Source organism: Ruegeria sp. AL11, assembly GCF_056540865.1.
On record NZ_JBQFXO010000005.1, the window covers coordinates 56835 to 281027 of the forward strand.

At 58.7% G+C, this 224193-nt stretch carries 228 protein-coding genes and 2 riboswitches (2 of these 230 running past the window's edge); of the genes, 92 read left to right on the forward strand and 136 right to left on the reverse strand.

Translation table 11 applies throughout. From position 1 onward, the window contains the following. From ACR0IP_RS09465 to ACR0IP_RS09480, 4 genes are all read left to right on the forward strand, one after another. A protein-coding gene (locus ACR0IP_RS09465; RefSeq protein WP_170462052.1) for an SLC13 family permease crosses the window boundary here: on the forward strand, positions 1-187 show its end. Its footprint begins 1586 nt before the window's first position; 187 of the gene's 1773 nt are visible here — the last part of the coding sequence; the start codon falls outside the window, past its left edge; its stop codon occupies positions 185-187. Positions 188-203: 16 nt separating this feature from the next. Next, positions 204-938, forward strand: a complete 735-nt coding sequence (locus ACR0IP_RS09470; protein WP_480525207.1) for a glutamine amidotransferase — start codon at positions 204-206, stop codon at positions 936-938. Between the two features lie 73 nt (positions 939-1011). Next, the gene (locus ACR0IP_RS09475; protein ID WP_480525209.1) at positions 1012-1869 is read left to right on the forward strand and encodes a bile acid:sodium symporter family protein; all 858 of its coding nucleotides are present in this window, start codon (positions 1012-1014) and stop codon (positions 1867-1869) included. Between the two features lie 11 nt (positions 1870-1880). Beyond that, on the forward strand, positions 1881-3542 hold the full coding sequence (locus ACR0IP_RS09480; RefSeq protein ID WP_480525211.1) for an FAD-binding dehydrogenase: 1662 nt from the start codon (positions 1881-1883) through the stop codon (positions 3540-3542). A 4-nt stretch (positions 3543-3546) separates the two neighbouring features. Here the strand turns inward: ACR0IP_RS09480 and ACR0IP_RS09485 are convergent, their stop codons facing one another. The 3 genes from ACR0IP_RS09485 to ACR0IP_RS09495 form a co-directional block, all read right to left on the reverse strand. Further along, positions 3547-4281: a YbaY family lipoprotein gene (locus tag ACR0IP_RS09485; RefSeq protein WP_480525213.1), complete on the reverse strand. Its 735-nt coding sequence runs from the start codon at positions 4279-4281 to the stop codon at positions 3547-3549. A 97-nt stretch (positions 4282-4378) separates the two neighbouring features. Further along, positions 4379-6157 (reverse strand): SLC13 family permease, encoded by a 1779-nt coding sequence (locus tag ACR0IP_RS09490; protein ID WP_170660019.1) that lies wholly within the window; start codon positions 6155-6157, stop codon positions 4379-4381. A 77-nt stretch (positions 6158-6234) separates the two neighbouring features. Continuing rightward, the gene (locus ACR0IP_RS09495; RefSeq protein WP_170471827.1) at positions 6235-7047 is read right to left on the reverse strand and encodes a TIGR00282 family metallophosphoesterase; all 813 of its coding nucleotides are present in this window, start codon (positions 7045-7047) and stop codon (positions 6235-6237) included. 89 nt (positions 7048-7136) lie between these two features. Between ACR0IP_RS09495 and ACR0IP_RS09500 the strand changes: the two genes are divergently transcribed. Next, entirely contained in the window at positions 7137-7370 is a 234-nt protein-coding gene (locus ACR0IP_RS09500; RefSeq protein WP_170377990.1) for a putative hemolysin, read from the forward strand. Positions 7371-7380: 10 nt separating this feature from the next. On the opposite strand, the gene ACR0IP_RS09505 is transcribed toward ACR0IP_RS09500, so the two are convergent. Next, positions 7381-7938: a 5-formyltetrahydrofolate cyclo-ligase gene (locus ACR0IP_RS09505; protein ID WP_170377987.1), complete on the reverse strand. Its 558-nt coding sequence runs from the start codon at positions 7936-7938 to the stop codon at positions 7381-7383. Further along, positions 7935-9326, reverse strand: coding sequence for a magnesium transporter (gene mgtE, locus ACR0IP_RS09510; RefSeq protein WP_480525215.1), 1392 nt, complete (start codon positions 9324-9326; stop codon positions 7935-7937). The genes ACR0IP_RS09505 and mgtE overlap by 4 nt, the downstream gene beginning before the upstream one ends. Positions 9327-9469: 143 nt before the next feature. Between mgtE and guaD the strand changes: the two genes are divergently transcribed. Continuing rightward, on the forward strand, positions 9470-10759 hold the full coding sequence (guaD, locus tag ACR0IP_RS09515; protein WP_480525217.1) for a guanine deaminase: 1290 nt from the start codon (positions 9470-9472) through the stop codon (positions 10757-10759). A 61-nt stretch (positions 10760-10820) separates the two neighbouring features. Here the strand turns inward: guaD and ACR0IP_RS09520 are convergent, their stop codons facing one another. From ACR0IP_RS09520 to ACR0IP_RS09530, 3 genes are all read right to left on the reverse strand, one after another. Continuing rightward, complete coding sequence (locus ACR0IP_RS09520) at positions 10821-12158, reverse strand: 8-oxoguanine deaminase (RefSeq protein WP_480525219.1); 1338 nt, start codon at positions 12156-12158, stop codon at positions 10821-10823. A gap of 114 nt (positions 12159-12272) precedes the next feature. Then, positions 12273-13064, reverse strand: coding sequence for a histidinol-phosphatase (hisN, locus tag ACR0IP_RS09525; RefSeq protein ID WP_480525221.1), 792 nt, complete (start codon positions 13062-13064; stop codon positions 12273-12275). Between the two features lie 45 nt (positions 13065-13109). Then, positions 13110-13481: a helix-turn-helix domain-containing protein gene (locus ACR0IP_RS09530; RefSeq protein ID WP_170377978.1), complete on the reverse strand. Its 372-nt coding sequence runs from the start codon at positions 13479-13481 to the stop codon at positions 13110-13112. Between the two features lie 326 nt (positions 13482-13807). Here ACR0IP_RS09530 and ACR0IP_RS09535 point away from each other — a divergent pair, with 326 nt between their 5' ends. Next, positions 13808-14764: an NADPH:quinone oxidoreductase family protein gene (locus tag ACR0IP_RS09535; protein WP_480525223.1), complete on the forward strand. Its 957-nt coding sequence runs from the start codon at positions 13808-13810 to the stop codon at positions 14762-14764. Here the strand turns inward: ACR0IP_RS09535 and ACR0IP_RS09540 are convergent. Beyond that, entirely contained in the window at positions 14761-15642 is an 882-nt protein-coding gene (locus tag ACR0IP_RS09540) for a LysR family transcriptional regulator (protein WP_480525225.1), read from the reverse strand. The genes ACR0IP_RS09535 and ACR0IP_RS09540 overlap by 4 nt on opposite strands. Positions 15643-15765: 123 nt before the next feature. Here ACR0IP_RS09540 and ACR0IP_RS09545 point away from each other — a divergent pair, with 123 nt between their 5' ends. Then, on the forward strand, positions 15766-15981 hold the full coding sequence (locus ACR0IP_RS09545) for a DUF1127 domain-containing protein (protein ID WP_480525227.1): 216 nt from the start codon (positions 15766-15768) through the stop codon (positions 15979-15981). A 178-nt stretch (positions 15982-16159) separates the two neighbouring features. Continuing rightward, positions 16160-16936, forward strand: a complete 777-nt coding sequence (locus ACR0IP_RS09550) for a Bax inhibitor-1/YccA family protein (protein ID WP_170377970.1) — start codon at positions 16160-16162, stop codon at positions 16934-16936. A 113-nt stretch (positions 16937-17049) separates the two neighbouring features. Here the strand turns inward: ACR0IP_RS09550 and ACR0IP_RS09555 are convergent, their stop codons facing one another. Further along, positions 17050-17229 carry a CTP synthetase gene (locus ACR0IP_RS09555; protein WP_170377967.1) on the reverse strand — a complete coding sequence of 60 codons (180 nt, stop codon included), beginning with the start codon at positions 17227-17229 and terminating at the stop codon, positions 17050-17052. A 408-nt stretch (positions 17230-17637) separates the two neighbouring features. Between ACR0IP_RS09555 and ACR0IP_RS09560 the strand changes: the two genes are divergently transcribed. Both ACR0IP_RS09560 and ACR0IP_RS09565 read left to right on the forward strand, forming a co-directional pair. After that, positions 17638-17808: a hypothetical protein gene (locus tag ACR0IP_RS09560; protein ID WP_480525230.1), complete on the forward strand. Its 171-nt coding sequence runs from the start codon at positions 17638-17640 to the stop codon at positions 17806-17808. Positions 17809-17862: 54 nt separating this feature from the next. Next, complete coding sequence (locus ACR0IP_RS09565; protein WP_480525483.1) at positions 17863-18579, forward strand: DUF2806 domain-containing protein; 717 nt, start codon at positions 17863-17865, stop codon at positions 18577-18579. 139 nt (positions 18580-18718) lie between these two features. Here ACR0IP_RS09565 and lepA read toward each other — a convergent pair whose 3' ends face one another. Continuing rightward, complete coding sequence (gene lepA, locus ACR0IP_RS09570; RefSeq protein WP_170397199.1) at positions 18719-20518, reverse strand: translation elongation factor 4; 1800 nt, start codon at positions 20516-20518, stop codon at positions 18719-18721. A gap of 162 nt (positions 20519-20680) precedes the next feature. On the opposite strand from lepA, the gene ACR0IP_RS09575 reads away from it, so the two are divergent. The 3 genes from ACR0IP_RS09575 to ACR0IP_RS09585 all read left to right on the forward strand — a co-directional run bounded on the left by ACR0IP_RS09575 (position 20681) and on the right by ACR0IP_RS09585 (position 23112). Then, positions 20681-21781, forward strand: coding sequence for a Hint domain-containing protein (locus tag ACR0IP_RS09575; RefSeq protein WP_480525232.1), 1101 nt, complete (start codon positions 20681-20683; stop codon positions 21779-21781). A gap of 2 nt (positions 21782-21783) precedes the next feature. Next, on the forward strand, positions 21784-22092 hold the full coding sequence (locus ACR0IP_RS09580; RefSeq protein ID WP_170554568.1) for a hypothetical protein: 309 nt from the start codon (positions 21784-21786) through the stop codon (positions 22090-22092). Between the two features lie 66 nt (positions 22093-22158). Continuing rightward, on the forward strand, positions 22159-23112 hold the full coding sequence (locus ACR0IP_RS09585; protein ID WP_480525234.1) for a LysR family transcriptional regulator: 954 nt from the start codon (positions 22159-22161) through the stop codon (positions 23110-23112). On the opposite strand, the gene ACR0IP_RS09590 is transcribed toward ACR0IP_RS09585, so the two are convergent. Beyond that, positions 23109-23552, reverse strand: coding sequence for a low molecular weight protein-tyrosine-phosphatase (locus tag ACR0IP_RS09590; protein WP_480525235.1), 444 nt, complete (start codon positions 23550-23552; stop codon positions 23109-23111). The genes ACR0IP_RS09585 and ACR0IP_RS09590 overlap by 4 nt on opposite strands. 28 nt (positions 23553-23580) lie before the next feature. Here ACR0IP_RS09590 and ACR0IP_RS09595 point away from each other — a divergent pair, with 28 nt between their 5' ends. Together ACR0IP_RS09595 and ACR0IP_RS09600 are read left to right on the forward strand one after the other, a co-directional pair. After that, a complete protein-coding gene (locus tag ACR0IP_RS09595) occupies positions 23581-24273 on the forward strand; it encodes an NAD-dependent deacylase (RefSeq protein ID WP_480525485.1) in 693 nt (230 codons plus the stop codon). Positions 24274-24335: 62 nt separating this feature from the next. After that, on the forward strand, positions 24336-24944 hold the full coding sequence (locus ACR0IP_RS09600; protein ID WP_425083824.1) for an HdeD family acid-resistance protein: 609 nt from the start codon (positions 24336-24338) through the stop codon (positions 24942-24944). 97 nt (positions 24945-25041) lie between these two features. Here the strand turns inward: ACR0IP_RS09600 and ACR0IP_RS09605 are convergent, their stop codons facing one another. The 4 genes from ACR0IP_RS09605 to meaB form a co-directional block, all read right to left on the reverse strand. Further along, complete coding sequence (locus ACR0IP_RS09605) at positions 25042-25524, reverse strand: copper chaperone PCu(A)C (RefSeq protein WP_480525238.1); 483 nt, start codon at positions 25522-25524, stop codon at positions 25042-25044. 45 nt (positions 25525-25569) lie between these two features. Next, a complete protein-coding gene (locus ACR0IP_RS09610; RefSeq protein ID WP_475220293.1) occupies positions 25570-25908 on the reverse strand; it encodes a hypothetical protein in 339 nt (112 codons plus the stop codon). Between the two features lie 409 nt (positions 25909-26317). After that, complete coding sequence (gene rpmB / locus ACR0IP_RS09615; protein WP_085794823.1) at positions 26318-26605, reverse strand: 50S ribosomal protein L28; 288 nt, start codon at positions 26603-26605, stop codon at positions 26318-26320. A 221-nt stretch (positions 26606-26826) separates the two neighbouring features. After that, positions 26827-27798 carry a methylmalonyl Co-A mutase-associated GTPase MeaB gene (gene meaB / locus ACR0IP_RS09620; RefSeq protein WP_480525240.1) on the reverse strand — a complete coding sequence of 324 codons (972 nt, stop codon included), beginning with the start codon at positions 27796-27798 and terminating at the stop codon, positions 26827-26829. A 120-nt stretch (positions 27799-27918) separates the two neighbouring features. Between meaB and hrpB the strand changes: the two genes are divergently transcribed. The 3 genes from hrpB to ACR0IP_RS09635 all read left to right on the forward strand — a co-directional run bounded on the left by hrpB (position 27919) and on the right by ACR0IP_RS09635 (position 32551). After that, positions 27919-30369, forward strand: coding sequence for an ATP-dependent helicase HrpB (hrpB, locus tag ACR0IP_RS09625; RefSeq protein ID WP_480525242.1), 2451 nt, complete (start codon positions 27919-27921; stop codon positions 30367-30369). A gap of 163 nt (positions 30370-30532) precedes the next feature. Further along, positions 30533-30991, forward strand: a complete 459-nt coding sequence (locus ACR0IP_RS09630; protein ID WP_170377943.1) for an NUDIX hydrolase — start codon at positions 30533-30535, stop codon at positions 30989-30991. Positions 30992-31072: 81 nt separating this feature from the next. After that, a complete protein-coding gene (locus ACR0IP_RS09635) occupies positions 31073-32551 on the forward strand; it encodes an inorganic phosphate transporter (protein WP_170691207.1) in 1479 nt (492 codons plus the stop codon). A 62-nt stretch (positions 32552-32613) separates the two neighbouring features. Here ACR0IP_RS09635 and ACR0IP_RS09640 read toward each other — a convergent pair whose 3' ends face one another. Further along, positions 32614-33588, reverse strand: a complete 975-nt coding sequence (locus ACR0IP_RS09640; RefSeq protein ID WP_480525244.1) for a 2-dehydropantoate 2-reductase — start codon at positions 33586-33588, stop codon at positions 32614-32616. Positions 33589-33662: 74 nt separating this feature from the next. After that, complete coding sequence (locus tag ACR0IP_RS09645; RefSeq protein ID WP_480525245.1) at positions 33663-34625, reverse strand: pirin family protein; 963 nt, start codon at positions 34623-34625, stop codon at positions 33663-33665. 283 nt (positions 34626-34908) lie between these two features. On the opposite strand from ACR0IP_RS09645, the gene ACR0IP_RS09650 reads away from it, so the two are divergent. Further along, on the forward strand, positions 34909-35388 hold the full coding sequence (locus ACR0IP_RS09650; protein WP_480525247.1) for a twin-arginine translocation pathway signal: 480 nt from the start codon (positions 34909-34911) through the stop codon (positions 35386-35388). Positions 35389-35396: 8 nt separating this feature from the next. Continuing rightward, complete coding sequence (locus ACR0IP_RS09655; protein ID WP_480525487.1) at positions 35397-35993, forward strand: ferric reductase-like transmembrane domain-containing protein; 597 nt, start codon at positions 35397-35399, stop codon at positions 35991-35993. On the opposite strand, the gene argF is transcribed toward ACR0IP_RS09655, so the two are convergent. Next, positions 35990-36916, reverse strand: a complete 927-nt coding sequence (gene argF, locus ACR0IP_RS09660) for an ornithine carbamoyltransferase (protein WP_170377931.1) — start codon at positions 36914-36916, stop codon at positions 35990-35992. The genes ACR0IP_RS09655 and argF overlap by 4 nt on opposite strands. Positions 36917-36984: 68 nt before the next feature. Next, the gene (locus tag ACR0IP_RS09665; protein WP_480525249.1) at positions 36985-38172 is read right to left on the reverse strand and encodes an acetylornithine transaminase; all 1188 of its coding nucleotides are present in this window, start codon (positions 38170-38172) and stop codon (positions 36985-36987) included. 302 nt (positions 38173-38474) lie between these two features. On the opposite strand from ACR0IP_RS09665, the gene ACR0IP_RS09670 reads away from it, so the two are divergent. Further along, on the forward strand, positions 38475-39365 hold the full coding sequence (locus tag ACR0IP_RS09670; protein ID WP_170640339.1) for a DMT family transporter: 891 nt from the start codon (positions 38475-38477) through the stop codon (positions 39363-39365). Here the strand turns inward: ACR0IP_RS09670 and ACR0IP_RS09675 are convergent. After that, positions 39347-40150, reverse strand: a complete 804-nt coding sequence (locus tag ACR0IP_RS09675; protein WP_170554600.1) for an ABC transporter permease — start codon at positions 40148-40150, stop codon at positions 39347-39349. The two genes, ACR0IP_RS09670 and ACR0IP_RS09675, sit on opposite strands and share 19 nt — an antisense overlap. 125 nt (positions 40151-40275) lie before the next feature. Here ACR0IP_RS09675 and ACR0IP_RS09680 point away from each other — a divergent pair, with 125 nt between their 5' ends. Further along, positions 40276-40851, forward strand: a complete 576-nt coding sequence (locus ACR0IP_RS09680) for a GcrA family cell cycle regulator (protein ID WP_170377923.1) — start codon at positions 40276-40278, stop codon at positions 40849-40851. A gap of 1095 nt (positions 40852-41946) precedes the next feature. Here the strand turns inward: ACR0IP_RS09680 and ACR0IP_RS09685 are convergent. Further along, complete coding sequence (locus tag ACR0IP_RS09685) at positions 41947-43023, reverse strand: DUF2235 domain-containing protein (protein WP_170471890.1); 1077 nt, start codon at positions 43021-43023, stop codon at positions 41947-41949. Positions 43024-43612: 589 nt separating this feature from the next. Between ACR0IP_RS09685 and ACR0IP_RS09690 the strand changes: the two genes are divergently transcribed. The 3 genes from ACR0IP_RS09690 (at position 43613) to ACR0IP_RS09700 (ending at position 48453) form a co-directional block, all read left to right on the forward strand. Next, positions 43613-46774, forward strand: a complete 3162-nt coding sequence (locus ACR0IP_RS09690; RefSeq protein ID WP_480525252.1) for a valine--tRNA ligase — start codon at positions 43613-43615, stop codon at positions 46772-46774. A gap of 143 nt (positions 46775-46917) precedes the next feature. Further along, entirely contained in the window at positions 46918-48081 is a 1164-nt protein-coding gene (locus ACR0IP_RS09695; RefSeq protein ID WP_480525253.1) for a benzoate/H(+) symporter BenE family transporter, read from the forward strand. A gap of 39 nt (positions 48082-48120) precedes the next feature. Continuing rightward, the gene (locus ACR0IP_RS09700) at positions 48121-48453 is read left to right on the forward strand and encodes a DnaJ family domain-containing protein (RefSeq protein WP_170691190.1); all 333 of its coding nucleotides are present in this window, start codon (positions 48121-48123) and stop codon (positions 48451-48453) included. On the opposite strand, the gene ACR0IP_RS09705 is transcribed toward ACR0IP_RS09700, so the two are convergent. Beyond that, the gene (locus ACR0IP_RS09705) at positions 48454-49236 is read right to left on the reverse strand and encodes a crotonase/enoyl-CoA hydratase family protein (protein ID WP_480525255.1); all 783 of its coding nucleotides are present in this window, start codon (positions 49234-49236) and stop codon (positions 48454-48456) included. Positions 49237-49361: 125 nt separating this feature from the next. On the opposite strand from ACR0IP_RS09705, the gene ACR0IP_RS09710 reads away from it, so the two are divergent. Further along, positions 49362-50471, forward strand: a complete 1110-nt coding sequence (locus ACR0IP_RS09710) for a pyridoxal phosphate-dependent aminotransferase (RefSeq protein WP_480525257.1) — start codon at positions 49362-49364, stop codon at positions 50469-50471. Positions 50472-50551: 80 nt separating this feature from the next. Here ACR0IP_RS09710 and ACR0IP_RS09715 read toward each other — a convergent pair whose 3' ends face one another. The 6 genes from ACR0IP_RS09715 to ACR0IP_RS09740 all read right to left on the reverse strand — a co-directional run bounded on the left by ACR0IP_RS09715 (position 50552) and on the right by ACR0IP_RS09740 (position 59373). Further along, positions 50552-51742 (reverse strand): pyridoxal-phosphate-dependent aminotransferase family protein, encoded by a 1191-nt coding sequence (locus ACR0IP_RS09715; protein WP_480525259.1) that lies wholly within the window; start codon positions 51740-51742, stop codon positions 50552-50554. A gap of 51 nt (positions 51743-51793) precedes the next feature. Continuing rightward, a complete protein-coding gene (locus ACR0IP_RS09720) occupies positions 51794-52426 on the reverse strand; it encodes a bifunctional 4-hydroxy-2-oxoglutarate aldolase/2-dehydro-3-deoxy-phosphogluconate aldolase (protein ID WP_170377911.1) in 633 nt (210 codons plus the stop codon). A 3-nt stretch (positions 52427-52429) separates the two neighbouring features. Then, positions 52430-54235: a phosphogluconate dehydratase gene (edd, locus tag ACR0IP_RS09725; RefSeq protein ID WP_480525261.1), complete on the reverse strand. Its 1806-nt coding sequence runs from the start codon at positions 54233-54235 to the stop codon at positions 52430-52432. A 2-nt stretch (positions 54236-54237) separates the two neighbouring features. Then, entirely contained in the window at positions 54238-55683 is a 1446-nt protein-coding gene (gene zwf, locus ACR0IP_RS09730) for a glucose-6-phosphate dehydrogenase (protein WP_480525263.1), read from the reverse strand. A 161-nt stretch (positions 55684-55844) separates the two neighbouring features. Further along, the gene (gene ptsP / locus ACR0IP_RS09735; protein WP_170377909.1) at positions 55845-58088 is read right to left on the reverse strand and encodes a phosphoenolpyruvate--protein phosphotransferase; all 2244 of its coding nucleotides are present in this window, start codon (positions 58086-58088) and stop codon (positions 55845-55847) included. Between the two features lie 46 nt (positions 58089-58134). Then, complete coding sequence (locus ACR0IP_RS09740) at positions 58135-59373, reverse strand: aspartate kinase (RefSeq protein ID WP_170377908.1); 1239 nt, start codon at positions 59371-59373, stop codon at positions 58135-58137. A 165-nt stretch (positions 59374-59538) separates the two neighbouring features. Between ACR0IP_RS09740 and ACR0IP_RS09745 the strand changes: the two genes are divergently transcribed. After that, positions 59539-59895 (forward strand): hypothetical protein, encoded by a 357-nt coding sequence (locus tag ACR0IP_RS09745; RefSeq protein ID WP_170377907.1) that lies wholly within the window; start codon positions 59539-59541, stop codon positions 59893-59895. Here the strand turns inward: ACR0IP_RS09745 and ACR0IP_RS09750 are convergent. The 5 genes from ACR0IP_RS09750 to ACR0IP_RS09770 all read right to left on the reverse strand — a co-directional run bounded on the left by ACR0IP_RS09750 (position 59889) and on the right by ACR0IP_RS09770 (position 62933). Then, positions 59889-60527, reverse strand: a complete 639-nt coding sequence (locus ACR0IP_RS09750; RefSeq protein ID WP_170691171.1) for an SDR family oxidoreductase — start codon at positions 60525-60527, stop codon at positions 59889-59891. The two genes, ACR0IP_RS09745 and ACR0IP_RS09750, sit on opposite strands and share 7 nt — an antisense overlap. Before the next feature lie 3 nt (positions 60528-60530). Then, a complete protein-coding gene (locus tag ACR0IP_RS09755) occupies positions 60531-60986 on the reverse strand; it encodes a DUF1178 family protein (protein ID WP_480525265.1) in 456 nt (151 codons plus the stop codon). Between the two features lie 72 nt (positions 60987-61058). Continuing rightward, on the reverse strand, positions 61059-61520 hold the full coding sequence (locus ACR0IP_RS09760) for an NUDIX hydrolase (RefSeq protein WP_170377904.1): 462 nt from the start codon (positions 61518-61520) through the stop codon (positions 61059-61061). A gap of 121 nt (positions 61521-61641) precedes the next feature. Further along, positions 61642-62385 carry an EcsC family protein gene (locus tag ACR0IP_RS09765; protein ID WP_170377903.1) on the reverse strand — a complete coding sequence of 248 codons (744 nt, stop codon included), beginning with the start codon at positions 62383-62385 and terminating at the stop codon, positions 61642-61644. A 53-nt stretch (positions 62386-62438) separates the two neighbouring features. Next, positions 62439-62933, reverse strand: a complete 495-nt coding sequence (locus ACR0IP_RS09770) for a GNAT family N-acetyltransferase (RefSeq protein ID WP_480525268.1) — start codon at positions 62931-62933, stop codon at positions 62439-62441. Between the two features lie 72 nt (positions 62934-63005). Between ACR0IP_RS09770 and ACR0IP_RS09775 the strand changes: the two genes are divergently transcribed. Beyond that, positions 63006-63611, forward strand: a complete 606-nt coding sequence (locus tag ACR0IP_RS09775) for a flavin reductase family protein (protein ID WP_170377900.1) — start codon at positions 63006-63008, stop codon at positions 63609-63611. A gap of 140 nt (positions 63612-63751) precedes the next feature. Here ACR0IP_RS09775 and ACR0IP_RS09780 read toward each other — a convergent pair whose 3' ends face one another. Continuing rightward, positions 63752-65386 carry a SulP family inorganic anion transporter gene (locus tag ACR0IP_RS09780; RefSeq protein WP_480525270.1) on the reverse strand — a complete coding sequence of 545 codons (1635 nt, stop codon included), beginning with the start codon at positions 65384-65386 and terminating at the stop codon, positions 63752-63754. Positions 65387-65604: 218 nt separating this feature from the next. Here ACR0IP_RS09780 and ACR0IP_RS09785 point away from each other — a divergent pair, with 218 nt between their 5' ends. Next, the gene (locus ACR0IP_RS09785; protein ID WP_170377896.1) at positions 65605-66477 is read left to right on the forward strand and encodes an S-methyl-5'-thioadenosine phosphorylase; all 873 of its coding nucleotides are present in this window, start codon (positions 65605-65607) and stop codon (positions 66475-66477) included. Positions 66478-66479: 2 nt separating this feature from the next. Here ACR0IP_RS09785 and ACR0IP_RS09790 read toward each other — a convergent pair whose 3' ends face one another. After that, positions 66480-67316 carry an alpha/beta hydrolase gene (locus tag ACR0IP_RS09790; RefSeq protein WP_480525272.1) on the reverse strand — a complete coding sequence of 279 codons (837 nt, stop codon included), beginning with the start codon at positions 67314-67316 and terminating at the stop codon, positions 66480-66482. A 167-nt stretch (positions 67317-67483) separates the two neighbouring features. Between ACR0IP_RS09790 and ACR0IP_RS09795 the strand changes: the two genes are divergently transcribed. After that, positions 67484-68113, forward strand: a complete 630-nt coding sequence (locus ACR0IP_RS09795) for a LysE family translocator (RefSeq protein ID WP_480525274.1) — start codon at positions 67484-67486, stop codon at positions 68111-68113. Here the strand turns inward: ACR0IP_RS09795 and ACR0IP_RS09800 are convergent. Next, positions 68110-68283 carry a hypothetical protein gene (locus ACR0IP_RS09800; protein ID WP_170659968.1) on the reverse strand — a complete coding sequence of 58 codons (174 nt, stop codon included), beginning with the start codon at positions 68281-68283 and terminating at the stop codon, positions 68110-68112. The genes ACR0IP_RS09795 and ACR0IP_RS09800 overlap by 4 nt on opposite strands. 324 nt (positions 68284-68607) lie before the next feature. Between ACR0IP_RS09800 and ACR0IP_RS09805 the strand changes: the two genes are divergently transcribed. After that, positions 68608-69147 carry an adenine phosphoribosyltransferase gene (locus ACR0IP_RS09805; RefSeq protein ID WP_170477435.1) on the forward strand — a complete coding sequence of 180 codons (540 nt, stop codon included), beginning with the start codon at positions 68608-68610 and terminating at the stop codon, positions 69145-69147. Between the two features lie 169 nt (positions 69148-69316). Beyond that, complete coding sequence (locus ACR0IP_RS09810) at positions 69317-69799, forward strand: fasciclin domain-containing protein (RefSeq protein ID WP_170640372.1); 483 nt, start codon at positions 69317-69319, stop codon at positions 69797-69799. 36 nt (positions 69800-69835) lie between these two features. On the opposite strand, the gene ACR0IP_RS09815 is transcribed toward ACR0IP_RS09810, so the two are convergent. The 11 genes from ACR0IP_RS09815 to coxB all read right to left on the reverse strand — a co-directional run bounded on the left by ACR0IP_RS09815 (position 69836) and on the right by coxB (position 79791). Next, complete coding sequence (locus tag ACR0IP_RS09815) at positions 69836-71251, reverse strand: FAD-binding oxidoreductase (RefSeq protein WP_480525277.1); 1416 nt, start codon at positions 71249-71251, stop codon at positions 69836-69838. Between the two features lie 38 nt (positions 71252-71289). Further along, positions 71290-72126 (reverse strand): MBL fold metallo-hydrolase, encoded by an 837-nt coding sequence (locus tag ACR0IP_RS09820; RefSeq protein ID WP_480525279.1) that lies wholly within the window; start codon positions 72124-72126, stop codon positions 71290-71292. 84 nt (positions 72127-72210) lie between these two features. Continuing rightward, the gene (locus ACR0IP_RS09825; RefSeq protein WP_480525281.1) at positions 72211-72795 is read right to left on the reverse strand and encodes a GNAT family N-acetyltransferase; all 585 of its coding nucleotides are present in this window, start codon (positions 72793-72795) and stop codon (positions 72211-72213) included. Further along, a complete protein-coding gene (locus tag ACR0IP_RS09830; protein WP_480525283.1) occupies positions 72795-74057 on the reverse strand; it encodes a M16 family metallopeptidase in 1263 nt (420 codons plus the stop codon). Before ACR0IP_RS09830 ends, ACR0IP_RS09825 begins: the two co-directional genes overlap by 1 nt. Continuing rightward, positions 74054-75442, reverse strand: a complete 1389-nt coding sequence (thrC, locus tag ACR0IP_RS09835) for a threonine synthase (RefSeq protein ID WP_480525285.1) — start codon at positions 75440-75442, stop codon at positions 74054-74056. The genes ACR0IP_RS09830 and thrC overlap by 4 nt, the downstream gene beginning before the upstream one ends. Further along, positions 75439-76116: an SURF1 family protein gene (locus ACR0IP_RS09840; RefSeq protein ID WP_480525287.1), complete on the reverse strand. Its 678-nt coding sequence runs from the start codon at positions 76114-76116 to the stop codon at positions 75439-75441. Before ACR0IP_RS09840 ends, thrC begins: the two co-directional genes overlap by 4 nt. Before the next feature lie 154 nt (positions 76117-76270). Further along, positions 76271-77086 (reverse strand): cytochrome c oxidase subunit 3, encoded by an 816-nt coding sequence (locus ACR0IP_RS09845; RefSeq protein ID WP_170377876.1) that lies wholly within the window; start codon positions 77084-77086, stop codon positions 76271-76273. A gap of 22 nt (positions 77087-77108) precedes the next feature. Then, positions 77109-77684 (reverse strand): cytochrome c oxidase assembly protein, encoded by a 576-nt coding sequence (locus ACR0IP_RS09850; protein ID WP_170377874.1) that lies wholly within the window; start codon positions 77682-77684, stop codon positions 77109-77111. Beyond that, entirely contained in the window at positions 77684-77845 is a 162-nt protein-coding gene (locus tag ACR0IP_RS09855; protein WP_170462197.1) for a hypothetical protein, read from the reverse strand. The genes ACR0IP_RS09850 and ACR0IP_RS09855 overlap by 1 nt, the downstream gene beginning before the upstream one ends. Continuing rightward, positions 77845-78798 carry a heme o synthase gene (gene cyoE / locus ACR0IP_RS09860; protein WP_480525288.1) on the reverse strand — a complete coding sequence of 318 codons (954 nt, stop codon included), beginning with the start codon at positions 78796-78798 and terminating at the stop codon, positions 77845-77847. Before cyoE ends, ACR0IP_RS09855 begins: the two co-directional genes overlap by 1 nt. Before the next feature lie 81 nt (positions 78799-78879). Continuing rightward, the gene (gene coxB / locus ACR0IP_RS09865; RefSeq protein WP_170471948.1) at positions 78880-79791 is read right to left on the reverse strand and encodes a cytochrome c oxidase subunit II; all 912 of its coding nucleotides are present in this window, start codon (positions 79789-79791) and stop codon (positions 78880-78882) included. A gap of 176 nt (positions 79792-79967) precedes the next feature. On the opposite strand from coxB, the gene tldD reads away from it, so the two are divergent. The 5 genes from tldD (at position 79968) to ACR0IP_RS09890 (ending at position 87017) form a co-directional block, all read left to right on the forward strand. After that, entirely contained in the window at positions 79968-81389 is a 1422-nt protein-coding gene (gene tldD, locus ACR0IP_RS09870) for a metalloprotease TldD (RefSeq protein ID WP_480525289.1), read from the forward strand. 239 nt (positions 81390-81628) lie between these two features. After that, a complete protein-coding gene (gene dprA / locus ACR0IP_RS09875) occupies positions 81629-82753 on the forward strand; it encodes a DNA-processing protein DprA (RefSeq protein ID WP_480525291.1) in 1125 nt (374 codons plus the stop codon). A 180-nt stretch (positions 82754-82933) separates the two neighbouring features. Then, positions 82934-85585 (forward strand): type I DNA topoisomerase, encoded by a 2652-nt coding sequence (gene topA, locus ACR0IP_RS09880; protein WP_480525293.1) that lies wholly within the window; start codon positions 82934-82936, stop codon positions 85583-85585. 101 nt (positions 85586-85686) lie between these two features. Continuing rightward, positions 85687-86391: a CoA transferase subunit A gene (locus ACR0IP_RS09885; RefSeq protein ID WP_480525295.1), complete on the forward strand. Its 705-nt coding sequence runs from the start codon at positions 85687-85689 to the stop codon at positions 86389-86391. Next, positions 86391-87017: a CoA transferase subunit B gene (locus ACR0IP_RS09890; protein ID WP_170554670.1), complete on the forward strand. Its 627-nt coding sequence runs from the start codon at positions 86391-86393 to the stop codon at positions 87015-87017. Before ACR0IP_RS09885 ends, ACR0IP_RS09890 begins: the two co-directional genes overlap by 1 nt. Before the next feature lie 33 nt (positions 87018-87050). On the opposite strand, the gene ACR0IP_RS09895 is transcribed toward ACR0IP_RS09890, so the two are convergent. After that, complete coding sequence (locus tag ACR0IP_RS09895; protein WP_170377853.1) at positions 87051-87917, reverse strand: lytic transglycosylase domain-containing protein; 867 nt, start codon at positions 87915-87917, stop codon at positions 87051-87053. Positions 87918-88270: 353 nt separating this feature from the next. On the opposite strand from ACR0IP_RS09895, the gene ACR0IP_RS09900 reads away from it, so the two are divergent. The 15 genes from ACR0IP_RS09900 to pdeM all read left to right on the forward strand — a co-directional run bounded on the left by ACR0IP_RS09900 (position 88271) and on the right by pdeM (position 103911). Continuing rightward, on the forward strand, positions 88271-88504 hold the full coding sequence (locus tag ACR0IP_RS09900) for a hypothetical protein (RefSeq protein ID WP_170377851.1): 234 nt from the start codon (positions 88271-88273) through the stop codon (positions 88502-88504). Between the two features lie 304 nt (positions 88505-88808). After that, positions 88809-89048, forward strand: coding sequence for a pilus assembly protein (locus tag ACR0IP_RS09905; protein ID WP_170378134.1), 240 nt, complete (start codon positions 88809-88811; stop codon positions 89046-89048). A 248-nt stretch (positions 89049-89296) separates the two neighbouring features. After that, entirely contained in the window at positions 89297-90205 is a 909-nt protein-coding gene (gene cpaB, locus ACR0IP_RS09910) for a Flp pilus assembly protein CpaB (RefSeq protein WP_170719414.1), read from the forward strand. Positions 90206-90398: 193 nt separating this feature from the next. After that, on the forward strand, positions 90399-91805 hold the full coding sequence (locus ACR0IP_RS09915) for a type II and III secretion system protein family protein (RefSeq protein ID WP_170691138.1): 1407 nt from the start codon (positions 90399-90401) through the stop codon (positions 91803-91805). Positions 91806-91822: 17 nt separating this feature from the next. Next, complete coding sequence (locus tag ACR0IP_RS09920) at positions 91823-92452, forward strand: OmpA family protein (RefSeq protein ID WP_170377845.1); 630 nt, start codon at positions 91823-91825, stop codon at positions 92450-92452. Between the two features lie 199 nt (positions 92453-92651). Then, positions 92652-93887: an AAA family ATPase gene (locus ACR0IP_RS09925; RefSeq protein ID WP_170691136.1), complete on the forward strand. Its 1236-nt coding sequence runs from the start codon at positions 92652-92654 to the stop codon at positions 93885-93887. A 24-nt stretch (positions 93888-93911) separates the two neighbouring features. Then, entirely contained in the window at positions 93912-95342 is a 1431-nt protein-coding gene (locus tag ACR0IP_RS09930; protein ID WP_170377841.1) for a TadA family conjugal transfer-associated ATPase, read from the forward strand. An 11-nt stretch (positions 95343-95353) separates the two neighbouring features. Next, a complete protein-coding gene (locus tag ACR0IP_RS09935; RefSeq protein ID WP_170377839.1) occupies positions 95354-96322 on the forward strand; it encodes a type II secretion system F family protein in 969 nt (322 codons plus the stop codon). A 10-nt stretch (positions 96323-96332) separates the two neighbouring features. Continuing rightward, positions 96333-97307, forward strand: coding sequence for a type II secretion system F family protein (locus tag ACR0IP_RS09940; protein ID WP_170691135.1), 975 nt, complete (start codon positions 96333-96335; stop codon positions 97305-97307). Positions 97308-97317: 10 nt separating this feature from the next. Continuing rightward, positions 97318-97899 (forward strand): tetratricopeptide repeat protein, encoded by a 582-nt coding sequence (locus ACR0IP_RS09945; RefSeq protein WP_480525300.1) that lies wholly within the window; start codon positions 97318-97320, stop codon positions 97897-97899. A gap of 30 nt (positions 97900-97929) precedes the next feature. Next, the gene (locus tag ACR0IP_RS09950; RefSeq protein WP_170377835.1) at positions 97930-98781 is read left to right on the forward strand and encodes a tetratricopeptide repeat protein; all 852 of its coding nucleotides are present in this window, start codon (positions 97930-97932) and stop codon (positions 98779-98781) included. A 3-nt stretch (positions 98782-98784) separates the two neighbouring features. Beyond that, the gene (locus ACR0IP_RS09955) at positions 98785-99330 is read left to right on the forward strand and encodes a prepilin peptidase (RefSeq protein ID WP_480525302.1); all 546 of its coding nucleotides are present in this window, start codon (positions 98785-98787) and stop codon (positions 99328-99330) included. A gap of 117 nt (positions 99331-99447) precedes the next feature. Continuing rightward, positions 99448-100755, forward strand: a complete 1308-nt coding sequence (locus ACR0IP_RS09960; RefSeq protein WP_170377831.1) for an ATPase — start codon at positions 99448-99450, stop codon at positions 100753-100755. 40 nt (positions 100756-100795) lie between these two features. Next, positions 100796-103207, forward strand: coding sequence for a ligase-associated DNA damage response DEXH box helicase (locus tag ACR0IP_RS09965; RefSeq protein WP_480525304.1), 2412 nt, complete (start codon positions 100796-100798; stop codon positions 103205-103207). A 41-nt stretch (positions 103208-103248) separates the two neighbouring features. Continuing rightward, positions 103249-103911, forward strand: coding sequence for a ligase-associated DNA damage response endonuclease PdeM (gene pdeM / locus ACR0IP_RS09970; protein ID WP_170377827.1), 663 nt, complete (start codon positions 103249-103251; stop codon positions 103909-103911). A 24-nt stretch (positions 103912-103935) separates the two neighbouring features. Here pdeM and ACR0IP_RS09975 read toward each other — a convergent pair whose 3' ends face one another. The 18 genes from ACR0IP_RS09975 to ruvC form a co-directional block, all read right to left on the reverse strand. After that, complete coding sequence (locus tag ACR0IP_RS09975; protein ID WP_425083875.1) at positions 103936-104574, reverse strand: LytTR family DNA-binding domain-containing protein; 639 nt, start codon at positions 104572-104574, stop codon at positions 103936-103938. Positions 104575-104891: 317 nt separating this feature from the next. Continuing rightward, on the reverse strand, positions 104892-105782 hold the full coding sequence (gene folD, locus ACR0IP_RS09980; protein ID WP_170377823.1) for a bifunctional methylenetetrahydrofolate dehydrogenase/methenyltetrahydrofolate cyclohydrolase FolD: 891 nt from the start codon (positions 105780-105782) through the stop codon (positions 104892-104894). Between the two features lie 51 nt (positions 105783-105833). Beyond that, positions 105834-106139 carry a chorismate mutase gene (locus ACR0IP_RS09985; RefSeq protein WP_170377821.1) on the reverse strand — a complete coding sequence of 102 codons (306 nt, stop codon included), beginning with the start codon at positions 106137-106139 and terminating at the stop codon, positions 105834-105836. Between the two features lie 60 nt (positions 106140-106199). Next, a complete protein-coding gene (locus tag ACR0IP_RS09990) occupies positions 106200-107876 on the reverse strand; it encodes a formate--tetrahydrofolate ligase (RefSeq protein ID WP_170377819.1) in 1677 nt (558 codons plus the stop codon). Positions 107877-108041: 165 nt separating this feature from the next. Further along, positions 108042-108617 carry an MOSC domain-containing protein gene (locus ACR0IP_RS09995; RefSeq protein ID WP_170691131.1) on the reverse strand — a complete coding sequence of 192 codons (576 nt, stop codon included), beginning with the start codon at positions 108615-108617 and terminating at the stop codon, positions 108042-108044. A 94-nt stretch (positions 108618-108711) separates the two neighbouring features. Beyond that, entirely contained in the window at positions 108712-110628 is a 1917-nt protein-coding gene (ftsH, locus tag ACR0IP_RS10000; RefSeq protein ID WP_170639309.1) for an ATP-dependent zinc metalloprotease FtsH, read from the reverse strand. Positions 110629-110704: 76 nt separating this feature from the next. Continuing rightward, on the reverse strand, positions 110705-111964 hold the full coding sequence (tilS, locus tag ACR0IP_RS10005; protein ID WP_480525307.1) for a tRNA lysidine(34) synthetase TilS: 1260 nt from the start codon (positions 111962-111964) through the stop codon (positions 110705-110707). After that, entirely contained in the window at positions 111955-112779 is an 825-nt protein-coding gene (gene ybgF / locus ACR0IP_RS10010) for a tol-pal system protein YbgF (RefSeq protein ID WP_170691129.1), read from the reverse strand. Before ybgF ends, tilS begins: the two co-directional genes overlap by 10 nt. Before the next feature lie 4 nt (positions 112780-112783). Next, entirely contained in the window at positions 112784-113290 is a 507-nt protein-coding gene (pal, locus tag ACR0IP_RS10015) for a peptidoglycan-associated lipoprotein Pal (protein ID WP_170462258.1), read from the reverse strand. Between the two features lie 84 nt (positions 113291-113374). After that, positions 113375-114694 carry a Tol-Pal system beta propeller repeat protein TolB gene (gene tolB / locus ACR0IP_RS10020; RefSeq protein WP_480525309.1) on the reverse strand — a complete coding sequence of 440 codons (1320 nt, stop codon included), beginning with the start codon at positions 114692-114694 and terminating at the stop codon, positions 113375-113377. Next, complete coding sequence (locus ACR0IP_RS10025; RefSeq protein WP_480525311.1) at positions 114691-115794, reverse strand: energy transducer TonB; 1104 nt, start codon at positions 115792-115794, stop codon at positions 114691-114693. Before ACR0IP_RS10025 ends, tolB begins: the two co-directional genes overlap by 4 nt. A 15-nt stretch (positions 115795-115809) precedes the next feature. Further along, entirely contained in the window at positions 115810-116280 is a 471-nt protein-coding gene (tolR, locus tag ACR0IP_RS10030) for a protein TolR (RefSeq protein ID WP_170462265.1), read from the reverse strand. A 2-nt stretch (positions 116281-116282) separates the two neighbouring features. Further along, positions 116283-116978: a protein TolQ gene (gene tolQ, locus ACR0IP_RS10035; RefSeq protein WP_170377803.1), complete on the reverse strand. Its 696-nt coding sequence runs from the start codon at positions 116976-116978 to the stop codon at positions 116283-116285. A 107-nt stretch (positions 116979-117085) separates the two neighbouring features. Further along, the gene (gene ybgC / locus ACR0IP_RS10040) at positions 117086-117469 is read right to left on the reverse strand and encodes a tol-pal system-associated acyl-CoA thioesterase (RefSeq protein WP_170377801.1); all 384 of its coding nucleotides are present in this window, start codon (positions 117467-117469) and stop codon (positions 117086-117088) included. Continuing rightward, on the reverse strand, positions 117466-118089 hold the full coding sequence (locus tag ACR0IP_RS10045; RefSeq protein ID WP_170377799.1) for a hypothetical protein: 624 nt from the start codon (positions 118087-118089) through the stop codon (positions 117466-117468). The genes ybgC and ACR0IP_RS10045 overlap by 4 nt, the downstream gene beginning before the upstream one ends. A gap of 63 nt (positions 118090-118152) precedes the next feature. Continuing rightward, positions 118153-119172 carry a Holliday junction branch migration DNA helicase RuvB gene (ruvB, locus tag ACR0IP_RS10050; RefSeq protein WP_480525314.1) on the reverse strand — a complete coding sequence of 340 codons (1020 nt, stop codon included), beginning with the start codon at positions 119170-119172 and terminating at the stop codon, positions 118153-118155. Between the two features lie 4 nt (positions 119173-119176). Further along, positions 119177-119854 carry a Holliday junction branch migration protein RuvA gene (gene ruvA / locus ACR0IP_RS10055; protein ID WP_170377795.1) on the reverse strand — a complete coding sequence of 226 codons (678 nt, stop codon included), beginning with the start codon at positions 119852-119854 and terminating at the stop codon, positions 119177-119179. Continuing rightward, positions 119851-120348: a crossover junction endodeoxyribonuclease RuvC gene (gene ruvC / locus ACR0IP_RS10060; protein ID WP_170377793.1), complete on the reverse strand. Its 498-nt coding sequence runs from the start codon at positions 120346-120348 to the stop codon at positions 119851-119853. Before ruvC ends, ruvA begins: the two co-directional genes overlap by 4 nt. A gap of 332 nt (positions 120349-120680) precedes the next feature. Here ruvC and ACR0IP_RS10065 point away from each other — a divergent pair, with 332 nt between their 5' ends. Next, positions 120681-120896 carry a DUF1127 domain-containing protein gene (locus ACR0IP_RS10065; protein WP_170377790.1) on the forward strand — a complete coding sequence of 72 codons (216 nt, stop codon included), beginning with the start codon at positions 120681-120683 and terminating at the stop codon, positions 120894-120896. A gap of 97 nt (positions 120897-120993) precedes the next feature. Here ACR0IP_RS10065 and ACR0IP_RS10070 read toward each other — a convergent pair whose 3' ends face one another. From ACR0IP_RS10070 to ACR0IP_RS10085, 4 genes are all read right to left on the reverse strand, one after another. Then, on the reverse strand, positions 120994-121338 hold the full coding sequence (locus ACR0IP_RS10070; RefSeq protein WP_170377788.1) for a hypothetical protein: 345 nt from the start codon (positions 121336-121338) through the stop codon (positions 120994-120996). Positions 121339-121446: 108 nt separating this feature from the next. Further along, the gene (locus tag ACR0IP_RS10075; protein ID WP_170377786.1) at positions 121447-122319 is read right to left on the reverse strand and encodes a 50S ribosomal protein L11 methyltransferase; all 873 of its coding nucleotides are present in this window, start codon (positions 122317-122319) and stop codon (positions 121447-121449) included. A gap of 66 nt (positions 122320-122385) precedes the next feature. After that, positions 122386-123618: an MFS transporter gene (locus tag ACR0IP_RS10080; protein WP_170477551.1), complete on the reverse strand. Its 1233-nt coding sequence runs from the start codon at positions 123616-123618 to the stop codon at positions 122386-122388. Positions 123619-123698: 80 nt separating this feature from the next. Further along, positions 123699-125894: a primosomal protein N' gene (locus tag ACR0IP_RS10085; RefSeq protein ID WP_480525318.1), complete on the reverse strand. Its 2196-nt coding sequence runs from the start codon at positions 125892-125894 to the stop codon at positions 123699-123701. 88 nt (positions 125895-125982) lie between these two features. Between ACR0IP_RS10085 and fsa the strand changes: the two genes are divergently transcribed. The 4 genes from fsa (at position 125983) to ACR0IP_RS10105 (ending at position 129261) form a co-directional block, all read left to right on the forward strand. Then, positions 125983-126636, forward strand: coding sequence for a fructose-6-phosphate aldolase (gene fsa / locus ACR0IP_RS10090; RefSeq protein WP_475208555.1), 654 nt, complete (start codon positions 125983-125985; stop codon positions 126634-126636). Positions 126637-126834: 198 nt separating this feature from the next. Continuing rightward, positions 126835-127542, forward strand: coding sequence for a DUF484 family protein (locus ACR0IP_RS10095; protein WP_480525320.1), 708 nt, complete (start codon positions 126835-126837; stop codon positions 127540-127542). After that, the gene (locus ACR0IP_RS10100; protein ID WP_170691117.1) at positions 127539-128459 is read left to right on the forward strand and encodes a tyrosine recombinase XerC; all 921 of its coding nucleotides are present in this window, start codon (positions 127539-127541) and stop codon (positions 128457-128459) included. Before ACR0IP_RS10095 ends, ACR0IP_RS10100 begins: the two co-directional genes overlap by 4 nt. Positions 128460-128547: 88 nt before the next feature. Beyond that, positions 128548-129261, forward strand: coding sequence for a CDP-alcohol phosphatidyltransferase family protein (locus ACR0IP_RS10105; protein WP_170691115.1), 714 nt, complete (start codon positions 128548-128550; stop codon positions 129259-129261). On the opposite strand, the gene ACR0IP_RS10110 is transcribed toward ACR0IP_RS10105, so the two are convergent. From ACR0IP_RS10110 to ACR0IP_RS10140, 7 genes are all read right to left on the reverse strand, one after another. Continuing rightward, the gene (locus ACR0IP_RS10110; RefSeq protein WP_170377775.1) at positions 129246-129713 is read right to left on the reverse strand and encodes a hypothetical protein; all 468 of its coding nucleotides are present in this window, start codon (positions 129711-129713) and stop codon (positions 129246-129248) included. The genes ACR0IP_RS10105 and ACR0IP_RS10110 overlap by 16 nt on opposite strands. 76 nt (positions 129714-129789) lie before the next feature. Then, positions 129790-130245: a methylated-DNA--[protein]-cysteine S-methyltransferase gene (locus ACR0IP_RS10115; RefSeq protein ID WP_480525323.1), complete on the reverse strand. Its 456-nt coding sequence runs from the start codon at positions 130243-130245 to the stop codon at positions 129790-129792. 138 nt (positions 130246-130383) lie between these two features. Beyond that, the gene (gene ileS, locus ACR0IP_RS10120) at positions 130384-133296 is read right to left on the reverse strand and encodes an isoleucine--tRNA ligase (protein WP_480525325.1); all 2913 of its coding nucleotides are present in this window, start codon (positions 133294-133296) and stop codon (positions 130384-130386) included. A 216-nt stretch (positions 133297-133512) separates the two neighbouring features. After that, positions 133513-134223: a VIT1/CCC1 transporter family protein gene (locus ACR0IP_RS10125; protein ID WP_480525326.1), complete on the reverse strand. Its 711-nt coding sequence runs from the start codon at positions 134221-134223 to the stop codon at positions 133513-133515. A 59-nt stretch (positions 134224-134282) separates the two neighbouring features. Next, a complete protein-coding gene (locus ACR0IP_RS10130) occupies positions 134283-135272 on the reverse strand; it encodes a YcjF family protein (protein WP_170377765.1) in 990 nt (329 codons plus the stop codon). Next, on the reverse strand, positions 135265-135720 hold the full coding sequence (locus tag ACR0IP_RS10135) for a GNAT family N-acetyltransferase (RefSeq protein WP_170677002.1): 456 nt from the start codon (positions 135718-135720) through the stop codon (positions 135265-135267). The genes ACR0IP_RS10130 and ACR0IP_RS10135 overlap by 8 nt, the downstream gene beginning before the upstream one ends. Next, positions 135717-137132, reverse strand: coding sequence for a YcjX family GTP-binding protein (locus ACR0IP_RS10140; RefSeq protein WP_170677000.1), 1416 nt, complete (start codon positions 137130-137132; stop codon positions 135717-135719). Before ACR0IP_RS10140 ends, ACR0IP_RS10135 begins: the two co-directional genes overlap by 4 nt. Positions 137133-137239: 107 nt before the next feature. On the opposite strand from ACR0IP_RS10140, the gene truA reads away from it, so the two are divergent. After that, the gene (truA, locus tag ACR0IP_RS10145; protein ID WP_170676998.1) at positions 137240-138004 is read left to right on the forward strand and encodes a tRNA pseudouridine(38-40) synthase TruA; all 765 of its coding nucleotides are present in this window, start codon (positions 137240-137242) and stop codon (positions 138002-138004) included. A 6-nt stretch (positions 138005-138010) separates the two neighbouring features. On the opposite strand, the gene ACR0IP_RS10150 is transcribed toward truA, so the two are convergent. From ACR0IP_RS10150 to ACR0IP_RS10165, 4 genes are all read right to left on the reverse strand, one after another. Continuing rightward, complete coding sequence (locus ACR0IP_RS10150) at positions 138011-138970, reverse strand: HoxN/HupN/NixA family nickel/cobalt transporter (RefSeq protein WP_170676996.1); 960 nt, start codon at positions 138968-138970, stop codon at positions 138011-138013. After that, a complete protein-coding gene (locus ACR0IP_RS10155; RefSeq protein ID WP_480525329.1) occupies positions 138955-139581 on the reverse strand; it encodes a DUF1007 family protein in 627 nt (208 codons plus the stop codon). The genes ACR0IP_RS10150 and ACR0IP_RS10155 overlap by 16 nt, the downstream gene beginning before the upstream one ends. A gap of 94 nt (positions 139582-139675) precedes the next feature. Continuing rightward, positions 139676-140479, reverse strand: a complete 804-nt coding sequence (locus tag ACR0IP_RS10160; protein ID WP_480525331.1) for a thioesterase family protein — start codon at positions 140477-140479, stop codon at positions 139676-139678. Between the two features lie 8 nt (positions 140480-140487). Beyond that, positions 140488-141723, reverse strand: a complete 1236-nt coding sequence (locus tag ACR0IP_RS10165) for an acyl-CoA dehydrogenase family protein (RefSeq protein WP_480525333.1) — start codon at positions 141721-141723, stop codon at positions 140488-140490. A 126-nt stretch (positions 141724-141849) separates the two neighbouring features. On the opposite strand from ACR0IP_RS10165, the gene ACR0IP_RS10170 reads away from it, so the two are divergent. Continuing rightward, positions 141850-142785 carry a 2-hydroxyacid dehydrogenase gene (locus ACR0IP_RS10170; protein WP_480525335.1) on the forward strand — a complete coding sequence of 312 codons (936 nt, stop codon included), beginning with the start codon at positions 141850-141852 and terminating at the stop codon, positions 142783-142785. 6 nt (positions 142786-142791) lie between these two features. Here ACR0IP_RS10170 and ACR0IP_RS10175 read toward each other — a convergent pair whose 3' ends face one another. After that, positions 142792-143142 (reverse strand): hypothetical protein, encoded by a 351-nt coding sequence (locus ACR0IP_RS10175; RefSeq protein WP_170377750.1) that lies wholly within the window; start codon positions 143140-143142, stop codon positions 142792-142794. Positions 143143-143352: 210 nt separating this feature from the next. Here ACR0IP_RS10175 and ACR0IP_RS10180 point away from each other — a divergent pair, with 210 nt between their 5' ends. From ACR0IP_RS10180 to ACR0IP_RS10195, 4 genes are all read left to right on the forward strand, one after another. Further along, on the forward strand, positions 143353-143676 hold the full coding sequence (locus tag ACR0IP_RS10180) for a hypothetical protein (RefSeq protein WP_170554748.1): 324 nt from the start codon (positions 143353-143355) through the stop codon (positions 143674-143676). A 54-nt stretch (positions 143677-143730) separates the two neighbouring features. Continuing rightward, positions 143731-144717, forward strand: a complete 987-nt coding sequence (locus ACR0IP_RS10185) for a type I glyceraldehyde-3-phosphate dehydrogenase (RefSeq protein WP_475218580.1) — start codon at positions 143731-143733, stop codon at positions 144715-144717. A gap of 253 nt (positions 144718-144970) precedes the next feature. Continuing rightward, positions 144971-146776: an autotransporter assembly complex protein TamA gene (locus ACR0IP_RS10190; protein ID WP_480525338.1), complete on the forward strand. Its 1806-nt coding sequence runs from the start codon at positions 144971-144973 to the stop codon at positions 146774-146776. Next, positions 146773-150852 (forward strand): translocation/assembly module TamB domain-containing protein, encoded by a 4080-nt coding sequence (locus tag ACR0IP_RS10195; RefSeq protein WP_480525340.1) that lies wholly within the window; start codon positions 146773-146775, stop codon positions 150850-150852. The genes ACR0IP_RS10190 and ACR0IP_RS10195 overlap by 4 nt, the downstream gene beginning before the upstream one ends. Before the next feature lie 5 nt (positions 150853-150857). Here ACR0IP_RS10195 and ACR0IP_RS10200 read toward each other — a convergent pair whose 3' ends face one another. From ACR0IP_RS10200 to ACR0IP_RS10245, 10 genes are all read right to left on the reverse strand, one after another. Next, positions 150858-151394, reverse strand: coding sequence for a thioesterase family protein (locus ACR0IP_RS10200; RefSeq protein WP_480525342.1), 537 nt, complete (start codon positions 151392-151394; stop codon positions 150858-150860). After that, entirely contained in the window at positions 151391-152176 is a 786-nt protein-coding gene (locus ACR0IP_RS10205) for a cyclase family protein (RefSeq protein ID WP_480525344.1), read from the reverse strand. Before ACR0IP_RS10205 ends, ACR0IP_RS10200 begins: the two co-directional genes overlap by 4 nt. A gap of 110 nt (positions 152177-152286) precedes the next feature. Further along, positions 152287-155073 carry a formate dehydrogenase subunit alpha gene (gene fdhF, locus ACR0IP_RS10210; RefSeq protein WP_480525346.1) on the reverse strand — a complete coding sequence of 929 codons (2787 nt, stop codon included), beginning with the start codon at positions 155071-155073 and terminating at the stop codon, positions 152287-152289. 14 nt (positions 155074-155087) lie between these two features. Further along, the gene (locus tag ACR0IP_RS10215) at positions 155088-156791 is read right to left on the reverse strand and encodes an NAD(P)H-dependent oxidoreductase subunit E (protein ID WP_480525348.1); all 1704 of its coding nucleotides are present in this window, start codon (positions 156789-156791) and stop codon (positions 155088-155090) included. Positions 156792-156974: 183 nt separating this feature from the next. Continuing rightward, positions 156975-157247: a hypothetical protein gene (locus tag ACR0IP_RS10220; protein WP_480525350.1), complete on the reverse strand. Its 273-nt coding sequence runs from the start codon at positions 157245-157247 to the stop codon at positions 156975-156977. 156 nt (positions 157248-157403) lie between these two features. Then, on the reverse strand, positions 157404-157718 hold the full coding sequence (locus ACR0IP_RS10225) for a hypothetical protein (RefSeq protein WP_480525352.1): 315 nt from the start codon (positions 157716-157718) through the stop codon (positions 157404-157406). Further along, positions 157715-158068 carry a hypothetical protein gene (locus tag ACR0IP_RS10230; protein WP_480525353.1) on the reverse strand — a complete coding sequence of 118 codons (354 nt, stop codon included), beginning with the start codon at positions 158066-158068 and terminating at the stop codon, positions 157715-157717. Before ACR0IP_RS10230 ends, ACR0IP_RS10225 begins: the two co-directional genes overlap by 4 nt. Positions 158069-158224: 156 nt before the next feature. Continuing rightward, the gene (locus tag ACR0IP_RS10235) at positions 158225-158533 is read right to left on the reverse strand and encodes a hypothetical protein (protein ID WP_480525355.1); all 309 of its coding nucleotides are present in this window, start codon (positions 158531-158533) and stop codon (positions 158225-158227) included. A gap of 139 nt (positions 158534-158672) precedes the next feature. Further along, on the reverse strand, positions 158673-160334 hold the full coding sequence (locus ACR0IP_RS10240) for a terminase TerL endonuclease subunit (protein ID WP_480525357.1): 1662 nt from the start codon (positions 160332-160334) through the stop codon (positions 158673-158675). Further along, a complete protein-coding gene (locus ACR0IP_RS10245) occupies positions 160331-160738 on the reverse strand; it encodes a hypothetical protein (protein WP_480525359.1) in 408 nt (135 codons plus the stop codon). The genes ACR0IP_RS10240 and ACR0IP_RS10245 overlap by 4 nt, the downstream gene beginning before the upstream one ends. Positions 160739-161894: 1156 nt before the next feature. Between ACR0IP_RS10245 and ACR0IP_RS10250 the strand changes: the two genes are divergently transcribed. Both ACR0IP_RS10250 and ACR0IP_RS10255 read left to right on the forward strand, forming a co-directional pair. After that, positions 161895-162188, forward strand: coding sequence for a hypothetical protein (locus ACR0IP_RS10250; RefSeq protein ID WP_480525361.1), 294 nt, complete (start codon positions 161895-161897; stop codon positions 162186-162188). Between the two features lie 279 nt (positions 162189-162467). After that, positions 162468-162665 carry a hypothetical protein gene (locus ACR0IP_RS10255; protein WP_480525363.1) on the forward strand — a complete coding sequence of 66 codons (198 nt, stop codon included), beginning with the start codon at positions 162468-162470 and terminating at the stop codon, positions 162663-162665. A gap of 60 nt (positions 162666-162725) precedes the next feature. Here ACR0IP_RS10255 and ACR0IP_RS10260 read toward each other — a convergent pair whose 3' ends face one another. After that, entirely contained in the window at positions 162726-163820 is a 1095-nt protein-coding gene (locus ACR0IP_RS10260; protein ID WP_480525365.1) for a hypothetical protein, read from the reverse strand. Between the two features lie 333 nt (positions 163821-164153). Between ACR0IP_RS10260 and ACR0IP_RS10265 the strand changes: the two genes are divergently transcribed. Further along, complete coding sequence (locus ACR0IP_RS10265; RefSeq protein ID WP_480525367.1) at positions 164154-164882, forward strand: HNH endonuclease signature motif containing protein; 729 nt, start codon at positions 164154-164156, stop codon at positions 164880-164882. A gap of 354 nt (positions 164883-165236) precedes the next feature. Here ACR0IP_RS10265 and ACR0IP_RS10270 read toward each other — a convergent pair whose 3' ends face one another. The 3 genes from ACR0IP_RS10270 to ACR0IP_RS10280 all read right to left on the reverse strand — a co-directional run bounded on the left by ACR0IP_RS10270 (position 165237) and on the right by ACR0IP_RS10280 (position 168472). Continuing rightward, positions 165237-167549 (reverse strand): hypothetical protein, encoded by a 2313-nt coding sequence (locus tag ACR0IP_RS10270; protein ID WP_480525369.1) that lies wholly within the window; start codon positions 167547-167549, stop codon positions 165237-165239. A gap of 576 nt (positions 167550-168125) precedes the next feature. Beyond that, entirely contained in the window at positions 168126-168257 is a 132-nt protein-coding gene (locus tag ACR0IP_RS10275) for a hypothetical protein (protein WP_480525371.1), read from the reverse strand. Then, complete coding sequence (locus ACR0IP_RS10280) at positions 168254-168472, reverse strand: hypothetical protein (RefSeq protein WP_170555579.1); 219 nt, start codon at positions 168470-168472, stop codon at positions 168254-168256. Before ACR0IP_RS10280 ends, ACR0IP_RS10275 begins: the two co-directional genes overlap by 4 nt. A gap of 123 nt (positions 168473-168595) precedes the next feature. Here ACR0IP_RS10280 and ACR0IP_RS10285 point away from each other — a divergent pair, with 123 nt between their 5' ends. Together ACR0IP_RS10285 and ACR0IP_RS10290 are read left to right on the forward strand one after the other, a co-directional pair. After that, on the forward strand, positions 168596-169123 hold the full coding sequence (locus ACR0IP_RS10285) for a hypothetical protein (RefSeq protein ID WP_480525373.1): 528 nt from the start codon (positions 168596-168598) through the stop codon (positions 169121-169123). After that, positions 169116-170195, forward strand: coding sequence for a tyrosine-type recombinase/integrase (locus ACR0IP_RS10290; RefSeq protein ID WP_480525375.1), 1080 nt, complete (start codon positions 169116-169118; stop codon positions 170193-170195). Before ACR0IP_RS10285 ends, ACR0IP_RS10290 begins: the two co-directional genes overlap by 8 nt. Before the next feature lie 172 nt (positions 170196-170367). On the opposite strand, the gene ACR0IP_RS10295 is transcribed toward ACR0IP_RS10290, so the two are convergent. Next, positions 170368-171249, reverse strand: coding sequence for a LysR family transcriptional regulator (locus ACR0IP_RS10295; protein ID WP_480525377.1), 882 nt, complete (start codon positions 171247-171249; stop codon positions 170368-170370). 160 nt (positions 171250-171409) lie between these two features. On the opposite strand from ACR0IP_RS10295, the gene ACR0IP_RS10300 reads away from it, so the two are divergent. After that, entirely contained in the window at positions 171410-171766 is a 357-nt protein-coding gene (locus tag ACR0IP_RS10300) for a YybH family protein (protein WP_480525379.1), read from the forward strand. Between the two features lie 22 nt (positions 171767-171788). Here ACR0IP_RS10300 and ychF read toward each other — a convergent pair whose 3' ends face one another. Continuing rightward, positions 171789-172886 (reverse strand): redox-regulated ATPase YchF, encoded by a 1098-nt coding sequence (ychF, locus tag ACR0IP_RS10305; RefSeq protein WP_480525381.1) that lies wholly within the window; start codon positions 172884-172886, stop codon positions 171789-171791. Positions 172887-173085: 199 nt separating this feature from the next. Here ychF and ACR0IP_RS10310 point away from each other — a divergent pair, with 199 nt between their 5' ends. From ACR0IP_RS10310 to hmuQ, 8 genes are all read left to right on the forward strand, one after another. Next, entirely contained in the window at positions 173086-173574 is a 489-nt protein-coding gene (locus ACR0IP_RS10310) for an acyloxyacyl hydrolase (protein WP_170691081.1), read from the forward strand. 79 nt (positions 173575-173653) lie between these two features. Beyond that, positions 173654-174445 carry a tryptophan synthase subunit alpha gene (trpA, locus tag ACR0IP_RS10315; RefSeq protein ID WP_170377728.1) on the forward strand — a complete coding sequence of 264 codons (792 nt, stop codon included), beginning with the start codon at positions 173654-173656 and terminating at the stop codon, positions 174443-174445. 133 nt (positions 174446-174578) lie between these two features. Further along, positions 174579-175745 (forward strand): alpha-hydroxy acid oxidase, encoded by a 1167-nt coding sequence (locus tag ACR0IP_RS10320; protein ID WP_170377726.1) that lies wholly within the window; start codon positions 174579-174581, stop codon positions 175743-175745. Positions 175746-175980: 235 nt separating this feature from the next. Continuing rightward, on the forward strand, positions 175981-176634 hold the full coding sequence (locus ACR0IP_RS10325) for a 50S ribosomal protein L25/general stress protein Ctc (protein WP_170377725.1): 654 nt from the start codon (positions 175981-175983) through the stop codon (positions 176632-176634). Positions 176635-176771: 137 nt separating this feature from the next. Further along, entirely contained in the window at positions 176772-177455 is a 684-nt protein-coding gene (gene pth, locus ACR0IP_RS10330; RefSeq protein WP_170659904.1) for an aminoacyl-tRNA hydrolase, read from the forward strand. Positions 177456-177536: 81 nt separating this feature from the next. After that, a complete protein-coding gene (locus ACR0IP_RS10335; protein WP_480525384.1) occupies positions 177537-178700 on the forward strand; it encodes a serine hydrolase domain-containing protein in 1164 nt (387 codons plus the stop codon). A 10-nt stretch (positions 178701-178710) separates the two neighbouring features. Beyond that, positions 178711-179088 carry a DUF2237 family protein gene (locus tag ACR0IP_RS10340; protein WP_480525386.1) on the forward strand — a complete coding sequence of 126 codons (378 nt, stop codon included), beginning with the start codon at positions 178711-178713 and terminating at the stop codon, positions 179086-179088. 84 nt (positions 179089-179172) lie between these two features. Then, positions 179173-179493 (forward strand): heme-degrading protein HmuQ, encoded by a 321-nt coding sequence (hmuQ, locus tag ACR0IP_RS10345; protein WP_170640471.1) that lies wholly within the window; start codon positions 179173-179175, stop codon positions 179491-179493. 49 nt (positions 179494-179542) lie between these two features. On the opposite strand, the gene trpB is transcribed toward hmuQ, so the two are convergent. The 8 genes from trpB to ACR0IP_RS10385 form a co-directional block, all read right to left on the reverse strand. Then, positions 179543-180790, reverse strand: a complete 1248-nt coding sequence (trpB, locus tag ACR0IP_RS10350; protein ID WP_170640473.1) for a tryptophan synthase subunit beta — start codon at positions 180788-180790, stop codon at positions 179543-179545. 68 nt (positions 180791-180858) lie between these two features. Beyond that, positions 180859-181194 carry a DUF3291 domain-containing protein gene (locus ACR0IP_RS10355; protein ID WP_170640475.1) on the reverse strand — a complete coding sequence of 112 codons (336 nt, stop codon included), beginning with the start codon at positions 181192-181194 and terminating at the stop codon, positions 180859-180861. A gap of 47 nt (positions 181195-181241) precedes the next feature. After that, entirely contained in the window at positions 181242-181883 is a 642-nt protein-coding gene (locus ACR0IP_RS10360; RefSeq protein WP_170377711.1) for a phosphoribosylanthranilate isomerase, read from the reverse strand. 9 nt (positions 181884-181892) lie between these two features. Then, positions 181893-182243, reverse strand: a complete 351-nt coding sequence (locus ACR0IP_RS10365; protein WP_170378121.1) for a lipopolysaccharide assembly protein LapA domain-containing protein — start codon at positions 182241-182243, stop codon at positions 181893-181895. A gap of 7 nt (positions 182244-182250) precedes the next feature. Next, positions 182251-182535 carry an integration host factor subunit beta gene (ihfB, locus tag ACR0IP_RS10370; protein WP_008758048.1) on the reverse strand — a complete coding sequence of 95 codons (285 nt, stop codon included), beginning with the start codon at positions 182533-182535 and terminating at the stop codon, positions 182251-182253. 269 nt (positions 182536-182804) lie between these two features. Continuing rightward, positions 182805-184481 (reverse strand): 30S ribosomal protein S1, encoded by a 1677-nt coding sequence (gene rpsA / locus ACR0IP_RS10375; protein WP_170377709.1) that lies wholly within the window; start codon positions 184479-184481, stop codon positions 182805-182807. A gap of 278 nt (positions 184482-184759) precedes the next feature. After that, entirely contained in the window at positions 184760-186445 is a 1686-nt protein-coding gene (locus tag ACR0IP_RS10380) for a tryptophan halogenase family protein (protein ID WP_170377706.1), read from the reverse strand. A gap of 262 nt (positions 186446-186707) precedes the next feature. Beyond that, a complete protein-coding gene (locus tag ACR0IP_RS10385) occupies positions 186708-187244 on the reverse strand; it encodes a hypothetical protein (RefSeq protein ID WP_480525389.1) in 537 nt (178 codons plus the stop codon). A gap of 218 nt (positions 187245-187462) precedes the next feature. Here ACR0IP_RS10385 and ACR0IP_RS10390 point away from each other — a divergent pair, with 218 nt between their 5' ends. Further along, positions 187463-187939: a YHS domain-containing (seleno)protein gene (locus tag ACR0IP_RS10390; RefSeq protein WP_170377702.1), complete on the forward strand. Its 477-nt coding sequence runs from the start codon at positions 187463-187465 to the stop codon at positions 187937-187939. Positions 187940-187962: 23 nt separating this feature from the next. Here ACR0IP_RS10390 and cmk read toward each other — a convergent pair whose 3' ends face one another. The 11 genes from cmk to miaB all read right to left on the reverse strand — a co-directional run bounded on the left by cmk (position 187963) and on the right by miaB (position 199603). Beyond that, positions 187963-188577, reverse strand: a complete 615-nt coding sequence (gene cmk, locus ACR0IP_RS10395) for a (d)CMP kinase (protein WP_480525391.1) — start codon at positions 188575-188577, stop codon at positions 187963-187965. Continuing rightward, complete coding sequence (aroA, locus tag ACR0IP_RS10400; RefSeq protein ID WP_480525393.1) at positions 188574-189920, reverse strand: 3-phosphoshikimate 1-carboxyvinyltransferase; 1347 nt, start codon at positions 189918-189920, stop codon at positions 188574-188576. The genes cmk and aroA overlap by 4 nt, the downstream gene beginning before the upstream one ends. An 85-nt stretch (positions 189921-190005) precedes the next feature. Next, positions 190006-191079 carry an amidohydrolase family protein gene (locus ACR0IP_RS10405; RefSeq protein ID WP_425083918.1) on the reverse strand — a complete coding sequence of 358 codons (1074 nt, stop codon included), beginning with the start codon at positions 191077-191079 and terminating at the stop codon, positions 190006-190008. A gap of 85 nt (positions 191080-191164) precedes the next feature. Then, the gene (gene trmB / locus ACR0IP_RS10410; protein ID WP_425083919.1) at positions 191165-191878 is read right to left on the reverse strand and encodes a tRNA (guanine(46)-N(7))-methyltransferase TrmB; all 714 of its coding nucleotides are present in this window, start codon (positions 191876-191878) and stop codon (positions 191165-191167) included. 108 nt (positions 191879-191986) lie between these two features. Continuing rightward, positions 191987-193168 carry a methionine adenosyltransferase gene (gene metK, locus ACR0IP_RS10415; protein WP_170691058.1) on the reverse strand — a complete coding sequence of 394 codons (1182 nt, stop codon included), beginning with the start codon at positions 193166-193168 and terminating at the stop codon, positions 191987-191989. A 5-nt stretch (positions 193169-193173) separates the two neighbouring features. Continuing rightward, positions 193174-193222, reverse strand: a riboswitch (SAM-SAH riboswitch). A gap of 41 nt (positions 193223-193263) precedes the next feature. After that, complete coding sequence (lnt, locus tag ACR0IP_RS10420) at positions 193264-194769, reverse strand: apolipoprotein N-acyltransferase (RefSeq protein ID WP_480525396.1); 1506 nt, start codon at positions 194767-194769, stop codon at positions 193264-193266. Next, on the reverse strand, positions 194766-195647 hold the full coding sequence (locus tag ACR0IP_RS10425; RefSeq protein ID WP_170640489.1) for a hemolysin family protein: 882 nt from the start codon (positions 195645-195647) through the stop codon (positions 194766-194768). The genes lnt and ACR0IP_RS10425 overlap by 4 nt, the downstream gene beginning before the upstream one ends. Positions 195648-195683: 36 nt before the next feature. Further along, positions 195684-196178 carry an rRNA maturation RNase YbeY gene (gene ybeY / locus ACR0IP_RS10430; protein ID WP_170676942.1) on the reverse strand — a complete coding sequence of 165 codons (495 nt, stop codon included), beginning with the start codon at positions 196176-196178 and terminating at the stop codon, positions 195684-195686. Positions 196179-196212: 34 nt separating this feature from the next. After that, entirely contained in the window at positions 196213-197235 is a 1023-nt protein-coding gene (locus ACR0IP_RS10435) for a PhoH family protein (RefSeq protein WP_170377675.1), read from the reverse strand. Positions 197236-197357: 122 nt separating this feature from the next. After that, positions 197358-198110 carry an outer membrane protein gene (locus ACR0IP_RS10440; RefSeq protein ID WP_170377673.1) on the reverse strand — a complete coding sequence of 251 codons (753 nt, stop codon included), beginning with the start codon at positions 198108-198110 and terminating at the stop codon, positions 197358-197360. 170 nt (positions 198111-198280) lie between these two features. Beyond that, complete coding sequence (gene miaB / locus ACR0IP_RS10445) at positions 198281-199603, reverse strand: tRNA (N6-isopentenyl adenosine(37)-C2)-methylthiotransferase MiaB (RefSeq protein WP_170377671.1); 1323 nt, start codon at positions 199601-199603, stop codon at positions 198281-198283. Between the two features lie 122 nt (positions 199604-199725). Here miaB and ACR0IP_RS10450 point away from each other — a divergent pair, with 122 nt between their 5' ends. Beyond that, positions 199726-200589: a hypothetical protein gene (locus ACR0IP_RS10450; RefSeq protein ID WP_480525399.1), complete on the forward strand. Its 864-nt coding sequence runs from the start codon at positions 199726-199728 to the stop codon at positions 200587-200589. A gap of 64 nt (positions 200590-200653) precedes the next feature. Here ACR0IP_RS10450 and ACR0IP_RS10455 read toward each other — a convergent pair whose 3' ends face one another. Then, the gene (locus ACR0IP_RS10455) at positions 200654-201451 is read right to left on the reverse strand and encodes a phytanoyl-CoA dioxygenase family protein (protein WP_475218661.1); all 798 of its coding nucleotides are present in this window, start codon (positions 201449-201451) and stop codon (positions 200654-200656) included. A gap of 83 nt (positions 201452-201534) precedes the next feature. On the opposite strand from ACR0IP_RS10455, the gene ACR0IP_RS10460 reads away from it, so the two are divergent. Beyond that, positions 201535-202458: a LysR family transcriptional regulator gene (locus ACR0IP_RS10460; protein ID WP_480525401.1), complete on the forward strand. Its 924-nt coding sequence runs from the start codon at positions 201535-201537 to the stop codon at positions 202456-202458. Here ACR0IP_RS10460 and irrA read toward each other — a convergent pair. Next, positions 202427-202852, reverse strand: coding sequence for an iron response transcriptional regulator IrrA (gene irrA / locus ACR0IP_RS10465; RefSeq protein ID WP_170378119.1), 426 nt, complete (start codon positions 202850-202852; stop codon positions 202427-202429). The genes ACR0IP_RS10460 and irrA overlap by 32 nt on opposite strands. A 187-nt stretch (positions 202853-203039) precedes the next feature. Here irrA and fabA point away from each other — a divergent pair, with 187 nt between their 5' ends. The 4 genes from fabA to ACR0IP_RS10485 are packed head-to-tail and all read left to right on the forward strand — an operon-like array spanning position 203040 to position 205862. Continuing rightward, positions 203040-203549: a bifunctional 3-hydroxydecanoyl-ACP dehydratase/trans-2-decenoyl-ACP isomerase gene (gene fabA, locus ACR0IP_RS10470; RefSeq protein ID WP_170378117.1), complete on the forward strand. Its 510-nt coding sequence runs from the start codon at positions 203040-203042 to the stop codon at positions 203547-203549. A gap of 47 nt (positions 203550-203596) precedes the next feature. Further along, positions 203597-204826, forward strand: a complete 1230-nt coding sequence (gene fabB, locus ACR0IP_RS10475) for a beta-ketoacyl-ACP synthase I (protein ID WP_480525403.1) — start codon at positions 203597-203599, stop codon at positions 204824-204826. Between the two features lie 5 nt (positions 204827-204831). Next, positions 204832-205623 (forward strand): enoyl-ACP reductase FabI, encoded by a 792-nt coding sequence (locus ACR0IP_RS10480; protein WP_170377661.1) that lies wholly within the window; start codon positions 204832-204834, stop codon positions 205621-205623. Between the two features lie 59 nt (positions 205624-205682). Continuing rightward, positions 205683-205862, forward strand: a complete 180-nt coding sequence (locus tag ACR0IP_RS10485) for a hypothetical protein (RefSeq protein ID WP_170377659.1) — start codon at positions 205683-205685, stop codon at positions 205860-205862. Positions 205863-205874: 12 nt separating this feature from the next. Here ACR0IP_RS10485 and ACR0IP_RS10490 read toward each other — a convergent pair whose 3' ends face one another. Next, the gene (locus ACR0IP_RS10490; RefSeq protein WP_170377657.1) at positions 205875-206303 is read right to left on the reverse strand and encodes an FKBP-type peptidyl-prolyl cis-trans isomerase; all 429 of its coding nucleotides are present in this window, start codon (positions 206301-206303) and stop codon (positions 205875-205877) included. A 249-nt stretch (positions 206304-206552) separates the two neighbouring features. Beyond that, positions 206553-206754: riboswitch (cobalamin riboswitch) on the forward strand. Between the two features lie 128 nt (positions 206755-206882). Between ACR0IP_RS10490 and ACR0IP_RS10495 the strand changes: the two genes are divergently transcribed. The 5 genes from ACR0IP_RS10495 to ACR0IP_RS10515 are packed head-to-tail and all read left to right on the forward strand — an operon-like array spanning position 206883 to position 210290. Beyond that, entirely contained in the window at positions 206883-207668 is a 786-nt protein-coding gene (locus ACR0IP_RS10495; RefSeq protein WP_480525406.1) for a DUF4198 domain-containing protein, read from the forward strand. 6 nt (positions 207669-207674) lie between these two features. After that, positions 207675-208286, forward strand: coding sequence for a cobalt transporter CbiM (gene cbiM, locus ACR0IP_RS10500; RefSeq protein WP_170377654.1), 612 nt, complete (start codon positions 207675-207677; stop codon positions 208284-208286). After that, positions 208283-208861, forward strand: a complete 579-nt coding sequence (locus ACR0IP_RS10505) for a cobalt ABC transporter permease (protein WP_170377652.1) — start codon at positions 208283-208285, stop codon at positions 208859-208861. The genes cbiM and ACR0IP_RS10505 overlap by 4 nt, the downstream gene beginning before the upstream one ends. Further along, the gene (cbiQ, locus tag ACR0IP_RS10510) at positions 208861-209643 is read left to right on the forward strand and encodes a cobalt ECF transporter T component CbiQ (RefSeq protein ID WP_170377650.1); all 783 of its coding nucleotides are present in this window, start codon (positions 208861-208863) and stop codon (positions 209641-209643) included. The genes ACR0IP_RS10505 and cbiQ overlap by 1 nt, the downstream gene beginning before the upstream one ends. Beyond that, entirely contained in the window at positions 209640-210290 is a 651-nt protein-coding gene (locus ACR0IP_RS10515; protein ID WP_170377648.1) for an ABC transporter ATP-binding protein, read from the forward strand. The genes cbiQ and ACR0IP_RS10515 overlap by 4 nt, the downstream gene beginning before the upstream one ends. 104 nt (positions 210291-210394) lie before the next feature. On the opposite strand, the gene rplQ is transcribed toward ACR0IP_RS10515, so the two are convergent. The 12 genes from rplQ to dgcN all read right to left on the reverse strand — a co-directional run bounded on the left by rplQ (position 210395) and on the right by dgcN (position 220444). Next, complete coding sequence (gene rplQ / locus ACR0IP_RS10520; RefSeq protein ID WP_170377646.1) at positions 210395-210814, reverse strand: 50S ribosomal protein L17; 420 nt, start codon at positions 210812-210814, stop codon at positions 210395-210397. A gap of 117 nt (positions 210815-210931) precedes the next feature. Further along, positions 210932-211948, reverse strand: a complete 1017-nt coding sequence (locus ACR0IP_RS10525) for a DNA-directed RNA polymerase subunit alpha (RefSeq protein WP_170377644.1) — start codon at positions 211946-211948, stop codon at positions 210932-210934. Positions 211949-212062: 114 nt separating this feature from the next. After that, complete coding sequence (rpsK, locus tag ACR0IP_RS10530; protein ID WP_008757289.1) at positions 212063-212452, reverse strand: 30S ribosomal protein S11; 390 nt, start codon at positions 212450-212452, stop codon at positions 212063-212065. 15 nt (positions 212453-212467) lie between these two features. Continuing rightward, on the reverse strand, positions 212468-212836 hold the full coding sequence (gene rpsM, locus ACR0IP_RS10535; RefSeq protein WP_170377641.1) for a 30S ribosomal protein S13: 369 nt from the start codon (positions 212834-212836) through the stop codon (positions 212468-212470). Between the two features lie 208 nt (positions 212837-213044). Then, on the reverse strand, positions 213045-214061 hold the full coding sequence (locus tag ACR0IP_RS10540) for a DUF1254 domain-containing protein (RefSeq protein WP_425083934.1): 1017 nt from the start codon (positions 214059-214061) through the stop codon (positions 213045-213047). 79 nt (positions 214062-214140) lie between these two features. Continuing rightward, on the reverse strand, positions 214141-214785 hold the full coding sequence (locus ACR0IP_RS10545) for an adenylate kinase (protein ID WP_425083935.1): 645 nt from the start codon (positions 214783-214785) through the stop codon (positions 214141-214143). Beyond that, entirely contained in the window at positions 214782-216146 is a 1365-nt protein-coding gene (gene secY / locus ACR0IP_RS10550) for a preprotein translocase subunit SecY (RefSeq protein ID WP_170555668.1), read from the reverse strand. The genes ACR0IP_RS10545 and secY overlap by 4 nt, the downstream gene beginning before the upstream one ends. Positions 216147-216255: 109 nt before the next feature. Continuing rightward, positions 216256-216729: a 50S ribosomal protein L15 gene (rplO, locus tag ACR0IP_RS10555; RefSeq protein ID WP_170377635.1), complete on the reverse strand. Its 474-nt coding sequence runs from the start codon at positions 216727-216729 to the stop codon at positions 216256-216258. Positions 216730-216934: 205 nt separating this feature from the next. Next, a complete protein-coding gene (locus ACR0IP_RS10560) occupies positions 216935-217150 on the reverse strand; it encodes a DUF1127 domain-containing protein (protein ID WP_170472137.1) in 216 nt (71 codons plus the stop codon). Positions 217151-217539: 389 nt separating this feature from the next. Next, positions 217540-218400 carry a D-amino-acid transaminase gene (locus ACR0IP_RS10565; RefSeq protein WP_480525411.1) on the reverse strand — a complete coding sequence of 287 codons (861 nt, stop codon included), beginning with the start codon at positions 218398-218400 and terminating at the stop codon, positions 217540-217542. A gap of 10 nt (positions 218401-218410) precedes the next feature. Further along, the gene (gene dgcA / locus ACR0IP_RS10570; RefSeq protein WP_475218695.1) at positions 218411-219376 is read right to left on the reverse strand and encodes an N-acetyl-D-Glu racemase DgcA; all 966 of its coding nucleotides are present in this window, start codon (positions 219374-219376) and stop codon (positions 218411-218413) included. A gap of 66 nt (positions 219377-219442) precedes the next feature. Next, positions 219443-220444: an N-acetyltransferase DgcN gene (gene dgcN / locus ACR0IP_RS10575; protein ID WP_480525413.1), complete on the reverse strand. Its 1002-nt coding sequence runs from the start codon at positions 220442-220444 to the stop codon at positions 219443-219445. 296 nt (positions 220445-220740) lie between these two features. On the opposite strand from dgcN, the gene ACR0IP_RS10580 reads away from it, so the two are divergent. Beyond that, entirely contained in the window at positions 220741-221703 is a 963-nt protein-coding gene (locus ACR0IP_RS10580) for an L-malyl-CoA/beta-methylmalyl-CoA lyase (protein WP_480525414.1), read from the forward strand. Positions 221704-221756: 53 nt separating this feature from the next. Here the strand turns inward: ACR0IP_RS10580 and ACR0IP_RS10585 are convergent, their stop codons facing one another. Together ACR0IP_RS10585 and ACR0IP_RS10590 are read right to left on the reverse strand one after the other, a co-directional pair. Continuing rightward, positions 221757-222335, reverse strand: a complete 579-nt coding sequence (locus ACR0IP_RS10585) for a PA14 domain-containing protein (protein ID WP_480525416.1) — start codon at positions 222333-222335, stop codon at positions 221757-221759. Between the two features lie 107 nt (positions 222336-222442). Next, positions 222443-222895 carry an Lrp/AsnC family transcriptional regulator gene (locus ACR0IP_RS10590; protein ID WP_480525418.1) on the reverse strand — a complete coding sequence of 151 codons (453 nt, stop codon included), beginning with the start codon at positions 222893-222895 and terminating at the stop codon, positions 222443-222445. 73 nt (positions 222896-222968) lie between these two features. Between ACR0IP_RS10590 and ACR0IP_RS10595 the strand changes: the two genes are divergently transcribed. Then, a complete protein-coding gene (locus ACR0IP_RS10595) occupies positions 222969-223565 on the forward strand; it encodes a LysE family translocator (RefSeq protein ID WP_170640523.1) in 597 nt (198 codons plus the stop codon). Here ACR0IP_RS10595 and ACR0IP_RS10600 read toward each other — a convergent pair whose 3' ends face one another. Then, on the reverse strand, positions 223566-224193 hold the 3' portion of the coding sequence (locus tag ACR0IP_RS10600; protein WP_170377616.1) for an AraC family transcriptional regulator. It continues 206 nt past the right edge of the window; only the last 628 of its 834 coding nucleotides appear in the window; its start codon lies beyond the right edge, outside the window — the gene reads right to left on this strand; the stop codon is at positions 223566-223568.

Sequence of the window (224193 nt, forward strand, 5' to 3'; positions counted from 1 at the left end):
GTTCCTGATGACGGTGGCCGTTGCCGCCTCGGCCGCGTTCCTCACGCCGATCGGGCACAAGAACAACACGCTGGTTCTGGGGCCCGGAGGCTATCGGTTCGGTGACTATTGGCGCATGGGTCTGCCGCTTGAGATCCTGATCATCGCTGTTTCGATCCCCGCGATCCTTGTCTTCTGGCCGCTTTGACAGGTAAAGCCCCACTATGAAACGCTTCCTGATCCTACAATTGCGCCCTGAAGCTGATGCATCGGATGCCGAATATGCCTCGATCCTCGACAAAACCGGCCTGACGCCCGAGCAAACCCACCGCATCCGGCTGGATTGCGAAGACCTGCCCAAAGGCTTGAATGTCACCGACTACGCGGGTGTCATCGTCGGCGGAGGTCCGGGTTGCGTCAGCGACGATCCAGCAACGAAATCCGAGTTGGACACAAAGATCGAAAACGCGGTCATGGGGTTGATGCCGCAGATCACCGCGCAGGATCATCCCTTCATGGGTTGCTGCTACGGGTTAGGCGTTCTGGCCGCGCATTTGGGTGGCGACGTCAGCAAGGCCAAGTTCGGCGAACCGGTTGGCCCTTCGGCATGCCGTCTGACAGATGACGGCGCCGCTGATCCCTTGACTGCGGGCCTTTCGCCCAAGTTCGACGCCTTCGTTGGCCACAAGGAGGCCGTCCAGACCCTGCCGGATGGATGCGTGCATCTTGTCGCCTCAGACCCATGCCCGATTCAGATGATCCGCTGGGGGCAGAACGTCTATGCGACTCAGTTCCATCCGGAAGCTGACGCCAAAGACTTTGAGCAGCGCATCAACATCTACAAACACCACGGCTATTTCCCGCCCGAGGACGCCCAGCGCCTGATCGATATCTGCAACGCAGCAGACGTCACACAGCCGGGCGAAATCCTGCGCCGGTTCGTCGAACGCTATAGATGACCTAACGACGCGGTTGCCTGACGGTTTCCCCCTCGCTTAGTCTGCATTCAAACGACTTTGGGAGGAGTTGTTCTTGGATTTTCTAATCAATGTCGGCCTGCCTGTTTCGCTCGCCATCATCATGCTGTCTTTGGGTATCGGGCTTGAGATCGCCGATTTCCGGCGCGTCCTGACCCGCAAATACCCGTTTGCAATCGGTGCGCTATGTCAGGTTGTGCTGCTGCCAATCGCGGCGTTTGTGACCGTCAAACTGCTAGGTCTGCCGCCAGAGATTGCGGTCGGTTTCATGCTCCTCAGCTTTTGTCCGGGTGGTGTAACCAGCAACATCCTGACGAAATTTGCCAAGGGTGATGTGGCGCTTTCGGTCAGCCTGACAGCGGTGATCAGTATCCTGTCGATCCTGACTGTGCCGATCCTGGCCGCCTGGACCATCGCGCATTTCATCGGCGAGGACGCGCCCGACGTGTCGATCACCGGGCTGGCGATTGCTATGTTCCTGATCACGACCCTACCCGTCGCCATCGGCATCACAGTTCGCAGGTTTGCAACGGGGTTTGCAAACCGGATCGAGGGCGGGTTGTCCAAACTGGCTGGCGCTCTGTTCGTGCTGATCGTCATCGCCGCCGTGGCCGGGAACTGGCAGCTCTTTATTGAGAACCTTGGCATCATGGGCACCGGGCTGGTGTCTCTGAATATCGCGCTGCTTCTGATCGGTCTGGGTGTCTCGCGCGCCGCGAACCTGTCCTGGGCCGAGTGTAAAAGCATCTCGATTGACACCGGCATCCAGAACTCGACCCTCGGGCTGACCTTGGCGGCATTGATCACGGGAACCGAGACCGGGTTCAGCACTCTGGCTTTGCCCTCGGCGGTTTATGGCGTCACTATGTATGTCGTTGTGTTCCCCTTCCTCCTTTGGTTTCGCAAACGCTGAAAGGACCTGACATGGCCAATAACACGGCAGATGCGATCGTCGTCGGAGGCGGACTGGCCGGGCTGGCGGCTGCGGCCGAGCTGGGTGACCGGGGCAAGACGGTGATCGTTGTGGATCAGGAACCCGAGAGCTTCTTGGGCGGACAAGCGTTCTGGAGCCTCGGCGGCCTGTTCATGGTCGACACGCCCGAGCAGCGCCGGATGGGCATCAAAGACAGCCACGATCTTGCGCTACGCGACTGGATGGGCAGTGCGCAGTTTGATCGCGACGACGATCTGTGGCCCCGGAAATGGGCCGAGGCCTATGTCGAGTTCGCCGCAGGGGAAATGCGTCCTTGGCTGCATGACATGGGTCTGCGCTGGTTCCCGGTGGTCGGTTGGGCCGAGCGTGGAGGCTCCTATGCGAACGGGCATGGCAACTCGGTCCCGCGGTTTCACATCACTTGGGGCACCGGCCCCGGCGTGCTGGAACACTTCATCCGCCGCGTGAAGGAACATGTCAGCGCCGGGCTGATCCAGCTGAAGTTCCGCCATCAGGTCAGCCACATCATCATGCAAAACGGCTGCGCCAAAGGTGTCTCGGGCGAAGTTCTGGCCGAAGATACAGCCCAACGCGGTGCCAAAACCAACCGCGAAGAGCTGGGCGAGTTCGAATATTACGCTCCTTCGGTCATCGTCACCTCGGGCGGGATCGGAGGGAATTTTGAGATGGTCCGCAAAAACTGGCCTCGCGACCGTTTGGGCGAGCCTCCGCGAAACATGGTTGCAGGCGTTCCGTTTCACGTCGACGGGCGCATGATCCCGATCAGCGAAAAGGCGGGCGGCCATGTGATCAACGGCGACCGCATGTGGCACTACACGGAAGGCGTCCGAAACTGGGATCCGATCTGGCCCGCACACGGAATTCGCATCCTGCCCGGTCCAAGCTCAATGTGGTTCGATGCAAAAGGCAATCGCCTGCAACCGCCCTGCTTGCCGGGGTTCGACACGCTAGGGACGTTGCGCGAAATTCTGAAAACGGGTCACGAGTACAGCTGGTTCGTTCTGACCCAGAAGATCATCAAAAAGGAATTCGCCCTGTCTGGGTCGGAACAGAACCCCGATTTCACCTCGGGCAGTTGGAAAGAGGTGATCCGCCAGCGCATCCTGTCGGGCAGCAAAGCCACAGCCCCTGTTGAGGCTTTCAAGGAAAAGGGCGAGGATTTCATCGTCGCGAACACTCTGACTGAGTTGGTCAGCGGCATGAACCAGTTGGGCGGAGGTCTGATTGATGAGGCCCATCTGAGGGCGCAGATCGAGGCGCGAGACTCTCAGGTCGACAATCCGTTCTCAAAAGACGCTCAGATGATGGCGATTCTGGCGGCACGCAACTATCGCGGTGACAAGCTGATCCGGACGGCCAAGCCGCACAAGTTCCTCGATCCCTCAAACAGCCCGCTGATTGCGGTCAAGCTGCACGTGCTCACCCGCAAGACACTTGGCGGGCTGCAGACCAATCTGGACAGTCAGATGATTGGCGCGGATGGGCAAGTGGTGCCCGGCCTCTTTGCCGCCGGCGAGGTCGCCGGTTTCGGCGGCGGAGGCTATCATGGCTACAACGCGCTTGAAGGCACCTTCCTCGGCGGCTGCATCTTCTCAGGCCGCAACGCTGGGCGATCCCGCGCTGTGGCCTGATGCGTCACTGCTTGCGGACGAGTTTGATGACCGGCTCGCCCGCATCATCCAAAAGGGCCAATGCATCGCCCTGCACGGCGAAGGTGGTGACGCTCTGCATTGTTTTCAGGAAGGCGCGTTCGATCTCATCCAAGGGTGGTGGGCAAGCCATGAGGGTGGCCGCCATATTGTCGGGAAACTCGATCCGGTTGCCTGATATCTCGGCCTGACCGGTGAAACGGTTGCACCCGCCTGTGCCCGAGAACGCGCCGCCTTGACCAAAGATCAGCTCGGGCCGTCTCTCCGTTTCGATGGGCTCACCGTTTAGCGATGCAGCGATCCATTCTGAATTCTCCAGCATCGTCGCCCCCTGCGCCTGAACTTGCACGAGCATCAGATCGACGGAATTGCCCGCCTCATCAGAGATTACCGGATAGACCGTGTCCGTCGTGAACAACAGCCTTTGCCCTTGAGTAATCGTCGCCCTTACAGAATAGCGGTGCCCGTCCTTGATCAGGGCGTCGTCATAGTTCAGCTGAAACGAGGCCGGAACGGCAGACAGAGCGTAGCGTTGCGCCGCCAGCGTCACGGCTGGCGCATCGGCAAGCGAGACATCCTGAAGCTCAACAAACAGGGTTGCATCGGGCGGAACGGCGATCCTTTCGCGATAGCTGGCCGAGCCTTCGACTGTTCCGGCAAAGCCAGTGCTCGCCATCATTACGCAGGCGATCGCGGCCACTGCGGTTCCTTTTGCAGGCATGGTCCAATCCTCTTGTCATAAACACATTCATAAAGCTTTGTGTATCGGCCAAGATTTGCAAGAGGCACCGCAAAATGACGGCGGGTCAGTGCCGATCTTACAGAGGCCAGAACAGCGGAATGAGAAGCGATGCCAACAGCCCAACGGTCAGGTTCAGCGGAATACCCACCTTCATGAAATCCGTGAACCGATAGCCGCCGGGTCCATATACCATCATGTTTGTCTGATACCCGATCGGCGTCGCGAAAGAAGCCGAAGCCGCGACCATGACAGCAACCACAAGTGGACGCGGGTCCATCCCAACGGCTTGCGCCAGACCAATTGCAATCGGCGTGACAACCACGGCGACCGCGTTGTTTGAAACCAGCTCGGTCAGAACCGAGGTCAGCAGGTACACTGCCCAGATGATCAGGAACGGCGGCAAAACACTCAGCGACGGTGCAATCGCTTCGACAATCAGGGACACTGCGCCCGACGCGTCCAAGGCGGCCCCGATGGCCAGCATGGCAAAGATCAGCGCCAGCAGGCGACCCTCGACAAAGGAGAACGCCTCATCCGCGTCGATGCAGCGCGTCAGAAGAACGGCAGCAACCGCAAGGATTGACAGTAGCAGGATCGGCGCAACGCCCAGCGCCGCCAGAACCACGATCCCGACCAGAGAGCCAATCGCAATTGGCGCATGGCTTCGGCGGAAGGCCCGCGCCGAGGGTTGGGTGACATCGACCATGTCCATGTCGGCGGCCAGCTTCTGGATGTCAGCCGGAGACCCTTCGAGCAGCAGAGTATCCCCCACCCGCACGACAAGCTCATCGAGCTGCAAACCGATATTCTGGTTCCGCCGATGCACGGCCAGCACGTAGACACCATAACGACGGCGCAGACGCATGGTGCCCAGCGCTCGCCCCACCATCCGACAGCCCGGAGTGATCAGAACTTCGACCGTTTTGGTCTCGACGGCCGAAAGCTGATCAACCCGCTTGAGCTCCTTGTTGCTCTGCAGGCTCAGCAGCTCAGTCATTTCCGTGCGCAGAACCACCCGGTCGCCGACATTTAGTGTTACACCCTTGAGATTACGTCGCAAGGAATCGTCTCCGCGCAGAACGTCGATCAGGCGCACACCCGGGCGCTTGAATAGCTGTACGCCGGTGACCTCACGCCCAATCAGGTTACTTTCCGGGGGAATGACGGCCTCGGTAAAGAACTTCATCTTGGACCGGTCGCTCAGCATCGAGGCCATGCTGTCCCGCTCCGGCAAAAGGCGCGGCGCGATGAAGCGCAGGTAGACCATGCCATAGATCACCAGCACGATACCCAGCGGCGTGACTTCGAAAATCGTGAACGCTTGCATGCCCTGTGCCCGGGCCACACCGTCCACCAGCAAGTTGGTCGAGGTCCCGATCAGGGTCAGAGTACCGCCCAGAATGGCCGCATAGCTGAGCGGGATCAGCAGCTTAGAGGCAGGTACGTTCAGCGTGCGGGCGATCTGAACAAAAACCGGGATCATCACGACGACCACCGGCGTGTTCGACACCACCGCGGACGCCACCACCACAAACCCCATCAGCAAGGCAATCGCTATGCGCGGGTTTACTTGCGCCTGCTTTTGGGCCGTTGAGGTGAACGCATCCAGCGCTCCGGTCCGCACCAAGGCTCCCATGATGATGAACATCGCGGCAATCGTCCAAGGCGCGGGGTTCGACAGCACGGCCAGCGCGCTTTGATAGGGCAGAATGCCGGTCACTAGCATCAATGCGACGCCACCAATGGCCACGACCTCGGTCGGGTAGACCTCGCGCAGGAACATCACGAACATACCTGCGACCACCAAAAGCGCCAGTATCGCGCTGCCCGTGTCTGTCAGTGAGAGGAATTGCATTCGTGGTTTTCAGTCCGAACCCTAGGCCCAAGCGCCTGACTTTCAGTTTCCCGCATTGCGAGGATCAGGGCAAGCATTTACGGCCCGGCCTGCTCTAGTCGCCCGCCCACGCGGACCATGCGCACTGATTTTGCGCTGCCATCCTGATCATTGGTTTCGACAAACACCCCGCTGAGGGTTGCCTCACCATTGGCCGGGGAAAAGCGCGCCTTAGGCATACCGGTGATGAACCGGCGCATCGGTTCGACCTTGTCCATACCGATGACCGAGTCATAGTCGCCGCACATCCCCGCATCTGTCAGATAGGCCGTGCCGCCGGGCAGAATCTGCGAATCCGCCGTAGGAACGTGCGTATGCGTGCCCACAACAAGGCTCGCACGCTTGTCACAATAGTGGCCCATCGCCATTTTCTCGGATGTCGCCTCGCAATGCATATCCACGATGATAGCATTGGCCTGTCCGCCACGCGGGTGGGACTTCAGGATCGGCTCGATCGCCGAGAACGGATCATCAAAGGGTCGCTTCATGAAAACCTGGCCCAGAACCTGAACCACCAGAACCTTGCGCCCTCCGGGTGCGTTGAACAGGCGATGACCCCGCCCCGGCGCGCCTTTGGCAAAGTTCACCGGGCGCAAGATTCGCGACTCTTTCTCGATGTGTTGCAGCATGTCTTTCTGGTCGAAGGCATGATCGCCCAGCGTCACGCAATCCGCGCCCGCATCAAGCAGCAGTTTGGCATGATCCCCGGACAGCCCCATCCCGTTCGAGGCGTTTTCGCCATTGACCACAACAAAATCCAAACGCCATTCGTCGCGCAGACGCGGCAGATGCTGTTGGATGGCCGTGCGTCCCGCGCGGCCCATGACGTCACCCAGAAAAAGTATCCTCATCCCATTGGTCGTAAGTCTGGTCAACGCGAAGCACAAGTGGTTATGCTGCCGTAATAAACCGTCAAAGCCCTTTAGATCGGAGAAACTTGATGTCGCGTATCCTATTGTCTGCCCTTGGCCTCACTGCGCTAGCCGCTTGTGACCAGGCGGGAACGAGCGATTCCAACACGCAGATTGCCAACCCCGCAGCCACATTCTGCGTGGAAAGCGGTGGCAAATATGAAATCCGCGACGGTGCCGACGGGCAAACCGGCGTTTGCATATTGGCCAGCGGCCGCGAGGTAGACGCTTGGGAATACTTCCGTGAGAACCACTCGATCTAAGGACGGAGCCTTAGAACGTCATAACACGGCTTTCCGTGACAACCATATCCAACGGCTGATCGGTTGGCTCCAAAGGCAGCCCTTCGGCCTCTTGCGCATCGAAGGCAAAGCCGATCGCCAGGGTTGGGCGTTTGGCGCGTAGCCCTTCCAGGGTGCGGTCGTAGAACCCGCCGCCATAGCCCAGACGGCCGCCCTTGGCGTCAAAAGCCACCAACGGAACAATCAGGATTTCGGGGTCGAAGTAGTCGTCGACCTCGGGTACTTTTGCCCCGAAAGGCCCATCCTTCAAAGCGCCCTCAGGCGTCCAACGCGAGAATTTCAGCGGCTGCCCCGCGGCCTGAATCACCGGCACACCAACGGGACCGTAGGCTGTGGCCTCAGCCATTGCAGGCAGCGGGTCGATCTCTGTCCGGATTGGCATGTAGCCCGACATGGGCACGCCTCGGTGGCCTGCTAGTATCTCGGACAAACGGCCCGCAGCGCCCGGCAAAGAGGCATCAAACGCCGCTTTGCGACGGGCAAACGCGGCCTTGCGCGCCATCGCTTTGATTTCAGTCAGATCGGTCACAGAAGCACCACGCTGGCAAGTCCCAAGAAGATGAAGAAGCCCATGACATCCGTTGTGGTTGTCACAAACGTCCCCGATGCTAGCGCCGGGTCAATGCCCATTCGGTCCAGCAAGACCGGTACTACCGTACCTGCAAAACCTGCGATGATCATGTTCACGACCAAAGCAGACCCGATCACGACCCCAAGCAGCGGTGAATCGAACCAAAGCATCCCCACCGTTCCCAGAACGATCGCAAAGCACAGGCCGTTCAGCATGCCGACCAACAGCTCTCGCCGTATGACACGCATGACGTTCGAGGCGGTCAGGTCGCGCGTGGCCAACGCCCGCACCGCAACCGTCAGTGATTGTGTCCCCGCATTGCCACCCATCGAGGCGACAATCGGCATCAGTATCGCAAGCGCCACCAGCTGATCGATCGCGGCCTCGAATTGCGAAATCACCAGAGAGGCACAGATCGCCGTACACAGGTTCACCGCAAGCCACGGCAAACGCCGACGACTGGTCGCGGCGACACTGTCCGAAATCGAGCTTTCGTCGCTCACCCCCGCCAGACGCAGAATGTCTTCCTCGTGTTCTTCATCAAGCACCACCATGGCGTCGTCGATGGTGATGACACCGACCAACCGGCCATCCGCGTCGACCACTGGGGCCGAGATCAGGTGGTACTGGTTGAAAGCATAGGCCACGTCCTCTTCGTCCTGATCGACGGGGATGATGTGGAATTCCTCTTCTGCCAGGTCCTTCAGCGGCACTTCGCGCCGCGCGGCCATCAGCTTGCCCAAGGTGATCTGCGCGACAGGCTTCAGACGCGGATCAACAAGCACAACATGATAAAACTGTTCCGGCAGGTCATCATTGGCGCGCATGAAATCAATGGCCTGCCCCACCGTCCAATGCTCGGGGGCCATGACGACCTCACGCTGCATCAAACGACCAGCCGAGTTTTCGGGATACGAGAGCGCCTGCTCTGCCGCGACCCGCTCGGAATCCTCGAGCGCTTCCAGGATCGTCTCCTGTTGCGGCTCTTCCAGATCTTCCAGCAGGTCGACGACATCGTCGCTGTCCATGTCCCGCACGGCTTCGGCTAGAACGTCGGGTTTCAGGACACCGATAACCTCTTCACGGACGGCCTCGTCCAGCTCCGAAAGGATGTCGCCATCGAACTCTTTGTCATAGAGACGGATCAGGCGCGCACGGTCATAGGGATTGATCTGTTCCAGAAGGTCCGCGATATCGGCTGCGTGCAGCGGCTCCATCAACTCGACCAGCTTGTCGCGATCATCCACGTCAACGGCAAACAGGATCGCTGCAACGGTGCGGCGGTCCAGTGCGTAGACGTCTTCGTCAGCGGAGTCGGTTACGGGATCATCAATGCCTGTGGTCATGTGCTGCTCCCGTTCTTAGTCATGCCATTGGCCCCTAATTAGAAGAAGCAGCTACCGGAAAACAATGACAATGCGCCGATTTACCCTCATCTTTCGCGCGCATATGCTGATGAACGGGCTCAAACAGCTAAGGAACAAGGCGAATGGCGCAAAAGACGCTTTTGAAAGGGCGCGTTCTGAGTTTTGACGGCTCCCCTTTTGAGGGAGAGCCAACGGATTGCACCAAACTCGATGAAGCGGTCGTGATCGAGGATGGGCGTATTCAGGCCGTTGGTGTGCTGGATCGCTTGCGTGCCGCGTATCCGGATGCTGAGGTTACGGACTACGGCAAGCACCTGATCATGGCCGGGTTCGTTGACCCGCATGTGCATTTCCCTCAGACCGCAATGATCGCGAGCTGGGGAAAGCGGCTGATCGACTGGCTGAACACCTATACCTTCCCGGAAGAGATGAAATTCGGCGATATCGACTACGCCACCGAGATCGCCAACCGGTACCTCGACCTGACAACCGCACTTGGAACGACGACCATGTGCAGTTTCTGCACAATCCATCCAGAGAGCGTTGACGCCTTTTTTTCGGCAGCCCAACAGCGCGGCCAAAGGGTTGTTGCAGGCAAGACCTGCATGGACCGCAACGCGCCAGAAGGGCTGCAGGATACGGCGCAAACGGCCTATGATCAGTCTCAGGCTCTGCTGGAGAAATGGCACCGCGTGGATCGTCTGTCTTATGCGATCACGCCGCGGTTCTCGCCCACCTCCACGCCCGAACAGCTTGAGGCTTTGGGCGCGCTTTGGGCGGAGCATCCGCATTGTCTGATGCAAACCCATCTGAGCGAGCAAACCGATGAGATCGAGTGGGTCCGGTCTCTGTTCCCGGACGCACGCGACTATCTGGATACTTATGAAAAGTTCGGCCTGCTGGGACAGAATGGCCTCTATGGTCATGTCATCCATTTGGAAGATCGTGAGCGGGATCGGCTGCGCGAGGTGGACGCCGGCTTGGTGCATTGCCCGACCTCGAACACCTTCATCGGGTCGGGCCTGTTCGACATGAATGGGTTGATCCGAGATGGCCACCGCGTTGGTCTGGCCACCGATACCGGCGGAGGGTCCAGTTTTTCGATGCTGCGGACCATGGCCGCGGCTTATGAGATCGGCCAGCTGCGCGGCCGCCCCCTGCATCCGGCGCAATTGCTGTGGCTGGGTACAGTCGGGTCGGCGCGAACGCTGCGGATGGACGACTGCATCGGGAATGTTGCCCCGGGGATGGAGGCCGATTTGGTGGTGATCGACCTCGCCTCGACCCCGGCTATCGCCCAGCGTGAGGCCCATGCGGAGGATCTGTGGGAGGCCGTGTTCCCCACAATCATGATGGGAGACGACCGCGCTATTGCCGATGTTTGGATCGGAGGGGCGCAGGTCGCCCCTTGAATGCGAATTCAGCACATGCCTCCGGCCGGGATATTTTTTAACTAGATGAATGGCGATCCCGCTATTGGGCAAGCGCGCGGGCCAGACGGTTTTGGGTCTCGATGACGCGCGGCAGGTCAATCGTCGTGATCTGTCCGCCGCGCACGATCTGGCGGCCTTCGACGAACAGATGTTTGACCTGCATTGGCCCCGCCAGAAGCAAGGCCGCCGGGTCCCAGCTGCCTGCGCTTTCGAGGCTTGTGCGGGTATCCCAGACGGCAATATCGGCCCGTTTACCCGGCATCAGCCGCCCGCAATCTGGCCGTCCAAGCACGTCGGCGCCACCCCGTGTCGCGATCTCAAGCGCTTCGCGGGCGGACATGGCGTCTGCGCCATTCACCACGCGTTGCAGCAACATAGCTTGCCGCGCCTCAAGCATCAGGTTCCCGTTGTCATTGCTGGCCGACCCGTCCGCGCCCAGCCCCACCTTCACGCCCTGATCCCTCATGGTTCTTACTGGCGCTATGCCAGACCCGAGGCGACAGTTCGAGCAGGGGCAATGGGCCACTCCGGTTCCCGTCCTTGCGAACAGGTCGATCTCGACCCCATCCAGTTTCACGCAATGGGCATGCCAGACATCTGCTCCGGTCCAGCCCAGCTCCTCGGCATATTGACCGGGACGACAGCCGAATTGAGCTTCGGAATAGGCGATATCTTCGTCATTCTCGGCCAGATGGGTATGCAGCATCACCCCCTTGTCGCGCGCCAGCAGTGCTGCGTCTCGCATCAGGTCGCGGCTGACGGAAAAGGGCGAACACGGTGCAAGGCCTACCCGACACATGGACCCCTCCGAAGGATCGTGAAACGCATCCACCACGCGGATCATGTCGTTGAGAATGTCCTGTTCACGCTCGACAAGACTGTCGGGCGGCAGGCCGCCGTCGCTTTCACCGATACTCATCGCCCCGCGCGTGGGATGAAAGCGCATCCCCAATTCCGAGGCGGCTGCAATCGTATCTTCGAGCCGCGCTCCGTTCGGGTAAAGGTACAGGTGATCGGAACTGAGCGTGCACCCCGACAGAGCCAGTTCCGCCAGTCCAATCTGCGCCGAAGTGAACATCTCATCCGGTCCGAACCGCGCCCAGATCGGGTAGAGCGTCTGCAGCCAGCCGAAAAGCAAGGCGTCCTGCCCGCCCGGAACCGCCCGTGTAAGCGTTTGGTAAAGGTGGTGATGCGTATTCACCAACCCAGGTGTGATGACGCAGCCCGAGGCATCGTGGACCTCTCCGGTTGTTGTCAGACCCTGGCCGATTTCGGCGATCTGGCCGCCTCGGATCAGGATATCTGCGCCGTGCAGCTCTTGGCTATCATCATCCATTGTCAGGATGGTGTCGGCGTTTTTGATCAGTATTTCGGGCATTTCACGCTCCTGCTTCTGCCCGTCTCAAGCAAGGAGTGCATCAGCCAGCGGAAAACGGGCGCAAGAACTGGCTCAGACCAGTCTACCCACGCGTGGCAATTGCGGCAATGGCATTCAATAGTTACGCAGGATTTCCAACGCCGCCGCGTGAATTTCAGCGTTGGCGGCTGCCAATGCCCTTCCGCCATTGTGGGCCGGGCCACCCTGCCAATCGGTGACGATACCGCCTGCGGCTTCAATCACTGCAATCGGCGCCTGAATGTCATAGGCGTTCAACCCGGCCTCGATCACCAGATCTGCCTGACCGGCAGAAAGCAGGGCGTAGGCATAGCAATCCATGCCATAGCGGGTCAGTTGAACCAACTCAGCGACGGCCTGAAAACCTGCACGATCCTCTGACGTGCCAACCTCAGGGAAGGTCGTGAACAGGGTTGCCTGCTCTAACACCTGTGTGCCGCGCGTTTTCAACGGAGTTGTGCCCAAAGGCCCAGTCAGTTGAGCGATGCCTGATCCGCCAACAAAACGCTCACCGATATAGGGCTGATCCACAACGCCCATGATCGGACCATTTTGAGTGGACAGAGCGATCAGCACGCCCCAGGTCGGTGTACCGCTGACGAACCCTCGGGTGCCGTCGATCGGATCAAGCACCCAGGTCCGACCCGAAGACCCCTCAACCTGCCCGAATTCTTCACCAAGAATGCCATCTTCTGGCCGACGCTGCGCCAGAACCGCCCGCATGGCTTGTTCCGCCGCGCGGTCAGCGACAGTAACGGGGTCGTAACCGCCAGCCAGCTTGTTGTCAGTTTCGAGATTGGTCTGTCTGAAATACGGAAGGATGGCTGCGCGCGCGGCGTCAGCCATTTCTTCGGCAACTTCAAGGTCGGTTAGTTCGGTCTGGCTCATGCAGAACAGGTGCTGCGAACACAGGCCGGTGTCAAGCCGTGGTGATCAGGCAACGTCGCTGAGAACGCGTGCCAGTTCAAACAGGCGGCGACGCTGGTTTTCCGGAATCGCGTAGTAAGAGCGCACCAGATCCAGAGCTTCCTTGTCACCCATCAGGTCAGCAGGAAGCGCGCTCTTGTCGGATTTCTCTTTTTGGCCTTCTTCAAGACCTTCAAAGAAAAAGCTGACCGGTACGTCCAGCGCATCGGCAATGTCCCACAGACGGGAGGCACTGATTCGGTTCGCCCCGGTTTCATATTTCTGGATTTGCTGAAACTTGATACCAACTTGTTGCGCCAACTGCTGTTGGGTCATGCCAATCAGCCAGCGGCGATGTCGGACACGCTTGCCCACATGGACATCGACGTGATGAGTCATTGGTATTCTCCTCTACTACACACACATCTGTTGCGGGACTTCGCGCCGTTCACATAAACAGAGGTTAGAGAAGTCCCCATAAGCATCCCCCAACCAGACATGTGCGATCCCCCGATACAGCACTGCCGTCCAATATTGCCGCTTTTGACTTTTTTTTCAAGTTGGTTGAATTGGAATCTCTGTACATTGGTTTATGGTTGTGCGTGTCTGGGATTTTGGCGGCTTTTTCTAACCAAACCGTCTTCGTTAGCGCGCACAATCAGCTGAACGCATTGACAATTTCGCTCTTACTGCGACCTATTCCCTGAAAACTGAGATGGACCAACATGCTTGCATATCGCATTGAATCCAAAGGCGCTGACGCGCGAATTGTCGAAGTACCCATGCCGACACCTGCCGAGGGACAGGTCAGAATCGCCATCAAAGCGTGCGGCCTGAACTTCGCCGATTTGCTGATGCAGAAGGGCACATATCAGGATACGCCTAACCCTCCGTTCACTTTAGGCATCGAAGTCGCCGGCGTCGTCGAAGAATTGGGGCCAGCAGTCTCTGACTTGAACGTTGGTGACCGTGTCGCCGTGTACTCGGGCCAGGACGGGTTGGCCGAGTACGGTGTGTTTGACGCGGATCGGGCCATCCCCATCCCAGAAGAAACTACTTTTGAAGAGGCTGCCGCCATTCAGATCGCCTACGGGACCAGCCATCTAGCATTGGACCATCGCGCCCGGTTGCAGCCAGGTGAAACCCTGCTCGTGACCGGAGCCGCCGGTGGCGTCGGACTGACCGCGGTGGAAATCGGCAAACTGATGGGCGCGACCGTGATCGCCCAAGCGCGCGGTGCGAATAAGCTGGCGGTTGCACAGGCCGCCGGGGCGGATCACCTGATCGACGACTCGGAAGACCTGCGCGCCCGTGTCAAAGAGTTGGGAGGCGCCGATGTCGTCTATGACGCGATTGGCGGCGACGTGTTCAAAGCCGCCTTCCGCGCCACCAACCCCGAAGGTCGTCTGCTGCCAATCGGCTTTGCTGGTGGCGAAGTCCCTCAAATCCCGGCCAACCACCTGTTGGTCAAGAACCTGACGGTAATCGGCTTCTATATCGGCGGCTACCTCAGGTTCCGCCCCGATATCGTGCGCAACAGTTTTCAGACGTTGTTCCAATGGCATGCCGAAGGGAAGATCACCCCTCATATCAGCCATACCCTTCCGTTGAACGAAGTCGAACACGGCCTGCGCCTGTTAAAAGAGCGCAAATCCACCGGCAAAATCGTGATTACGCCTTAGCCCGCCACCGCCCGAAGGGGCGTGCCGCCTAGCATGCGGAAATTCTGTCGCACCAGTTGCGCCAACGCTTCGATGATTGCATCGCGCCCCGGCTCTCCTCCGTAGAGGTTGATCATATGCGCTGGCAGCTCGGGCAAAACACCACCCGAGTCGATCTGTTCAAGGTGTGCAGCCTCGGTGCCATCTAGCATTGCGTGAATCGCAAGATCAGCGCTGACGGTCGCTTCGATGGTGCGGTCATTCTCGGTTTCGACGGAAAGCTCCCACGGGATACCTGCGGCATCCAGCGCTGCGATAACCTGCGGGCGGAACATACAGCGCCGCCCCAGCGCAATCGGCAACGGATTCTTGCGCCAGGCCGAGCCACCGGGCGCCCCGATCCAGCGCAGTGGCAGCTCGGCTATGGTTTCAGAACCATCGGATGAGGAAGGCTCGGTCGTCAGGATCAGGTCACATTCCCCGCGCTTGAACATATCCTTAAGCTGCAGCGAATAGGACGAGATCAACTGCACCCGCACACGCGGGAAATCGGCGTTGAACCGCTGAAGAACACGCGGGATCGCCGGGTAGACAATGTCATGAGGGACACCCAGAACCACCTCGCCCTCAAAGGCCTGATCCGTGAGTTTCGAGATCACCTCATCATTCAAAGCAATCATCCGACGGGCATAGGCAAGCAACTGCTCGCCCGAGGCGGTCAGCGCGATGGTCCGACCACTTCTGTCCAGAAGCTCTAGGTCCAAAAGCTCTTCCAGGCGTTTCAGCTGCATGGAGACGGCTGATTGCGTCAGATGCAGAAACCCTGCCGCCCGCGTGACGCCTCCCTGATCGGCCACAGCCACAAAGGATCGCAATGTGGTGATGTCCAGATTTCTCATGTTCACGAATCCTTATGCATCCAATCAAAAATATTCGTTTTTAAAATGTGCCCTAACTCGCCATATAAATCAAGGAAGTTGATGAGACCAATTCAAACCATCTGAAAAACGAAAGGATAGACCATGAACTCGATCGCCCTGAACCGACCCTGCCCTCAACACAAACAATCCCTGTTTGCGCGTATACGGTCCGTCCTGTCCGTACGACGTCAACGTCAACAACTGGCTCGGCTGGATGCCAGTGCCCTGAACGACATCGGCATCACCCGTGCCCAGGCCAACGCTGAGGCCCGCCGCCCGATCTGGGATGCCCCGCAGTTCTGGAAAAGCTGCCTTTAATACTCATGTTTTTTCAGCGATAGGCGATCTGCGGCAGCAGGTCGCCGTTTTTGTTGCGTATTTTAGGCGGAAATACTGCAGAAACTCTTGAAACACAGCCTGCAGTTGCCGATATTCAGCAGGAAAGTGGCCAATACTTACGGGCCGCACGCAGATACGTTTAGGGAGACCTTTGTAAATGGCACAATTCGATACGATTCGGACGGCCGCAGGCGCACGCGCCGCCGAGATTGATGAGGGCCTTCGCGCCCATATGAACAAAGTCTACGGCACGATGTCCGTGGGCATGTTCATCACCTTCCTCGCAGCCTGGGCGATCTCGGGTCTGTCGATCACCACCGATCCGTCGGCAGCCGTGGCGCAACTGAACGCGAACACTTACCTGACCGCGCTAGGTCATTCGATCTATGTCTCGCCGCTGAAATGGGTGATCATGTTCGCACCCCTGGCCTTTGTGTTCGGCTTCAGCGCCATGATCAACCGCATGTCGGCTGCGGCTGCACAGCTGGTGTTCTACTCGTTCGCCGCCGTGATGGGCCTGTCGATCAGCTGGATTTTCATCGCCTTCACCGGTCAGTCGATCATTCAGGTCTTCCTGATCACCTCGATCGCCTTCGCGGGACTGTCGCTTTACGGCTACACGACCAAGAAAGACCTGTCGGGCATGGGCACCTTCCTGATCATGGGCGTTATCGGCCTGATCGTCGCGATGGTGGTCAACATCTTCCTGGCCTCGTCGGCAATGGCCTTCGCGATCTCGGTCATCGGCGTTCTGATCTTCGCCGGCCTGACCGCCTATGACACGCAGCAGATCAAGAACACCTATCTGCAGATGGCACATGCCGGTGATCAGGAGTGGCTGGGCAAAGCCGCCATCATGGGCGCGCTGAGCCTGTACCTGGACTTCATCAACATGTTCATGTTCCTGCTGCAGCTGCTGGGGAACCGAGAGTAAACCACTCCCCCACCGCAGAAACCATTCAAACCTGCCAGGACCCGATCTTGGCAGGTTTTTTGTTTCCGGATTATGCGCGACGGCCTCTGCAGCTCGCAGGCAATAGCCAAGCGTCACCCCTCCAGCTTGCGCGCCACCAGATACGAGGCCGGAAAGGCCGCCACAAACCCCACCGCCGCCGCCAGCACGATTGGGAGGACTGCGGTGTATCCCATCACCAGAACAGCAATAACCGCTGTGCCTGCGAGGGTCGAGCCTAGGAAGATATGAACGATCAACATCAGGGGGAGCATTGCGACCTCATTCAGATATTCAACTGTGCGCAATCACTAGCGCGTTGATCGAATTCGGTCCTTGATCTGGGTCAGAGGTTTGGGGGTTACAAATCACTCGCAACGGTCGGTGGGTATCTGTTCGAGGAAACGTGCGGAGCGGTTGAATGGAGGAGGGAAGAGCCGCGAACGACCCGAGGGGATGAGCGGCTCGTCCAGTGTACGAACTTAACCGCAAACGCGCGGAGCCCCGGGGTGCAAACGCGTTTGCGACGGTTGATCAGCAGAGCAGAGGGCAGCGCCACCCCATGGCGGCGGGTCGGCGCGGCCCGGCGGTGCCGCCGGGCGAGTGGATGACGTGTTGTGGGGTTGCAGACATCAAGTCTCAGACATAGACTTCCCTGAAATTGTGAAACAAGACGTTGAAAAATGAGCGAAAACAACCTGATTATCCTTGGCGAACTATCCAAGCCAGCTGAGATATTAGTGGAAAGGTTTTGCGACGGAGTAGGTGGTGTTTTTAAACCTTGGCAGATTAGAAGGGTTGCCAAGGCAGAAGCAGATGCTGAGGTAACAAAGGCAAAAGGAGAGCTCGAATAACACAAGCTGAGCCAGACATCGGAACTGGCGCGAACTGAAATAGGTCAAAGAGCGATTTCAAGGCTGGTGGATCAAGAGATTCGAAATCAAATAAACATGGAGTCAATTCTTAGCATCGCAATTGAGGCGGTTGGGGAGAAATCCAATCCAGGAAATATCTCAAACCAGTTTGTCTCCAAGGTGTTCGACAATTGCAAATCAGTCGAAGAAGAAGAACTCCAGGAATTGTGGGGTAAGCTAATTGCCAGCGAAGCGAACACTCCAAAGTCTATCTCGCAACAGACAATTGAAATCCTCTCTAGCTTAGACTCCGAAGATGCTAAGTTATTCAATAGCTACTTAAGTTATTGTTACGGCGTACCGGTACTGGACGGAACGGAAATCTACCCTTTCCTGACGCCCACAGTTAAAGCAATTGCTGAAGATAACAGTTTGAAATTTGAAGAACTGCAACACCTGTCGGCGCTTGGCCTAATAAACTTCAATACCGGTGGATACCACTTCACATTCGGTAGTGACCGAGAAGGTGACCATACTCTACGCATTTTAGGAGTAGAAGGGGAGCTCATGGTCGTTTTTCACGATGATGCGCCGCGTCGAATTGAAGTAGGTCCATCCCTTCTAACCCGTGCAGGCAAACAATTGGCTCGAACGGCTAGACCCGACGTCGTAGAGGGCGTTTTTGAAGCACTCTCATCTGATCTTATGGCAGACAAACGGTCTCTAATTTCTCCGTGGCCACGTGTTCAGTATCAAGATGCGCGGGACTAAGTGTCTTTTAGATCCGCTTTCGCCCACCCGCCTTAAAAAATGGCCAGCTTCTAGCTGTCCACCAGCTCTATAACTGCCACCGGGTGCCGCACGCGTTTGGCTTTACCAAACGCGGTCGCGCACTCGCACCAAAAATGGGCTAAGAGTCCATTTTTAGTGCGGAAATAAACGCCTCCTGCGGGATATCGACCTTCCCGAACTGACGCATCTTCTTTTTACCCGCCTTCTGCTTGTCCAGCAGTTTGCGTTTCCGCGTGGCGTCGCCTCCGTAGCACTTCGCGGTCACGTCCTTGCGCAGGGCCGAGAGGGTCTCGCGGGCGATGACCTTGCCTCCGATGGCGGCCTGGATCGGAATTTTGAACATGTGGCGCGGGATCAGGTCCTTGAGCTTTTCGCACATCGCCCGGCCCCGCATCTCGGCCCGGTCGCGGTGAACCATGGTCGACAGCGCGTCGACGGGTTCGTCATTCACCAGCACCGACATCTTGACCAGATTGTCCTCGGTATAGCCGGTCATCTGGTAGTCGAACGAGGCATAGCCCTTGGTCACCGATTTCAGGCGGTCGTAGAAGTCAAAGACGACCTCGTTTAGCGGCAGGTCATAGACGACCATGGCGCGGGTGCCCGCATAGGTCAGGTCCAGCTGGATGCCGCGGCGGTCCTGGCAGAGTTTCAGCACATCGCCGAGGTATTCGTCGGGCACAAGGATGGTCGCCTTGATGCGCGGCTCCTCGATATGGTCGACCTTGGACGGGTCGGGCATGTCGGCAGGGTTGTGCAGCTCGATCATCTCGCCGTCTTTCATGTAGACGTGATAGATCACCGAGGGCGCGGTGGTGATGAGCTCGATATCATATTCGCGTTCGATGCGGTCGCGGATGACCTCAAGGTGCAGAAGGCCAAGGAAGCCGCAACGGAAGCCAAAGCCAAGTGCCGCCGAGGTTTCCATTTCAAAGCTGAAGCTGGCGTCGTTCAGGGCCAGTTTGTCAATCGCGTCGCGCAAGTCTTCGAATTCGGAACTGTCGACGGGGAAGAGGCCACAGAACACCACCGGCTGCGCGGGTTTGAAGCCTGTCAGGGCCTCCTCGGTGCCGTTGCGGTCATTGGTGATGGTGTCTCCGACGCGCGTGTCACGGACCTGTTTGATCGAAGCGGTGAGAAAACCGATCTCACCGGGGCCGAGGCTGTCGACCATCTCCATCTCGGGCCGGAAGACGCCGACGCGGTCGACATGGTGCAGGGTGTTGTTCGACATGAACTTGACCCGCATCCCCTTTTTCAGCGTGCCGTCCATGATGCGGACCAGAACGATGACGCCGAGATAGGCGTCGTACCAGGAATCCACCAGCATCGCCTTGAGCGGCGCGTCGAGATTGCCCTGCGGTGCGGGCAGCTGCTGCACGATGGCCTCGAGCGTCTCATGGATGCCCTGCCCCGTCTTGGCGCTGACCTGAATGGCGTCGGTCGCGTCGATGCCGATCACATCCTCGATCTGTTCGGCCACGCGGTCACAATCGGACGCGGGCAGGTCGATCTTATTCAGCACCGGCACGATCTCATGATCGGCGTCGATGGCCTGATAGACATTCGCCAGCGTCTGCGCCTCGACCCCTTGGGTCGAGTCCACGACGAGCAGCGAGCCTTCAACCGCGCGCATGGAGCGGCTGACCTCATAGGCAAAGTCCACGTGGCCGGGGGTGTCGATCAGGTTCAGCACGTATGCCTCGCCATTGTCGGCGGTATAGTCGATGCGAACCGTGTTGGCCTTGATGGTGATGCCACGCTCGCGTTCGATATCCATGCTGTCGAGCAGCTGTTCCTTCATGTCGCGATCCTTGACCGTTCCGGTCTCTTGGATGAGCCGATCAGCAAGGGTGGATTTGCCATGGTCGATATGCGCGACGATGGAGAAATTGCGGATATGAGCGAGGTCTGTCATGGATTGGGATATGTCCGGAGTTTGTGGTCTCGTCAAGCGCTGAAGCGTTGCAAAAAAGGCCATCCTCGCAGCTTTCTGACCAGTAGCATTTACCGGATTCTAGCCAATGGGTAGAATGACTAAAGCGACTGATCCGAATAAGAACCAGAAAGCAGCTATCAGGTGGCCGATTATTCTATCTTCGTTTTGGGCGAAAGCCAGTTAACGGTTTCGGTCGCGCAAGGGCTGGACGGCCTCACCCAGGGCACCGGCATCCATCTGATTGGTGAAACAATTACGTTCGACACTCTAGCTGTTACAGAAGTCTTCATCACGGACGCAGGTTCAGACACGAGCTTTGCAGACAATGATGGCAATCAGCGCTTGGATGGCGACCAAACAATTGATGGGACCCTGTTTTCCAGTGGTACGCGGGTTGAGGCCGAATATGGCATTACCCTGACGGATGGAACCAATACCTACCAGGCTGTTGCCTTCAATGTGAATAACTCCTCCCCCGCCTTTGGTACAGTTGAAGGGATAGCATTCATCGGCGGCCCGGGCGAGTTTCCTCCGTCAGGTATCCCACTGACCGTCGTCAGCACGCAAGAGGGTCCGAGCTTTGATTCCTCAGAATATGTGAGCCCCATCTGCTATTGCCGCGGAACACTCATAAAGACCCCAGAGGGTGATATCCCGATTGAGAAGCTTCAGGTGGGCGACTTGGTCTGGACAAAAGACGACGGGTACCTGCCGATCACCTGGGTCGGATCGCAAGATGTCATCGCGAGCGGCAGTTTTAGAGCTGTCGAAATCCCCCCCGGCCCATTGCAAAATCCAATTGCAATAAGCGTTTCACAGCAACATCGGCTACTGATCACGCATCCTGCGGCTGAGCTTATGTTTGGGGCGCCAGACGTATTTGTTCCTGCAATCAGCCTTGTTGATGTTGGCCTTGCCCAATTCTCCGATGCACGCGCCGTTTGCTATCATCACATCTTGCTTGATCGACATAGCATCCTAAAGGCTAACGGGATTGAGTCAGAAAGCATGTTTGTTGCGAAAGCACCTCGGGACGCAGAGCCAGACGCTTTGTTTTTTCAGAATATCACCCCCCCAACTGCCGGGCCGATGCAGATCGCGCGAATGCCACTAAGACGTCGTGAAGCCACGGTCTTGCTTTGTGAAGTCCTAAGTATTGATCCCAAGCCATGTTTGATTCATACTCTCGCGCAGATTGAGAGGGGCGCAAGATCCCTCCAAGCAGGCAAAAACGAGGCATGAGCATGAAACAGTTCCTCCTAATCGCATTTTGTGCGGCGTCGCTGACGGCCGTGGCTCCGGTTGTGGACGCATCGCAGATCAAGCGGGCGTGTTTGGCGTCGGATCGTCAGGCGGCGACGCGGGCACGGTGTTCTTGTATCCAACGCGTGGCAGATCAGGCGTTGACGCGCAGTGATCAGAAGACCGTCTCGAAATGGTTCACGGACCCCCATCAGGCGCAGCAATTGAAGATGTCTCAGACGGCGCGCGATGACGCGCTGTGGGATCGGTATCAGAACTTTGGCCAGATGGCGCAGGCGATCTGCAGCTAGGCCATTCTGAAACCTTGACCTGATGCCCGCTGCGCCCCAGAAAAGGCGCAGCGAAAGGTGTATATTATGGTGATGAAAGGGCTGACCCTGCGGGGCCTTGAGGTGTTTGAGGCGCTGGCCCGGACAGGATCAGTGGCGCAAGCGGCCGAGATCACGGGGCTCAGCCAGCCCTCGGTTTCTCAGCAATTGCGCAATCTGGAAAAGGCCATCGGCACCGATCTGGTGGACCACGGGCGCAGGCCGATGCGACTGACGCAGGCCGGGCGCAGTTTTCTGACACGCGCGCAGGCGGTTCTGTCCGAGCTGCAGATGGCCCAAAGCGAGCTGACCGTGATGGATCTTGGCCATCTCACGACGCTCTCGATCGGATTGATCGACGATTTCGACAACGACCTGACACCGCGGCTTGCGACCCTTTTGGCCGACAGCCTGACGCGCTCGAAATTCAAGCTGATCACCCTGCCCAGCCTTGACTTGTTTTCCGAGCTTGAAGCACAACGCCTGCACATGGCCGTCTCAGCCCATAGCGGCGAGGTGTTGGAGGGGGTCGTGGAGTACCCTCTGGTGCAGGACCCCTTCATTCTGGTCGCGCCGAGCAGCGTCGGCAATGGAACCGAGGCCGTCGAGAAACTGCCTTTCCTGCGATATGCGCGCGAGCAGCTGATCAGCCGTCAGATTGAAAGCCATATCGCCCGACAGCAAATCGAGTTCGAGGAGCGGTTCGAGATCGGCTCACACCTGGCCCTGATGGCGATGGTGGCGCGCGGCTTGGGCTGGGCGATCACCACTCCGCTGGGATATATGCGCGCGGCCCGATTCCACGAGGACCTGCAGGCCCATCCCTGCCCGCTTGGCGCGTTTTCACGAACGATATCTCTGTTCACCCGAACCGACTGGTCCGATCAGGTTCCGCAAGAGGTTTCGGGCATGATGCGACGGCTGATGCAAAGCCAGATGATCGATCCAGCCATTGCCAAGCTGCCCTGGCTCAGCGGGCAGTTGAAGGTGATGGACAGCTAGCCCTCAAGATGCGCGGCAAGCCCTTCGACGGCGGTCTCAATCAGGTCCAGCGCGCCGTCAAAGTCCCGCGTGTAGTACGGGTCAGGCACGTGATCAGCGCCGGTTTGAGGCGCGAAATCAGTCAATAGACGCACTTGGGTCTGATTACCGACCGGGCGCAGGGCCTCAATATTCGCGATGTTCTCGGCGTCCATTCCAACAATCAGGTCGAACCGCTCGAAATCCTCAACCACGAATTGCCGAGCCCGCAGATCGTCCAGCTTGATATCCCGCGCTTTTGCCGCGGATTGCATCGGGCCATAAGGCGGCTTGCCGATATGCCAACCTGCCGTCCCGGCGCTGTCGGTTTCATGGTGGGGCGCGCGAGCGCGAAAAGTGCCCTCGGCCGCAGGAGACCGACAGATATTGCCCAAGCAAACAAAGAGGATACGATGTGTCATGGGCCAATCTGTAACGCGTGAGGGGCATATGGAAAAGATCGTCATTCTGACCGGGGCAGGGATTTCCGCCGAAAGCGGCCTCAGCACCTTTCGCGATCAGGGCGGCCTGTGGGCGCAACACCGGATTGAGGATGTGGCAACGCCCGAAGGTTTCGCCCGCGACCCCGCCTTGGTTCAGGGGTTCTACAACGCCCGCCGCGTGCAGGCCGCCAAGGTGGAACCCAACGCGGCGCATAGGGCGCTGGCCCGGCTGCAACGGGACTTTCCAGGCGAGGTTGTGATCGTCACGCAGAATGTTGACGGGCTACACGAGGCCGGCGGCGCGCAGGACGTGATCCACATGCACGGGATACTGTCTGGCGCTCTCTGCGCATCCTGCGGCCACCGCTGGACAGCTCCGCCCGAGATGGAGGTGGAAGAGTCCTGTCCGGCCTGCAACGCCCCCACCGCACGCCCTGACGTGGTGTGGTTCGGGGAAATGCCCTATCATATGGAGGAGATATTCGATCACCTTGCCTCCGCCACGATCTTCGCTGCGATCGGCACATCAGGCCAAGTCTATCCAGCGGCAGCTTTTGTCCACGAAGCTCAAGCAATTGGAGCGCGAACAATCGAGATCAATCTTGAGCCGACCGGCGGAGGCTTCGACGACCATCTTCTGGGCAAAGCGTCCGAAACTGTGCCAAAATGGGTTGATCGCTTACTACAGATTCAAACCTAGTGCGAACGACAAAGCGGGACTATCCCGCTCTATTTCAACAAGGTTTTTCAAGAGGCCGTAAAATGACCGACCAAGACCCCCAAACCGGCGAGATTCTGGACGATAACAGCATGACCGAGCGAGACAGGCTGAGCGCGCAACTTTCAAGCCTGTGGTGGACGTTTCTGATACGTGGGGTGCTGGCGGGTGCGGTCGGGATCGCCGCGCTGTTCTGGCCCTCGAGCAGCATCGCGCTGTTGCTACGGCTGGTTGGGGCACTGTTGATCATCGACGGCGGGTTGACTCTTTTGGGGGTTGGTCGTCGCGGGCTGTTGGGCGGGGCGGCCATCGGCGCTGTTCTGATCGGCCTCGTTCTGCTGATCTGGCCCGAAGGCACCGTCAAGCTGGCCTTCTTCCTACTGGGCGCCTGGGCATTGATCATCGGCATCGGCTCACTGGCCGCTTCACAACAAATGAATGAGCGCGACCCTCAACGCGGCTCGATGCGTGGGTCAGGGATCGCAGCTTTGATCATCGGCCTGGTCCTGATGATATGGCCAGCCGTTGCATTGATCGCACTGGGATGGGCCATCGCCTTTTCAGCACTTGCGATTGCAGCCGTGATGTTCTGGCTGGCCACCCGTCTGCACAACGCCAGCGACCGGGTCGGCATGAAAACCATCAATCGCTGATGTGCCAACACCAGCCTAGGGATGCAAAAGGCCGGGCTCTGTGCCCGGCCTTACGCATGGATGATGGCCGCAACGCGGTCCGAAGACAGGCGTTCACCTAGTTCGAATGCGACCCGTGGTTATCATGGCCATGTTTGTCCTCGCGTTCCAGATCAACCGGAATCTCAACCACGACCTCACCTGCATTTTCAAAAACCAAGGTAACAGGCAGCATCTCGCCTTGTTCAAAAGGGTCCTTCAGACCCATGAACATCACATGAGCGCCCCCGCGCTTGAGCGCAAAGCTCTCACCCGCTGGAATCACAAAGCCTTCCTCGACATGCACCATCTTGGCCACGCCCGCATCGTCGATCATATGGGTGTGCAGCTCGACCCGAGCCGATACGTCCGAAGTCGCACTGATCAGGCGATCATCGGTATCACTGGTGTTCTGTATCACCATAAAGGCCGCACCCGCCTTGGCTGCCTTACCAGACGACCGAGCGTATGCGTCGTCTACAACGATGATATCGGCGGCAAAGGCTGGAACGGCCAACACACAACCGGCCAGTGTTGCGAACAGAGTGGATTTGAGGGACATCGCGCCTCTCCTATTTATTTTGGTCTGATTTGTATCGAAAGGGAATCAGACCTTCACCGGAGGGGCCCGCGCCGGTTTCCGCGGCAAAGGCAGCGCGATCAAGTTTTCATCGCGGCTGAGCGGCTGAACACCACGCATCAGCGGCGCATCAGGTACGACCGGAGGATGCGGATGAACTGCCCCTAGCAGAGCCAAAGCATAGTCCGGACAATAGTGCGGAGGCGCTGTCGGCTGCCCCTCCTCATCCATATAGACGACAACGGGTCCTGTGCCCGTACACAGCACCATTTGGCCTACTGCGCGGTCAACTCCGCGCGAAACGGCCAATCCCTGCCCTGTCAGAACAACCAACAGGCACATCACAACTGGAAGGATTCGAGGCACGAAACGTTTCATTCGGCCTGGATATAGGCCGCTGCGCAAACAAGCTTCAAGCGCCAAACCGTCGCGCCCGAAATCGCTTCAGTATTCCAGACCGCGCCGCTTTACGGTTCCCTTTGTGAGGCTGGTATGAGACCGGTTAACCCGGCGCTGCATCCGGGAACATGCGGAAATTGTCTTACTTGCCAGCTTACTCAGCAAAAGAAAGAAATAAAAACTCTTAAATGACATTGGACAACACTCGTTGTTGATAAACCAATAATGTCAAAAATAGGGCGGCTTTGTCTGTGAACAAGATCACTCAAGAGGATTTTGTTTCCCGGACGAGCACAACCGTTGCCAATCGTTTCCAAATGAAAAAGCCCCGAACCGGCTAGGTTCGAGGCTTTGGAATTCTGTTAAGTGTAAGGACTTAGGCCGCGGCTTGGGCCTTAGCGATTTCCTTTTTCACTTTCAGAGCGTTTGCCGACAGCTCTTCGTCCTTGGCTTTCGCCAGGAACGCGTCCAGACCACCACGGTGGTCGACCGAGCGCAGGGCAGCTGCCGAGATGCGCAGCTTGACGCCGCGACCCAGGGTCTCGGACTGCAGGGTAACGTCGTTCAGGTTCGGCAGAAAACGACGACGAGTTCTGTTTTTGGCGTGGCTGACATTGTTGCCAGTCATCGGGCCTTTTCCGGTCAGTTCGCAACGGCGCGACATGGTTTCTTCCTTTGTTTCTGGAGGCCCGGCAAAACGCCTGCGGCCAAATCACAAGGGGCACAACCCGAAGTCGCGCCCGAAAACTGGTTGGATGCGTGTAGTGGGAATCGCTGGAAGGGTCAAGACACAGAGGACGGATTCTTTTCCGAAACCTCTTGCAACAGAACGGCCCGCAGGGCCGCACCTGCGGCGCGCGTATTTTGGAAAAGGTGAAAGCACCTTTAGACCAGACTCGCCAGCATTTTCTCGGCGGCTGCAGCAGGGCTGAGGCGACCTTGGGATACCTCGGCATCAAGCTGCGCCATCTGCGCCTTGGCCTGTGCTGTTTCGAGGCGAGCAAGCAGAGAATGCCGCACCTCTTGATCAAACCAATAGCGGGCTTGTGCGGCGCGGTTGGATTGCCAGTGTCCTGCCTCGCGCCGCCAATCGGTCAGGCTCTGGATTTCCGCCCATGCCGTGTCCAGTCCATGTTCCTCAACCGCTGAGACAGCCATGGCCTTCGGGAAACCTTCGGGGTCCTGAGGCCGCTTGCGCAACAGGCGCAGGGCACCGGCGTAGTCGGCACAGGTGCGGGTTGCGGTTGCCTTAAGGTCTCCGTCGGCCTTGTTGATCAGGATGATGTCGGCCATCTCCATGATACCGCGCTTCACGCCTTGCAACTCATCCCCGCCTGCCGGGGCCAGTAGCAGCAGGAACAGGTCCGACAACTCCGAAACCACGGTTTCGGACTGACCGACGCCCACGGTTTCGATCAGGACGACGTCGTAGTCCGCTGCCTCGCACAGGGCGATGGCCTCGCGGGTGCGGCGGGCTACGCCGCCAAGGTGGCTCTGGCTGGGAGATGGCCGGATAAAAGCGTTTTTCTCGCGGCTCAAACGCTCCATCCGGGTTTTGTCGCCCAGAATGGAGCCGCCCGAACGAGCCGAACTGGGGTCGACGGCAAGAACTGCAACGCGCAGCCCCTGCCCGATCAGCATCATACCAAAGCTTTCGATGAAGGTGGACTTGCCGACACCCGGCGTACCCGACAGGCCGATCCGAAGGGATTGCCGCCCGGAGTGCGCCAGATGGGCCAGCAACTCGGTCGCTTGCGCCCGGTGATCTTCGCGCTGGCTTTCAACCAAGGTAATCGCACGCGCCAAGGCCCGACGCTCGCCCTGCAGTACCCTGTCGCCCAAGTCAGCCATGTCCATCCGTCCGGTCCCTTTAGAATCCGCCCTAGATGAATGTGCGACGCGTGGTTTGTCCAGAGGCCCTGCGGGATTAACTGCGCTGCTTCTGGACGTCGGGTCTCGCTTTGGCGATAAGGCCGCATGAGCCGTTTGCCGATAGATGACGCCCTACCGGAACTCCTGGAGACCCTGAGAACCCATGGTCGTGCCGTGTTGCAGGCCCCGCCGGGTGCGGGCAAGACGACGCGGGTGCCTCTGGCGATGCTAGAAGCCGAACTAAGCGCCGGTCGGATCGTGATGCTGGAGCCCCGCCGGTTGGCTGCCCGCGCCGCAGCGGAGCGGATGGCCGAGACGCTGGGCGAACGCGCCGGGAAAACGGTCGGCTACCGCGTCCGGGGCGATACGAAAGTGTCCAAGTCCACCCGGATCGAGGTGGTCACCGAAGGCATCCTGACCCGCATGTTGCAATCCGAGCCCGACCTGCCCGGCGTCGGCGCGGTAATTTTCGACGAGTTCCACGAACGCTCTCTGAACGCCGATCTGGGGCTGGCGCTGTGTCTTGAGGTGACCGGAGCCCTGCGCGATGATCTGATCCTATTGGCCACGTCGGCGACGCTGGATGCAGACCCCGTGGGGAGGTTGATGGAGGCCCCGCTGGTGACCTCGGAAGGTCGCAGCTATCCGGTTGAAACGCGATGGTTGGAGAAACCACTGGGTGCGCAGTCCCGGCGGTTGGATGCGTTGATTGATCTGGTCGTAAAGGCCGAGCGGGACAGCCGCGCCATCGGTGGCGGTATCCTCGTGTTCCTTCCGGGCGAGGGTGAGATTCGGCGCGCAGAAAGCGCCCTGTCCGGGCGATTGCCAAAAGGGTGCGTTGTGCGCCCTCTCTTTGGGGCCATGCCCTTTGCCGCCCAGCGCGCGGCCATTGCACCGGTTGAGAGCGGACGGAAGGTGGTGCTGGCGACCTCGATTGCCGAAACCTCGCTGACGATCCCCGATATCCGCGTCGTGGTCGATATGGGACAGGCGAGGCGGGCGCGGTTCGATCCCGGCTCGGGCATGTCGCGGTTGGTGACGGAACGAGTCACGCGGGCCGAGGCAACCCAGCGCGCGGGCCGGGCTGGCCGGGTTTCAGACGGGCTGTGTTATCGGTTGTGGTCGAAAGGTGAGGAGGGCGCATTGGCTGCCTACCCGCCCGCCGAGATCGAAGCCGCCGACCTGACCGGGCTTGCGCTGGAACTGGCGCTCTGGGGGGCCGAGGCCAGCGATCTGGCCTTTCTGACGGCACCGCCCGAGGGCGCTCTGGCCGAGGCGCAGGTGCTGCTGACCCTCCTGGGCGCGCTGGATGGCAAGGGGAGGATCACGGATCATGGGCGTGCATTGGCTGCCCTGCCCTTGCATCCCCGCTTGGGTCATATGCTGGTGACGGCGGGGGCGCAGGCAGCCCCTCTGGCCGCGCTGATGGCGGAACGCGACCCGCTGAAGGGCGCTCCGGTTGACCTGTCCTTGCGGCTTGAGGCACTGCGCGACGCCCGTGCGTTTCAGCGCAACCGAGTTTGGCAGGTCAATATGGGCGTGTTGGACCGGGTGAAGGCCGAGGCCAAACGGCTGCGGGCGCAAGCGAGATCTGAGGTTGAAAACCTTAGCCCCGCCTCAATGGCCGCGCTGGCCTACCCCGACCGAATTGGCCAACGGCGGAAGGGCGAGGCACCGCGCTATGTGCTGTCCGGCGGCAAGGGCGTTGTGCTGGACAATGGAGACACGCTGGCTGGCGCGCCCTATTTAGTGGTCCTGGATACCGACGGTAACCCGCGCGATGCGAAGGCGCGCATGGCCGTGCAGATCAGCGAAAGTGAAATTCGCGCCATGTTCGCAGATCAGATCGGATGGGAGACCACCTGCGTCTGGTCAAAACGCGACCGAAGGGTCATTGCAAGGCGGCAAGAACGCCTCGGCGCTATCACGCTAGAGGACCGGATCTGGAAAGACGTCCCCGAAGACGCGATCGCCCGTGCCATGTTGGACGGCGTGCGCGATCTGGGGCTGCGGTTGGAAGGTGCAGCCGCCCGGCTGGCCGCGCGTGTTGAGCTTGTGCGCGCCGATGGGGTCAACCTGCCCGACTTCTCGGACCAAGGGCTGATCGACACGCTGGAGAACTGGCTGCTGCCCATGCTCTCGAGCGTGCGCAGTGCAGAGGATTGGAAGCGCTTTGACCTGCTGCCCGCGCTGCGGGCCCGTCTGGACTGGGCGCAGACGCAAGAGCTGGACCGCCGCGCGCCGGGATTCTTCGTTACCCCACTGGGCCGCAAAGTCTCCATCGACTACGGCGGCGATGCGCCCGAAATCTCGGTGCGTCTGCAAGAGCTATTCGGTGTCACGCGCCATCCGGTGGTCGGAGGCACGCCGCTGAAGATCACCCTACTGTCTCCCGCACAACGCCCGATCCAGATCACCCGCGACCTACCAGGGTTCTGGGCTGGCTCTTACGCGGATGTACGCAAGGACATGCGCGCGCAATACCCCAAACACCCTTGGCCCGAAGATCCAACGCAGGCCGATCCGACGTTGCGGGCCAAACGAAGGCCCGGCTGAGGCATCACCAAGCACCGAATTTTGCCGAATTCCCCCCAAATTGCGACAAAATTGCCGCCAAACCCCTAAGAAAAGCCGTTTTTTCGGGGTTACGTTGCATTCATCTATTCCGACGACTATCTGAACATGCATTGAGGTAAAATGTTTTCCGAGCGGCAGAAGAATGAAAGCGCAGTTGCAGAGAATCTGGGATGAGGTCGGACGACCTATGATACAGCGACCTAAGCGCGTGCAGGTGGCCGCCCTCTGTACGCGTCAGACCAAATCAGGCCACGAGGTTCTTTTGGTGACCAGCCGCGATACCGGGCGCTGGATCATTCCCAAAGGTTGGCCGATCGACGGACTGGACGGTGCCGGAACTGCCCTGCAAGAGGCCTGGGAAGAGGCCGGCGTGCGCGAGGCCAAAGCCAAAAAAGAGCCGGTGGGTCACTTCACCTATGACAAGGTCCTCAAAGACGGCTCGATCGAAGCGGTGTTGACCAGCGTGTACCATCTGCGCGTGACGAAACTGCTGGATGACTTCCCCGAAGCAGATCAGCGGCAGCGGAGCTGGGTGACGCCGAAGATTGCCGCTGAACGAGTTGATGAGCCCGAACTCAAGGCCCTGCTAAGGCATCTTTAAAGGTCAAGTGGCGTCATGGTTGCCCTCAGGTCGCTAAACCTGTAGGGACCGGCGTCAATCTTTTTGGACCTTATCACACCCATGTCGAACACGAACTCCAAACCGCGCTGGAAAGCGCTGGATAGCGACCTGCATCGCATCTCGCGGGTCGAGACAGCAAATGCGCATGTCGCCCGCCCCTTGCTGGCGCCGGGCATCGCTCTGGCCTTCATGGCACTGGCCGGGCTGACGGCGGCCGTTCTGTTCGGGCAGGCGGATGGTGGCGTGATCGTCGTCGCAGCGGCTGCGTTCGGGGCCTATATGGCAATCAATATCGGCGCCAATGACGTGGCCAACAACATGGGCCCAGCCGTGGGTGCAAATGCCCTGACCATGGGCGGCGCGATTGCTATTGCTGCCATTGCTGAAAGCGCAGGCGCGTTGCTGGCAGGCGGAGATGTGGTCTCAACCATCTCCAAGGGGATCATTGATCCGGCCTCAGTTCAGAACAGCAATGTGTTCATCTGGGCGATGATGGCGGCGCTGATCTCCTCGGCCATGTGGGTCAATCTTGCGACTTGGCTGGGCGCGCCTGTTTCGACCACCCATTCCGTCGTGGGCGGGGTCATGGGTGCTGGCGTCGCTGCGGCAGGGCTGAGCGCGGTCAGCTGGGGCACCATGGGGGCCATCGCGGCCAGCTGGGTGATCTCTCCGGTTCTGGGCGGCGTGATTGCAGCTGTGTTTCTGGCGCTGATCAAGGCCAAAATCCAGTATCAGGACGACAAGATTGCAGCCGCGCAGCGCTGGGTGCCCATCCTCGTGGGGCTGATGGCCGGTGCGTTCGCTACCTATCTGGCGGTGAAGGGACTAAAGAAAATCGTTGCGATTGATCTAAACACTGCCGTTCTGATCGGTTTGGCCGCCGGTCTGCTGGCATGGGCCGTGACGGTGCCTTGGGTGCGCCGTCGCTCGCAAGGGCTGGAGAACCGCACGCGGTCGCTGAAAACCCTGTTCGGGTTGCCTCTGGTGATTTCTGCGACCTTCCTCAGCTTTGCGCATGGAGCCAATGACGTGGCGAATGCGGTCGGCCCTCTGGCCGCTATCGTGCACGCAGCCGAGTTCGGAGATTTCGCCGCCAAAGTCACCATTCCCACATGGGTCATGGTTATCGGAGCCTTTGGGATTTCTTTCGGTCTGTTCCTTTTCGGGCCGAAACTGATCCGAATGGTGGGCAGTCAGATCACCAAGCTGAACCCGATGCGCGCTTTCTGCGTCGCGCTGTCTGCTGCCATCACCGTTATCCTGGCCAGTTGGTTGGGCCTGCCGGTGAGCTCGACCCATATCACTGTGGGTGCCGTTTTTGGCGTGGGCTTCTACCGCGAATGGCATTCCGACCGACGCTGGGCACACTCCAACCGCCAACGCCCTCCCGAGCAGCGACTGGCGCGGGAAGAGCATCAGCGACGCAAGCTGGTTCGCCGGTCGCATTTCATGACCATTGTGGCCGCTTGGGTTGTGACCGTTCCGGCAGCGGCCGTGTTGTCCGCGGTGATTTTCTGGATGCTGACCGCGTTTGGGTAAGCTGGGGTTTTGCGAGGCTCTGCCTCGCGCTCCGGGATATTATTAGCCAGATGAAGAGCGGATCAGGGTCTGATCTGGGCCGGGTGCATGGATTCTGTGGGGGTTGCGCGGATCAATTCGGCGACCCGGCTGTTGATTGGGGTTGGTCTGTTCAGGGACTGGCCAAGGCGGATGATTTCGCCTTGCAGGCTGTCGATTTCCGTAGGGCGGCCGGCGCTGAGATCATAGGCCATCGAGGTTCGTGCGCTGGGGTCAATGGTCAGCATTTTAGAGGCGATGCGTTTGAACAGAGGGGTCGGCAGGCGCAGGATATGCGGCGTCATCCACGCGGGCAGCGGAGTGGTCAAGGCGACCGGGCAACCGGCGGCTTTCAGGATCGAAAGCGCCTCGGCCATCTGATCGGCCATCAGGCGACGCCAATTGCGGTCCGTCAGTTGGTCAACCAGCGTGAGGCCCGATAGCGCGTTCAGCGCGTTGTTGAGGTTGATGACCAGCTTGCCCCATTGAACGGCCTCGATCTGGTCGCTCTCGGTGATTGGAAGCCGGGCGCTGGTCAGGTGTGCGGCCAAGGACCCGCGGCCCGCTTGGATGACGATATCCCCGGACGTGGCGCGGTGATAGGCGGCTGGGCGGGTTGGAACCACGTTAAAGGGAACCATCCCCGCGCGGACGTCATGGTTGGGTAATGCGGCGCGCAGAATTCGGGCGTTCTCCATCCCGTTTTGCCAGGACAGGACCGGGGTCGCCTTTGGGGCGTGTGCGGCGATCAGTGCCGCCATGTCTTCGGTTGCGCCGGATTTCACGGTGACGATGATCAGATCGGCTTTGGCCAGACAGGAGGGATCTGTGCTGAGCGTCAGCGATGTGGCCGGAACCGTGAGGTTGAGACCCGAGAAATCGGTGATCGTCAGCCCCTGCTCTCGGATCGGGTCCAGGACGCGGGGGCGGCCCAGCAGAGTGACCATATGCCCGGCATCAGCCAGCAACGCGCCGCAATAGCAACCGATACTGCCCGCACCTGCAATGACGATCTTCATGGTGATCCCTCCGTTGTGGGAAGGATCACCGGGATGGCGTCTCGGGGCAAGCCCGGCGCGAGGTAACGTGGCGTTCAGCGGGCCAGTCTGGGTTTGGTACGCTCCAGTTCCGGCGAGATGGGTATGAACTCCTGATCATCGCCGGGGGGCAGGTGGAAGGCGCCGTTCGCCCAGTCGGCGTTTTTCCATTCGCGCGTTGCGTGTTCGATCTTTTCCTTCGACGAGGACACGAAATTCCACCAGATATAGCGCTCTTCATTGAGGGTCGCGCCGCCCAGCACCATAAGCCGCGCGCCCATCGGCCCGGCCGTGACCGAGAGCTTGTCGCCCGGACGGAAGACCATCATGCGACCGGCCTCGAACCTATCGCCCGCAATCTCGACCGAGCCTTCAGTGACATAGACGCCCCGATCCTCATGGTCGTCCGGCAGCGGGAACGAGGCACCAGGGTCCAGTTGGACATCCAGATAGAATGTCTCGGACAGCATAGTAACCGGGCTTGTCTCACCATAAGCCGAGCCGAGGATCAGGCGGGCGCTGACGCCTTTGTCCTGAATATGGGGCAGCGCGCCTTGTTTGTGATGTTCGAAATCCGGCGCCATGTCCTCATGCGCTTCGGGCAAGGCGATCCAGGTCTGGATCCCAAATAGCCTGTTTTCGCGGGCGCGTGTCTCAGCACTTGTGCGCTCAGAGTGGGTCACGCCGCGACCGGCGACCATCCAGTTGACCTCGCCGGGGTAGATCATTTGGTGCGTACCCAGACTGTCTCGATGTTCGAACTCGCCCTGATACAGATAGGTCACCGTCCCAAGCCCGATGTGAGGATGCGGGCGGACATCTATGCCGCCTTCGGTGATGAACTCGGCTGGACCCATCTGATCGAAGAAGATGAACGGCCCGACCAGTTGGCGTTCGACCGATGGCAGCGCCCGGCGCACTTCGAAACCACCCAGATCGCGGGCACGCGGAATGATCAACGTCTCAAGCGCCGGGTTTTCCGTGACGCAGTCGGGGGTGTGAGTCGGGTTCCAGCTCATGCCTGATCTCCTTTGGTCGGACGGGCTAACTTTCTAACGTTCCTGAATGCACTGTAGCGCAGAGTTCACGACATGTATCGCGCACCTGTGCACACATTTGGTGCGGCGTCTGGTTCGTTGAAACTCGGTGGGCCATGCACCCTCACATAGCCGTGAACATTAAATCGTCCACGCTTGGACCGCGCGCGCTCGGTTTTCCAAACAAGCGTGCTATATTTTGGAATAGGCGAACCCGGCCAGTCAGGTCGGGCTAGAATGTGGGCCACATGACAGGAGAGTTTCCATGACGCGCCTTCAGATAACCCGCCGGTCTCTTCTAGTTGCCGGCATTGGCACCCTCGCGACGGGTTTATCCGGGGGAGCGCATGCCAGCGGGCTCGCTGCGACCCCTTCGATGCGCGGTGGGTCCAACAACTATCGCCCCGGCGCGCCGATCGTCGACAGGATCGGTAGCGGAGGGTTCTGGATGACGGGCACCGTGCGACGCGCCGGAGACGGAGCGCCCCTGCCCGGTCAACGCATCCAGATTTGGGCGCACACGACCGAAGGGCACGAGCGCGATCCTCACAGTCACGGAGCGACCTTGACCGACGCCAATGGCGAGTTTCGACTGGAGATGCCGCAGATCGTGCCTGCCTTCGGGCAACCGCATGGGCATCTGGCCTATGACAGCGGTGAGTTTCAGACGGTGTTCTTGCGGCCTGTGATGTCCGGCGCGAAAGACAAAACGCTTGCCGCACATTTCGTGCTGCAACCTTCCTGAACCACGTGATCCGCAGCGCTCTGATTTGGCTGGGGATTGGGGCGGCGCTGCTTGTTCCGTTGATCGCGGCTGCAACCAGCCCTTATCTCGCTTGGCGTGACCCCATCTACATCCTGGCAGGGTTTGCCGGGGTCCTGAGCCTTGGGTTACTATTGTTGCAACCACTACTGGCGGCCAGAATTTTGCCAGGGCTTGCCCCGATGACCAGCCGTCGCGCGCATAGGTGGGTTGGGATTGCGTTGTTCGTGGCGATCATCATCCATGTTGGCGGCCTTTGGATTACCAGCCCTCCGGATGTGGTGGATGCGTTGCTCTTCGTCTCGGCGACCCCGTTTTCCGCGTGGGGAGTGATCGCCATGTGGGCGGCTTTTGTCGCGGCTTTTCTGGGTATCTACCGTCAACGCCTGACCTTGCGGTTTCGCGTCTGGCGGCTAACGCATACGACGCTGGCTTCTGTGACGATCATTGGAAGCGTTGTGCATGCCATGCTGATTGAGGGCACGATGGAGATCATGACCAAGACCGCCCTCTGCGTTTTGGTGCTATTGGCGAGCGGGCGGGCGCTCGCCAAACTGCGTGTTTGGGACGTGAGGAGGCGGGCTTAGACGCCCAGACACCACCGCATCACTGCTTTCTGGGCGTGAAGGCGGTTTTCTGCCTCATCAAAGATAACCGAGTTCGGGCCGTCCATCACCTCAGATGTCGCCTCTTCCTCGCGGTGGGCGGGCAGGCAATGCATGAACAGCGCGTCCAGCTTGGCATGGGACATCAGCTCCGAATTGACCTGATAGGGGCGCAGCATGTTGTGTCGACGCTCTTTCGCGGATTGGCTGTCATGCATCGAAACCCAAGTGTCGGCAACCACTAAATCCGCGCCCTCAACGGCCTTGTAGGGATCACGTTCAACGACGATTTGCGAGCCCTTCTGACGGGCAAACCCCATGAATTCTTCCTCGGGGTCGAATTGTGCCGGGCCGGTGAAGGTCAGGTCAAAACCAAACTGCCCTGCCGCGTGTAGGAACGAGGCGCATACATTGTTGCCGTCCCCGGTCCAGACCACTTTTTTGCCCGCTATCGGGCCGCGATGTTCTTCATAGGTCAGAATATCGGCCATGATCTGACAGGGATGGGTGCGATCGGTCAGGCCGTTGATCACTGGCACGTCCGAGTATTCTGCCATCTCGGTCAAAACGGTCTCGTCAAAGGTGCGGATCATGATCATGTCCACATAGCGCGACAGAACACGGGCCGTGTCCGCGATGGTTTCACCATGCCCCAATTGCATGTCCTTGCCGGACAGGACCATGGTCTGACCACCCATCTGACGTACACCCACATCAAAGGACACGCGCGTCCGGGTCGAGGGCTTTTCGAAGATCAGCGCAACCATATGGTCTTTGAGCGGCTGTTCATCATCCAGCGCGGCTTTTGGCCGTCCAAGGCGGGCCTGTTTCATCGCGCCCGCTTGATCAATCATGTTGCGCAGGTCGGCTGCGCCGGTTTTGTGGATATCAAGGAAATGGTTCATATCGTTTTGCTCTTGGCTATCAACGGTCGGGGGCGCTGCCCCCGAGGTATTTGTGAACAGAAGAAGGATCAGGCAGTGGCGAGGTTGGCTTCGATTTGCGTTGCAGCCTTGTCGAGGCGGATCATCGCCTGGGCGATATCGTCTTCGGTCAGGGTCAGTGGCGGCAGCAGGCGAATGACGTTGTCGGCAGCGGGAACCGTGATGACCTCGTTATCATAGCCCGCGTTGACGACGTCGATATTGGTTGCTTTGCACTTCAGGCCCAGCATTAGTCCGGCGCCGCGCACCTCTTCGAAAACCTCGGGGTGATCGGCGACTAGGCCTTCGAGTTTCTGGCGCAGTAAGCCAGCCTTACGGTTGACACCTTCGAGGAAGGCAGGCGTGGCAACTTGGTCGATCACGGCGCAGCCAACGGCGCAGCCCAGCGGGTTCCCCCCGTAGGTCGAGCCATGAGTGCCTGCGGTCATGCCGCTGGCGGCCTCTTCCGTGGCCAGCACCGCGCCCAGAGGGAAGCCTCCGCCGATGCCTTTGGCGACCATCATGATATCCGGCGTGATACCCGCCCATTCATAGGCGAACAGCTTACCAGTGCGGCCCACGCCACACTGGACCTCGTCAAGGATCAACAACAAGCCGTGTTCGTCGCATATCTGACGCAAGGCCTTGAGTTCGGCGTCGGGAACGGGGCGAATGCCGCCCTCGCCTTGCACCGGCTCGATCATGATTGCCGCTGTTTTTTCGGCAATCGCGTTGGTGACGCCATCGAGATCTCCGAACGTGAGATGCACGAAGCCGGGCAGCAAGGGGCCGAAGCCTTTGGTCATCTTCTCGGACCCGGCGGCGGCGATGCCTGCCGAGGAGCGGCCGTGGAAGGAGCCATCGAAGGTGATTATCTCGACCTTCTCGGGCTGGCCTTTGTCATAGAAATACTTGCGGGCCATTTTCACAGCCAGTTCGCAGGACTCGGTGCCCGAGTTGGTGAAGAACACCGTATCGGCAAAGGTATGTTCAACCAGCTTGTCGGCCAGCGCCTGCTGTTGCGGGATGTTATACAAGTTCGAGACATGCCACAGCGCGTGCGCCTGCTCGGTCAGCGCTTTCACAAGCGCCGGATGCGCGTGGCCCAGCGCGTTCACCGCGATGCCCGCCCCGAGGTCCAGAAAACGTCGGCCATCCGCCTCGGTCAGCCAGGCGCCTTCGCCCTTCACGAAAGTCAGGGGCGCACGGTTATAGGTCGGCAGAACGGACGGGATCATCGGATCATCCTTTTAAGATAGCTTAAGCCCTGTGAGTGATACACCGGGGCCATGTTCGTCAACTAATTTGGTGGAGAATGCGCGGATTTGGTCAGCGCAAATAGATCAAACGGGCCGGTTACGCGGTCAGGCGTCGGCGTCGGAGGCGCAGGATATGTGCGGTTTTGATCATGGCGGCTCGTATAGCGAGGTTAGATCTGTCTGGGAAGACCAATAATTGGAAAGCCCAGAATTTTCATAGTGAGATGAGAAGCCGCCATTTCACGCTTGCTATTTCAATTCCTGTGGCGCACCGCTTGGCCATGACGCCTACACCTCAGAATCCGCCCCTTGCGGCCCTGTTGATCTTTGCCGCCAGCGCCCTGCTGGCAGGGACAACATTGCTGGCCAAAGCGTTGGGGACAGACACGCTTGGCCCTGCCCTGCATCCGATGCAGATCAGCCACGGGCGGTTTCTGTTTGCTTTTGTGGTGATCGTGACCGCCACAGCTGTTCTGCGCCCGGCGCTGAGGCGCCCTCATTGGGGGCTGCATATCGGCCGCACCAGTTTCGGATGGCTGGGGATCACGCTGATGTTTGCATCCGTCGCCTATATCCCGATCGCGGACGCCACGGCGATTTCCTTCTTGAACCCGGTTTTTGCGATGGTTCTCGCCATCCCGCTGCTGAAAGAAGGTGTCGGCCCTTGGCGTTGGCTGGCCGCAGCGGTGGCTTTGACCGGGGCACTGATTCTCTTACGCCCGACTCCTGCCAGTTTCCAACCAGCCGCCCTGTTGGCCCTGACGGCGGCCGCGGTGATCGGGATGGAGTTGATTTTCATCAAAAAGCTCTCAGGCCGCGAGATTCCGATCCAGATTCTGTTGGTGAATAACGGATTGGGCCTGACCATCGCCTCAGTCGCGGTGATTGCAGTATGGCATGCGCCGACCCCTGCACAATGGGCAGCTTTGGCCGGAATCGGGTGGTTGATGGCATGCGCACAGGCCTGTTTCGTCAACGGAATGGCCCGCGCCGATGCCTCGTTCGTTGCGCCCATCAGCTATGCCACATTGATCTTCGCGGCGTTCTACGACTTTGTGATCTTTAACGTGATCCCGGATCGGATCAGCATCATCGGCTCATCCATCATCCTGACAGGTGCGCTGATTTTGGTCTGGCGCGAGACCCTGCACCGTCAGGCTTTGAGCCGATAGCCCGTCCGCAACATCTGCCAGGTCACCGCACCAACGAACAGCGTCGCCCCGGTGCACACTGCCATCCCAAGCCAAGGTGAGCTGTCGGACACTCCGATCATCCCATAGCGCAGACCATCGATCAGATAGAAAACCGGGTTCAAGTGGCTGAGCTTGTTCAGCACAGGTGGCAGCGCCTCGACCGAGTAGAAGGTCCCCGACAGGAAGGCCAAAGGCGTGACGATGAAGTTGGTGATCGCGGCCATCTGGTCGAATTTATTGGCAAAAATACCGGCGAATAGGCCCAAGGCGCCCATGAAAGCACCGCCCAAGATGACGAATATCAGGGTGATGAACAGGTTCTGCGGCGCAATCGATAGAAACACCAGAAACGCGAGGGCCACGACACAGGCGATCAGAACGCCGCGCGCGATGCCGCCTGCAAGATAGCCCAGTAAGATCTCCAGAGGGGACAGCGGCGGCATCAGGGTATCCACGATGTTCCCCTGCACTTTCGAGATCACCATCGAAGACGAGGTATTGGCGAAAGCATTCTGGATCACCGTCATCATCATGATACCAGGCGCCAGAAAGATCAGGAACGGAACACCCATAACGTCAGGCCGGCTTGGACCGATGGCAATAGTGAAGATCAACAGAAACAATCCAGCCGTCACCAGCGGGGCCAGCAAGGTCTGGGTCCACACCGCCATAAAGCGCAGGGTTTCGCGTTTGGCCAGCGTGTAGAGGCCCATCCAATTGACCGCGCCAAACCGGCGCGCGTCCTGATCCATAAGATTCTGCATGAGAGCCTCTTAACTGATTCGAAGACCGCTTGTAACTCGGCCCGCAGTGATTAAAATAGGGCGCTGAGACGAATTCCCAAGGCGGCCCGAATCCGGGGCCGCTTTCCGCTTTTGAAAGGCAACCGATGTCCTGGACTGACGAGCGCGTAGAACTGCTGAAGAAAATGTGGGGCGAGGGCCAGTCGGCCAGCCAGATCGCCAAGGAACTGGGCGGCGTGACCCGCAATGCGGTGATCGGCAAGGTCCACCGTCTGGGCCTGTCCAACCGCGCAACCGGTGCAACGCCCGCCAAGGCCGAGCCCAAGGAAAAACCGGCCCCCGCGCCCAAGGCCGAGGCGAAACCAAAGCCCGCACCAAAGACCGAACCCGCACGCCCCGCTCCTGCCCCGGCAGCCGAGGCGAAACCTGCCGTTCCCGCTCGCCGTCAGATCATCCCGGCGGGTCAACCTCTGCCGCCGCAGCCTTCGGCGAATGAGATCAGCCCCGAGGCGCTGGCCAAGGTCAACGAGGTTGAGAAGAAAGCCAAGAAGCTGACGCTGATGGAGCTGACCGAAAAGACCTGCAAATGGCCCGTAGGCGACCCCGCAACCGAGGATTTTTGGTTCTGCGGCCTGCCGGTTGAAGCAGGCAAGCCCTATTGCGAGGCGCATGTGGGCGTGGCCTTCCAACCTATGAGCTCGCGCCGCGACCGCCGTCGGTGATTGGGAACGCCAGAACCATATTTCTATTCTGGAATGAGGGAAGGGCGCGCGGTTTCTCCGAGCCTCTTTTCGGAAGTGTTGCGAAGCCAAAACAACGCTAGGCGTAACGGGCGCTTACGAGAAAAACACCCTCGCAGCTCTTTGCGAGGGTGTTTTAGACCGGGACGTCGGATGTGCGGACGAAGTTGCTGTTCGTTGCGGCGGTGCAAATGGTTGCGTCGATTTAACAGGCCCAGCCTGCAGAGGTCGGCTGATCGCAGCTAGAATTACACAGCTATTGTAGGCATGCATCAGTGTTCTATGAGTCTTTGATCTCTCATCTTCTTCATTCGCAAACTACATTCATTGTCAGTCCTCGTGTTCTTGTAAGTGGCGAAAATGTACCCTCCCGCCAACCGGGTCGAACCTGACACCTCTAAGAAATAACCTTCGCTGACTTGCTCAAAAAACTCGAAACTTGTGGCGGAAAAGCTTCCGGTTACCAAAAAGCCCGTTATGTTTTTAACGCCGAAGCTCACACCCCGTGATTTACCGGAAAGCCTACCGTTTCGCGTTTGCTCAAAATAGTAGATATAACGACCAGACCCAAAACTACATCGAAGGGTCGCATACCATTTCCCGGATAAATTGGGCACCTGGGGCTTGTAGCCGTTCGAAGTAGAGAATTGAGAAATTATTACGTCATCTAAAAACGGCGTTGACTGTGTTCTTTCAACTTCCGCCACAAGATGGCCGTACCCGATTTCACAAAATGCGCAGATCGAAAAGACGAAACCCAAGACCGATCCTGCAAACACCTTGCTTGCTCCATAACTTTTGTCTGTCTACCTTCGTACCATATTTGTAGCGTAGGGTAACGACAGCTTCTCTATTCCCTGCCATCCGCGTCCAACCTAAACGACGAAGTGATGTTTATCGTCAAAACGGTCGGAAAGTCTTGTGCTACAAACCTTGGGCAAACCAAGGTTAGTCTCATCATGTCTACTTTCCGAGTCGAACACCGAACCTTCGTGCATTGTGGCATTAGCTAGAAAGGGTTCGAACCTGACATTGAAGTGTCAGTGATCTTGGAGCCGCGGGCACATGATCGGCATTTTACTGCGCCGGATGGGATGGTAGGTCTGGTTCAGGTTGCCACCCAGGCACATCCTCGGGCGCGACCGAGGCGTGGAGGTGTTCGGACTGGTCCTTGCCCACTATCCGTCTTTTGCGCAGAAGAAAAATCTTGCCCCACCCGCGCCACGTTCCAACCGACGCCCCCTGAGCATTGGTCGGAAAACGAGCGCGCCATCCCTCCGGCAGCGGCAGCCCATGCCGCTCGGCCTTGTCCAGCATCCAGATGAGAGAGATGTTGCTGAGGGCGCGTGCTTCTTCATAGCCGTTCAACTGACCACCCACATCGCCATGGGTGCCCCGGAACCAGACCTGTTCAACATGGCCTTTGAACTCTGGTGTGCATCTCCACAGGACAGGTTCATAGACCTCGCGGGTCTCATTCAGGGCCATCGCGTGATATCCGTGGCGTATTGCGCGGCCGAGTTGATGATTGTGGAAGGCGTGCTTTTCCTCGGCCCAACGCCATAGCAGCGGTAGGCGCAGACCAAGCGCTTTGACCGTGTCCCACACCCCGACCATCTCAATTGCCACATCCTCATGGCAAAATTTGCGGCGGAAATCGCGGGCCGCCGTGCCACTCGGGTTGCATTCATAGTGGCGGTAGGCCTGCTTGATGTTCCGCTCAGTCGCGTGTTCCGCCTTCAGCAGGCCGATCATGTCGATCACACCCGCAAGGCTACGAACACCGTAGGCCCCACGCGAATACCCTATGAAGTAAATCCGGTCTCCGGGTTTGTAACGCGAGGCCAGATAGCCATAGGCCCGACGGATCTGCCGATTGATCCCCCGCCCCATCATCACGTCCAGTGAAGACTTCCAGCTTTCCCACTGGACGCCGGCCTCATAAAACACGGAAACCTGAGGCCCCATTTCCTGACACAGGCGAAACGTCTGCCCGGCATGGGTTTCGAGGCCGGGTTCCAGCGTCGACATTGTTCCGTCCAGAATGACAACATGGCTGATCGGCTCACGGTGCAGCGCTTCGGCGGAATGCTCAGAGCGTAAGGGCCGCCCGAGCCATCCAAGTACCTTTCTGCTTAACCGTGACAGAATCATATCTCAGCCACTCCTGTACTCTTCGAGGGTGCGCGCGCGTCTCAGCATTGCGCCGCCCTGGCCTTCACGGTGCATCGGCCACTGAGGCCCATGCGTCCATATCCCGCCTCCGTTCGACCGCCGGCCCATCACTTGCCCGCGCGCCGGTAGAGGCGAGGTATACTCAAGGATGGGTATCATCAGCATGCCGGACAAGAGATCCAACGAAACCGTGAGACGTTGAAGCATAGCTGCAAGCCTAAGCGGGCATTTGGGCATCATCATGACTAAGGCGTGCGGCATGCGTGACCTCATCGTTACAGCCACCATATGTCTGAATATATTACGAAAGCTCAAACGCATTGCAAAATTCCCGAAACCGTCTGACGACAGATCACGAAATGAGCAGTGAAGCCGCATCTTATCGGGTCGCACCGTCTCGTGACTGCACGCTACAAGTGTAGCTGAACAACCCAGTGGCTGTCTGTGGCCTGCTTCACGGTTAAGGCGGACTGAATGCCTTGTGGATTTGAGTGCAAAGCCTTCCCCTTTTGCCATCCTTTCGCTATTGCACGCATTAACCCAAGATTGATGACGCAGGACGCACCCCATGGCGATGGAAAAGACATTCAACGCGGCCGAGGCTGAGGCCCGCATCTACGAGGCCTGGGAACAGGCCGGAGCCTTCAGGGCAGGCGCGAACAAATCGCGTGACGAGAGCTTTACCATCATGATCCCGCCGCCCAACGTGACAGGTGCTTTGCACGTGGGCCATGCGTTCAACAACACGCTGCAGGACATCCTGATCCGTTGGCACCGGATGCGTGGCTTCGACACGCTCTGGCAGCCCGGCCAGGACCACGCAGGCATCGCCACACAGATGCAGGTGGAAAAGATGCTGGCCGCCACACAGCAGCCGGGTCGGCGCGAGTTGGGTCGCGAGAAATTCCTTGAGAAAGTCTGGGAATGGAAGGGCGAATACGGCGGCACGATCATCGAGCAGCTGAAGCGTCTCGGCTCCTCCTGCGACTGGTCGCGCAACGCCTTTACAATGGCCGGAGCGGCAGGTGATCCGCGAACGGGCCATGAAAACTCGGCCAACTTCCACGATGCCGTGATCAAGGTTTTCGTCGACATGTACGAAAAGGGCCTGATCTATCGCGGCAAGCGCTTGGTCAACTGGGACCCGCATTTTGAAACCGCGATCTCGGACCTCGAAGTCGAGAATATCGAAGTCGCGGGCCACATGTGGCACTTCAAATACCCGTTGGCCGGGGGCGAGACCTATACCTATGTCGAGAAGGACGAGGACGGGAATATCGTGCTTGAGGAAGAGCGCGACTACATCTCGATCGCCACGACCCGACCCGAGACCATGCTGGGCGACGGCGCGGTTGCAGTTCATCCCTCGGATGAGCGCTATGCGCCCATCGTCGGCAAGCTTTGCGAAATCCCGGTTGGTCCGAAAGAGCATCGCCGGCAAATTCCAATCATCACCGATGAGTATCCGGACCCCGATTTCGGCTCGGGCGCGGTGAAGATCACCGGCGCGCATGACTTCAACGACAACATGGTCGCCAAGCGCGGCGGCATCCCGATGTACCGCCTGATGGACACCAAAGGCGCGATGCGGGCCGATGGTGCGCCATACGCGGAAGAAGCGGACAAGGCGCAGGAATTTGCACGCGGCAAAGAATTCACCGAGAACGAGATCGACGCGATCAACCTGATCCCCGATCACCTGCGCGGCCTAGATCGGTTCGAGGCGCGCGCGAAGGTCGTTGAGGAGATCACCGCCGACGGTCTAGCCGTGATGACCCGCGCGGACGATCCGCGTCTGGGTTCAACCGCTCTGAAGCCCGATCATGAGGGCGCGGACAAGCTGGTCCCGCTGGTCGAGAGCAAACCGATCATGCAGCCGTTTGGCGACCGCTCCAAAGTCGTCATCGAGCCGATGTTCACCGACCAATGGTTCGTCGACGCGGCCAAAGTTGTCGGCCCCGCGCTGGATGCGGTCAAGGACGGTACAGTCAAGATCATCCCCGAGTCGGGCGAGAAAACCTATTACCACTGGCTGGAAAACATCGAGCCCTGGTGCATTTCGCGCCAGCTGTGGTGGGGCCATCAGATTCCGGTTTGGTATGGCCTCGATCTCTCGGCTGAGAACTTCAAGGACGACGAAAACGACGGCGACCTTGATCTGGTCGAACTGGGCCGTTTGCTGAACGAAGGCGGCATGTTGCATCGTGGCAACGTCATGGAATGCGCCGCGAGCCTTGAAGCCGTCACCGAGAAATTCCTCGACGACAACGCAAACATACCCAGCCCTCTGAGCCACGCGACGGTTATCGAAGTCGCCGACAAGCACGAAGCGATCCATCAGTTCGCTGAAGGCCTTGCTCAATACGCGGTCGAACAAGACCCGACCAAGCTAGTCTACCCGGTTTGGCGCGACCCCGATGTTCTCGACACATGGTTCTCCTCCGGCCTCTGGCCCATCGGCACGCTGGGCTGGCCTGAACAGACCGAGGAACTGGAGCGCTACTTCCCGACGGACGTTCTGATCACCGGCTTCGACATCCTGTTCTTCTGGGTCGCCCGGATGATGATGATGCAACTGGCCGTGGTCGATCAGATCCCGTTCCACACCGTCTATCTGCACCAGCTCGTTCGCGACGAGAAGGGCAAGAAGATGTCCAAGACCACCGGCAACGTCATCGACCCGCTGGAGATCGTGGACGAATTCGGTGCCGACGCGCTGCGGTTCACCAACGCCTCGATGGCGGCGATTGGCGGTGTGCTGAAACTGTCCCGCGAACGCATCACCGGCTACCGGAACTTCGGCACCAAGCTGTGGAACGCCGTCCGCTTTGCCGAGATGAACGAGGTCTTCACCGACGCTGTCCCGCAACTCGACGTGGCCGACCTGAAACCCAAAGCCGCCGTGAACCGCTGGATCATCGGCGAAACTGCCCGCGTGCGGGAAGAGGTCGATGCGGCGCTGGAAAGCTATCGTTTCAACGATGCTGCCAACGGGCTTTATGCCTTTGTCTGGGGCAAGGTCTGCGATTGGTACGTAGAACTGTCGAAACCCCTACTACAAGGCGACGACACAGAGGCACAGGCCGAGACCCGCGCCACCATGCGCTGGGTTTTGGATCAGTGCATGGTCCTGCTGCACCCGATCATGCCCTTCATCACCGAAGAGCTTTGGGCGCTGACCGGCACGCGGCCCAAGATGGTTGTCCACGCCAACTGGCCGACCTACGCCGCTGCCGACTTGATCGACGCCGACGCGGATCGCGAAATGAACTGGGTGATCTCGGTGATCGAAAACACCCGCTCCGCCCGTGCGCAAATGCGGGTTCCTGCTGGCCTCTATGTGCCGATGCTAGTGACCGAGATTGACGATCACGGCCAAGCCGCATGGGACCGTAATGAAGCGTTGATAAAGCGCCTGGCGCGGATTGACAATCTGACCAAGGCCGACGAGCTGCCCAAAGGCACCATCTCGATTGCCGCCCCGGGCGCGAGCTTCGGCCTGCCGCTGGCCGACATCATCGACATCGGCGCCGAGAAGGAACGGTTAGAAAAAGCCAAAGGCAAACTGGCCAAGGAACTCGGCGGTCTGCGGGGGCGTCTGAACAACCCCAAATTCGTGGCCTCGGCCCCGGAGGAGGTGGTTGAGGAAGCCAAAGCAAACCTCGCTGCGCGCGAAGAAGAAGAGGCCAAGCTGAACGAAGCTCTCGCTCGTCTGGCCGAACTCGCCTGATCTCCTTTTCGTTCCAAATAGGGAAATCCCGACCTCATCACCCGAGCCGGTGGTGAGGTTTTTCTTTGTCCTCAGAGCTTTCCCCTTGTTCGCGCCAGCCTGCGCTTGTTAGCACTTCGGAGCAACAAACCTCCGAGGCCCCTATGGCACGACCTTTCCCTCCGATGCAGACCGTCTCAACTGGACTGGTAGTCGCCATTGTCGGGTTTTTCAGCTCGTTTCCCATCGTGCTGCAAGGGCTGGCTGCAATGGGCGCATCAGCTGCCCAAGCAGCCTCGGGACTGATGAGTGCTGCGATTGCCATGGGGCTGGCCGCGATTGTTCTCAGCCTGCGTTACCGGCAACCCATCAGTGTGGCCTGGTCTACTCCCGGAGCGGCGCTGCTGGCGGTTTCAGCCACCCCGGCCGCAGGCTTCTCAGGCGCAATTGGAGCCTTCCTCTGCGCCGGAGCCTTGACGATTCTGGCCGGGCTTTGGAAACCCCTTGGGCGTCTGGCCGCTGCGATCCCGACAACTCTGGCCCAGGCAATGCTCGGCGGTGTTCTTTTACCCCTTTGCATTGTCCCGTTCAAAGCAGCAGTTGAGCTACCTTGGCAGGCACTGCCCGTGATCCTGACATGGTTCATCGCCGGACGCCTGAACCGGCTGTTTGCCGTTCCCGCAGCCGTCGTAGCCGCAGCGCTGGTGGTGGTGTTCAGCGCCGAAGGTGCATCCGTCCGGCCCGAGGCCTATATGGCCGCGCCCGTCTGGACGATGCCGTCATTCTCGCTTGCGTCAGCTATCGGCATCGGCCTGCCGCTGTTCGTCGTCACAATGGCAACCCAAAACATCCCCGGCATCGCCGTGATGCGCAGCTTTGGCTACACGCCCGCGCCCGGCAAGCTGTTCTCTTCCGTCGGGGGGGCAAGCATGTTGTCGGCCCCATTTGGAGCCCCCGCCACCTGTCTGGCGGCCATCACCGCCGCGATGTGTTCGAACGGAGACAGCCACCCAGACCGTAGTTTGCGCTATTGGTCTGCAATCATGGCAGGCGTGTTCTACTGTGTCTTCGGTATCTTTGCTGTGGCGATCACAGGCTTTGCCGCCCATGCCGACCCGCTGCTGATGGGTACGCTGACCGGCGTGGCCCTGATTGGCGTTATGGCCAACGCCACCTTCGCAGCACTGGAAATACCCGCAGAACGCGAAGCCGCGATCCTGACCCTCGCCATCACGGCCTCAGGGATCACGGTGTTCGGTCTGGGCGCTGCGGTCTGGGGCTTGATGGCTGGGGGCGTCGCCTACATCTTGACCACCAAACTGCGATGATCCCTTTCTCCCCACGCCTGAAAAAGTTATCCTGCGCCCATGTTCGGATCACTTGGAAAACTGGTGGAACGCCAGATAAAGAAGGCTCAGGCCGAGGGTCAATTACAGGGTCTTGAGGGCGAAGGTGCGCCTCTGCCTGATCGCTCTGGCGAAGCGCAAAGCGATCCCGCCATTGCGGCCGGTCATCGGATCATGGCGCAGGCCGGGGTACTGCCCGAGGAGTTCGACATCAAAAAACAGTTGGACGAGGCCCGAAAGGAATATGCCGGACTGACCGATCCCGAGGCCCGCAAAGCCACGATGTCTAAGATCGCCGATCTGGAAATGCGCTACTACATGGCCCGAGACGCGCGGCGTGCCTTCATGCGGTGATCACTTGAACTCGGGCTTTCGGCCCTGCATCTGTGCCATCACAACCTCCATCTGGTCAGGCTTTCCAATCAGATCCACCTGTTCCGAGGACTCGGCCAGCAACACATCGGCGCGCGGATTGGTTTCGGCAAAGTCTATGAGGCGCTTAGCGGCGCGGATGGCCGAGGGGCTTTGTGAGGCGATGTTTTCAGCCAAGGCAAGTGCTTCGGTCTGCGGATCATCGGACAGCTTGGTGACCAAACCCCACTCGGCCGCCTGTGCAGCCCCAATGGGACGCGCTGTATAAGTCAGCAGCCGCAAAACGTCTGAGCGGACCAGTTTCGGAAGCAGAACCATGCCACCCATGTCTGGGATGATGCCCCATTTCATCTCCATCACTGCAAGTTTCGCCTCGGGGTGGGCGATGCGGATATCCGCGCCCAGAGCAATTTGCAGGCCGCCCCCATAGGCCGCGCCTTGGATTGCGCAGATTACAGGAACAGGGATGCGCCGCCAGATTAGGGCCAGTTCTTGCATCTCATTGGCGTCCTCATGGCTACGGGACATCAGCCACTCGGTCGGGTCCATATGGGCCATTTTCGCAAAACTCGCCATGTCGAGACCGGCACAGAAGCTTTTGCCCTCACCCGACAGGACCACGGCGCGGGCGTCCGAGGCCGCAACCTCTTGCCCAGCGGCCAGCAGCGCCTTGATCATCGCATCGTCCAGAGCATTCATCTTGTCGCCGCGCGTCAGCGTGACATGAGCGATGTGATCCTTGTACTCGACAGATACGCGCGCCATTCCGGACCTCCTTGTTTTGCAGTCTTAACAAGACTGCCCCGAATGCGAGTGCAGTTCCACCGCGACGTTGAGGCATGTTGAGGCGCGGGCTTGCAGCAAGCCGCACGGTGGGCTTATCTGCGCCTATGACCAGACCTCGCTACACATCGCTCGCCCAATCCCTGCCTGCAACCGTCCCGTTTGTAGGGCCGGAAACGCAGGAGCGCCAACGCGGCGCCCCCTTCAAGGCTCGGCTGGGTGCGAATGAAAGCGTGTTTGGCCCCTCGCCTCGTGCCATCGAAGCGATGCAACGAGCTGCCGGTGAGATTTGGATGTACGGCGACCCCGAGAATCACGATCTGCGCCATGCGTTGGCCGCACATCACGGTGTTGCCCCCGAGAATATCGTGGTGGGCGAAGGCATCGACGGGCTATTGGGCTACCTGGTGCGGCTGTTAATCGGGCCGGGCGATGCGGTTGTGACCTCTGACGGGGCCTATCCCACCTTTAACTACCATGTAGCGGGCTTCGGAGGAGAGTTGCACAAGGTTCCCTATCGCGACGATCGTGAAGACCCTACCGCTTTGTTTGCCAAGGCCGCAAAGGTGGATGCCAAGCTGGTCTATCTGGCCAACCCCGACAACCCGATGGGAAGCTGGCATTCGGGCGCCGATATCGTTGTCGCGCTGGAAGCTCTGCCCGCAGGATGCCTGCTGGTTCTGGACGAGGCTTATGTCGAATGCGCGCCTGACGGCACTGCTGCGCCTGTTGTCGCCGATGATCCCCGTGTGATCCGGATGCGGACGTTCTCCAAGGTGTACGGGATGGCAGGCGCGCGGGTGGGCTATGCCATCGGTGCCCCCGAATTGATTGCGGCGTTCAACAAGGTACGCAACCATTTCGGCATGAACCGGGCTGCGCAAGCCGGCGCGCTGGCGGCACTTGAGGATGGCGACTGGCTGTCAGAGGTGCAGGCCCGGATCACTGAAGCTCGGGATCGTATCGGACGCATTGCGCAGGCCAACGGTTTGATCCCGTTGCCTTCGGCCACGAATTTCGTTGCGATTGACTGCGGGCGTGACGGGGTATTTGCGAGGGCCGTGTTGGCCTCTCTCGTCGAACAGGGTGTGTTTGTGCGAATGCCATTTGCGGCCCCGCAGAACCGATGTATTCGCGTGAGCTGTGGTGGAGAGGCAGAGTTGGCGGCCTTTGAGGCGGCCCTGCCTTTGGCCTTGGCGCAAGCTCGGGCGGTCTAGGGGGGCTGTCTGCCCCCCATCGCGCCAAGGCGCGATTCCCACCGAGGATATTTTGAGCCAGATGAAGAGGCAGACCTGCGCTATGTGGCCAGTGTCGCGGCGGCGGCTTCCAGCGCGCCTTGGCCGCGGGGGATATCAAGTGCCGCCATGGCGGTTTCCATGCCACCCAGCATCGCCATGATCATCTGCGCGTTGACGTGCCCCATATGGCCCAGGCGGAAGCAACCGTCCCAGTCCTCCATCCCCAAGCCAATACCCAGTGTCAGGCCAAGCTGATTTTCGGTGTAGTTGCGCAGCGGTGTACCGCGCCCCTCGGTCAGGCGTAGGGCGGTGACGGCGTGGCTGCGATGGGTCGGGTCGGTGACGTTGAAATGAAGCGCTCCGCCTTGCGCCCAGACATCGCAGGCAGCCCAGATAGCCTTGGCAAGGCGCTCATGACGGGACCAGACGTTTTCGAGACCCTCACGGTGGATCAGGTCCAGCGCGGCACGCAGGCCGTAGAGGTGATGAGTGGGCGCGGTGCCGTTGAAATACTGATAGAACAGCTCGGGGTTGGCGCGCGGTTGCCAATCCCAATATTGCGAAACGCGGGGCATTGCAGCACGTTTCGCCTTCGCTTTGTCGTTGAAGAAGACAAAGCCGGTGCCCGCCGGGGTCATGAGGCCCTTCTGGCAGGCTGTCACGGTGACATCTACTCCCCAAGCGTCCATCTCGAACCGGTCGCAACCCATCGAAGCGATACAGTCGGCCATTAGCAACGCTGGGTGGTTAAAGTCATCCAGCAGGGCGCGCAAGGCAGGGATATCATTCCGGATCGAGGTGGACGTATCCACATGGACGGCAAGCACAGCTTTGATTTTGTGCTCCTTGTCGGCGTTCAGCGCCTCGGCGATGTAGTCGAGATCCCAGGGTGAAGACAAGCCGAAGTCTATCAGGTCGATCTTTGCGCCGATCCCCTCGGCCATCTCGGCCCAGCCATGGGTGAAACGACCCGAGGCCGGGGCTAGAACGGTTTCTCCGGGGGCGATCACATTCGATAGCGCGGCCTCCCACGTGCCGTGGCCGTTGGCGATATAAATGGCGACGTCGTGCTGGGTTCCGGCCACGCGCTTTAGGTCCTGCGTCAGCGCGGGCATCATCTCGATCAACGCGCCATCGTAGATATTGGGCGACGGGCGGTGCATGGCTTGCAACACCGCGTCGGGCATAACCGAAGGGCCGGGAATGGCCAGATACTCGCGCCCATGCACGAGGGAGGTTTGGTTGTTCATGAGGGTAACCTGCTTAACTTGTGGCTTACCCTAGCGTTTCGACTTGCGGCGTCAATCCGTCAGGTGGGTCGCCTCACGCGCAAGCGCTTCGATCCCGGACCAGTCGCCCTCTTGAACCATCTGCTTTGGCGCGACCCAGCTGCCACCGGCGCAGACCACGTTGGACAACGAAAGGTAGTCGTGGGCATTCGAGGGCGATACGCCTCCCGTGGGACAGAAAGTGATCTGAGGCAGGGGCGCCCCTATGGCTTTCAGGGCCGGTGCGCCGCCCGAGGCCTCGGCGGGGAAAAATTTCAGCATGTCATAGCCCTTTTCCAGCAGGGCCATCGCTTCACTCGCAGTGGCCGCGCCGGGTAGAAGGGGCAGGCCTTCGGCTTCGCAGGCGGCGATCAGGGCATCGGTCGCGCCGGGCGAGACGCCGAACTGCGCGCCAGCCTCTTTGGCGGCGCGGACGTCTTCGGGAGTTACCAGCGTGCCTGCGCCCACGACGCCTCCGGGCACAGCGGCCATGGCGCGGATCACGTCCAGCGCGGCAGGGGTGCGCAGGGTGACTTCGAGCGCGGGAAGACCGCCTGCGACCAGCGCCTCGGCCAAAGGCCGAGCGTGGGCGGCGTCGTCCACGACCAACACCGGAACTATGGGGGCCATCGCGCAGATCTCGCGAGTACGTTGGGTTTTGTTCATGGGTTAAACTCCGAAAATACTGGCACCTGTGTCGGCGGACCCGACATTCTGGCGGAACGCGCCGAAGAGGTCGCGGCCGACGCCGCGCTGGTTGGCAGACAGATCAGCAGTCGCTGGGCTGCGGTCGAGGACGCCGGGGGTGAGGATTTCCAGCTCACCCTTTACGGCATCGACGCGCAGCAGATCACCGTCTTGCAGATAGCCGATGGCGCCACCGTCCAGCGCTTCGGGGCAGACATGGATGGCGGCGGGAACCTTGCCCGACGCACCAGACATACGGCCATCGGTGACCAAAGCGACCTTTTGGCCTCTGCCCTGAAGGATCGACAGTATCGGCGTCAGCGAGTGCAGCTCGGGCATACCGTTGGCCTTCGGACCCTGGAACCGAACAACGACGATGACGTCATCAGTGAACTCCCCGGCCTTGAAGGCGGCTTTGACATCGTTCTGGTCGTGAAACACACGGACGGGCGCTTCGACCACTTGGTGTTCGGGTGCCACGGCCGAGACCTTCATGACACCCGTGCCCAGATTTCCGGTCAGGCGCGACAGACCACCAGTAGGCTGGAACGGGTCCTTGGCCGGACGCACGATCTTTTCATTCAGGCTATGGCCAGCGCCGTCTTCCCAGACCAACTCGCCGTCTTTCAGCTTGGGTTCCTTGGTGTAGTTGTGAAGCCCCTGCCCCGCGACGGTCAGTGTGTCGGGGTGCAGCAGCCCATCGTCCAACAGCGTGCTTATGGTAAAGCCCAAGCCCCCGGCGGCGTGGAAGTGGTTCACGTCGGCCAGACCGTTGGGATAGACCCGCGCAACCAGAGGGACCACGGCAGAAATATCCGAGAAATCCTCCCAGTCCAGAACGATACCACCCGCGCGCGCCATGGCGATCAGGTGGATCAGCAGGTTGGTCGAGCCGCCTGTGGCCATCAGGCCAACGATACCATTGACGAAGGCGCGTTCATCAAGGATCTGACAAACCGGCGTGTAGTGATTGCCCAACGCGCTGAGAGACAGGGCGCGGCGAGCACCTTCCTCGGTCAACGCATCGCGCAGAGGCGTGTTGGGATTGACGAAACTTGAGCCCGGCAGGTGCAGGCCCATGAACTCCATCAGCATCTGGTTGGTGTTGGCGGTACCGTAGAAGGTGCAGGTGCCGGGGCCATGGTAAGCTGCCATTTCAGCCTTCATCAGAGCATCGCGACCAACCTCTCCGGCAGCGAATTGCTGGCGCACCTTGGCTTTTTCGTCATTCGGCAGACCGCTGGTCATCGGACCAGCCGGCAGGAAGACGGCCGGAAGATGGCCAAAGGCCTGCGCGCCGATGATCAGGCCGGGCACGATCTTGTCGCAGACCCCAAGAAACACCGCCGCGTCATAGGTGTTGTGGCTGAGCGCCACGCCCGTCGCCAGCGCGATCACATCTCGCGAAAACAGAGACAGCTCCATCCCCGCCTCGCCTTGAGTCACGCCGTCGCACATGGCGGGAACCCCGCCTGCGACCTGCGCTGTACCGCCTGCCGCGCGGATCGCCTGACGGATCAGCTCGGGATACCGCTCGAACGGTTGGTGGGCCGAGAGCATGTCGTTATAGGCGGTGACGATGCCAAGGTTCCCAGCCGTACCGGTTGCCATCGAGTTTTGGTCCTCACCCGCGCCGGCATAAGCATGCGCCTGACCGCTGCAGGACAGATGCGCACGGGCGGGGCCTTTGGATTTGGCCTGTTCCATCCGCTCAAGATGCGGGCCACGCAAGTCGGCGCTGCGGTCCATGATCCGTTTGGTGACGTCCGAAACAACTGTATTGACCATGATTACCCTCCGATCTGACGCCAGCGGCGTCCATCGCGATGCATCAGCATCAATGCTTCTTCGGGCCCTGAACTGCCCTGATCGTATTTTGCGGGCTTGTCGCCACGCTCTTCCCAACCGAGAATGATGGGATCAACCCAGGCCCAGGCGGCCTCGGCCTCATCCCCGCGCATGAACAGGGTTTGATCGCCGCGGATCACGTCCATGATCAGGCGTTCATAGGCGTCAGGCGATTGCGCGCCATCGCCCAGCGCATCGGCAAAGCTCATGTCGAGCGCCACGTCGGACAGACGGAACCCGCCCTGCCCCGGTTCCTTTATCGTGGTGCGCAGAGTGATGCCCTCGTCCGGCTGCAGACGGATCACCAGAACATTGCCGTGCAGAGGCCCCACATTGGGGAAAATCGTATGCGGCGGGTCGCGGAAAAACACGGCGATCTCTGACTCGCGCGCCCTCAGGCGTTTGCCGGTGCGTAGGTAGAACGGCACCCCCGCCCAGCGCCAGTTGCCTATATGAGCCTTGAGCGCAATGAAGCTTTCGGTACGGCTGGCGGGATCGCCGACATGATCGAGATAACCGTCGCCGCCCTTATCTGTGCGATACTGACCACGCGCGATATCCTTCGGCTCGACAGGTTCGAGCGCTTCGATCACCTTGACCTTTTCATCGCGCACCGCGTTTGGCGCGAATTTCGAAGGCGGCTCCATCGCGGTCAGACAGAGAAGCTGCACCAGATGGTTCTGGATCATATCCCGCATCGCGCCGGATTGGTCGTAGTAAGCACCGCGCCCTTCGACCCCGACAGTCTCGGCCACAGTGATCTGCACGTGATCGACATGGGTCGCGTTCCACAGCGGCTCGAACAGCGAATTGGCAAAGCGCAGCGCCATCAGGTTCTGCACGGTTTCCTTACCCAGATAGTGGTCGATCCGGTAGATTTGGTGTTCTTCGAAACAGGCGCGCAGCCCCTCGTTCAAAGCCTTAGCCGAGGCCAGATCATGACCGAAGGGCTTCTCCACCACGATCCGGCTGTCAGGCGTGGCAAGCCCGTGATCATTCAGACGCTGTGCAATGCCTGAGAACAGGCTGGGCCCAACAGACAGATAGAAAGCCCGCACCACATCCGGGCGCAAGGCTTTAGCCAGATCGGACCAACCCGCATCGCCCAGCGCATCCACCGGCACATAGTTAATATGGGTCAGAAAGCGATCCAGAGTTTTCTTGTCGTAACTCGGCGCGAATTTATCCATCGACGCGCGCAACTGGTCACGAAACCCATCACTGTCCATGTCGGACCGGGCGGTCCCGATGATCCGCGCATCCTCCGGCATCTGGCCCATTTCAAACCGGTGATACAGCCCTGGCAAGATCTTGCGCTGCGCCAGATCGCCCGTCGCGCCAAACAGCACGAGGTCGAACGGGTCTACCGGGATGACGCGTGAAACCATTATCAGCTTCCTTTTATGCTTCCTGCCTCAAGAAGCAGAACCTCAGTCGCGATGTGGGTCGCTGGCACGGCCCTGAATGTTATCGCTAACATTTCCACCGCTGGATACGGAACCTTGAAATAAAAATCAAGCCCGGAATCCCCAATAGGCCGACTGATGGGTCACGATTGCGACCGCAACCACTCCATGACCGCCGGGCGCACGGATTGCTCACCACGATGACGTGCATCCGCGATGATCTTGCGGACGTCCTGCAGGTTCGATCTCAGCAACAGGCTTTTGACCGGCCCGATCGAAGCCGGACGCATGGACAAAGTGCGGATACCCATCGCAGCCAGACACAGTGCCTCAACTGGGCGACCGGCATCCTCACCACAGAAACTCAGCGGCGTATCCGAGATGTTGCAACGCTCTACGATCCGTTCGATGAAGCTGAGGAAACTGACGTTCAACGTGTCATATCGACGGCGCACCAGCTCGTTTTCACGGTCGGCGGCAAAGAAGAACTGTTTCAGGTCGTTGCCCCCGATCGAGATGAAATCCACCTCGTCAAAGAACTTTTGCGGTGAGAACGCCAGCGACGGCGTTTCCAGCATCGCCCCCACTTCGAGCGTTTCCGGCAGGATATGGCCAAGACGCTTTTCACGCTCGATGGTTTTGTTGACCTCCCATCGGGCCTCGCGGAACTCCTCGGCCTGCGCAACGAAGGGGAACATGATGGTCAGTGGGCGGCCATTGGCGGCGCGCAACAGGGCCTGCAACTGCATCCGCATCACGCCGCGCTTATCCAGACCAACGCGGATCGCACGCCAGCCCAGCGCCGGGTTCGGTTCCGCCACGTGCTTCATGTAGGGCAGAACCTTGTCAGACCCGATATCGAGGGTCCGGAACACAACGCGCTTTTCTCCGGCCGCGTCCAGAACCCGCTGGTATTGGGTCACCAGCTCAGACCGTTTCGGCATCTGGTTGCGGATCAGGAATTGCAGCTCGGTCCGGAACAAGCCAACCCCTTCCGCGCCCGAGTTCCCGAGCGAGGGCAGATCGGCCATCAGGCCTGCGTTCATCGCCATGTTGATCCGCGCGCCATCCTGCGTAACCGTCGGCGTCTCCCGGATCGAGGCATAGCGTTCCTGCGCCTTGGCCTGCATCGCGATCTTGTCGCGAAACGCGCTGACCACCGAGTCTTCGGGACGCAGATGGACAACGCCATTGTCCCCATCGACCAGAATGTGGTCGCCGTTCAGAGCTTCGGTCGTGATCCGCCCGACATGCACGACCAAGGGGATCGCCAATGCGCGGGCAACAATCGTGGCGTGGCTACCGACCGAGCCTTCCTCGAGCACGATCCCCTTCAGGGACCGGCCATATTCCAACAGGTCTCCGGGGCCGATGTTGCGGGCGATGAGGATCGGATCGGGCGGCAGATCGGCGCTGTCAGTCTTGCCCTGCCCCGTCAGGATGCGCAGCAAGCGATTGCTGAGGTCATCCAGATCCGCCAGCCGTTCCCGCAAATAGGGATCGGTCACCTGCCCCATACGGGCACGGGCCTGCGATTGCTCTTTCTCGACCGCGGCCTCCGCGCTGAGGCCGAGGGCGATGTCTTCCTCCATCCGCCGCATCCAGCCCTTGGAATTGGCGAACATGCGGTAGGCTTCCAGAACTTTCAGCTGCTCTTTGTCGCCGTTCTGCGAGATTTCGAGCATCTTGTCGACGCCGACGCGCAGCTCCTCGACCGCCTCATTCAACCGCTCGCTTTCACGGTGCGGGTCTTCGGCAATCGGGTTGGTCACGACGACGCGCGGCTCATGCAGCCAGACATGCCCTTCGGCAGACCCTTCCTGCGCCGGACCGCCAGTCAATTGCACCGATTGCTGGTGCAAGGGAGAAAGGGCCGCGCCTTCGCCAACGAACGCGCCCAGTTCGGCCATCTCAGCCAGAACCATCGCGACGACTTCCAGCGCATAGATCTCATCCGCGGAGAATTCACGCGCGTCACGGGACTGCACCACCAGAACGCCCAGTTTCTGACCGAGCCGCTGTACCGGCACCCCGAGGAATGAGGAAAAGCGCTCCTCGCCCGTTTCCGGCATGAACCGGAAGCCTTTGGCCGCGGGCGCATCCGCCGTGTTCACAACCTTGCCGGATTTGGCCACCCGGCCCACGAGACCTTCGCCCAGACGCATCCGTGTCTGGTGGACGGCTTCGGGCGATAGGCCCTCGGTCGCGCAAAGCTCAAGGGTTTCTTCGTCACGGAACAGGTAGATCGAGCAGACCTCGCAACGAATGCTATCGGCAATCAACTGCGTGATGCGGTCGAGACGCTCCTGACCGGCCGCCTCGCTCGCCATTTCCTCGCGCAGCCGAACCAGCAGCTTGCGGGATTCTGTTTCCGTACCGTCCGCCATGGCCCAACCCAATTAGTGCGTCAGGCGAAACCTTTGGCCGATGAGCTTAGGCCGCCTTGTCCAGTTCAAAGGCATCATGCAGTGCCTGAACAGCAAGTTCCATGTATTTCCTGTCGACAAGGACGGAAATTTTGATCTCGGAGGTTGTAATGACCTTGATGTTGATCCCCTCATCCGAGAGAACCTTGAACATCTTGGCCGCAACACCCGATTGCGAGCGCATGCCGATGCCCACAACCGAAACCTTGCAGACGTCTTCGTCGGCCACCAGCTCGGCATAGTTCAGCTCACCCGCATCCTTGATCGCCAGCAGCGCTTTTTCGGCGCGCGCAACCTGATCGGTTGGGCACGAGAAGGTCATATCCGTGCGCCCCTCATCCGAGATGTTCTGGACGATCATATCCACATTCACGCCCTCATCGCTGAGCGCGGTGAAGATGATCGAGGCGATGCCGGGGCGGTCGGCCACGGAAACGACGGTCATCTTGGCTTCGTCACGGGAATAGGCCACACCGGCCACAACATTGGATTCCATGATATCCTCCTCGTCGCAGACCAGCGTACCGGCCTCGTCGGATTGTTCTTCGAAACTTGAAAGAACGCGCAGTTTCACCTTATAGCGCATCGCCAGCTCAACCGAGCGGGTTTGCAGCACTTTCGCGCCCAGTGACGCCAGTTCGAGCATTTCCTCGAACGAAATCCGGTCCAGCTTGCGCGCCTTTTCGCAGATACGCGGGTCGGTCGTGTAGACGCCATCGACATCCGTGTAGATGTCGCAGCGCTCAGCCTCGAACGCGGCAGCAAAGGCCACAGCGGTCGTGTCCGAGCCACCACGGCCCAGAGTCGTGATCCGGCCTTCGGGGCTGATGCCCTGGAAACCGGCAACCACGGCCACTCTCATGCCTTCGCCGAACTTTTGGTTCAGGTTGTCCGTCGGAATTTCCTCGATCCGGGCCGAGGAATGTGCACCATTGGTCAGTAGAGGCACTTGCCAGCCCTGCCAGCTGCGCGCCGGAATTTCCATCTCCTGCAACGTCAGCGCCATCAGACCTGCGGTGACGTTTTCGCCCGATGACACCACAGCATCGTATTCGCGGGCGTCGAACAGTGGCGAGGTCTCGTTCACCCACCCCACCAATTCGTTGGTTTTGCCGGACATGGCCGAAACGATGACGATGACGTCATAGCCCTTTGCCACCTCAACGCCGATGCGCTTTGCCGCGCGGCGGATGCGGTCAAGATTGGCAACCGATGTGCCACCGAATTTCATCACGAGTACGGGCATGGGGGCAAGTGTCTCCGCGCCTTGGATTTAAAGTCCCGAGCCTCATATGCGAGGGGGACACCAAGAGCAAGGGGCGCTGCATAACAGATATTGCGTCAAGGGGCCGCTTTACTTTCCGAAAACGCAATGTCAGCCTAGCGCCAAAGCAATTCCAAGAGGTTATTCATGCTTCGTTTCGCAACCGTCCTTGCCGTGATCGCATCCCCAGCCCTGTCCCAGCAGGCCAGCGTGGCTGGCACCGATGGACAGAACGCGCTGGGTACGGTTCCCTGCGCCGGCAGAGCCGGTGATCCGCTGCAAAGCTGCAACGCCGAGCTGCGCCGCCGTGATGATGGCACCGCAACATTGGCCGTGATGTTGCCCGGTGGTGATGTTCGCAGAATTTACTTCACCGATGGCATTCCGGATTCCAGCAGCTCGCCCTCACCGATCAACCATGAAGTTCGGGGCGACATCATGGTGATTTTCATCGAACCCGGCGAAGTATATGAACTGCCCAAGGCCGCGCTGAACACTCAGTAGGCGTGAGGCTTCCCGTCGTAGGTTTCGAAACAACCTGTGTTGTCCAGCGACAGCGCATCGAAACGCTCCATCAGGCCAGCGACGGCCTGATCCACATGGATGTCCGCCGCTGAGCCACCCATGTCGGTCTTCACCCAACCGGGGTGATAAATGCCCACTGCAATCCCATCCGCCTTTAAGTCGGCCGCCAGATTACGCCCCAAATTCAACGCCGCCGCCTTGGAGGCGCGGTAGATATAGCTGCCGCCCGGCGCGCGGGTGTGCGAGGCCATCTGAGACGACATGATCGCAATCCGTCCGCCAGCCGCGCGCAGATTGGGCAGCAATGACTGCACAGTCAGGAAAACGCCAGTGACATTGGCCGCAAAACTCTGCGCCCACATCTCGGCGGGGTAGTCATCAATGCTGTGACCTTTGTCCAAATAAACGCCCGCATTGCAAATCAACAGGTCGACCGGCTGCCCTTTAAGCTGGTCTGCCATCGCCGCCTGCTGCGCCGGATCGGCTACGTCCAACTGAACCTCGGCGCTGCCATCACGCGCAGTTCCCATGACGCCATGACCCTGCGCGCGATACCGCTCTGCCAGAGCCCATCCAATTCCCCGATTGGCTCCGGTAATCACGACATGCATGGGTCAGTTTGTCTTTCTGCTGGGAATAAAGGGAAGTGGCGCAACCGGTACCCCGTCTTCGATCAGGGATTTCGCCTCATCCGGTTTCACTTCGCCATAGATCGAGCGCTCGGGTGCTTCGCCCAGATGCATCTTGCGCGCCTCCGAGGCGAAGTCATGGCCCACATAGTCCGAGTTTTCTTCGACCTTGCGGCGTAGTTCGGCCAAGACACGTTCAACTTCAGTAGGGGTGCTGGTCACGTTGATATCATCCGATGACGGTTTTGGCATTTGCGCCGTCTTCTTGGCATCCCGCGCAGGCCGGACACGCGGAGTCATGATCGCCTTTTCAACATGCGCACATCCACATTCCGCGCATGTCACCATGCCCGAGGCTGCCAGCTTGTCGTATGCTTCGGCAGATTGGAACCAGCTGTCGAAACTATGGCCCTTGCTGCACTTCAACGCGTATTGAATCATGGTCCGTCCAAAATGTCGGTTGGCGAATAGATACCGACCGAAACTCCAATATCAAGTCTCTCAATATTAAGTTTAGTGTATTCGGGGCGCAAATTTGCGCAAAATATCGGCAAGATCGGGCGAGTTGACTTTCGATGCGGCCTTTTGAAGCGTACACCATTTGCGTTTCCGTTGCCCTGTCTCAGGAAAACGACTCTGAACCTGATCCACATGCAGCGGGTAGACATCCACCGCGCAAAGAACCGGTCCACGCTTGGCACAGGTTTTGGCCATCGAGAACTGGCCAAGCTTGACCGGCACACATGTGCCAATCACGCCCGCCTCTTCCCACGCCTCCTGAGCCGCGGTTTCCGAGGCACTTAACCCATCAATCAACCAACCCTTCGGGATGATCCAGCGCTGCGCTTTGCGGGAGGTTATCAACAGAACCTCAGGACGACCCCGCAACAGCCGATAGCACAACGCGGCTGCCTGAGGCAGGACCGGAACCTGCCCCACATTGAGGTCTAGACTGGACGCCCGAGAAACTTTCATCGCGCCACACTCACTTTCGCATCAGATCAGTGCCCGTATACCGCGTTTTCTATTAAGCTTTTGTATCGCGGCTTGTTAAACTTAGTATACCACATGATGCGGCAGCGACCAAATTTAACCGCTACATACGCGCACTGAGCCTGCGAACCAGAACATCGTGCGAGATATCAGCGTCCATCGCCAACCGGCGCAAACCAAAGTGAACATGGGCGATCTGCTGGTAGTAGCGGGTGTAGATGTAATTCGTCCCACCCCCCGCAAGCGCCCCCAGAACCGGTACGGATTGCGCCGCCAGTTTCTGACCCAACACAACCGATAGCTTCGGAGCCACAGCTGCAATCAATTTCTTCATCGCGGGGCCTGTCAGCGTCAGTCGCACGGAAAAGAACCCCAAATCCGCTCCGTCATCGTGTGACAACGGACCCGCTGCCGCCAACACCCGAACACAGTCGAATTTCACGTTTTCTTCAGCCGGATCAAAGCCTTCGCGCGCTGCCGCGCCCTGGATTGAGCGCAACAGCATGGCCGTGGTCGCTGGCAGCTCAACCAAAGCGGTAGACAGGCCACCCAATCCGCCCGCAGCGCCCATCGCCGTTGTCACGGCAGTGTTCACCCAAGGGGCCTGATCGGGCACGATCTGCCGCGAACCTTGTGCCGCCTGCATCGCCATCCAAAGGGCTTGTTCGGTCGCTCCGGTCAAGCCGTCGCGCAGGGGTTCGGGCAGTTGGTCCAGCAGGGATTCCGCCGACCCGCCCAAAGCGTTGAGCAGTTTGACACCCGCCCCACCGGCCGAGCGGTAGTGTTTCGCCAAGCGATCCAATTCCGCATCCGCGTCGACACTGTCGATCAGTATAACATCCTGCATCCGAACCCTCCGTTCCTTGAAAGATCGGTATTTCGGCGCGGTGTTTCAATAGCTCAGCGCGTCCAGCGGGTTACGGCTCCGGTAATATTGTCCCACTTTCCGGGGCTCAGAGCCATGCCCAAAACACGCTCTGGGTTGGTTGGCGGCGGCATCTCAACCCCCGTCAACGGCGTGAACCCAAAACGGGCGTAATAGGGCGCGTCGCCGACCAGCATGACCCGGTCCCACCCCTTTTCCCGCCCCGTTTCAACGCCGGAATGGATGAGGTAGCCGCCAAGCCCCTCGCCCTGATGCGTGGGGTGAACTGCAACAGGACCCAATAGCAAGGCGTCATGATCGCCAACATGAACAGGCCAGAACCGGATCGCTCCGGCCAGTATTCCTTGCCCGTCACGCGCAACCAAAGACAAACCCGCCACCGGAGGTACATCATCGCGCAAACGGTAAGAGGAAAGCGCCTCGCGCCCCGGCGCAAAGCACAGATCATAGAGGGCTTCGACCTCCCACCAATCCTGCGGCTCTTCCGGCCTGATCGCGAATTGCTGCACGCCTGCCCTCTTTTCCTAGCTGGCAATCGCCCTAGCACTTCGTTACGCCTTGGGCAAACGCTTGGAGACCATATGTTCTATCGCCCCGAAGACGGCCACGGCCTGCCGCACAATCCGTTCAACGCCATCATCACCCCGCGCCCCATCGGATGGATTTCGTCGCGCGACGCAAATGGGATCAACAACCTGGCCCCCTACTCATTCTTCAACGGGGTTGCCTACACCCCGCCACAGGTGATGTTTGCCACAACCGGAACCAAGCACGACCAGGACGGCGGCAAGGACAGCATCGCCAATATTGAGGCAACGGGCGTATTCTGCGTGAACATCGTAGCCTTTGCCCACCGGGATGCGATGAACGCCAGTTCAGCCGGACTGCCAAAGGAAACCGACGAATTTGCCCATGCCGGCCTGACGGCGGTCGAGTGCGAAACCATCGCTTGCTCACGCGTTGCAGATGCGCCTGCTGCGCTGGAGTGCAAGCTGACCGAGATCACGACCCTACCCGGTGAGGCAAACCGCGTTGTCTTTGGCGAAGTGACCGGGGTCCATCTGCGTGACGATTGCCTGAAGGATGGCAAATTCGACGTGACAACCTTCCAGCCTTTGGCGCGGCTTGGCTACCGAGACTATGCAGTTGTCACCGAGTTGTTCTCATTGAATAGGCCTGATGATTGAGGCCTGTCCTTAGGGGGCGCTGCCCCCACCGCCCTGCGGGCGACTCCCCCGAGATATTTCTAGCCAGATGAAGCAGAGGGATCCTTCATTCATCTGGCCAAAGAATACCTCGGAGCGCGAGGCAGAGCCTCGCAAATGATTCAGTGGCCGCCCAGGATGCCGGTACGGACCGAGTAGTCCACAGCCAAGCCGTAATCCGGGTCATCGTCGCTATCGACCATCAAGTGGCCCGCTTTGTTCAGCAGCTTGTGGCAGTCGTGGCTAAGATGGCGCAGCATCACACGTTTGCCCGCAGCCTCGTATTTTGCAGCGACGTTTTCGATGGCCTGCAGGGCGGATTGATCGACCACGCGGCTTTCGGCGAAATCCACAATGACCACGTCGGGATCGTTCGGAACGTCGAACAGTTCGACAAATCCGTCTGACGAGCCAAAGAACAACGGCCCCTGAATTTCATAGACTTTCGCGCCCTTTTCCGTCTCAGAGTCGCGGGTGACAGCATGGATACGTTTGGCGTTGTTCCAGGCGTAGGCCAGGGCCGAAACGATCACGCCGACGACAACCGCAACCGCAAGGTCTTCCATCACAGTAACGACAGTCACCAGAACAATCACGAAGGCGTCCATCAAAGGCACCTTGCGCATGATCTTAAATGAGTTCCAGGCGAAGGTCCCGATCACTACCATGAACATTACGCCAACCAGCGCAGCCAGCGGGATTTGCTCGATCAGCGGCGAGGCGAACAGGATGAAGATCAGCAGGAACAGGGCAGCCGCGATACCCGCGATCCGGGTACGACCGCCAGATTTCACGTTGATCATCGACTGGCCGATCATGGCGCAGCCACCCATGCCTCCGAAGAAGCCGGTGGCGACGTTCGCGACACCCTGCGCGATGCATTCCTGCGAGGCTCCGCCGCGTTTGTTGGTGATCTCACCCACGAGGTTCAGAGTCAGCAGGGACTCAATCAGGCCAATGGCGGCCAGAATGACCGCGTAGGGCAAGATGATCTCAAGCGTTTCGAAGTTCAGCGGCACCATCGGGATGTGGAACGCAGGCAAGCCGCCCTCGATCGAGGCCAGATCACCGACACGCGGCACATCCAGACCAAAGCCGATCACCAGCGCTGCAACGACCAGAATACCCGCCAGAGGGGCCGGAATGATACGCGTGATCCGCGGCATGACCCAAATAACCGCCATGGTCAGCGCGACGAGGCCCAACATGGTATAGAGCTGTACGCCCGAGAGCCACTCGCCCCCGCTCATCCCGTGGCCGGTGTTTTCCATGGTTCCGGGGACTTTGAACTGGCCAATCTGCGCCAGGAAGATAACAATCGCCAGTCCGTTCACAAACCCCAGCATCACCGGATGCGGCACAAGGCGAATGAAACGCCCCCAATGCATCGCACCGGCAATCACCTGCAAAATTCCCATCAAAACCACGGTTGCGAACAAGTACTCGACCCCGTGCTGCGCGACCAGCGCCACCATCACGACCGCCAACGCGCCCGTTGCGCCCGAAATCATGCCGGGGCGACCTCCGATCAGCGCAGTGATCAGGCCGACCATGAAGGCCGCGTAGAGACCGACCAGAGGATGTACGCCCGCGACAAAGGCAAAGGCCACGGCCTCGGGCACCAGAGCCAGAGCGACGGTCAGACCTGACAGCAGCTCAATCCGCAGGCGCGACACGGTCAGGCCCTCATCGGGCACCCAACGGAGATCGGGCTTGGCAATACGGTTGGCAAAGCTTGCCAGCATGGCTCGGGGCATGGGACGGTCCTGTGGGTCTTTATGTTCGCGCGAAAGAGGGCCTTTTACCTGTCAAAGCACCCAAGAGATACCGCGATCAGCGGGACCCTGATATGCGTCAACCGCATAGCTTAACAGCACAACTCGCGACGAAACGGTGCAAATGGCTGAGACCACTTGCCAATTTCGCCTGTGACCCGCAGAGTTTGCGCGCATGAATCGAGCAGCGGAGACCCAACGTGACCCAAACAAAAATTGCCGTCATCGGCGGATCAGGCATTTACGACATCGACGGGCTGGAAAATGCGGAGTGGGTCCGGGTTGATACGCCTTGGGGGGCGCCCTCAGATCAGGTTCTGACCGGATCGTTGGATGGTGTCGATATGGTTTTCCTACCCCGCCACGGGCGCGGACACATCCATTCACCGACCGAAGTGCCCTATCGCGCCAATATCGACGCTCTGAAGCGGTTGGGGGTGACGGACGTGATCTCGGTCTCGGCCTGTGGGTCGTTCCGAGAGCACATGGCACCGGGTGATTTCGTGATTGTAGATCAGTTCATCGACCGGACATTTGCACGCGAGAAAAGCTTTTTCGGAACCGGCTGCGTGGCCCATGTCAGCGTGGCGCATCCGACCTGCCCGCGCCTGTCGAATGCCTGCGAAGAGGCCGGATTAGCCGCTGGCATCACCGTGCATCACGGCGGCACATATCTGGCGATGGAGGGGCCGCAGTTTTCGACCCTGGCCGAGTCCAAGATGTACCGCGAACAGTGGGGCTGCGATGTGATCGGCATGACCAATATGCCTGAGGCGAAACTCGCCCGCGAGGCCGAGCTTTGCTATGCCTCGGTCGCGATGGTCACCGACTATGACAGCTGGCACCCCGATCATGGCGAGGTCGACGTGACCTCGATTATCGCAACCCTGACTGGGAACGCCGAAAAAGGCCGGGCTTTGGTCAAAGGGCTGCCAGGCTTGCTGGGCCCGATCCGCACGCCCTGCCCGCATGGGTGTGACCGGGCTCTGGACCACGCGATCCTGACGGCCCCGGAAAATCGTGACCTGACCGTTCTGGCAAAATTGGACGCGGTGGCGGGCAGGGTTCTGTAGCCTTACAGTTGGGGTAGATTGTCTTGCACCGTCTGCCACAAGCCATGCGTCCAGAGATCATTGTGGGTGCCACCGTCAATCATGAACAACTGCGCCACGCCTCCGGCGGAAAGCGCTGTTGCGTGATGCGGCGGGACCACGACGTCCTCGGTGCCGTGGAAGATCAGTGTCGGCACCTCGATCTGACCGACTATGTCGCGGGTGGCGAACTTGTCGTGCATGAGAAGTGAGACGGGCAGCCAAGGATAGCGCTCGGCCGCGACATCAACGGTTGCGGTAAACGGTGCCTCCAAAACCAGTAGCTCCGCGTCGGGGCGCTGCGCGGCAACAGCCGCTGCGACGCCGGTTCCAAGGCTTTGACCGTGGAGCACAACGGGTTGGCCCTGCGCACTTAGTTGGTCATAGAGGGCCAGACCGTCAGCGACGAAAGCGGCCTCGGATGGGGTGCCATCGCTGCCGGGGAACCCGCGATAACTTGGCGCGAGCAGACCGAAGCCGCTGTTCAGTATTTCGCGCAGCCGGTCGGCGCGATCCCCAAGATTGCCGCTTTGCCCGTGGAAAAACAGAACGGTCGGCGAACCCTCTACCACTGCAGGCGCGGACCAGACCGTCAGGTCAGTGCCATCCGACATGGGCAGCGATAGGACCTCGACGTCCGCCAAACCGACCGCGCTAGGTTCAGGCAACACGCCGGATGGTTTGAAAAGCAGAGCGCGCTGATTCACATACATATAAGCCACGGCCAACACGTAGAGCGCCGCGATCACCGCAATCAGGACAAACGCGCCTTTTCTCAGCCGCGCTGTGTGGTCCTGCGTCATTTTCTGAGTCTGCTCCATAAGGGCCTCCGTTCAACCGTCTTATCAGTCTGGGCATCGATGCGCGGGATTCAAGAGAGATGTATCAGGCTTAATCCGACCTTTAGAATTTCTGGGCGAGGCTGAAACTGCTTGACGCCTGCTCCGTGTGAGGGCTTGCTGCGAGGCGAACAGGAACAGGATGACCCATGTCTTTAGAACTCTGGTTGGCCTTTGTGGCCGCATCGACCGCATTGCTGCTGATCCCCGGACCGACCGTGCTGCTGGTTCTCAGCTATGCGCTATCAAAAGGGCGCAGCGTGGCGGTTGCCTCGGCCACCGGGGTTGCCGTTGGTGATCTTGTCGCGATGACAGCGTCTCTGCTGGGTTTGGGCGCTTTAGTTCTGGCCTCTTCCACGTTGTTTTCTGTGTTGAAGTGGATCGGGGCCGCCTATCTGGTCTGGTTGGGCATCAAACTGTTGCGCAGCGCGCCATCGGGTAGGTTGAACCCGGTTGAAACAGGGCGTGATGTTACCGCGCGCGGGGTTTTCGGACATGCGGCAGCAGTTACCGCCCTAAACCCAAAATCAATCGCATTTTTCATCGCCTTCGTCCCGCAGTTCCTGCGCCCAGCCGAACCTCTGGGCCCTCAATTCGCGATCCTGATTGCGACCTTCGTGGGCCTCGCCTGGCTGAACGCGCTGGCTTACGCGCTTCTGGCCGATCGACTGCGACTCATGATCGGGCGCGCTGGCGTGATCAACGCGATGACACGGTTCGGAGGTCTGGCTCTGATCGGAATGGGCGTTGCGACGGCTGTTCTGCGGCGGCCCGCCTAGTCGTCTGCGTTTTCTTTCATGAACCCGCGGATAAAGCGGCGGATTTCGCGTGCAGCTGACGTGTCCAGCTCTTTGCACAATTCGACAAAAGCATCACGTTCGTCCTTGTCCAGACGCAACACCAACTGACTGTTTTTCTTGGTAGAACCCTTACCGTCTTTCTTCGCCACGCGCCTTGATCCCGCAAACCACTTGATTCTCTCCGCGATGCAATGTATATACATAGCATATGGGATGTAGATATCGGGCACCTAACAACAAAAAAAGGATTTTGGCAATGAACCTTCATGCGGCTCAAGCATTTCTTTTGAGAGACCAGCGCAATTGGCGCAAACCTCACCTGTCGTGGCTGCCCGCCACGCTGTACCGGTACTACGGGCTATCAAAGGCCATACCGAACCGGCGCAAATAGGCGCAGGCGGCATTCTCTCCTTGCAAGGTTGACCCCAATGGGCCAAACACCCCGGCGTGTTCTGATGCCAAAGGGGTGCCTCATGTCCAGAAACAACTCGGTCAAGGATTACATCCGAACCATCGTCGATTTTCCCCACGAAGGGATCATGTTTCGTGATGTCACTACCCTGTTTGCCGATCCTCGCGGATTTCGCATGGCCATCGACCAGATGCTGCACCCCTATGCGGGCGAGCGGATCGATAAGGTCGTCGGGCTTGAAGCGCGCGGTTTTATTCTGGGCGGCGCTATTGCACACCAGTTGAGCGTCGGCTTTGTTCCCATCCGCAAAAAGGGCAAGCTGCCCGGCACCACGATCAGCCAAGACTACAAGTTGGAATATGGCGAGGCGATCGTCGAGATCCATGATGACGCCATCCAAGCAGGCGAGAAGGTTTTGGTCGTCGATGATCTGCTGGCAACCGGCGGCACCGCTGGTGCTGGCATCAAACTGATCGAGCGGCTGGGGGGGGAGATCATCTCTTGCGCGTTTATTGTGGATCTTCCTGAGCTGGGCGGCCGCAAAGTGCTTGAGGATATGGGCATGGATGTGCATGTACTTTGTGAATTCGAAGGTCTGTGAGCCGAAAAAACTCACATATTATTGTATTGAAATTGGAAACAGCGTTGGCTTAGCGCTGTTTCACGGCTGTTCAAGGCAATTCTTTGCGCAGATGGCGTGATCCGAACGCGTCGCGCACCGTATCCCCGTTGATGCTGCTTGAAGCATTTCTAATTTGGGAGACCACAAAATGTTCCGCAAACTCGCAGTCGCTAGCGTCGCAACGATCCTGTTGGGCACATCCGCAATGGCAGACGGTCATAGCAAAGACATCGTCGATACCGCCGTCTCAGCCGGTAGCTTCGAAACCCTCGTCGCCGCCGTTCAGGCCGCCGAACTTGTAGACACTCTGAAAGGCGAAGGTCCCTTCACCGTGTTCGCCCCTACGGATGAAGCGTTCGCAGCTCTGCCTGAAGGCACAGTGGCCGACCTGCTGAAGCCCGAAAACAAAGACCAGTTGGTCGCCGTGCTGACCTACCATGTGGTGCCGGGCAAAGTGATGTCGGGCGATCTGTCCGATGACATGACCGCGGCCACGGTACAGGGCGGCGATATCACGATTGATCTGGATTCGGGCGTGATGGTGAATGACGCCAACGTCGTTCAGGCTGATATCGAGACATCAAACGGCGTGATCCACGTGATCGACAAGGTCATTCTGCCCGCGTCATAAAGCAATCAGACACGGTCCGGACCGTTCGGGCCGTGTCTACGCCTTCAGGATTGCTCCGGGATTCATGATCCCTTTTGGGTCCAACGCGGCCTTGATCCCTCGCATTGCCTGAAGTTTGACCGGATCGCCATAACGCTCCAGGTCCTCGACCTTCAACCGCCCTACCCCGTGTTCCGCGCTGACCGAGCCGTCAAACGAATGAACAAGATCGTGAACCGCGCTCTTCACCGCTTTGCGGTGGTTGTCAAAGACATCACGGCTCTGACCCTTGGGCGGGAAGACGTTGTAGTGAAGGTTGCCATCGCCCAAATGCCCGAAACAGTTGATACGGAACGGACCTAACGCGCCGATCACCTCGGCCCCTTGCCGAATGAATTCGGGGATGGTCGAGATCGGGACCGAGATATCGTGGCTCGAGACGGACCCGATCAGGCGGTTAGCCTCAGGGATACGCTCACGCACAGCCCACAGCGCGCGGCGCTGCGCCTCGCTCTGGGCAATCACGCCATCTTGGACAAGGCCCCGAGGCTCCGCAGCAGCGAAAATCGCCTCCAAACGCTCAGACGCGGTCTGCCCGGCCGCCAATCCAAGCTCGATAAGCACGCTCCATTCGGGCGGAGTATCGAATGGCTGGCGAACATCGGGCAGCACCTCGGTCAGGAAATCCAACCCTTGCCGGTGGATCAGTTCAAACGAACTGACCGTCTCGCCCACCAAATCGCGCGCAAGGGCCAGCAGGTCGATCGCGGCCTCGGGCGAGGTCACCTGAAACATCGCCGTTCCAACCTCAGCCGGACGTGGAAACAGCTTCAGCGAAGCTGCGGTGATAATCCCAAGGGTCCCCTCGGACCCGATCAACAGATTGCGCAGATCATAGCCCGTGTTGTCTTTTCTCAACCGGCTCAGGCCATGCCAAATTTCACCGCTGGGCAACACCGCCTCAAGCCCAAGGCACAGATCACGCGCATTGCCATATCGCAGCACATTGACGCCCCCGGCGTTGGTCGCGAGGTTGCCCCCGATCCGACACGATCCCTGCGCGGCCAGAGACAGGGGAAACAGCCTGTCCGCCGCCTCTGCTGCGGCCTGCACGTCCTCAAGAACTGCCCCAGCCTCGGCAATCATTACGTTTTCAGTTGGATAAACCGCGCGAATGGCGGTCATACGCTCCAGTGAGATCAACAAAGGTGCCGGACCAGAGGTCATGACCTGCCCACCTACCAAGCCCGTGCCGCCGCCATAGGGCACAACCGGCACGCGCGCACCCGAGGCAAGCCGTACCAGCGCCGCCACGTCCTGCACGTTGCGCGGCAGGGCCAACAATCCAATTTCGCCCGCAAACCGGTTGCGCGGCTCTTCCAGGTAACGTTCAGAAACCGGACGCAACACATCATCGCCCAATTCAGCGCGAATGGCGTCAGCAAGCTTGGCATCTGCGGGGTTCAAATCCATTCGCCTTCCTTGCCCAACATGCGCGCGACCGGCAAGCCCTATTCCAGATCGATCAGATATTGCGGCTCTAGCACGACAACTGTGGGCCGGTCCGGCAAACTGCGCAGCGAGACGGTCAGCTCTGACACACCTTCGCGTACAACCGGGAAGTCATTGCGAATATCGACTAGAAAGCGATCCAGCGAGAAACCGGAAAACCAATGCATAGGAATAATCACCGAGCTTTTCAGCCGCTTGAGGACCGAGATCATCTCGGGCAGAGGCATGGTTGTCCCGCCATCCACGGCCGCCATCACAACATCCAGACGCCCCAAAGCAGCAAACTGTTCGTCCGAGGGCACGTGATGCAAATGCCCCAAATGACCGATGCATAGCCCTTCGACCTCGAACACGAAAATCGAGTTCCCCTTCTCCTCGACCCCACCATAGGACGACCGGATATCGGTGGAGACATTGCGCACCAGCATCTCGCCCAGATCCAGATGATGGTCTATCCCCTGCCCGAACTCACCCCACCCCGGCAGCACATGGGGAATGGCCGGGTCGGGATGCGCCGTCCAATGGGTGCTGTGCGCGTGGTTCATCGTCACGACATCGGGGATCAGATCGGCACTGCCGATGAACCCGGTGAAATCCGTGACCGCGTTCAGCCCACCCGCAGTCTGGATCAGAAAGGAGGCATGCGCGACATAGCTGATCCGCACCGAAAACTCCGGCACCGGGTCCTGCCACGCGGCTTTGTGCAGATATTCAATCCCAGGTGCTGCGTCGGCTATGGCTATGCAATGGCTCGGCCGCCGCTCCTGCGCCGCAGCCGCACCCGAGAGAAATACCAATACAGCCACAATCCAGCGCATAGGAGGAGTGTAGCGCATCCCTCCGCCAAGTCATGCCCCTTGTTCATCTGGCCCAAAATATCCCGGGGGAGGCGCGGCTTGCCGCGACGGGGGCAGAGCCCCCTAGCCTGCGTCCGTCCTGCCCCGCCGGTCCGACCTCAAACTGGCGTAGAGAACATGCGTCCGCCACCGCCCGTTGATCTGCAGATAGGACTGCGCGACACCCTCGTATTTGAAACCCGAGCTTTCCAGCAGCCCGCGAGAGGGCTTGTTTTCCGGCAAGCAGGCCGCCTCAATCCGGCTCAGATCAAGACGAGTGAAGGCGTGATGAACGACCGCTCCGATAGCCTCGCGCATGTAGCCGTTGCGCGCAAAACTCTGCCCAGTCCAATAGCCCAGCGTTCCAGCCTGCGCAGGACCGCGGCGGATGTTGTCCAGTGTGATCGCCCCCACCAGCACGTCGTCTGAGCGGCGGAACAGAAACAACGGTATCGCGGTTCCGCTGGCGACCGAGCGCTGCGCCCAATAGACCCGGTTGGTGAAAGACTTGCGGCTTAAATGGTCCTGCGCCCAGATCGGCTCCCAGGGGGTCAGGTACTCCTCTGAAGCGCGGCGCAGAGCGGCCCATTCGTTGAAGTCCGAATGCACAGGCGGGCGCAGCCTGAGCCGCGCGGTTTCAAGTCTCAGCTTGCGCCTGCCCAACAGCATCACGCCGCACGCCTCTCCTGCAGTTCTGCCAAGGACGGCGCGTCTGAGACCGGACCATAGAGCGCCAAGGCCGCCGGGGCCTGAACGGCCATACGTTCAGCGAAGGCCCGGACATCCTCGGTACTGACGGCATCAATCTTGGCGACGGTATCTTCCAACGAAGGCACCCCCCCCCAGATTTGCGCCAGACGCGCCAGACGCTCGGCCCGGTTCGAGGGGCTTTCCAGACCCATCAGCATCCCGGCTTTCATCTGCGCACGGGCGCGAGCGACCTCTTCTTCGCTCATGTCATCGGCAGCGCGCTTCATCTCGTCAATCGTGATGGTTGCCAGCTCTGCGACCTGATCGGCAGACGTCCCCGCGTAAATCGTGGTCGTGCCGGTATCCGCATAGGCCCCGGTCTGCGCAAAGATCGTGTAGCAGAGCCCGCGCGACTCACGCACTTCCTGGAACAGGCGCGAAGACATGCCACCGCCCAATGCCGTCGAATAGATCTGCGCGGTATAGATCCCGTCATCGCGATAGCCGGGGCTTTCCAGCGCCAGAGCAAAATGCGCCTGCTCCAGATCCTTTTCTTGCCGCGCCTCCCCGCCGGTAAAGCGGGCAGCTTCGGGGACCAGACCTTTGCGCGGCTGCAGATGGCCGAACATCTCTTCGGCCATTTTCATCAGGGCTTCGTGATCGACAGCGCCCGCTGCCGACAGGATCATTTGTTCGGGACCATAATGTTCGGCCACGAATCCTGAAAGATCCTCTCGCGAGAAAGAGCTGACCCGCTCGGTCGGCCCAAGAATGGTGCGACCCAGCGGCTGGTCGTGATAGCTTTGTTCCTGCAGCCAGTCGAAAATCACGTCGTCCGGCGTGTCATAGGCCTGACCTATTTCCTGGAGGATCACGCCACGTTCAACTTCGATCTCACGCGGATCGAAAACCGGGTTCAGAACGATGTCGCCGATCACATCCATCGCCAGCGCCACGTCGTCTTTCAGGACGCGCGCGTAATAGGCCGTCACTTCGCGCGAGGTATAGGCGTTGATGTAGCCACCTACATCCTCAATCGCCTCTGCGATTTGCAGCGAAGAACGCCGCTCGGTTCCCTTGAACGCCATATGTTCAAGGAAATGCGCGATCCCGTTCTGTTCGATCCGCTCATGCCGCCCGCCGGCGGTCACCCAGATGCCGATGGCTGCCGATTGCAGCCCCGGCATATGTTCACTGACGATACGAAAGCCGTTCTTCAGCTGGTCTTGTCTGACTGTCACTCAGCGATATGCCTTCTGATATGATCCTCGAGGGCACCCAGATCATTGGCAATCCGCGTCACCCGTTCCGGACGTTCATACAGATCAGACATGCGGGATGGAAGAGGCGGATGTTCCCCGCTCGCCTTCTCGACCGCAGCCGGGAATTTCGCCGGGTGCGCGGTGGCCAGAGTGATCATCGGCACATCTGCTGCGCGGTGGTCCTCAGCCACTTTGATGCCGATGGCCGAATGCGGGCAGACCAGCTCGGCACTATGGGCCAAAGTATGTTTGATCGTCTCAAGCGTTTCATCTTCGGACACGCGGCCCGAATCAAAGCTCTCGCGCAAGGCCTCCATCGCGCCTTGGCTGACGTTGAAACCACCAGATTTCAGCTCATCCATCAACTGAGCGACCGCGCTGCCATCCTCGCCATAGGCATAGTAAAGGGCGCGTTCGAAGTTTGAGCTGACCTGAATGTCCATCGACGGGCTGATCGAGGGGATGGTCTCACCCTTGAAATAGCCCTCGCCCGACAGGCAGCGGTGCAGGATGTCGTTCTGATTGGTCGCCACGACCAGCCGGTCGATGGGCAGACCCATGCGTTTGGCCAGATAGCCTGCGAAGATGTCGCCGAAATTGCCGGTCGGTACGGTGAAGCTTACCTTGCGATGCGGCGCGCCAAGGCTGACAGCGGCCGAGAAGTAGTAGACGATCTGCGCAAGAACGCGGGCAAAGTTGATCGAGTTCACGCCGGCCAGTTTGACCTCATCCCGGAAATCGAAATCGTTGAACATATCCTTCAGTGCAGCCTGGCAATCGTCAAAATCACCATCCGCGGCGAGCGCATGAACGTTGCTATCCGCTGGCGTCGTCATCTGGCGGCGCTGCACCTCGGACACCCGTCCATGCGGATAGAGGATGAAAACATCCACCGCATCCAGCCCCCGGAATGCCTCAATCGCGGCCGAGCCGGTATCGCCACTGGTCGCGCCAACGATGGTCACACGGTCGTTGCGGCGTTTCAGGGCCACCTGGAACAGCTGACCAATCAGCTGCATGGCAAAATCCTTGAAGGCCAGAGTGGGCCCGTGGAACAGCTCCAAAAGGAAGTGGTTTTCGTTCAGTTGCTTTAGCGGCGCTCGGGCGTCGTGACCGAAGCCTTCATAGGCGCGGGCGATGATCTGTTTGAACTCATCCTCTGCGAAGGAACCGCTGACATAGGGCCACATCACGCGAAACGCGATCTCCTCGTAGGACTGACCAGCCATGGCGGCGATCTCGTCATGGCTGAGCGTAGGGATTTCGGCCGGCAGGTACAGGCCACCGTCACGGGCCAGCCCGGTCAGCATCGCCTCTTCAAAGCTCAGTTCAGGCGCTTGGCCACGGGTCGAGATGTATTTCATTGCGGGTCACTCTCAGAAGGGGCGCGATTGCGCCACAGGAAGTATCCGGTCATCGCGGCCCAGACGAGGGCCAGTCCAAACCATGTGATTGCATATTGCAGGTGATCATTGGGAATCCCAGCCGTGTCGACCGGCAGCGGGGTCACGCCCGGATCGGTCTGAGACCGGGCGATCAGCAAGATCGGCTCGGTCCCCAGCGCGGCGGCCAGATTGGGCACGTCGCGGGCGAACCAGATGTTGCTGTCGATATCGGCCTCAGGCGTATAGCTGTCGATCTCATCTGGCCAATGCAGGTTGCCTGTCACCTCCATCGGGCCGGTCAAACGGTCAGTCTGCTTGGCCGTGGTTGGCACAAAACCCCGGTCCACCAAAATGGTGCGATCCTCGGTGCTGAACGACTGGATGATGCGATACCCGGCCCCGACTTGCTTGACCGAGACCAGAACGTGGATCTCGCCCGGCTCCATATCACCCGAGACCGTCACAGGCAGATATTTGTCTTCATCCTCTGACACCTGTTGCGGCAGCGGAACTGGTTCGGCGGCGATGCGGCTGTCAATCTCGGAAAGGATCTCTTGCTTCCACGCCAGACGCTGGACCTGCCACGCACCAAGCCACAGCAATACGCCCAAACCGGCGAGACTGAAGATCAGCAGAAACAGAGTGCGGCGCATGGAAGGACTATCGCTCGTTGCAGGAACCGGCGTCTTGTTAAGGGGGGCAGGCACGAGAATGCAACCACGCAATTGTATGGGGCGCAATCTTGCCCTCGAAAATGCGAAAAAGCCGCCCCGAAGAGCGGCTTTTGCAGTTCAATACCAAAGCCGCTTAGAACAGCGGCGCCTGTCCCCAGATGTAGACTGCGAAGAACAGGAACAGCCAGACCACGTCAACGAAGTGCCAGTACCAGGCTGCGGCCTCGAAACCGACGTGTTTCTCGGGGGTGAAGTCCCCTTTCAGCGCGCGGATCAGACAGACTGTCAGGAAAATCGTACCGATCACTACGTGAAAGCCGTGGAAGCCGGTTGCCATGAAGAAGTTCGAGTAGAACTGGTCACCGCCAAACTGCCAATCCTCATGGGCCAGCAATTCATAGTATTCAAACGCCTGAAGCGCCGTGAACAGGATACCCAGCACGATTCCGATGGCCAGACCGTTGATCAGCGCCTTGCGATCGTTGTCGTGAACCAGAGCGTGGTGCGCCCAGGTGATCGCACAGCCCGACAGCAGCAGGACCAGAGTGTTGATCAGCGGCAGGTGGAACGGATCAACCGCGTGGATATCCGGCTGGATGTATTCGGTGCCCGCATAGTCGTACATCGGGTACATGCGATGTTTGAAGAACGACCAGAACCAGGCGAAGAAGAACATCACCTCGGACATCACGAACAGGATGAAGCCATAGCGCAGACCGATGCGCACAACCGGCGTGTGGTCGCCCTGACGGCTTTCCACAACGACTTCGGACCACCACGCGAACATGGTGTACAGCACGGCAACGAGACCGGCCCAGAACAGCCACGGGGTCACACCGTGCATCCAAAGGACGGCTCCGAACAACATCACAAAGCCACCGACAGCGCCGATCAGCGGCCAGATCGACGGGGCCAGAATGTGATAATCATGGTTTTTTGCGTGTGCCATCAGCGTCCCTCACCTAAAGGCGTTAGTTCGTGTTTGTGTCTTCCTGCGTTTCAAGGGCGGCATAGCCCTCGGGCAGGTCAATTTCGTAGAATGTATACGACAGAGTAATCGTATGCACATATTTCGCTTCAAGGTCTTCGACCATTTCCGGATCAACAAAGAAGCTGACCGGCATCTCTACCCGCTCACCGGGTTGCAAAACCTGCTCTTCAAAGCAGAAACAGGCGATCTTCTGGAAATACCCACCTGCCGAATACGGCGCGACGTTGTAGGACGCCTGTCCGGCAATCGGGCGATCAGTCGGGTTGTAGGCCTCATAGAAGGCCAGCCCGGTTTCACCGATGCGCACCTCCATCTCACGCTCGACGGGCTTGAACTCCCACGCCATGTCCTTGGCTTTTGATGCGTCGAAACGGACCGTCACTTTGCGGTCGAGGATATCATCAGGCGCGGCTTCGGCGACGCCGGTGGTGCCTCCGAATCCGGTAACACGGCAGAACCAGTCGTAAAAAGGCACGGCCGCCCAGGCGAGGCTGCCCATCAGGACAACCACACCCACGGTTTGCACAACAGTTTTCTGAGGACCGGACAGAGCCATCAGTTTTGCACCTCCTGCACGGGTTGACCCAGGCTGGTGCCCGAGACCTTGACGATTGTGAGGCCGAAGATGATCACGATGAAGGCCGCAAGTGTCAGGCCAACACCCAGGTTTCGGCTGAAACGACGTTGGTGAATTTCATGGCTTTTGCGCAGGCTCATCACCACCCTCCCAAGCCGTAGGGTTTCAGCAGCGCCTCAACCAGAATCGCGCCAAAATGCAGGAACAGGTACAGCAGTGACAGCTTGAAGAAACTCCGCTCGACCTTGAAATTGTCCGCTTCCGCGTCGTCTTCGGTGCGGCGCGAGATCTGCCATGCGCCACGCAGGAACAGGGCGTTCAGCACCATGGCAACTGCCAGATAGATCGGCCCGCCGACGTCTGAGAACGCGGTGCCAACGGCCAGAACAGCCAGAAGGCCGGTGTAAACGAGAATATGCTTACGGGTCGCGCGACGACCATGGGTCACGGTCAACATGGGCACGCCCGCATCGTCATAGTCCGAGCGCATGAACAGCGCCAATGCCCAGAAATGTGGAGGCGTCCACATAAAGGTCAGAGCAAACATCAGCCACGGCTCAAGCGTCATCGACCCGGTTGCGGCAACCCAGCCGATCACCGGAGGGAACGCCCCTGCCGCGCCGCCGATCACGATGTTCTGCGGCGTCGAGCGTTTCAGCCACATCGTGTAGACCACAACGTAGAAGAAAATGGTGAAACCAAGAAACGCGCCGGCGAACCAGTTGGTCGCAAGGCCCAGCATGATCACCGACAGGCCGGACAGCGCCAGACCCAAGGAAAGCGCCTCGCCTTCTTGTACCTTACCAGCGGGAATCGGGCGGCCCTTGGTCCGCTTCATCACCCGGTCGATATCCGCATCCCACCACATGTTCAGCGCACCAGACGCGCCACCACCGATGGCGATAAACAGAATGGCGCAGAAACCCACGAACGGATGCACCGACACCGGAGCGGCCAGCAAACCGACAAGAGCCGTAAACACGACCAGAGACATCACACGCGGCTTCAGCAGGGCGAAATAATCGCCAAAGCTGGCCTCATCCGCGTATGCCTTGGCGGTCGATGTGCTGGCATTGATGCTTGCGTCGGTCATCTCGGGTCCTTTTGGGGCGAAAGCTGCGCGGTTTAGCGCGCAGCTAACGAGTATTCTAAGGCGCGAACGCCCAGTCTACGCTCAGTTCGAGGCCACCTGGAAGTTCTGCGGCGTGCCCGCATATTCTTCGATCGCGCCATTCAGCCACTGTTCGTAGGCCTCTTCGCTGACCACTTTTACGGTGATCGGCATATACGCGTGGTCCTTGCCGCAAAGCTCGGAACACTGGCCGAAATAGACGCCCTCTTTGTCAGCTTCGAACCACAGCTCGGCCAGACGACCGGGAACGCCGTCCTGCTTCACACCGAAGGACGGGATCGTCCACGAATGGATCACGTCAGATGCGGTAACCTGCATCACGATGACCTTGCCGACCGGAACCACAACGGCGGTATCGGTGGCCAGCAGCCATTCGTCGTCGCTATAGCCCGCATCAGCCAGTTTGGCGCGCATGGCGTCATCCAGAACGAAGGGGGTCACATCCGCGTCTGCAGGGCGTGCGCCTTCATCCAGCGTGGCGGGGTGGCCAAGCAGGTAGCTGTCGAATGCGAAATCGTGATCAACATATTCGTAGGTCCAGTACCACTGGTTGCCGACCACTTTGATAACCACGTCACCTTCGGGGATTTCCTGCTGCTTGAACAGAACCGGCAAAGAGAAAGCGCCGATGAACACCAGAATCAGGATCGGACCCAAAGTCCACGCGATTTCAACCGGGGTGTAGTGCGAGAACCGCGCCGGTGTCGGGTTGGCGCGTTGATTGTAGCGCACGATGCAGTAAACCAGCAGCGCAGCAACAAACAGGCAGATCACGGTAATGATCACCAGAATCATCGCGTCCAGCCTGTGAATCCCGTCTGCAAGGCTGGTCGCTGCGGGTTGAAAGCCCATTCCACCGTCAACCGGCTTGCCAATTATCTCAAGCTCCTGAGCCATGGCGGGAAGGCTGGAGAGGGCCGTAGCAAGCCCGGAAAGCATCAAAGCATTCTTCATGTCTTGTCCTGATCGTTTGATCTTTGCGTCTCTGGCGAAAAGGTATGAATCGGTGAAACCACACCCGTTGTCTTTGGCCGCGTTAAAAACCATATTCCTGCGGGTAGATAAAGCAAAATGCTTGCGTCAAACAGACGCTATTTTTGATCTGGATCAAACCGGAAAGGTCACAACCCATGACTCAGGCCCCGTTTCGCCCTTTTGAAAGCGCTCTTCCGCATGATGAAGCGCTCTCCATTTTGCAATCGGCGACCGCCGGGGCCGAGGACGGAGAATTGTTTGTCGAACGGCGGAAATCCGAGTCTCTGGTCTTTGACGATGGTCGGTTGAAGACAGCATCCTACGATGCGTCCGAGGGATTCGGGCTGCGGGCCGTTCAGGGCGAAGTAGCGGGCTATGCACATTCGACAGACGTTTCGATTCCCGCGTTGAAACGCGCGTCCGAGACCGCTCGGCTGGCCGTTGGCTACGGAGGGGGCACCTTGGCCGAGGCCCCTATGGCAACAAACAAACGCCTCTATACCGATGAAGATCCCATCGAAACCGCCAGCTTTCCGGTCAAAGTCGAGACCCTACGCGAGATCGACGCCTTCGCTCGCGATCTGGACCCCCGCGTCGTGCAAGTCAGCGCGACCATCGCCGCCGCAGTGCAAGAGGTCGAGATCCTGCGCCCCGACGGCGTGCTGGTGCGCGACGTGCGCCCGATGACTCGGGTTAATGTCTCGGTCATTGTCGAGCAGAATGGTCGCCGTGAAAGCGGCTCGGCGGGCGGTGGTGGCCGTGTCGGCCTGAGCGGGCTGATCGACCCCGCCGACTGGCGGAACAAGGCGCGTGAGGCCCTGCGGATCGCGCTGGTTAATCTCGAAGCAGTCCCTGCCCCTGCGGGGGTGATGGAGGTCGCCTTGGGCCCCGGCTGGCCGGGTATCCTTCTGCACGAAGCCATTGGGCACGGGCTGGAAGGGGATTTCAACCGCAAGGGCACCTCGGCCTTTGCAGGGCTGATGGGGCAGCAAATTGCCTACAAGGGCGTGACCGTGGTGGATGATGGCACGATTGCCGATCGGCGCGGCTCGATCACTGTGGATGACGAGGGAACGCCAAGCTCGCGGACCGTATTGATCGAGGACGGTATCCTGACTGGGTACATGCAAGACCGCCAGAACGCGCGCCTGATGGGCGTCGCCCCTACCGGCAATGGACGACGGCAAAGCTACGCGCACAAACCGATGCCCCGCATGACCAACACGGTGATGTTGGGCGGCGATGCCGACCCGGCTGCTCTGGTTGCTGATATCAAGGACGGGATCTGGGCCGTGGGTTTCGGTGGTGGTCAGGTCGACATCACCAACGGCAAGTTCGTCTTTTCCTGTACCGAGGCCTATCGGGTCGAAAACGGCAAGATCGGCGCTCCGGTCAAAGGCGCGACGCTGATCGGGGATGGACCCTCTGCGCTAAACCGCATCCGTGGGTTGGGCAACGACATGGCGCTGGATCCGGGAATGGGAACCTGCGGCAAGGATGGTCAATGGGTGCCCGTGGGTGTTGGCCAACCGACAGTTCTGATGGACGGACTGACCGTCGGAGGCTCTGCTGCCTGAGTCGGAATCACCTGAATTAGGAAAGGCACAGGGTTAACGCTGCGCCTTTTTGCCAGAGGGGCCGAGGTCAATTGGAAATTCAACCCACGCATCTTAGTGAGGTTTTTGTTTATATAGTTCATATTGTTAGCGGCGTTCCCCAATGGACTCACTAAGAAAATTGCATCTAATTTTCGACGATTTACAGGCTGTTAACCCCGACACCCGTAAACCAGTTCTGCAATCAGGCGGAGCATCGGATGACCGAAGAGCAGCATTCTTCCAATCACCCCCCACTCCCACCCACCACGGAAGAGGATCGGTTTTCGTGGCTCCGCCTATTGCGCTCACGCAAGGTTGGTCCGGCGACGTTTCGTCGGCTGCTAAGCGAACATGGCTCAGCGCAGAACGCGCTGGCCGCGCTGCCTGAAATGGCACGCGCTGCCGGAATAAACGGGTATGAAATCTGCCCTCCCGGCGTGATTGAGGCGGAACTCAAGGCCGCACAAGCCGCCAAAGCGCGGCTTGTGTGCCTTGGGTCCGCCGATTTTCCAATAGCTCTGCAGGATGTATCTGACGCGCCGCCGCTTCTTTGGGCCGTTGGCGATCTTTCCATGCTGAAGAAACCCGCAATCGCAATGGTGGGCGCGCGGAATTGTTCCTCGCTCGGCGCGCGTATGGCGCGTGGTCTGGCGAAAAAACTCGGGGATCTCGGCCATGTTATTGTCTCTGGTCTGGCCCGAGGGATCGACACTTCGGCCCATCTGGCGTCGCTTGACACCGGCACCATCGCCGTGATGGCCGGAGGGGTTGATGTCATCTACCCGGCCGAGAACACGGACCTGGCGCATAAGATCGGCGAGGCCGGTCTACGCCTCTCCGAGCAACCTATGGGGCTGACACCACAAGCCCGCCATTTTCCGCGCCGCAACCGGATTATATCGGGGCTGGCACAGGCGGTCGTGGTCGTCGAGGCCGCAGCTAAATCGGGCAGCCTCATCACCGCACGGGACGCGCTGGACCAAGGGCGCGAGGTCCTCGCCGTTCCCGGCCATCCGTTCGATGCTCGGGCCTCTGGATGCAATTCGTTGATTCGGGACGGCGCGACCTTGATCCGGTCTGCGGAAGATGTCATCGAAGCCCTGCCCGAGGTAGAAAATCGCGTCCAAACGCTCGGTGAGCCCCTTGCTACGCCAACACAGACACTCGCTGTGGCGCTGCACGATCAAATCCTGGAGCGTCTCGGCCCATCGCCCATCGCCGAGGACCAACTTCTGCGCGATATCGCAGCTTCGGCCGGTGATCTTGGTCCCGCTTTGGTAGATCTGGAACTTGAGGGCCGAATCCAGCGCCAACCCGGTGGGCTTTTGTCGCTAGCAACCTGAAATTGGCGTGCCGCCACGTGGCACCCCTGTCAGGGTTCGCCTACCCCAAAGGCATATAGGGCGCTGAAATCTTGGGGTTTTTCATACTGCAAAAGGAACGCATTGACATTCCGGCCTTGCCCCACACATTTTGCACGACCATAACAGGCGCCCTATTCGTCGAGCGAGGTTTCCCCTTAAATGCCCGTAGTTGTTGTAGAATCTCCGGCCAAAGCAAAAACAATCAATAAGTATCTCGGCCCCGACTACACGGTTCTGGCCTCTTATGGCCATGTTCGGGACCTGCCGCCCAAGGATGGATCAGTCGATACCGACCACGAATTTGAGATGAAGTGGGAGGTTGGCAATGACAGCAAAAAGCACGTCAAAGCGATTGCCGATGCGCTGAAGGAAGACAACGCCCTGATCCTCGCAACCGACCCCGATCGCGAGGGAGAAGCGATCAGTTGGCACTTGCAGGAAGCGCTGACCAAGCGGCGCTCGATCAAGAAAGATACACCGGTCAGCCGCGTGACCTTCAATGCGATCACCAAAGAGGCCGTCACCCAGGCGATGCAAAACCCGCGCGAGGTCGACATGCCGCTGGTCGAGGCCTATCTGGCCCGCCGCGCGCTGGACTATCTGGTGGGCTTCAACCTGTCGCCGGTACTGTGGCGTAAATTGCCCGGCGCGAAATCGGCAGGTCGGGTGCAATCTGTCTGCCTGCGGCTGATCGTCGAACGCGAGATGGAGATCGAAGCCTTCAAGCCGGTCGAATACTGGTCGGTCAAGGCCCTGTTCGAAACACCACGCGGTCAAACCTACGAGGCGCGCCTGGTCACCTATGCCGGCAAAAAGCTGGACAAGCACGATCTGAAAGACGCGACACAGGCGGAGCTGGCTGTTCAGGCCATCACCAGCCGCGCGCTAAGCGTGACCTCGGTCGAGGCGAAACCTGCGGCACGCAACCCCAGCGCGCCCTTCATGACCTCGACCCTGCAACAGGAGGCTAGCCGCAAGTTCGGCATGGGTGCGCGGCACGCGATGCAGGTGGCGCAACGCCTCTATGAGGCAGGCTACATCACCTATATGCGAACTGACGGCATCGACATGGCCCCCGAAGCGGTCGCCGCCACGCGCGACGCGATTTCTGATCGCTATGGCGCCGAATATGTGCCGGACAGCCCGCGCATCTACAAGAACAAGGCCAAGAACGCGCAGGAAGCGCACGAATGTATTCGCCCGACGGATATGACGCGCGATGCAAAAGAGCTGAAGGTGACCGATGAAGATCAGCGCAAGCTTTACGATCTGATCTGGAAGCGCACGATTGCTTGCCAGATGGCTGCTGCGCGCCTGGAACGCACAACCGTTGAAATCGGCAGCGACGATGCTCAGGTCGGCCTGCGCGCGACCGGTCAGGTGGTGCTGTTTGACGGCTTTATGCGGGTCTACGAAGAGGGCCGCGACGATGTGGCAGATGACGACGAAAAGCGCCTGCCTCAGATCATGCAGGGCGATCCTGCGCGGTTTGCCAAGGACTCTCTGATTGGCCAATTCGAAAAGGCGACAGGTGAGGCTCAGGTCACAGAAGGCGCAAAAACCGCGAAAGAAGCAATTCTGTCCGAAAACGAATCCGTTCTGGCGCTGCAGCACCACACTCAGCCGCCTCCGCGCTATACCGAGGCCACGTTGGTCAAACGGATGGAGGAACTGGGGATCGGTCGTCCTTCGACCTATGCCTCGATCGTGACCACGATTCAGGACCGCGAATATGTGCGCAAGGACAAGAACCGCCTGATCCCCGAGGAAAAAGGCCGGATTGTTACCATTTTTCTGCTGAACTTCTTCCGCCAATACGTGGGCTATGAGTTCACGGCGAATCTGGAAGAAGAGCTGGACGACGTCAGCGCCGGCGATCGCGATTACAAGGATCTGCTGGGCAAGTTCTGGCGCGATTTCTCGGCCGCGATTGGCGAAACGTCTGAGCTGCGCATCTCGGAAGTGCTGGACAAGCTCGACGAAGCGCTGGCCCCGCAATTGTATCCACCTCGTGAGGACGGTTCGGACCCGCGCATTTGCCCGAAATGTGGGACGGGGCAACTGCATCTCAAAACCTCTCGTACCGGCGGGTTCGTTGGCTGCGGCAAATATCCCGAATGCACCTATACTCGCCCCATCGCGGGCGAAGGGGCCGAAGGGGATGAGCGTCTTCTCGGTGAGGATGCAGGCGATGAGATCTGGCTGAAATCCGGCCGGTTCGGTCCCTATGTCCAGCGCGGAGAGCCGACGCCAGAGAACAAGAAACCCCCGCGCGCCTCTCTGCCGCGTGGGTGGAGCAAGGATGACATAGATCTGGAGAAGGCCCTGACCCTGCTGTCCCTGCCCCGCCAGATTGGTGAACATCCCGAAGGCGGTATGATCAGCTCGAACTTCGGGCGGTTCGGGCCGTATATCATGCACCAACTGCCGGAAGAGGCGAAACCGGTCTACGTCAATGTCAAAGACCCCAATGACGTGTTCGAGATCGGCATGAACCGCGCGGTCGAGATGCTGGCAGAAAAACGCGCCAATCCGGGACGTGGTCGGCGCGCGGCGGCAGCCCCCCTCAAAGAGTTGGGCGAACACCCTGATGGTGGTGCCATGCAGGTTCTTGATGGGCGCTATGGGCCTTATGTGAAGTGGGAAAAGGTTAACGCCACCATTCCCAAAGACATCAAGCCCGAAGATGTGACGCAAGAAATGGCCATCGAACTGGTCAATGAACGCACCGCAAAGAAAGGCACGAAGAAAAAGGCTGCCCCAAAAAAGAAGGCAGCCGCAAAGAAAACAACGAAGAAAACGGCAAGCTAGGGTTGGATAGGTAGAAATACCACCAGCCCCTTGGATTCGTTGACTTCCCCCTGACGCGGCGGCACAACCTGCCCATCACCATGTCATTGGGGGAGTTTTCCATGAAGAAAATCTATGCCAATGCCTCTGACGCGCTCGACGGAGTGCTGTCGGATGGCATGATGATCGCGGCGGGCGGTTTCGGCCTGTGCGGCATCCCGGAACTGCTGCTAGAGGCGATCAAAGACTCGGGCGCTCAGGACCTGACCTTTGCGTCGAACAACGCAGGCGTCGACGATTTCGGTATCGGCATCCTGCTGCAGACCAAGCAGGTCAAGAAAATGATCAGCTCGTACGTCGGCGAAAACGCCGAGTTCATGCGCCAATATCTGGCCGGAGAGCTTGAGCTGGAATTCAATCCGCAGGGAACTCTGGCCGAACGGATGCGCGCAGGGGGCGCAGGTATCCCCGGTTTCTACACCAAAACCGGCGTGGGCACCGTGATCGCTGAGGGCAAGGAACACAAAGAATTCAACGGCGAGACCTACATTCTGGAAGAAGGCATCTTTGCCGATCTGGCCATTGTCAAAGCCTGGAAGGCCGATGACACCGGCAACCTGATCTTCCGCAAGACCGCGCGGAACTTCAACGTGCCTGCCGCGACCTGCGGCAAGATCTGCATCGCCGAAGTCGAAGAGATCGTCCCCCGCGGTTCAATGGATCCGGATGCGATCCACCTGCCGGGCATCTATGTGCATCGGATCATTCAGGGCGATCACGAAAAGCGCATTGAACAGCGCACCACCCGTAAGAAGGAGGAAGCATAATGCCTTGGGATCGGAACCAGATGGCCGCCCGTGCGGCGCAAGAGCTTGAAGACGGCATGTATGTAAACCTCGGCATCGGTATTCCGACGCTGGTGGCAAACTATGTCGGCGACAAGGACATCACTCTACAATCCGAGAACGGCATGCTGGGCATGGGCCCCTTCCCGTTTGAAGGCGAAGAAGACCCCGACCTGATCAACGCGGGCAAGCAGACCATCACCGAGCTGTCACGCACCGCCTATTTCGACAGCGCGACCTCGTTCGCGATGATCCGGGGCGGCAAGATCGCAGCCGCGGTTCTGGGCGCGATGGAAGTAGATGAAGAAGGTGACCTTGCCAACTGGATGATTCCCGGTGTTCTGGTCAAAGGCATGGGCGGAGCGATGGATCTTGTGGCGGGTGTCGGCCGCGTGATCGTGGTGATGGATCACACCAACAAACACGGCAAATCCAAGCTGCTGAAAAAGTGCACCCTCCCGCTGACCGGGAAAAAGGTTGTGAATCGCATCATCACCAACCTCGGGGTTCTGGATGTGGTCGAAGGCGGTCTGAAGATCGTCGAGATCGCAGAAGGCGTCACCGAAGACGAGATCCGCGCCGCAACTGAGGCGAACATCGTCAACTAAACAAAGATCAGGGCCTGCTGCGACAGGCAGGTCCTAGTTCAGAGTCTGGAATACGCACCCATCTGAGGCATAGACCGGCGGCGTAGCGCAGAGCGCACGCGCGACTTGAAAAGCCGCGAGCACCTTGGGCACGTAGTCCCGCGTCTCTGCATATGGCGGCACACCGCTGTGTTTGCGAACGGCCCCCTCACCGGCGTTGTACCCGGCAAGCGCCAATATCGGGTCATTGTCAAACTCACCCATCAGCCAATCCAGGTATTTGACCCCACCCGAGATATTCTGAGAGGGCTGGAAGCTGTCCTGCACGCCAAACCGCTCGGCCGTAGCTGGCATCAGCTGCATCAGCCCCTGCGCCCCGGCCGAGCTGACCGCGTCGGCCCGTCCAGCTGATTCCACCGAGATGACCGCCAGCACGAGCGCAGGTGAAACATTGGTGCCAATGGTCGAGCGTAGGATATCGCGCCCTTGGTTGTTCACGATACCCTGCAGGGTCTGCAAACGGGGTGTCGAGACGCTTGTAGCGGCCAGGGCGTTGATCGCCGAATCTAGCCTACCTGGTCCGGCTTGTGCCAGTTCGGGCGAGATTTTCTCCCAAAACGCTTTATACGCGCCTTTCGGCGGCGCCTTGGACGCAACTTTGGGCGTGGTCGACGGCGGCACTTTGGCACGTTTGATGATATCGGGGACCACAAGCTCTGATCCCGTGCTCGGGGCCGAGGGTCTGGATGCATGTTCTTCGGCCGAAATCTGGATGTTGATCTTTGGCCGCTGACCCGGCTGGGGCGCCTTGATCCTTTTATAGACACCACGCGGTTCGACCTCATCGGCGCGTACGGTGTCTGGCGTGCATACCAGAAACGCCAATACGCCGGCGCATGTAACTGCGTCCCGGAGATTCATTTGCCTGCCTCATGTTTTCGTTTTGATTGATTTGAACCCCGAATCTTCGAGTAGGGCCAGAAAAACCAAGCAAATTGGGGCAGTTTCGCCTCATTTGCCGCAAAATTGCATCGCTCTGGGGGTGAGCCAAAAAACCCAACACCTTTTTAAACATTTACTTTCAATGACTTACCATTTTTATGACTAAAAAGTTAAGCCTCGAGCAAAATTTTCCCTGTTTGGCCCAATTCCTGCCACGCACAACAGGCAAACATAGTTGCATACCGAGACGATCGGGAGCGGACTGAGAGAGAAAGCTCTGAAAGACGCCGAGGTTTAGACCACTTTTTTTGATCCTTTAGGAGGGACGTAACATGATCAAGTTCATCAAGAACTTCCGCAAAGACGAAGACGGCGCAGTAACAGTTGACTGGGTTGTTCTGACCGCAGCAGTCATCGGCCTGGGCACCGTTGCTTACACCCAGATTTCGGGTGGTGCAGTTGGCCTGGCGACAGACGTCAACACTGCTCTGTCGGGCGCAACCATCAGCACCGGTACAAACAGCGGTACCGCAGGTGGTATCACCGCAGCAGGCACAAGCAACTAATTCAAGACGTTTAGTCTTCGAAATCGAGCGTCGCGACGTCCTTCGTCGCGACGTTTTCTTTTGCCAACATTCTATTTCACCGGACACCTCTAAAGGACGCTTCAGATGTCTTACGCACGACAAACGCGCCCTCCTTATTTCGACGCTAATGTAAAACAAGCAGAAAATGCGGCATAAAAATCACTTTTCCGCCCAACTCACGCCATTGCGGCGCAGCTACAATAATGAAAGTTGCCGATCGGGACACCTGTGAATGTTCTCTCGCAAGGCAAAGCCATGACTCGACGGCCTTAATAGGTGTATGATGAAAAAGATACTTGGAACATTTAAGACCTCAGAAGAAGGTGCGGTCACCGTCGACTGGGTTGTTTTGACCGCGTTGATCATTGGCCTGGCAACGCTTCTTTATTTTGCAATTTCAACCGCAACCGTCGGCTTGAGCGGGAACACGAACACGGCCCTTAGCAGTTCTGTCGTCAGCACCGGCACATCGGCAGGTGGCAGTGGCGGTTTTACCACTGCTGGTACCGCAGGCGGCAACTGACCGCACCAAACACGGCAAGACGTCTAAGCCAGACAATCGCCATCAAAGGATGGCGATTTTGTTTGTTTTGTATGGCTTGTTGGGATGGTTGTTTGCAAACAGATACGGGCGTGTCCCGACCTCAAAAATCTGCACGAAAAGTCTGATTTGTCCCACATTTCGACACAATTAGCCTTTACCCATACAATGAACAAATTTGATCCTCTGGCTTTTGGAAGCAAAGCCAGACAGAAATATGAGGTGGATGTATGCGAGCGGTATTCGGACTTGTCCTTATTGTTGGGCTAGCTCTGGCTGGCGGCGCTGTCTACATGGCGCGGAACTATATCGCTGCCTATCAGGACGAACTCGCCCGTGAGCGACAAGCTGCGGCAGCAGCGTTAGAGGCAGCTGCAGCAGAAAACGCGGCTATCGAAGTGATTCCAACCGTAAGTGTCGTTGTATCAAACCGAACCCTGAAATACGGAGAGCGTCTGGTAGAAGACGACGTGCGCGTCGTTGATTGGCCAGAAAACGCGATCCCAGAAGGCAGCTTCACCGATCTGGCTGTTCTGTTCCCTGAGGCTGCTGGTAAAGACCGTTTTGTTCTTCGCACGATGGAAAAAGACGAAGCACTAATGGAAGTTAAAGTCACCCAACCCGGCGAAGGGGCAGGTCTAACGTCTCAATTGGACAAAGGCATGCGCGCTTTCGCGATTCGGGTTGACGTGGCTTCGGGCGTTTCCGGCTTCTTGCGCCCTGGGGACTTTGTCGACGTCTACTGGACCGGTTCGCGTCGCGGGACTACCGCCGAAGCGAACGGCGAGATCACTCGCTTGATTCAGCCCCGAGTTGAACTGATCGCCATTGACCAAATCGCAGGCACAGATGTAACCGGAACGACCATCGCGCGTACGATTACGGTTGCGGTCACACGTGAACAGGTTGCAGTGCTCACTCAGGCGCAGAACACAGGTCGCCTTACGCTTGCCCTTGTCGGAATCGAAGACGAAACCGTGTCATCCGAAGTTATTGAGATCGACCAACGCGCTTTGCTCGGGGTTGTCGAGGAAGAAGCTGCCCCGGTCCCAGAACGCGTAGAACAACCGGTGTGTAAAACTCGAATCCGTCGCGGCGGCAGTGACATAGCAGATGATGTAATCGCCTGCACAAACTGACGCCTATTCAGGACCTTACACCTGCTGAGCCGCGCGTTAAGCGCGGCTCTTTTCATTCTTATGTTGCCAATTGCCCACATAAGGAAACTTCCGGAAACCCTTGATTATTGCAATAAATTCCGTTTTCGCGCAGAGTTTCGCCTATAGGGCATAAGACCCATAAAAACGAGGCGTGATCGGAGAGGCAGGTCACATGAAAATACGTTCCTGGATCAGCGCAACCCTGCTGGGGTTGTCGCTCGTTGTAAGCCCAGTCGGCGATGCCGCTTGGGCCGAAACTCTTCGCGTGGTGAAGAAGGGCACAGTGGAAACGCTGGAAGTACCTGTAAACCGCGCGATTGTTGTTGAAAGTGAAGAGCCGTTTGCCGAACTGAGTATCGCGAATGCCGGCATTGCCGACATCTCGTCGCTTTCAGATCGCACGATTTATGTTTTGGGTAAGGCGCCCGGTCTGACAACGCTGACTCTGTTCGATGGCGCAGGTATGCTTCTGGCCAATGTTAGAGTTCGCGTAGCTCCAGACATTACAGAATTCAAAGAGCGCCTGCGGCAGATTCTGCCTAATGAACAAATCGAAGTGCGCACAGCCAATGATGGAATCGTTTTGTCCGGGACAGTCTCGGGCTCAGCCAAACTTGCGCGTGCTTTGGAACTGGCGGAACGCTATGCCCCGGATCGGGTGTCAAACCTGATGTCGGTTGGCGGCGTTCAGCAAGTCATGCTGAAGGTGCGCTTTGCGGAAATGAACCGCTCGGTTGCGAAAAACCTGTCGACATCGCTTGGCTTTGGCGGCGGTGACGTTACAGCGGGTTTCAACACCCTCAACACTCAGGGTGCGTTGAGTAATGCTCTGGCGAACAACATTCCGATTTCGCAATCCAATACTGGTGCAATTCTGTTCGGTTTTGGCGCCGGATCAACGCAAGTGCGACTGCTGATTGAAGCCCTTGAAACCAAGGGATTGGCACGTACTCTGGCAGAACCAAACTTGTCCGCCCTTTCGGGTCAGCAGGCGACCTTCCTCGCCGGTGGTGAAGTCCCGATTCCGGTTCCTCAGGATGACGGTGTTGTCGCCATCGAATACCGTGCGTTCGGTGTTGAAATCGATTTCATTCCGCGCGTGGTCGACGGTGATCTTATCAACTTGGAACTTGGTACAGCAGTATCGAGCATTGATGAGTCTTCGGACTTTACGATCAACGGCGATTCGGTCCCAAGCTTCATTACCCGCCAGACCTCAACAACAATTGAGCTGCGCGACGGTGAAAGCTTTGCAATCGCGGGCCTCATTCAGGATGACTTCGCAGATCTGAGCAATCAGGTGCCATGGTTGGGCGACGTTCCTGTTCTGGGCACCTTGTTCCGGAGCGCTCAATACCAGCGTGAACAGAGTGAGTTGGTTATTATCATCACTGCGCATCTGGTCACGCCAACCCGTGGGGAAACACTTGCTTTGCCGACAGATCGAGTAAAACCCCCCAGCGAGTTTGACCTGTTTATCAACGGTCGCGTCGCTCGGACCGAGCGCGCAGGCGCAGGTGGCGCATCAGAAGTGGCCAAGCAAGATTTTGGCAGCTCCTATGGCTATATTCTGGATTGATGAGGAGGTTAGGACCAATGAAAACGTTGATACTCACCTTAGGTCTTTCGGTCGCAGTTACCGCATGTACACGCGAAGCCGGGTATGAAATTGATGCGGGTACCTTTGGCAATGCGACGCTGAATAACTCACAGGTCATGAACGGCGAACTGACATACGCTCAGATTCTGAGCCGTCGGTTCGCCTCTGAAGTGCCTAGCCAGGTGAACTTTGCCTTCAACAGCTCACAACTGGATGCATCGGCCCAGCGAATTCTGTTGCAGCAGGCGGATTGGATCAAACAATTCCCCGAAGCACGTTTTCGTGTTTATGGCCACACGGACGCAGTTGGCTCCGCCAGCTACAACAAGAGCCTTGGCTTGCGTCGGGCACAGGCTGTTGTGTCCTTCTTTGCCCAACAGGGAATCTCGCGGTCTCGACTAGAGGCGGTGGTTTCTTTCGGCAAAACGCGTCCGCTGGTTGCAACAACGAATCGCGACCGCCGGAATCGCCGGACGGTGACCGAGGTTTCGGGCTTTGTGGATCGCGTACCGCAGACGCTGGATGGCAAGTACGCCGATATCATCTACCGCGAATACGTCGAAAGCGCGACTTCGATATCAGCTATCCAAGAGGTCGAAGCCACAGGCGGCGACAGTGGTGGATAATCCCATCTGAACGGGCGACATCGTCGCCCGTTTCCCTACAATTGGTTCTTTTGCGCCAAATTCTCGCCCAACTTCCAAGCAACATTGTGAACAATAGGGTGACCTGCGGGCAAAATTGACCGCATTGGGGCGACAGCAAATCTACCCGAGCGTACACGTTCGCATGAAATGCCAAGCCCTCTCTACGAGGATTGTGTATATGAGTAGCGCGACGCCGCAAGACAACGACTCGGGAATTCTGGCCTGCACTATCAGCCGGGATGTCCAGAACTTTGATCTATTGATCGAAGACATGGAAACCATTCTGGGTGAACGTTGGGGCGATCTTGGCTTTGCCGAAGCTCTCGCGTTTTTCAGCCAACCCGAAGCGGAAACACTGGAATTCGTTGCCCTGGCCATTGATGGTGAAGATGAAGACAACCTCTCGCTGATGGGCGAAATCATCACCCAGGCAAAAGACAAGAAGATCAAAGTGGTGCTTATTGCCGAGGACGTGACCCCCGCCTCGCTACACCAGCTTCTGCGCAAAGGCGCGGATGAGTTCGTCCCCTACCCGCTTCCCGAAGGCGAACTGAGCGAAGCGATCGAGCGTATGAACAAGCCCGATCCTGTCGTTGCAGCACAAGCAGCCGCTGCCTCTCTGACCAGTGGCGAATCAAAAGAAGGCGCTCTGTTCGTTGTACAAGGTTTGGCGGGCGGCGTTGGTTCCACGACACTGGCTGTGAATCTGGCTTGGGAACTTGCCACGATCTCGGACAAGGACGCGCCTTCTGTATGTCTGATCGACCTGGATCTGCAATACGGCACGGTCTCGACCTATCTGGACCTGCCACGCCGTGAAACCGTTTTCGAGATGCTGTCCGATACAGCGTCAATGGATGATGAGGTCTTCTCGCAAGCCCTTCAAAGCTATGAAGAAAAAATGCAGGTTTTGACTGCTCCATCCGATATGGTGCCGTTGGATCTGATCACGCCCGAAGACATCCAGCGCGTGATAGATACGGCGCGCAAACATTTCGACTATGTGATCGTGGACATGCCCAAGACATTGGTTTTGTGGTCAGAAACCGTTCTTCAAGCTGCACATGTCTATTTCGCCATGATCGAGTTGGACATGCGCTCGGCTCAGAACGCATTGCGTCTGAAACGCGCCTTGCAGGCCGAAGAGCTGCCGTTCAACAAATTGCGCTTCGCCCTAAATCGGGCCCCCAAGTTCACCGATCTAAACGGCAAGGGGCGCATCAAACGTATGGGCGAAAGCCTCGGAATTTCAATCGACCTGCAATTGCCCGATGGGGGCAAGCCGGTGATGCAAAGCGGCGATCATGGCCTGCCATTGGCCAGTTCAGCCGCTAAAAACCCGCTGCGCCGCGAAATTGCAAAGCTAGCAAAATCGCTCCACAGCCTCGGCAGCAACGACGCCGAGGCCGCATAACACAACCCCAAGGGAAGAGCCGCCATGTTTTCCAGATATAAGAAAGCGTCTGATGCGCAGCCGGTCGAGACTCCGGCCAAAGCGCCCGAAGCGGCCCCTGCAGCGCCAACGGCAACAGCTGTTGCACGCAAGCCCGTTCAGAAGAAAGCTGGCGAGGTTACGAGCGCCGACCGCGACCGCAAACGGAAAGAGCGCCTGAGTGAGATCAAGATTGAACTGCACCGGGAGCTACTTGAAAACCTGAACCTCGCCGCCCTTGAAAACGCGGGTGAGGCCGAGCTTCGCACCGAGATCAGCGCTATCGCCAGCGAGGTTCTGGAAGCCAAAAGCATCGTTTTGAACCGAGACGATCGCACTCAGCTGAACAAAGAGCTTTATGACGAGGTCACAGGCCTCGGCCCGCTTGAAACCTTGCTGCGCGACGAAACGGTCAACGATATTCTAGTGAACGGCCCGCAACAGATTTTTGTCGAACGTGCGGGTAAACTGGAACTCAGCGACATTACATTCAAAGACGAAAAACACCTGATGCGGATCATCGACAAAATCGTGTCCGCTGTGGGTCGTCGTGTTGATGAATCCAACCCTTATGTTGACGCCCGTCTGGCCGATGGCTCGCGTTTCAACGCGATGGTCCCTCCGATCGCTGTTGATGGCTCGCTGGTCTCGATTCGTAAGTTCAAAAAAGACAAGCTAGGTATCGATGATCTGGTCAATTTCGGTGCGTTCACCGAAGAAATGGCCGCCTATCTTCAAGCCGCCGTTTCGACACGCCTGAATATCATCGTCTCGGGCGGTACGGGTTCCGGTAAAACCACCACTCTGAACGCGCTTTCGAGCTTTATTGACGACGCTGAACGTATCTTGACCATCGAGGATACGGCGGAACTTCAACTGCAGCAGACTCACGTTGGCCGTATGGAAAGCCGTCCGCCAAACGTTGAGGGAAAAGGTGAGGTCAGCCCCCGCGACTGTCTGAAAAACGCCCTGCGGATGCGTCCCGACCGCATCATCGTGGGTGAGACTCGTGGCGCCGAGGTGATCGACATGCTGCAGGCCATGAACACCGGCCACGACGGCTCGATGACCACAATCCACGCAAACTCGGCAAGGGATGGTATCTCGCGTCTCGAGAACATGATCGCGATGGCGGGGATCGAAATGCCGATCAAGGCGGTTCGCAGCCAGATCTCAAGCGCTGTGAACCTGATCGTGCAGGCCAGTCGTTTGCAGGATGGCTCGCGTCGCATGACCTCGATCACCGAAATTACCGGGATGGAAGGCGATGTGATTTCGATGCAAGAAATCTTTCGTTTCCAACGCGTTGGCTTGACACCCGATAACAAAATCATTGGTCATTTCACCGCCACTGGCGTGCGCAGCCACTATTCCGAGCGCTTCCGCCTGTGGGGCTTTGACCTGCCCTCGTCCATCTACGACCCAACCACAATGTAGGAGATTACGACATGCAATTGCCTATGGAGGCTCTCATCTATGTCGCCATCTTCGTGGGTGTCCTTGCCCTGGTAGAAGGCATCTATCTTGTGGCGTTCGGCAAATCCATCAGCCTGAACAGCCGGGTCAACCGTCGTCTGGACATGCTCGACAAGGGCGCGGGCCGCGAGCAAGTTCTGGAACAGCTGCGCAAGGAAATGCAGCAGCATATGAAAACGCAGAGCATCCCTCTGTATTCGCTACTTGCTGACAAGGCCCAAAAGGCTGCCATCGCGTTTACGCCAAGACAACTGATCATGATCATGGGTCTTGTTTCGGCCGCGGCTTTTGTAGCTCTCAGCATTGGTACGGCAACCGACACGGTCTTGCGTACGGCGATTTCAATTGCCATCGGCGTCGGTGCTGTTTTCATGTGGGTCAGCAGAAAAGCCAATAAACGCATGAGCATGATCGAAGAGCAGCTTCCCGATGCGGTCGAGCTGATGGTCCGCTCGCTGCGTGTCGGCAACCCTTTTGTATCTTCGGTTCAGATCGCGGCGAACGAGGTTCAGGATCCCCTTGGGACCGAACTGGGCATCATCGCAGATGAATGCGCCTATGGTCGAGATGTGGGCGAAGCGCTCAAAGACATGGCCGAGCGCTTGGACATGCAGGATTTGCGCTTTCTCGCGGTCGCGGTCGGTATTCAGCAACAGTCAGGTGGTAACCTGGCTGAAATTTTGGCCGGCCTGGCACAGGTGATCCGCGCCCGTTTCCGCTTGTTCCGCCGGGTCAAGGCAATCACCGCCGAGGCGCAATGGTCCGGAAAGTTCCTGTCGGGATTCCCAGTAGCGTGCCTCGTCTTCATTCTGGTCAAAGACCCCGGCTATTATGACGAAGTACTGGATCACCCTTGGTTCATTCCGCTGTGTTTCTTTGTCGGCATCATGCTGACACTGAACCTGATCGTCATGAAGATCATTACCAACATCAAGGTTTGAGGTCAGTTCAATGGAATTCCTAACCTCCATCAACAACGTCCTAACGCAACACCTTGGTGAGTTCGGTCCCCTGATCGTCGTTGGTGTTCTTGGTTTTGTTCTTATCGCCGTAGCCGTTCTTCTGATGCTGAATCAGCCCGAAGATCCCCTGAAAAAGCTGCAACGCAGTACGACGGCTCCGCGGAAAGAGAAAAAACCCAAAAAAGACCAACTGCGAAACGGCGGGCGAAACGAGCAACTCGAGAAATTCGCCACCTTTCTAGAGCCCAAAAGTGAAGAGGAGCTTTCCGCCGTTCAATTGACGATGCGGCAGGCTGGATACCAGTCGAAAGATGCCGTTCGTTTCTATCACTTTGCGCAGTTCGCGCTTGGCATATTAGGCATTTTGTTCGGAGTGCTGTGGGTAACAGTGTTCTCGGGCGGTCAGGAATTCACTGGAACTCAATTGTTGATCCGCGTTCTGATCCCCGGCGCGATTGGCTACTACATCCCCAAATATTGGATCACACGCCGCGTTGAGGAGCGGAAACAGGCCATCACAGCGGCCTTTCCGGACACGTTGGACTTGATGTTGGTCTGTGTCGAAGCTGGCCAATCCCTGGATCAGGCTATCGTTCGAGTAGCGTCGGAAATGAAAAGCTCCTACCCCGAGATTTCTCAGGAATTCGAGGTTGTGGCATACGAGATGAAAGCCGGTAAAGACAAAGACACAGTCCTGCGTGATTTCGGAACCCGCTGCGGTGTTCAAGATGTAAGGGCGTTTGTGACCGTGATGATCCAGTCGGCGACATTCGGTACCTCCATCGCCGAAGCCCTGCGGGTTTATGCCGGTGAAATGCGTGACAAACGCGTGATGCGCGCGGAAGAAGCGGCTAACAAGTTGCCTACCAAGATGACTCTGGTCACAATGATGCTGACGGTACCGCCGCTGCTGGTTATTCTGGTCGGACCGTCTGCAGGTGTCATTGCGGAATTCGGAAAGTGAAGTAGCTTCGATGCAACTAGAAAAAGGCTGTGCCTTGCGTAGGCTTCGCCGAAGTTTTCGGGCCATCATGGTTTTCGCCATGGTGGCCTCTTGCACGGAAGGGAGCCTGTCGGATGACTTCGACGCGCCGGGTATAGATCCGACGGGACAAGCCGAAGACAACATCACCGTTGGAAACCGCCTGATGGCCGCTGGAGAGTATGAGTTGGCCCTCGACAGCTTTACCCGCGCCGCGCTGGAACAGGGGATGACGCCGCAGGTTCTGACCTCATTGGGGACCGCAAATCTGGGGCTGCGTCGGTTGGGGCAGGCCGAGACCCTTCTACGCCGCGCGGTCGAGGATGACACGGACTGGCCCATCGCCTGGAACAATTTGGGTGTTCTACTGATGGAAACCCGACAATACCCCGAAGCAGAACAGGTGTTTCGCCGGGCCTTTGCGTTGGACAATGGCGAAAGTGACGCAATCCGCGACAATCTTCGCTTAGCTATCGCAAAAATGGAAAATCCTGTTAATACTATTGACCAAGAACAAGAATATACGCTGGAGCAGCTAGGCGACGGGCAATTTTCGCTACGCAAAATCCAGTAATCGAGGCAAGAGCAGTAAAAGGACGCAAAAATGCGCCAACAATTCTTGATTCCGTCACTCGTGGTCACTGGGTTGATCCTGTCCGCCTGTGCAAAAGAAACCGAAGAGGAAAAGGTCGAACGTACATTTCAGGAGGTGAACGTCATTGACGAAACCAACCTGAACGACGTGCTTCTGACCGCGGCCGACCCCAACGAGGCGGTCACCTATTTCCACAATGCCGCCGCCAAAAACCCCGACCGGATCGACCTGCAGCGCGGGCTTGCGATCTCGCTGGGTCGCGCCAAACGCTCGACCGAGGCGGCCGCCGCGTGGAAACGCGTGACGACCATGAACGGCGCCAATGCGGCCGACCGGGTCGAATACGCGGATGCGCTGGTGCGCAATGGGGATTGGAACACAGCCCACACCGTTTTGAACTCGGTCCCGCCAACTCATGAGTCGTTCAAGCGCTACCGCCTTGAAGCCGTCGTCGCGGATTCCCGCAAGGAATGGAAACGCGCCGATCACTTCTATGAAACGGCCGTGGGCCTGACCACGCGCCCCGGTGGGGTTATGAACAACTGGGGCTATTCCAAGCTGACCCGTGGACAATATGCCGAGGCCGAACGCCTGTTCACCGAAGCCGTCCGCCAGGACAAGAGCCTGTTTACAGCCAAGAACAATCTGGTTCTGGCCCGGTCGGCGCAGGGGAATTACAGCCTGCCGGTGGTGCCCATGACACAGGTTGAACGCGCCCGGCTGTTGAACACGATGGCGATTTCCGCGGTGAAACAAGGGGATACGACAACCGGCAAGAACCTCCTCCGCGAGGCGATTGCGACCCATCCCCAGCATTTCGATGAAGCCGTCCGCTCGCTTCGCGCGCTCGAGGAAAGCTGACGCATGGCGATACCGGCCTATGTGGCAGCATGGTTTCTACCCTTTGTGCTGCCGATCTGCTTTTACGTCGCCTTCACGGATATGCGTGAAATGAAGATCAAGAACCACGCCGTCACGGCGCTGGTTCTGGTCTATATCTTGGTTGGGCTGTTTGTGCTGCCTCCGTGGTCGACGGGGCTGATTGGAGGGCAGATCGGCCCTCTTGATATCGCATTGCCTATCTATGTCTGGCAATTCCTGCATATCTTCGTGGTTCTGCTTGCCGGTATCATCCTGAACGCCGCCGGAGCGATGGGCGCCGGCGATGCCAAATTTCTGGCCGCAGCCGCTCCGTTCATCTGGTTCGCAGATATGGTTCTGCTCATGGCTATTTTGATGGCCTGTACTTTGGGGGCGGTAGCGACCCACCGTTTGGCCAAGCACACAAGGCTGCGCACAATTGCCCCACATTGGGATAGTTGGGACAAAGGCAAAAAGTTCCCGATGGGGCTGGCCCTGTCCGGTTCGCTTGCCATGTATCTGATTCTTGGGACTGTTCTCGGATCGTAAACTATCATCTGCGCGCCTTGTCGCTGCCTTGGTCCCGCCACAAAGCTGCGCCAGATTTCACACAACTGGCCCGCTTTGGGGCTTTTGGTGTGACATCAGAACAGACGAGTCCCGCTCATGAATATGCAGACCTCAGCAGTTATGGCGCCCCCTGCCCCGAAGGGCCTGGGTGAAATGCAGCTCCCGCTTGTGATGATGCGGGACATTTTGCTGAAGACGATCTTTCGCAAGAATGCCAGCACCGTGACCGAAGTGGCCGAGGCTATCTGCCTGCCCGGCTCAGTCACGCAGGAACTGATCGACATTGCGCGTGACCAAAAATTGCTTGAAGCCACAGGCACCCTGAACGCCAATAGCGGCAATGAGATGGGATATCAGCTGACCGACGCCGGCAAGGCCCGTGCGTTGGACGCGCTCAGCCAGTCGGAGTATTTCGGTGCGATGCCCGTACCACTGGATGTGTATCGCGAGCAGGTCAAACGCCAGTCGATCCGCAATATTCAGGTCACGCGAGACCAACTGACCAATGCGATGGGCCATCTGGTTTTGCCCGACAGCCTGCTGGATCACCTCGGCCCCGCGGTCAGCGCAGGCCGTTCGATCCTGATGTATGGCCCTCCGGGGAATGGTAAGTCCTCGATCTCGAACGGTATTCGGGATGCTTTGGGTGACAATGTCTATGTCCCCTACGCTATCGAATATGCCGGTCAGGTGATCACCGTTTATGACCCGATCGTACATACCGCGATTGAGCAGGAGCCTGACGACCCCAACAGCCTGCGCCGCCGCAAGCGGTTCGATTCGCGCTATGTTCAGTGCGAGCGCCCAACCGTGGTGACTGGTGGTGAATTGTCGCTGAGCATGCTGGACTTGGTCTACAACCCCACCGCGCGGACCTATCAGGCCCCACTGCAGCTGAAATCGACCGGCGGTATCTTTATCGTGGACGACCTTGGACGACAGGCCGAACCCCCTCAAGCCCTCGTCAACCGCTGGATTGTTCCACTGGAAGAGAACAAGGATATCCTCGGCCTGCAATCGGGTGAAAAGTTCGAGGTTCCCTTCGACACGCTGGTCATCTTCTCGACCAACTTCCACCCGAATGAGATCTTCGACCAAGCGGCCCTGCGCCGGATCTTCTTCAAGATCAAGATTGATGGTCCGAACCAAGAGAACTTCCTGAAGATCTTCGCAATGGTCGCCCGCAAACGCGGCATGCCGCTGGATGAGGCCGCGTTGGTGCATCTTTTGAAGGTGAAATACCCGACCATCGACAACATCTATGCGAACTACCAGCCAATCTTCCTGATCGACCAGATGATCTCGATCTGTGAGTTCGAGGGCATTCCTTATCAGATGAGCCCCGACCTGATCGACCGTGCCTGGGCCAACATGTTCGTCAAAGACGAGAAAATCGTCAAATAACGCCGTGCCATTTCCGGAGTGACAGGGGTAGTCTGCGCACATGACGCAGATTCCCGCCCGGATCGGCACTTGGTTCAACACCAAGGGCTGGACCATCCACCCTCATCAGCAGGACATGTTCGATCGGGCGCAAGACCCGGCCACTTTACTGATTGCGCCAACGGGCGGCGGCAAAACGATGGCGGGGTTTCTGCCCTCATTGGCCGAGTTGGCGGACGGTACACGTGCCGGGTTGCATACTATATACGTCTCGCCCCTCAAGGCCCTTGCAGCAGACATCAAACGGAACCTGCGCACGCCCGTGGAAGAGATTGGCTTGCCCATCCGCATCGAGGACCGCACCGGCGATACCTCGGCCACGCGGAAAAAACGCCAACGCGCCGACCCGCCGCATATCCTACTCACCACGCCTGAGAGTCTGGCTCTGCTGACCTCATATGAGGACGCTCCGCGCATGTTTGATGGGGTGCAGCGCGTGATCGTCGATGAAATCCACGCTTTGGCCGAAAGCAAGCGCGGGGATCAACTTATGCTGGCGCTGGCGCGGCTTCAGACTCTGTGCCCGAACATGCGCCGTGTGGGCTTGTCGGCCACGGTCGAGGACCCTCAGGCCATTGCCCGCTTTCTGGCCCGTCACCCCGATCCGTGTCACATCATTCAAGCCGATCCCGGCCCCGATCCCGATATCGCGATGCTGGAAACTGCCGAGATGCCGCCATGGTCGGGCGGAGGTGCAGCTTATGCGATACCCGCGGTGCTGGACCAAATTCGCCAACACAAGACGACTCTGATCTTCCACAACACCCGCGCGCAGGCCGAGATTTTCTTTCACAATCTGTGGCTTGCAAACGAAGACAGCCTGCCCATTGGAATCCATCACGGCAGTCTTGATCGCCAGCAGCGCGAAAGGGTCGAGGCGGCCATGGTCCGAGGTGATCTGCGCGCCATCGTCTGCACCGGCTCTCTCGATTTAGGCATCGACTGGGGCGATGTTGATCTGGTGATCCAGATCGGCGCGCCCAAGAACGTCAAGCGGCTGGTGCAGCGAATCGGAAGGGCAAATCACCGCTACAACGCGCCGTCCAAAGCCTTGCTGGTACCTGCCAACAGGTTTGAAGTGGTCGAATGCGTGGCCGCCCTTGAGGCCGCAAAAGCCCATGATCTGGACGGAGAGCCGCGCGGCGCAGGCCCCCGAGACGTGCTGTGCCAACATATCCTGATCGCAGCCTCTGCGGGGCCATTCAATGCAGATGCACTGTTTACCGAGATGACCTCGGCCGGGCCGTTCGCGCAATTGACACGGCCCGAGTTTGACGACTGCCTCGATTTCTGCGCGACCGGCGGCTATGCCCTCCGAGCCTACGACCGATGGCAACGGTTGCAGCAACGCGCCGACGGTTTGTGGCAGCTAAGGGACCCCCGCGCTGCAGCCCGAATTCGGATGAACCTCGGCACAATTCAGGACAGCGATACCCTGAAAGTCCGCCTGAAGCGCAACCGGGGCGGTAAGCCATTGGGCGAGGTGGAGGAGGCTTTTGCAGCCACTTTGACCCCCGGCGATACCTTCCTGATCGGCGGTCAGATCGTGCGTTACGAGGGCTTGCGCGAGCTTGTGGTCGAAGTCAGCCGCCGTGCCGACAAGAAGCCCAAAATCGCCACTTTTGCGGGGACAAAGTTCGCCACTTCAACGCGGCTGAGCGACCGAATCCTGCGCATGTTCGCGCAGACCGACTGGCCTCATCTGCCGCAACACACAGCCGACTGGCTGAAGCTACAGCGGCATGTCTCTCGCCTGCCCCAACGCAACCGCCTGTTGGTCGAGAGCTTTCCCAGCGACGGGCGCGAGCATATTTGTGTCTACGGCTTCGCCGGACGCAATGCGCAACAAACCTTGGGCCTACTCCTCACCAAACGCATGGAGGAAACAGGCCTTGCCCCTCTCGGATTTGTTGCGACCGACTACGCGACCCTGATCTGGGGCTTGGATGCAGTGACCGATCCGACGCCTCTGTTTCGGATCGATACGCTGCGCGACGGGTTGGACACATGGCTGGCTGGCAATGCCGTCATGAAGCGCACCTTCCGCGCCTCGGCCACCATCGCAGGCCTGATCGAGCGCAACACTGGCGGGCAACGCAAAAGCGGTCGGCAGGCTACTTTTTCGTCAGATATCCTCTACGACACGCTGCTGAACTACGACCCCGACCACCTTTTGATGCAGATCACCCGCGAAGAGGCCATGCGCGGCCTTGTCGATTTCGGCCGGATCGAGGCGATGGTCGAACGGATTGGCGACCGGATTGATCTGGTTCGACTGGAACGTGTGTCACCTCTCGCCGCACCCTTGTTCCTTGAAGTTGGCAAAGTCCCGGTCAAAGGGGCCGCCGAAGAACGCTTGCTGGCAGAAGAAAGTGCGCGATTGCTGCAGGCGGCCGGGCTGGATACGCTCTAATCAACCTTGCGCGGGCGCGTAAAACGCGCGAAGAACGTTCCATGAACAAGGTTGAGTTTTCCTTTGCAGAGCAGAACCTGAGCGCCCTACCCTCCGGCGCATTGTGGTGGCCTGAGCGGCAATTGCTGTGTGTCTCCGACCTGCATCTCGGCAAGTCCGAACGCATGGCCCGGCGCGGTGGTGCGATCCTGCCGCCTTATGAGAGTCAGGACACGTTGGACAGGCTGGCCAAAGATCTGGAGTTTACGCGGGCCGCAACCGTAATCTGCCTGGGAGACAGCTTTGATGATCTGGATGCCTCCCTGTCGCTTCCCAGCGCCGAGAGGCTGCGCATTGCCACCCTGCAAGCCGGGCGTCGCTGGATCTGGATCGAAGGCAATCACGATCCCGGCCCGGTGGAGCTCGGCGGCACGCATCTGGCCGAGTGGAACTGCGCCACACTCACCTTTCGCCATATCGCGCAGTCCGAGGCAAAAGGCGAGATTTCGGGTCACTATCACCCAAAGGCCACGCTGCGCGCGCGTGGCCGCAGCATTACACGCCCGGCTTTTCTGTTCGATTCAAATCGTCTGATCCTGCCCGCCTTTGGCACCTACACAGGCGGGTTGCGCAGCTCGGATCAGGTTTTGACTGGTCTGATGGGACCGAAGGCATTGGCAATCCTAACGGGCCCTAAACCGCAGATGATCCCAATGCCTCGCTGAGACGGAAGGACGTCGTGCAGCGCCTCAGATCAGGCCGTCCTCTTCCAGCATCGGCCGGTACTTGCGGCTGACCGGAACAAGATCGCCATTGACGAGACGCAGGAAGATCTTGCCTTCGGACCGTTCAACACCCGCTACAGCCTCATCGCACACCCAATGCGACCGGTGCGAGCAATGGCCCGCAACAGGCTCCATCTCGTCTATGGCATCGGTAAAGCGTGAGCGGATCGTAAAGGTCCCCTCAGACGTTACGACGTCCACATTGTGGTCGCGCACGGTCAGGCGGTAGAACTCACCCTGAAAACTCTCGGGCAAACGGCGCGCAAGCCGTGGCATCGGCTTTAGCTCAGGTTCGGCTTCGACCTTGCCATCGTGCCATTCGGCCCGACGCACCAGCAACAGGCCTGTGGCAAACAATATGCCGTAACTGGCAACAGTAGCCATCTCAGGCGCCATATGACCACCCCAGGTGAACAGCAACCACGCCAAAAGCCAGAGGGTCGGAGTGAACATCGCAAGAATCACAACCGCATAGGCCAGATCGCGCGCGGGCAGCTGCTCCAATATCTGATGTCGTTCAATCACATTCCGCGCGGCCCAAATGGCGGCCAAAGCCAACACCATAACGCCGACCCAGAACAGCAAACGCAGGGAAAAAGGCAAATCCGCAGCCAAAAAAGGGGGAAATACGTAGGCCAGCAAAGGCAAGAAAACAACGCCTGCGACCACCCGCTGTGGGGTGCAATGAGAACGCAATAGCGCGAGGTTTAACTTCATACTTACAGAACAGCGGCCCAAGACCCAGTCAGGACATCTTGGACGGTCACGATGTTTACTCGGCAACTGACTGGGAAATAACGGATATCATGAATTGAGGTCCTGTAAAACACAATTCATGCATAGGTTAAGGCGCAGGCCGCTGATCCGGCCCGCGTCTCGCCAGGGTCGGACCGCACAGCGCGGTCCGACGAAGTCGTGGATCAGGCTGAAAGGCCTTCGGGCTCTGGCAGGCCGTTGGCGCGGCAGCACGCAGTCAGAGTGTTGGCCAGTAGGCAGGCGATGGTCATCGGACCCACGCCACCCGGAACCGGAGTGATCGCGCCCGCACGCTCAGCGGCGCTGGCGTAGTCGACGTCTCCGACCAGCTTGTTCTTGCCGTCGCGCTCGATGCGGTTGATGCCCACGTCGATCACGGTCGCGCCTTCTTTGATCCAGTCACCCGGAACCATCTCGGGGCGGCCTACAGCTGCGACAACGATGTCAGCGCGGCGCACGACGTCCGGCAAGTCCTTAGTGCGCGAATGCGCGATGGTTACGGTGCAGCTGTCACCCAGAAGCAGTTGCGCCATCGGCTTGCCCACGATATTCGAGCGGCCAATCACAACTGCATCCATACCCGACAGTGAGCCGTGGTAGTCGCGCAGCATCATCAGGCAGCCCAGAGGGGTGCAGGGAACCATCGATTTCTGGCCGGTGCCCAGCAGGCCAACATTCGAGATGTGGAAGCCATCGACATCCTTGGCCGGATCGATAGAGTTGATCACCAGATCTTCGTTCAGGTGCTTGGGCAGAGGCAGCTGCACCAGAATACCGTGAACCGCAGGATCGTTGTTCAGCTTGTCGATCAGCGCCAGAAGGTCATCTTCCGAGGTGTCGGCGTCCAGCTTGTGCTCGTACGAGTTCATGCCGACCTCAACGGTCTGCTTGCCCTTTGAGCGCACATATACCTGGCTTGCCGGGTCTTCGCCCACCAGAACCACTGCCAGACCGGGCGTGATGCCGTTTTCTTCTTTCAGCTTTGCAACCTGATCGGCCACTTGCGCGCGCACTTTGGCCGCAAAGGCTTTGCCGTCGATAACCTGGGCTACCATCCTGTGATCCCTTCTTTCCAAAAACGGATCGGGCGCAGAGCGCCCGGGTGTTCAGTCGGGTCCAATCACACGCTCTTCGCGGGCAATCGACCAGTCAATCAAAATGCGCCAGAGCTTTTCGGCCAGATCCGGGTCCATCCCCAGCTGATCCGAGCTTGCGCGTACACGTTGCACCACCTCTTCGACACGGTCCGGGATTCGGGCCGGAAGGCCCTCGCCTGGCTTCAACTGCGAGGCGCGATCGATGTATTCCGCGCGCGTCACCAACATCTCAATCAGTTGGCGGTCCAGCTTGTCGATCTGAACGCGCAAGTCCTGCATCGTCTCACAGTCTTGCGGCGGTGTCAGAGTGGGCATCGTGATCTCCTCATGGCCCGGGGTGTAATCCCCGGACCACGAGATGGTTCAAAAATCGGCTTAGAACAAGCCCTCAATCTGACCTTCTTCGTTGAGACGGATTGTCTCAGCGGCAGGTTTGCGCGGCAGACCCGGCATGGTCATGATCTCACCGCAGACAACCACGATGAAGCCGGCACCTGCGGACAGACGAACTTCACGTACCGGAACCGAGTGGCCGGTGGGTGCGCCACGCAGGGTCGGGTCGGTCGAGAACGAGTATTGGGTTTTCGCCATGCAGACCGGCAGGTTGCCATATCCGGCTGCTTCCCATTCCTTCAGCTGGTTGCGGATCTTGTTGTCTGCCAGAACCTCGTCCGCGCGGTAGATGCGCTTGGCGATGGTTTCGACTTTCTCGAACAGAGGCATGTCGTCGGGGTAGATCGGCGCGAAGTTCGCGGTGCCACCTTCAACGATTTCAACAACTTTCTCAGCCAGAGGCGCCGAGCCTTCGGAGCCCAGCTCCCAGTGACGCGACAGTACCGCTTCAACACCGTGCTCGGCGCAGTAGCTCTTGACCGCTTCAACTTCAGCATCTGTGTCGGTGACGAAGTGGTTGATGGCGACAACAACCGGCACACCGAAGGACTTCACGTTCTCGATGTGACGGCCGAGGTTGGCACAGCCAGACTGAACCGCGTCGACGTTTTCGGCACCCAGATCGGCTTTTGCAACGCCGCCGTTCATCTTCATCGCGCGCACGGTGGCGACCAAAACAACGGCCGACGGTGCGATACCGGCTTTGCGGCACTTGATGTTCATGAACTTCTCGGCACCCAGGTCAGCACCGAAACCGGCTTCGGTCACGACATAGTCAGCAACCTTCAGAGCGGTTTTGGTCGCGATGACCGAGTTACAGCCGTGCGCGATATTCGCAAACGGGCCGCCATGGACGAAGGCCGGGTTGTTTTCCAGCGTCTGCACCAGGTTCGGCTGCATTGCGTCCTTCAGCAGAACGGTCATTGCGCCTTCTGCCTTGATGTCGCGGCAGTAAACCGGGGTCTTGTCACGGCGGTAAGCAACGATGATGTCGCCCAGACGCTTTTCCAGGTCTTTCAGGTCGTTTGCAAGGCACAGGATCGCCATAACCTCGGACGCAACGGTGATGTCAAAGCCTGCTTCACGCGGGAAGCCGTTCGACACGCCACCCAACGACGCCGTGATCTGACGCAGAGCACGGTCGTTCATGTCGACCACACGACGCCATGCAACGCGGCGGACGTCGATCTCAGCTTCATTGCCCCAGTAGATGTGGTTGTCGATCATCGCCGATAGCAGCGAGTGCGCCGAAGTGATCGCGTGGAAGTCACCTGTGAAGTGCAGGTTCATTTCTTCCATCGGAACAACCTGAGCGTAACCGCCACCCGCAGCGCCGCCCTTCATGCCGAAGTTCGGGCCAAGCGAAGCTTCACGGATACAGATCATCGCGTTTTTGCCGATGCGGTTCAGGCCATCGCCAAGACCCACGGTGGTGGTGGTCTTGCCTTCACCCGCAGGGGTCGGGTTGATCGCGGTGACCAGGATCAGCTTGCCATCTTCGCGGTCCTGGACCGAGTTGATGAAGTCCTGGCTGACCTTCGCTTTGTCGTGGCCGTAAGGCAGCAGATCGGCAGATTCGATACCGATTTTTGCGCCGATTTCCTGAATCGGCTTCTTGTTCGCTTCGCGAGCGATTTCGATGTCAGATTTGTAGCTCATTGGGCAGGGTCCCTGATTGAATGCCGTGCAAAACCGACGCGTCGCGTCGGTGCTGACAAACCCATACAGTTGCATACCCAAGCAGTGGCTAAGGATTCCGACATATTCGTGCCGCGAAACGGCGTCGCTCAATTTCAAGCGTTTCCAATCGGAAACGAATGAGCGCTATGGCTGCCAGAGCGGCTGATCGGGAACAAACAGCTTCAAACGATCGCCGATATGCAGAGCTCCGGGCCGTTCGACCCATCCCGTGATCCCCCGCCGCCCCTGCGCGGCCGGTTTGAAGGCGGCACCGTAGCCGCTGTGATCCGCCTCAATCTCACGTCCGGGTAGGACACAAGGTGCGTTTTCCATATCGACGGTAATCGTCAAATTCGCCTCGGACCGAAGGCGCGAAGACGGCGGGATATGGGAAAAATCAGGGATGCCCTTCAACACGATCGACGCTCCCAGGTAAGACGGATCAAGATGGTCCAGCTCCATCGCGGCGGCAATCTCCGACAGCTCCTCTGCTGACAGAATCGACACCTGTCGGACATTCCGAATCTCGGTGCCTTTCGGATAGACATTGCTGACACGCACGCATGATGCACGGTTGAGACCCTCGTGCCGTTCGCCTTGCACCCCGTCAAAGCCAAACTCCAACGCCTCAACGGGCTGAGCGCGCAGCGACTGACCGGCCGGGACGCGCCCCAACCAGACGACCTCGGCAGAGAATTCGGTTTCACGCAGGAATGGCATGGGGTTTTCCTTCTGCATCCATCTGCGCGCATAATGACCAGCAGGTGGCGGAAGAAAAGAAAAAACCCGAGGTCTGGACCTCGGGTTTTCGTATTTATGCGGTTGGCTCCGGCTCCATTCCACCTTCGGGTGGAGACTTCTTGGGCTTGGTCTTTGGAATGGCCGTTACGCTGGGCGCACTACCCTGATCCGGGCTGTCGCCCTCGTCATCGCCTTCGGTCGGCGCATCCCCATTCATGACCCGCTTGATCTCGTCGCCGGTGAGGGTTTCGTATTCCAACAGCCCCTGCGCCAGACGCTCCCATTCCTCACTCTTGTCGGTCAGAATCTGGTGGGCGCGCTCATAGCCCTGCTGGATCAGGCGCTTCACCTCTTCCTCGATCAGCTCTTTGGTATGAGCCGAGACCGAGAAACCAGCGGTGTTGCCCGAATACCCCTCATGGGCTTCGGCATAGTCGATATTGCCGACCTTGTCCGACATACCCCAGCGCATCACCATGGCGCGCGCCAACTGGCTGGCCTGCATGATGTCACCGGCCGGACCGTTCGAAACATGGTCTTCACCGTATTTGATGACTTCAGCCGCCTTGCCCGCCATGGTCATGGCCAGCTTTTGCTCACACTCATCACGGTGATAGTTCAGGCGATCCATCTCCGGTAGAGAGACAACCATACCCAGCGCGCCACCGCGCGGAATGATCGTTGCCTTGTAAACCGGGTCGCACATCGGCAGTTCCAGACCAACAACGGCGTGGCCGGCCTCGTGATACGCGGTCTTTTCCTTCTGATCCTGGGTCAGCACCATCGAGCGGCGCTCAGCCCCCATCATCACCTTGTCCTTGGCGTTCTCAAAATCCTCCATGGTGACAAAGCGACGGCCTACACGTGCAGCCATCAGCGCGGCCTCGTTCACAAGGTTCGCCAGATCCGCACCCGAGAAGCCCGGAGTACCGCGCGCGATGATGCGCAAGTCAACATCAGGACCCAGAGGCGTCTTGCGTGCGTGAACGCCCAAGATCTTCTCGCGGCCTTTGATGTCGGGGTTCCCAACGGTCACGTTCCTGTCGAAACGGCCCGGACGCAGCAGAGCCGGGTCCAGAACGTCTTTACGGTTGGTCGCGGCCAGAATGATCACACCTTCGTTGGCCTCGAACCCGTCCATCTCGACCAGCAATTGGTTGAGCGTCTGTTCGCGCTCATCGTTACCACCGCCATAGCCGGCACCACGATGGCGACCCACGGCGTCGATTTCGTCGATAAACACGATACACGGCGCGTTCTTCTTAGCCTGCTCGAACATGTCACGGACACGGCTCGCACCGACACCCACGAACATTTCAACGAAGTCAGAACCCGAGATGGTGAAGAACGGCACACCCGCCTCACCCGCAATCGCACGGGCCAGCAGCGTTTTACCGGTACCCGGAGGGCCAACCAGCAGCGCGCCCTTGGGGATCTTGCCTCCCAGACGGCTGAATTTCTGCGGGTTGCGCAGGAATTCAACGATCTCTTCCAGCTCTTCCTTGGCTTCGTCGATGCCAGCAACATCATCAAAGGTCACGCGGCCGTGCTTTTCAGTCAGCATCTTGGCCTTCGACTTGCCAAAGCCCATCGCGCCGCCTTTGCCGCCACCCTGCATCCGGTTCATGAAGTAGACCCAAACGCCGATCAGCAACAGGAAGGGCAGCAGAGTGATCAGGAACGATTGGAAGCCTGATTGCTGCTGCTTGACCGCTTCGACCGGGATCTGTTCGTCGATCAGCAGTTTCGTAACCTCGGCATCACCGGGTTTGATCGTGGTGTAATTCGCGCCGCTTTGCGTTGTGTAGCGAATTTGCTCACCATCCAGCGTGACGTTCTTGACCTCACCGCTTTGAACGGCGCTGACAAAGTCGGAATAGGTGCGTTCATTCCCCTGAAGTGTTCCGCCCGGTCCGCTGAACAGGTTGAACAGTGCAAGGATCAGCAGGAACAGAACGACCCAGAAGGCGATATTACGAGCGTTGCCCAAGGAAATTCTCCTAAAAGATTTCGGCAGACAAGGACCTGCCGGGTTGCTTCTTAAAATAGAGAGGATTGGCTGAGGTTCAATGCGATAAAAAAGATGCGTGAAACTCAGGCCAATCGGGGGCCAGATCAGCGCGCCAGCCATTGGCGAATCCGGCTAGGGGCGCGGCCTCAAGAGTGTCACCTCTCCAAACCGCTGGGGACGCTTGCAAAGCAAGCCATGGACGCCCCGCGGCACGCCAGTCGGGCAGCATCTGTAAGCCGTTTTCACCAAGAGCCCGAATCTCCGTCCCTGGAATATCGGGGCCAGACAGCACCCAACGCGCGTCCCATGTAGCCGTGATTTTCGCGGTCAGGCCGTCAACCGCGTTGAATTCTCTGCAGATCCACTGTTTTTCTGCCTTTGAAAACAGCAAACAGCCCCCAATTGCGGCGGGACCCCCGTTCAGAATGGCCTGCAACGCCTGATCCACAGTCGATTGGCGCGGCGGGTAGCCGGGGCCCGCGATCCATGAAACAGCGCCAACCAGAACCCTACGCCGGATTTCTTCAGGCAGCGCGGCGAAGCCCTCGCGATCCAGCACAACGGACCCGGCATCGACCGTAGCTACCCGTTGGGCGGAGTCCTGCGCATAGCGTTCTAGCGCCTCACGCGCTTGTGTGAGATTGTCGGCGACACGCGTCAGGGTTTCGGCCGAAATACCAAGCGGTTTTAGATCAGACACGGCCTGCCGCGCTTTGATCCGGTCAAAGCGCGTGTCCTGATTCGAGGGGTCCTCAATCCACTGCGCGCCGATCTCGGTCAAATAGGCCCGCAGCCTGTCTCGAGTGATCCCTAGCATAGGGCGCAACAGGTCGATCCCATCGTGGATTCGACTGCTTGGCATACCCGACAGTCCCGTCACCCCGGCCGAACGGGCCAGTCGCATAAGAAGTGTTTCGGCCTGATCATCCGCCGTATGGCCCAATGCAATGGCGCTGATGTCGTTGCTCTTCGCCCACTCGGTCAGCAAGGCATACCGCGCCTGCCGGGCCTGATCCTGCAGATTGCCTAAGCCATTCCACTCCTGCCACTGCAAAATTTCGTGGGGGATACCTAACGCGGCCGCCTGCTTTGCAACCGTTCGGGCCTCCTCCACCGACTCGGCGCGCAAACCGTGGTCGACCGTGGCGGCGAACAGTTCCACCCCCTCATCCGACGCAATGCGGTGCAAAAGGTGCATCAGGGCAACCGAGTCCCCTCCGCCCGAGACCGCGATGCCCAGACGCTCCGGCAAACGTTCAGGCAACCGGGCGCGCAGATCGGATGTCAGTGTGTCGAGTGGCGGGGTCAAGAACACCCCAAGGAGGCCATTTCCTGCACCGCACTGGTGGCTTGCCCGGAAGCCGGGAAGCGCACGCCAACCTCGGACAAGGTGATACAGGCTTGATCGGTCTGGCCCAAACGACCCAAAGCAGCGCCAAGTTCGAACAGAGCTTCGGGCGCCACAGCTCCTTCGGAATCTCCGGTGAAGCTGGCGAGGAATGCACGTGCGGCTTCGCGCGTATCCCCGAGCCCTTCGAGCGCTTTGCCACGGTTCAAATGCGCCTCGGGAGCAAGCGGGCTGCCGGGATAAGAGGTGTCGAATTGTGCAAACATCGTCGCAGCAGTCTGGAAATCACCATCGGCCAATGCTTGCGACGCATCGTCGAAATCCGCTCGCTCGCCAACGGCCAGCTCGCCCTGGTCCGAAGTGTTCGGCTCCGTCGGCGCGGGTGTTACCGCAGCGGTGGATTCCCCTTCGCCGCCCAAAGTGGAGGTCTCACCCAGTGCCGACAAATCGCCGCCTTCCAGCTCGACCAAGCGGAATTCAAGATCACCGATCCGGTTGGTGCCGTCGGTCACGATATTCTGGACGCGCTGATTCAACTGCTCAGTCTGACGGGTCAGGCGCTGCAACTCGGCCTCAATCGCATCCACACGTTCAAGGATCGAGCTGCCAGACAGGTTGGGCGCAGGAGAGCCAGTGGTCGAAAACTCACGTTTCAAGCGCTGTATCTCGACATACAGCACTGTCAACTCCTGCCGGATATCCGCCAGGGTCTGCTGATCCTGCGCTTGCGCGACGCCTGCTGTTGCCACAACTGCGGCCAGAACCCATCCTGCAACTCTCATCGTCTTACCCCAAGGTTGAACCGGTCAGCACCGTAACCGCGCGGCGGTTTTTGGAATAACAGTCCTCGGTGCTGCAAATCTCGATCGGGCGTTCTTTGCCGAAGCTGACCGTCGTCAGACGATTGCCTGCGACCCCACGCGAAATCAGGTATTCACGCGCCGCATTGGCCCGACGTGCGCCCAGCGCAAGGTTGTATTCCCGCGTGCCCTGCTCATCCGCGTGACCTTCGATGGTTGCCACGTAATCAGGGTTGGCCAGCAGCCATTCCGCCTGCCCTTGTAAAACGGTCTGCGCCTGCGGCGACAGGGTGGACTGATCAACCGCGAACAGAACACGATCCCCGACCGTCTGCTGGAAATAGGCGGGCGAGCGCGGATCACTAGGAGAGCCAGCGACAATCGAGCCGCTACCACCAGCGCCGCTGCCACCCAAAGCCGAAGGATCATTGTTGGTACAGGCCGCGACCACGCTTAGCGCGCCCAAGGCCAGGATTTTGCCCAATACGTTCATCTCAAGTGCCTCGTTGTTTTGTTTGTTGCCGCCTGTCTATCACAGCGACTGTTTCTTGTGAACTTTGCCTCGCATTGGCGGCGATCAATTCTGCAATGGCCCCCAGGACGGGTCGCTGCCGCCATCCGGCGTGCGCACGGGGCGCAGGTTTCGACCCGAGATATCCACGGAATAGAGCGTCGCCCGTCCACTTGCGCCCTGCGTCTCGCGGGTGAACATGATGACGCGGCCGTTTGGCGACCAGGTCGGGCCTTCGTCGAGAAAGGACGAAGTCAGCAGGCGTTCCTCACTGCCATCGGTGCGCATCACGCCGATATGGAAGCGGCCTTTGTTCTGCTTGGTGAAGGCAATCAGATCACCACGCGGCGACCAGACCGGCGTACCATACCGCCCCTGACCAAAGCTGATCCGCGTCGCTTCGCCGCCGTTTGCCGCCATCACATAAAGCTGCGGCGTGCCTGAACGGTCGCTTTCAAACACGATCTGGCTGCCATCCGGCGAATAGCTGGGCGCGGTTTCGATCGCAGGCGTGTTGGTCAGGCGGGTGCTTTGGCCTGAGGCCAGATCCATCCGCCACAGATCGGTATTGCCGCCCTGAATCAGCGAATACACAATCGACCGCCCGTCCGGTGAAAAACGCGGAGAAAAGCTCATGGTGCCGTCCTGCGTTTGCAGTTCGCGCCGCTGCACGCGGCCCACATCCAGAATATAGATGCGCGGGCTGCCGCTTTCGTAGCTGGTATAGAGCAGTTGCTCGCCTGTCGGTGAAAAGCGCGGGGCCAGAACGATGGCCGCGCTATCCGTCATATACTGAACGTTGGCCCCATCATAATCCATGATTGCCAAACGCTTGAGGCGCTGGTTCTTAGGGCCACTTTCAGATACAAAAGCAACGCGGCTATCGAAATAGGCGCCTTCACCGGTGATACGGCTATAAACCTGATCAGCAACCTTGTGCGCCATGCGCCGCCAGCCATCCGTGGTGCCCGCTAGCTGCAGACCGTTACCAAGTTCTTGCCCCGAGAACACATCCCAGACCCGGAACCGAACCGTCAGCCGCTTGCCCGAGACATTCACAGCCCCTGTCACCAAAGCCTGCGCGTTGATCGCTTTCCAATCGGCAAACTGGACCGGAGCGTCAAAGCTGCTGACCCGGCTGATGAACGCTTCCGAGGAGATTTCGCGGAACAACCCCGTTCCGGTCAGATCCGCCGCAACAACACGCGAGATATCGTTGGCGAACTGCGTCGCCGCCGGGCCGTCGGGCACGAAGTTGGGAACTGCAAACGGCATCGGCTCGATGATGCCTTCATCAATTTCCAACCGCAGGGGGCTGTTCTGAGCGTAAACCGGAGCTGACACCAGGGTCAGCCCAAGAAAGAGGCTGGTCAGAAGTTTCATCATTTGATCCGCATCCTCTCGGGATTGAATGTAATCTCAATATCCTGCCAGTGATCGTATTTGTCAGCCGGCAGATCATATCCACGCGCGCCGCAGCGCAAAATTGCGCGTCGGGCCGCCTGATAGGCTTGATTTTCGGCACCCGAAGCACCGCCAGAGCTGTTCAGCAACCGAATGCTCTCGCTGATAATCGTGCCATCACGATTGAGCGAGAACGCAACCGTCACTACAACGTTCAGCGCATCGGTCGACAGCGATCCGACATTCCAGCACCGCGACACGGCAACGCGCATCGCGTCTTTTTCACCGCTGGTGAGCGGTGGGCCGGCGGGTTCAGTTCCGCCCGCCAATGCCTCGGACAACGCGTCATTGATGGCGTCGCTATTGTCCGGCGCAGGCGTCGGCGTTGGGGTTTCCGGCGCCGGTTCCGGAGTTTCCGCAACCTCAGGTGCGGGTTCAGGACGGTTGGGCCGCACACGCGGGCGCGGAGAGGTCAGAGGCGCTGGCTGGTCGGTCTCTTCGGCCTCGGTCACGATCTCGGGCGCGGCTTCTTCAGGGGCCGTCTGATCTTGTTGCTCTTGCTGCGTCTCAGCGCCTTCGTACAGTGAGACCGGGGGCGTTTCCACCTCATCCGGTTCAGCCTCGGGCGGAGGCGGCGCGATGGCCTCGGGCGCGACACGCTCAGCCGGGCTGGGTTGCGCTTCAGGTCCCGGCGGCACCGGCAAGGCGGCCGTTTCCGGTTCCGTCAACGTCGGAGGTTCTTCGGGCAACTCAGGCTCAGGCTGAACCTCGACCGTTTCGGGAACAGTCTCAGGCTCCGGCTCTGCGGGCGTCACAGGCTCCGGGCGCGGCTGTTCTTCCGGTGTCACCTCAGGGGCGCTGACCTCAGATTCCGGCGCGTCGGGTTGTTCCAGAGTACCCGGAGACTCCGGCAGCTCAGGCGCATCGCGCTGCGCCGTGAGCGCTGCGAATTGCTCAGCCGAAATCACGGAAACATCCTGCACTTGTGTCGGCAGCGGCTCGGACCGGAAGGTGCCGCCGAACAACGCCCAGCCGATCAGGCTGACATGCGCAATCGCTGAAATCTTGGTGCCGGTATCCACCGCGCGACCCCACCTTTACCCATCGTCCAGCGTCGGCCCGCCGGTATCCGTCACCAGACCCACATTTGAAAACCCGCCCGCATTCAGTGCGCCCATCACCTGCATCACCTGAGCGTAGGGGATCGCCCCATCCGCCCGCAGGAAGACACGGTCACTGCTGCGTTCTGCCGCGATGGCGCGCAAGCGTCCAATCAGCTCGTCGCGCGCGATATCCGTGGTCTGTATCTGAATACGACCATCGGCGGTCAGCGTGACGGTCAGCGGTTCCTCACTATCGCCAGGCAAGGCGCTTGCGGCAGTCTTGGGCAGATCGACCGGCACCCCAACGGTCAGCAGAGGCGCTGCGACCATGAAGATGATCAACAGCACCAGCATGACGTCGACAAAGGGCGTGACGTTGATCTCAGCCATCGGCTGGGCGCGACCGCGCCGGCGTCCGCGCCTACGTCCGTTCCCGCCCGAGCTTTGCTGAACCGCTGCCCCCATGGTCAGCTATCCAACTGGCGCGACAGGATGGTGGCGAATTCATCGGCAAAGGCCTCATAGCCTCCAACGATCCGGTCACTATCCGCGCTGAGCTTGTTGTAGAAAATCACCGCCGGGATCGCGGCCAGCAGGCCCAGACCGGTGGCAAGCAACGCCTCGGCAATGCCGGGCGCCACAACGGCGAGGTTGGTATTCTGCTGCTCGGCAATCTCGATAAACGCATTCATGATGCCCCAGACCGTGCCGAACAGACCAATGAACGGCGCAGTTGAGCCAACAGTCGCCAAGATCGGCAGACCCTTCTGCAGTGTCTCAGCCTCTTTTGCGATTGCCACATCCATCGACCGGTCGATCCGAGCCGTCGCCCCGGCGATCAAACCTCCATCCGTGCGATGCGACCTGCGCCACTCGATCATGCCGGCCGCAAATATCTTCTCGGAACTGCCATCGGGCTGCGAGCCGATCTGCTCAAACAACTCATCCAGCGGGTTGCCAGACCAGAAGCTCTCATCAAATTTCTGCGCTTCGCGCCGGGCCGCGCGATAGTTGATGAGTTTCTGAATGATGATGCCCCAGGACCAAATCGACGCCGCGATCAGCATCAGCATCACCAGTTTTACGATAAAGGTCGCGCGGGCATACAGCCCCCACATGGAGAAATCGATCTCCTGCGCCAGCGCCAGCGTTTCAGCTTCCATGAACCTGCTCTTTTTTGCCTGATGGCCGTTTGTTTGGCCTTGTTTTGCCAAACGCTAACGCAGTTGGGGTTGAAAAGCCAACAGAACCACCCCGGGCTGCGAAAATGTTACATCAATGCGCGAATCTCTGCCGGGAGGCGGATCGGTTTGCCGTCTTTATTGATGCAAACCGCCGTGACCGAAGCGCGGAAAATATTGGTCTCACCCCGTTTCACAAGCTGCGCCATGGTCAGGCGCACGCCGGAAATCTCGGTCACTTCTGTTTCGACGATCAATTCGTCATCAAACTTGGCAGGCGACAGGTAGTCAGCCTCGACCCGCCGTACGACCCAAACGATCCCCTCATCCCGCATGGCGTTCTGGTCATTGCCCAAACGACGCACCCAGTCCGAACGCGCGCGTTCGATGTAGCGCAGGTAGTTCGCGTGATAGACGACTCCGCCCATGTCGGTGTCTTCATAGTAAACGCGAACCGGAAAGATGTGCTTCATTGCGGCAGCTCCAACCGGGCAAACAGGCGCAGCGCGTGCGACGCATCATGCGCCGCCCCCGGCAAGATCGGATCGTAAGCGGCCCGGATCAGACCCGCAATATCCGGGCGCAGAATCGTCGCCTCGCCCGCCACAGCCAGAGCTGACTGGGTTCGAAACGCCGTATCCGACCAGAGCAGAATGGTTTGAACTACTTGACTGAGCGCCAGAGTCTCGGCAGGGACTTTGGATAGTTCTTTATCCATGCGCAGGAATACGAAGGCCGCGCGGATCGCGCCGTCTTCTTCGAACCGGAAGATGCGGTACTGATTGGCATCCGCAGCGACCAGACGCTCAACCAAAGGTGCCAGATCGGGGACAAGGCGGTCCAGATCCGGGACCTCCAGCAGTTCCTGCCAGTCGCGGAAGAAAAAGACCATGCAATTGGCGCCCAGCTCTGGATCCGTCTCGGCCATCTTGTGACCGGCCAGCGTCACCACGGCCTCGAAAGCGCCCTTGACTGTTGCCAGCGTCTCATCCTCGACACCGAAAACGATCGGTACGATGGGGCGACCCCACCGCGCAAACAGGAACTCTCCGCTTTCGCGCGTAAACAGCGCCTCGATCTCGTCCGGTGTCACGCCCAGCCCTTCATCTTTTCAAAAATACTCTCGCCGAAGGCATAAAATCCCTCAGCGCCAGCCTCAACCAAACAGATCGCTCTGACCCTTTGGTGCAGCCATACCCAAATGCGTCCACGCCTTCTGCGCCAGCATCCGCCCGCGTGGCGTGCGTTGTATCAATCCCTGCTGCAGCAAATAGGGCTCGATCACTTCCTCAAGCGAGTCGCGACTTTCCGATAAGGCCGCCGACATTGTCTCAATCCCAACCGGACCACCGCCATAATTCTCAGCGACCAGTTTCAGATACCGACGGTCCGCGCCGTCCAACCCGAGATGATCGACGCCCAAACGTGTCAGCGCGCCATCAGCCAATTCGCGTGTAATCCGCCCGTCGCCTTCGACGATTGCAAAGTCCACCACGCGCCTCAGCAAACGGCCTGCGATCCGAGGCGTCCCACGCGACCTGCGCGCAATTTCACGCGCGCCGTCGTCGTCTGCTGGTGCACCCAGTTTGCGTGCGTTGCGGCTGACGATCTCGTGCAATTCATCGACCGTGTAGAACTGCAACCGGGTCGGAATACCAAAACGGTCGCGCAGCGGCGTGGTCAGCAGACCCATCCGCGTGGTGGCTCCAACCAGCGTAAACGGCTGCAACTCGATCCGAACGGTACGAGCAGCCGGGCCTTCGCCAATCACCAAATCCAGCTCAAAATCTTCCATTGCAGGATAGAGAACTTCCTCGACCGCCGGGTTCAAGCGATGGATTTCGTCGATGAACAACACGTCCCGCGCTTCCAGATTGGTCAGGATCGCCGCCAGATCGCCCGCCTTGGCCAGAACCGGACCAGAGGTCATACGGAAGTTCACCCCTAGCTCACGCGCCATAATCTGCGCCAACGTGGTTTTCCCCAAACCCGGAGGACCATGGAACAGCGTATGATCCATCGCCTCGCCGCGCTGTCGGGCGGATTGGATGAAGATGCTCAGATTTGCACGCGCCTCGGCCTGACCGATGAACTCATCCAGCCCCTGCGGACGAAGGGCGCGGTCATTGTCCTCGGGCAGAGGGTCAGGCCGCAGCGTGGGATCGGCGTCTACCATTCAATCACCCTTTCGGAGCCAGCAGCTTGAGCGCCGCGCGGATCAATTCAGCCTCACCCGCGTCGGGCAGATTGGCCGCCGCCTCCGCCACGGCCGAGGCCGCCTCGGATGGGCCATATCCCAAATTCGACAAGGCCGACAACGCCCCCGCAGAGGCCGCCGCCGATCCCGAGGTCGGTTTCGCAGTCCGTTTGGGTGCTGGTTGCGGCTCGACGGTTTCAACAACCTCCAACGCGGGGCCGTTCATCGCCTCGGTCACAGTGCCGCCCATCGCCATAACCCCCGGGGCCTTGTCCTTAAGGTCTAACACAATGCGCTGAGCGGTCTTCGGACCGACCCCCTTGGCAGCCTTCACCGCACCCCAATCGCCCAAAGCAATCGCGCGGCTTACACCATCCGGCCCCAACGCGCTGAGAATGGCCAGCGAGACCTTGGCCCCGACGCCCTGAACCGAACACAATAGTCGATGCCATTCTTTCTCGATCAGGGAAAGAAACCCGTAAAGCTGCATCAGATCTTCACGCACGACCATATCGGTATAGATCGAGACCGCCTCACCCACGCCCGGCAACGCAGCCATGGTCCGGTCAGAGCAATAGACGATGTAACCCACGCCCCGCACGTCGATCAGGATGTGATCTGCGGCGCGATAGTCCAGACGCCCTGTCAGTTTACCGATCATGCCCTCACCTCTTTCACACGCGGCTGTTGTGTCTTGCCGTAATACGCATGACAGATCGCGATCGCCAATGCATCCGCCGCATCCGCGCCCTTGGGCAGACACCCCGGCAACTGCAGCTTGACCATGTGCAGGACCTGCTCTTTCTCGGCATGCCCAACGCCAACGACGGTTTTCTTGACCCGGTTCGGAGCGTATTCCCCCACAGGCAGCCCGGCCTGTGCCAACGTCAGCAAGGCCACCCCACGCGCCTGACCCAGTTTCAGCGTCCCGGCACCGTCCTTGTTGACGAAAGTTTGCTCGATCGCAGCTTGGTCGGGCCTATATTCGGCGATGACCTCGACAATCTGATTGTGCAGAGACAGCAGCCGCTCGCCCAGATCATCCCCGTCGGATTTGCACAAACCGTTCGAAACGTGGCTCAACCGGCTGCCATTTGATTCGATGACGCCCCATCCCAGGGTCCTAAGCCCCGGATCAATGCCCAGAATTCGCATGCTTCGCCTCAGCCCGCTCGGGTTTTGTGATCTTTTTTCAACGGATAGCACGAAGCGTGAACATTTTCCAAGCGAATTGACCCTAAGCCTGAAAACGACACCGCCATCCTGCGCGCGACACAAAGGACGGTTTGCGACTTCGAAAAGTCTGAAATCGACACTTTTATGAACCCATTTTAATCAAGTTTTTAAGGTGCTTACAGATTCAGCAAGCGTTGCAAAAACTGCATAGGACACATGCAAAAAATGCTATTGCGCGAGCAAATCTTCGACACTAGATGCCGCTCAGATCGCAAGATCAAATGTTCACACAAACCAGAAGGAAACAGGATATGGCTGCACTGGACTCGACCCGCATCGCCACCACTGGCTCATTCGGCCTCGTTGGCCGTATCGGCGCATTTTTCACATCGGTTACACATGCCGCCGCCGATTGGAACGACGCCCGCGTAACACGCAACGTGCTGACCGGTCTGAGCGACCGCGAACTGGATGATATCGGCCTGTGCCGCGGCGACATCGACGTCATCGCCGAAGGCCGCCGGTAAGACGACCCTCTCGCTATACGCCCCTTTCTCCTCCCTGTGGGGCACAAAGAAACACCGCGAGCCGAAAGGCCGCGGTGTTTTCTGTTTCAGCTGGTGCTTAGTAGAGAACTTTGTTGAGCTGAACCGAGAGGAACTGTGAAACCGGGTCGATCTGCATGATCCAGGCGCCTGCCTGTTCGACCTGTGTGCCCTCTTTCAGGCTGTCGATGCGGTATTGATATCCTGAGGGGCCGAGGCTGGACAAAAGAAACGCTTTGAACGCGAAAACTGCCAGCAGAGTAAACAGCAGAACTTTGGCCGGAACCGCAGAGCGGACCCTTTGCGGCTTCATCACTACCAAGCCATCTTTGCGCATCGTCGCGCGATAGCCTTTGCTGAGCTTCGAGTGCTTCTTGTTCAGACGCTGAACGCGCTGATCAAATTCCAGTTGTTTTCCCGCCATGGCAGCCTCCACAAAACCGCCCCCCATCAAAATGATTAAAAAAGGGTAAGCATAGATTGCGACAAAAACGTGGCGCGAATCTAGAAAACTCCTGTAAATAGCCCTGATTTAGCCCTGTTTACTTAAGATTAGCGTCGTCCATTCACCAATCTCACCTCGATGATGCAGATTGAAGCCATTCTGGGAATAAACATTCACCACATCATCGGCCTGTTCGTTCAGGATTCCCGACAGGATTGCATAGCCCTCCGCCCGCAGATTCGCCGAGATTTCCGGCGACAGAGCGACCAGCGGACCCTTCAGGATGTTGGCGAAAATCAAATCATAGGGCGCGTGCGCGTTCAGGTCCGGGTGATCGAAGCCAGCGGCCTCGACACAGTGAACCTGACCGGACATGCCATTGGCCTTCAGGTTCGCTTCGGCCACATCGACGGCAACCTGATCAATGTCACTGGCGATGATGTCCCCTTCCCAAACACGCGCAGCTGCCATGGCCAGCACGGCAGTCCCACACCCGATATCGGCGACCTTGCTGGCCGAGAACCCTTCGTCCAGCAACTGATCAAGCGCCTTTAGACAGCCCAGAGTCGTTCCGTGGTGGCCGGTACCAAAGGCCATCGCGGCCTCGATCAACAGGGGGATCCGACCTTCGGGCAGCTTGTCGGCGTCGTGGCTGCCATAGACAAAGAAACGGCCCGCCTCGACCGGGGCCAGTTCACGGCGCACATGGGCAACCCAATCGGTTTCGGGCAGCTCGGATACCACAAAGGGCTTGGCCTCAAAGGCCGCGGCCAGTACGGCCAGCGCCGTCTCATCGGGGGCTTCGGTGAAATACCCACCAACCTCCCACAGGCCCGAGCCATCTTCGACCTCGAAAACGCCAACGCCAGTGGGTTCGGGATCCAGACGCTCCATCGCTTCGCCAAGACCTTCGGCGGGTTTCTTACCAGTCAGCGTAGTAAGAGCGGTGAATGTGGGCATAGGGGCCTCCTGTCTGGGTCAGGACAGCGCCTAGGGCGTGGGCCCGCCAAGGTCAAGCTCTTGCGCCTATTCGGCGGGTGCCGGCGCGTATTTGGTCAGGATGGTCTCATTGCCCGGCTCAGGATGGCGCGGGATCAACAGAGACAGAGCAAGCGAGATCATCGCCATTGCCGCCGCCAGCGCAAACACCGCACCGGGTGAGGCCACCCAAAGCAGCCCAAGCAGCGCAGGCAGAAACACCGCGGCGATATGGTTGATGGTGAACGCCACAGCGGCCGTTGGTGCGATATCGGCGGGATCGGCGATTTTCTGGAAGTAGGTTTTCAAGGCCAAAGCCAGCGCGAACAGCACATGATCGATCACATATAGGGTCGCGGCCAGAACTACGCCCCACCCAAACCAGTAGATGCCACCATAGGCTGCGAAGACAATCGCAAGCCCGGCGTATTCGAAGATCAATGTCCGACGCTCGCCAAATTTGGACACCGCTTTGCCCAGCATCGGAGCCGCAGCCATGTTGATCACGAGGTTGATCAGATATAGGCTGGTGAGTTCGTGGACCTCGAACCCGAATTTCTCGACCATCATGAAGCCCGCGAACACCACAAAGATCTGACGGCGCGCGCCTGCCATGAATTGCAGCGCGTAATACAGCCAATAGCGTTTGCGCAGAATCAGCTTTTTGGTCTGCGGCGTCGGCGCGTCGAATTGCGGATAGGCCAGCAGGCAAAACAGAGCCAACAGCGCCGTCGCACCGCCCGCCATCATGAAGACGAAGTTATAGGACAGGTCGAACCGATCCCAGGTCAGGACGATCAACCCATAGACCACTGCCGTCGCCGCCGAGCCCATCGCCACAAGCCATCCCAGAATCTGTGGCGCACGGTCCTTTGGTAGCCATTGCAACTGCAACGACTGGTTGACCGTCTCGTAGTAGTGAAATCCGATCGAGCTAAAGAGCGTTACGAATAGCAGCCCACCAAGGCTTGGGAACCATGCAGTCACCGCCGTCGCCACGCCCAGCATCATCAGCGAGATCATGGCCAGCACCTGCTCCCGCACAAAGATGATCACAGCGATCACACCGACGGCCAGAAAACCCGGTATTTCCCGCACAGTGTGCAACAAGCCAATATCTGCGCCATCGAAATTCGCCACTTCGATGACGAAGTTGTTCAACAGCGCGCTCCACCCATTGAAGGCAATGGGCATGGTCAACGCCATCATGAACAGCAGCGTGATCGGGCGCCGCCAGAACGGCAGGCTTTGCGCCTCGGAAAGTGGCATGGGTTTCAACATGCGACTCCCTCTACGCCGATTTTTGCGCTTTGGCGAGAGGAGAGATCCCAGCGCACATCCGCTCTGCGCCTGTGCAGAGGTCAGTAAAAGTTCTGCGGGTCGATATCGACGGTCAGGCGGATATCCCCTTTCAGGCGCAGCGGCGCGATCCAGCGGGCGATGGCGTCCTGAATGGGCGCGCCCTTGGGGGCCTTGACCAAAAGGCGTACGCGATGCCTGCCCCGGATGCGGGCAATCGGCGCAGGGGCCGGACCAAAGACCTGAGCGCCAATCTCGCGCAGCGGCGCATCATTGCGCGCCATCGCATTGCCGATATCGAAGACCGGAGCGACCTCGGGGCCAGACAGCACGATCCCCGCCATGCGCCCATAGGGCGGCACACCAGCGGCCTGTCGACCAGCGGCCTCGGCTTTCCAGAAGCCTTCTTCATCACCCGATAGAATGGCGCGGATCACCGGATGCTCGGGCTGAAACGTCTGCAACAGCGCCTGCCCCGGCTTTTCCGCGCGCCCCGCACGCCCCGCCACCTGTCGCATCAGTTGAAACGTCCGTTCTGCCGCGCGCAAATCTGCGCCATGCAGGCTGAGATCGGCATCAATGACCCCCACCAGCGTCAGCCTGGGAAAGTTGTGCCCCTTGGCCACCAGCTGCGTGCCGATGACGATATCCGCATCCCCGTCGGCGATCTCTTCGATCTTGGCCTTCAACGCACGGGCCGAGCCGAACAAGTCGGAGCTGAGCATTGCGATCTTGGCCTCGGGGAAAGTCGCCTCGGCCTCTTCCGCCAGCCGTTCGATCCCCGGGCCGACCGGGGCCAGTTTCCCTTCGACCCCGCAAGACGGGCAAGTATCTGGCATCGGTTTGGTCTCGCCGCATTGATGGCACATCAGGCGCTTGAGGAACCGGTGCTCGACCATCCGCGCGTCGCAGTGATCGCAGGCAATCTGTTCCCCACAAGCCCGGCACAAGGTCACCGGCGCATAGCCCCGGCGATTGATGAACAGCAGTGACTGTTCACCCTTTTCGATCCGCTGCCGCACCGCCTGCCGCAAGGACGGAGAAATCCACGTCCCGGTCTGCATTTGCTCGGCCCGCATGTCGATCGGCTTCATCTCGGGCAGCACCGCCGCCCCGAAGCGCGAGGTCAGATCCAGCCGCTCATACTTGCCCGCCTCGGCATTGGCCCAGCTTTCCAGCGAGGGCGTCGCGCTGGCCAGAATCACTCGCCCGCCGCAAATGGCCGAGCGCAGAACTGCCATGTCCCGCGCGCTGTAGTGCACGCCGTCTTCCTGTTTGTACGAGGTATCGTGCTCCTCATCGACCACAACCAGACCCAAGTCACGGAATGGCAGGAACAGGGCCGAGCGCGCACCCACGACAAGTTGCGCCTCGCCCTGCCCGACCATCCGCCAGACCCGGCGACGCTCGGTCATCGTAGCCCCTGAATGCCACTCAGCCGGGCGGGCACCAAACCGGGCCTCGACTCGGGTTAGAAATTCGGCCGTCAGCGCAATCTCAGGCAGCAGAACCAGCGCCTGCCGCCCCATGCGCAGAGCTTCGGCGATGGCCTCAAGATAGACCTCCGTCTTGCCCGAACCGGTCACACCTTTCAGCAGCGTTGTGCCGTAGGTGCCGGTCCGCTGGCCCGCCTGCAGCCGCGCCACGGCTGCCGCCTGATCCTCGGTCAGGTCTTTACCGGGCAACTCGGGATCGAGATGGGGGTATGGTAAATCGCGCGGGCTGTCCTCTTCCCGAACCGCGCCCAGTTTGACCAACCCCTTGACGACAGAGGTGGTTACCCCGGCCTGCTCGGCCAGTTCCTTCAAGGTGAAGGCCAGCCCGCCATACTCTTTCAACACCTCAAGCACCCGGGTGCGGGCATCGGTCATCCGATCCGGTTCAGATGCACCCAACCGGTAGACCTTACGCATCGAGGGCGGATCCCCCAAGCCCGGCGCGCGGGTTGCAAGGCGCAGCATCGCAGGCATCGGTGTCAGCGTGTAGTCCGCCACTTTCCCCAGAAACACCCGCATCTCTTCGCGCATGGGTGCAACTTCAAGTACCCGGATCACGGACCGCGCCTTGGCCAGATCGAACCCGCCCTGCCCCGGCCCCCAAACCACGCCCAGCACCTTGCGCGGCCCCAATGGCACCTCGACAAACGCGCCTAAAAAGCACCCACCTTCGGGCGCTTTGTAATCCAACGTCCGGTCCAGCGGCTGCGTGGTCAGCACCGCAACCAGCTCTCCTTCATCGAAAAATCCGTTAGCGCTCACAGCATATCCTATGCAGGGGGTTCCAGCAGGGGTCTCTTTGAGGTAAAGCCATCCGCGACCAAGGCCAACCCATCAAAGGACTGCCCGCATGAAATTCTTCGTAGACACTGCCGAGATCGACGCCATTGCCGAACTGAACGACCTGGGCATGGTGGACGGCGTCACCACCAACCCTTCGCTGATCCTGAAATCAGGCCGCGACATTCTGGAAGTCACCAAAGAGATCTGTGATCTGGTCGACGGCCCCGTGTCCGCCGAAGTTGTCGCCACCGAGGCCGACGATATGATCGCGGAAGGCCGCAAGCTGGCCAAGATCGCGCCAAACATCGCCGTGAAAGTACCGCTGACATGGGCCGGTTTGAAAACCTGCAAAACCCTCAGCGACGAAGGCCAGATGGTTAACGTGACCCTGTGCTTTTCGGCCAATCAGGCGCTTTTGGCCGCCAAGGCAGGCGCAACCTTCATCTCACCCTTTATTGGCCGTCTGGACGATATCAACCTCGACGGCATGGACCTGATCGCCGATATCCGCCAGATCTACGACAACTACGGGTTCGAAACCGAAATCCTCGCCGCCTCGATCCGTACCGTGAACCACGTGACCGACAGCGCGCGCATCGGTGCCGACGTGATCACCGCACCGCCCGCCGTGATCAAGAAACTGGCCGACCACCCGCTGACAGATAAAGGTCTGGAAACCTTCCTGGCAGACTGGGCCAAAACCGGTCAGAAAATCCTCTGACCCTTTGCACGACCGCGCGGTGCCTGTCGGCACCGCGCCCGGCCCAACTGTGCGGGGCTGATCTTTGATCGGCGCCAAACAGGCGGGAGCGCTCCGGACACAGCGCAAAACGAAATCCACCCTGACGTGCATTTTTCCCGAGGTAATTCCGGTTGGCCGTGCTATAAGCCACCAAAACAAAAAACGACCGGACGGGACATGAGCAGCAACGCAAAACTCGAGGACAACCTCCGAGCCGCGATTCTGGCCAAGCCTGATGCTTTGCTGGATGACAAAGATCTGATGCAGGCACTGGTAGACGCCAATGAACAGGCCCGAGGCGACAACGTCATCGACCTGCGCGGCATCGCCATGCAACGGCTCGAGGCCAGACTGGACCGCTTGGAAGACACGCATCGGTCTGTTATCGCCGCAGCCTATGAAAACCTGGCTGGGACCAATCAGGTCCACCGCGCCATTCTGCGGCTTCTGGAACCGGTCGAGTTCGAAGACTTCCTGCGCGTCCTCGGCCAGGATGTCGCCGAAATCCTGCGGGTCCAGCGCATCACACTAGTGCTTGAAACCACCGCCCTTATGGACGATCCCGCCATCGACAAGCTGGGCGGCACGCTGACCGTTGTCGAACCCGGCTTTATCGACCAATACCTCACCTATGATCGCGGCGGTCCTGCGCGCGACGTCATCTTGCGCGAAATCCAGAAGCCCAACCAACGGGTATTTGGCACTCTTGCCGCTCAACTCAGGTCAGAAGCCTGCCTGAAGCTAGATCTCGGCCCCGGTCGCCTGCCCGGTCTGATTGTCATGGGGGCCTCGGACCCGAGGCATTTCACGCCGCAACTTGGCACCGATCTACTGTCGTTCTTTGCTGGCGTGTTCGAACGCTCGATGCGCCACTGGCTGTCGTGAGCCTGATTTCGCCAGCTTGCCGAGATGCGCTCCAACATTGGTTGGAGAGCCTGGGCGCGCTGGCAGGGCGGTCTCAGAACACCCAAAACGCCTATCGCGGGGATGTGACTGATTTCCTGTCGTTCATGACCCTTCACCATGGGGACCGCCAGGGCATCGCCGCGCTCGAACGCATTTCTGTCTCGGACATGCGCGCTTGGATGGCCGATCAACGCCAAAGCGGTGTGGGCGCGCGCTCTCTGGCCCGAAAACTATCAGCCGTCAAAAGCTTCTACCGTTGGCTGGCCGAGCGTGAAGGGTTCGAGCCAACTGCCGTTCTTTCAACCCGCGCGCCGAAATTCACCAAAAAGCTGCCCCGCCCTTTGGCCGAGGACGCAGCTCGCGCCATGATCGAAACGGTCGAGCTGCAATCCAGCAATGACTGGATCTCAGCCCGTGATGTGGCTGTTGTCACGCTGCTCTACGGCTGCGGATTGCGCATCTCCGAGGCGCTGTCTCTGACCGGCGCAGATGCCCCCCTGCCAGCAACCCTGCGCATTACAGGCAAAGGCGACAAAGAAAGGATCGTCCCGGTTCTTCCAGCCGCGCGCGAAGCGGTGGACCACTATCTCCAACTCTGCCCGCACCCGAAATCAGACAACCTTGCCCTGTTTCGCGGTGTCCGGGGCGGAGCGCTAAATCCCCGCGTGATACAAGAGGTTATGTCGAAGGCCCGCATGCAGCTCGGCCTACCCGCGACCGCGACGCCACATGCCATGCGGCATAGTTTTGCTACGCATCTGCTCTCAGCCGGTGGGGACCTGCGCGCGATTCAAGAGCTTCTGGGCCACGCCTCTCTATCCACCACCCAGACCTACACGGCCGTCGATACTGCCCGCCTGATGGAGGTGTACAACCGCGCCCACCCAAAGGCCTGAGGTTCAAAAGCACGGCATCCTCAATGTCCTTGCAACCAAACTGTCTTTTTGCTTTGCATCTGCCCCTCACATCCTTCATGACACGGGCATGACACTTAGATTCAAAGCGCTTGCCGTTCATCTTTTCACCGCAACCGGAGCCGTTTTCGCCATGCTCGCCATGCTGGCGGCCGTGGATGAAAAATGGAGCCTGATGTACCTGTGGCTTGTGGTGTCCTTCATCGTCGACGGCATCGACGGCCCCTTGGCCCGCCACTATCACGTCAAGAAGAACGCGCCCGAATTTGATGGTGTCCTGTTGGATCTGATCATCGACTACCTGACCTATGTGTTCATACCGGCCTACGCGCTGTTCAAATCCGGCTTGATGGATGGCTGGACCGGATGGTTTGCGATCATCGTCATCACATTCGCCAGCGCCATGTACTTTGCCGACACGCGGATGAAGACCAAGGACAACTCGTTCTCCGGCTTCCCCGGATGCTGGAACATGTTTGTCATTGTGATCTTCGCGCTCGAGCCGAACTTCTGGGTCAGCCTTGTCCTGGTAACCCTTTTGGCTATAGCCATGTTCCTGCCGCTGAAATTCGTCCACCCTGTCCGCACTGAGCGTTGGCGCAACGTGACCCTGCCCATGGCACTGGCCTGGACCTTCTTTGCAGGATGGGCGGCCTGGGTTGATTTCCACCCGGAAAGCTGGGCGCATTGGGGGCTGGTTGTGACCAGCCTGTACCTGGTCTTCGCAGGCATTGCGCAGCAGATCATTCCGCAACGCAAAAGCGCGGATTACAAAACGTCCTGAACCTCAAACTCAGTCCCGTTATGGGTGAAGACGTCGCCAGCCTGCAGGCCAATCATGGCCAGATAAATCGGGCTCTGGGTTGAGATACCCATATAGGTCTTGCCGTCCACATCAAACCGAGTGGTCGAGACGCAAACAACAAAACGGCGATTGTTGAACTTGATGACCGCGCCGGGCTGAACCGTATCAGTGATACCGAAATTGGTGTTTTCGATCACGTCGATCTTGGCATGATGCGCATGTACCGGCGCGTCGAACGCCGCTGCAAGGTCCGCATTCTCGCGCGAGGCTGCGATATCATCCTTGTCATGCCCCTCTCGATCATCCAGTTGGGCATCTTTCAGAAAGGCGTCGTAATGTGCCTGGGCCGTGGCCAGTTCCTGCGCCTCCAGCGACATCAGGCGGTCAATGATGGCTTTCTTTTCTGCGGCGCGTTCTGCTTGGTCGGTCATTCAATGGGATCCTTCGAACTCTCCTTTTGAAACAAGGTGAGGCTCGAGACGTTGGAATGCAACAGGTTTTCACCGATCAGATCAACAGACCCGCCGCCTTTTCGTGCAGCAACAGGGCCACTTTGGTCTCAACCCCGCCAACGCCTGAGAACCCGCCCAACCCATTGGCCGCCAGAACACGATGGCACGGAATGATGACAGGGATCGGGTTCGCCCCACAGGCCTGCCCCACCGGCTGAGGCGGCTGCCCCAGTTCCCTGGCGATATCCCCATAAGTGCGGGTCTCGCCGAGCGGGATCGCGTACATCAAATCACAAACCTGCCGCTGAAACTCGGACCCTGAAATATGATAAGGCAGATCGAACCGCTCAAGCCGCCCGTCATCATAGGCCTTCAACTGTGCCGCCGCTTCACGCAACAAAGGTGTCTCGGGCCCGTCGCTCACGCCGCCCCACACAAGACGCGTAATCGCCCCGTCCTGTTCCTCAACCCCAAGACACCCAAATTGGGTCCGTACTGCAATCATCGGCATGAGCGAAGGCTGCCAGCCTTTGCAGGCAAAGCGCAACCCATAACGCGCCGCGCCCGCCTCTTCTTCTGTTTAATAAATACCTCGGAGCGCGAGGCAGAGCCTCGCGAAAGACTCCGTCCACCGCACTCAACAGGTACTTCAGCTCAGTGCTTCATCGCAGCGCCCACAGACGCCCGCATGACTATGCCGTCCCACGTCGGGCAGAATCTTCCAGCACCGCTGGCATTTGTCGCCTTCCGCCTTTTCGAATACCACACCAACGCCTTCAATCTCGGGCACGCGGAAGGCTTCGGCCGGGGCCGGATCCTTGGAGACCGTCAAGCCCGAGGTGATGCAAAGATCGTCCACATCAAAACTCGCCAACAGCGCAACAGTGTCCTGATCTTCGACATGCACAATCGGAGCAGCCTCCAGGCTGGATCCGATCACCTTATCCTGACGCTGAACCTCTAGCGCTGCCGTCACAGCGCGACGCACGCGGCGGACCTTGGCAACGGCCTCTTCCAACTCGGCATCACGCCAATCCGCCGGTGTCTCCGGGAAATCCACCAGATGGACCGAACTGTCGTCGCTTGGGAACCGCTCCAACCAGACCTCTTCCATGGTGAACACCAGAACTGGCGCCAGCCATGTGGTCAGGCGGTGGAACAGGATATCCAGCACGGTGCGCGCAGCGCGGCGACGCAGGCTGTCGCCATCGCAATACAGCGCGTCCTTGCGGACGTCGAAGTAGAAGGACGACAAATCAACCGTGGCAAAGGTGAAGACCGCGCTGAAAACGCCTTGGAAATCGAACTCTGCGTAGCCTTTTCTTACCTGCTCATCCAGATCCGCCAAACGGCTGAGGACCCAGCGTTCCAGACGCGGCATATCTTCGGGCGCGACACGGTCGGCTTCAGTGAAGTCGGCCAGCGAACCCAGCATGAACCGCATGGTGTTGCGCAGACGGCGATAGCTGTCAGCGGTGCCCTTCAGGATTTCCGGTCCGATCCGCTGGTCGGCGGTATAGTCGGTTTGAGCCACCCACAGGCGCAGGATATCGGCGCCGTATTGCTTGACGACCTCCTCCGGCACGATGGTGTTGCCCAATGATTTGGACATCTTGTTGCCCTTGGCATCCAGCGTGAAGCCATGGGTCACCACATTGCGGTAGGGCGCACGGCCCTTGGTTCCGCAAGCTTGCAGCATCGACGAGTGGAACCAACCGCGGTGCTGGTCGGTGCCTTCCATATAGACATCGGCGATGCCGTCTTCGGTGCCGTCCTCACGGTCGCGCAGAACGAAGGCGTGGGTCGAGCCGGAGTCGAACCACACGTCCAGCACGTCGAACACCTGATCGTAATCCTCAGGGTTGGCGATGCCATCCAGCACCTGCTCTTTGAAGCCTTCAGTGTACCAGATATCCGCGCCGTCTTTCTCGAACGCCGCTTTGATGCGCGTGTTGAGGTCCGCGTTGCGCAGCAGGTAATCCGCGTCGGTGGGCATAGCGCCCTTCTTTGTGAAGCAGGTCAGCGGAACACCCCAGGCGCGCTGACGCGACAGAACCCAGTCCGGGCGCGCCTCGATCATCGAATACAGACGGTTGCGGCCTGTCTGCGGCGTCCATTTCACCAGCTCGTCGATGGACCGCAGGGCGCGTTCGCGGATGGTGTCGCCCATCTCACCCATGCCATCGTCCAGCTTGCGGTCAACGGATGCAAACCATTGCGGCGTGTTGCGATAGATGATCGGAGCCTTCGAGCGCCACGAATGCGGATAGCTGTGCTTGATCTTGCCACGCGCCAGCAACCCGCCAACCTCGACCAGCTTGTCGATGACCGCTTTGTTGGCGTCACCCTCACCGCCCTTGCGGGACAGAATGTATTTGCCACCAAAGAACGGCAGATCGGCGCGGAACGAGCCGTCGTCCATCACGTTATAAGTGATGACCTGCTCGAGCATGCCCAGATCGCGATAGAGTTCGAACTCCTCCATCCCGTGCGACGGCGCACAGTGGACGAAGCCGGTCCCTTCGGTATCGGTCACGAACTCAGCGGCGCGGAAGTCGCGGATGTCATCCCATTCACCGTTGCCGCCCTCGGCGCCGGCCAGTGGGTGGGTCAGTTGGACACCTGCCAGCTCATCGCTGGTCACGTCACGGACGCGGGTCCACTGGTCGTCGTTCAGACGCGCGCGGCCCAGCACATCCGCGGCCAGATTGTCAGCCAGCAGGAACTTGTCACCAACGGCGGCCCAGCATTCCTCGGGCGCGCCGATGACTTCGTAGAGGCCGTAAGAGATGTCCTTGCCATACACGACCGCCTTGTTCGACGGCATGGTCCAAGGGGTCGTGGTCCAGATCACAACAAATGCGTCATTCAAATCACCGGCATTCACGACCTTGAACTTCACCCAGATGGTGAAGCTTTCCTTGTCGTGATACTCAACCTCGGCCTCGGCCAGAGCGGTCTTTTCGATGGGCGACCACATAACCGGCTTCGAACCCTGATAGAGCGTGCCGTTCATCAGGAACTTCATAAACTCGTCGGCGATCACCGCCTCGGCATGGTAGTCCATCGTGATGTAGGGATCGGGCCAGTTGCCAGTGATGCCCAGGCGCTTGAACTCTTCGCGCTGGATGTCGATCCAGCCTTCTGCGAACTTGCGGCACTCCTGACGGAAGTCGACGATGTTCACCTCGTCCTTGTTCTTGCCCTTCTTGCGGTACTGTTCCTCGATCTTCCATTCGATGGGCAGACCGTGACAGTCCCAACCGGGCACATAGCGCGCGTCGAAACCCATCATCTGATGCGATCGCACGATCATGTCCTTGATCGTCTTGTTCAGCGCGTGGCCGATATGGAGGTGACCGTTCGCGTAGGGTGGGCCGTCATGCAGGGTGAAAGGCTTACGGCCTTCTTTCTCGCGCAGGCGGTCGTAGACGCCGATCTTTTCCCAACGCTCCAGCCATGCTGGTTCGCGCTTGGGCAATCCAGCGCGCATGGGGAATTCGGTCTTGGGTAGGTTCAGCGTGTCTTTGTAGTCGGGTGTCTGGATCGTGTCGGCGCACATTGGGGGCGTCCTTTGGATGATCTGGTCGTACTAGGATCGAAGCGGTCGGTGCGAAGTCTCAAACACCTTTGCCCGGCGTCTCAAAGGGTCAGAGCGCCGGGGATATAATTCGAATAATGATGGCCATCTGGTCATGCATGGGGGCGCTTATAAGCCGCCCATGCCCGATGGTCCAGAGGCTCCGCCCTATGCGACGAATGGCGCTACATCATCGGGCTAAGGGTGAAACAACGACCCCACGAAATAGGCAATCATGGCCGCTGCACCGCCGATGGCAAACGTCTCCAGCCCCGAGCGCCACCACGGAGTCAGCGACCACCGGCTTTTCAGCGCTCCGATGGCAAAAAACACCCCCATGGTCATGCAGACAGAGAGAGTGAAAGCGTTGTCCAGAGCCAGCAGAAACGGCAGCAGAGGAACCATCCCGGCCACCAGAAAGGCCAGAAACGTGGCCATCGCAGCCTTCACCGGATGCGGATCGACGCTGCCAAGCCCGTATTCGCCCTCGATCATCAGGTTGATCCAGTTTTCGCGGTCCGCGGTGATAGCCTCTGTCGCATCCTCCAACACCTGTCCGGACAAACCCTTCTGCGCAAGGATCTCGCGCACCTCATCGCGCTCGCCATCCGGGTAGAGCGCGATGTGACGCTTTTCGATTGCTCGAATGCGTTTGATATTGTCCAGTTCGGCCTTGGTGCCCGAATAGTTGCCAACGGCCATCGAAAACCCGTCGGCCAGCACATTGGCCAAGCCCAGAGCAACAATTACGAACGAGGACAACCCGGCGCCTAAAACGCCTGCGACAATCGCGAATGTGGTGACCGAGCCATCGATGCCGCCGTAGACGATGTCACGCAAAACGCCCCGCCCGGGCGGGTCACTTATTCTCTGTTCGATTTCCTGCTGGCTGTGACCGTGATCTGTCATGGCTCGCTTTCTGTCACATTCACTGTGACGAATTGCATGCCATCCCGCCTTGCGTCAGATCAAGTCTTACTGAACAGCCCCTGCAACGCCCTTTTGATCATTGTGCGGACCGACGGTTTGTGACGATCTGAGAAGGGCAAGGGTCGACACACTTCCATCGCGGCCACCCCGACGCGGGCGCTAAGGGCACCGTTCACCAACCCTTCGCCAAAGCGTCGCGACAGTTTACTGAGGACCGATCCACCCAGAACAGGCTCCAGCAGATCGTCGCCGACGGCCACCGCACCGGTCGCCACGAGATGCACGAAAACGGCGCGCGTCAGGCGCCAGCTTCCCAGAAACCCGGCCCGCCCACCATAAATCTCGGCCACCCGCCGGATCATTCGCAACGAGGCCGCAAGGGCCGTGACCACATCCGCAAGGGCCAGGGGCACCAAGGCCGTGACCGTAGCCACCTGCCGGGCTGCTGCCTCAACCTCACGGCTTGCGGCGGCGTCCAACGGGGCCAGCAGTTCATCCTCGGCCAAAGCCAACAGGCCAGAGGCGTCGAATTGTTCTGACATACGTTCGGACAGCCGATCACGGCCCCATTTGGTCTCATCCCGGCCTTTGTAGAAGGCAATCAGGCGGGTCGTGACCGCGCGCGCCTTGGTCAGATCAGCATCCGCCAAGGCCTCATCCGCTGCGCGGCGCAATCCGTCAACGCGGGACAGGCGGCCAATTGCAGCCAGTTCCCGGACGGCGATGATCAGCGCAACAAGGACCAAAGCTGCGATCAAACCGGTGACAACCCAGCCCAGAATGGGCGCGCGTGCGATCAGCGAGGTCGCGAAATCCCATGCGGCGACCGAAATCGCAGCCCCGACTACCGCCAGCGCCAACCCCCAGAACCAACGCGCCAAGGCTGAGGGTTTGCGGGCGGCAAATCGCGCCGCGCTTTGCATAGCCTGCCCTTGAGGTACCGCCAGATCAGGCACCGGAGGGGCCTTGGCCACGTCGGCGGCGGGCTCATCTGTTTCGAGGTCGATCAGGACCGGGCCTTTAGCCATTCTCTGCCCCTTCACTACGCCAGACATATTTGATGTCAGGCAGGTTTTCATCGTTGTCCGCCCCGTCGCTTCGGGCGACCTCGGCAAAGCCGTTGCGTTCATAGAACCTGCAAGCGCCGGTGTTGGCCTGAAATGCAAACAGCGTCAGCCGCGAGTGCTGCGCCTTCGCATGATCGAGCAACCGCTTGCCGATCCCCTGCCCGCGCGCAGCAGGCGTCAAGTACAGGGAATGCACATCCGTTCCGTTCAGGGCCAAAAATCCAACCACTGTGTCCGAGACCTCAGCGACTGTAACCCAGCTTTGATCAATCATACGGCCGCAAAATGCGATGGTCTCAGCGCAACTGTGGAGGTCGGGAATCCAGTCATTCTCACGCGAAAACCCGTGCAAGATTTCCCCGGTTGCACCGGCATCGGTGCTGCGGGCGGGGCGGAGGGTAACCGTCACAGCCGGTCTCCGATCAGGAACTGCGCGGCGCGGTCCAACCGGATATGCGGCGGGCCGTCGCCCGGGCGTAGCGTCAACTGGGCCGGGGCGAAAGCCATGAAACCATAATCATCGCCAAGCCACGCCTCGGCCCCGTTTCGGGCCGGGCCGAGCAGATGGGATGGATCATTCGGCAGCTCTCCGGGGTAGAAGGCAGCTTGTTTGCCACTGTTCAATAGTGTTCCCCGAACGCAGGGCAATTCCGTTCCGTTGTGGTTGCGCATTTCTTCGGTCGTGGCGCGCAGCGAGGCCAGCGACAGGGCTGCCGTTTCAGCACCAGCGAAGCTCGCCCGATCCCGTGCTTCACGGGTCAGGGCCTCCATGATCGCGGTCAGGCGCGGGTGTTGCGTGTGGTGCAGATGGTCGGCTTTGGTGGCTGCAAACAGAATGCGTTCAACCCGTTTGCCCAGCAACAACTGGCTGAGCCACGCGTTGCGCCCCGGACGGAAGGCCGAGAGGATATCGCCCATGGCGCGGCGCATATCCTCGACCGCTTGCGGGCCTTTGTGGATTGCGCCCAACGCATCGACCAGCACAACCTGACGGTCGATGCGTGAGAAATGATCGCGGAAGAAGGGCTTCACCACTTGAGATTTATAAGCCTCATAGCGCCGCTCCATCTCGCGCTGCAGGGTGCGACGGCGCGAGGGTTCGGACACAGGCAAAGGCGCAAAAGTCAGAACCGGAGAGCCTGCCAGATCGCCCGGCAACAAAAAACGACCCGGCGTGCAGTCGTAGAAACCAGCGTCCCGCGCGGTGTTCAGATAGGTCGTGAACGCAGCGGCCAGAGCCTGCGCGGTCGGCTCGTCATGCGTTGCCGTCAGATCGGTGCCACGAGCCTGCGCCAGAAACTCGGCCGCCTCGGGACGGTTTACGATGCGCGACAGCGTCTCCTGCGACCAGTCCGCGTAGGATTTGTCCAGCAGCGCGAGGTCCAGAAGCCACTCGCCGGGATAGTCCACGATGTCCAGATGAACGGTGCGCGGTCCCTGAAGCCCTGCCAGCAATCCGGCCGGTCGCGCCTTGAACGACAGGCGCAGCTCGGACACGGCGCGTGTGCTTTCGGGCCAGTGCGGTTGTGGGCCTGTGAGGTCGGAGAGGTGAGATTCGTAGTCGAACCGCGGGACCGTGTCGTCTGGCTGCGGTTGCAAGTAGGCCGCGTTGATGCGCCCCTCTTGCTGCGCAACCAGGCCGCTCATGCGGCCCCGGTCCAGCAGGTTTGCCACCAGCGACGTGATGAAAACCGTCTTGCCTGAGCGCGCCAGACCGGTGACGCCCAGACGGATGACAGGCTCGAAAAACGTCTCGGACACGCTGTCGCCGATGGATTCGACGCCGCGCACAAGACTGTCTGCCAGGGATGAGATGACCAAATTGTCGCCCCGCAATAATCGTTTCGCCCAAGATAGGTAGCCGCTGCCGGACATGCCAGCGCTTTCGCCCCCTTGCCCGTTTGCGCGTCGCGCGCTACCAGCGGCCCATGCCCAGATATGCTTTGAAAGTCGAATACCAAGGGGAGCCGTTTGCCGGATGGCAACGCCAGAAAGAGCTGCCCTCGGTGCAAGGGGCCATTGAGCACGCCCTATCCCGCATCCAGCCGGGCGATCACACCATTGCTGCCGCAGGGCGCACCGATGCGGGTGTGCATGCGCTGGGGCAAGTGGCGCATTGCGATCTGGTCAAGGAGTGGGATCCGTTCCGCCTGTCCGAGGCGTTGAACTATCACCTCAAGCCGCAGCCGGTGGCGATTGTACAGGCTGCTCGGGTCGATGATGACTGGCACGCGCGTTTTACGGCGGCTGAACGTCAATACCTGTTCCGCATTCTAATACGCCGCGCGCCTGCGACCCATGACAAAGGGCAGGTTTGGCAGATCAACCATCAGTTGGATGTCGAGGCTATGCAGGCGGGCGCGAATATGTTGATCGGGCGGCATGATTTCACCACTTTCCGATCCTCAATCTGTCAGGCGGCTAGTCCGGTGAAAACTCTGGATGAGTTGCGGGTGGAGCAGGTGCAGGGCTTCTCTGGCCCCGAGGTGCATTTTCACGTGCGCGCTCGGTCATTCCTGCACAATCAGGTGCGCAGCTTTGTGGGAACGCTTGAACGTGTTGGCGCGGGGACGTGGTCGCCCGAGGATGTGCGCGACGCGCTAGAGGCCGAAGACCGTGCCGCCTGCGGGCCGGTTTGCCCGCCGCAAGGGCTGTATCTGGCGCGGGTTGGCTATCCTGATCCGGTTTTCTAGATCGCTTTAAATCGCGCGCAACAACAGACCGCTTGCAATCACGACAATCACAAGCCCTGCCACCAGTTCGATGGTCGGGGCCAGTATCGACGCAAATCGGGTGGCCGAGGCCGAGGCAAGCAACCCACCCCGCAGGCCAAAGGACGTCCAGCCGACCAGCGTTGTGACAGTCGCGGTGCCCAGCGCCATCGCGAAAGCTCCGGCAATTCCGACCATGGCGATTCCCATCTGCCAGGTCAGGATCAGCACGAACAATGCCCCAGTACAGGGGCGCGCAGCGATGCCCGCGATCAGCACGAGCGCCTCACGCAGTGACCCGACATTGGCGACCTCTTCCGCGCTAGGGCCATGGCGATGGCCGCAATCCGAGCAAACGTCATCATGGTGATGATGGTGGTGCTCGTGTTCCTCATGGTGGTGGTTGTGGTGATGCCCATGCTCGTGAGAATTCCCCTGCGCGGCATCGCTACGGGACCGTCGCGCGAAGCTGCGCATCCCGCGAAAAACCAGCCACAAACCAATGGCCGCGATGGCAGCATAACTAATCGGCGCCATAACCTGCTCGGTCGTGCCCACAAGCGTCTCACGTGACAACTGGAAAATCAGCACCCCAGCATAGACCAGAACAACTGCTGTTACGGCCTGCCCGAGGCTCGACAGCACGCTGATCGCCGACAAGCGCCAGAAGGCGACCTGACGGCCCAGACCGTAGCCTCCGATCAGGACCTTGCCGTGCCCCGGACCAATGGCATGAAAGAACCCGTAGGCGAAACAAACTGTCAGCAGAGTTGCCACGGCCTGAGGTTGTTCGGCTCGGGCCGCCCGAAGGGCACGCGCGATCTGATTCTGAAATTCTCGCTGTTCGCCAGCCGCCCAGGCAGCAAGGCTGTCAAACCCGCCGCTGCCCCAGAACCACAAAAGCAGGCCACAGGCGATGGCAACGGGAACAATCAGGTATTTGGACATGAAATCAAAATCTCGGTCGCAAAGCTTTCGCCGACAAGCGGGATATCGTTTTCCTCAAGATCGTATTCTGCATCGAGGGTCAGCAGAAAGGCCTGCATCTGCGCCAATTGGCCGTCGATATCCGGATCAATCCGTTCGAGCAGACAAGTTGCCGGGCCGGACACGATGACAGGGCGGGTGACGTCGTAGGCGGTGTAATAGGTTTCATCGAAGGCCTTTGCCGAAATCGCTTCGGCCGGGATAGAACCGCCCTCGACGGCGCGCAGATGAGTGGTGACGATGCGACCATCCTCGGTCGTGGCATGCGGCTCCAAGGGGCCGGACAAGGCAACCGGGGCACCGGCAGCGGTCACAACCAGATCGCCGTTGTAGCCTTCCATCCATTGCGCATCAAAACCGGTCAGGAACTGCTGCTCACTTTCGGTCAGCGCGCCGTCGCCATCCTGATCCAACCTCATGTCCTCCAACTGTAGCAGGGAGAACAGCTCATCATAGGCCCAGGTCACGCGGACATGGGTTAGTTGTCCGGCTTCGTCCACGATGAACTCCAACCCCGTGTCAATAAAGACATGTGGGTGGGCCAAGGCCGGGATCGGTAGGCAGCAGGTCAAGAATGGGAACAACCATCGCATAAGGGCAAGATAGGCGTCGAAGTACGCATCGGCAATGCGATTTACGGTCTCGATGCAGAAACTGGCCGACCGATCACTTGGGCGGGAAAAGAACGATCGTTTGCAGGGCTGTCCCAACGGGTCCCTGCCTATCATGCAGCACCGACTGAGACATCCCGATCCCCGAGGGCTGCCAATGCGAAATGGATTGAGAGGCCAACCAGTCCGAGGTGGGCTCCCGGTGGATGTTGATGGTCAGATCGGTGTTCATGAACCCCATCTCAGCCGTTGGGGCATTCCATGAGATTCCATTGCCGCAATCCCCCAAGGCACAGAGCGATTGGATGGGGGATTGCACCTCGCCCTCCAACAGGTTCGGGGTCCGCATCCACACGGTTTTCGGCCCTACTCCGTGCCTGTCCCCCGCCCCGTATCTGATGTCGCTATAATGTGCGAATCCGGGCAGGTCATGCCGCAGCTCTCCGATTGGGAAAGGACCTTCGACCGCATCTTCGAAGCGCAGTGGCGGCGTTTTGACATTGGCCACATCACCCAAATCCCGCCGCACCACATGCATCGTGGTTGCCGTTGCACAGAGGGTGTCGTCCAGATCATGCACCGTCACCCGTGTGGTCGCGAGCGTTCTGGTATGGCGCGTGGTCTCAGCCGCCACGCGCAGCCCGGCAAGAGGCAAAGGACGCAGCAAATCGACGGTCAAGCGAGTCAGCATCTTCTCGGGCCCGACCTCGGTTTCAGCCGCGCGCACGATCAGGCCGCTCACCGGACCTGCGTGACAATGCTCCGCCGACCAAGGACCGCGCGCCGGGTCATTGCCAACTAAAGCCCCGTCCCCTCGCTGACGAAAATAGGAGAGATCTTCGAAATCATAGGCAGCCATCCTGGGCGTCAGACCTTTTCTTGAGTGTATTTCCTAAGCTCCGCACGCGCGACCTGACGGCGATGAACCGCGTCCGGCCCATCCGCGAGGCGCAATGTGCGGACATGGGTCCAGGCATTGGCCAGCGGGGTATCCTGACTGATCCCCTGCGCCCCGAACATCTGTACCGCTTCGTCAATCACTTTCAGCGCGACCCGAGGCGCGATCACCTTGATCTGGCTGATCCATGGCGCCGCCGCCCGCGCGTCACCCTGATCCATGTACCACGCTGCTTTCAGGCACAGCAGGCGGGCCATTTCAATCTCCATCCTGCATTCGGCGATGATGTCGCAATTAGCCCCAAGCTGCGCCAGCTTCTTACCGAACGCCTCACGCTGCAGCGACCGTTTGCACATCTGCTCAAGCGCGCTTTCGGCCTGCCCGATGGCGCGCATGCAGTGGTGAATGCGGCCCGGTCCCAACCGGCCTTGCGCGATTTCGAACCCACGACCTTCACCAAGCAGGATGTTTTCCGCGGGGACGCGAACATTGGTGAACCGGATGTGCATATGTCCGTGGGGTGCATCGTCGTGGCCATAGACCTTCATTGGCCGTAGGATCTCGATCCCCGGCGCGTCAGCCGGCACCACGATCATGGACTGGCGCTGATGCTTCGGCTGATCTTCGCCCCCTGTTTTGACCATCACGATGTAAACCTTGCAGCGCGGATCACCTGCACCCGAGGACCACCATTTCTCACCGTTCAGAACATAGTCATCCCCGTCCCGCACACAGGACATCGACACATTTGTGGCGTCGGATGAGGCCACGTCCGGCTCGGTCATCAAATAGGCTGAGCGAATCTGACCTTCGAGCAGAGGCGTCAGCCACTGCTCTTTCATCTTCTCGGTGCCGTAACGCTCAAACACCTCCATGTTTCCGGTATCGGGGGCCGAGCAGTTGAATACCTCGGCCCCAAGAGGCGTCTTGCCCATCTCTTCAGCGAAATAGGCGTATTCAACCGTTGTCAGACCAAAGCCCTTTTCGCTGTCGGTCAGCCAAAAATTCCAAAGCCCGGCCGCTTTGGCCTTGGCTTTCAACCCCTCAAGAATTTCCGCCTGACGGTCGGTATACTGCCAACGGTCACCCTTGCCGATTTCGGCCTGATATTCCTCTTCCAGCGGCATGATCTCGTCGCGGATCATATCTGCGACGCGCTGCAAAAGGGCGCGGTTTTCCTCGCGCAGACCGAATGACATGTTCATGAACGCTCCTCCGTTGCCCATCGGTTCGGGCTTTACCTTCGCTTGAAGAATGGCTTAGCTGCCCGGACCCTGTCCAGTTCCGTGACGGAACGTCACCTCCATCTATTTCCAATACATGAGGCACCCATGGCACTTTTGATCGAAACCGGCCTGTCCAACTGGATCAGCGATGCGGATTTGGCCAAAGAGGTCCTGCACCAGTCGCCCGACGCTGATGTCCGCACCCCAGACACGATCGGGAATCCAACTGAAATCACCATGGTGGCGGTCAGCACGCTGCAGGATGCGCATATTGAGCGCCTGCCCAACCTCAAACTGGTGCAGAAACTGGGCGCTGGCGTGGAAACCATCGTAGGCAACCCCAAATTGCCCGATCATATCCGCGTCGCACGCCTGAGGCCGGACGCTCCGGCACAAGAAATCGCCGAGTGGTTTCTGGCCCATATCCTGCGCGCCCAACGCCATTTAGGAGACTACGAAGCCGCTCAGCGCCGGTCCGAATGGTCGCCCAAAGCGCCGCGCATCACGTCAGACACAAAGGTCGGTGTACTGGGGCTTGGCACGATCGGCACGCGCGCGGCCCTCATGCTAAATGGCCTTGGCTTTCAGGTCATGGGATGGAGCCGGTCACCCAAGCAAATTGACGGCGTGACCTGTCTGCACGGTCAGGACGCGCTTCCCGAGCTACTAGGTCAGTGTGACTACGTCTGCGCCATCTTACCCTCGACCCCGCAAACCGTTGGACTGTTTGGTGCCGACATATTGGCGGCGATGAAGCCCGCCAGCCATCTGCTAAACGCTGGGCGCGGCGATCTGATCGACGAGACCGCATTGATCGCTGCATTGGACGCGGGCACGCCCGGCCATGCCGTTCTGGATGTCACCTCTCAGGAGCCTTTACCGCAGGACAGTCCTCTTTGGCAGCATCCCGGCGTGACGATCACGCCGCATGTATCGGGCTGGCATCTGGGGGACGCTCTTGCAGATGTGGCCAGGAATTTCGAACGGCTATCCTCGGGCCAGCCGCTGCTACACGAGATCGACCGAGGCAGAGGCTATTGAAGCGAATCAGGGCGTCAGCAACCAGTTCCCACTGGCGTCCTTGCACCGGCGCGTTCGAATCTGTCGGTTCTGCTCATCTCCGCCCGGTTCAACGGAATGCTGCAACGAGACACAATTCCCCTGTACCGCAGCGATACGCACGGTGCCTTTCGAACCAGTTGCATCATTGGTCCATGCGCGCTCTTGCCCAACGGACGGAGCGCCGCTGGTCAACAACGCGGTCGAGGCCGCGCTCAGCACTTCGAAATCCTGCGGGCTGAGGCCCATTTCCGCAATAATCCGCGACAGAGGCTTGGCCTGAACCGCCCCAACCGTCAGAACTACAGCTGCCAAAACCAAAGAAATCCGGGCTTTCATCTGTGCCTCACATGACTGAAATGAATTTGTCCTCAAGGATATACCCCAGCGCGGGCCGGGCCAAGCCCCGAGCGGTTGCACCTTCAGAAAATCCAAATTTAGCGTCTGAAACGCGTAAAGGTTCTGCGAATTTGACCCAAAAGGGTTCACAGCAGCGACTAAATCTGGTGAAATCAGGGAAATTCTCATTTGAATGTAGGAGTTTGCATTATGACCCTGCGCCTGCCCCTTCTGGCCCTCGCCGCGGCTGCCACTTTGACCGTCGCGCCAAGCGCCCCCGCCGTCGCCAAGGAAGAGACCAAGTCGGTCGTGGTTCTCAGCCGCACATGGGCGGTGACCCAAGTCGCCGAAGAGCCGGTGATCTATCGCGCCACGCGGGACAACAACAACCTCAACCCGTTCGGCCCGCCACCGCGCCTGCGGACCCTGCAGGCCATTGCTGCAATTCAGCAGGCCACTGGCTGCAGACCCATCGTGGCCAGCATGTATCAGAACATCTCGGGCCAGTTTTTCTCGCAGGTTAGCTGCAACTGAAATTGGTACAATACTTTCATTGAGGTCGCCTGAGACGCCTGCCATAGCTTGCGCATGAAACTCGCGATCAATGGATTCGGCCGAATTGGCCGCACGATCCTGCGGCAGGTTCTGGCCATGCCGCAAGGATCGGATATTGAGTTGGTGCTGATCAACGACATCGCACCGCTGGCAACCTGTGCTTACCTGTTCAAATACGACAGCACCTTCGGCCCCTATGCCGGGGACGTCTCGGAGGGAAACAGCGCACTGGTCGTGGATGGGCAGTCCATCCCCATGACCCACAGCTCTGATCTGGCGAATATCGACCTGTCGGGCGTCGATGTCCTGCTGGATTGCACCGGTATCGCGCGGACATCCGACGTGGCACAGCGTGGATTGGCCGCTGGGGCGGGCAAAGTGCTGATCTCCGGCCCCTCTCCTGCCGCCGAGGTGACCGTGGTCCTTGGCGCCAATGAGGATCAACTGGGCGGCGCTCATGTCGTCTCGAACGCGTCCTGCACCACCAACGGGCTGGCGCCTCTTGTCCGGGTTCTGGATGACATCGGCGGGATCACCACGGGGCACATGACGACCATCCATTGCTACACAAACAGCCAACCGATGGTGGATGCCCCACGAGGCGATCTTGCCCGCTCGCGCGCAGGCGCGCTGTCGATGGTCCCAACCACTTCAAGCGCGATCCACCTAATCGACGTCGTGCTGCCCCATCTGTCGGGTCGCATCTCAGGCGCGGCGGTACGGGTGCCAACGGCCAGTGTTTCGGCCATCGACCTGATCGTCACGCTGGACCGCAGCCTTGACGCAGAGGCCTTCGACACAGCTATGCGCGATCAGGTCAGCGCGTCGCCGGTTCTAGGATGGACCGATATGCCGTTGGTCTCCTCCGATCTGCGCGCCCGTCCCGAGTCGCTGGTCATCGCTGGACCAGAGACCCGCATGGTCGGCGCGAACCAGGTCCGCGTCTTTGGCTGGTACGACAATGAATGGGGTTTCTCCGCACGTATGCTGGACGTCGCCCGCCTTATGACCGCCGCCTGACCCGTCGCAACCGCAGCGCGCCCCGCGCGCTGCCTGGCCCAACCGGGTTGGGTGCATCTACGATGCGACCAAACCGGGCGGGAGCCGCCCCAAGCCGTCGACCCCGACGCAACACAACTGCGGACCTTATTCACTAGCCACACATCAAAAGCCTTTTCCTGAACGGCCTCAAATGCTCTAACATGAATTTAATCGACCGCGATCCGACAGCGCGGTCGAATAGTATTCGAGTTGAGGCAGTTGGAGCCATTTGATGCAGGGCAGCAGACCGCAACGCCGTCTGACAGGTTGGCTTTTGGCCGCAATGACAGCTTTGGCCCCAACCGGCCTGTTGGCCCTCGAAACCAGTCTCGTCGCTCCAGAGGCCTCAAAAGAGTTAAGAGAACGCATCGAGGAAACCTCGTCCGTCACGACCGCTGACTCCCGTGGTCTGGACACACCTCTCGAAATCCTCTCGGCCGCCCTGTCCGATTATCGCACCATTGTTCAGATTCTGTACGACGAGGGCTATTTCAGCCCGGTGGTCAGTATCAAACTGGACGGCAAAGAGGCCGCAGACCTCAGCACCCTGAGCGTTCCCGCGCAAATCAACCGCGCCGTGATCACCGTCGAAACTGGCCCAAGCTTCCGGTTCGGCAAAGCAATCGTACAGCCCGTTGCACCGGACACGGTGCTGCCGGAAGAGTTCGCGCCGGGCAAACTGGCCACTACAGGGACAATCCAACAGGCAACCTCGGCCGGGTTGCAGGGGTGGAGAGACGCTGGTCACGCAAAGGCCGAACTTGCGAACCAAACCATCATCGCCCGCCATGCGCAGGCCCAACTGGACGCACAGATTGATCTGGACCCGGGGCGTCGCCTGACTTTCGGCAGAATGTTCATCAAGGGCAACACTGACGTCAAACACCGTTCTATCGAAGATATCGCGGGCTTCCCAAGTGGTGAGGTGTACTCTCCGGCCAAAATCCAGAAAGTCGGCACGCGTTTGCGCCGGACTGGTACGTTCAGCGTCGTCTCGATAACAGAGCGCGAGACCCCCAACCCCGATGGAACGCTGGATTTCGATGCCACCTTCGAAGACCTGCCCAAACGCCGCCTGACCTTCGGGGTCGAACTGGCCTCGCGCGATGGGTTGGATGTGACGGCCACATGGACCCACCGTAACGTCTTTCGCCGGGCTGAGCGGCTACGATTTGAAGCCGCTCTGCGCAACATAGGTGGGGCCGAGGATTTGGACGGGCGGATCGGTCTAAGACTGGACCAACCCGACCGACTAGGACCCGATGACAACACGTTCTGGAACGCTCTGCTAGAACGACGCAACACGGAAAACTACAACGTCACCGTCGCCTCACTGGCCTATGGTGCGCGGCGCACGTTTTCAGACAGGCTCTATGCCGAAGCGTCTGTCGGTTTTCAGTGGTCCGATGCCGATGACGCCTACGGAGATGGGCGAAAATTCCGATACTTCATAATCCCCTTTCGGTCAGAATGGGACGAGCGCGATAGCAAGATCAGCGCGACACGCGGGTTTTACCTAGACGCGCAGGCCACTCCCTTCGCCGGGCTCTCCGGAACCGAAAGTGGCATTCGCCTCTTCGGAGACGGACGGGCCTACACCAGTCTGGGTACTGGCGGAAAACTGGTCTTGGCCGGGCGCGTTCAAATCGGGTCAGTCATCGGCCCGTCAGCGGATGGGGTAACGCCGGACTTCCTGTTCTTCTCGGGCGGTGCGGGAACTGTTCGCGGGCAACCGTTTGAAAGCCTCGGTATTCCGGTAGGCACCGGCATCGCAGGTGGCAAATCGTTTCTGGGCTTTTCCGGCGAGGTACGCGGCAAAATCACCGAAAGCCTGTCGCTGGTCGGGTTCTACGACTACGGTACCGTGGATACATCTTCGTTCATCGGCAGCGATGCCGAAAATCACGCCGGTGCCGGTCTGGGTGTGCGCTATGATCTGGGCGGATTCGGACCACTACGCTTTGATCTGGCCTACCCGGTTCAGGGCGATACAGGCAACGGGCTGCAATTCTATATCGGGATTGGACAGGCATTTTGAAACGCTACCTCGCATATCTGCTGCTGATCGGCACGCTGATCTGTGTGCCCCCAACCCTGCACGCCCAAGAGGACGAAGGCGGCAGCATGATCGAGCGGTTCTTGCAGGACACGCTGTCAGGTGATGATCAGAACGTCACCGTCAAAGGCCTGCAAGGCGCGCTGAGTTCCCGCGCCACCATTGCCGAGATCACAGTGGCCGATGATGAAGGTGTCTGGCTGACCATCAAGGATGCCGAGCTTGACTGGAACCGCCTGGCACTGATCCGGGGGCGCTTCTCGGTCAACGCGTTGACCGCACAGGAAATCGACATCGCCCGTGCCCCTGGCACCACAACCAAGGAGGCTCCGGCCCCTTCGGCTGAGACCACACCGTTCCAACTGCCTGAACTGCCCGTCGCGATTGAAATCGGAGAGCTTCGGATTGATGAGCTGGCCTTGGGCGAGCCTTTGATCGGCGTTGCCGCTGACCTGAACGTCACCGGCAACTTGTCGCTGGCCGATGGAACATTGGATACCAGCCTTGATATCACCCGCCTTGACCGCGCCGGAGACGAAATCAGCCTCAAAGCCGGCTTCCAGAACGCCAGTAGCCAGATTGACCTGGACCTGAGCGTTGTCGAAGCCTCCGGCGGCCTCATCTCAACCGCGCTGAATATCCCCGACAGCCCTCCCATTGGTTTGACGGCCAAAGGCTCTGGCCCAGTTACAGACTTCACCGCAGATATCAGTTTGAGCAGTGACAACCAGCCGCGTGTGTCGGGTCAGGTGCGTCTGCGTGCCGCCGAAAGCGGTGCAGCGGATGGGATCGCGTTCACCGCCGATCTGGGCGGTGACCTGACGCCCTTTGTCGCCAGCGATATGGATGTGTTCTTTGGCTCCGACACGCGCCTCTTTGTCGATGGCCAGACCCAGCCGGAAGGCGCGCTGAACATCAGTGATCTGGAATTTACGTCTCAGGCGCTGAAACTGGAAGGCCAGTTAGAGCTAGCCTCGGGCGGCACCTTGCAACTGGCCGCTCTGCAGGGCCGCATCACCCCACCTGAGGGCGACAAGGTGGTCCTGCCCGTCTCGGGCGGAGGGACGTCGATCGAAGCCGCGCAAATCTCGGCCCTGTTCGACCAGAAGAACGGCAATCTGTGGGACCTGAGCCTGACAGCCAATGGGTTGACCACAGACCAGATCAGCCTGCGGCGCGCGCAAATTGCGGCTCAGGGGAGCTTGGAACAGGGGGATGCCCTCAGCGTGGATGGTGACCTGCAAGCCGCGCTTGACGGCTTAGATCTGTCCGACCCCGCCCTGAACACCGCGATAGGCGACAGAATCACGCTGGACGGCGTGTTCGAATATGGCAGCGACCAAACGCTGAACCTATCCGGGTTTGAGTTGATCGGGGCGGACTACACACTTGATCTCGACGCGCTGATCAGCGGGCTGACCAGCGGCCTGAACATCGACGGTTCGGCGAAGCTTGACGCCTCCGACCTTTCGCGGTTCTCGGATCTGGCCAAGCTTGACCTCGGCGGAGAGGTCTCGGCCACCGTCGAAGGCAGCGGGTCGCCACTAGAGCGCAGTTTTGACGGGAAAGTCACCGTCAAAGGCAGCGATCTTTCCACGGGTCGAGACGACATCGATCCGGTGATCACGGGCGAGACCACGATCACGCTGGATGCAAAACGCGGCTCGGACGGTGTGACAATCCGGGACTTCACATTGATCGCAGATGCCGCCCGGGCTCAGGCTGCAGGAACTGTGACCACGCCCGAAGGGAACCTGTCCATTGACGGGCAAGCTACGGTCAGCGCCCGAGATTTGTCGGTTTTCTCAGGCCTCGCCAAGCGTGATCTGGGCGGTTCGGTACAGGCCAGTCTGGACGGCAAGGGCACAGTCCAAACGCTGGAGTTTGACGGCACGGCCAGTGTGACCGCGCGGGATATTAAGACCGGGATGGATGATCAGGATCCGCTTCTGGCCGGGCAGACCTCAATCGAATTCGACGGAGCCTTGTCGCAAGAGCAGATCGAGATTCGTCAGGCCACGATCAACGGGCGTGCTCTGACGGCTGAAGTCGCTGCGACGATCACCGACCCCACTAGCGATCTGGCCGTCGACGGGCAGGCCAAGGCGAACGTGCCCGACCTATCGCTGTTCTCAGGCCTTGCAGGGCGTGATCTGGCCGGGTCTGTGAAGGCCGATATGCAGGGCAAAGGCGCTATGGGCAGCAAGCTGTTCGATGTGCAGGGCACGGTCGAGGCCAATGACATCCGCACTGGGATCGACCAGTTGGACGCGCTGGTTTCGGGTCGCACGACTCTGAACGTGGATGCCGAAAACACTGACGCCGGTATGAACATCCGCACGTTCCGGCTAAACGGGACGGCGCTGACGGCAAATGCCTCGGGCCAGCTTGATCGCGAAGCAGGCGGGCTGAACTTTTCGGCGATGCTGGATGACCTCAGCCGCCTTTCCACTACGTTGTCCGGTCCTTTGAAACTGGATGGCAATGTCGCGCCTACTCAGTCGGGGCTCGAAGGCACCGCGCGCCTGCAAGGGCCTGACAGCTCGTATGTAAACGTTGTCGGAACGGTTGAGACGGATGGCTCGGCAGATCTGGACTACGAGGCCAAGTTCAACCGGATCGAACGCTTTGTGCCGGACTTCCCCGGCACAGTGACGGCCGAAGGCACTGCGAAACGCGACAATGGAGTCTGGACGATTTCCTCAAACGCGACAGGGCCCGCGGATCTCAGCACCGAGCTGTCCGGAACGTTCGATGAGGGTACGGGTCTGGCAGATGTAACCGCCCAAGGTGGGATCAATCTGGGTATCGCCAATGCATTCATCACGCCCAACAAGATCGAAGGCTCAGCCCGATACAATCTGGCGCTCAAGGGTCAACCCGGGCTGGAGGCACTGTCGGGTACAATCACAACCTCGGGCACGTCCTTTGCGATCCCGACTGCAGGTCAAACTATCACAGGGATTGGCGGGTCGGTCGATCTGACCCAAGGCCGTGCCACGATATCGATGAACGGGGCCATGCGTGCTGGAGGAGGATTCACTGTCAGCGGACCCGTCGACCTGACCCCGCCATTCAATGCTCAGATCACAACGACGTTGAACAACCTCGTGCTGACCGACCAGTTGCTCTACGAGACCACGCTGAACGGTCAAATCGTGCTGGCGGGCGCTCTGACAGGCAATAGCAGCCTCGCGGGGCAGATCACATTTGGCGAAACCAACATCAACCTCGCCGCTGCATCGGGCGCCGTCGGCGCAGCTCCGATCCCCGAAATACAGCATATCAACGAAAGCCGCCTGGGCTATGTCACTCGCGAACGGGCGCAACTGATCCCCAAGGAAGAGCAAAGCAAAAGCAACTCGCGCATTGCGCTGGATATTAGCCTGCTGGCCCCAAAAGCCGTCTTTGTAAGGGGGCGCGGCGTGAATGCGGAACTGGGCGGGAACATCTCAATCGGCGGCACAACGACATCGGTTGTCCCTTCGGGTCAGATCGAACTGCTGCGCGGCAACCTGGACATTCTGGGGCGCAGGCTAACCCTGACCAAAGGGATCGTCACGCTGCAAGGGGACCTGACGCCCTATATCGAGTTCGAATCATCGAGCAGCACATCAGACGGAACCGCCACGATCGAGATCGCCGGACCTCTGGATTCACCCGAAGTCAATGTTTTCTCAGACCCCGAACGCCCGACCGAAGAGGCGCTGGCCATGCTGTTGTTTGGCAACCGGTTCTCGGAACTCTCACCTTTTGTCATCGCACAGATGGCGGCTTCTCTGGCACAACTTAGCGGGGCCGGCGGCGATGCGACCAAGGGCCTGCGGGACTCGACCGGTGTTGACACGGTGGATATCGGTGCGACCGAAGGCGGCGCGGGCCGCTTTGGCGCAGGAGCATATCTTGGGGACAATCTTTACACGGATTTCACCGTCAACACAGACGGCGATACCGAGGTAAACCTGAATCTGGACGTTACGGACAGCTTCACTGTCCGGGGCACCGTTGACGGGCGCGGAGAAACCGGGATCGGGCTGTTTTTCGAGCGCGACTACTAACCAGACTACTTTCGGCGAATACCAATCGGTTGGCCGATTTCCGGTACCTGAGGAAGCGCCTTGTGATCGGAGACCATCCGCGCCAGCCGCCTGACCGCCCAATCCGGATAAGGCGCAGACCGCCCCGTCTCGTGGCTGACATTCATGAACAGCACCTCTTGCGTTGCACACACCTTTTCATCCGGCATAGAGACCATCTGCCCGAAATAATGCCCTCGTTTCTGATCTGCATCCAGCAGCCGAAACCTAAAGTGGATCGTCATGTCCGAAGTGACCTCACGCAGGAACTGCATATGCGACCGCAGCACATAAGGCCCCTGCCCCATCGCGGCGACCTGTGGCTCACCCAGACCCAGATGATCGACCAGCAAACGTTCAAAGGCCATGTCGAACGCAACGCCATAGTAGCCGACGTTCATATGCCCGTTGTAGTCGATCCAGCCCGGCTGCAAGGCAAAGCCGTGGATTTCGATCGGTGCATCATACGGGCCATCATGGCCGCCAAGGGGTTGTGTATCTTGCGACATGTTGGTGATTTTCACTCCTCGGGGTCCTCAAAGATCGCGACGGCGCGGATGAACCCGGCTGACGCGCCTTTGATCTTGAAGGGAAAACAAGAAATCTCAAACCCCGTCGCTGGCAGGGTTTCGAGATTGGTTAGCTTCTCCATGTGGCAATAGCCGATCTCCATCGAGGCGCGGTGCCCCTCCCAGATGATCGAGGCATCTTTGGTTTCCGCATATTCCTGTGCGGTCAACGGGAAGGGCGCGTCCCAACTCCAGGCATCCGTGCCTGTGACGCGCACGCCGCGTTCTGTCAGATAAAGGGTTGCTTCGCGCCCCATGCCGCAGCCCTTCATCAGATAGTCGGGCTGACCATATTGCGTCCCGGCAGAAGTGTTGACGACCACGATATCCAACGGTTTCAGCGTATGCCCGATCCGTTTCAGCTCGGCCTCGACATCCGCTGCTGTGACCACATAACCATCCTCGAAATCGCGAAAATCTAGTTTAACGCCGGGGTTCATGCACCACTCCAGCGGCACCTCATCGATGGTGATCGCCCGCTCACCTTTGTCCATTGTGGAATGATGATGATAGGGCGCGTCCAGATGGGTCCCGTTATGGGTCGCGATTTGCAATCGCTCAATAGCCCAACCCTCTCCGCCAGGTAGGTCATCCTTTTGCAGGCCGGGAAAGAACGACATGACCTGCTCGGCCGTTTGATCGTGGCTCATGTACTCGATCTCAGGCAGCATGATCGGCGGGTCCGATACGATGCCGGTTTCCAGTGGAACAGACAAATCGACGAAACGGCGGGGCATCGGCAACTCCATCATGAATGATGTTGACAGGGTTGGTCGCGTGTAAGCCGCTGTCAAGACGCGAAAAAGGCGACCCAATGGGCCGCCTTTTCGAGTGTCTGGAGTGGAGTTTACTCTGCCGCGATAGCGTCTTCGATCTTCTCGACCCGGATCGCCGAGAACTTGAACTCGGGGATTTTGCCATAGGGGTCGATGGCCGAGTTCGTCAGAATGTTCGCCGCTGCCTCAACATAGGCAAACGGGATGAACACCATATCTTCGGCAATCGCACGGTCGGCACGAACCATGATCTCGATCGAGCCACGACGTGTGGTCAAGCGGATCATCTCGCCCGGTTCTATCCCCATCAGTTTCAGCGTCCGCGGGTTCATCGAGCAGTTCGCCTCTGGCTCAACCGCGTCCAATACCTTGGCGCGACGAGTCATCGACCCAGTGTGCCAATGCTCCAGCTGGCGGCCGGTGGTGGCTATCATCGGGTATTCGTCATCAGGGGCTTCATCCGGCGGGATGACGCTGGCCGGAGTGAACCGGGCCTTGCCGTCCGCACGTGGGAAGCCGTCACCGAACACAATCGCCTGACCCGGGTCTGTCTCGGAAAGAGACGGATAGGTGATGGTCTCGGTCTCCAGACGTTCCCACGTGATGTTGTTGAGCGAGTTCATCGTCAACTTCATCTCGTTGAACACCTGCGACACATCAGTGTAGTCCCAATTCAGCCCGATGCGCTGCCCAAGCTCGACGGTGATCTTCCAATCCTCACGCGCCTCACCCGGAGGGGTCACGGCCGGACGTACACGCTGGACCTGACGGTTGGTGTTCGACACGGTGCCGTTCTTCTCATAGAGCGCCGAGGCAGGCAGGATGATATCGGCGTAGTTCGCCGTTTCCGTCAGGAAGATATCCTGCACGATCATCAGCTCCAACTTGGCCAGAGCGTCGCGGGCGTGACCAACATCGGGGTCGGACATGGCCGGGTTTTCACCCTGGATATACATCCCCTTGATGTTGCCCGCATAGGCCTGATCAATGATCTCGGTGACGGTCAGGCCCTTCTCGTTCGAGAAGTCACGCTCGTCATTCCATACACTGTTGAACTTGGCGCGAATGTCATCATCCATGACCGACTGGTAATCCGGCAGGAACATAGGGATCAGACCGGCGTCTGAGGCCCCCTGCACGTTGTTCTGACCCCGCAGAGGGTGCAGACCAGCACCGGGTTTGCCGACATTGCCGGTCATCAGCGCAAGGCTGATCAGGCAGCGAGAGTTGTCGGTGCCGTGTATGTGCTGGCTAACGCCCATACCCCAGAAGATCAGACCGGCCTTGGCCTGTGCAAAAGTGCGCGCGACGCGGCGCAGCTGCTCGGGTTCGATGCCACAGATGGGCGACATCGCCTCGGGCGTGAACTGGCGCAGATGCTCTTTCTCGGCTTCCCAGTTCTCTGTCCAGCGGTGGATGTACTGGCTGTCATAGAGCTCTTCCTCGACGATCACGTTCATGATCGCGTTGAGCATCGAGACATCGGCCCCCGGACGGAATTGCAGCATTTCTTCAGCAAACTTGCGCATGCCGACGCCGCGCGGGTCCATCACGATCAGCTTGCCGCCGCGTTTGGCGAACTGCTTGAAATAGGTCGCCGCAACGGGGTGGTTCTCGATCGGGTTCGAGCCGATGATGATCGCCACGTCCGCGTTTTCGATCTCGTTGAAGGTCGCGGTCACCGCGCCCGAGCCGACGTTCTCGATCAGGGCCGCAACGGACGACGCGTGGCACAGACGGGTACAGTGATCGACGTTGTTGTGGCGGAACCCCTGACGGATGAACTTCTGGAACAGGTACGCTTCTTCGTTGGTGCATTTGGCCGAGCCAAAGCCTGCAACGCTGCGCGGGTCTTCTTCACGCAGGGCCATCAGCTTGGTGGCGGCCAGATCCATCGCCTCTTCCCACGTCGCTTCGCGGAAATGGGTCGACAGGTTGCCCGGATCGACGTTCAGACCCTTGGCTGGTGCGTCTTCACGCCGGATCAGCGGCTTGGTCAGGCGGTGCGGGTGGTGGATGTAGTCAAAGCCAAAGCGGCCTTTGACACACAAACGGCCTTCGTTGGCGGGGCCGTTGATGCCCTCGACATATTTGACCTTACCGTCCTTGACCTTCAGCGAGACCTTGCAGCCCACACCGCAGAACGGGCAGACGCTTTCGGTTTCAGAGTCGTAATCCTTGCTGTCACCCTTCTGCTGGTCGTTCAGCACGGTGGCCGGCATCAGCGCGCCGGTGGGACAAGCCTGAACGCACTCACCACAGGCGACACAGGTCGAATCGCCCATCGGATCGTTCTGGTCGAACACCACCTGAGCCGTATGGCCGCGACCGGCCATGCCGATCACGTCATTCACCTGCACTTCACGGCAGGCGCGGACGCAGAGGTTGCAGTTGATACACGCGTCCAGATTGACACGCATGGCAACGTGGCTGTCATCTAGCAGCGGGATCTTTTCGGCCTCTTTCGCCGGGAACCGGCTCTCGCTGACGTCGCTCAGCTTTGCCATGTCCCAGAAGTGGCTGGAGGCGTCATGGGCTTCTTCCGGCTGATCGGCGACCAACAGTTCCATGACCATGGCGCGCGATTTCTCAGCCCGGTCGCTGTCGGTCTTGACGACCATACCGTCTGCGGCAGGGCGGATGCACGAGGCGACGAGCGTGCGCTCGCCTTCCACCTCGACCATACAGGCGCGGCAGTTGCCGTCCGGGCGATAACCCGGCTGCGGCTTGTGGCACAGGTGCGGGATGGTGAACCCCTGGCCCTTGGCGGCTTCCCAGATGGTCCAGCCCTCGGGCACGGTGACATCTTCGCCGTTCAGGTTGAAGGTGACGGTCTTGGTTGGGCTTGCGTCTAGCATGGCTCTGTCTCCCCTCAGATTTCGTCAGCGAAATGTTTCATGACAAGGCGGATCGGGTTCGGGGCCGCCTGCCCCAGACCGCAGATCGAGGCGTCGCCCATGACCTGGCATAGATCTTCCAGCAAATCGGTGTCCCACTTGTCGGCTTGCATCAGTTTCACCGCCTTTTCGCAGCCAGCACGACAGGGCGTACACTGGCCGCAGCTTTCGTCTTCGAAGAAGCGCAGCATGTTCAACGCCGCATCGCGGGCGGTGTCCTGATCGGACAGAACCACCACGGCGGCCGAGCCGATAAAGGTGCCATGCGGTTGCAGCGTGTCGAAATCCAGCGGGATATCATCCATCGACGCGGGCAGCAGGCCCGAGGACGGACCGCCCGGCTGGTACGCCTTGAATGTCTGACCTTCGGCCATACCACCAGCAGCTTCGATCACGTCCAGAATGGTCGAGCCGGCGGGCAGCAGGTACACACCCGGCTTCGCCACACGACCCGAGATCGAGTAGCTGCGCAGTCCCTTGCGGCCATTCTTTTCAACCGAGCTCAGGATTTGCGGCCCTTCGCGGCAGATTTTCGAGACCCAATACAGCGTCTCAACGTTGTGAACCAAGGTTGGGCGGTTAAAGACCCCAACCTGCGCCACGAACGGAGGACGGTGGCGCGGCAGGCCCTTCTTGCCTTCGATTGACTCGATCATCGCGGATTCTTCGCCGCAGATATAGGCACCAGCACCCCGGCGCAGGTCGATGTAACCTTCTTCGACAATCCCTGCCTGCTCCAACGCGACGATTTCACGGCGCAGGATTTCCAGCACGGCTGGGTATTCGTCACGCATGTAGATAAAGCAGGTCTCGGCCTCGACCGCCCATGCGGCGATCAGCATGCCTTCCAGGAAGACATGCGGCGTGCGCTCAAGATAGTAGCGATCTTTGAATGTGCCGGGCTCGCCCTCATCGCCGTTCACGGCCAGATAGCGTGGACCTTCATTCATGCGAACAAAGCCCCATTTCTTGCCCGACGGGAAGCCAGCACCGCCAAGACCGCGCAGGCCCGAGGACAGAACGTCTTCCTGCACCTTTTCCCAATCGCCGCCCTCGCGCAGCTCTTTCAGCTTGGCGTAACCGCCGTCGGCCTCATAGGCCGCGAAGGTTTCGTAGTCAGGCAGATGCGCATGGGTGTCACCCGCTGCAATTGCGGCCTGTACCTTTTCGGGGGTCGCATGGTCGATGTGGTTGTGTCCGATCTCAAGCACCGGAGCGGTGTCACAGCGGCCCATGCAAGGAGCGCGGACAACACGAACCTCGGCGGGGTCCAGCCCATCTTCTAGCGCTTTTTGCAATTGTTGCGCACCGGCCATCTCGCAGGACAGGGAATCACAAACGCGGATAGTCAACGCCGGAGGAGGCGTCTCGCCCTCTTTCACCACATCGAAATGGGCATAGAAGGTCGCGGTCTCATAGATCTCGGCCTGACCGATGCGCATTTCAACCGCCAAGGCGGCGATGTGGTCGGCGCTGATATGGCCGTGCGCGTCCTGAATCAAATGCAGAAATTCGATCAGCAAATCGCGGCGACGGGGGCGATCCCCCAACAGGCGCGCAATCTCCGCCTGTGCCTCATCCGTGAACTGACGGCCTTTGGGCGTGTGCCGCCCTTTGCCTTTACCTGACTTCCAAACGCCCTTGGGTGCGCCTGATGGCTTGGTATCTAATGGTGCCATGATGCCCTCCGATTGAGGCTCCGTGTCTCATCAGAGGAGGATATCGTCAAATCGTCTTATGCAATCGCACGATAACGACACCTTATCACCGCAAAGGCGGCGTTTTTCTCTTACCCTTGCAAAAACAGGGGTAAGAGAGCCTCAACGGCGGGTAAACGGCGGGACAAGCTCACCCCGCGTCCGCTACCGCACCAACTCGAAGTAAAACGCGTCCTGTAACGCATTGACCTCAGGCCACGAATAGTTGGCTTCGGTCGCGCGGATACCAACGCTCATACAGTCGTCTTTTTCATAGTCCACACAGAAAGACGGACCATAAGGTACGGGGCCATGCTCCGGGTGTTCGTGCCAGAGCCAGAAGCCATCGGAATAGTTGCCGTCTTCGTCTTTGCAAACGTCAGGCGACCACCAATGATTGGCGTCGATTTTGTACATAGTTTCAGGATAGTCATCCATATCAGGTCCTCAGCTAAAGTTACGATTTCTGTACTAACGCTGTATTCCTGTATGGGCTGATAGCAGCACAGCAGAATGATTCTGTCCAGACAGCAAAAACCCCGCACTCTACTGAAACGAGAGGCGGGGCTTTCAGGTCTCATATATCAGCATTGGTCAAGCCGGAGGCCGAGTGACCTGCAATTTGCCGGTGTTCATATCGTAGGTGCAAGTGCCTGGCTCAATCGCAAAACCGAGTTTGTTCTCTAGGCTGACGAAGATATTGTATTCGGAACCTTGGCCCTGAACCCAAGCGGCAAACTTGCCCCACACAACTTTGTCTTCGGTATCGGCCAGCAACTCGTGCCAAGCGGTTTTACAATTGAGTTCAGCCCGCGTTTTCGGGTCGTTCTCATATTTGTACCACACATAGGCGACAACGCCGGAAGCGACCAAGGCCGCTCCCATTGCCAGTTTTCCCCAAATGCTCACGACCAGCATCCCTTCTGAGCGCCAGCAGCCAAGATAGCGTCGTGTTGACCTTTAAGCTGCGACAACTGCCCGCTTTCGTCTTTGTCAGCGGCCATAAGGAACAAAGCAGGCCAGAACAGCACCAAACCTACGCCCATTGCCACGGCGTCCGTTTGAGCCTTTTTGTCCTGTTCCCCGGTCAGGTGGTTCACTTGCGCGACGACCCGAGCGTGTTCCTGCTTTAGCTGTCCACAGCTTTGCCCACCGTACATGCCCATCGGCACGTAGGCTGCGGTGACTTTATCCGCGCTCTGAGCACATGCGCTCAACGCTAGAGAACCCGCCAGTGCGGGTGCGATCAGTTTTTTCATTGTCCGGTACTCCTTCAGTGCGCACGTAATGATGCGCAATCAAAATGGCATGTGATTTTCTGCCATATTCATGTGGTTAGATGTCAATTTGCGGTCGGAACCAACGGGAAGTCTCCTGCGGTGTTGGCCCCCTCCACCAGAACCGCTTTTGGGCATCTAGGCGGTGGGCCTCAACGTCTTCAACACTTCCCAATTTGCCTGAACCCAATCCGCCAGCCTACCTTGTTTTTCATGCATCGTTTTGCGTGAGTGGCAGGGGTGACACAGCAGGATGAACGGTCCAGTGTAAAACCGGTCGCGCCAATGCGGCGCGGCACCCAGCCCAAGACAAAACTCCAACTCATCCGCCACCGCGTCGTCGTGGCCGTAGAGGTGGTCAAGCTGGTTGGCTCCCTTGACGCCGCAGATATTACATAAAGGGTCCTGCGGCGTTGATCCCAACTGGCTCAGAACCGCGCGGCGCACAGACCGCCACCTATAACCTAAATACAATTGCTCGCGCTCTAGAACAGCCGGAGAGAGGTGGGTAGGCTTTTCCGGGTGGGCTAACCGGGTTTCTGCCGAAACAAGCCTATTCCGCGCTGCTCTAAGCTTGCCCATATTCTCACCCAATCAATGCCATAACGTCTACAACGCGCGGACGCCGCATAACCAACATCCCAGCCGCGTCTATCATCGCCGCCAATGCATCTATTTTCCCGCCCTGCTGCTCGCGCTCAAGCTTCGTATTCGCACCAACCTGAGACATCAGCACGTTACTAACACACCAAGCCAACGCCGGTCCGTTGTCGGCAATCAGTTTGCCCTCAAGCATCTGGCGTTCAATTCGCTGAATAGGCGCGTTCAATCCCTGAATGGTCTGGCGGATGGCGAGGATATCAGGTTCTGATCCATCAATGTCGTACCCGCGTTCCTCGGCTGGCGTGTACAGGGAAGAACCAGCATACGGGTCCATGCCAAGCCCGTGAAACTTTCCGGCATCCCGCACACGGTCCATCACGTCCAAAATCTCGGTCAGATCTTGTCCTGGCTCCACGATGCGCAAATCGCCGTGGTCAATAAACTGGTCTAACTGGGTCTGCTCCTTCTTGTGGTAGTCGTAAGACGACTGAAAGCACCACGACTGCGCCCAAACCAACCAATTCTCGTCACGGTCCACGCCGATAGCAGCAAGGCTCGTCCAGTCAAAGCTAGACCCAAGGTCGCACCCCAAGGCCACGTATTCTGAACGTTCCAGCAATGCTTCCAACGACATAGGCTTAGCAGCAACGCGGTCCCACTTCTCGGCAACTGTCCAAGCCCCAGTTTTCAGGTTCCGCATCGGCTGTATGTTGAAGAACTGCGACCGCATCACCTGAACAGCAGCAGGACCAGCCTCCTTCGCGGCCTGAATCGTGCGGCGGTAAAACTGCGCGTCGGCAATGTGCGGATAGCTCGGCAACAACTTCGGCCACGTAGATTCATCCCGCACCGGGTCACAACCTTCCCACGGCTCAAAGATGCACGGCAAAAATGTGGGGTCGTCAATCGTGCCATCGCGCACCTGTCGCGCGTATTGAAGCAGGTGCAAGAACATCCCGCGCGGAAGGCTGTCGCTCACGGTTGTCACGTAAACGATTTTCGCCTGCGGGTCCGCTGCCAACGCACCGCGAAGTTGCGCGCGCAGACGATCAGACGAAGAGATTTCCCCCGCCAACCACAGCTCATCGACAAGGCAGCTACCCCTAAGCCCAGCAACCGCACCAGCATCAAGCGGCTTAACGTTGAGCTTGCTGCCGTCAGCAAGGTTTTCGATTTCTTTGACGCTGTCACGGATGTGAAAAGCACGACTGAGCGCCGGGTCAGCACGGACCGCACCCGCAATCACGTCAAAGGTCAATTGGCTAATCCGAACCGTTGGCGACAGGATAGTGAAGTTGGCATGAGGCTTCTTGTTGCCGATGAATGCGCTCAGAAACAGCAAAGCACCGCCAGCCGATTTGGCAGATTTCTTGCCGACGCAGATCAACGCCTCTCTAATTTCGTCGTCGCCCCAAATCGCCTTGCCGACCGTCCGCAACCAATCAGACGACGGCAACGAACCAAAATTGGGCTGGCCGACGAGGTCTGGCACCCGCAGACGGTCTACCCGCTTACCAAATTTCACCGCGCGTTCGGTTTCGGTCGGAAGTCGCTCAACTGTGATTGGTAACTCGCCGCGCTGTAGCCTTTCTTGCCAATCAACACAGGCCGTGGGCGTAAGGTCAGCCGGTGAAAGGTTTTTCACAGAATATCCTTCCAGTCGTCGTCACCACCCAACGCATCCTCGCCCATTTTTGCCTTCGCCATTTTGGCGGCGCGAATTGCAGGATGAGCCTTCAGCTGCGTTAGCCCGGCACGAACGGAACTTGACGCCGAATTGGTGAGACGGGACTGGGCGGCGAATTCCTCCTGATCTTCGTTCTTCAGCGCCTTCAATGCCAAGGCTTCATGCAAAGCGGTGCGCCTTTGCGCCCGAACAACGGCTGCAATCATCTCAACGTCGGCCGGGACCATGCCAGACTGAACGGTGACAATGTCAGCAAGTTCGTGAAACGCATCTGCCCACTGACCGGTCAAGTCCGCCGGGATTTTCGACAGTTCCTGATTTTTGGCATTGCCGCCAGCTATTGCTACAACATTTTCTGTCATGGCAGGAATTATAGCCAGGGAGAGTTACGTATAAATCCCTAAAATTATTAGAAATTTTCTTGTTCTTTTTCAGGGACTCGGTCAGTAAGGTTTGTGCCAGTATTCTTCAAATTCGTGCATCGTTTTTACTGACCATGTTTGTTTCACGATCAAAACCAAAAAAGGCTTCGCCAAGAGCAATGGATTATCTCAGCAACGCGACGAGGAAAAAACAGTCTGCACTTCTGATATTTTGCTTAACATCTATTTCGGTTTCGGTCTTTAGGCTTCGACTAACCAAGATTGAAAATGCCGGTTTTGATCTTCTCGTGCCCGAGTATTTGCTTAGTTTCGTCTTGGTACTGTCAGTGGTCTATCTGTTTGTATCTTATCTTGTGGCGTTCCTTGATGAAGGGATTCAATACTTCACAATCGACGAAAAAGTTAAGAAAGAGTGGAATGATCTAAATAGGATTATTTCCTTTCATAACATGACTAAAGCTTTGTTTTTTTTGCGCCAACTTAAGAGATGATTTTGCACGCTACGAGAATTCTAGTGCTTCTGAATACATAAAAGGTGGCCAAGTATACGTGAACTACCTTCGTCTGAAAGAAATCGTTGAATCGGGACAAATAGACGAGTGCAGGCACGAGATTAGCGAACTCGCAGAACAAACCAAAATTGCTTGCGATGACACCACGAAAGCACTGATGCGTAGGAAAACGTGCTGATATTTGGGACGATGCGCATGTACAGAGTATGGGTCTTTGATTTGATGTTGCCCCTTGCTGTGTTTGCATGCGCGGTCGCAGGGTGGTTCGGGTATTTGGATTGGGTAGCACCCCAATTGGAGCACTGGTTCCCACAGGTGCTGGAGAACCCGGCTATGGCTGAACCCGAAAATTCTTCTCCAGTCGCAGAATAACGTCCCTTTTATAAACGCTATCCCCGCGCGGCGCTCGGGCCTTAGTTGAATGTTTTCAACCCTCCGCCCCCCGTCGTGTTCCCGGCTTCCTATCTAGACCCATCGGAGAGCGCCGGAGCAAGGCGAGGAGCGTGGGTAACGGGATTTATGGCCCTAGTGGCGGGCCTTCAATCAATAGCAGAGTAAACGTTTTGGCTAGTACAGGTTTGATGCTACGGTCGGTAAGCAAATCTGATTGGTGGGAAAATCTTATGAAGGTAGTAACCGCTGTTGCGTTCCTAGTTGCGTTGACCCAACCCGCTTTGGCCTTTGACAGGAAGACCACTGCAGCACTTGGGCTATGCCACGACTACGTTTGGGAAGTGCCAGAGTTTACCGACTTGCCTAACGCAGCCATAAGCGTATTCCCCGGATGGGACGACGGCGACAAGCTGTTGATCTTCTGGAACGTCTATTGGGACGACCCAATTGTTCGGCAGGCTGGTAACTGTACGGTTATCAACGGAGCAGTCGAAGGGTTCGAAGACTACACCAAGTTAGAATAGCCGAACTCAAACTCACCTATCTCTGCCGCCCGGTAGTTCTGGTTCGCTTGGGAACGCATAGTCTGGCGGGTCGATGCCGTGGGCTTCAAGCCACTCCTTAAACACCAACCAATCATCCTGGGGACCGCGCGAGTACCGGGCTTGCCGTGCTGACTCTAGCTTGCACCGAAGGTCGAAGGGGATGGTCATGGGCCATTTGCGCATAGCATTTGTTCTATTTTTGTTCTCACCACGAGGCAAGACCTAGCCAGGAACATATTCAATCGCTACCGTTGGAACATGCAAAGCATCGTCACCATCATCGGCTCGATCATCGTCCTCATATTCCTGCTGTGGCTCTACTTCGTCGTGCCTTGGCAAATGGCAGAACGCCGCAATCGGAACACATGGATCTGGGTCGCCATCAGCGTGGTCGGTTCGCCTCTGCTCGCCATCCTGTTGCTGTATGCGCTGGGCGATGCGACGGACGCCGCTTAACCGTTATTCAACTAAGTGGCACATAAATCCGGCCATTTTTACCTAGTTAAATTGACTGTGCTATTCGCCACCCATTAGTTTGTCGAAAGCGACGCCTAAGCTTTCAATGACTGATCTTTCAGGAACAGGCGAGTTACTTGGAATTGGGCTGGGCATGAATGGGTTGTTGCCTGTCTCGTCAATAACTCGGCCGTAGCCCTTGCCAACTTTTGCACCCACCCCTCCAACTGGAGTTCCAGCGGTGCTTATCAAAGCGCCAGCAGCAGCAGCGCCCATTGGCCCAGATAGCATCGTAGCTGTGCCGACAGTAGCTGCACCATAAGCCCCGTTCGCTATCCATGGGCCCGCCAATTCCCCCATTCCTTCCGCCGGGCCTGCAGCTGAGGCGCCAGTAGTATACAATTGTCGTTCCCAATCATTTCGATAGCGGTTTTCTCTTCTTTCAGTTTTTCTCTGGGCTTCGACGATAAATCTGCGTTTTTCATTTTCGAGGTCCATAGCGCTTACGCCCCGTTCAAAAAGAAATTTATCTAGTTCAGTGTTTACCATTGCGGCACCTGGCGATGCCGCCGCTTGATCCGCGAGTCGGCCTTCGAGCACTTTTTCGTCGGCGACCAACTTACACATTTCATAGGCTTTTAGGGCTTCCCCTTCCAAGCCTCCACTTGGTAACGGAACTCCATCATGTGTTGCTGTGAAGTTTTGAGGGTTTGTCTTCACCACACCTCTCCAGCGTTCTTCTGGTGAAAATGGCGGGATATCAATCAGTGCTAAGGCATTGTAGTCGATGTTGCTTAGTGTTGAATTAAAAGATTGGGTGCGAGAGATGAATTCTCCATTTGACGACAGAGTCACCTCGAACCCATTTCCGGTCACCACAATGTTGCCGCTCTGGTCCACAGTAGCTTCTACTGATGCACCACCGGATGTTCCCGTCCAATAGATATTCTGAAATTTTGCGGCGCGTTCCTTCGCTGCGGTTTCATGCGTTTGAGTGCCAAGTAAGTCATCCGCCAACGGCGGAACACTTTGCGCGGTCGACGATGGGTTGAAACCGTCAGTCGAAGATAGGGCTGAGTTTGCGTTTTGTTGCGAATAACACAATGTCGGAATCAAAACCGATACAACAATAGCCGTAGTGCTCAACGGTGACATGCTAACACTCCCATTTCATCAATATTTTTGAATATTCCTGTTCGATACTGCGTCCACAAAATCAATCTTAACAAAAAACCTAGCATGTATGACGCGGATTTGTAGGTTCTGCCTTTCGCAAATCCAAACATGATACTCCTAAATACTGCGTAGGTCTGCGTATCGGGTACGCTCTAGGCGACGCACCCAACACGATTTAAGCGGGAGGCGAAAACAACTGATCCTCTGGTATGTACACCTCTTTTAACCGGCGCAAAAAACATCCATGGTAATATCACGATGAGACCATCCGGTGCTTGTTTGTCGGATCTTTTTTGGGGGGTTCTTTGGTAGATGCAGGACACTGAATTCATAATTGAACTACTAAAATCGGATTACAGGACACATCTTCCGGGTGAAAACCCTTACCCGGATTTGGAGGAACTGATTGCTCGTACAGACTTTGATTTTCCAACAGGTCAAGTAGCAGATCAAAGAGACAACGGAGCCATCAACCGAGACGAGATTAGCTACCAGTACTTTCCAGACAGCGATAAGCGAATTCTCGTGCACCGTTTCATCGTAGCAGTCGGCCTCGGTAAGTGGCCGCCAAGAGATTTGGATGTTCACCACATCAACAACAAGCCTGATGACAACCGGCCCACAAACCTAGAATTGGTTACTCGGAGGTACAACAACGAGGTTCGCCGCGCACCGCTCAAGAAGGTCGCTGACCTAACAAAAGCGAATAAGTGGGTCAGCGAGATACCCAAGGTTGAGAAGAAAGCAACGAAAAAGTCGGCACGAAAATCAAAGCCGTCGATACTGTCGCCGGATTCCCCAATTGAGGCATTCGCGCGTGTACCAGAGCATGACGGTTCGCCCGACGGAGCGTTTCGGTCAAATCAGCACTTAAGTTATTTTGTTAATAGAAAGGTTCCATCGTCAGAGGAAGTTCTCAGGCGATATTACACCGTTCCTGAGGACGTAGTTTGGACAGGCAGGCGCAAAGGCGTGGATGATTGCTACTGGGAAGCAACCACGGGAATCTGGTACTATGTTGACCCGAACAACGCCGATTGACCGTCATACTTGTGCTGCTAGTTTTGGGGCCAGCGCCGCACGTCGGGCAAGTAACGGTGGATTATTACCGAGAGTAGGTAAGAGCTCCTCACCACTAAACTGCAAGTAGGTATAGATACGGAAGTAAGGGGGCAAAACGGGGAAAACGGGGAAAATGCACCTAGGCGCGTATAACTGTCTCAGATTCTAGATCAAAATAGTTTTGCTAGGGGAGATTTTGCGCCGCTTGCACCGCTTTCACCTTTTTCCGTTCTATAACAGAACTTTACGCTGGGGGGCAAATCGGAGTAAGGGCTCCCATTTGCACCTTTTGCCCCCCCTATGGGGCGTAAAGGCCCATACGTTACTGTCAGCCTAGAACGGTATGTTCTCTGGTTCTTGGGGCTTGTTTTCTGCGCTCCTAGCCCCGAACAACGTTGTCTTTCTAGACCCCGAAAGAAGGTTCAACGACAATAGGCCAACAGGCCGTTGTCTGTACTTCCTCAGCAACGCACTAACAGCCCGCGCATTGAGGTTGCCTGGCGACACCCCATTGGCGGCGTAGTAGAGTTCTTCGAACTTCGACTTCAGGTCGGGGTCATCTAGTATTTTCCGCGCGGTTACTGCCAACACTCCTTTGTCATGTTGGTGTTTTTGCAACGCCTGTTTGGTCCAAAGAACCTCAAGGAACGCTTTCAGTGCACCAAGGTCAGCGGGCAGGTCTCCTTGTTCTTCTGGGCGCACAGGGTCAATACCGGAGGCAAACTCTACAGCGGACCGCACAGCACGGTCCCATTGCAAGAACCGGGTGTTCTTGCTTGCGTCATATTTCGGTGAGTTGGCAGCTTGGTTTGCGGCGTAGATGGTTGCTAGGTGTCTGAGTATTTCAAGCCGATTGTCCACTACATATTGCTCGGCGTCGGGATGCTTGAACTTCCGTAGCTCTGGTTTGTCCGTAGGTGAGAACAACCTTACCTCGTACAAACGAGACGCTATGTCTGTGCCTTTTGAAATGTTGTTCCCGTTGTACACCATCAGGAACGTTGAATATGCTTCAATCGTTTCAGAGGCCCCGAGCAGTCGGTCATTTACGACAGTGCTGGTGATAAAACGAGAGTGCGTTGCGTCGTCAATAATTCCGTTGTCCGGTATATTGTCGAACACAATCATAGCTGGACCTTGGCGGGCGAAACTTATCAACTGTCTTTGGCGTTCGGCTTCGTCCGTTCCGTAGGGGCTGGCAGCGCACCGCGCGTTCAGTACCATCAACGACCACATATTACACAGCGTGGTCTTGCCGGTCTTCTGTATGAACGCATTCACCAACACGCCGGGAGTTGCGATGAAATGTGACCGTTTCACCATCAGCGTCAACGGAGCGGCCACGGCCATCGCACGGTCCACGTCCGCCTCAAACAACACGTCGCAGAACACATTGTCCTGGAGCCATTGCCAGCTTGCCTTTGCCCGCTGTTCTGTGTCACCAAACCGGATATTCAGCTGTGGGCTGTTCAGGTAGAGCATCGTGGCTTTGTCGTAGCCGGAGCCTTGAAGCAGGCGACCTTTGTTGTCGAAGGCGGGATAGTCGATGACCCCGACAAGCTGTGAAAGTCCTTGGGCTTGGCGACCGCGAATTACAGCCCCCACATGAACGGGTGTGTTCTTTGGCGCCCAATGGAAAAACTCTGTCCCGTTGTCGTCTTCTTCCGTCACCACTAAACCGAATTCCACGCATCGGTTGACCTGTTCGGCAACAACATTGGCCGGTGGTTCGAACATCAGCTTGGCTTTGACGGGTTCTTTGTCCTCAGTGCCAAGGACGTGCGCACCAACCAAGACGCGCTCGCTGATACCGACAGTGCGGCCAGACATATTGAACAGAGTTTCGCTGTTTGTCAGAACCGGGATAGCATTGTCGATTGACAGTTCTGGGCGCAGTGGTCGCCAATATTCAATGCGGCGTCCTTCATTGGTTTTGTCGCCGGGTCTGGGCATATCGTTGTAATCGTAGCTGGTGCGCAGAAACGGTTCTCCGGTTGGGTTTGGCTGTGCTGCTTTAGCAAGGTCAACAAGATCACGAGACAGCGGGGTTTCGGCTTGGTCAGCAACATCCCAGCTTCTAGGGGTGTCCGAGGGATAGTCCACCATCCTCCAAGTGGGGTTCATCGCTGTTAGTAACCGGCCCATCCGCTTGCCGCGTTCGTCGTTGTCCGGCCAGACCACAACTCGTCGGTGTTTGAGAACAGACAGATCATAGGAGTTGACCGCGCGTTCACTTGTCAGCGCACCATACACAGATGCAGAAACAGCAACTACGCCCCTCGGTTTGAGAACGGTGTTGATGTAGTCCGCTGCCTTTTCGCCTTCGACCAGCCAGACCTCAGCAGCATCGAAGTGATTTAGAAGGTCCAGACCGTACAGAGGCCATCTTCCTTCGGCCAGCATCGGCAGCAGCTTTTCCGTCGTGCCAGTACACGCCCAACCGTTGCCGCCTTCGTCATATTTGATCGCGTACCAAGTTCTGTAGGTCTTATAAATTTTGCTGTCTTCGGCCTTGTAATTGTACCGGCCACGCACAAACAGCACCTCTTTCTTTTTTACGCCGTGCTGGTCTTCTACAACCCGATAGTACACCCAGGAAGTTGCGAACCGGAATTCGGCGTCCTTAATCACTGTGCCGTCAGCCAATTTCAGTCTCTGCGAAACTGAGGCCCTTAACTTGGGCGGTTCAGAGTGAGTTGCCGGAACGACCGCAGTCCACGGTTTTACGGATGTAAGTCTGCTTTCGTTGGCTTCGGTGTCGTCATGCTCGGGCGACGGTATTTTGTCTGGTTCGATCACAGGATTTCCCCCCTGCTTGCGCCTGCAGGGGCTTTACTCCGGCCACGGGTAGAAATAAACTACCTATGGTTGTACATTCCCACAGACTTGGTTGAAAGATTGGCCCACGACTGCTCGAACGGTCGTGGGTTCTTCCTTGTATTCCTGTATGGGTGTACTCATCGGTACTCGTGCTTAAAACACACGCCAAATATTCGCCTTTTAACAGACGCTTATCAGGGGTATATTTCGTGTAAGCTTGGGGCATTTTCGTGTAAGATCTGCTCCTTGTTGTATTGGCCCCCGGTCGCCGAGATGCGGGGGGTAATCTATTTTCGGAGGTTGCAACCTTAACGTGCAAAATTGCTCTGAGCTAGGGATGCGCTACGGCTCAATCTTGTAGGTTTCGCTGATTGGGTCGTAGAGCATGAGCCGAACATCTACTCACAAGGCGCTGACTATGCTTTGGGCGGTGCGCAGTTCTGTCTTGTTCTCAACCTTGACGCCGTAGCCGTTCGCAGCCGCGTGTTTGATCGCGCCGATCAGTTCTTCATCTCGCAGGGTCATTGGCTTCATGCCACAACCGCCTTCCGCGTCTTGCGTTCGCGGTACGCAATAATTGCCTTGCCAGGAATACGCCTCACGCGCGGGCTGTACTCCACATATTCAAGCAACCGTTCCCGCATCAGGAACAGCACATAGCCCAAGTTCAGGTTCAGCGCCGATGCCACCTCGGGCGGGGTATATTCAGCGCCGGGTTCGATATTTTCGAACTTCAGTTCATCACTCATTTGTCTCACCGTTATTCGTTAAAATAGGCTGTTTATAGTATAGGAACCGTAGCGCTATTTACTTGCGCAGTAAAGCCCTATACTTTAAGAGAGACGCTTTGGCGTACAGCACAGGATTACAGCATGATTGAGAAACGACAACAGGCCCTACTGCGGGAAATATCAGACGCCAAAGGCCATGAACTGCGGTTCAGAGCGCTTCACTTTTTGGTCGGGATTTACAACCCGCAGTCGGAAGCCCAACTTGGCGCGTTGTCAGCAACCCTTGCGGAGTTAACAGGTCCAACCGACCTCAAACCACTGGAGAGCGTTCTTAAGGCTTGTGAGAACTTAATCAGTGCATACACGCCTGAAGGTGACGCCCTGCAAACTCTGAAGCCCGAGAATGCGGAACTGGCCTTGGATACAACCGTCAACCTGATTTTGCCGCACCTCCACTGGCTGCACACCAAAGGCGGACAGTTCACACCGGAAACCTCCAACCCTTTGGTCGCTATCGCGTTGTCTGGTGTGAAAACAATCGGTGAAGGCAGGCCAATAATTCAGTGTGGATACTGCCACCGCTACATCGTCCCCAAGCGGTCGTCAGCCGCTTGGTGCGGCCCCAGCTGCAAGTCTGGCGCACAATATCGGAGGAACCGGGATGGCTAGTATCGAACGCACGAAGACAAAATCAGGCAAGCCACGTTGGCGGGTGAAGTCGGAAAAGACACTGCCTGACGGTAGCCGGGTTCACGCGCCTAGCAAGACGTTTGACACATATGCTGAAGCCAAGTACGAACTTGCGAGGCGGCAGCTACAAGGCGGAACCACAGCCAAGGGCACATTGGGTAAATATCTGCGGGACTGGATAGTCAACCAAGAAACTATGGGCCTGATTCGCCCGGTCACAGCCGCCAAGTACCAACCCATCATCGCGGACATAGACCGACACATCGGCAGGGTCAAACTGGCGAAGGTTGACACACAAGACGTTCAGTTCTGGCTTTCGGCGATGAAGCAGCGCGGGGTGGCGAACAGCAGTTTGCGTACCTACAAGGCGGTGTTGTCAAAGGCACTGTCAGACGCAATTGAACTTAAGCTGATTGCCCACAACCCCTGCTCTGCAGCCAAGGTTGCTGGTGACGATGACAAAGCAGAGCGCGTGGTGCCGCCTCTTGAGCAGATGCGCGAGTTTTTGAAACTGACAGACCTCACCAAGCACGGGCCTCTGTTTCGGCTGGCAGCGGCCACAGGCATGAGGCGGGCAGAACTGTGTGGGTTGACATGGGACAACGTTGATTTTGAGCGCCAAGAACTTCAGGTTCGGCAGGTGGTCACAAACGTTAGCGGCAAGGGACTTGTTGTCGGGCCACCAAAGACGAAGGCGGCAAAGCGGACAATCCCACTTTCTTCCACCGCTCTGCAGCTTCTCCGAGAGGCGAAAATACGCGGCGGTGGGGCCAGCTATGTATTCCCGGGTGAAGGCTCCTCTCCGCGCTCTCCAAGCTCGGTTTCAAGTGCCGGGAAACGCGTCAAGCACGAACTCGGTCTGCCCGCCAACTTTTCTCCGGTCCACGGTTGTCGCCACCTGTTCGCGACCAACGCGCTGCGCGCCGGGGTCAACCCGCGCACACTTCAACAACTTTTGGGGCACAGCAAAATTGAGGAAACCTTGATGTACGTTAAACCGGACGACGAGGACCGTCGGGAAGCTGTTCAGGCACTAGACGGGATGGTGTAGGCACTCCAGGCCTAAAGCCTGAACAACCAGAGAACAACGGCGGGCAAACGGCGGGGAAAAGCGGAGAACCTTACAGCCTTTACCCTAATTAATAACTACTAACGAATACAACAGTATTGTTATTAAATAAGACTAGCCCCTAGCATCGTTAGGCAATGTCTTAGACGCCTTATCACCGCAAAGACGTCACAACCCTCCGTAGGGCCTCGACCGTTGGCAATTCCGGATCTCGTGTCAGGGTCGCGAGGCAGATCGGTTTGCTTACGACCGGGTCGATCAAGGGCAGCACTTTGGTCCCCTTCAGATCGCCCAGAGATCGCAGCAGAACACGCGGAACCACAGTGGCCGCCAACCCTTCGCGCGCCATCACCATCGAGGCGGTAAAGCCGCTGGTTTCGGCCACCACATCCGGGTGCAGCCCCTGATCCAGAAAGATCCGATCCAGAATACGCCGGTTCTGCATTTGCGGCACCAGCAGGCTGAGGGGGAATTCAGCGACCTTGGCCCAAGGGATCGGGCCGGTATCCTCGACCATATGCGCAGGGGTCAGGAGGACATAAGTTTCCTCGTAAAGAGGCTGTACCTGCCGCAAATCGGTGCCGATGCTGTCGCCATAGGTCACGCCCGCATCCAGGCTGCCTTCGTCCAGCCGATGCTGAATGGCCGAGGCCGACATGGTCTCGATCCGGGTTACGATCCGCGGATGCGCTTTACGCAAATGTTTCGTCAGTCGTCCGGTAAAGGCGATGGCGGTCGGGATCACACCCAGCATCAACGTGCCGGTAATCTCGCCCTTTGCAGCCTGCACCTGCTGCTCCAACGCCTTGGCATCATCCAGAATGCGCCGCGCCCGCAGGACGATCATCTCACCCTCTTCGGTCAGGCCCTGAAACCGATTGGCACGTCGGACAATCGAGACACCCAACCGGTCCTCAAGATTGCGGATGCGCATCGAGAAGGCTGGCTGAGAAATCCCGCACTCCTCAGCCGCTTTGGCAAAATGCCGATGCCGCGCAAGCGCGCTGAGGAGTTGGAGGTCTCGGATTTCGATCATGCGCTGGTCGTCCACTTTGAGGCTCGAGGTCGCTCAAGCCGTTGTAGCCTAAAGAAAGAGCGCCGTCTGCTCGTCCGTCGATAGGGACGGAATTGCGTTGTTGTCGCGCAGGTTCACCGAGACTTATATTGAAAAGGATTGCAAATTGGCGAGGTTCAAAATGGAAGCCAAAGACCTTTTTCAACAGGTGTTTGACGGGTACGTTCAAAGTTACCGGTCCAAGGATGCAGCAGGATGTGCATCATACTTCACGGACAATGCGGAACTCTATTCGCCTTATGGCCCCGCAGCTATCGGTCGGCCAGCAATCGAGACGACGCATGAGGAGTGGGTTGAAGAAGAAGGCGAGGACAAAGCAATCGAGGTCCTGCACGCGGATGCTGAAGGCCGCTTTGGCTGGTGTCTCGCTCGCTTTAGTGAAGGAAGTGCCGCCAGCGGCACATCCCTAAACGTTTTGTATCAACAGGCAGATGGTAAGTGGTTGATCGCCCAGTGCAGCTTGAACGAAGCGCTTTGAAAACCTACCGTGACCTACTGACTTACGTGTTGAAAAGGAAGTGCATCACATCGCCATCTTTGACGATGTAGCCCTTGCCCTCAGCCCGCATCTTGCCAGCTTCCTTGGCGCCCTGCTCGCCATTGGCGGCGATGTAGTCGTCATAGGCGATGGTCTCGGCGCGGATGAAGCCTTTCTCGAAATCCCCATGGATGACGCCCGCGGCCTGCGGCGCTGCGGTGCCGGTGCGGATAGTCCAAGCGCGGGCCTCTTTCGGGCCGACAGTGAAATAGGTTTCCAGCTTGAGCAGGTCGTAACCGGCGCGGATCAGACGATCGAGGCCAGGTTCCTCCAGACCCATCTCGCTTAGGAACATCTCAGCCTCGTCCTCTTCCAACAGGCTGATCTCTTCTTCGATCTTGGCGCTGATGATGACGTGCGCGTTCCCCTGCGCGGCGGCCATTTCGGCCACCTTGGCGGAGTACTCGTTGCCCTCGGCGGCTTCTTCTTCGGACACGTTGCAGACGTAAAGCACAGGCTTTGTTGTCAGAAGCTGTAGCATCTTCCACGCTTTGGCGTCTTCGTCCGAGACCTCAACAAGACACGCGGGCTTGCCGTTTTCCAGCATCTCCTGCGCCTCGGCCAGCAAACGGTCCTGTTGCTGCGCCTCTTTGTCATTGCCCTTCAGCTTGCGCACCAGATTGGCGCGGCGCTTTTCGATGCTTTCCAGATCGGCCAGCATCAGCTCGGTCTCGATCGTGTCGGCATCGGCCACCGGGTCAACTCGGCCGTCTACATGGGTCACATCGCCGTCTTCGAAACAGCGCAGCACATGGGCGATAGCGTCGGTCTCACGGATATTTGCCAGAAACTGGTTGCCCAGCCCTTCACCTTTCGAGGCCCCTTTTACCAGACCAGCGATATCCACAAAGGTCATCCGTGTCGGGATGATCTGCTTCGAGGCCGCGATCGCCGCCAACTTGTCCAACCTGTCATCAGGAACGGCCACGTCGCCCACATTGGGTTCGATGGTGCAGAACGGGAAATTCGCGGCCTGGGCGGCTGCGGTTTTGGTCAGCGCGTTGAAGAGGGTCGACTTGCCCACATTCGGCAAACCCACGATTCCCATTTTAAAGCCCATGACGGTCTCCTGATGCTTTTCGCGGCTGCTTCTAGGCGGGTCAGCGTGAATGCGCAAGCCAATGTGGCCGGAGAGCGCCCTTCACCCTCACGCTGGATTCACGGATTTGTTCCCCTGTTGTGTTCGCGGGCGCATTGAAAAGAGGCCATTGGAATAAGCACGTGAAAAGGAACATCGAAGACCAAACGGAAATGTTCCTATGAAGAAACTCCTCGCTTTTTCGGCTGTTCTGGCCATCAGCGCCGGCATGGCGCATGCCCAGTCCATTATTCTAGGGGCTGGTTTCGCAGATTTCTCGGACAGCGACTCGGACGATCATGCGCTTATCGCTCTGGAATACCAGCACCGTCCGTTTCATCAGGCCACCCGGTTCAGCGTTGGGTGGGGCGCAGCCCTTTCGATCGACGAAGCGGGCGATACCCATATCGGCGCGGGTCTGGTTGGCCTCTATTCTCTAAACGACCGCTGGTTTCTGGAAGGCAGCGTTTTGCCAGGCTACTTTTCCGAAGCCGACGAGCTGAACGATCTGGGTGGCAGCTTTCAGATCCGCAGTCTTCTTGGGGTGGGTTACACACTGGACAATGGCAACAAGGTGTCGCTGGCGATCACCCACAAATCCAACGCCAGCACGCAAGAGGATAATCCGGGCGTCAACGCCCTGCTTTTCCGCTATCACTTCGCGTTCTGAGGCTTTGCAGCTCAGGCGGGATTGATTTTCGGCAAAACTTTCTGCACATCAGGTCCGAACCTGACTGCAAGGACATGCCATGACCCGTATCGACGCCAAGTTTGCCGCTCTGAAAGCCGAGGGGAAAAAGGCCTTTGTCGCCTATGTGATGGCAGGCGACCCAGACTATGAGACCTCGCTTGAGGTCGTCAAAGGGCTGCCCGGCGCGGGGGTGGATGTGATCGAGCTTGGCCTGCCCTTTACCGACCCGATGGCGGATGGGCCGACGATCCAACTTGCAGGTCAGCGTGCCTTGGATGGCGGCATGACCCTGCAACGCACGCTGGATCTGGCGCGCGCGTTTCGGGAAACCGATGACACGACCCCGATTGTTCTGATGGGCTACTACAATCCGATCTACAACCGTGGCGTCGATGCGTTTCTGGAAGAGGCCAAAGCTGCGGGCATCGACGGCTTAATCGTCGTCGACCTGCCGCCCGAAGAAGACGAGGAGCTTTGCCTGCCCGCCCAAGCCGCGGGTCTGAACTTCATCCGCCTCGCGACGCCAACCACCGACGACAAACGCTTGCCCCGCGTGCTGCAGAACACCTCGGGCTTTGTTTACTACGTCTCGATCACCGGAATCACCGGAGCGGCGGAGGCGCAGGCCACCAATGTCGGCCCCGAGGTCGCCCGGATCAAATCCGCCACCGAGCTTCCGGTCATTGTTGGCTTTGGCATCAACACACCCGAGAAATCGCAGGCCATCGCCTCAGTCGCGGATGGGGCGGTTGTTGGGTCGGCCATCGTCAGCCAGATCGGCGCGGGCAAGCCAGTGGCCGAGGTTCTGGATTTCGTGAAGTCCCTCGCGGATGGTGCCCATTCTGCGTAAGCCTCGACGATCAGGTTGCTTTTGAGACGCGGCTGACCTGGAACAGCCGCGTTTTTTGATTGCGCGATAGCGTTGCGAAACTGCCCTCTGGCCGGTTACACAGTTCGGGTCAACTCAAGGAAGGTTCCCGAACATGCCCGTGATTACGACGATTGAAGACCTGCGCCGGATCTACGAACGCCGTGTGCCGCGCATGTTCTACGACTATGCGGAAAGCGGCAGTTGGACCGAGCAGACCTTTCGCGAAAACAGCTCGGATTTCGAGAAAATCCGCCTGCGCCAAAGGGTGGCAGTGGATATGGCAGGCCGGTCAACCGCATCGCAGATGATTGGTGAGGACGTGACGCTTCCGGTCGCACTTGCCCCTGTCGGGCTGACCGGCATGCAACACGCGGACGGGGAAATGAAGGCAGCCAAAGCTGCCGAGGAATTCGGCGTGCCCTTCACTCTTTCCACAATGTCGATCAACTCGATCGAAGATGTGGCGGAATACACCACCAAGCCGTTCTGGTTCCAGCTCTACACCATGAAGGATGAAGACTATGTCAGCCGCCTGATCCAGCGGGCCAAGGATGCCAAGTGCTCCGCACTGGTGATTACGCTGGATTTGCAGATTCTTGGTCAACGCCACAAAGACCTGAAGAACGGCCTTTCTGCCCCACCGAAACTCACACCTAAAACCATCGCCAACCTGATGACGAAATGGTCGTGGGGGATCGAGATGCTGCGAGCCAAGCGGCGCGAGTTTGGCAACATCGTCGGTCATGTCGAAGGTATCTCCGACGCCTCATCCTTAGGCGCGTGGACGGCTGAGCAATTCGATCCCAGCCTCGACTGGACAAAGGTCGAAAAGCTGATGGAGCAATGGGGCGGCAAAGTGATCCTGAAAGGCATACTCGACGCCGAAGATGCCAAGATGGCGGCCAAACTCGGCGCGGACGCTATCATTGTGTCGAATCACGGCGGCCGGCAACTGGACGGTGCGCTGAGTTCGATCCGCATGCTGCCCGAGATCATGGACGCTGTCGGCGGAGATGTCGAAGTGCATCTGGACAGCGGCATCCGCTCGGGTCAGGACGTCCTAAAGGCTTTGGCACTGGGGGCAAAGGGCACCTATATCGGCCGCGCTTTCGTCTACGGGCTAGGCGCAATGGGTCAATCTGGCGTGACGACCGCCTTGGACGTCATTCAGAAGGAGCTTGATACCACGATGGCCCTGTGCGGCGAGCGCAATGTCGCAGATCTGGGCCGCCACAACCTGCTTGTGCCCGAAGATTTCGGCGGGCGCTGGCAAAGCTGAGCCGGCACAGGGGGCGCTGCCCCCGCCGCGCCTGAAGGGGCGACTCCCCCGAGGTATTGTTGAACAGAAGAAGCAACGGGCGCTTCGCATCTTCTTCTGTTTGAAAATACCTCGGAGCGCGAGGCAGAGCCTCGCAAATTACTGCTTTCCAAACCGTAAGAAACAAGCTAAGGACGCGGCTTCACGCGGGCATACAGCCTTGGAGGATGCCCGCCCTAACATTGGAGAATATATCATGGCTGGAGAGATTCCTGATCTCGTAGCTCTGGAACGGACGGGGACAGGCAAGGGCGCCGCTCGTCAGACCCGCCGCGAAGGCATGGTTCCGGGCGTTGTTTTTGGTGGCGACAAAGATCCGCTGGCAATCAAGATCCCGTTCAACGAACTGTTCAAGCGCCTGAAAGCAGGTCGTTTCAAGTCGACCCTGTGGAACCTGAAGGTTGAAGGCCACGAAGACGTACGCGTCATCTGCCGCGACGTACAGCGTGACGTCGTCAAAGACCTGCCGACCCACCTGGATCTGATGCGCCTGCGTCGGACCACCAAGATCGCGCTGTTCATCCCGGTTGAATTCGTCAACGAAGAAGCAGCCCCCGGCATCAAGAAGGGCGGCGTTCTGACCGTTGTTCGCCCGGAAGTCGAACTGATGTGCACCGCTGGCGACATTCCTGAGAAGATCACCGTTGATCTGACAGGCATGGAGATCAACGACGTTGTCACCATCTCGTCGGTTGACCTGCCCGCAGGCACCAAGCCGACCATCGACCGTGACTTTGTGATCGCCAACGTTTCGGCACCGACCGGTCTGTCGACCAGCGACGACGAAGACGGCGAAGAAGTGGCCGCGGACGAAGTAGAAGTCGTCGGCCAGGAAGAAGCTGAAGAATAAATCCGAATTCGAATTGTCGGATTGTGAAACGGGGCCCAACATCGGGCCCCGTTTTCTTTTGCCATCGGACTGGAAAACGGATGCCATTTCATGCCATCACCCCTCTGCGCTGAAGGCATGCGAAAGAGGATTGTGGCATGAAGCTATTTGTCGGATTGGGGAACCCGGGATCGAAATATGCCCACAACCGGCACAATATCGGCTTCATGGCGCTGGACCGGATTGCCGATGATCATGGTATTGGCCCATGGAAATCCAAGTTTCAGGCCGAGATTGCCGAGGGGCGTCTTGGGCACGAAAAGGTGCTTCTGATCAAGCCGCAGACCTTCATGAATCGCTCGGGTCAATCCGTGGGCGAGGCGATGCGGTTCTACAAGCTCGACTCAACCGACGTGACCGTTTTCCACGACGAGCTGGACCTTGCGCCTGGCAAAGTGCGGGTCAAGGCGGGCGGTGGTCATGCAGGGCATAATGGGCTGCGATCCATTCATGAGCATATCAGTCCGGCCTATGATCGGGTGCGTTTGGGCATCGGGCATCCCGGACGGAAAGAGATGGTCTCGCCCTATGTTCTGGGTGACTTTGCCAAAGCCGATGGGGACTGGCTGGAAGACGTACTGCGCGGCGTTGCAGACGGCGCGGGCCATCTTGCGGATGGTGACGGCGGCAAGTTCATGAATGCGGTGGCTTTGCGTACTGCGCCGCCCCGCTCTTCCACCTCGCCAAAGCCCGAAAAATCGGCCCCAAAACCTGAGGCGAAGCCTGTGCCCGAAGAAGACAACCGCTCGGCCATGCAAAAGCTGTTGGACAAGTTCAAATAGCCTACGCCCTTGGTGCCGTAAGGTCTTGATTGCGGAATGCGGCGTCTCGCGCTCCTATACCAACCGAGAGGGAGGCATTTCATGAAAGCTCTGTTCAAATGGGTGTTGCGGATCACTCTGGCATTGGTCCTGGCCGCAGTGGTTGTCGGCGTCTGGAAACGCGAAGAAATTCAACGTCTATTGGCCGTGAACTCTTTGTTTTCCGACGAGAAGATCGTCCAGAATTTCTCTCACATGGATGAGGCTTTCCTGACCGCCAATCTGCCCCGAGGCAACGGCCCAACGTGGGAGCTGCCTTACGGCCCCGGCTTTGACTTGCCCGAAGGGACCGATGACTGGATTGAGGATCGCGCGGTCACCTCACTTCTGGTGATGCAGGACGGTCAGATCCGGTTCGAGGAATATTATCTGGGGACAGGTCCCGACGATCGTCGCATCTCCTGGTCGGTGGCCAAAAGCTATCTTTCGGCGCTTCTGGGGATTCTGCTGGACGAAGGCGCGATCACATCGCTTGATGATCCGGTGGTGAAATACGCGCCCAACCTGACCGGCAGCGCCTATGAGACCGCCTCCATCCGCAATGTGCTGAACATGGCCAGCGGGGTGGTCTTTGACGAGGACTATTTTGACCCGAACTCTGACATCAACCGAATGGGTCGCGTACTGGCCCTTGGCGGTGAGTTGGATGATTTCACCATCGCGCTACAGGACAGCTTCATCGAACCCGGAGAGAGCTGGCAGTATGTGTCGATCGACACCCATGTCATCGGCATGGTGATCCGGGGGGCCACCGGGCGCAGCGTCACGGAGCTGATGACCGAGAAAATCGTGCAGCCCCTGGGGCTGGAACGTGACGGCTACTATGTCACCGACGGGGCTGGCGTGGCTTTTGTACTGGGTGGTCTGAATTTCACCACGCGCGATTTTGCGCGCTTCGGCCAGGTGATCCTACAGGGCGGAGAGCATGACGGCGAACAGCTGGTGCCCGCAGAGTGGATCAAGGAATCGACCTGGCCCAGCGCCCCGACCGAGCCAGGAAAGATCGGCTACGGCTATCAGTGGTGGATTCCCGTTGGCGCGCATGAAGGAGAATTTCTGGCCCGCGGGGTCTATGGGCAATATATGTATTTCGACCAGCCTCGTGGCGTTCTGATCATGACAACCGGTGCGGATCGCAAATTCCGTGATCCGGGCGTCAACGAACAGAATGTCGAAATGTTCCGCAGTATCGCGCAAAGCCTGTAAGGTGAGCCTTATGCAGAAAGAAGACAGCATCAATGTTCTCGGCGGGGTTCTGGCCGATTGCTCGAAAGACCCTTTGACCGGGTTCTTCCGCGACGGGGTCTGCAACACCTGCATCGAGGATCAGGGCAGCCACACCGTCTGCGCCGTCATGACGGCTGAGTTTCTGGCCTATTCGAAATACGTTGGCAACGACCTCAGCACCCCTCTGCCAGAGTTCAACTTTCCGGGCCTCAACCCCGGGGACAGCTGGTGTCTCTGTGCCGGTCGTTTCCTTCAGGCGCATGACGAAGGCTGTGCGCCAAAGGTGCATCTTGAGGCCACGCATCAGCGGGCGCTTGAGATCGTGCCGCTGGACATCCTGCGCCAACACGCAGCGCGCGCCAATTGACGGCGGGCGGGGAATGCTCTCTATAACAGCAGTCAGCCAAAGTTTCGTTTCGCCAGCCTGAAGCACGACAGAATGGGGAAAGCCATGAGCTTTATCGCTATGAACCGTTTCCAGGTCCTGCCCGGCAGTGAAGCCGATTTTGAAAACGTCTGGAAGGAACGCCAGAGCCGTCTGAACGAGCTGAAAGGGTTTCAGGAATTCCGCCTGCTCAAAGGGCCCGAAGGCGACGGATATCGCCTGTATTCCAGCCATGTGATCTGGGACAGCCGCGCAGATTTCGAAGCCTGGACCAAGTCGGAACAGTTCCGCGACGCGCATAAGAATGCAGGCAACAGCAAGACCCAAACCGCCCTTATGGGCCCACCGCAGTTCGAAGGATTCGAAACCGTCCTGCAAGAGGGCTAAAGAAAAACCGGCCCTTTCCGGGGGCCGGTTCCATCCGCTTGACCGAATGTTAGTCCGCCGTGCGGCCTTCGGTGTCCGACATGTCGAAGTTCAGGTATTTTGCGACGGTCTGCACGTCCTTGTCACCGCGTCCGCACATATTCATGCAGATCAGGTGATCCTTGGGCAGATCAGGCGCGATCTTCATCACATGGGCCAGCGCGTGGCTGGGCTCCAGCGCCGGGATGATGCCTTCGGTGGCACAGCACAGTTGGAAAGCCTCAAGCGCCTCTTTGTCAGTGATGGCGACATAGTTCGCACGACCGATATCGTTCAGCCAGGAATGCTCGGGCCCGATGCCCGGATAGTCGAGACCAGCCGAGATCGAATAGCCTTCCAATATCTGGCCGTCATCGTCCTGCAGCAGATAGGTCCGGTTGCCATGCAGCACGCCCGGACGACCACCGGTCAGCGAAGCGCAATGCTCCATCTTCTCGTTCACGCCCTTGCCGCCCGCTTCGACGCCGACGATGTTGACCTCTTTGTCGTCGAGGAACGGGTAGAACAAGCCCATCGCGTTTGAGCCACCGCCAATGGCAGCGATGATCGTGTCGGGCAGACGGCCCTCGGCCTTCATCATCTGCTCTTTGGCTTCCTTACCGATGATCGACTGGAAGTCGCGCACCATAGCCGGGTACGGGTGCGGACCAGCCACGGTGCCGATGCAGTAGAACGTGTCGCGCACATTGGTCACCCAGTCGCGCAACGCGTCGTTCATCGCGTCCTTCAGCGTTCCACGGCCCGAAGTCACCGGAATCACCTCAGCCCCCAGCAGACGCATGCGGAACACGTTCGGCGCCTGACGCTGCACGTCATGCGCGCCCATATAGACGATACATTCCAGGCCGAACTTGGCGCAGACGGTGGCCGTGGCCACACCATGCTGCCCTGCCCCGGTTTCCGCGATGATCCGGGTCTTGCCCATACGGCGTGCCAGAATGATCTGGCCCAACACGTTGTTGATCTTGTGTGCACCGGTATGGTTCAGCTCATCGCGTTTCAGATAAATCTTGGCACCACCCAGATGCTGGGTCAGCCGTTCTGCGTAATAAAGCGGCGAGGGGCGCCCGACATAGTTCGCCCACAGGTCGTCCATCTCGGCCCAAAACGTCGGATCGTCCTTGGCTTTGTCATATTCCTCTTCCAGCGACAGGATCAGCGGCATCAGCGTCTCACTGACAAAACGCCCGCCGAAAATGCCAAAACGCCCCTGTTCGTCAGGGCCGGACATGAAGGAATTGAAAAGATCGTTGGCCATGGAAGTCTCCCGCGTCGTATCCGTTGTTCATAGGAGGTAGCGGCAGGTTTTGCCATGGGCAAAACGCCTCATTCAGCAGCCAGGGTATGATGCCGCCAAAGTTCAAGCGCTTGCTCAGTCGTTGGGACCCCTATGCAAGGGAAATGGTGGAACTGGTTCACATCTGCCAAACGGCTCGCCTCCTGCATCAGGCGACGGTGCGGGCCTGATTGGGCGAAGGTCAGCATCGCCTCGATATCGTGCCAGACGCTGAGCGAGAAATAGAGACCGTCTTGACGGAAAGTCGCCGCATGCAGGCATAGCGGATCGCCCCGCGCTTGCCGCAAGGCCTGCCCTGCTCGCCAGAAAAACTCTGGCGCGTTGTACCAGTGTTTCAGAGAAACGCCGCCTATTGCCGCCAGCATGTTTTGTACCCCTCCGTCGAGAGGTACGGCGCGAATACGAGATCAGATCACTGCGTCGCGTCGATAAATGCCTTCATTAGGGCGGCATCTTTAACTCCCGGCGCGCTTTCGACGCCGGATGCGACATCAACCTGACGCGCGCCCGTCATACGGATCGCCTCGGCCACATTGTCAGGGGTCAGGCCACCGGCCAGCATCCACGGCTTGCGCCAGTATTTGCGCCCCGCCAGCAGACGCCAGTCAAAAGCCAAGCCGTTGCCTCCGGGCAGAACAGCATTCTTTGGCGGCTTGGCGTCAATCAGCAGCTGATCCGCCACGTCACTAAACGCATCAATGGTGGCAAGGTCAGCCTCATCGGCCACCCCGATCACCTTCATCACCGGCAAACCATACCGGTCCTTGATCTGCTGCACGCGTTCAATCGACTCGCCCCCGTGCAGTTGCAAGATATCGAACGGAGCGTTCTGCGTGATGTCGTCCAGCACCTCATCCGAGGCATTCACCACCAACGCCACCTTGGCCACGCCCGCCGGCACATGGGTCGCCAACTCGGCGGCCTGCTGCGGCGAGACATAGCGGGGGGATTTGGCGAAGAAGTTGAACCCCAGATACCGCGCGCCTGCATCAACAGCAGCGCGCACGTGATCAGGGGCGGTCAAACCGCAGATTTTGACAGACACATCAGGCATTGCTTTGGCTCAGCTTGCCTCATCCAGAATGGCGAGAACCTCGTCCTTGCCTTCATTCTGCTTCTTCTTGAGCTTCTTGACCTCGCGCTCAAGCTTGCGCACTTCGCCTTTTTTGACGGTCGCATCGCGACGATGCTTATGCTCGCGCATCCATTCCCACAGGAACCCGATGACCAGACCGGCCACAACGCCGCCCAGCACCACCAGAAACAGCGGTAGCGAGGTAGACAGGTTGAAACCCAGCAGCTCGGCCAGAGGGTCGGGCATCAGCTTGAGTTCAACGGATTCTACGTTGGCAAGGGAGACCGAGACCAAGATGATCCCCAGTGCCCCCAGAAAAGCATATCGAATGTAGCGCATCATAAGGTCAGGCTTTACCGTTCAATCGGTCCCTAAGCAACTTACCCGTCTTGAAAAACGGCACACATTTTTCTTCGACCTGCACAGTTTCGCCGGTGCGCGGATTGCGACCCACGCGGGCGTCGCGCTTTTTCACCGAGAACGCGCCAAATCCGCGCAGCTCAACCCGGTCGCCCCGCGACATCGCGTCTGTGACTTCCTCGAAAACTGTATTCACAATCCGCTCGACATCGCGTTGATACAAATGCGGGTTTTCATCAGCAATTTTTTGAATCAATTCAGAACGGATCATGCGCGCTACCCTCCCAGGCGACCGGTTTACCATCTCTAGTGTTCTGGACAGTATAGAAAAAAACCCGGTTCGGGGGAACGTAAACTCTGTGTGTTGTAGCTGCTATTTCGGGCAAACTCGCATGATTTTTAGCTTGAACACCCAAAATCCCGTTCATGCACATAGTATGTACATTTTAGCGCCCAATTTGGGAACTTGTTGATTCGCAACAAAAACGGCCCCGCACACATGTACGGGGCCGTTGATTTGTATCGGGTCAGAGACCGGGTTTAGTCGCCGGATTTCAGCGCTGCACCCAGGATATCGCCCAGCGATGCGCCTGAGTCGGAGGAACCGTACTGTTCCACGGCCTCTTTCTCTTCGGCGATCTCGCGTGCCTTGATCGACAGGCCCAGACGGCGGGTCTTGCTGTCGACGTTGGTAACGCGGACGTCGACCTTGTCGCCGGTGTTGAAGCGCTCAGGGCGCTGCTCAGCACGATCACGCGACAGGTCCGAACGACGGATGAACGACTTCATGCCTTCGTATTCGACCTCGATGCCGCCATCTTCGATCGCGGTGACTTCAACGGTGATGACCGAGCCACGCTTCACGCCGCCTACGGCTTCGGCGAACTTGTCACCGCCCAGGGCTTTGATCGACAGCGAGATACGCTCTTTCTCAACGTCAACTTCCGAGACAACGGCCGAAACCATATCGCCTTTGCGGTAGTTCTGGATCGCATCCTCGCCACGCTCGTCCCAGGACAGGTCCGACAGGTGAACCATGCCGTCGATGTCGCCTTCGAGGCCAATGAACAGACCAAATTCGGTGATGTTCTTGACTTCGCCTTCGACCTCGGTGCCCTCGGGGTGAGTTTCTGCAAACACTTCCCATGGGTTGCGCTGAGTCTGCTTCAGGCCCAGAGACACGCGACGCTTGGCGCCGTCGATTTCCAGGACCATGACGTCGACTTCCTGGCTGGTCGAAACGATCTTGCCGGGGTGGACGTTTTTCTTGGTCCAGGACATCTCGGAGACGTGCACCAGACCTTCGACACCAGCTTCCAGCTCGACGAACGCGCCGTAGTCGGTGATGTTGGTGACGCGACCCTGATGGACCGAACCCAGCGGATACTTGGCAGCAACCAGATCCCACGGATCTTCCTGCAGTTGCTTCATGCCCAGGCTGATGCGGTGGGTCTCTTTGTTGATCTTGATGACCTGAACCTTGATGGTTTCGCCGATCGTCAGGATCTCGGACGGGTGGTTCACACGGCGCCATGCCATGTCGGTGACGTGCAACAAGCCGTCAACGCCACCCAAGTCAACAAATGCACCGTATTCGGTGATGTTCTTGACAACACCCTCGACGGTCTGACCTTCGGACAGGTTGCCGATGACTTCGGCACGCTGTTCGGCACGCGATTCTTCCAGGATAGCGCGGCGCGACACAACGATGTTGCCACGACGACGGTCCATTTTCAGGATCTGGAACGGCTGCTTCAGACCCATCAGCGGGCCAGCGTCGCGCACGGGGCGAACGTCAACCTGCGAGCCGGGAAGGAACGCAACTGCGCCACCCAGATCGACGGTGAAGCCACCTTTGACGCGACCGAAGATTGCACCTTCGACGCGCTGGTCGTCGGCATATGCTTTTTCCAGACGGTCCCACGCCTCTTCACGGCGGGCCATCTCACGCGAGATGACAGCTTCGCCACGGGCGTTTTCTGCGGCGCGCAGGTAAACTTCGACCTCGTCACCAACAGCGATTTCAGGGGCTTCGCCGGGATTTGCGAATTCTTTCAGATCAACGCGGCCTTCCATTTTATAGCCTACGTCGATGATGGCTTGGCCGGCTTCGATCGCCAGAACCTTACCTTTGACAACAGAACCCTCTTCGGGTGTGTCCATTTCGAAGCTTTCATTCAGGAGGGCTTCGAATTCCTCCATGGATGCGTTAGCCATGTGGCGTTGTTTTCCTTTACATACGTTTTTGCTGGCCGAGCGGTTGTTTCCGCCGGTCTTGTTTCATGATGTCTTAGGGCGTGACCCGGTGCGCATCTGACTACACAAACACAAAGGGCCGAGGTAACCCGGCCCTGCTCAGATACGTCATCCGGACGTTAACCGCCCTTGTTCAGACAGCGCGCGTATAGGCTGTTTCAGCCAGATACGCAAGGGCAAAGCCTAAATCGCGGCACCGCAACGGGTGTCGAAGATTACTTTGCCCAATCCTATGCGCCCTAGAACAATTGCAGGTCCTTCGCACCGCTTTGGATTTCGGCCAGGTTCGGCATGTTCTGCACCACAACAGGAGTCGGCTTTGCGCCCGGCATGGCCACAGTAGGCTTCACTGCAGCCGCCTTGCCAAAAGCTGGCTTCTTCAACTCACCCCGAATATCGCGCAGAAGCGTTTTGTGATCCGGCATTGTTTGCAGAATCTCATTGAGATGCATGCGCGCGCCCTTCCACCAGTGGAACCAGATCGGTTTTTTCAACGGACGCAGTCGATCACGGATGCCTTCGCCATAGCCCGTATCATAGACCTGTTTGCCCAGCAGAACCGTTTGATAGACGCGGTGATCGAATAGGGATACGAACTCGATATCATGCTCCATCGGCAAGCGATGCTGCCAGAGTTCAAGGTTCTCGGCCAACCTGTCAGGCAGTTTCATTTCGGTCCGCGCGTCGATCCAGTATTGGTCATCGGTGCGGTTACCAAGGCGGTAGTGCAAACAGATAAACTCCAAAACTTCGTTGTAGAGCTTGTCCATCTGCCGGTTGTAGCGCGTCCGCAAGGCCGGTTCGATGTCCTGCGTCGGCAGATGCTCGGCAAACCAGCGCACGGCATGGTCGATCATGTGAATCGCGGTGCTTTCCAACGGCTCGATGAACCCGCCAGATAGGCCGATCGCCACGCAGTTCTTGACCCACGCGTTTCGCACGCGCCCAACGCGCATCGGGATCACGCGCGGCGTCAGACCCTTGCCGCTGTCGCCCAGCCACTCAAGATATTCATCTGCTGCCTGATCATCCGTCCGGTGCGCAGACGAAAACACATAGCCCGTGCCGACTCGGTTGAAGAGTGGCACGCGCCATGTCCACCCCGCCCCAAGCGCGGTTGAGCGGGTCAGGCTTTCAATCTTTTCCGGATCCGGATGTTCAATCTGCAACGCCATGGCCCGGTCATTCGGCAGATAGTCCGAGTAATCCATGAAGGGTTCACCCAGAGCCTGATTGATGATCAGACCACGGAACCCTGTGCAGTCAATGACCATTTCAATGTCATGACGGCCTTTGCGCTCGAGCATCAGGTGACTGACATTGCCCTGCTCATCCAGCTCGACCGATTGCACCTCATCCTGAATATGCTCAACACCGCGCTTGGTGCAGACCTTGGTCAGCATGCCCGCGAACTTCACGGCGTCCAGGTGATACGCGTAACCAAAGCGCTGCTCGAATTCCGGTGCCCCCAAGGGCCGAGCGCCCTTGCACATCCGACCCAGATCATCATGCGGCGAAATGGACTGGGTGAAATCCCGATCCCCGTTGCCAAAACGCAGGAAATACTCGGCCGTCTCCAACCCCTCCAGCATCTGACCATGGGCAAACGGGTTCACATAGTCGATGCGATTGCCCTTGGCGTCCTTGTTCCAATTGCAGAACTTCACGCCCAGCTTGAATGAGGCATTGGTTTCGCGAAAGAAGTCCCGCTCGGAAATACCCGCCTGCCTGAGTGTGACCGGCATTCTGGGAACGGTTGCCTCGCCCACACCGACGGTCGATATATTGGGGCTTTCGATCAGGCAGATACGTGGGCGATCCTTGGGCGCGGAGGTGCGCGACAGCACCATCTCCAAAATCAACGCGGTCATCCAGCCCGCGGTCCCACCACCCACGATGGTGATTTTGCGCAAACGTTTGGTCATGTTTGTCTGTCCCTGTTGGCTTAGGGAATTTTGTGGCCACTTCCCCCTTTTTTGGAGGTTTCCGGCGGCCTTCCCTTTATTGCTTGTGTGGGGAGCATAACAGTTTTGTTACATCTGGCTAGGGCCCTGTCGATGTGGCTATTTTACCCTTCTTGAGCAGATACTTAATGGGTTTCACTTGGTCTTTTGGCCCCAAATTGATAGCGCCAAAAATCCGGCAACGCCGAGCTGTGTCAAATTGAAACGCGGTCACATTCCGATTTCAGATTTCCTCGCCCTTTTTCAAAAGATCGTCGATCAGCGCACGCTGCAGATCGCCGCTGTCACCCCCTCCGAACTCAGCCGCTCCGCCCGAATACAGAGTGCCATAAGTGTTTGCGATGTTCACCGTCTGCGCTAGGCCCGAGATCAGCTGATCCTTTTTCAGCGGCGACAGCGGGTGGATGAACACGGCCCACAGGGTTCCGTTGGCAATCGCATAGCGCGCGTCCAGCGTGCTGTCGAAATTGGCCTGCATCATCCGTTGCAGATCCTCCACAGACAGATCCGCCGTGCTGCTGATGGGCACCATGGCGCGCATTCGATCGGCCACGACATCGGTGATCACCAGAACCGGCACATCCGCAATGGTGATCTGGAACCCCGGCCCGTTGGGCTGCGTTTCCGGATCAAGCGCAAAAAGAATCCTGCCCAACCGCTCATACGTCATCGGAGGCTCGCCCTCAGGCACGGGCGGTTCGTCCTGTTGCGCGCTCACGCTGCCAGCGATGAGGAACAAAATCAAAGCTAGTCGGATCATGAGGCCACTCCCATAGTTGCCCCCTTACCTTAGAAATCAACCGGGTCACTGGCCAAACAAAGCTGTGTGAAGTGTTTTTGCGTGTAATCCGGATGTTTGAACGATCTGCACAGTTTCGCGGTCTATCTGCGATTACGCGTACAAAACTCCTGTCCTAACTATGTCACATCGGCGGAGGGATACCTCAGCCCGGATCTGAAAATGAAAGGATGACCCAAATGAAATCGCTCGTCTTCACTGCTTTTGTTGCTGCGCTTGCCCTGTCGGCCCCGGCCTTTGCTGCGGATGAAATCAACGTCTCCAAAGGCATCTCGGCGGCTGGCGCGCCGCTTGCTGCGCATGGGGTGGATCTGGTCGCGCTGGTCAACAGCGGCAACCCGGTCGAAGGTTTTGCAACCCACTCGGCCACCTATGATGGCGCGTCCTACTACTTCACCACCGCCGAAAACCGCGAGGCGTTCGAGGCGAACCCGGCGGCCTACCTGCCCCAGCACGGCGGCTTCTGCTCATTCGGTGTCTCGGTTGGCAAGAAGTTCGACGGCGACCCGGATCAGTACCTGATCGCGGACGGCAAATTGTTCCTGTTCCTGAACGCAGAAACCCGCGCCGCCTTCCTGAAAGACGTGGTCGGCACTGCCAAGACCGCCGACGACCAATGGGCAAATATCAAGAGCATCGCCGTCGGCGAACTCTGATCCGTACGAACAACGGCCCGCAGCTACGCTGCGGGTCTTTTCTGTGTGATGATTTCGACAGCCTGTGCCAGAGCGTCGTCGATGCTCAGTTCGGACGTGTCCAGCAGAACGGCATCTTCGGCGGGTTTCATGGGGGCGGTGCTACGCTCCGCATCGCGCGCATCCCGTTCGCGCACATCGGCCAAGACCTGATCACGCGTTACATCAGACCCTTTGGCGCTAAGCTCCAAAAACCGGCGTTCGGCCCGCACCTCAGCACTGGCAGTGACAAACAGTTTCACCTCAGCCTCGGGGCAGATCACCGTCCCAATATCGCGCCCATCCAATACGGCCCCGCCCGCGCGCCGGGCAAAGGCACGCTGAAAATCGACCAGCGCGGCCCGCACCTCGGGGATGACAGCAACTTTTGACGCCGCCTGCGCGATCTCAGCCGAGCGCAGATCGCCTTGCTCCAGTTCCTCTGCGGTCAGAGTTTGGGCCGCCGCGACGGGATCAACCCCATCCAACACGCGACGTCCCACGGCACGATACAACAGCCCCGTATCCAGATGGGCAAACACGAAATGCGCCGCGACGCCTTTCGAGATCGTCCCTTTGCCCGCCGCCGCAGGGCCATCAATGGCGACGGTAAAGCTCATACCCGTTCGACCTTGGCACCCAGCGAGGCCATCAACGGCTCGAAGACCGGGAACGAGGTTGCGATCGGGCCGCCATCATCGACCGAAACGGGCGTTTTAGCGCCCATGCCCATCACCATGAAGGACATCGCGATCCGGTGGTCCAGAAAGCTCTCGCAGGTGCCACCACCGGGAACGTTGCCGATGCCCAGCCCTTCGACCGCCCACCAATCGTCACCTTCATTCACGGTCACGCCATTGGCCCGCAACCCGCGCGCCATCGCGTCGATCCGGTCGCTTTCCTTGACGCGCAGCTCTTTCACGCCGTCCATCATCGTGGTGCCGGTCGCATTGGCTGCCACCACGGAAAGAACCGGATATTCGTCGATCATCGAGGCCGCGCGCTCGGCCGGGACCTCGATCCCCTTCATGTTGGGCGAGTATTTGGCGCGCAGATCGGCGACGGGCTCACCGCCCTCTTCGCGTTCGTTTTCATAGGTCAGGTCCGCCCCCATCTCACGCAGAGTGGTAAAGAGGCCCGCACGGGTCGGGTTCAGACCGATGCCGGGCACCAGCACGTCCGAACCGGGGGTGATCAGCGCCGCGCAAACCGGGAAAGCGGCACTCGACGGGTCACGCGGCACGGCAATGACCTGAGGTTTCAGCTCGGGTCGACCGGTCAGCGTGATCACGCGACCTTCATCTGTATCTTCAACGGTGATCTCGGCCCCAAAACCGGCCAGCATCCGTTCCGAATGGTCACGGGTGGCCTCTTTCTCGACCACAACGGTCTTGCCGGGGGCGTTCAGGCCCGCCAGCAGAACGGCCGACTTCACCTGAGCCGAAGGAACCGGAACCTCATAGCGGACCGGGGTCGGGTCCGCTGCGCCCACGATGGTCATCGGTAGGCGCCCGCCCGAGCGGCCAACCGCCTGCGCGCCGAACAGCGCAAGCGGATCTGTGACCCGCGCCATCGGGCGTTTGTTCAAGCTAGCATCACCCGTGAAGGTCGCCGTGATCGGAGAGGTTGCCATCGCGCCCATGATCAGCCGCACGCCGGTGCCCGAGTTGCCACAGTCGATCACCTGATCGGGTTCGGCAAAGCCACCGACACCGACACCATGCACGGTCCATTCACCGCCGCCATGGTCTGTCACCTCGGCCCCGAAGGCACGCATGGCTTTGGCAGTGTCCAGGACATCCTCGCCCTCAAGCAGGCCCGAGATCTTGGTTTCCCCAACCGCCATCGCACCAAGGATCAGCGACCGGTGCGAGATCGACTTGTCGCCGGGCACCTCAGCCGTTCCGTTCAACGGGCCGCAGGGATGCGAGGTCATCGGGATGGGCGTGCCGTGTCCGGACATGGGGGCTCCTGTTTTCGCTATCAGTCCATGCCGATTAGCGAATTGGGACCAGTTGGTCCAGCGGCAATAAGGGTATGGGTGTCTCTCAGGTCTCTCCCAGCCATTTTGCCGGGTTTTCCTCGGCGATTTGGCGAAAGATCTCTTCGCCCAGAACGTTGCGCAACCGGATACAGACCGCCTTTTCTGACAGCGCCTCTTGCCGGGTCATGTAGTAATCCGACCCGAACAAAACGCGCGACCGCAGGCGTTCGCTTTCCTCATCCTCGCCCATCAGGAACAAACGCAGGAACGGCGCATAGTCTTCGAACTGGAAAAGGGTGTAGGAGATATCCGTCCACAGGCCTTCGAAGTCTCCGCTGCCGATCAAGTCGCGAATGGATCTCAGCCAATTCCGGTTGAATGCATCGTCCAAAGGGTCGCTGTGATCGGGATTGACGTAGGCATGCCAGTCTCGCTGCCCACCAAAATGTGCCAGACAGATCCGAAGGTTGGGAAAGGCGCGCATCACCGGGATAAACGCCTCAGGCTCTGTATAACGGTCGGCCCAATAGTCGGAAAGATACCGCCCCTGAACCCCGCCACGCGAACAATGCGACATCACCGGCAGGTTTTTGTCCTGCAATCCCGGATAGACATGCTGCATCAGAACCGGGTCATTCGGTGCAAACCCTAAACGGGGATAGAGTTTGACCCCACGAAACTTCAGATCATCAATGGCACGCCACAGTTCAGTGGCATTGGGATCAGCCCGCGGGTCGATGGTTGCGAAGGGAACCACCGAAGGGCCAACCTCTGGGTCAGTGGAGAGCTGCGCCAGTTCGTCGTGCTGGTCGCGCAGGGGCACCTCAGGCGCGCCGAAGCCAAAGGCTGACAGATCCATCGGCAAGACGACAAAACGGGTATTGCTGGGGTAATGTCGCTGCAGGTTATCCAGAATCTCGCGCTGGCTGCCCTCATCCGTTTCCTGCTGAAAACGATAGAGCCGATCCAATTTTTCAGCGACGCCAGGCTGGCCGATCAGTCTGGCACCGAAAGCCAGAGCCTTGATCAACCATGGCATCTTCTTGAACGGTTTGAGCGCCGGATAGGGATAGTCCTCGGGCACGTGGCGCGAGTGAAACAGATGCGTGTGGCAGTTGGTAATCCGAATATCAGACATGGTAATCCTTGAAATAAGCTATGCTGAAAACGCGTAACGCGCACAGCCTAGCATAGCGTGCAGGATTACAAAAATTTGAAACCGATCAGGCGTCTGTCCGGCGGAAGGTCAGATAGTGCGGTGTCCGCCCTTCCCGCAGGGCCTTTTGCTCATAGCGGGTCGAGATCCAGTCGTCCCAAGGCTCGCGCCAATCGACAGGGCGTTCAGCCAACCACTCGAAACCGGCGCGGGGTACTTCCTCAAGCGTCTGGCGCACGTAGTCAGGAATGTCGGTGGCCACGCGGAAGATCGAGCCGGGCTTCAGGACACGCGCCAGAGGCTCCAGATGTTCGGGCGTCACGAAGCGGCGGCGGTGGTGGCGCGTTTTGGGCCACGGATCTGGGTAGAGCAGGAAGGCGCGTGAAATGCTGGCTTCTGGCAGCACATCGAACAGGTCGCGCGCGTCACCGGGATGCACCGCGAGGTTTTCGACCCCAGCCTGACGGATCTTGCCGAGCAACATGGCGACGCCGTTGATGTAAGGCTCGGCCCCGATGATTCCGATATCGGGGTTGTTCGCGGACTGATGCACCAGATGTTCGCCACCGCCAAAGCCGACCTCAAGCCAGACATCCTTGCCGCCAAACAGCGCATCGAGGTCGAGCGGGTGGCGTTCGGGGTTCGTTTCCCAATCGACAGCACCGGGCGACAGGGCATCGAGGTCTTCGTTCAGATACGTCTTCTGGCTTTGCTTCAGGGTTTTGCCCTTGAAGCGGCCATAGAAGTTTCTGCGGGGGCGTTGGGGTGTCTGGTTGCTCATGGCGGTGCCCTTACTGTGGCGCGCGTCTTGTGACAAGGGGCTGACCCTCGGAGCATCTCGAAAAAGAGAAAGGGCGCATCCTGCGAGACGCGCCCCTTTTGTCTTGGATCAGACCGCCGCTTTTAGGGCGTCGATGAGATCAGTGCGTTCCCAGCTGAAGCCGCCATCGGCAGCGGGTTCACGGCCGAAATGACCGTAAGCTGCGGTGCGCTGATAGATCGGCTTGTTCAGTTGCAGATGCTCACGAATGCCGCGTGGCGTCAGATCCATGACCTGACCAACAGCTTTTTCGATCACGGCGTCTGCGATCTGGCCGGTTCCATGGGTGTCGGCGTAGATCGACAGCGGTTTGGAGACGCCAATCGCATAGCTCAGCTGGATGGTGCAGCGTTCTGCCATGCCGGCGGCAACCACGTTCTTGGCCAGGTAGCGCGCGGCATAAGCTGCCGAGCGGTCCACCTTGGTTGGGTCTTTGCCCGAGAACGCTCCGCCACCATGAGGGGCTGCGCCACCATAGGTGTCGACGATGATCTTGCGACCCGTCAGGCCCGCATCTCCGTCCGGGCCTCCGATCACGAACTTACCGGTCGGGTTCACGTGCCATTCGGTATCAGCGCTCAGCCACCCTTCGGGCAGGGTCTCAGAGATGTAAGGCTCGACGATCGCACGGATGTCGTCCGAGGTCAGCGCTTCATCCAGATGCTGCGTGGACAGAACGATCGAGCTGACGCCAACCGGCTTGCCATCGCGGTAAACAACGGACAGCTGCGATTTCGCGTCCGGGCCCAAAGCAGGCTCGGTGCCGTTTTTACGTACTTCGGCCAGACGACGCAGGATCGCGTGCGAATACTGGATCGGTGCCGGCATCAGCGCAGGGGTTTCAGTCGTGGCGTAGCCGAACATGATGCCCTGATCGCCCGCGCCCTCATCCTTGTCACCAGACGCGTCAACGCCCTGAGCGATGTGAGCGGACTGTTCATGCAGCAGGTTCGTCACTTCGACTGTTTCGTGGTGAAACTTGTCCTGCTCGTAACCGATATCCTTGATACAGGCGCGCGCGATCTCGTCGATGCGCCCCATATAGTCGTGCAGCTTTTCCTGATCAGACAGACCTACTTCGCCACCGATGACAACCCGATCGGTCGTAGCAAAGGTTTCGCACGCCACGCGCGCTTCGGGTTCTTCATTCAGAAATGCGTCGAGTACGGCGTCCGAAATCCGGTCACAGACCTTATCGGGGTGCCCTTCGGAAACTGATTCCGAAGTAAAAGTGTAGTTCTGTCGGGACATAAATGTGCTCCATTGAAGTTCCTCTGCCACGCCAGGAAGCCGTTGTGACAGGCAACAAGGGCATACGCGCCTTGCGAAATGACGTCAATCGGAAACTAGGCGCTGCGCGGCCGCAGCATGCGCCACAGCAACACGGCCAACAAGAGCAAGACCGCGAACACGGGCAGGTCCCCCGTGCGGGAATAAACCGTCGGCGCAAGAGGCAACGGCAGATCGGCGTCCACAAACCCGGCCTGCCCCAAAGGAAGCGATGCGGTAATCCGCCCCAAAGGGTCGATCATCCCCGAAATGCCGGTATTGGCGGACCGCATAAGTGGCAGCCCCTGCTCAATCGCCCGCATCTGGGCCTGGGCAAGATGCTGGTAAGGGCCGGAACGGGTTCCGAACCACGCATCATTGGTGATCTGCAAGATGAAATCGGCGCGTTCCGGCGCGCCGTTTACGTCTTGGGGAAAGACGGCTTCGTAGCAGATCAGCGGCAGCGCCTGCCCCAGCTTGCCCGCCTGCATCACTGCAGGCCCCGGCCCCGAACTGAATCCATGACCAGCCGTTGTGGCCATGCCGTGAATACCGAAACGGGCCATCAGGTTTCCGAACGGGACATATTCGCCAAACGGGGCCAGATGGTGCTTGTCATAAAGACCCGTCTGCTGCCCGTTCTCATCGAGATAGATCATCGAGTTGTAGATGCGAGGGCCGTCCCCTCGCTGAATGCCCAGAATAACCGGAACGCCCTGAGCTGCATCCGTGGCGGCCTCAAGATAAGGATCGGCGCTGCTGAGCCACGCCGGAATTGCAGTCTCGGGCCAGACGATCAGGTCGGGACGTGGCTCTGCCGCGGTGAATTCGATCTGCCGAGCGAAGAAAAGGGGCGCGTATGCAGGATCCCATTTCTGATGCTGAGGCGCATTTGGCTGGATCAATCGGACAGTATTTTCGCCATATTCAATGGTCGGTCTGCCGGAAGCGTAGACCACGGCAAGAACCGTGGCACCTGCGAACGCAACGACCGGAACCAAAAGCGAGCGGAGAGCCACAGGTTGCGCCATCGCAGCCCCAAGCGAAAACGTTACCGCGAAGGTCAGCGCAGCCAGCCCATAGGGACCAACCAAAGACAAAATTTGCGCAACCGGTGTGTCGACCCAGACCTGCGCAACCCCGGCCCAGGGGAAGCCGGTCAGAAGATAACCGCGTCCAAACTCAGCCAGCGACAATGTCAGGGCCAGCGACACAGCCTGCCGCGCGGCCGGAGCTTCAACCCGCCGCGCCGCCCAGAATGCCACTGCCCAGAACAACGCCAGTCCGCCAGCCATGAAGACCAGCGCAAACGGAGCCATCCACGCATGGCGCTCGGCGTCCACTTGGAAAGGCTCGATGATCCAACTCAGCGCATGGGCGAAGTAGCCGGTGGCAAAGGCCCAGCCCAACCACGCGGCCCGCGCGCGGGTTTCACAGGCGAGAAAGAACGCGGGAATTAGGGTCAGCGCAATCAGCGTCAGCGGCCAGTAGCCAAACGGCGCCAAGCCATAAGCGCCCAGCGCCCCCAAGGCAGCTGCGGCACCAAGTCTAAGCCAGAAAGGCCAACCCCGGACAGGGATCATGCAGCGACGTCCGGCAACATGACGCGCAGACGCTTGATGCGGCGCGGGTCGGCATCGATCACCTCGAACTCCGGGCCTTCGGGATGCAGTACAACCTCACCCCGCGCCGGAACACGACCCGACAGCATGAAGACTAGACCGCCCAGAGTTTCGATCTCTTCCTCGTCCACATCCTCGTGGCTGGTCAGAGAACGTCCGATCTCGGCCTCAAAATCCTCAAGCGGAACGCGGGCCTGAACGACGTAGCAACCCGGCTTTTCCTGCAGCCAAAGCTGATCTTCATGCGCGTCATGCTCATCGGCGATTTCGCCGACGACCTGCTCAATCAGGTCTTCGATGGTTAACAATCCGTCAACGCCGCCATATTCATCGATCACCAACGCCATGTGACGGCGTTCGGTCTGCATCTTGGTCAGCAAAACACCGATAGGCATCGAGGGCGGCACAAACAGCAGCGTGCGCAGCATCGAGGTCAGGTCGAACTCGGCTCCGCCACCATTGAACCCATGGGTTAGAGCAAAGTCCTTTAGGTGGACAAAACCCAGCGGCGTATCCAGCGTACCTTCATACACGGGTATCCGCGACAGGCCGCTTTCGCGAAAGACCTGAGCCAGTTCATCCTTGGAAATCGTTGAGGGAACCGAGACGATTTCAACGGTCGGAATGGCGACATCCTCAACCCGCTTGCGACGCAGGTTAACCATGCCGCGATGTTGATTGTCGGCTATTTCATGCCCGTTGACCGGAGCGCTTTGCTCCTCTTCGGCCCCTGAGATGGCATCCATAATCCGCGAAAAGAAACCGCTTTTCTCTTCAATGTCCAAATTCTCAGACTGCGCGCTTTGCGCCGCCCTAGAACTGCCGTCTGTATCGCCCATTGTCCTCTTCCAATTGATCGGGTGAAATAACCCGCTTCACCTATTATATGGGTCATTGATACCCAGTTTGCCAAGTATCTTGACCTCAATCCCTTCCATCAAGGTCGCATCGGGGTCACGAATGTGATCATACCCCAGCAAATGCAACGTTCCGTGAACGATCAGATGCGTCACGTGATCAGACATGGATTTGCCCGCCTCAGCCGCCTCGCGCGCGCAAGTCTCGTATGAGATCGCAATGTCCCCGAGGGCAATTTCGCCGGTAAAATCGGGTTCCGGCAGTTCGGGGGTTTCACCTGCGACATCCGCTGCGAGGTCTTCGGCGGGCCAGCTCAGAACGTTCGTCGGTGTTGGTTTTTCCCGGAACTCGGCGTTCAGTTCCGCAATTCGGGTGTCATCGCAGGCCAGCAGGCTGACCTCACACAAATCCGGATCCAGCCCACAATGGTGCAGAACCGCTTCAACCGCGCGCGAAGACAGAGGCTCCAGCCCCTGCCAGCGGTCGTCTTCCACGGTGAGTTCAAGATTCATCCTGTCGCCTCAAAGCCTGACGTTGGACCTTGAGTTATCCTGTCTCGCGCCCTGAATCGGCCTCATACGCTTCGATGATTGCGGCGACAAGCGGATGCCGCACCACATCTTTCGAAGTAAAGTAGTTGAAGCTGATATTCGGGATCGTTTTCAGCAGCCGTTCGGCATCTGCCAGCCCAGATTGAACCCCACGCGGCAAATCGACCTGAGACCGGTCACCCGTGATAACCATACGACTACCCTCGCCCAGACGGGTCAGGAACATCTTCATCTGCATGGTCGTCGCGTTCTGCGCCTCGTCCAGCACAACAAAGGCATTGGCCAACGTCCGCCCTCGCATGAACGCCAGCGGAGCGATTTCGATTCGTTTTTCCTCGATCAGTTTGGCGAGCTGTTTTCCCGGCAAAAAGTCGTTCAGCGCGTCGTAGAGCGGCTGCATATACGGATCGACCTTGTCCTTCATGTCGCCCGGCAGGTAACCCAGCTTTTCCCCGGCCTCGACCGCAGGACGGCTGAGGATAATGCGGTCCACATGGCCGCCGATAAACATCGACACGCCTACGGCAACGGCCAGATATGTCTTACCGGTACCCGCCGGTCCGATTCCGAAGGCCAGTTCATTCTGGAAAAGCGACTGCACATAGGCTTTTTGCGCATCCGTGCGGGGTTCGACCAGCTTTTTGCGGGTCTTGATCTCAACGGTACCGCCCTTGAACATCTCAAGCTGGTCGCCGTCTCGACTACCGGTCCCCTGTTCCGAGCCACCCATTCGCAACTCTCGGTCCACATCAGCGGCTTCAACATCGCGCCCGCCTTCCAGACGGGTATAGAGGGCCTGCAAAACCTCAATTGCGTTTTTCTGCGAATCCTCTTCGCCCATCACCACCAACTGATTGCCACGGCGCACAATCTGGACCGAGAGCTTCTGTTCGATCTCGGTCAGGTTGCGGTCAAATTCGCCACATAAATCAATCAACAAGCGGTTGTCTGGGAATTCTACAAATGCCTCGCGCTGGGGCATCTCATCTTGCGGTGGGGTAAGGGCACCGATGGCCAATCCGTTCTCCTGTCTTGGCGTTTCACCTTGAGCGTAGACAAGAACTCGGACCGGGTGCAAGCCACAGTTTCAAAAATTCGCACGGCGATGACAAAAGCGCCGATCGGGCGATTTGCTCCGGTTTAGAACTTGTAGTTCAAACCGAACCTCAGACCGCGATAGTTCGGTGTGGATTTTGTCGAAAAACCCGAAGAGAATTCAATATCCTTGGAATCGAACTGGACATATTCAAACTCACCTGTGATCGACCAGTCTTCCGTCAGATAATGTTCCGCACCAATGCTGAGCGAGAACCCGTTGCGGCGATCCGAAGTTTCAAATGACTGTGTGCCAGTGGTGGACGAAATACTGTTTGTGGTCTCTACGTCACCCCAAAGGTAACCGACACTGACGAAATAAAGGATTCGCCCGCTGCGGTTGGTTAGGCCATTCCGAAACCGCAAGGTGACAATATCCGAGACTTCTGACCCGCCTTGAACCGTCTCAGAGCCGACTACAGTGGAAACACTGTCGTCCAGCGATCCGAAATCATATCCCAGCTCAAATCCATAAACATAGTCACGACCGCCCCGAGCCGGCAGGACACCCCGCCAGCCGCCACGCACACCGCCATAGGTTCCGCTGATGTCCTGATCGCCGATTGCGAAAGTATCGGTTGGCGTGGTCAGACCGAACCGATCATCGCCCCCACCGCCATACCCTGCCGTCACACCGAGATAGAAGGCACTGACATCGTCGCTGAAGCGCTTGTCGCTGATCACTTCGGGATCAGATATGTCCCCCGTTTGATCGCTCGCCCAAGTCGCGCTGGCCCCAAAAGCCACTAAAGTTGCGACCGACACAGACCAGAGACCTTTGCACTTCAGAACCACCACTCAATACCCTCCATCGACGCCACTTTCGTGATCGGCAAAAACAAACCTTCCGCACGCGGTCGAGGCCCATCAGAAAACTTGGCTCCTCTCGGAACATAGTTCCAATTCATAAATCAAGGGTAAATTTTAGATATATTCGTACTGGCACGACGTGCCCGCAAAGAACCACCTTATTGCAACAGTTCCCCGGCCAAAGAGTTCGCGCCAGACTTCACGATACGCACCTTACGCAAGTCTCCCACGTTCAGGTCAGGCCCTACCACGTGAACCGAGTGCAGATAGTCTGATTTTCCAACCATTTGCCCTTCGAGCCGCCCGGGCTTCTCGAACAGAACGCCGACAGTGCGACCGACCATGGAATCCTGAATTTCGCGCTGATGCTTGGTGATCAGAGCTTGCAAGCGTTGTAAGCGGTCATCCGCCACCGCCGGGTCAACCTGGGCGCGTTCCGCCGCCGGAGTCCCCGGGCGGGTCGAGTACTTGAACGAGTAGGCATAGCCGTATTTGACCTGCTCGACCAAGTCCAAAGTCGCCTGGAAATCCTCTTCGGTCTCTTCCGGAAAGCCGACGATGAAATCCCCCGACATCACGATATCCGGACGCGCCGCGCGGATATGTTCAATCAGCCGCAAATAGCTGTCCGCCGTATGGCTGCGGTTCATCCGCTTGAGGATCCGATCCGATCCCGCCTGCACAGGCAAATGCAAGTACGGCATCAACTTATCACAGGTGCCATGCGCCTCAATCAAATCATCTGCCATATCATTGGGATGCGAGGTGGTAAAACGGATACGCTCCAGCCCGTCGACCTTGTTCAATTCCCAGATCAGCCCGGCCAGCGTCATGTCCCCATTGGGACCGGCACCGTGATAGGCGTTGACGTTCTGGCCCAGCAGAGTGATCTCGCGCACGCCGCGTTCAACCAAATCCTGCGCCTCACGAATGATACGGTCCGCAGGGCGGCTGACCTCGGCCCCACGGGTATAGGGCACAACGCAGAAGGCGCAGAACTTGTCGCAACCCTCCTGCACTGTCAAAAACGCTGTCGGGCCGCGTTTGGCCTTGGGACGGTTCTTGAGCTTTTCGAACTTGTCCTCTTCGGGGAAATCGGTGTCCAGCGCTTTGGCCCCTTCACGGGTCTTGGCCTCCATCTCCGGCAAACGGTGATAGCTTTGCGGTCCAACCACCAGATCGACCAGAGGCTGACGGCGCATGATCTCTTCGCCTTCGGCCTGCGCAACACAGCCCGCCACACCGATCTTGAGATCGGGCTTTTCCGCCTTCAACCCCTTGAACCGGCCAAGCTCGGAATAGACCTTTTCGGCGGCTTTTTCGCGGATATGGCAGGTGTTTAGCAGGATCATATCCGCATCGTCCGGCGACTTGGTCTCGACATATCCCTGCCCACCCAAGGCCTCGGCCATACGCTCGCTGTCATAGACATTCATCTGACAGCCATAGGTCTTGATAAACAGCTTTTTGGGTTCAGACATGGATCGGGCCTTTGCAGTCGCTGGATCGGCGTCATCTATCTGCTTCGAACGCCGCTTGCAATGCCGGCGCAATTACCCGAATTTGGCGAAACTTTCCAGCAAGACGCGAATGAAAACCGGCGATGCAGTACGAATCCCTCGACAACTTTCTGAATTCAGGCCAATCCGCCCTGTCCAAAGGCCCCGTGGCCCTGATTTTCGCTGAAGACGAGACCGAGGTCGAAAGCACACTGCACCACCATCTAAGCCTCGGGTTCAAGTCCGTCGTGGCTTTCATGCCCGCCGAGTTCACCCTCAGCGAGGACCTGACCGCGCGGATACATCGCGTGACACTCAGATGCGCGCCCCGGACCGTGGTGTTCGACGCGATCAACCGCATCACAAAAGTCGCGCCCAGCGTCTGGATGTACTACTGCTACAACGCCGAGTACCTGTTCTACCCTTTCTGTGAAACGCGCAGCATAGGGGAATTGCTGGCCTTCCACGCCGAGGAACGCCGCAACGCAATGTTGTGCCACGTGATCGACCTCTACGCAGGCGACCTGACCCAGTTCCCGAACGGCGTGGCCCCTGACCAGGCCATGTTGGACGGCACCGGATACTATGCCCACACCCGCCACGATCCCACAGGCCGCCCGGTCGAGCGCCAATTGGACATGTCCGGCGGCCTGCGCTGGCGGTTCGAAGATCACATTCCCTATGAACGCCGCCGGATTGACAGAATCGCTTTGTTCAAGACCCGCAAAGACCTGATCCTGCAGCCCGATCACACGTTCAACGAGACCGAATACAACACCTATGCCTGCCCGTGGCACCACAACCTGACGGCTGCGATCTGCTCATTTCGGGCGGCAAAAGCTCTGAAAAGCAACGCAGGTTCGGCCTTCGACATCTCAAGCTTCCGCTGGCACAATTCCGTCTCGTTCGAATGGACATCGCGCCAACTGCTCGATCTGGGATTGATCGAACCCGGCCAATGGTTCTGATCCGCTCTTCATCTGGCTGAAAATATCCCGGGGGAGGCGCCGCAGGCGGCGGGGGCAGAGCCCCCTATCGCTGCAGCAGCATCGGGAACCAGTCTTCCCGCAACCGCTGACCGGGTGTCATGTCATGCCCCGGAAACGGAGGCGACGTGCGGCCCGGACGCTCGACATAGCGCGCATCATCCCCAACCAGCCGTAATGAAAACGCCCGGCGACGACTGTCCGAGTGATTCCCCCGCGCCCCATGCAGGGTGCGGTAGTTGAACGCAACCGCATCGCCGGGCTCCATTTCGAACTCGACCACTTTCATCCCTTCCGCATCCGGATCGGGGACCGGAATGTATTGGCCTTCATCAGCAAAGAACCCCTCTTCGCTGACCCAGCGGGTCGGCAGCACCTCTTTCCCCCACCTGTGTGATCCCGCAACACAGCGCAGGGTGGCTTGCTTCACCGGATCCAAGGGCGACCAGAAGCTGATGGTCTGCTGCCCTTCGACAAAGTAATACGGCCCGTCCTGATGCCAGGGCGTCGCCATCGATGTGCCTGGCTCCTTCACCAGAACATGGTCGTGAAACATCTGCACTGTTTTCGACTGCATCAGGTCCGCTGCGACCTCAGCCGCCGGAGAGGTCTCGATCACCTCGCGGAACTGCGGGATACGGGTCCAGTTGCAGTAATCATCAAAGAACAGCCCGGTCTGCCCCTCTTTCTTGTTGTCCGAGGCATAGGGCCCCGGCTCGGTCATATTAGCGGCAACTCCGTCGCGCAACGCATCCACGTGATCGGCAAAAAGCCCTTTGATCAGGACAACCCCGTCTTCCTGGTAGGTGTCGATCATGTCCTGAGAAACAAGAGGGTGTGGCATGTCGGTCTCCTTGTGCTTGACTCGTTTAAAGGACAACAAAGCCATCTGTTCAAATCATATCTTTCGAAGTAATAATTAACGTGATGTTATATATTTCACTGCGCCAATACGAATATGTCTGCGCCATCGGCCGCCATGGCAGCTTGTCTGCCGCAGCCCATGGGCTGAACGTATCGCAACCCGCTCTATCGACGGCCCTGACGCGGGTTGAGTCGCTTCTGGGATATCCGCTGTTCATGCGTCGACGCGGGGCGGCGATGACCACAACCCCTCAGGGGCGCCTTTTCATCGAACAGGCGGAAAAACTGTTGCACTCTGCCGCGCAGATCGAAAATCCGACAGACGCACCGCACGGGTCTTCACACCTGCGGTTGGGCTGCTTCATTGACTTGGCACCGTTTCATCTGGCCTCTGCCTTGCATAGTCTGCATACAGCCCTGCCCGATGTGACCATCTCGTATCAGGTGGACAGTTTCGAGGGCTTGCTGGACGGTCTGATCAACGGCCAGACGGATATCGCGATCACGTATGACCTTGGCATGGATGCAGGGTTTACTCGGCAAGAGCTGTTCGACAGTGTCCCGCACGCCTTGCTCCCACCTGATCACCCGCTTGCTTCTGCCCACAGTGTCAATTTGGTCGATCTGGAACTGGAACCCCTGATCCTGTCTAAGGAGGGGCTGTCGGCGCAGCACGTCCTGAACCTGTTTCGGCGTAAAGGCCTGAACCCAACAGTCGCCCACAGGGCAGCAACGCTTGAGATTCAGCGCAGCCTCGCAGCCCATGGGGAAGGAATCGCAATCAGCTACGCCAGCCCAAACAATTCGACGAGCTATGACAATAGAACGCTTGTGCGCCTGACGATCCTAGACAACGGCGCTGCTGAGCCTGTCGTCTTGGCCCGCCACGGAACCGGCCCCGTCGAAGCCACATTGGCCTCAGCGGAACGTATCCTGTTTGATGCGCTGTCCGAAACTAGACCTGAGGTTTCTTGCGAAGACGGATAACCACGTCGACCGAGGCGATCTCGACCCCTTCCGGCGCCTGCGGGAGGCGCTGGATCACCAACTCTTCGGACGGAGCGTCGCTCAGCCGGCTTTCGTCTTCCCAATAGAAATGCGGGTGATCATGGGTGTTGGTGTCAAAATAGCTTTTCGACCCATCCACCGTGATCTCTTGCAGCACGCCCGCATCGCAGAACGCGCGCAGCGTATTGTAGACGGTCGCAAGCGAAACAGCATCGCCCTTGGTCTTGGCGGAGTCAAACAGGCTTTCCGCTGTTACATGCCGGTGACGACCATCGCCCACAAGCAACTCGGCCAGCGCAACACGCTGTCGCGTCGGGCGCAATCCGGCGCTCTCCAACCAGTCTGTAGCTATCTTACGGCTCTGAGGTGTCATGAATCCGATACCCATTTTTGCTGCTTATATATATAGGGGCGCAGGGATGCCAATTTCAAATGAAATTCATTCGCAAAGATCACCGGGTCGCAACATCATCCGGCCACTGCTCTTGCAGGACCTTGCATACGGGTGCTAGGTGAGGCCAAATGTAATTAACGGACCCAAGGCAGAAGAGGCGGCAAGAATGGCCCAATTCCCAAGCAGTTTTGACAAAGAGGATCTGCTGAAATGCGCGCGAGGCGAACTTTTTGGCCCCGGCAATGCGCAGTTGCCTGCCCCTCCGATGCTGATGATGGACCGGATCACCGATGTTTCTGGTGACGGAGGCGCGCATGGCAAAGGCCATGTTGTCGCGGAATTCGACATCACGCCTGATCTTTGGTTCTTTGACTGCCACTTCCCCGGAAACCCGATCATGCCGGGCTGCTTGGGTCTGGATGGCCTGTGGCAGCTGACGGGCTTCAACCTGGGCTGGCGCGGCTGGCAGGGGCGCGGCTACGCCCTGGGCGTGGGCGAAGTCAAACTGACCGGCATGGTCCGCCCGGACCGTAAGATGCTGACCTATTATGTTGATTTTACCAAAGCCGTACAAACACGCCGTCTGACCATGGGGGTCGCGGATGGCCGTGTCGAAGCGGATGGTGAAGTAATTTACCAAGTCAAAGATATGAAGGTTGCACTGTCCGAAAGCTGACACCAGCGGACATTACGCCAACAGGAACGGAACACAGGAGAACGCATATGCGTCGCGTCGTCGTCACCGGTTTGGGGATCGTCTCCTCGATCGGGAACAATGCCGAAGAGGTTCTCGCCTCGCTCAAAGCAGGTAAATCCGGCATCGAGGCCAATGAGCAGATGGTCGAACATGGCTTTCGCAGCCAGATCGCCGGGTCGCTCAAGATCGACGTGTCCGAACACGTTGATAAACGCACCCTGCGTTTCATGGGACCGGGCGCGGCCTACGCACACATCGCGATGGCACAGGCGATTGCCGATTCCGGGCTGACCGAGGAACAGGTCGTCAATCCGCGCACCGGACTGGTTGCCGGGTCCGGCGGACCGTCCACCAGCGCGATGCTGACCGCGCATCAGACGGTACTGAAGAACGGCGCTACCAAGCGGATCGGGCCTTTTGCCGTGCCGAAATGCATGTGTTCCACGATTTCCGCGAACCTTGCCACCGCCTATAAGATCAAGGGTATCAACTACTCGATCACGTCGGCGTGCTCGACCTCGCTGCATTGCATCGGCAACGCGGCGGAACAGATCATGCTGGGCAAGCAGGACGTGATGTTCGCAGGCGGCGGCGAGGAGCTGGACTGGACCCTGTCCTGCCTGTTCGACGCGATGGGTGCGATGTCGTCGAAGTACAACGACACTCCGAAGAAAGCATCGCGCGCGTTCGATCAGGACCGCGACGGCTTCGTGATTTCGGGTGGCGGAGGCATCGTGGTGCTTGAGGATCTGGACCATGCGCTGGCGCGCGGTGCCAAGATCTACGCCGAGGTGACCGGCTATGCTGCGACTTCGGACGGTCATGACATGGTGGCCCCGTCCGGCGAAGGCGGTGAGCGCGCGATGCGTCTGGCTCTGTCGACCCTGCCCGAAGGCCGCAAGGTTGGTTACATCAACGCGCATGGCACTTCGACCCCGGTCGGAGATGTGGGCGAAGTTGAAGCCGTGCGTCGTATCTTCGGCGAAGGTCAGGTGCCTCCGATCTCGTCCACCAAGTCGATGACCGGGCACGCACAGGGCGCGGCTGGCGCGCTTGAGGCGATCTTCTGCCTGCTCATGCTGGACAATGATTTCATAACGCCGTCGATCAATGTCGACACACTAGCCGAAGGCATCCAGCCCGGTGAAATTGCAACTCAAGTGGTTGAAAATGCAGGTTTGGATTCGGTCATGACCAACAGCTTCGGCTTTGGCGGCACGAACGGATCCATGATCCTGTCAAAGTATAACGGGTGAACGAGATGTCGGAAGTTCTAAAAGGGAAACGCGGCCTGATCATGGGTGTCGCCAATGACCGGTCGATTGCCTGGGGTATCTCGAAAGCGATGCATGAAGCAGGGGCTGAGCTGGCTTTCACCTATCAGGGCGACGCGTTCGGGAAGCGTCTGCAGCCATTGGCCGAAAGCCTCGGCAGCGACTTCATGGTGGATGCGGATGTCACCGATGACGCCTCGCTGGACCGCGCCTTTGGCGAGTTGGGCGAACGCTGGCCAACCATCGACTTTGTCGTTCACGCGATTGCCTATTCGGACAAGAACGAGCTGACAGGCCGGTTTCTGAACACCACAAGGGCCAATTTCAAGCACTCGATGGATGTGTCGGCCTACTCTTTCATCGAGGTCGCCCGTCGCGCCTATCCGCTGATGAAGGACAATGGTGGCTCGCTGCTGACGCTGACCTACCAAGGCTCGAATCGTGTAGTTCCGAATTACAACGTCATGGGCGTTGCCAAAGCCGCGCTGGAATCGGCGACACGGTATCTGGCCAACGACCTCGGCCCCGAAGGCATCCGTGTGAACGCGATTTCGCCCGGCCCGATGAAGACCCTGGCCGGGGCGGCAATCGGCGGTGCGCGCAAGACCTACAAGTTCTGCGACCAAAATGCACCCATGCGCTCGAACGCTACGCTGGAGGCCGTTGGCGGCACGGCGGTTTACCTGACCTCAGACGCGGGGGCTTGCACCTCGGGCGAGATCATCAGGGTGGATGGCGGTTTCCACGTGCTTGGAATGCCACAGCCGGATTTCATGTGACCATATCTTTCCCAGACGCCGCCAAGATTTGACCATCTTTCGGCGTCAGGGATATGGGCATGAGCAAAACCGACCAGATCCTTGCCAGCAATACGCGTGGCACCCAGACCAGACGGAAAACGGGGTTCCTAAGCCCCCGCGCCCGTGTTCTGCTTTTGACGCTGACCACATTGCTGGTGTTGTTCGTGTTCTTCACGCAACCGCAGGTCCGTGCAGCGCTTGACGGGCTTTGGGGCTAAGACCTCAAGCCTTCAGTTCACCGAGACAACCTCAATATCGAAGATCAGGTCCTGCCCGGCCAGCGGGTGATTGGCGTCCAGCGTCACCGTGGCCTCGTTCGCCTCGACAACCGTTACCGGCAGCGCCTGACCATCGGGGGTCTGCATCTGCAACTGGGTTCCAGGCTCTAGCGGGATGTCGTCCGGAATACCTTCACGCGGAATGTCCTGCCGCATCGCCGGGTTGATCGGACCATAGGCGTCGACACAGGCAATCTCGACCCGCTTCTTGTCGCCAACCGCCAATCCTGGCATCGCGCTGTCCAGGCCGGGTATGATCTGGCCCGAACCGACAACAAACTCTAACGGATCGCGCCCGTCTGAGCTGTCAAAGACAGTCTCGTCCAACAGCGTGCCGGTATAGTGGATGCGAACTGTGTCGCCTTGCTTGATCTCAGACATTGGGCCTCCGGGGCGTGTGGGGAATAGGGCGCCGAACACAAGCGCGCTACGCCGGAGTCTGACTCAGCGCAGGATGCATGCATCTGATTCTGATGTCCAGATTGCGGTGAAGGCGTGCGCGTCCTTTTGTCGTCGCTTACACGCGCGCCTTCAATACCAAGCGTGCAGAACAGGAACATCCGATCCTATCGACAAGATGTTATCGCTGCAGTCTTAAATAGAGATTGACCGGTGATGGGAATCTCTGCCATCAGCGTCCTCATGTCCGGTTCCGGGTTCGCCCGGAGAAAAGGGAATGCGGTGCGGGGAATTCTGATCCACCCAATGCCGCAACTGCCCCCGCAACTGTAGGCGGTGAGCAGGGCTGACACGCCACTGGGTTCCACCCGGGAAGGCCAGCCCCATGCTTTGACCCGCAAGTCAGGAGACCTGCCGGATATGCACCCTCGGAAGGGGTGTGTCACCGATGCTGGGGTGTGCATTGGGCCGATGCCCTTATTTTGGGTACATGGCTCCGTTCGTCCCGATATCAAGCAAGAAACGTGCCGGGGTTGGCACGAAGGACGAAGGAAAGACCTTGTGAAGAAACTATTTTGCACAGCTGCGGCTGCGCTGGCGATTCCAGCGATGGCGCAGGCGCATTTTCTGCTGGAATACACCACCGACACGCTGATCGAGGCGCCGGGCGACGTGCCGGTCAAGCTGATCTTCTGGCACCCGTTTGAAAACGGCCATGTCATGGATCTGGACAAGCCGCAGGAATTCTATGTGATCCACAATGGCGAAAAGACCGACCTGCTGGACACGCTGGAGCCCATCCGGTTTTCGAGCCCCGAAAACGAAGGCGCGGCCTTCCAGGGATCTGTTCCGGTCAAACGTTCGGGCGACTACGTAGTGGTCACCGTGCCTGAGCCCTATTACGAAGAGGCCGAGGATATCTATATCCAGCAGATCACCAAGGCGTTCCTGAACCGCAACGAACTGCCGACCGACTGGATGAACCCCGCAGGTCTGGCGACCGAGATCGTGCCGCTGAACAAGCCCTACAACGTCATCGCAGGTTCGACCTTCACCGGTCAGGTTCTGGCGAATGGCGAACCGGTTGCCGGCGCTGAGATTGAGATCGAGTACATGGCCGCCAAGCCCAGCTTCGACAGCCAAGCCTCGTCCGAGCCTACCGTTTCGCCGATGCCCGGTGGCGCTGTTGTCGCTATTTCCGACGCCAACGGCTATTTCTCCTTCGGTGTCCCGAAAGCTGGCTACTGGGGCTTTGCCGCCCTCGGCGCTGGTCCGGAAACCGAACATGAAGGCAAAGAGCTGAGCCAGGACGCGGTGATCTGGATCCGCGCCTGGGACATGGAGTAACCCCAGATGCACATCGTCGACGGAGCCCTGTCCAACCCGGTCGTCATCGGCGGCGCTATTGCCGCCGCTGGTGGGGTTGCCATGGGCCTCAGGTCGCTGGATCTGGACCGCATCCCCACAGCTGGGGTGCTAGCGGCCAGTTTCTTCGTGGCTTCTCTGATCCACGTGCCGATTGGGCCGTCGTCGGTGCATCTGATCCTCAACGGTCTGGCCGGGCTTCTGCTCGGCTGGGCCGCCTTCCCGGCCCTGTTTGTGGGTCTGCTGCTACAGGCAGTCTTTTTCGGCTTCGGCGGGCTGACGGTGCTGGGGATCAACACGCTCAACATCGCTTTTCCGGCCGTACTAGCGGGGCTGCTGTTTCGACCTCTGATCGGACGCGGTTCGCCTGTTCATGGCGCAATTTGGGGCGGCATTGGCGGCGCCTTTGCCATTGCAGCCACCACTGTCATGGTGGGTATCTCACTGGCCTTGTCAGGGGACGAATTCCTCCCCGCCGCCAAACTGGTCTTCTTTGCCCATGTCCCCGTGATGGTCATCGAGGCCGTCCTGACAGGATTTGCCATCCTTCTGGCGCGAAAGGTCAAACCTGAACTGTTCCTGACCAGGCCCGCCACATGAGACAGCTTGCCCTCATCCTGGCGCTGTGCGCGGCCCCTCTGCCCGCGCTGGCCCACAAGGTGATTGCCGGGGTCTTTGCGTCCGGTGACGCGATCGAAGGGGAAATCGGCTTCTCCAACGGTACCATGGCGACCGATACCGAGGTCGTCGTGACCGATCCAAACGGGGTCGAGCTGGGTCGAGCCACGACCGACGCCGACGGGTTCTTCATCTACACACCCACCGCACCCGTTGCCCATACCTTCTTTGCCGACCTTGGCGCCGGTCACGTGGCCGAGGTCACCATGCCCGCCGAGGACGTCGCCAAGATCATGGGCGTCGCCGTCCAGAACACGCCCGCAGCGTCGCCCACGCTTACGGCAGCCTCGGAGGGCCTCACAGTCGCCTCTCTCAGCGATGAGGAGCGTCAGGCCATCGCGGCCGCCGTGCGTGACGAAATACGCCCTCTGCGTCGGGAAATCGCCGCCTATCGCGAACACAACGACCTCCAGACCATTCTGGGCGGCATCGGATACATCTTTGGCCTGTTCGGGCTGGGTTTCTACCTCGCGGCGCGGAGGAAACTGGCAAGCTGATGGCACACGTATTGGGACCACAGGAACGGACGCTGGCCGAGGCTGGCACGATCGGTCAACGAGGGTTGATCACCGCGCTTGATCCGCGTGTGCGCATCGTCATGTCCGTTTTGTTTGCGGTCGTTGTGGTCTCCCTATCGTCCCTGCCCGCCCTTGCAGCGGCGCTGATGATCGCGCTGTCTCTGCTGGTGCTGTCCCGACTGCCTTGGCGCAAGACGCTCAAGCGGATGGCGATGATGGACAGTTTCATCATCTTTATGCTTGTCCTGTTGCCCTTCACCATGCCCGGCGACCCGATGTTTACCATCTGGGGGTTTCCAGCCAGTTGGCAGGGGTTCTGGAAAGCCGTGGAAATCGCGCTGACCGCCAATGCCGTGATCCTGACCGTGATGGTTCTGGTCGGCACAATGGAGCCTGTCACCTTGGGCCATGCCCTGCACCGGCTGCGCTGTCCGGAAACACTGGTGAATCTTCTGATGTTCACAATCCGCTACATTGATGTCCTACATGAGGAGTACCAACGCCTGAGCGCCGCGATGAAAGTCCGAGGCTTCCGCCCCGGCACCAACTGGCACACCTACCGCAGCTTTGGCTATCTGGTCGGCATGATGCTGGTCCGGGCAATCGAACGGTCCGAGCGCATCCTCGGTGCGATGAAATGCCGGGGGTTTTCGGGCAAGATGCTGTTGATGCAGGACTATAGCATCAACCGACGTGATATTGTCTTTGCTGCCGGGCTTGGAGCCCTCTGTCTAGCCCTGATCCTAGTGGAATTCGCATGACCCTCATCGCGCTGGACAACATCTGCTTTGCCTATCCCGGACAAGCACCGGTTCTGAACGGTGCTAACCTGCGGCTGGAGGCCGGGCAACGCCTGTCACTGACCGGCCCGAATGGAGCCGGGAAATCCACGCTTCTGCGTATCACACTTGGGCTGCAGCGGCCGTCTTCGGGTGCGGTGACCGTCTTTGGCAAACCAAGAAGGGCGGAGGCCGATTTCCACGAAGTTCGCCGCCATATAGGCCTTGTCTTTCAAGACCCCGACGACCAGCTGTTCTGCCCCACAGTGGCCGAAGACATTGCCTTTGGTCCGCTGAACCTAGGCAAGACACGTGATGAGGCGCTTGCCATCGTGGATCGCGTTCTCGGCGATCTCGACCTCCTGCATCTGAAGGAACGGACCACGCATAAACTGTCAGGCGGCGAAAAGCGTCTGATCACGCTGGCGACGGTTCTGGCGATGGAGCCGCAGGCCCTGCTGCTGGATGAGCCGACGAATGCGCTGGACACTAAGAACGAGGCGCGGTTGCTCGAAATCCTGCAATCTCTGCCTCAGGCCATCGTTCTGGTTAGCCATTCTCCTGCATTTCGCGATGCGCTGACCCCAGACAGGCTGGAATTGCGAGACGGCAAGCTGGTCGCTGTGTGAGAAAGCCTATTTTGGGCGCGCCGATGCAAGCAGTTTGTAACTGCGCAAAACAAAAAACCCCGCGTCGAGGACACGGGGTTCTTTTTTGAAAGCTGCTAGCTTTCTTATTCTTCTGCGGCCTCTTCGGCTGCAACGCGGGCTTTGTCAGCCGCGCCTTTGGCGTCGACGTCACGATCAACGAATTCGATGATCGCCATCGGAGCCATGTCGCCATAGCGGAAGCCAGCTTTCAGGATGCGGACATAGCCGCCCTGACGCTCGGCGTAGCGGGGGCCCAGAACTTCGAACAGCTTTGCGACGTCTTTGTCTTCTTTCAGCTGTGCTGCGGCCTGACGACGAGCATGCAGGTCGCCGCGCTTGCCCAGAGTGACCAGCTTTTCGATGACTGGGCGCAGTTCTTTTGCCTTCGGCAGAGTTGTTTTGATTTGCTCATGCTCGATGAGCGAGCCTGCCATGTTTGCAAACAGAGCCTTGCGGTGCTCATGAGTACGATTCAGGCGGCGGTAACCACGTGCGTGACGCATTTTTCAATTCCTATCTTGCGTTTTGCTTTGTCTGGCCGGCGATGCGTGTCACTGGCTCTCCTTGGGGCGGAAGTGCCCATTTAGTCCCCGGACGCCCGGGCATTGGGGAAGACGCGCTTAAAACGCGTCTTCGAATTTCTTCGCCAGATCTTCGATGTTGTCGGGCGGCCAATCCTCGACATCCATGCCGAGGTGCAGACCCATGCCGGACAGCACTTCTTTGATCTCGTTCAGCGACTTGCGGCCAAAGTTCGGGGTGCGCAGCATCTCAGCTTCGGTCTTCTGGATCAGGTCGCCGATGTAAACGATGTTGTCGTTCTTCAGGCAGTTTGCCGAACGGACCGACAGCTCCAGCTCGTCGACTTTCTTCAGCAGCAGCGGGTTGAACTCCAGACCATCGTCCTCGTCCTGGCGGCCAGCCGATTCCGGCTCGTCGAAGTTGACGAAGATCGACAGCTGGTCCTGCAGGATACGAGCGGCATAGGCCAGCGCGTCTTCCGGCGTGATCGAACCGTCGGTTTCGATCTTCAGGGTCAGCTTGTCATAGTCCAGAACCTGACCTTCACGGGTCGGCTGAACGTCATAGGCAACCTTTTTGACCGGCGAGTAGATCGCGTCGATCGGGATCAGGCCGATGGGTGCATCTTCCGGCTTGTTCTTCTCAGCCGAGACGTAACCCTTGCCGGTGTTGACGGTCAGTTCCATGAACAGGTCGGCGCCATCGTCCAGGTGGCAGATGACGTGATCGCGGTTCAGGACCTCAATGCCAGCGCTTTCGCTGATGTCACCAGCGGTCACAACTGCGGGGCCTTTGGCATTGATCGACAGGCGCTTGGGGCCTTCGACTTCCATGCGCAGCGACACGCCTTTGAGGTTCAGGATGATGTCGGTGACGTCTTCACGTACGCCCGCAACCGAGGAGAACTCGTGCAGGACATTGTCGATTTGAACGCTGGTGATGGCCGCACCTTGCAGCGAGCTCATCAGGACGCGGCGCAAAGCGTTGCCCAGTGTCAGACCAAAGCCACGCTCCAGCGGTTCAGCAACCAGGGTTGCCTGACGCGCAGGGTCGTTGCCCGGCTTGCCGTCCAGCTGGGTCGGCTTGATCAATTCTGCCCAATTCTTGTGGATCATGTAATCCCTCCATTCCTGTCCGCGCCCCATGACCAACAAGGTGCAGACGCCCGAGGTTCAAAATGACATGCTGGGGCCGCGCAAAAACGCAGCCCCAGCTGAATTCGAAATCGCTTAGACGCGGCGGCGCTTCGGCGGGCGGCAGCCGTTGTGAGCGATCGGAGTCACGTCGCGGATCGACGTGATGTTGAAGCCCACGGCAGCCAGTGCACGCAGAGCTGATTCACGACCCGAACCGGGGCCCTGAACTTCGACTTCCAGCGTTTTGACGCCATGTTCCTGGGCCTTCTTGCCTGCATCTTCTGCAGCCATCTGAGCGGCGTAGGGTGTCGATTTCCGCGACCCTTTGAAGCCCATGGTACCGGCAGACGACCACGAAATGGCGTTGCCTTGTACGTCCGAGATCAGGATCTTGGTGTTGTTGAAGGTCGAGTTCACATGGGCGACACCCGATGCGATGTTCTTACGCTCTTTGCGCTTAACGCGAGTCTTATCACGTGCCATCAGTCAGACCCTCCCTTATTTCTTCTTACCAGCGATGGCCTTTGCGGGGCCTTTGCGGGTACGAGCGTTGGTGTGGGTGCGCTGACCGCGAACCGGCAGGTTGCGGCGGTGACGCAGACCGCGGTAGCAGCCCAGATCCATCAGGCGCTTGACGTTCATTTGAACTTCACGACGCAGGTCGCCTTCGACGGTGAAGTTTTCGTCGATGAATTCGCGGATTTTCAGAACTTCGGCGTCGGACAGTTCGTTGACGCGACGGGTCGCCTCAATGCCCACGGCTTCGCAGATCGCTTTGGCCGAGGTGTTGCCGATTCCGGTGATATATGTGAGGGCGATTGGTACCCGCTTTGCAGTCGGGATGTTTACGCCGGCAATACGTGCCACGTGTCACTTTCCTTTTCGTTGCGGTTCCGTAACTCCAGAACCTTTTTTCACAACGCCTTACCGTGGCAGTGTCGCCAGAGGGCTCAGCATTTTATGATATGATCATGTGAACGGAATACCCGCGCACAATTCGATTCTCTTCCGAGATAGCGTCAATTAGTGTCGCGCGACCCGCGCGTCAAGCGCAGATCGCATATTGATCCCGAATTCACTCCGCAAGCTCGATTTCAGGGAAGGTCCAGGTCCCGTCGATCACTTCGAGCGCGGGCTGGTAGAGACGCACAGTATAGTTCCATCCCTCCATGATCGGCAGGCAATTCACACGGCCGTCTTCACATCTACCGAAATGCACCGTCATCGAGCCATCCGGGTTGCTGTCGCCCGTCACCGAGTTGATCACGTAGACACCCAGATCGTTCTCTTCAAAGAACCCCGCCGTGTTATACAGGCTGACCGACCAGAACGCGCCAACTGGAACTTCGGCGGGAACTTCTAGTTTGTACGCCCCCAGCTCCAGCCCCGGTTCGACGTTCAGATAGAAGGCCTGCGCCTCTGGCAAGCCACCCCAACCGAACGCTGTTCCCAGCAGGTGGCGCACAGGGTCAACCGCCTCTTTCGAACCGAATGTGCCAGTACTGTCTGGCGAGAAACGGGCAAGCTCCAATGCGGCGCTCAACACCTCTTCAAACGCATCCTTGTCGTAATGCGCTTCGTCAAAGGGACGCGCGGAATTGGCCTGCAGCGTGACCCCATCCTGCAATGCAGTCACTGCGGCTATGTCTGCGGGGTCCTCCGAGTCGACGAGGTACCGAAACAACAGCGCAACGTAGGGCGTATCGAACTGCTCGACAGTCAGCTCATAAGTTCCACCGCCAAGGAACACGTCGTTGACGTAGTGATCCTGATTGACAACCTGAACCGAGACATAGCGATCCCCGGTCTCCGGCACGGTCAGCAAAGCGCCGTCCGAAATATCAACCACCGCCATGCTGTAAAGCGTATCCCGGTTCATGCGGATCGTCGGTTGCCTATCCAACGGTGTAGGCTCGCGCACGTGAAACAGCGTGTTGACGCTGCCCGACTGCGCCAGATACTTCCGAAATTCGATATCTGTCGCCGCACGGACAAAGTTGTCGATGGTCACCGGCGTCTGTTCTGCACAAGCACCGATTGCTGCCATAGTCAGAGCGGACGTCATCGCGAGCGATTTAAGCGATAGGCTCATAGCTATCTCCCAACAAAAAATGCGCGCGTTGGCCGAAGTGATACCTCGTCAAACGCACGCATTCAATTGTCAAGATGTGTTACCTTAGGGCAGCTTCGATCGCGCCCTGAACCTCTTCGATTTCGCCCAGTCCGTTGATCTTGGTCAGTTGACCCTTGGCATAATAGTAGCCGATCAGCGGCGAGGTTTTCTTGTAGTACTCCATCAAGCGGGTCTTGAGGCTTTCCTCATTGTCATCCGCGCGGCGTTTGAAGTCATTCTCTTTGCCGCAATTGGAGCATTTGCCGTCCGCTGGAATTGGCTTGGTGATGTCGTTGTAGACCTCGCCACAGCCGCCACATGTCGAACGCGCGGTAATCCGTTCGACCAGCGCGGCGTCGTCGACTTCCATCTCGATAACGGCATCCAAGCTGTTGCCCGTGCTGTCCAGCAAGTCACCCAGCGCGTCGGCCTGTGCCAATGTGCGCGGGAAGCCGTCAAAGATGAAACCGCCCTCTGCGCCTGCGTCCAGCTTTTCACGGATCAGACCGATCACGATCTCATCGGTTACAAGCTGCCCTTTGGCCATAACCTCGGCCACACGGTTGCCCATCTCGGTGCCGCTATCCTTGGCCTCGCGCAGCATATCACCAGTGCTAAGCTGCACCATACCTCGTGTTTCGACCAGATGACGCGCTTGGGTACCTTTACCGGCACCCGGGGGGCCAAGCAGAATGATATTCATCGACGAGCAGCTCCCTTTCTGCCGCGTTTCTTGCCTTTGCCGCGCAGTTGGGACTTTTCGATAAGCCCTTCATATTGGTGCGCCAACAGGTGGCTCTGAACCTGTTGGATCGTGTCCATGGTTACAGAGACGATAATCAGAACCGAGGTGCCACCGAAGTAGAACGGGATGGCAAACTGGTTCCGAACGATTTCTGGTAGCAGACAGACCAGCGCGAGATAAGCCGAACCCAGAACCAGAACGCGATTGACCACGTATTCCAGATACTCGGCGGTTTTCTTGCCGGGGCGGATGCCGGGCACAAAACCGTTCTGCTTTTTCAAGTTGTCGGCCACGTCATCCGGCTTGAAAGATACGTTGAACGTATAGAAATACGCAAAGAACACGATCATCGACGCGAAGAACAGCAGATAGAGCGGCTGTCCGGGGCCAAAGTTCGCCAGCAGCCACGACATAACCGGACCGTTGGCAGCACCCGACGAGAAGGTCGAAATCGTCACCGGCAGCAACAGCAGCGAGCTTGCAAAGATCGCGGGGATAACGCCCGACGGGTTGACCTTGACCGGCAAGTGGCTCGAGCCGCCTTCGTAAACCTTCATACCGGCCTGACGGCGCGGGTATTGAATGTGGATCTTGCGCAAGGCCCGTTCCATGAACACCACAAAGGTGATCACGACGATGACCATGAGGATTACACCAACGATCACAGCGGGGCTGATTGCGCCCGAACGACCCGAGGCAAAGAACTGCGCCAGAGCGGCCGGAACCTCGGCGATGATGCCGACGAAGATGATCAGAGAGATCCCATTGCCAATGCCGCGCGCAGTGATCTGCTCACCCAGCCACATCAGGAACATGGTACCGCCGACCAGAGTGATCATGGTCGACATGCGGAAGAATAGGCCCGGATCAGTCGCCAGATCACCTGATTCCAACGAAACGGCCAGACCATAGGCCTGAACGGTAGCCAGCGCCACAGTACCGAAACGAGTGTATTGGTTGATCTTCTTGCGCCCCTGCTCGCCCTCTTTCTTGAGTTGCTCAAGCGCGGGAACCATGGATGTCAGCAGCTGCACGATGATCGAGGCCGAGATATAGGGCATGATGCCGAGGGCAAAGATACCCATTCGACCCAGCGCCCCGCCGGTGAACATCGAAACCATGCCGCCGATGCCTTGCCCCGCTTGCTCCATGAATTCACGCAGCGCTTGTCCGTCGATCCCCGGCACCGGAATGAAGGTGCCAAGGCGATAAACGATCAACAAACCTAGTGTGAACAGGATGCGGTTGCGCAGATCGGTGGCTTTGCCAAGGGCAGACCAGCTTGTGTTGGCTGCCATTTGTTCTGCTGCTGATACCATAAATCGGTCTCTCTTGTGAAAACACCGCCCAGAACCGTTTTCCGGCTCGGGCGGCGTCTGGGAAAACTTAGTGCTCTATGTAAGCGGGTCTTCGCCCGCTCACAAGCGCTTACTCTGCCGCAGCAGCTTTTGTGACCGTCAGTGAGCCGCCCGCTTTTTCAACTGCCTCAACGGCAGCTTTCGAAGCACCTGTCACTTCTAGGTTCAGTTTGGCGCTAACCTCGCCTTTGGCCAGAACGCGGATACCATCCAGCTTGCGACGAACCAGACCCGAAGCAACCAGAGCGTCCTCGGTGATCGCAGCTTTGGCGTCCAGCTTACCGGCGTCGACGAATTTCTGGATCAGGCCCAGGTTGATAACGGCGAATTCCTTGCGGTTCGGCTTGTTGAAGCCACGCTTGGGAAGACGCTGGTACAGCGGCATCTGGCCGCCTTCGTAGCCGTTGATGGCCACACCCGAACGGGATTTCTGACCTTTGATACCACGGCCACCCATTTTACCTTTACCGGAGCCTGGACCACGGCCAACGCGGGTCCGTTTCGGTGCGGCGCCTGGGTTATCGCGCAATTCGTTCAGTTTCATATCGCTTCTCCTAAGCCGGATGTGACCCCGAAGCGTGATGGGCCAAACACGGCGTTTCTTGGTTTTGATTCTCGTGGACGCAATGCCACCGGGGCGCTCTACAGCTTTGTGGCCCTCGTTGCAAGTGGCGCGTGGATGTGCAGCTCGCCAAACGCAAAAGAGACGCCCAAAAGGACGCCTCTTCGCGTGTGAGTGGTGGGGGAGTTCAGGCGCAGTACGCGTGCTTGTGCGCAATATCAGCGATATCGCAGCGACGGACTCCGATATCGTCCAGCTCGCGATTGCTGAGCCGCTGCAGTTCGGAGTAGGTCCGCTGGTATTCGGCAGCCCGAGCCCGCGCGACTTTGATGCGTTCAATAAGTGCGGAAACGCGTGCGCCGAAATTGAAGGTCGAGGGGGTGAGTGTTGCAGTATGTGCCATTTTCTTTCCTTTCAGACCGAGGCGTATTCCCCGGCAAATTTTGTGTTCCTTTTGGATACAGCGAGCAGATAGGAAGAGGTCGCGCGGCCAACAACGCCAGTTACGGTCTAGCCGCTATGCAAGGCGGACATATCCAACACTGATTTGAAGGCGATCGGCGAAAAAACCCCTGCAATGACCAGCCGACCTTGCTGACCGCGCAATTCGCGAAGGCTTACATGACCGCTGGACACTTCATGCGCGCAGGATAGCTGCAGAATGCAGGAAAATCGCGGATCGGGTCAGAACTCAGAGCAATTAAAGCTCTTGCACGGATTGGTTGGCCCGACCTACGGCCAACCAATGTGTATTATTCAGAACCTTACCCAAAAGGCCCTGATCCAGCGCGCTTAAATGGCTGCCTTGCGGCTTTCGTCCAGATAGATCTCGCGCAGGCGTTTGGCGATTGGGCCCGGGGTGCCATTGCCCAGCGCCACGCCATCAATCTCAACCACCGGCATGACAAAGGCGCTGGCCGAGGTGGTGAAGGCCTCGTCCGCCTCTTTTGCTTCGTCGATAGTGAATAGGCGTTCCTCGACCTCCATCTGCGCTTCGGCAGCCATGCGCAGAACGGCCTTGCGAGTGATACCGTGCAGGATGTCATTCGACAGCGGACGGGTGACGATCTTGCCGTTCTTCACAAAATAGGCGTTGTTGCTGGTGCCCTCGGTGACATGACCGTCTTCGATCATCCACGCATCATCACACCCGGCCGCCTTGGCCATCATCTTGCCCATCGACGGGTAGAGCAGCTGCACGGTTTTGATGTCACGACGTCCCCAACGGATATCCTCGATCGAGATGATCTTGGCGCCCTTTTGCGCTGCAGGGCTATCCGCCAGACCCGGCTTGTTTTGCGTGAACAGAACCAGCGTCGGTTTGGTGTCGGCGGAGGGGAACACAAAATCCCGGTCACCATCGCTGCCGCGTGAGACCTGCAGATAGACCAGACCTTCGTCAATCTCGTTCAACTCGACCAGCTTGCGGTGGATCTCCAGCAACTCATCCTTGGTGCAAGGCTCAGCCATCTGCAGCTCGTCCAAAGAACGTTTCAGGCGCACCGCGTGGCCTTCAAAGTCGATCAGCTTGCCATCCAGAACGCTGGTCACCTCATAGACAGCATCTGCCATCAGGAAACCACGGTCAAAAATGGATACCTTGGCCTCGGTTTCGGGCAGGTATTCGCCATTCACATAAACGGTGCGGGTCATGTCACTCTCCTCAGCCCCAGAGGTCCACGCTAGGCGGATGCACTCCGGCGTCGTCAAAAATCAGCGGGTTGGTGCGGTCTTCGGCCAACAGAAGCGGGCCGTCAAGGTCTGTCACCATCGCACCCTGTGCCAGCAAAGTCGCAGGGGCCATGGCCAGAGAGCTGCCCACCATGCATCCGACCATAACCTTGTAGCCCTCAGCCAACGCCGCCTCACGCAGCAGCAAGGCCTCAGTCAGACCACCGGTCTTGTCGAGCTTGATGTTCACCACATCATACTTGCCCTTTAGTTTGGGCAGGCTGGTCCGGTCATGGCAGGATTCGTCAGCACAGACAGGCACCGGACGTTCCATTCCGACCAGCGCGTCATCCTCGCCTGCGGGCAGCGGTTGTTCGACCAATTCCACGCCCAGCCGAACTAGATGAGGTGCCAGATCCGCATAAACCTCAGCCGACCAACCTTCGTTGGCATCAACAATGATCTTGGATTTCGGCGCACCCGCACGCACGGCCTCCAACCGGGGCATATCGTCCGGTGTGCCCAGCTTGATCTTCAAAAGCGGCCGATGCGCGTTTTCTGCTGCCTGCTTTTGCATCGCCTCGGGCGTCGCCAGAGACAGGGTATAGGCCGTGATTTCAGGACCCGGAGCTGGCAGACCGGCCAAGTCCCAAGCGCGCTTGCCCGCACGCTTGCACTCCAGATCCCAAAGAGCGCAGTCCACAGCGTTCCGCGCGGCCCCGGCGGGCAGCAGGTCCGTCAGCGATTGCCGCGTGAACTCGGCAGGCAGCGCCACGATTTCAGCTTCGACCGACTCGAGCGTTTCGTCATAGCGCGCATAAGGCACGCATTCGCCCCAGCCCTGATGGGTTCCGTCCGAAATTCGAACCGTCAGAACCTTTGCTTCGGTCCGCGACCCGCGCGAGATGGTAAACACCTGCGCCAGCCGAAACACATCACGAGCGACCTCAACCTGCACGCGCCTGCTCCTTCATCTTTTCAAAAATATGCCCGCCGGAGGCGATCCTCCGGCGGGTTTCTTTGATCACAGAGCGGACAGAGCATCCACCAGTTTTCCCGCACCAAAGCGGTAAGGGTCGGTGGTGGGCAGGCCCATCTCTTCCTCGACCTTGGCCAGATAGGCCTTGGCCTCGTCCTCGCTAAGGTGCTGAGTGTTGACCGAGATGCCAGCAACTTGGCAAGCTGGATTGCCAACCCGCGCCAGTGGTAGTGCGGTGTCGCGCAGCTGCTGCAGCGTCGGCAGCGAATACTCGGGCAGGCCGCGCATATGGGTCCGGGTCGGCTCATGGCACAGGATCAGCGCATCGGGCTGACCGCCATGGACCAGCGCCATCGTGACACCCGAATAGGACACGTGATACAAAGAGCCCTGCCCCTCAATGTGATCCCAATGATCTTCATCATTGTCGGGCGTCAGGTATTCGACCGCACCCGCCATGAAATCCGCGACAACCGCGTCGAGTGGAACACCTTGACCGGTGATCAAAATACCGGTCTGGCCAGTGGCACGGAAAGTGGATTTCATGCCGCGCTTGCGCATCTCGGCATCCATCGACATCGCCGTATACATCTTACCCGCCGAGCAATCGGTGCCGACAGCTAGGCAACGCTTGCCGCTGCGTTTTTTGCCGTTTGCGATGGGGTATCCAACGGTCGGCACCCGCACATCGTGCAGGGTGCAGCCTTGGGTCTGGGCGGCCGCGACCAGATCGCCTTCGTCCCGCAGCAGGTTGTGCAGGCCAGACGCGATATCATAGCCCATTTCGAGCGCCTCGATCAGAACGGTTTTCCAGGCCTCGCTGATCACGCCGCCGCGGTTGGCAACACCGATCACCAACGTCTTCGCGCCGGCCTCTTTCGCCTCGGCCAAGGTCATGTCGGTCATACCCAGATCGGCCTTGCAGCCATCCATGCGGTACTGACCCACAGCGTTTTCCGGACGCCAGTCACGGATGCCGATGGCAACTTTAGCGGCCAACTGGTCGGGCGCATCGCCCAAAAACAACAGATACGGTGTCTCGATCATTGCATCGCACTCCTTTGATTCCGCGCCAAACTAAAGAACCACGTGAACGAGCGTTTCGCGAATTTTCACCACATACGTCCCCTCACCAATATTTTTTCGCGCGTTTTGACGGATGGTCGCAAAATTCTTCGAAGTTTTTAAACTGAACAAACTTTAAGCACCCGCGAACTGCGCCTTGCGCAAGAAATGCTGCGCGCGCATTGCCGCATCTGCACAATGACCCTTGCACCGCATTGCGCAATTTAATATCCCGAACGAGAACCAAAACGTAACTTCATTACTCTTGCGAGGTCCCGATGAGTTTCCGCATCCAACCCGCCGCTCCGGCGCGGCCAAACCGTTGCCAGTTGTTCGGCCCCGGCTCGAACACCAAGCTGTTCCCGAAGATGGCGGCCTCTGCTGCGGATGTGATCAACCTGGATCTTGAGGATTCGGTTGCACCCTCTGACAAGGACGTCGCCCGCGCCAATGTCATCGAGGCGCTGAACTCCGTCGATTGGGGCAACAAATACATGTCCGTTCGGATCAACGGGCTGGATACGCCCTATTGGTACCGCGATGTAGTGGACCTACTGGAACAGGCCGGAGACCACCTTGACCAGATCATGATCCCCAAGGTCGGCTGCGCGGCGGATGTCTACGCCGTCGACGCTCTGGTCACCTCGATTGAGCGCGCCAAGGGTCGGAGCAAGCCGATCTCGTTTGAAGTGATCATCGAATCCGCTGCGGGTATTGCCCATGTCGAGGAAATTGCAGCCTCATCGCCCCGGATGCAGGCGATGAGCCTGGGTGCTGCAGACTTTGCGGCGTCCATGGGCATGCAGACCACCGGGATTGGCGGCACGCAAGAGAATTACTACATGCTGCGCGAAGGCGAGAAGCATTGGTCAGACCCGTGGCATTGGGCACAAGCAGCCATCGTCGCCGCGTGCCGCACCCATGGCGTCCTGCCGGTCGATGGGCCGTTTGGGGACTTTAGCGACGATGAGGGCTATATCGCGCAGGCCAAACGCTCGGCCACTTTGGGTATGGTCGGCAAATGGGCGATCCACCCCAAGCAGATCGCGCTGGCCAATCAGGTCTTCACCCCGTCGGACGAGGCCGTATCCGAGGCCCGCGAAATCCTGGCCGCGATGGAACAAGCCAAAGCCAATGGTGAAGGCGCCACTGTTTATAAGGGCCGCCTGGTCGACATCGCTTCGATCAAACAAGCCGAGGTCATCGTGGCGCAATCCGAGCTGATCGCTGCGAACGGTTAAACTAAAAATGAAAGAGCGCCAATTTGGCGCTCTTCCTACTGCAGGTACTGCTTTCAGCGGCCGAATGCGCTATCAGGCGTCCAAGTAAATTCTTCGCCCTGCTTGCCCCATTTCATCATCAAACAAGAGGTGCCGAGCTTCTGAAAGTAGACGATGTTAAGTGGATACCATCCGGCTTTTGGAACTTCGACTTCGGTTCTTTGGTTGGCCTCGCAACCCTGAATGCCCCTTACAAACCCGATTTGTTGCCCCCCGACAAATGCCTCGAGCCCATCATTGGACCAGGTTTCAAGCTCATAAATGCCTGGGGAATCAAAGCGAATGTAGCCGTTGATATCGGCCACGACGTTGACGGATTCACCGAAAGTCAGAACAGGGTCACCCTTGTTAGTGTCTCGGTAGTCCAATCCAAGCAGAGGTGTGCCGACCTCGGCGTTAGGCAATAGGGACTTGGCGTGGCTCAGATCGCGAATTTTGCGCTGCGTTCCGTTCCACGCATACTTCACATTAAGGCCGGATTGCACATTGCCAGGTTGCGGGTTAGCCGGTTCCAGCTTGAGCGGCGCCGCCCCGACGTGTCCGGCAAGAATGGTGAGCGCGGACGCGATCAACCCAATTTGAAGATGGTTCATGATGGTCTCCCAGTATACGCGCCCATTTCGTCTTGGGCGTCTTTGCCAACGACCCTAAGACCTGAGCTTTTACCCCGCAAGGGTGTGATACCAGCGCGAAAGCCAAGCTACGCTCGCAAATCCTTGGGCGACCCCATGACCACGTAAGACGTGATTGAAGTGACATGGGGCAATGTTCCCAGCACGTCGGTGTGAAAAATCTTATACGATGGAAGGTCCGCGCATTCCACGCGCAAAAGATATTCGATCGTACCGGTGATATTGTGGCATTCCACCACCTCGGGGGCGCGCTGTAAGGCCCGCTCAAACCCTTCCTGAGCGGCCTTTGTATGCTCTCCCAGACCAACGCCGATATAGGCGACAAACCCCTTGCCCAGCGCGTTCGGGTCCAGGATAGCGCGGTAACCGGTAATGACTCCGGCCTTCTCCAACTCTTGCACGCGACGCAAACAGGCCGACGGGGATAGCCCGACACGATCCGCAAGCTCAAGATTGCTGATGCGCCCATCCGTTGAGAGTTCACGCAATATTTCGCGGTTTATTCGATCCATTTTCGTCATTAATTGTTAAACTAGATCACTCACGCACAATAACGCAATTTCATTTGCGCCATATGGGGTAAATATCCCCCGCATGACCTACGATATCCTTTTGGCCCTGATCGCCTTTGCCTTCGTCTCGTCCATTACGCCGGGACCGAACAACCTGATGCTGATGGCATCTGGCGCCAATTTCGGCTTTCGGCGCACGATTCCTCATATGCTGGGAATCGGGCTTGGCTTCACCTTCATGGTGCTGCTGGTTGGCGCGGGTCTGGTGCAGGTGTTCAACCAATACCCGGTCAGCTACACGGTGCTGAAGGCAGCCTCGGTCGCGTATCTGTTGTATTTGGCGTGGAAGATCGCGCATGCCGCACCGGCCGAGAAAGGCGCTGACGTGGGCACGCCGATGAGCTTTCTACAGGCCGCCGCCTTTCAATGGGTCAACCCAAAGGCCTGGGCTATGGCGCTGACCGCGACAACGGCTTATGCGCCGGGTCAGACTCTCAATGTCATCATCATCGTTGCGCTTGTGTTCGGAGCGGTCAACTTGCCCTCAGTCAGCACCTGGACGGTCCTGGGGCAGCAAATGGCGCGGCTCCTGACGAATCCGCGCCGGTTGGTGGTATTCAACTGGACAATGGCAGCCCTGCTAGTGGCCTCGCTCTATCCGGTATTGTGGCCGAGCTGATCACTTCAGCGGCAGGCAGATCTCGGTCAACAGATCCTCGGGCACGGTGTCGCGCGGATCGTTGAGGTAGATCTCGTAGCAGGGTTGATCTGCTGGCTCTTCCCCTGATTCAGGCAACCAGTTTCCAAAAAGACTGTGGTAGGCGGCCTCCAAGCCAGAATAGGGCCCTTTGTAGGTTAGCACCGCTGTCTTTCCCCCGGCGATCTGCACGTCCTCCATCCCATCGGGAGTACCTTTCCCACGGAATTCGGCCCCGGCATAGCTGCGCAACTGATCCTCTGGCACCTCATCTGGGCTGTCAAAGTAAATACCAACCACAGGGCCAACCTGCGGCCAAAGCTGACGAGATTCGCACAGTGCGCCGAACGCTTCAAAACTTTTGCCTATTTCGGAATACGCGCCTTTGTGCGGAAGGGCGATCACACGGCGGGCGGGTTCGGTTCGGGTGGTCACGGGATGCATCGGATATCCTCCGGTTTTGAAGTTTGGATGGGCTGGCAGAAACTGACCGGCTTTGCGAAAAGCAGCAGGGCTGCTGCCATAGGCCTCGGTAAAGGCCCGGATGAAAGAGTTCGGGTTGGGGTAGCCAACGGAATGCGCAACCTGCGAAACCGAGCTGTCTGACCGG

What these genes read in the sequence shown, in the direction of transcription:
- ACR0IP_RS09470 (WP_480525207.1), top strand. Translation starts at nt 204, where the DNA reads ATGAAACGCTTCCTGATCCTACAATTGCGCCCTGAAGCTGATGCATCG.
- ACR0IP_RS09480 (WP_480525211.1), top strand. Translation starts at nt 1,881, where the DNA reads ATGGCCAATAACACGGCAGATGCGATCGTCGTCGGAGGCGGACTGGCC.
- ACR0IP_RS09485 (WP_480525213.1), bottom strand. Translation starts at nt 4,281, where the DNA reads ATGCCTGCAAAAGGAACCGCAGTGGCCGCGATCGCCTGCGTAATGATG.
- ACR0IP_RS09490 (WP_170660019.1), bottom strand. Translation starts at nt 6,157, where the DNA reads ATGCAATTCCTCTCACTGACAGACACGGGCAGCGCGATACTGGCGCTT.
- ACR0IP_RS09495 (WP_170471827.1), bottom strand. Translation starts at nt 7,047, where the DNA reads ATGAGGATACTTTTTCTGGGTGACGTCATGGGCCGCGCGGGACGCACG.
- ACR0IP_RS09500 (WP_170377990.1), top strand. Translation starts at nt 7,137, where the DNA reads ATGTCGCGTATCCTATTGTCTGCCCTTGGCCTCACTGCGCTAGCCGCT.
- mgtE (WP_480525215.1), bottom strand. Translation starts at nt 9,326, where the DNA reads ATGACCACAGGCATTGATGATCCCGTAACCGACTCCGCTGACGAAGAC.
- guaD (WP_480525217.1), top strand. Translation starts at nt 9,470, where the DNA reads ATGGCGCAAAAGACGCTTTTGAAAGGGCGCGTTCTGAGTTTTGACGGC.
- ACR0IP_RS09520 (WP_480525219.1), bottom strand. Translation starts at nt 12,158, where the DNA reads ATGCCCGAAATACTGATCAAAAACGCCGACACCATCCTGACAATGGAT.
- hisN (WP_480525221.1), bottom strand. Translation starts at nt 13,064, where the DNA reads ATGAGCCAGACCGAACTAACCGACCTTGAAGTTGCCGAAGAAATGGCT.
- ACR0IP_RS09530 (WP_170377978.1), bottom strand. Translation starts at nt 13,481, where the DNA reads ATGACTCATCACGTCGATGTCCATGTGGGCAAGCGTGTCCGACATCGC.
- ACR0IP_RS09535 (WP_480525223.1), top strand. Translation starts at nt 13,808, where the DNA reads ATGCTTGCATATCGCATTGAATCCAAAGGCGCTGACGCGCGAATTGTC.
- ACR0IP_RS09540 (WP_480525225.1), bottom strand. Translation starts at nt 15,642, where the DNA reads ATGAGAAATCTGGACATCACCACATTGCGATCCTTTGTGGCTGTGGCC.
- ACR0IP_RS09545 (WP_480525227.1), top strand. Translation starts at nt 15,766, where the DNA reads ATGAACTCGATCGCCCTGAACCGACCCTGCCCTCAACACAAACAATCC.
- ACR0IP_RS09550 (WP_170377970.1), top strand. Translation starts at nt 16,160, where the DNA reads ATGGCACAATTCGATACGATTCGGACGGCCGCAGGCGCACGCGCCGCC.
- ACR0IP_RS09555 (WP_170377967.1), bottom strand. Translation starts at nt 17,229, where the DNA reads ATGCTCCCCCTGATGTTGATCGTTCATATCTTCCTAGGCTCGACCCTC.
- ACR0IP_RS09560 (WP_480525230.1), top strand. Translation starts at nt 17,638, where the DNA reads ATGAGCGAAAACAACCTGATTATCCTTGGCGAACTATCCAAGCCAGCT.
- lepA (WP_170397199.1), bottom strand. Translation starts at nt 20,518, where the DNA reads ATGACAGACCTCGCTCATATCCGCAATTTCTCCATCGTCGCGCATATC.
- ACR0IP_RS09580 (WP_170554568.1), top strand. Translation starts at nt 21,784, where the DNA reads ATGAAACAGTTCCTCCTAATCGCATTTTGTGCGGCGTCGCTGACGGCC.
- ACR0IP_RS09585 (WP_480525234.1), top strand. Translation starts at nt 22,159, where the DNA reads ATGGTGATGAAAGGGCTGACCCTGCGGGGCCTTGAGGTGTTTGAGGCG.
- ACR0IP_RS09590 (WP_480525235.1), bottom strand. Translation starts at nt 23,552, where the DNA reads ATGACACATCGTATCCTCTTTGTTTGCTTGGGCAATATCTGTCGGTCT.
- ACR0IP_RS09595 (WP_480525485.1), top strand. Translation starts at nt 23,581, where the DNA reads ATGGAAAAGATCGTCATTCTGACCGGGGCAGGGATTTCCGCCGAAAGC.
- ACR0IP_RS09600 (WP_425083824.1), top strand. Translation starts at nt 24,336, where the DNA reads ATGACCGACCAAGACCCCCAAACCGGCGAGATTCTGGACGATAACAGC.
- ACR0IP_RS09605 (WP_480525238.1), bottom strand. Translation starts at nt 25,524, where the DNA reads ATGTCCCTCAAATCCACTCTGTTCGCAACACTGGCCGGTTGTGTGTTG.
- rpmB (WP_085794823.1), bottom strand. Translation starts at nt 26,605, where the DNA reads ATGTCGCGCCGTTGCGAACTGACCGGAAAAGGCCCGATGACTGGCAAC.
- meaB (WP_480525240.1), bottom strand. Translation starts at nt 27,798, where the DNA reads ATGGACATGGCTGACTTGGGCGACAGGGTACTGCAGGGCGAGCGTCGG.
- hrpB (WP_480525242.1), top strand. Translation starts at nt 27,919, where the DNA reads ATGAGCCGTTTGCCGATAGATGACGCCCTACCGGAACTCCTGGAGACC.
- ACR0IP_RS09630 (WP_170377943.1), top strand. Translation starts at nt 30,533, where the DNA reads ATGAAAGCGCAGTTGCAGAGAATCTGGGATGAGGTCGGACGACCTATG.
- ACR0IP_RS09635 (WP_170691207.1), top strand. Translation starts at nt 31,073, where the DNA reads ATGTCGAACACGAACTCCAAACCGCGCTGGAAAGCGCTGGATAGCGAC.
- ACR0IP_RS09640 (WP_480525244.1), bottom strand. Translation starts at nt 33,588, where the DNA reads ATGAAGATCGTCATTGCAGGTGCGGGCAGTATCGGTTGCTATTGCGGC.
- ACR0IP_RS09645 (WP_480525245.1), bottom strand. Translation starts at nt 34,625, where the DNA reads ATGAGCTGGAACCCGACTCACACCCCCGACTGCGTCACGGAAAACCCG.
- ACR0IP_RS09650 (WP_480525247.1), top strand. Translation starts at nt 34,909, where the DNA reads ATGACGCGCCTTCAGATAACCCGCCGGTCTCTTCTAGTTGCCGGCATT.
- argF (WP_170377931.1), bottom strand. Translation starts at nt 36,916, where the DNA reads ATGAACCATTTCCTTGATATCCACAAAACCGGCGCAGCCGACCTGCGC.
- ACR0IP_RS09665 (WP_480525249.1), bottom strand. Translation starts at nt 38,172, where the DNA reads ATGATCCCGTCCGTTCTGCCGACCTATAACCGTGCGCCCCTGACTTTC.
- ACR0IP_RS09670 (WP_170640339.1), top strand. Translation starts at nt 38,475, where the DNA reads ATGACGCCTACACCTCAGAATCCGCCCCTTGCGGCCCTGTTGATCTTT.
- ACR0IP_RS09675 (WP_170554600.1), bottom strand. Translation starts at nt 40,150, where the DNA reads ATGCAGAATCTTATGGATCAGGACGCGCGCCGGTTTGGCGCGGTCAAT.
- ACR0IP_RS09680 (WP_170377923.1), top strand. Translation starts at nt 40,276, where the DNA reads ATGTCCTGGACTGACGAGCGCGTAGAACTGCTGAAGAAAATGTGGGGC.
- ACR0IP_RS09685 (WP_170471890.1), bottom strand. Translation starts at nt 43,023, where the DNA reads ATGATTCTGTCACGGTTAAGCAGAAAGGTACTTGGATGGCTCGGGCGG.
- ACR0IP_RS09690 (WP_480525252.1), top strand. Translation starts at nt 43,613, where the DNA reads ATGGCGATGGAAAAGACATTCAACGCGGCCGAGGCTGAGGCCCGCATC.
- ACR0IP_RS09695 (WP_480525253.1), top strand. Translation starts at nt 46,918, where the DNA reads ATGGCACGACCTTTCCCTCCGATGCAGACCGTCTCAACTGGACTGGTA.
- ACR0IP_RS09700 (WP_170691190.1), top strand. Translation starts at nt 48,121, where the DNA reads ATGTTCGGATCACTTGGAAAACTGGTGGAACGCCAGATAAAGAAGGCT.
- ACR0IP_RS09705 (WP_480525255.1), bottom strand. Translation starts at nt 49,236, where the DNA reads ATGGCGCGCGTATCTGTCGAGTACAAGGATCACATCGCTCATGTCACG.
- ACR0IP_RS09710 (WP_480525257.1), top strand. Translation starts at nt 49,362, where the DNA reads ATGACCAGACCTCGCTACACATCGCTCGCCCAATCCCTGCCTGCAACC.
- ACR0IP_RS09715 (WP_480525259.1), bottom strand. Translation starts at nt 51,742, where the DNA reads ATGAACAACCAAACCTCCCTCGTGCATGGGCGCGAGTATCTGGCCATT.
- ACR0IP_RS09720 (WP_170377911.1), bottom strand. Translation starts at nt 52,426, where the DNA reads ATGAACAAAACCCAACGTACTCGCGAGATCTGCGCGATGGCCCCCATA.
- edd (WP_480525261.1), bottom strand. Translation starts at nt 54,235, where the DNA reads ATGGTCAATACAGTTGTTTCGGACGTCACCAAACGGATCATGGACCGC.
- zwf (WP_480525263.1), bottom strand. Translation starts at nt 55,683, where the DNA reads ATGGTTTCACGCGTCATCCCGGTAGACCCGTTCGACCTCGTGCTGTTT.
- ptsP (WP_170377909.1), bottom strand. Translation starts at nt 58,088, where the DNA reads ATGGCGGACGGTACGGAAACAGAATCCCGCAAGCTGCTGGTTCGGCTG.
- ACR0IP_RS09740 (WP_170377908.1), bottom strand. Translation starts at nt 59,373, where the DNA reads ATGCCCGTACTCGTGATGAAATTCGGTGGCACATCGGTTGCCAATCTT.
- ACR0IP_RS09745 (WP_170377907.1), top strand. Translation starts at nt 59,539, where the DNA reads ATGCTTCGTTTCGCAACCGTCCTTGCCGTGATCGCATCCCCAGCCCTG.
- ACR0IP_RS09750 (WP_170691171.1), bottom strand. Translation starts at nt 60,527, where the DNA reads ATGCATGTCGTGATTACCGGAGCCAATCGGGGAATTGGATGGGCTCTG.
- ACR0IP_RS09755 (WP_480525265.1), bottom strand. Translation starts at nt 60,986, where the DNA reads ATGATTCAATACGCGTTGAAGTGCAGCAAGGGCCATAGTTTCGACAGC.
- ACR0IP_RS09760 (WP_170377904.1), bottom strand. Translation starts at nt 61,520, where the DNA reads ATGAAAGTTTCTCGGGCGTCCAGTCTAGACCTCAATGTGGGGCAGGTT.
- ACR0IP_RS09765 (WP_170377903.1), bottom strand. Translation starts at nt 62,385, where the DNA reads ATGCAGGATGTTATACTGATCGACAGTGTCGACGCGGATGCGGAATTG.
- ACR0IP_RS09775 (WP_170377900.1), top strand. Translation starts at nt 63,006, where the DNA reads ATGTTCTATCGCCCCGAAGACGGCCACGGCCTGCCGCACAATCCGTTC.
- ACR0IP_RS09780 (WP_480525270.1), bottom strand. Translation starts at nt 65,386, where the DNA reads ATGCCCCGAGCCATGCTGGCAAGCTTTGCCAACCGTATTGCCAAGCCC.
- ACR0IP_RS09790 (WP_480525272.1), bottom strand. Translation starts at nt 67,316, where the DNA reads ATGGAGCAGACTCAGAAAATGACGCAGGACCACACAGCGCGGCTGAGA.
- ACR0IP_RS09795 (WP_480525274.1), top strand. Translation starts at nt 67,484, where the DNA reads ATGTCTTTAGAACTCTGGTTGGCCTTTGTGGCCGCATCGACCGCATTG.
- ACR0IP_RS09805 (WP_170477435.1), top strand. Translation starts at nt 68,608, where the DNA reads ATGTCCAGAAACAACTCGGTCAAGGATTACATCCGAACCATCGTCGAT.
- ACR0IP_RS09810 (WP_170640372.1), top strand. Translation starts at nt 69,317, where the DNA reads ATGTTCCGCAAACTCGCAGTCGCTAGCGTCGCAACGATCCTGTTGGGC.
- ACR0IP_RS09815 (WP_480525277.1), bottom strand. Translation starts at nt 71,251, where the DNA reads ATGGATTTGAACCCCGCAGATGCCAAGCTTGCTGACGCCATTCGCGCT.
- ACR0IP_RS09820 (WP_480525279.1), bottom strand. Translation starts at nt 72,126, where the DNA reads ATGCGCTACACTCCTCCTATGCGCTGGATTGTGGCTGTATTGGTATTT.
- ACR0IP_RS09825 (WP_480525281.1), bottom strand. Translation starts at nt 72,795, where the DNA reads ATGCTGTTGGGCAGGCGCAAGCTGAGACTTGAAACCGCGCGGCTCAGG.
- thrC (WP_480525285.1), bottom strand. Translation starts at nt 75,442, where the DNA reads ATGAAATACATCTCGACCCGTGGCCAAGCGCCTGAACTGAGCTTTGAA.
- ACR0IP_RS09840 (WP_480525287.1), bottom strand. Translation starts at nt 76,116, where the DNA reads ATGCGCCGCACTCTGTTTCTGCTGATCTTCAGTCTCGCCGGTTTGGGC.
- ACR0IP_RS09845 (WP_170377876.1), bottom strand. Translation starts at nt 77,086, where the DNA reads ATGGCACACGCAAAAAACCATGATTATCACATTCTGGCCCCGTCGATC.
- ACR0IP_RS09850 (WP_170377874.1), bottom strand. Translation starts at nt 77,684, where the DNA reads ATGGCTCTGTCCGGTCCTCAGAAAACTGTTGTGCAAACCGTGGGTGTG.
- ACR0IP_RS09855 (WP_170462197.1), bottom strand. Translation starts at nt 77,845, where the DNA reads ATGAGCCTGCGCAAAAGCCATGAAATTCACCAACGTCGTTTCAGCCGA.
- cyoE (WP_480525288.1), bottom strand. Translation starts at nt 78,798, where the DNA reads ATGACCGACGCAAGCATCAATGCCAGCACATCGACCGCCAAGGCATAC.
- coxB (WP_170471948.1), bottom strand. Translation starts at nt 79,791, where the DNA reads ATGAAGAATGCTTTGATGCTTTCCGGGCTTGCTACGGCCCTCTCCAGC.
- tldD (WP_480525289.1), top strand. Translation starts at nt 79,968, where the DNA reads ATGACTCAGGCCCCGTTTCGCCCTTTTGAAAGCGCTCTTCCGCATGAT.
- dprA (WP_480525291.1), top strand. Translation starts at nt 81,629, where the DNA reads ATGACCGAAGAGCAGCATTCTTCCAATCACCCCCCACTCCCACCCACC.
- topA (WP_480525293.1), top strand. Translation starts at nt 82,934, where the DNA reads ATGCCCGTAGTTGTTGTAGAATCTCCGGCCAAAGCAAAAACAATCAAT.
- ACR0IP_RS09885 (WP_480525295.1), top strand. Translation starts at nt 85,687, where the DNA reads ATGAAGAAAATCTATGCCAATGCCTCTGACGCGCTCGACGGAGTGCTG.
- ACR0IP_RS09890 (WP_170554670.1), top strand. Translation starts at nt 86,391, where the DNA reads ATGCCTTGGGATCGGAACCAGATGGCCGCCCGTGCGGCGCAAGAGCTT.
- ACR0IP_RS09895 (WP_170377853.1), bottom strand. Translation starts at nt 87,917, where the DNA reads ATGAATCTCCGGGACGCAGTTACATGCGCCGGCGTATTGGCGTTTCTG.
- ACR0IP_RS09900 (WP_170377851.1), top strand. Translation starts at nt 88,271, where the DNA reads ATGATCAAGTTCATCAAGAACTTCCGCAAAGACGAAGACGGCGCAGTA.
- ACR0IP_RS09905 (WP_170378134.1), top strand. Translation starts at nt 88,809, where the DNA reads ATGAAAAAGATACTTGGAACATTTAAGACCTCAGAAGAAGGTGCGGTC.
- cpaB (WP_170719414.1), top strand. Translation starts at nt 89,297, where the DNA reads ATGCGAGCGGTATTCGGACTTGTCCTTATTGTTGGGCTAGCTCTGGCT.
- ACR0IP_RS09915 (WP_170691138.1), top strand. Translation starts at nt 90,399, where the DNA reads ATGAAAATACGTTCCTGGATCAGCGCAACCCTGCTGGGGTTGTCGCTC.
- ACR0IP_RS09920 (WP_170377845.1), top strand. Translation starts at nt 91,823, where the DNA reads ATGAAAACGTTGATACTCACCTTAGGTCTTTCGGTCGCAGTTACCGCA.
- ACR0IP_RS09925 (WP_170691136.1), top strand. Translation starts at nt 92,652, where the DNA reads ATGAGTAGCGCGACGCCGCAAGACAACGACTCGGGAATTCTGGCCTGC.
- ACR0IP_RS09930 (WP_170377841.1), top strand. Translation starts at nt 93,912, where the DNA reads ATGTTTTCCAGATATAAGAAAGCGTCTGATGCGCAGCCGGTCGAGACT.
- ACR0IP_RS09935 (WP_170377839.1), top strand. Translation starts at nt 95,354, where the DNA reads ATGCAATTGCCTATGGAGGCTCTCATCTATGTCGCCATCTTCGTGGGT.
- ACR0IP_RS09940 (WP_170691135.1), top strand. Translation starts at nt 96,333, where the DNA reads ATGGAATTCCTAACCTCCATCAACAACGTCCTAACGCAACACCTTGGT.
- ACR0IP_RS09945 (WP_480525300.1), top strand. Translation starts at nt 97,318, where the DNA reads ATGCAACTAGAAAAAGGCTGTGCCTTGCGTAGGCTTCGCCGAAGTTTT.
- ACR0IP_RS09950 (WP_170377835.1), top strand. Translation starts at nt 97,930, where the DNA reads ATGCGCCAACAATTCTTGATTCCGTCACTCGTGGTCACTGGGTTGATC.
- ACR0IP_RS09955 (WP_480525302.1), top strand. Translation starts at nt 98,785, where the DNA reads ATGGCGATACCGGCCTATGTGGCAGCATGGTTTCTACCCTTTGTGCTG.
- ACR0IP_RS09960 (WP_170377831.1), top strand. Translation starts at nt 99,448, where the DNA reads ATGAATATGCAGACCTCAGCAGTTATGGCGCCCCCTGCCCCGAAGGGC.
- ACR0IP_RS09965 (WP_480525304.1), top strand. Translation starts at nt 100,796, where the DNA reads ATGACGCAGATTCCCGCCCGGATCGGCACTTGGTTCAACACCAAGGGC.
- pdeM (WP_170377827.1), top strand. Translation starts at nt 103,249, where the DNA reads ATGAACAAGGTTGAGTTTTCCTTTGCAGAGCAGAACCTGAGCGCCCTA.
- folD (WP_170377823.1), bottom strand. Translation starts at nt 105,782, where the DNA reads ATGGTAGCCCAGGTTATCGACGGCAAAGCCTTTGCGGCCAAAGTGCGC.
- ACR0IP_RS09985 (WP_170377821.1), bottom strand. Translation starts at nt 106,139, where the DNA reads ATGCCCACTCTGACACCGCCGCAAGACTGTGAGACGATGCAGGACTTG.
- ACR0IP_RS09990 (WP_170377819.1), bottom strand. Translation starts at nt 107,876, where the DNA reads ATGAGCTACAAATCTGACATCGAAATCGCTCGCGAAGCGAACAAGAAG.
- ACR0IP_RS09995 (WP_170691131.1), bottom strand. Translation starts at nt 108,617, where the DNA reads ATGCCATTCCTGCGTGAAACCGAATTCTCTGCCGAGGTCGTCTGGTTG.
- ybgF (WP_170691129.1), bottom strand. Translation starts at nt 112,779, where the DNA reads ATGAGAGTTGCAGGATGGGTTCTGGCCGCAGTTGTGGCAACAGCAGGC.
- pal (WP_170462258.1), bottom strand. Translation starts at nt 113,290, where the DNA reads ATGAACGTATTGGGCAAAATCCTGGCCTTGGGCGCGCTAAGCGTGGTC.
- tolB (WP_480525309.1), bottom strand. Translation starts at nt 114,694, where the DNA reads ATGATGAAACTTCTGACCAGCCTCTTTCTTGGGCTGACCCTGGTGTCA.
- tolR (WP_170462265.1), bottom strand. Translation starts at nt 116,280, where the DNA reads ATGGGGGCAGCGGTTCAGCAAAGCTCGGGCGGGAACGGACGTAGGCGC.
- tolQ (WP_170377803.1), bottom strand. Translation starts at nt 116,978, where the DNA reads ATGGAAGCTGAAACGCTGGCGCTGGCGCAGGAGATCGATTTCTCCATG.
- ybgC (WP_170377801.1), bottom strand. Translation starts at nt 117,469, where the DNA reads ATGAAGCACATCTTTCCGGTTCGCGTTTACTATGAAGACACCGACATG.
- ruvB (WP_480525314.1), bottom strand. Translation starts at nt 119,172, where the DNA reads ATGGTAGACGCCGATCCCACGCTGCGGCCTGACCCTCTGCCCGAGGAC.
- ruvA (WP_170377795.1), bottom strand. Translation starts at nt 119,854, where the DNA reads ATGATCGGTAAACTGACAGGGCGTCTGGACTATCGCGCCGCAGATCAC.
- ruvC (WP_170377793.1), bottom strand. Translation starts at nt 120,348, where the DNA reads ATGCGAATTCTGGGCATTGATCCGGGGCTTAGGACCCTGGGATGGGGC.
- ACR0IP_RS10065 (WP_170377790.1), top strand. Translation starts at nt 120,681, where the DNA reads ATGGCTGCACTGGACTCGACCCGCATCGCCACCACTGGCTCATTCGGC.
- ACR0IP_RS10070 (WP_170377788.1), bottom strand. Translation starts at nt 121,338, where the DNA reads ATGGCGGGAAAACAACTGGAATTTGATCAGCGCGTTCAGCGTCTGAAC.
- ACR0IP_RS10075 (WP_170377786.1), bottom strand. Translation starts at nt 122,319, where the DNA reads ATGCCCACATTCACCGCTCTTACTACGCTGACTGGTAAGAAACCCGCC.
- ACR0IP_RS10080 (WP_170477551.1), bottom strand. Translation starts at nt 123,618, where the DNA reads ATGTTGAAACCCATGCCACTTTCCGAGGCGCAAAGCCTGCCGTTCTGG.
- fsa (WP_475208555.1), top strand. Translation starts at nt 125,983, where the DNA reads ATGAAATTCTTCGTAGACACTGCCGAGATCGACGCCATTGCCGAACTG.
- ACR0IP_RS10095 (WP_480525320.1), top strand. Translation starts at nt 126,835, where the DNA reads ATGAGCAGCAACGCAAAACTCGAGGACAACCTCCGAGCCGCGATTCTG.
- ACR0IP_RS10105 (WP_170691115.1), top strand. Translation starts at nt 128,548, where the DNA reads ATGACACTTAGATTCAAAGCGCTTGCCGTTCATCTTTTCACCGCAACC.
- ACR0IP_RS10110 (WP_170377775.1), bottom strand. Translation starts at nt 129,713, where the DNA reads ATGACCGACCAAGCAGAACGCGCCGCAGAAAAGAAAGCCATCATTGAC.
- ACR0IP_RS10115 (WP_480525323.1), bottom strand. Translation starts at nt 130,245, where the DNA reads ATGCCGATGATTGCAGTACGGACCCAATTTGGGTGTCTTGGGGTTGAG.
- ileS (WP_480525325.1), bottom strand. Translation starts at nt 133,296, where the DNA reads ATGTGCGCCGACACGATCCAGACACCCGACTACAAAGACACGCTGAAC.
- ACR0IP_RS10125 (WP_480525326.1), bottom strand. Translation starts at nt 134,223, where the DNA reads ATGACAGATCACGGTCACAGCCAGCAGGAAATCGAACAGAGAATAAGT.
- ACR0IP_RS10130 (WP_170377765.1), bottom strand. Translation starts at nt 135,272, where the DNA reads ATGGCTAAAGGCCCGGTCCTGATCGACCTCGAAACAGATGAGCCCGCC.
- truA (WP_170676998.1), top strand. Translation starts at nt 137,240, where the DNA reads ATGCCCAGATATGCTTTGAAAGTCGAATACCAAGGGGAGCCGTTTGCC.
- ACR0IP_RS10150 (WP_170676996.1), bottom strand. Translation starts at nt 138,970, where the DNA reads ATGTCCAAATACCTGATTGTTCCCGTTGCCATCGCCTGTGGCCTGCTT.
- ACR0IP_RS10160 (WP_480525331.1), bottom strand. Translation starts at nt 140,479, where the DNA reads ATGGCTGCCTATGATTTCGAAGATCTCTCCTATTTTCGTCAGCGAGGG.
- ACR0IP_RS10165 (WP_480525333.1), bottom strand. Translation starts at nt 141,723, where the DNA reads ATGAACATGTCATTCGGTCTGCGCGAGGAAAACCGCGCCCTTTTGCAG.
- ACR0IP_RS10170 (WP_480525335.1), top strand. Translation starts at nt 141,850, where the DNA reads ATGGCACTTTTGATCGAAACCGGCCTGTCCAACTGGATCAGCGATGCG.
- ACR0IP_RS10175 (WP_170377750.1), bottom strand. Translation starts at nt 143,142, where the DNA reads ATGAAAGCCCGGATTTCTTTGGTTTTGGCAGCTGTAGTTCTGACGGTT.
- ACR0IP_RS10180 (WP_170554748.1), top strand. Translation starts at nt 143,353, where the DNA reads ATGACCCTGCGCCTGCCCCTTCTGGCCCTCGCCGCGGCTGCCACTTTG.
- ACR0IP_RS10185 (WP_475218580.1), top strand. Translation starts at nt 143,731, where the DNA reads ATGAAACTCGCGATCAATGGATTCGGCCGAATTGGCCGCACGATCCTG.
- ACR0IP_RS10190 (WP_480525338.1), top strand. Translation starts at nt 144,971, where the DNA reads ATGCAGGGCAGCAGACCGCAACGCCGTCTGACAGGTTGGCTTTTGGCC.
- ACR0IP_RS10205 (WP_480525344.1), bottom strand. Translation starts at nt 152,176, where the DNA reads ATGCCCCGCCGTTTCGTCGATTTGTCTGTTCCACTGGAAACCGGCATC.
- fdhF (WP_480525346.1), bottom strand. Translation starts at nt 155,073, where the DNA reads ATGCTAGACGCAAGCCCAACCAAGACCGTCACCTTCAACCTGAACGGC.
- ACR0IP_RS10215 (WP_480525348.1), bottom strand. Translation starts at nt 156,791, where the DNA reads ATGGCACCATTAGATACCAAGCCATCAGGCGCACCCAAGGGCGTTTGG.
- ACR0IP_RS10220 (WP_480525350.1), bottom strand. Translation starts at nt 157,247, where the DNA reads ATGGATGACTATCCTGAAACTATGTACAAAATCGACGCCAATCATTGG.
- ACR0IP_RS10230 (WP_480525353.1), bottom strand. Translation starts at nt 158,068, where the DNA reads ATGAAAAAACTGATCGCACCCGCACTGGCGGGTTCTCTAGCGTTGAGC.
- ACR0IP_RS10245 (WP_480525359.1), bottom strand. Translation starts at nt 160,738, where the DNA reads ATGACAGAAAATGTTGTAGCAATAGCTGGCGGCAATGCCAAAAATCAG.
- ACR0IP_RS10250 (WP_480525361.1), top strand. Translation starts at nt 161,895, where the DNA reads ATGAAGGTAGTAACCGCTGTTGCGTTCCTAGTTGCGTTGACCCAACCC.
- ACR0IP_RS10255 (WP_480525363.1), top strand. Translation starts at nt 162,468, where the DNA reads ATGCAAAGCATCGTCACCATCATCGGCTCGATCATCGTCCTCATATTC.
- ACR0IP_RS10260 (WP_480525365.1), bottom strand. Translation starts at nt 163,820, where the DNA reads ATGTCACCGTTGAGCACTACGGCTATTGTTGTATCGGTTTTGATTCCG.
- ACR0IP_RS10265 (WP_480525367.1), top strand. Translation starts at nt 164,154, where the DNA reads ATGCAGGACACTGAATTCATAATTGAACTACTAAAATCGGATTACAGG.
- ACR0IP_RS10275 (WP_480525371.1), bottom strand. Translation starts at nt 168,257, where the DNA reads ATGAAGCCAATGACCCTGCGAGATGAAGAACTGATCGGCGCGATCAAA.
- ACR0IP_RS10280 (WP_170555579.1), bottom strand. Translation starts at nt 168,472, where the DNA reads ATGAGTGATGAACTGAAGTTCGAAAATATCGAACCCGGCGCTGAATAT.
- ACR0IP_RS10285 (WP_480525373.1), top strand. Translation starts at nt 168,596, where the DNA reads ATGATTGAGAAACGACAACAGGCCCTACTGCGGGAAATATCAGACGCC.
- ACR0IP_RS10290 (WP_480525375.1), top strand. Translation starts at nt 169,116, where the DNA reads ATGGCTAGTATCGAACGCACGAAGACAAAATCAGGCAAGCCACGTTGG.
- ACR0IP_RS10295 (WP_480525377.1), bottom strand. Translation starts at nt 171,249, where the DNA reads ATGATCGAAATCCGAGACCTCCAACTCCTCAGCGCGCTTGCGCGGCAT.
- ACR0IP_RS10300 (WP_480525379.1), top strand. Translation starts at nt 171,410, where the DNA reads ATGGAAGCCAAAGACCTTTTTCAACAGGTGTTTGACGGGTACGTTCAA.
- ychF (WP_480525381.1), bottom strand. Translation starts at nt 172,886, where the DNA reads ATGGGCTTTAAAATGGGAATCGTGGGTTTGCCGAATGTGGGCAAGTCG.
- ACR0IP_RS10310 (WP_170691081.1), top strand. Translation starts at nt 173,086, where the DNA reads ATGAAGAAACTCCTCGCTTTTTCGGCTGTTCTGGCCATCAGCGCCGGC.
- trpA (WP_170377728.1), top strand. Translation starts at nt 173,654, where the DNA reads ATGACCCGTATCGACGCCAAGTTTGCCGCTCTGAAAGCCGAGGGGAAA.
- ACR0IP_RS10320 (WP_170377726.1), top strand. Translation starts at nt 174,579, where the DNA reads ATGCCCGTGATTACGACGATTGAAGACCTGCGCCGGATCTACGAACGC.
- ACR0IP_RS10325 (WP_170377725.1), top strand. Translation starts at nt 175,981, where the DNA reads ATGGCTGGAGAGATTCCTGATCTCGTAGCTCTGGAACGGACGGGGACA.
- pth (WP_170659904.1), top strand. Translation starts at nt 176,772, where the DNA reads ATGAAGCTATTTGTCGGATTGGGGAACCCGGGATCGAAATATGCCCAC.
- ACR0IP_RS10335 (WP_480525384.1), top strand. Translation starts at nt 177,537, where the DNA reads ATGAAAGCTCTGTTCAAATGGGTGTTGCGGATCACTCTGGCATTGGTC.
- ACR0IP_RS10340 (WP_480525386.1), top strand. Translation starts at nt 178,711, where the DNA reads ATGCAGAAAGAAGACAGCATCAATGTTCTCGGCGGGGTTCTGGCCGAT.
- hmuQ (WP_170640471.1), top strand. Translation starts at nt 179,173, where the DNA reads ATGAGCTTTATCGCTATGAACCGTTTCCAGGTCCTGCCCGGCAGTGAA.
- trpB (WP_170640473.1), bottom strand. Translation starts at nt 180,790, where the DNA reads ATGGCCAACGATCTTTTCAATTCCTTCATGTCCGGCCCTGACGAACAG.
- ACR0IP_RS10355 (WP_170640475.1), bottom strand. Translation starts at nt 181,194, where the DNA reads ATGCTGGCGGCAATAGGCGGCGTTTCTCTGAAACACTGGTACAACGCG.
- ACR0IP_RS10360 (WP_170377711.1), bottom strand. Translation starts at nt 181,883, where the DNA reads ATGCCTGATGTGTCTGTCAAAATCTGCGGTTTGACCGCCCCTGATCAC.
- ACR0IP_RS10365 (WP_170378121.1), bottom strand. Translation starts at nt 182,243, where the DNA reads ATGCGCTACATTCGATATGCTTTTCTGGGGGCACTGGGGATCATCTTG.
- ihfB (WP_008758048.1), bottom strand. Translation starts at nt 182,535, where the DNA reads ATGATCCGTTCTGAATTGATTCAAAAAATTGCTGATGAAAACCCGCAT.
- rpsA (WP_170377709.1), bottom strand. Translation starts at nt 184,481, where the DNA reads ATGGCTAACGCATCCATGGAGGAATTCGAAGCCCTCCTGAATGAAAGC.
- ACR0IP_RS10380 (WP_170377706.1), bottom strand. Translation starts at nt 186,445, where the DNA reads ATGACCAAACGTTTGCGCAAAATCACCATCGTGGGTGGTGGGACCGCG.
- ACR0IP_RS10385 (WP_480525389.1), bottom strand. Translation starts at nt 187,244, where the DNA reads ATGATCCGACTAGCTTTGATTTTGTTCCTCATCGCTGGCAGCGTGAGC.
- ACR0IP_RS10390 (WP_170377702.1), top strand. Translation starts at nt 187,463, where the DNA reads ATGAAATCGCTCGTCTTCACTGCTTTTGTTGCTGCGCTTGCCCTGTCG.
- cmk (WP_480525391.1), bottom strand. Translation starts at nt 188,577, where the DNA reads ATGAGCTTTACCGTCGCCATTGATGGCCCTGCGGCGGCGGGCAAAGGG.
- aroA (WP_480525393.1), bottom strand. Translation starts at nt 189,920, where the DNA reads ATGTCCGGACACGGCACGCCCATCCCGATGACCTCGCATCCCTGCGGC.
- ACR0IP_RS10405 (WP_425083918.1), bottom strand. Translation starts at nt 191,079, where the DNA reads ATGTCTGATATTCGGATTACCAACTGCCACACGCATCTGTTTCACTCG.
- trmB (WP_425083919.1), bottom strand. Translation starts at nt 191,878, where the DNA reads ATGAGCAACCAGACACCCCAACGCCCCCGCAGAAACTTCTATGGCCGC.
- metK (WP_170691058.1), bottom strand. Translation starts at nt 193,168, where the DNA reads ATGTCCCGACAGAACTACACTTTTACTTCGGAATCAGTTTCCGAAGGG.
- lnt (WP_480525396.1), bottom strand. Translation starts at nt 194,769, where the DNA reads ATGATCCCTGTCCGGGGTTGGCCTTTCTGGCTTAGACTTGGTGCCGCA.
- ACR0IP_RS10425 (WP_170640489.1), bottom strand. Translation starts at nt 195,647, where the DNA reads ATGGGCGATACAGACGGCAGTTCTAGGGCGGCGCAAAGCGCGCAGTCT.
- ybeY (WP_170676942.1), bottom strand. Translation starts at nt 196,178, where the DNA reads ATGAATCTTGAACTCACCGTGGAAGACGACCGCTGGCAGGGGCTGGAG.
- miaB (WP_170377671.1), bottom strand. Translation starts at nt 199,603, where the DNA reads ATGTCTGAACCCAAAAAGCTGTTTATCAAGACCTATGGCTGTCAGATG.
- ACR0IP_RS10450 (WP_480525399.1), top strand. Translation starts at nt 199,726, where the DNA reads ATGCAGTACGAATCCCTCGACAACTTTCTGAATTCAGGCCAATCCGCC.
- ACR0IP_RS10455 (WP_475218661.1), bottom strand. Translation starts at nt 201,451, where the DNA reads ATGCCACACCCTCTTGTTTCTCAGGACATGATCGACACCTACCAGGAA.
- ACR0IP_RS10460 (WP_480525401.1), top strand. Translation starts at nt 201,535, where the DNA reads ATGTTATATATTTCACTGCGCCAATACGAATATGTCTGCGCCATCGGC.
- irrA (WP_170378119.1), bottom strand. Translation starts at nt 202,852, where the DNA reads ATGACACCTCAGAGCCGTAAGATAGCTACAGACTGGTTGGAGAGCGCC.
- fabA (WP_170378117.1), top strand. Translation starts at nt 203,040, where the DNA reads ATGGCCCAATTCCCAAGCAGTTTTGACAAAGAGGATCTGCTGAAATGC.
- fabB (WP_480525403.1), top strand. Translation starts at nt 203,597, where the DNA reads ATGCGTCGCGTCGTCGTCACCGGTTTGGGGATCGTCTCCTCGATCGGG.
- ACR0IP_RS10480 (WP_170377661.1), top strand. Translation starts at nt 204,832, where the DNA reads ATGTCGGAAGTTCTAAAAGGGAAACGCGGCCTGATCATGGGTGTCGCC.
- ACR0IP_RS10485 (WP_170377659.1), top strand. Translation starts at nt 205,683, where the DNA reads ATGAGCAAAACCGACCAGATCCTTGCCAGCAATACGCGTGGCACCCAG.
- ACR0IP_RS10490 (WP_170377657.1), bottom strand. Translation starts at nt 206,303, where the DNA reads ATGTCTGAGATCAAGCAAGGCGACACAGTTCGCATCCACTATACCGGC.
- cbiM (WP_170377654.1), top strand. Translation starts at nt 207,675, where the DNA reads ATGCACATCGTCGACGGAGCCCTGTCCAACCCGGTCGTCATCGGCGGC.
- ACR0IP_RS10505 (WP_170377652.1), top strand. Translation starts at nt 208,283, where the DNA reads ATGAGACAGCTTGCCCTCATCCTGGCGCTGTGCGCGGCCCCTCTGCCC.
- cbiQ (WP_170377650.1), top strand. Translation starts at nt 208,861, where the DNA reads ATGGCACACGTATTGGGACCACAGGAACGGACGCTGGCCGAGGCTGGC.
- ACR0IP_RS10515 (WP_170377648.1), top strand. Translation starts at nt 209,640, where the DNA reads ATGACCCTCATCGCGCTGGACAACATCTGCTTTGCCTATCCCGGACAA.
- rplQ (WP_170377646.1), bottom strand. Translation starts at nt 210,814, where the DNA reads ATGCGTCACGCACGTGGTTACCGCCGCCTGAATCGTACTCATGAGCAC.
- ACR0IP_RS10525 (WP_170377644.1), bottom strand. Translation starts at nt 211,948, where the DNA reads ATGATCCACAAGAATTGGGCAGAATTGATCAAGCCGACCCAGCTGGAC.
- rpsK (WP_008757289.1), bottom strand. Translation starts at nt 212,452, where the DNA reads ATGGCACGTGATAAGACTCGCGTTAAGCGCAAAGAGCGTAAGAACATC.
- ACR0IP_RS10540 (WP_425083934.1), bottom strand. Translation starts at nt 214,061, where the DNA reads ATGAGCCTATCGCTTAAATCGCTCGCGATGACGTCCGCTCTGACTATG.
- ACR0IP_RS10545 (WP_425083935.1), bottom strand. Translation starts at nt 214,785, where the DNA reads ATGAATATCATTCTGCTTGGCCCCCCGGGTGCCGGTAAAGGTACCCAA.
- secY (WP_170555668.1), bottom strand. Translation starts at nt 216,146, where the DNA reads ATGGTATCAGCAGCAGAACAAATGGCAGCCAACACAAGCTGGTCTGCC.
- rplO (WP_170377635.1), bottom strand. Translation starts at nt 216,729, where the DNA reads ATGAAACTGAACGAATTGCGCGATAACCCAGGCGCCGCACCGAAACGG.
- ACR0IP_RS10560 (WP_170472137.1), bottom strand. Translation starts at nt 217,150, where the DNA reads ATGGCACATACTGCAACACTCACCCCCTCGACCTTCAATTTCGGCGCA.
- ACR0IP_RS10565 (WP_480525411.1), bottom strand. Translation starts at nt 218,400, where the DNA reads ATGACCCGCACCGTTTATGTGAATGGCGAATACCTGCCCGAAACCGAG.
- dgcN (WP_480525413.1), bottom strand. Translation starts at nt 220,444, where the DNA reads ATGATCGAGACACCGTATCTGTTGTTTTTGGGCGATGCGCCCGACCAG.
- ACR0IP_RS10580 (WP_480525414.1), top strand. Translation starts at nt 220,741, where the DNA reads ATGAGTTTCCGCATCCAACCCGCCGCTCCGGCGCGGCCAAACCGTTGC.
- ACR0IP_RS10585 (WP_480525416.1), bottom strand. Translation starts at nt 222,335, where the DNA reads ATGAACCATCTTCAAATTGGGTTGATCGCGTCCGCGCTCACCATTCTT.
- ACR0IP_RS10590 (WP_480525418.1), bottom strand. Translation starts at nt 222,895, where the DNA reads ATGACGAAAATGGATCGAATAAACCGCGAAATATTGCGTGAACTCTCA.
- ACR0IP_RS10595 (WP_170640523.1), top strand. Translation starts at nt 222,969, where the DNA reads ATGACCTACGATATCCTTTTGGCCCTGATCGCCTTTGCCTTCGTCTCG.